This window comes from Streptococcus mitis (genome assembly GCF_902159415.1).
Classification (GTDB): Bacteria; Bacillota; Bacilli; order Lactobacillales; family Streptococcaceae; genus Streptococcus; species Streptococcus mitis_BG.
This window is the reverse complement of record NZ_CABGJU010000001.1, coordinates 230,687-461,372: the sequence shown is the minus strand read 5'-3', so window position 1 is coordinate 461,372 and position 230,686 is coordinate 230,687. Positions and strand designations below refer to the sequence as shown.

The 230,686-nt window shown below is 38.4% G+C and carries 229 protein-coding genes, 3 tRNA genes, 2 pseudogenes, 1 riboswitch and 1 other annotated feature (2 of these 236 cut by a window edge); of the genes and pseudogenes, 60 read left to right on the top strand and 174 right to left on the bottom strand.

Translation table 11 applies throughout. The features are described from left to right. The 7 genes from FN031_RS02330 to FN031_RS02300 form a co-directional block, all read left to right on the top strand. Nucleotides 1–89 carry the end of a hypothetical protein gene (locus FN031_RS02330; protein WP_142558587.1) on the top strand. 484 nt of this gene lie to the left of the window's left edge, so the window shows 89 of its 573 coding nt (coding positions 485–573); its start codon lies off the left edge, out of view; its stop codon occupies nt 87–89. Nucleotides 90–337: 248 nt separating this feature from the next. Further along, a complete protein-coding gene (locus FN031_RS02325) occupies nt 338–1,219 on the top strand; it encodes a diacylglycerol/lipid kinase family protein (RefSeq protein ID WP_142557274.1) in 882 nt (293 codons plus the stop codon). A 42-nt stretch (nt 1,220–1,261) separates the two neighbouring features. Beyond that, complete coding sequence (locus FN031_RS02320; RefSeq protein ID WP_260604679.1) at nt 1,262–1,786, top strand: RDD family protein; 525 nt, start codon at nt 1,262–1,264, stop codon at nt 1,784–1,786. 159 nt (nt 1,787–1,945) lie between these two features. Then, nucleotides 1,946–2,830: a DUF4300 family protein gene (locus tag FN031_RS02315; RefSeq protein ID WP_142557269.1), complete on the top strand. Its 885-nt coding sequence runs from the start codon at nt 1,946–1,948 to the stop codon at nt 2,828–2,830. Nucleotides 2,831–2,843: 13 nt separating this feature from the next. Beyond that, entirely contained in the window at nt 2,844–3,026 is a 183-nt protein-coding gene (locus FN031_RS02310; protein WP_142557267.1) for a hypothetical protein, read from the top strand. A gap of 4 nt (nt 3,027–3,030) precedes the next feature. After that, nucleotides 3,031–3,342, top strand: coding sequence for a hypothetical protein (locus FN031_RS02305; protein ID WP_061455491.1), 312 nt, complete (start codon nt 3,031–3,033; stop codon nt 3,340–3,342). Nucleotides 3,343–3,375: 33 nt separating this feature from the next. Beyond that, entirely contained in the window at nt 3,376–4,182 is an 807-nt protein-coding gene (locus FN031_RS02300) for a hypothetical protein (RefSeq protein WP_142557265.1), read from the top strand. Nucleotides 4,183–4,214: 32 nt separating this feature from the next. On the opposite strand, the gene FN031_RS02295 is transcribed toward FN031_RS02300, so the two are convergent. Beyond that, nucleotides 4,215–5,234 carry a hypothetical protein gene (locus FN031_RS02295; protein ID WP_142557263.1) on the bottom strand — a complete coding sequence of 340 codons (1,020 nt, stop codon included), beginning with the start codon at nt 5,232–5,234 and terminating at the stop codon, nt 4,215–4,217. A 118-nt stretch (nt 5,235–5,352) separates the two neighbouring features. Here FN031_RS02295 and FN031_RS02290 point away from each other — a divergent pair, with 118 nt between their 5' ends. The 9 genes from FN031_RS02290 (at nt 5,353) to FN031_RS02245 (ending at nt 14,772) form a co-directional block, all read left to right on the top strand. After that, nucleotides 5,353–5,859 (top strand): YfbM family protein, encoded by a 507-nt coding sequence (locus FN031_RS02290; protein WP_142557261.1) that lies wholly within the window; start codon nt 5,353–5,355, stop codon nt 5,857–5,859. A gap of 33 nt (nt 5,860–5,892) precedes the next feature. After that, the gene (locus FN031_RS02285; protein ID WP_142557259.1) at nt 5,893–6,744 is read left to right on the top strand and encodes a CbrC family protein; all 852 of its coding nucleotides are present in this window, start codon (nt 5,893–5,895) and stop codon (nt 6,742–6,744) included. A gap of 694 nt (nt 6,745–7,438) precedes the next feature. Continuing rightward, nucleotides 7,439–8,893: an aminotransferase class I/II-fold pyridoxal phosphate-dependent enzyme gene (locus FN031_RS02275; protein WP_142557256.1), complete on the top strand. Its 1,455-nt coding sequence runs from the start codon at nt 7,439–7,441 to the stop codon at nt 8,891–8,893. Beyond that, on the top strand, nt 8,894–9,754 hold the full coding sequence (gene speE, locus FN031_RS02270; protein ID WP_142557253.1) for a polyamine aminopropyltransferase: 861 nt from the start codon (nt 8,894–8,896) through the stop codon (nt 9,752–9,754). Beyond that, nucleotides 9,751–11,010 carry a saccharopine dehydrogenase family protein gene (locus tag FN031_RS02265; protein ID WP_142557252.1) on the top strand — a complete coding sequence of 420 codons (1,260 nt, stop codon included), beginning with the start codon at nt 9,751–9,753 and terminating at the stop codon, nt 11,008–11,010. The genes speE and FN031_RS02265 overlap by 4 nt, the downstream gene beginning before the upstream one ends. Then, nucleotides 11,010–12,137 carry a carboxynorspermidine decarboxylase gene (gene nspC / locus FN031_RS02260; RefSeq protein ID WP_142557250.1) on the top strand — a complete coding sequence of 376 codons (1,128 nt, stop codon included), beginning with the start codon at nt 11,010–11,012 and terminating at the stop codon, nt 12,135–12,137. The genes FN031_RS02265 and nspC overlap by 1 nt, the downstream gene beginning before the upstream one ends. Further along, a complete protein-coding gene (gene aguA / locus FN031_RS02255) occupies nt 12,134–13,219 on the top strand; it encodes an agmatine deiminase (protein ID WP_142557248.1) in 1,086 nt (361 codons plus the stop codon). The genes nspC and aguA overlap by 4 nt, the downstream gene beginning before the upstream one ends. A gap of 9 nt (nt 13,220–13,228) precedes the next feature. Continuing rightward, nucleotides 13,229–14,104, top strand: coding sequence for an N-carbamoylputrescine amidase (aguB, locus tag FN031_RS02250; RefSeq protein ID WP_142557246.1), 876 nt, complete (start codon nt 13,229–13,231; stop codon nt 14,102–14,104). Nucleotides 14,105–14,160: 56 nt separating this feature from the next. Then, the gene (locus FN031_RS02245; protein ID WP_142557244.1) at nt 14,161–14,772 is read left to right on the top strand and encodes a tetratricopeptide repeat protein; all 612 of its coding nucleotides are present in this window, start codon (nt 14,161–14,163) and stop codon (nt 14,770–14,772) included. Between the two features lie 17 nt (nt 14,773–14,789). On the opposite strand, the gene FN031_RS02240 is transcribed toward FN031_RS02245, so the two are convergent. The 3 genes from FN031_RS02240 to FN031_RS09100 are packed head-to-tail and all read right to left on the bottom strand — an operon-like array spanning nt 14,790 to nt 16,639. Further along, nucleotides 14,790–15,605 carry a TIGR03943 family putative permease subunit gene (locus FN031_RS02240; RefSeq protein WP_142557242.1) on the bottom strand — a complete coding sequence of 272 codons (816 nt, stop codon included), beginning with the start codon at nt 15,603–15,605 and terminating at the stop codon, nt 14,790–14,792. Continuing rightward, on the bottom strand, nt 15,602–16,507 hold the full coding sequence (locus FN031_RS02235) for a permease (protein WP_142557240.1): 906 nt from the start codon (nt 16,505–16,507) through the stop codon (nt 15,602–15,604). The genes FN031_RS02240 and FN031_RS02235 overlap by 4 nt, the downstream gene beginning before the upstream one ends. Then, entirely contained in the window at nt 16,508–16,639 is a 132-nt protein-coding gene (locus FN031_RS09100; RefSeq protein WP_000268695.1) for an SPJ_0845 family protein, read from the bottom strand. Between the two features lie 155 nt (nt 16,640–16,794). On the opposite strand from FN031_RS09100, the gene FN031_RS02225 reads away from it, so the two are divergent. Genes FN031_RS02225 through FN031_RS02215 form a run of 3 tightly spaced genes read left to right on the top strand, consistent with a single transcriptional unit; the run spans nt 16,795 to nt 19,692 of the window. Further along, the gene (locus tag FN031_RS02225; RefSeq protein ID WP_142557238.1) at nt 16,795–18,924 is read left to right on the top strand and encodes a Tex family protein; all 2,130 of its coding nucleotides are present in this window, start codon (nt 16,795–16,797) and stop codon (nt 18,922–18,924) included. Continuing rightward, nucleotides 18,911–19,360: a SprT family protein gene (locus FN031_RS02220; RefSeq protein ID WP_142557236.1), complete on the top strand. Its 450-nt coding sequence runs from the start codon at nt 18,911–18,913 to the stop codon at nt 19,358–19,360. Before FN031_RS02225 ends, FN031_RS02220 begins: the two co-directional genes overlap by 14 nt. A gap of 59 nt (nt 19,361–19,419) precedes the next feature. Next, complete coding sequence (locus FN031_RS02215; RefSeq protein ID WP_142557233.1) at nt 19,420–19,692, top strand: PspC domain-containing protein; 273 nt, start codon at nt 19,420–19,422, stop codon at nt 19,690–19,692. 56 nt (nt 19,693–19,748) lie between these two features. On the opposite strand, the gene FN031_RS02210 is transcribed toward FN031_RS02215, so the two are convergent. Beyond that, a complete protein-coding gene (locus FN031_RS02210) occupies nt 19,749–20,444 on the bottom strand; it encodes a VIT1/CCC1 transporter family protein (protein WP_142557231.1) in 696 nt (231 codons plus the stop codon). Nucleotides 20,445–20,635: 191 nt separating this feature from the next. Here FN031_RS02210 and FN031_RS02205 point away from each other — a divergent pair, with 191 nt between their 5' ends. After that, complete coding sequence (locus FN031_RS02205; protein WP_142558586.1) at nt 20,636–21,916, top strand: O-acetylhomoserine aminocarboxypropyltransferase/cysteine synthase family protein; 1,281 nt, start codon at nt 20,636–20,638, stop codon at nt 21,914–21,916. Between the two features lie 63 nt (nt 21,917–21,979). Continuing rightward, on the top strand, nt 21,980–22,660 hold the full coding sequence (gene radC, locus FN031_RS02200; protein ID WP_142557229.1) for a RadC family protein: 681 nt from the start codon (nt 21,980–21,982) through the stop codon (nt 22,658–22,660). 23 nt (nt 22,661–22,683) lie between these two features. On the opposite strand, the gene FN031_RS02195 is transcribed toward radC, so the two are convergent. The 7 genes from FN031_RS02195 to FN031_RS02165 form a co-directional block, all read right to left on the bottom strand. After that, the gene (locus tag FN031_RS02195) at nt 22,684–23,373 is read right to left on the bottom strand and encodes a gamma-glutamyl-gamma-aminobutyrate hydrolase family protein (RefSeq protein WP_142557227.1); all 690 of its coding nucleotides are present in this window, start codon (nt 23,371–23,373) and stop codon (nt 22,684–22,686) included. A gap of 15 nt (nt 23,374–23,388) precedes the next feature. Next, complete coding sequence (locus FN031_RS02190; protein WP_142557225.1) at nt 23,389–24,030, bottom strand: redox-sensing transcriptional repressor Rex; 642 nt, start codon at nt 24,028–24,030, stop codon at nt 23,389–23,391. An 81-nt stretch (nt 24,031–24,111) separates the two neighbouring features. Continuing rightward, a complete protein-coding gene (locus FN031_RS02185) occupies nt 24,112–24,327 on the bottom strand; it encodes a DUF4649 family protein (protein ID WP_075567562.1) in 216 nt (71 codons plus the stop codon). Nucleotides 24,328–24,339: 12 nt separating this feature from the next. Further along, nucleotides 24,340–24,687, bottom strand: a complete 348-nt coding sequence (locus FN031_RS02180) for a DUF1831 domain-containing protein (protein ID WP_075567563.1) — start codon at nt 24,685–24,687, stop codon at nt 24,340–24,342. Nucleotides 24,688–24,690: 3 nt separating this feature from the next. Continuing rightward, nucleotides 24,691–25,806, bottom strand: a complete 1,116-nt coding sequence (locus tag FN031_RS02175; protein WP_142557223.1) for a cysteine desulfurase family protein — start codon at nt 25,804–25,806, stop codon at nt 24,691–24,693. Between the two features lie 17 nt (nt 25,807–25,823). Next, on the bottom strand, nt 25,824–26,768 hold the full coding sequence (locus FN031_RS02170; RefSeq protein ID WP_142557221.1) for a ribose-phosphate diphosphokinase: 945 nt from the start codon (nt 26,766–26,768) through the stop codon (nt 25,824–25,826). Nucleotides 26,769–26,922: 154 nt separating this feature from the next. Continuing rightward, nucleotides 26,923–27,492, bottom strand: a complete 570-nt coding sequence (locus FN031_RS02165) for a CYTH domain-containing protein (RefSeq protein WP_142557219.1) — start codon at nt 27,490–27,492, stop codon at nt 26,923–26,925. Nucleotides 27,493–27,625: 133 nt separating this feature from the next. Between FN031_RS02165 and FN031_RS02160 the strand changes: the two genes are divergently transcribed. The 8 genes from FN031_RS02160 (at nt 27,626) to xerS (ending at nt 35,728) form a co-directional block, all read left to right on the top strand. Continuing rightward, a complete protein-coding gene (locus FN031_RS02160) occupies nt 27,626–28,297 on the top strand; it encodes a GTP pyrophosphokinase (protein ID WP_142557217.1) in 672 nt (223 codons plus the stop codon). Then, nucleotides 28,281–29,102 carry an NAD kinase gene (locus FN031_RS02155; protein ID WP_142557215.1) on the top strand — a complete coding sequence of 274 codons (822 nt, stop codon included), beginning with the start codon at nt 28,281–28,283 and terminating at the stop codon, nt 29,100–29,102. Before FN031_RS02160 ends, FN031_RS02155 begins: the two co-directional genes overlap by 17 nt. Next, nucleotides 29,099–29,989 (top strand): RluA family pseudouridine synthase, encoded by an 891-nt coding sequence (locus tag FN031_RS02150; RefSeq protein WP_142557213.1) that lies wholly within the window; start codon nt 29,099–29,101, stop codon nt 29,987–29,989. Before FN031_RS02155 ends, FN031_RS02150 begins: the two co-directional genes overlap by 4 nt. Before the next feature lie 18 nt (nt 29,990–30,007). Continuing rightward, nucleotides 30,008–30,982 (top strand): phosphate acetyltransferase, encoded by a 975-nt coding sequence (gene pta / locus FN031_RS02145; RefSeq protein ID WP_142557211.1) that lies wholly within the window; start codon nt 30,008–30,010, stop codon nt 30,980–30,982. A 145-nt stretch (nt 30,983–31,127) separates the two neighbouring features. Next, nucleotides 31,128–31,979 carry a ribosome biogenesis GTPase YlqF gene (gene ylqF / locus FN031_RS02140; protein WP_142557209.1) on the top strand — a complete coding sequence of 284 codons (852 nt, stop codon included), beginning with the start codon at nt 31,128–31,130 and terminating at the stop codon, nt 31,977–31,979. Then, nucleotides 31,966–32,745: a ribonuclease HII gene (locus FN031_RS02135; protein ID WP_142557207.1), complete on the top strand. Its 780-nt coding sequence runs from the start codon at nt 31,966–31,968 to the stop codon at nt 32,743–32,745. Before ylqF ends, FN031_RS02135 begins: the two co-directional genes overlap by 14 nt. Before the next feature lie 15 nt (nt 32,746–32,760). Continuing rightward, the gene (locus FN031_RS02130; RefSeq protein WP_142557205.1) at nt 32,761–34,311 is read left to right on the top strand and encodes a ClC family H(+)/Cl(-) exchange transporter; all 1,551 of its coding nucleotides are present in this window, start codon (nt 32,761–32,763) and stop codon (nt 34,309–34,311) included. A gap of 346 nt (nt 34,312–34,657) precedes the next feature. Further along, complete coding sequence (xerS, locus tag FN031_RS02125; RefSeq protein WP_142557203.1) at nt 34,658–35,728, top strand: tyrosine recombinase XerS; 1,071 nt, start codon at nt 34,658–34,660, stop codon at nt 35,726–35,728. An 82-nt stretch (nt 35,729–35,810) separates the two neighbouring features. Here the strand turns inward: xerS and FN031_RS02120 are convergent, their stop codons facing one another. The 5 genes and pseudogenes from FN031_RS02120 to FN031_RS02100 all read right to left on the bottom strand — a co-directional run bounded on the left by FN031_RS02120 (nt 35,811) and on the right by FN031_RS02100 (nt 40,383). Next, nucleotides 35,811–37,154: an MATE family efflux transporter gene (locus tag FN031_RS02120; RefSeq protein ID WP_142557201.1), complete on the bottom strand. Its 1,344-nt coding sequence runs from the start codon at nt 37,152–37,154 to the stop codon at nt 35,811–35,813. Between the two features lie 64 nt (nt 37,155–37,218). Further along, on the bottom strand, nt 37,219–38,490 hold the full coding sequence (locus FN031_RS02115) for a dihydroorotase (protein WP_142557199.1): 1,272 nt from the start codon (nt 38,488–38,490) through the stop codon (nt 37,219–37,221). Nucleotides 38,491–38,502: 12 nt separating this feature from the next. Then, on the bottom strand, nt 38,503–38,967 hold the full coding sequence (locus FN031_RS02110; protein WP_142557198.1) for an NUDIX hydrolase: 465 nt from the start codon (nt 38,965–38,967) through the stop codon (nt 38,503–38,505). A gap of 9 nt (nt 38,968–38,976) precedes the next feature. Then, nucleotides 38,977–39,630 carry a uracil-DNA glycosylase gene (locus FN031_RS02105; protein ID WP_142557196.1) on the bottom strand — a complete coding sequence of 218 codons (654 nt, stop codon included), beginning with the start codon at nt 39,628–39,630 and terminating at the stop codon, nt 38,977–38,979. 61 nt (nt 39,631–39,691) lie between these two features. Beyond that, nucleotides 39,692–40,383, bottom strand: a pseudogene (locus FN031_RS02100) (YjjG family noncanonical pyrimidine nucleotidase). Nucleotides 40,384–40,798: 415 nt separating this feature from the next. Here FN031_RS02100 and FN031_RS02095 point away from each other — a divergent pair. Beyond that, nucleotides 40,799–42,592 (top strand): LPXTG cell wall anchor domain-containing protein, encoded by a 1,794-nt coding sequence (locus FN031_RS02095; protein WP_142557194.1) that lies wholly within the window; start codon nt 40,799–40,801, stop codon nt 42,590–42,592. A 171-nt stretch (nt 42,593–42,763) separates the two neighbouring features. Here FN031_RS02095 and FN031_RS02090 read toward each other — a convergent pair whose 3' ends face one another. The 8 genes from FN031_RS02090 to rexB form a co-directional block, all read right to left on the bottom strand. Further along, nucleotides 42,764–44,641 (bottom strand): glucosaminidase domain-containing protein, encoded by a 1,878-nt coding sequence (locus tag FN031_RS02090; protein ID WP_142557192.1) that lies wholly within the window; start codon nt 44,639–44,641, stop codon nt 42,764–42,766. A 211-nt stretch (nt 44,642–44,852) separates the two neighbouring features. Then, nucleotides 44,853–45,299 carry a hypothetical protein gene (locus FN031_RS02085; protein WP_185928425.1) on the bottom strand — a complete coding sequence of 149 codons (447 nt, stop codon included), beginning with the start codon at nt 45,297–45,299 and terminating at the stop codon, nt 44,853–44,855. Continuing rightward, the gene (locus FN031_RS02080; protein ID WP_142557188.1) at nt 45,280–46,191 is read right to left on the bottom strand and encodes a phosphodiester glycosidase family protein; all 912 of its coding nucleotides are present in this window, start codon (nt 46,189–46,191) and stop codon (nt 45,280–45,282) included. Before FN031_RS02080 ends, FN031_RS02085 begins: the two co-directional genes overlap by 20 nt. After that, the gene (locus tag FN031_RS02075; protein WP_142557186.1) at nt 46,188–47,231 is read right to left on the bottom strand and encodes a bifunctional glycosyltransferase family 2/GtrA family protein; all 1,044 of its coding nucleotides are present in this window, start codon (nt 47,229–47,231) and stop codon (nt 46,188–46,190) included. The genes FN031_RS02080 and FN031_RS02075 overlap by 4 nt, the downstream gene beginning before the upstream one ends. A gap of 238 nt (nt 47,232–47,469) precedes the next feature. Continuing rightward, the gene (locus tag FN031_RS02070; protein ID WP_142557185.1) at nt 47,470–49,227 is read right to left on the bottom strand and encodes an LPXTG cell wall anchor domain-containing protein; all 1,758 of its coding nucleotides are present in this window, start codon (nt 49,225–49,227) and stop codon (nt 47,470–47,472) included. 222 nt (nt 49,228–49,449) lie between these two features. Beyond that, nucleotides 49,450–49,947: a YkgJ family cysteine cluster protein gene (locus FN031_RS02065; protein ID WP_006152239.1), complete on the bottom strand. Its 498-nt coding sequence runs from the start codon at nt 49,945–49,947 to the stop codon at nt 49,450–49,452. 90 nt (nt 49,948–50,037) lie between these two features. Then, nucleotides 50,038–53,688, bottom strand: a complete 3,651-nt coding sequence (gene addA / locus FN031_RS02060) for a helicase-exonuclease AddAB subunit AddA (protein ID WP_142557183.1) — start codon at nt 53,686–53,688, stop codon at nt 50,038–50,040. Then, nucleotides 53,685–56,936, bottom strand: coding sequence for an ATP-dependent nuclease subunit B (gene rexB / locus FN031_RS02055; RefSeq protein WP_142557181.1), 3,252 nt, complete (start codon nt 56,934–56,936; stop codon nt 53,685–53,687). Before rexB ends, addA begins: the two co-directional genes overlap by 4 nt. 116 nt (nt 56,937–57,052) lie before the next feature. On the opposite strand from rexB, the gene FN031_RS02050 reads away from it, so the two are divergent. After that, nucleotides 57,053–57,862 (top strand): Cof-type HAD-IIB family hydrolase, encoded by an 810-nt coding sequence (locus FN031_RS02050; protein WP_142557178.1) that lies wholly within the window; start codon nt 57,053–57,055, stop codon nt 57,860–57,862. Between the two features lie 46 nt (nt 57,863–57,908). On the opposite strand, the gene FN031_RS02045 is transcribed toward FN031_RS02050, so the two are convergent. From FN031_RS02045 to glmU, 6 genes are all read right to left on the bottom strand, one after another. After that, a complete protein-coding gene (locus FN031_RS02045) occupies nt 57,909–58,169 on the bottom strand; it encodes a SemiSWEET family transporter (RefSeq protein WP_142557176.1) in 261 nt (86 codons plus the stop codon). A gap of 165 nt (nt 58,170–58,334) precedes the next feature. Continuing rightward, nucleotides 58,335–60,623 carry a DNA helicase PcrA gene (pcrA, locus tag FN031_RS02040; protein WP_142557174.1) on the bottom strand — a complete coding sequence of 763 codons (2,289 nt, stop codon included), beginning with the start codon at nt 60,621–60,623 and terminating at the stop codon, nt 58,335–58,337. A gap of 124 nt (nt 60,624–60,747) precedes the next feature. Further along, a complete protein-coding gene (locus FN031_RS02035; protein WP_142557173.1) occupies nt 60,748–61,443 on the bottom strand; it encodes a 5'-methylthioadenosine/adenosylhomocysteine nucleosidase in 696 nt (231 codons plus the stop codon). A gap of 10 nt (nt 61,444–61,453) precedes the next feature. Beyond that, complete coding sequence (gene macP, locus FN031_RS02030) at nt 61,454–61,765, bottom strand: cell wall synthase accessory phosphoprotein MacP (RefSeq protein WP_142557170.1); 312 nt, start codon at nt 61,763–61,765, stop codon at nt 61,454–61,456. A gap of 11 nt (nt 61,766–61,776) precedes the next feature. Beyond that, nucleotides 61,777–62,322: an NUDIX hydrolase gene (locus FN031_RS02025; protein WP_142557169.1), complete on the bottom strand. Its 546-nt coding sequence runs from the start codon at nt 62,320–62,322 to the stop codon at nt 61,777–61,779. Between the two features lie 9 nt (nt 62,323–62,331). Beyond that, a complete protein-coding gene (glmU, locus tag FN031_RS02020) occupies nt 62,332–63,711 on the bottom strand; it encodes a bifunctional UDP-N-acetylglucosamine diphosphorylase/glucosamine-1-phosphate N-acetyltransferase GlmU (protein WP_142557167.1) in 1,380 nt (459 codons plus the stop codon). Between the two features lie 157 nt (nt 63,712–63,868). Between glmU and FN031_RS02015 the strand changes: the two genes are divergently transcribed. From FN031_RS02015 to lysS, 5 genes are all read left to right on the top strand, one after another. After that, complete coding sequence (locus FN031_RS02015) at nt 63,869–64,669, top strand: glycoside hydrolase family 25 protein (RefSeq protein ID WP_142557165.1); 801 nt, start codon at nt 63,869–63,871, stop codon at nt 64,667–64,669. A gap of 113 nt (nt 64,670–64,782) precedes the next feature. Beyond that, a complete protein-coding gene (locus FN031_RS02010) occupies nt 64,783–65,625 on the top strand; it encodes a DUF368 domain-containing protein (RefSeq protein ID WP_142557163.1) in 843 nt (280 codons plus the stop codon). Further along, entirely contained in the window at nt 65,625–66,110 is a 486-nt protein-coding gene (locus FN031_RS02005; RefSeq protein WP_142557159.1) for an aminoacyl-tRNA deacylase, read from the top strand. The genes FN031_RS02010 and FN031_RS02005 overlap by 1 nt, the downstream gene beginning before the upstream one ends. Further along, nucleotides 66,107–66,733 (top strand): histidine phosphatase family protein, encoded by a 627-nt coding sequence (locus FN031_RS02000; RefSeq protein WP_142557157.1) that lies wholly within the window; start codon nt 66,107–66,109, stop codon nt 66,731–66,733. Before FN031_RS02005 ends, FN031_RS02000 begins: the two co-directional genes overlap by 4 nt. 134 nt (nt 66,734–66,867) lie before the next feature. Then, nucleotides 66,868–68,358, top strand: a complete 1,491-nt coding sequence (gene lysS / locus FN031_RS01995) for a lysine--tRNA ligase (RefSeq protein WP_142557155.1) — start codon at nt 66,868–66,870, stop codon at nt 68,356–68,358. An 83-nt stretch (nt 68,359–68,441) separates the two neighbouring features. Here the strand turns inward: lysS and FN031_RS01990 are convergent, their stop codons facing one another. Further along, a complete protein-coding gene (locus FN031_RS01990; protein WP_142557153.1) occupies nt 68,442–70,112 on the bottom strand; it encodes a formate--tetrahydrofolate ligase in 1,671 nt (556 codons plus the stop codon). Between the two features lie 221 nt (nt 70,113–70,333). On the opposite strand from FN031_RS01990, the gene FN031_RS01985 reads away from it, so the two are divergent. The 3 genes from FN031_RS01985 to FN031_RS01975 are packed head-to-tail and all read left to right on the top strand — an operon-like array spanning nt 70,334 to nt 72,133. Then, a complete protein-coding gene (locus tag FN031_RS01985) occupies nt 70,334–71,023 on the top strand; it encodes a phosphopantothenate--cysteine ligase (RefSeq protein WP_142557151.1) in 690 nt (229 codons plus the stop codon). 11 nt (nt 71,024–71,034) lie between these two features. Continuing rightward, on the top strand, nt 71,035–71,586 hold the full coding sequence (coaC, locus tag FN031_RS01980; protein ID WP_142557149.1) for a phosphopantothenoylcysteine decarboxylase: 552 nt from the start codon (nt 71,035–71,037) through the stop codon (nt 71,584–71,586). Further along, a complete protein-coding gene (locus tag FN031_RS01975; RefSeq protein ID WP_075567607.1) occupies nt 71,570–72,133 on the top strand; it encodes an ECF transporter S component in 564 nt (187 codons plus the stop codon). Before coaC ends, FN031_RS01975 begins: the two co-directional genes overlap by 17 nt. Before the next feature lie 38 nt (nt 72,134–72,171). On the opposite strand, the gene udk is transcribed toward FN031_RS01975, so the two are convergent. The 3 genes from udk to FN031_RS01960 form a co-directional block, all read right to left on the bottom strand. After that, nucleotides 72,172–72,810, bottom strand: a complete 639-nt coding sequence (udk, locus tag FN031_RS01970; RefSeq protein WP_142557147.1) for a uridine kinase — start codon at nt 72,808–72,810, stop codon at nt 72,172–72,174. 120 nt (nt 72,811–72,930) lie between these two features. Beyond that, nucleotides 72,931–74,664 carry a phosphoenolpyruvate--protein phosphotransferase gene (gene ptsP, locus FN031_RS01965; protein ID WP_142557144.1) on the bottom strand — a complete coding sequence of 578 codons (1,734 nt, stop codon included), beginning with the start codon at nt 74,662–74,664 and terminating at the stop codon, nt 72,931–72,933. A 4-nt stretch (nt 74,665–74,668) separates the two neighbouring features. Further along, nucleotides 74,669–74,932, bottom strand: a complete 264-nt coding sequence (locus FN031_RS01960) for a phosphocarrier protein HPr (RefSeq protein WP_000146952.1) — start codon at nt 74,930–74,932, stop codon at nt 74,669–74,671. 363 nt (nt 74,933–75,295) lie between these two features. On the opposite strand from FN031_RS01960, the gene nrdH reads away from it, so the two are divergent. The 4 genes from nrdH to FN031_RS01940 all read left to right on the top strand — a co-directional run bounded on the left by nrdH (nt 75,296) and on the right by FN031_RS01940 (nt 79,785). Further along, on the top strand, nt 75,296–75,514 hold the full coding sequence (gene nrdH / locus FN031_RS01955) for a glutaredoxin-like protein NrdH (RefSeq protein ID WP_075567610.1): 219 nt from the start codon (nt 75,296–75,298) through the stop codon (nt 75,512–75,514). A 70-nt stretch (nt 75,515–75,584) separates the two neighbouring features. Then, nucleotides 75,585–77,744, top strand: a complete 2,160-nt coding sequence (gene nrdE / locus FN031_RS01950) for a class 1b ribonucleoside-diphosphate reductase subunit alpha (protein ID WP_142557142.1) — start codon at nt 75,585–75,587, stop codon at nt 77,742–77,744. Between the two features lie 178 nt (nt 77,745–77,922). Beyond that, on the top strand, nt 77,923–78,885 hold the full coding sequence (gene nrdF / locus FN031_RS01945; protein ID WP_075567612.1) for a class 1b ribonucleoside-diphosphate reductase subunit beta: 963 nt from the start codon (nt 77,923–77,925) through the stop codon (nt 78,883–78,885). A gap of 132 nt (nt 78,886–79,017) precedes the next feature. Then, a complete protein-coding gene (locus tag FN031_RS01940; protein WP_142557140.1) occupies nt 79,018–79,785 on the top strand; it encodes a DeoR/GlpR family DNA-binding transcription regulator in 768 nt (255 codons plus the stop codon). Between the two features lie 56 nt (nt 79,786–79,841). Here FN031_RS01940 and lacD read toward each other — a convergent pair whose 3' ends face one another. From lacD to eno, 18 genes are all read right to left on the bottom strand, one after another. Further along, entirely contained in the window at nt 79,842–80,822 is a 981-nt protein-coding gene (gene lacD, locus FN031_RS01935; RefSeq protein WP_142557138.1) for a tagatose-bisphosphate aldolase, read from the bottom strand. 1 nt (nt 80,823) lies between these two features. Next, nucleotides 80,824–81,753: a tagatose-6-phosphate kinase gene (locus tag FN031_RS01930; RefSeq protein WP_142557135.1), complete on the bottom strand. Its 930-nt coding sequence runs from the start codon at nt 81,751–81,753 to the stop codon at nt 80,824–80,826. A 10-nt stretch (nt 81,754–81,763) separates the two neighbouring features. Further along, a complete protein-coding gene (lacB, locus tag FN031_RS01925; RefSeq protein WP_142557134.1) occupies nt 81,764–82,279 on the bottom strand; it encodes a galactose-6-phosphate isomerase subunit LacB in 516 nt (171 codons plus the stop codon). A 148-nt stretch (nt 82,280–82,427) separates the two neighbouring features. Beyond that, nucleotides 82,428–82,853, bottom strand: coding sequence for a galactose-6-phosphate isomerase subunit LacA (lacA, locus tag FN031_RS01920; protein ID WP_142557132.1), 426 nt, complete (start codon nt 82,851–82,853; stop codon nt 82,428–82,430). 258 nt (nt 82,854–83,111) lie between these two features. Beyond that, on the bottom strand, nt 83,112–84,005 hold the full coding sequence (locus tag FN031_RS01915; protein ID WP_142557130.1) for an aldose 1-epimerase family protein: 894 nt from the start codon (nt 84,003–84,005) through the stop codon (nt 83,112–83,114). Between the two features lie 95 nt (nt 84,006–84,100). Further along, complete coding sequence (locus FN031_RS01910) at nt 84,101–85,576, bottom strand: PTS galactitol transporter subunit IIC (RefSeq protein WP_142557128.1); 1,476 nt, start codon at nt 85,574–85,576, stop codon at nt 84,101–84,103. A 44-nt stretch (nt 85,577–85,620) separates the two neighbouring features. Then, complete coding sequence (locus tag FN031_RS01905) at nt 85,621–85,926, bottom strand: PTS sugar transporter subunit IIB (protein ID WP_006151856.1); 306 nt, start codon at nt 85,924–85,926, stop codon at nt 85,621–85,623. A 41-nt stretch (nt 85,927–85,967) separates the two neighbouring features. Continuing rightward, nucleotides 85,968–86,444 (bottom strand): PTS sugar transporter subunit IIA, encoded by a 477-nt coding sequence (locus FN031_RS01900; protein ID WP_142557126.1) that lies wholly within the window; start codon nt 86,442–86,444, stop codon nt 85,968–85,970. Nucleotides 86,445–86,646: 202 nt separating this feature from the next. Further along, a complete protein-coding gene (locus tag FN031_RS01895; protein WP_142557124.1) occupies nt 86,647–87,243 on the bottom strand; it encodes a hypothetical protein in 597 nt (198 codons plus the stop codon). A gap of 177 nt (nt 87,244–87,420) precedes the next feature. Further along, nucleotides 87,421–89,244 (bottom strand): translation elongation factor 4, encoded by a 1,824-nt coding sequence (gene lepA / locus FN031_RS01890; RefSeq protein ID WP_142557122.1) that lies wholly within the window; start codon nt 89,242–89,244, stop codon nt 87,421–87,423. 81 nt (nt 89,245–89,325) lie between these two features. After that, nucleotides 89,326–90,054: a metallophosphoesterase family protein gene (locus tag FN031_RS01885; protein ID WP_142557120.1), complete on the bottom strand. Its 729-nt coding sequence runs from the start codon at nt 90,052–90,054 to the stop codon at nt 89,326–89,328. Continuing rightward, nucleotides 90,055–91,722 (bottom strand): DNA repair protein RecN, encoded by a 1,668-nt coding sequence (recN, locus tag FN031_RS01880; protein WP_142557118.1) that lies wholly within the window; start codon nt 91,720–91,722, stop codon nt 90,055–90,057. 6 nt (nt 91,723–91,728) lie between these two features. Beyond that, nucleotides 91,729–92,160 carry an arginine repressor gene (locus tag FN031_RS01875; protein WP_075567622.1) on the bottom strand — a complete coding sequence of 144 codons (432 nt, stop codon included), beginning with the start codon at nt 92,158–92,160 and terminating at the stop codon, nt 91,729–91,731. Then, nucleotides 92,153–92,968 carry a TlyA family RNA methyltransferase gene (locus FN031_RS01870; protein ID WP_142557116.1) on the bottom strand — a complete coding sequence of 272 codons (816 nt, stop codon included), beginning with the start codon at nt 92,966–92,968 and terminating at the stop codon, nt 92,153–92,155. The genes FN031_RS01875 and FN031_RS01870 overlap by 8 nt, the downstream gene beginning before the upstream one ends. Next, nucleotides 92,961–93,836 carry a polyprenyl synthetase family protein gene (locus FN031_RS01865; RefSeq protein WP_142557114.1) on the bottom strand — a complete coding sequence of 292 codons (876 nt, stop codon included), beginning with the start codon at nt 93,834–93,836 and terminating at the stop codon, nt 92,961–92,963. Before FN031_RS01865 ends, FN031_RS01870 begins: the two co-directional genes overlap by 8 nt. Then, on the bottom strand, nt 93,833–94,045 hold the full coding sequence (locus FN031_RS01860) for an exodeoxyribonuclease VII small subunit (protein ID WP_075567625.1): 213 nt from the start codon (nt 94,043–94,045) through the stop codon (nt 93,833–93,835). Before FN031_RS01860 ends, FN031_RS01865 begins: the two co-directional genes overlap by 4 nt. Beyond that, nucleotides 94,023–95,363, bottom strand: coding sequence for an exodeoxyribonuclease VII large subunit (gene xseA / locus FN031_RS01855; protein ID WP_142557112.1), 1,341 nt, complete (start codon nt 95,361–95,363; stop codon nt 94,023–94,025). The genes FN031_RS01860 and xseA overlap by 23 nt, the downstream gene beginning before the upstream one ends. 174 nt (nt 95,364–95,537) lie before the next feature. Continuing rightward, entirely contained in the window at nt 95,538–96,842 is a 1,305-nt protein-coding gene (gene eno, locus FN031_RS01850) for a surface-displayed alpha-enolase (protein ID WP_004253512.1), read from the bottom strand. 163 nt (nt 96,843–97,005) lie between these two features. Between eno and FN031_RS01845 the strand changes: the two genes are divergently transcribed. After that, on the top strand, nt 97,006–97,449 hold the full coding sequence (locus FN031_RS01845) for a DUF1694 domain-containing protein (RefSeq protein ID WP_142557110.1): 444 nt from the start codon (nt 97,006–97,008) through the stop codon (nt 97,447–97,449). 1 nt (nt 97,450) lies between these two features. Here the strand turns inward: FN031_RS01845 and FN031_RS01840 are convergent, their stop codons facing one another. From FN031_RS01840 to gyrA, 21 genes are all read right to left on the bottom strand, one after another. After that, nucleotides 97,451–98,560, bottom strand: a complete 1,110-nt coding sequence (locus tag FN031_RS01840; RefSeq protein ID WP_142557108.1) for a glycerate kinase — start codon at nt 98,558–98,560, stop codon at nt 97,451–97,453. 16 nt (nt 98,561–98,576) lie between these two features. Continuing rightward, the gene (gene serB, locus FN031_RS01835; protein ID WP_142557106.1) at nt 98,577–99,218 is read right to left on the bottom strand and encodes a phosphoserine phosphatase SerB; all 642 of its coding nucleotides are present in this window, start codon (nt 99,216–99,218) and stop codon (nt 98,577–98,579) included. A 64-nt stretch (nt 99,219–99,282) separates the two neighbouring features. Then, nucleotides 99,283–100,716 carry a glycogen synthase GlgA gene (glgA, locus tag FN031_RS01830; protein WP_142557104.1) on the bottom strand — a complete coding sequence of 478 codons (1,434 nt, stop codon included), beginning with the start codon at nt 100,714–100,716 and terminating at the stop codon, nt 99,283–99,285. Beyond that, on the bottom strand, nt 100,713–101,852 hold the full coding sequence (glgD, locus tag FN031_RS01825) for a glucose-1-phosphate adenylyltransferase subunit GlgD (RefSeq protein ID WP_142557102.1): 1,140 nt from the start codon (nt 101,850–101,852) through the stop codon (nt 100,713–100,715). The genes glgA and glgD overlap by 4 nt, the downstream gene beginning before the upstream one ends. Continuing rightward, entirely contained in the window at nt 101,842–102,984 is a 1,143-nt protein-coding gene (locus FN031_RS01820) for a glucose-1-phosphate adenylyltransferase (RefSeq protein ID WP_142557100.1), read from the bottom strand. Before FN031_RS01820 ends, glgD begins: the two co-directional genes overlap by 11 nt. After that, nucleotides 102,974–104,902, bottom strand: coding sequence for a 1,4-alpha-glucan branching protein GlgB (gene glgB, locus FN031_RS01815; protein ID WP_142557098.1), 1,929 nt, complete (start codon nt 104,900–104,902; stop codon nt 102,974–102,976). The genes FN031_RS01820 and glgB overlap by 11 nt, the downstream gene beginning before the upstream one ends. Before the next feature lie 403 nt (nt 104,903–105,305). After that, nucleotides 105,306–107,588, bottom strand: coding sequence for a type I pullulanase (pulA, locus tag FN031_RS01810; RefSeq protein WP_142557096.1), 2,283 nt, complete (start codon nt 107,586–107,588; stop codon nt 105,306–105,308). A 106-nt stretch (nt 107,589–107,694) separates the two neighbouring features. Beyond that, nucleotides 107,695–109,653, bottom strand: coding sequence for an NAD-dependent DNA ligase LigA (gene ligA, locus FN031_RS01805; RefSeq protein WP_142557094.1), 1,959 nt, complete (start codon nt 109,651–109,653; stop codon nt 107,695–107,697). Nucleotides 109,654–109,746: 93 nt separating this feature from the next. Further along, nucleotides 109,747–111,006 (bottom strand): nucleobase:cation symporter-2 family protein, encoded by a 1,260-nt coding sequence (locus FN031_RS01800; RefSeq protein ID WP_142557091.1) that lies wholly within the window; start codon nt 111,004–111,006, stop codon nt 109,747–109,749. After that, a complete protein-coding gene (locus FN031_RS01795) occupies nt 111,006–111,587 on the bottom strand; it encodes a xanthine phosphoribosyltransferase (protein ID WP_142557089.1) in 582 nt (193 codons plus the stop codon). Before FN031_RS01795 ends, FN031_RS01800 begins: the two co-directional genes overlap by 1 nt. A gap of 77 nt (nt 111,588–111,664) precedes the next feature. Continuing rightward, nucleotides 111,665–111,761, bottom strand: a riboswitch (purine riboswitch). Then, entirely contained in the window at nt 111,754–112,737 is a 984-nt protein-coding gene (guaC, locus tag FN031_RS01790) for a GMP reductase (RefSeq protein ID WP_142557087.1), read from the bottom strand. Its footprint overlaps the riboswitch before it by 8 nt. Nucleotides 112,738–112,898: 161 nt before the next feature. Further along, nucleotides 112,899–113,171, bottom strand: a complete 273-nt coding sequence (locus FN031_RS01785) for a DUF1294 domain-containing protein (RefSeq protein WP_142557085.1) — start codon at nt 113,169–113,171, stop codon at nt 112,899–112,901. A gap of 33 nt (nt 113,172–113,204) precedes the next feature. Beyond that, nucleotides 113,205–113,864, bottom strand: coding sequence for an MmcQ/YjbR family DNA-binding protein (locus tag FN031_RS01780; protein ID WP_142557083.1), 660 nt, complete (start codon nt 113,862–113,864; stop codon nt 113,205–113,207). A gap of 44 nt (nt 113,865–113,908) precedes the next feature. Beyond that, entirely contained in the window at nt 113,909–114,541 is a 633-nt protein-coding gene (locus FN031_RS01775) for a copper homeostasis protein CutC (protein ID WP_142557081.1), read from the bottom strand. A gap of 92 nt (nt 114,542–114,633) precedes the next feature. Next, nucleotides 114,634–114,993 (bottom strand): YbaN family protein, encoded by a 360-nt coding sequence (locus FN031_RS01770; RefSeq protein WP_142557079.1) that lies wholly within the window; start codon nt 114,991–114,993, stop codon nt 114,634–114,636. Nucleotides 114,994–115,100: 107 nt separating this feature from the next. After that, nucleotides 115,101–117,188, bottom strand: a complete 2,088-nt coding sequence (gene topA / locus FN031_RS01765; protein ID WP_142557077.1) for a type I DNA topoisomerase — start codon at nt 117,186–117,188, stop codon at nt 115,101–115,103. A gap of 119 nt (nt 117,189–117,307) precedes the next feature. Next, complete coding sequence (gene dprA / locus FN031_RS01760) at nt 117,308–118,165, bottom strand: DNA-processing protein DprA (protein ID WP_142558584.1); 858 nt, start codon at nt 118,163–118,165, stop codon at nt 117,308–117,310. Between the two features lie 111 nt (nt 118,166–118,276). After that, nucleotides 118,277–119,212, bottom strand: coding sequence for a 4-hydroxy-tetrahydrodipicolinate synthase (gene dapA / locus FN031_RS01755; protein ID WP_142557074.1), 936 nt, complete (start codon nt 119,210–119,212; stop codon nt 118,277–118,279). 261 nt (nt 119,213–119,473) lie between these two features. Further along, nucleotides 119,474–120,550 carry an aspartate-semialdehyde dehydrogenase gene (locus FN031_RS01750; protein WP_142557072.1) on the bottom strand — a complete coding sequence of 359 codons (1,077 nt, stop codon included), beginning with the start codon at nt 120,548–120,550 and terminating at the stop codon, nt 119,474–119,476. A 138-nt stretch (nt 120,551–120,688) separates the two neighbouring features. Further along, entirely contained in the window at nt 120,689–121,438 is a 750-nt protein-coding gene (locus FN031_RS01745; RefSeq protein WP_142557070.1) for a class A sortase, read from the bottom strand. After that, nucleotides 121,438–123,906, bottom strand: a complete 2,469-nt coding sequence (gene gyrA / locus FN031_RS01740) for a DNA gyrase subunit A (RefSeq protein WP_142557068.1) — start codon at nt 123,904–123,906, stop codon at nt 121,438–121,440. The genes FN031_RS01745 and gyrA overlap by 1 nt, the downstream gene beginning before the upstream one ends. A gap of 195 nt (nt 123,907–124,101) precedes the next feature. Here gyrA and FN031_RS01735 point away from each other — a divergent pair, with 195 nt between their 5' ends. Then, nucleotides 124,102–125,088: an L-lactate dehydrogenase gene (locus FN031_RS01735; protein WP_075567646.1), complete on the top strand. Its 987-nt coding sequence runs from the start codon at nt 124,102–124,104 to the stop codon at nt 125,086–125,088. A 57-nt stretch (nt 125,089–125,145) separates the two neighbouring features. Here FN031_RS01735 and FN031_RS01730 read toward each other — a convergent pair whose 3' ends face one another. The 10 genes from FN031_RS01730 to FN031_RS01685 all read right to left on the bottom strand — a co-directional run bounded on the left by FN031_RS01730 (nt 125,146) and on the right by FN031_RS01685 (nt 132,659). Next, nucleotides 125,146–125,727 (bottom strand): TlpA family protein disulfide reductase, encoded by a 582-nt coding sequence (locus FN031_RS01730; protein WP_142557066.1) that lies wholly within the window; start codon nt 125,725–125,727, stop codon nt 125,146–125,148. Nucleotides 125,728–125,738: 11 nt separating this feature from the next. After that, complete coding sequence (gene ccdA2 / locus FN031_RS01725; protein ID WP_142558582.1) at nt 125,739–126,446, bottom strand: thiol-disulfide oxidoreductase-associated membrane protein CcdA2; 708 nt, start codon at nt 126,444–126,446, stop codon at nt 125,739–125,741. Nucleotides 126,447–126,566: 120 nt separating this feature from the next. After that, nucleotides 126,567–127,427 (bottom strand): methionyl aminopeptidase, encoded by an 861-nt coding sequence (locus FN031_RS01720; protein ID WP_142557064.1) that lies wholly within the window; start codon nt 127,425–127,427, stop codon nt 126,567–126,569. Nucleotides 127,428–127,442: 15 nt separating this feature from the next. Beyond that, nucleotides 127,443–128,720: a CBS-HotDog domain-containing transcription factor SpxR gene (gene spxR / locus FN031_RS01715; protein ID WP_142557062.1), complete on the bottom strand. Its 1,278-nt coding sequence runs from the start codon at nt 128,718–128,720 to the stop codon at nt 127,443–127,445. Further along, complete coding sequence (locus FN031_RS01710; RefSeq protein ID WP_142557060.1) at nt 128,713–129,264, bottom strand: GNAT family N-acetyltransferase; 552 nt, start codon at nt 129,262–129,264, stop codon at nt 128,713–128,715. The genes spxR and FN031_RS01710 overlap by 8 nt, the downstream gene beginning before the upstream one ends. A 15-nt stretch (nt 129,265–129,279) precedes the next feature. Beyond that, complete coding sequence (locus FN031_RS01705) at nt 129,280–130,539, bottom strand: UDP-N-acetylglucosamine 1-carboxyvinyltransferase (RefSeq protein WP_142557058.1); 1,260 nt, start codon at nt 130,537–130,539, stop codon at nt 129,280–129,282. Between the two features lie 263 nt (nt 130,540–130,802). Further along, a complete protein-coding gene (gene rpmA, locus FN031_RS01700) occupies nt 130,803–131,096 on the bottom strand; it encodes a 50S ribosomal protein L27 (RefSeq protein ID WP_006154204.1) in 294 nt (97 codons plus the stop codon). Between the two features lie 16 nt (nt 131,097–131,112). Continuing rightward, nucleotides 131,113–131,457, bottom strand: coding sequence for a ribosomal-processing cysteine protease Prp (locus FN031_RS01695; RefSeq protein ID WP_000613699.1), 345 nt, complete (start codon nt 131,455–131,457; stop codon nt 131,113–131,115). Between the two features lie 15 nt (nt 131,458–131,472). Beyond that, a complete protein-coding gene (gene rplU, locus FN031_RS01690) occupies nt 131,473–131,787 on the bottom strand; it encodes a 50S ribosomal protein L21 (protein WP_000109141.1) in 315 nt (104 codons plus the stop codon). A gap of 34 nt (nt 131,788–131,821) precedes the next feature. Beyond that, nucleotides 131,822–131,908, bottom strand: a sequence feature (ribosomal protein L21 leader region). A gap of 70 nt (nt 131,909–131,978) precedes the next feature. After that, entirely contained in the window at nt 131,979–132,659 is a 681-nt protein-coding gene (locus FN031_RS01685; protein WP_142557056.1) for a YoaK family protein, read from the bottom strand. 146 nt (nt 132,660–132,805) lie between these two features. On the opposite strand from FN031_RS01685, the gene FN031_RS01680 reads away from it, so the two are divergent. Both FN031_RS01680 and FN031_RS01675 read left to right on the top strand, forming a co-directional pair. Next, nucleotides 132,806–133,783, top strand: coding sequence for a Gfo/Idh/MocA family protein (locus tag FN031_RS01680; protein ID WP_142557054.1), 978 nt, complete (start codon nt 132,806–132,808; stop codon nt 133,781–133,783). After that, complete coding sequence (locus FN031_RS01675; protein WP_142557052.1) at nt 133,780–134,862, top strand: DEAD/DEAH box helicase; 1,083 nt, start codon at nt 133,780–133,782, stop codon at nt 134,860–134,862. The genes FN031_RS01680 and FN031_RS01675 overlap by 4 nt, the downstream gene beginning before the upstream one ends. A 296-nt stretch (nt 134,863–135,158) precedes the next feature. Here FN031_RS01675 and FN031_RS01670 read toward each other — a convergent pair whose 3' ends face one another. Further along, a complete protein-coding gene (locus FN031_RS01670; protein WP_142557050.1) occupies nt 135,159–135,536 on the bottom strand; it encodes a DUF1934 domain-containing protein in 378 nt (125 codons plus the stop codon). A 72-nt stretch (nt 135,537–135,608) separates the two neighbouring features. Here FN031_RS01670 and FN031_RS01665 point away from each other — a divergent pair, with 72 nt between their 5' ends. Both FN031_RS01665 and yidA read left to right on the top strand, forming a co-directional pair. Then, a complete protein-coding gene (locus FN031_RS01665) occupies nt 135,609–136,913 on the top strand; it encodes an HD domain-containing protein (RefSeq protein WP_142557048.1) in 1,305 nt (434 codons plus the stop codon). Nucleotides 136,914–136,925: 12 nt separating this feature from the next. After that, nucleotides 136,926–137,732 carry a sugar-phosphatase gene (gene yidA, locus FN031_RS01660; protein ID WP_142557046.1) on the top strand — a complete coding sequence of 269 codons (807 nt, stop codon included), beginning with the start codon at nt 136,926–136,928 and terminating at the stop codon, nt 137,730–137,732. A 40-nt stretch (nt 137,733–137,772) separates the two neighbouring features. On the opposite strand, the gene FN031_RS01655 is transcribed toward yidA, so the two are convergent. The 6 genes from FN031_RS01655 to FN031_RS01630 all read right to left on the bottom strand — a co-directional run bounded on the left by FN031_RS01655 (nt 137,773) and on the right by FN031_RS01630 (nt 139,826). Next, a tRNA-Arg gene (locus FN031_RS01655) sits at nt 137,773–137,844 on the bottom strand. A gap of 41 nt (nt 137,845–137,885) precedes the next feature. After that, the gene (gene rplS / locus FN031_RS01650) at nt 137,886–138,233 is read right to left on the bottom strand and encodes a 50S ribosomal protein L19 (RefSeq protein ID WP_142557044.1); all 348 of its coding nucleotides are present in this window, start codon (nt 138,231–138,233) and stop codon (nt 137,886–137,888) included. Between the two features lie 118 nt (nt 138,234–138,351). Further along, nucleotides 138,352–138,681, bottom strand: a complete 330-nt coding sequence (gene crcB / locus FN031_RS01645) for a fluoride efflux transporter CrcB (RefSeq protein ID WP_142557042.1) — start codon at nt 138,679–138,681, stop codon at nt 138,352–138,354. After that, nucleotides 138,675–139,049 carry a fluoride efflux transporter CrcB gene (crcB, locus tag FN031_RS01640; protein ID WP_142557040.1) on the bottom strand — a complete coding sequence of 125 codons (375 nt, stop codon included), beginning with the start codon at nt 139,047–139,049 and terminating at the stop codon, nt 138,675–138,677. The genes crcB (FN031_RS01645) and crcB (FN031_RS01640) overlap by 7 nt, the downstream gene beginning before the upstream one ends. Further along, nucleotides 139,046–139,312 carry a chorismate mutase gene (locus tag FN031_RS01635; RefSeq protein ID WP_142557038.1) on the bottom strand — a complete coding sequence of 89 codons (267 nt, stop codon included), beginning with the start codon at nt 139,310–139,312 and terminating at the stop codon, nt 139,046–139,048. Before FN031_RS01635 ends, crcB (FN031_RS01640) begins: the two co-directional genes overlap by 4 nt. 70 nt (nt 139,313–139,382) lie before the next feature. Next, nucleotides 139,383–139,826: a flavodoxin gene (locus FN031_RS01630; RefSeq protein WP_075567662.1), complete on the bottom strand. Its 444-nt coding sequence runs from the start codon at nt 139,824–139,826 to the stop codon at nt 139,383–139,385. A 103-nt stretch (nt 139,827–139,929) separates the two neighbouring features. On the opposite strand from FN031_RS01630, the gene FN031_RS01625 reads away from it, so the two are divergent. Further along, complete coding sequence (locus FN031_RS01625) at nt 139,930–140,868, top strand: DHH family phosphoesterase (RefSeq protein WP_142557036.1); 939 nt, start codon at nt 139,930–139,932, stop codon at nt 140,866–140,868. Between the two features lie 92 nt (nt 140,869–140,960). Then, complete coding sequence (locus FN031_RS01620) at nt 140,961–141,203, top strand: type B 50S ribosomal protein L31 (RefSeq protein WP_096408869.1); 243 nt, start codon at nt 140,961–140,963, stop codon at nt 141,201–141,203. A 163-nt stretch (nt 141,204–141,366) separates the two neighbouring features. On the opposite strand, the gene FN031_RS01615 is transcribed toward FN031_RS01620, so the two are convergent. The 4 genes from FN031_RS01615 to FN031_RS01600 all read right to left on the bottom strand — a co-directional run bounded on the left by FN031_RS01615 (nt 141,367) and on the right by FN031_RS01600 (nt 145,142). Beyond that, the gene (locus FN031_RS01615) at nt 141,367–141,642 is read right to left on the bottom strand and encodes an HU family DNA-binding protein (RefSeq protein WP_075567710.1); all 276 of its coding nucleotides are present in this window, start codon (nt 141,640–141,642) and stop codon (nt 141,367–141,369) included. A 108-nt stretch (nt 141,643–141,750) separates the two neighbouring features. Beyond that, nucleotides 141,751–142,587 (bottom strand): DegV family protein, encoded by an 837-nt coding sequence (locus FN031_RS01610; protein ID WP_142557034.1) that lies wholly within the window; start codon nt 142,585–142,587, stop codon nt 141,751–141,753. 169 nt (nt 142,588–142,756) lie between these two features. Beyond that, on the bottom strand, nt 142,757–143,989 hold the full coding sequence (locus tag FN031_RS01605; protein WP_142557032.1) for a tetratricopeptide repeat protein: 1,233 nt from the start codon (nt 143,987–143,989) through the stop codon (nt 142,757–142,759). Next, entirely contained in the window at nt 143,979–145,142 is a 1,164-nt protein-coding gene (locus FN031_RS01600) for an AI-2E family transporter (protein WP_142557029.1), read from the bottom strand. The genes FN031_RS01605 and FN031_RS01600 overlap by 11 nt, the downstream gene beginning before the upstream one ends. Nucleotides 145,143–145,327: 185 nt before the next feature. Between FN031_RS01600 and FN031_RS01595 the strand changes: the two genes are divergently transcribed. Next, nucleotides 145,328–146,341 carry a lactonase family protein gene (locus tag FN031_RS01595; RefSeq protein WP_142557027.1) on the top strand — a complete coding sequence of 338 codons (1,014 nt, stop codon included), beginning with the start codon at nt 145,328–145,330 and terminating at the stop codon, nt 146,339–146,341. A 31-nt stretch (nt 146,342–146,372) separates the two neighbouring features. Here the strand turns inward: FN031_RS01595 and FN031_RS01590 are convergent, their stop codons facing one another. From FN031_RS01590 to FN031_RS01530, 13 genes are all read right to left on the bottom strand, one after another. Further along, the gene (locus FN031_RS01590) at nt 146,373–146,792 is read right to left on the bottom strand and encodes a F0F1 ATP synthase subunit epsilon (protein ID WP_142557025.1); all 420 of its coding nucleotides are present in this window, start codon (nt 146,790–146,792) and stop codon (nt 146,373–146,375) included. A 10-nt stretch (nt 146,793–146,802) separates the two neighbouring features. After that, nucleotides 146,803–148,209 carry a F0F1 ATP synthase subunit beta gene (gene atpD / locus FN031_RS01585; protein WP_142557023.1) on the bottom strand — a complete coding sequence of 469 codons (1,407 nt, stop codon included), beginning with the start codon at nt 148,207–148,209 and terminating at the stop codon, nt 146,803–146,805. A gap of 81 nt (nt 148,210–148,290) precedes the next feature. Continuing rightward, nucleotides 148,291–149,169, bottom strand: coding sequence for a F0F1 ATP synthase subunit gamma (locus FN031_RS01580; RefSeq protein ID WP_004253324.1), 879 nt, complete (start codon nt 149,167–149,169; stop codon nt 148,291–148,293). 15 nt (nt 149,170–149,184) lie between these two features. After that, nucleotides 149,185–150,690 carry a F0F1 ATP synthase subunit alpha gene (atpA, locus tag FN031_RS01575; RefSeq protein WP_004253321.1) on the bottom strand — a complete coding sequence of 502 codons (1,506 nt, stop codon included), beginning with the start codon at nt 150,688–150,690 and terminating at the stop codon, nt 149,185–149,187. Between the two features lie 14 nt (nt 150,691–150,704). Beyond that, nucleotides 150,705–151,241, bottom strand: coding sequence for a F0F1 ATP synthase subunit delta (locus FN031_RS01570; RefSeq protein ID WP_142557021.1), 537 nt, complete (start codon nt 151,239–151,241; stop codon nt 150,705–150,707). Beyond that, the gene (gene atpF / locus FN031_RS01565; RefSeq protein WP_006154358.1) at nt 151,241–151,735 is read right to left on the bottom strand and encodes a F0F1 ATP synthase subunit B; all 495 of its coding nucleotides are present in this window, start codon (nt 151,733–151,735) and stop codon (nt 151,241–151,243) included. Before atpF ends, FN031_RS01570 begins: the two co-directional genes overlap by 1 nt. A gap of 18 nt (nt 151,736–151,753) precedes the next feature. Then, nucleotides 151,754–152,470 carry a F0F1 ATP synthase subunit A gene (atpB, locus tag FN031_RS01560; RefSeq protein ID WP_142557019.1) on the bottom strand — a complete coding sequence of 239 codons (717 nt, stop codon included), beginning with the start codon at nt 152,468–152,470 and terminating at the stop codon, nt 151,754–151,756. 32 nt (nt 152,471–152,502) lie between these two features. Beyond that, nucleotides 152,503–152,703, bottom strand: a complete 201-nt coding sequence (locus tag FN031_RS01555) for a F0F1 ATP synthase subunit C (RefSeq protein WP_004253309.1) — start codon at nt 152,701–152,703, stop codon at nt 152,503–152,505. Between the two features lie 228 nt (nt 152,704–152,931). After that, on the bottom strand, nt 152,932–153,243 hold the full coding sequence (locus FN031_RS01550; protein WP_142557017.1) for a CHY zinc finger protein: 312 nt from the start codon (nt 153,241–153,243) through the stop codon (nt 152,932–152,934). A 14-nt stretch (nt 153,244–153,257) separates the two neighbouring features. Continuing rightward, entirely contained in the window at nt 153,258–154,544 is a 1,287-nt protein-coding gene (locus tag FN031_RS01545; RefSeq protein ID WP_142557015.1) for a peptidase U32 family protein, read from the bottom strand. 123 nt (nt 154,545–154,667) lie between these two features. Further along, complete coding sequence (locus tag FN031_RS01540; RefSeq protein ID WP_142557013.1) at nt 154,668–156,875, bottom strand: ComEC/Rec2 family competence protein; 2,208 nt, start codon at nt 156,873–156,875, stop codon at nt 154,668–154,670. Continuing rightward, nucleotides 156,859–157,509: a helix-hairpin-helix domain-containing protein gene (locus tag FN031_RS01535; protein ID WP_142557011.1), complete on the bottom strand. Its 651-nt coding sequence runs from the start codon at nt 157,507–157,509 to the stop codon at nt 156,859–156,861. Before FN031_RS01535 ends, FN031_RS01540 begins: the two co-directional genes overlap by 17 nt. A 65-nt stretch (nt 157,510–157,574) precedes the next feature. Then, complete coding sequence (locus FN031_RS01530; RefSeq protein ID WP_142557009.1) at nt 157,575–158,144, bottom strand: GNAT family N-acetyltransferase; 570 nt, start codon at nt 158,142–158,144, stop codon at nt 157,575–157,577. 192 nt (nt 158,145–158,336) lie between these two features. Here FN031_RS01530 and ald point away from each other — a divergent pair, with 192 nt between their 5' ends. Continuing rightward, nucleotides 158,337–159,449 (top strand): alanine dehydrogenase, encoded by a 1,113-nt coding sequence (gene ald / locus FN031_RS01525; protein WP_142557007.1) that lies wholly within the window; start codon nt 158,337–158,339, stop codon nt 159,447–159,449. 41 nt (nt 159,450–159,490) lie between these two features. Here the strand turns inward: ald and FN031_RS01520 are convergent, their stop codons facing one another. From FN031_RS01520 to FN031_RS01465, 12 genes are all read right to left on the bottom strand, one after another. Next, nucleotides 159,491–160,477, bottom strand: a complete 987-nt coding sequence (locus FN031_RS01520) for a PhoH family protein (protein WP_142557005.1) — start codon at nt 160,475–160,477, stop codon at nt 159,491–159,493. An 84-nt stretch (nt 160,478–160,561) separates the two neighbouring features. Beyond that, nucleotides 160,562–160,777: a YozE family protein gene (locus FN031_RS01515; protein WP_001232087.1), complete on the bottom strand. Its 216-nt coding sequence runs from the start codon at nt 160,775–160,777 to the stop codon at nt 160,562–160,564. Nucleotides 160,778–160,785: 8 nt separating this feature from the next. Then, nucleotides 160,786–161,640, bottom strand: coding sequence for an RNA-binding virulence regulatory protein CvfB (gene cvfB, locus FN031_RS01510; protein WP_142557003.1), 855 nt, complete (start codon nt 161,638–161,640; stop codon nt 160,786–160,788). Between the two features lie 60 nt (nt 161,641–161,700). After that, nucleotides 161,701–162,258 (bottom strand): ribosome recycling factor, encoded by a 558-nt coding sequence (gene frr / locus FN031_RS01505; protein WP_006148672.1) that lies wholly within the window; start codon nt 162,256–162,258, stop codon nt 161,701–161,703. A gap of 9 nt (nt 162,259–162,267) precedes the next feature. Next, entirely contained in the window at nt 162,268–163,002 is a 735-nt protein-coding gene (gene pyrH / locus FN031_RS01500) for a UMP kinase (RefSeq protein ID WP_221887456.1), read from the bottom strand. 86 nt (nt 163,003–163,088) lie between these two features. Next, nucleotides 163,089–164,423: a methylenetetrahydrofolate--tRNA-(uracil(54)-C(5))-methyltransferase (FADH(2)-oxidizing) TrmFO gene (trmFO, locus tag FN031_RS01495; protein WP_142558580.1), complete on the bottom strand. Its 1,335-nt coding sequence runs from the start codon at nt 164,421–164,423 to the stop codon at nt 163,089–163,091. A gap of 133 nt (nt 164,424–164,556) precedes the next feature. After that, a complete protein-coding gene (gene rsmI / locus FN031_RS01490) occupies nt 164,557–165,435 on the bottom strand; it encodes a 16S rRNA (cytidine(1402)-2'-O)-methyltransferase (protein WP_142556999.1) in 879 nt (292 codons plus the stop codon). Between the two features lie 2 nt (nt 165,436–165,437). Then, nucleotides 165,438–165,755: a DNA replication initiation control protein YabA gene (gene yabA, locus FN031_RS01485; RefSeq protein ID WP_142556997.1), complete on the bottom strand. Its 318-nt coding sequence runs from the start codon at nt 165,753–165,755 to the stop codon at nt 165,438–165,440. Nucleotides 165,756–165,782: 27 nt separating this feature from the next. Then, complete coding sequence (locus tag FN031_RS01480) at nt 165,783–166,673, bottom strand: DNA polymerase III subunit delta' (protein WP_142556995.1); 891 nt, start codon at nt 166,671–166,673, stop codon at nt 165,783–165,785. Next, the gene (tmk, locus tag FN031_RS01475; protein ID WP_142556993.1) at nt 166,670–167,308 is read right to left on the bottom strand and encodes a dTMP kinase; all 639 of its coding nucleotides are present in this window, start codon (nt 167,306–167,308) and stop codon (nt 166,670–166,672) included. Before tmk ends, FN031_RS01480 begins: the two co-directional genes overlap by 4 nt. A 261-nt stretch (nt 167,309–167,569) precedes the next feature. Then, on the bottom strand, nt 167,570–168,766 hold the full coding sequence (tuf, locus tag FN031_RS01470; RefSeq protein ID WP_075567734.1) for an elongation factor Tu: 1,197 nt from the start codon (nt 168,764–168,766) through the stop codon (nt 167,570–167,572). Between the two features lie 218 nt (nt 168,767–168,984). Next, on the bottom strand, nt 168,985–170,094 hold the full coding sequence (locus tag FN031_RS01465) for an AI-2E family transporter (protein ID WP_142556991.1): 1,110 nt from the start codon (nt 170,092–170,094) through the stop codon (nt 168,985–168,987). Between the two features lie 104 nt (nt 170,095–170,198). Here FN031_RS01465 and pbp3 point away from each other — a divergent pair, with 104 nt between their 5' ends. Next, nucleotides 170,199–171,440: a D-alanyl-D-alanine carboxypeptidase PBP3 gene (pbp3, locus tag FN031_RS01460; RefSeq protein ID WP_142556989.1), complete on the top strand. Its 1,242-nt coding sequence runs from the start codon at nt 170,199–170,201 to the stop codon at nt 171,438–171,440. A 26-nt stretch (nt 171,441–171,466) separates the two neighbouring features. Here pbp3 and FN031_RS01455 read toward each other — a convergent pair whose 3' ends face one another. From FN031_RS01455 to FN031_RS01320, 26 genes and pseudogenes are all read right to left on the bottom strand, one after another. Then, entirely contained in the window at nt 171,467–172,864 is a 1,398-nt protein-coding gene (locus FN031_RS01455; RefSeq protein ID WP_142556987.1) for an APC family permease, read from the bottom strand. Between the two features lie 128 nt (nt 172,865–172,992). Further along, nucleotides 172,993–174,405: a Fe-S cluster assembly protein SufB gene (gene sufB / locus FN031_RS01450; RefSeq protein WP_142556985.1), complete on the bottom strand. Its 1,413-nt coding sequence runs from the start codon at nt 174,403–174,405 to the stop codon at nt 172,993–172,995. A 57-nt stretch (nt 174,406–174,462) separates the two neighbouring features. After that, nucleotides 174,463–174,903 carry a Fe-S cluster assembly sulfur transfer protein SufU gene (gene sufU / locus FN031_RS01445; protein WP_142556983.1) on the bottom strand — a complete coding sequence of 147 codons (441 nt, stop codon included), beginning with the start codon at nt 174,901–174,903 and terminating at the stop codon, nt 174,463–174,465. Next, nucleotides 174,890–176,116, bottom strand: coding sequence for a cysteine desulfurase (locus tag FN031_RS01440; protein WP_142556981.1), 1,227 nt, complete (start codon nt 176,114–176,116; stop codon nt 174,890–174,892). The genes sufU and FN031_RS01440 overlap by 14 nt, the downstream gene beginning before the upstream one ends. A gap of 10 nt (nt 176,117–176,126) precedes the next feature. Next, nucleotides 176,127–177,389 carry a Fe-S cluster assembly protein SufD gene (gene sufD / locus FN031_RS01435; RefSeq protein WP_142556980.1) on the bottom strand — a complete coding sequence of 421 codons (1,263 nt, stop codon included), beginning with the start codon at nt 177,387–177,389 and terminating at the stop codon, nt 176,127–176,129. 27 nt (nt 177,390–177,416) lie between these two features. Continuing rightward, nucleotides 177,417–178,187, bottom strand: a complete 771-nt coding sequence (sufC, locus tag FN031_RS01430; protein WP_142556978.1) for a Fe-S cluster assembly ATPase SufC — start codon at nt 178,185–178,187, stop codon at nt 177,417–177,419. Between the two features lie 87 nt (nt 178,188–178,274). Next, complete coding sequence (locus tag FN031_RS01425; RefSeq protein ID WP_142556976.1) at nt 178,275–178,469, bottom strand: DUF3272 family protein; 195 nt, start codon at nt 178,467–178,469, stop codon at nt 178,275–178,277. A gap of 19 nt (nt 178,470–178,488) precedes the next feature. Then, nucleotides 178,489–180,153, bottom strand: a complete 1,665-nt coding sequence (gene dnaX / locus FN031_RS01420; protein ID WP_142556974.1) for a DNA polymerase III subunit gamma/tau — start codon at nt 180,151–180,153, stop codon at nt 178,489–178,491. Continuing rightward, nucleotides 180,153–180,650: a GAF domain-containing protein gene (locus FN031_RS01415; protein ID WP_142556972.1), complete on the bottom strand. Its 498-nt coding sequence runs from the start codon at nt 180,648–180,650 to the stop codon at nt 180,153–180,155. Before FN031_RS01415 ends, dnaX begins: the two co-directional genes overlap by 1 nt. A gap of 85 nt (nt 180,651–180,735) precedes the next feature. After that, nucleotides 180,736–181,938, bottom strand: coding sequence for a 30S ribosomal protein S1 (gene rpsA, locus FN031_RS01410; protein ID WP_049529459.1), 1,203 nt, complete (start codon nt 181,936–181,938; stop codon nt 180,736–180,738). Between the two features lie 163 nt (nt 181,939–182,101). Beyond that, nucleotides 182,102–182,173 (bottom strand) — tRNA-Gln (locus tag FN031_RS01405). A 9-nt stretch (nt 182,174–182,182) separates the two neighbouring features. Next, nucleotides 182,183–182,263: transfer RNA gene (locus FN031_RS01400), tRNA-Tyr, on the bottom strand. A gap of 49 nt (nt 182,264–182,312) precedes the next feature. Then, nucleotides 182,313–182,543, bottom strand: coding sequence for a DUF2969 domain-containing protein (locus tag FN031_RS01395; RefSeq protein ID WP_075567747.1), 231 nt, complete (start codon nt 182,541–182,543; stop codon nt 182,313–182,315). 134 nt (nt 182,544–182,677) lie between these two features. Further along, the gene (pcp, locus tag FN031_RS01390) at nt 182,678–183,322 is read right to left on the bottom strand and encodes a pyroglutamyl-peptidase I (protein ID WP_142556970.1); all 645 of its coding nucleotides are present in this window, start codon (nt 183,320–183,322) and stop codon (nt 182,678–182,680) included. Between the two features lie 13 nt (nt 183,323–183,335). Further along, a complete protein-coding gene (locus FN031_RS01385) occupies nt 183,336–184,259 on the bottom strand; it encodes a DUF979 domain-containing protein (protein WP_142556968.1) in 924 nt (307 codons plus the stop codon). After that, nucleotides 184,256–184,945: a 5-oxoproline transporter, DUF969 family subunit gene (locus tag FN031_RS01380; RefSeq protein WP_142556966.1), complete on the bottom strand. Its 690-nt coding sequence runs from the start codon at nt 184,943–184,945 to the stop codon at nt 184,256–184,258. Before FN031_RS01380 ends, FN031_RS01385 begins: the two co-directional genes overlap by 4 nt. A gap of 34 nt (nt 184,946–184,979) precedes the next feature. Further along, nucleotides 184,980–186,947, bottom strand: coding sequence for a peptide ABC transporter substrate-binding protein (locus tag FN031_RS01375; protein ID WP_142556965.1), 1,968 nt, complete (start codon nt 186,945–186,947; stop codon nt 184,980–184,982). 21 nt (nt 186,948–186,968) lie between these two features. Further along, on the bottom strand, nt 186,969–187,991 hold the full coding sequence (locus FN031_RS01370) for a branched-chain amino acid aminotransferase (RefSeq protein ID WP_142556963.1): 1,023 nt from the start codon (nt 187,989–187,991) through the stop codon (nt 186,969–186,971). 130 nt (nt 187,992–188,121) lie between these two features. Then, complete coding sequence (gene parC, locus FN031_RS01365; protein WP_142556960.1) at nt 188,122–190,599, bottom strand: DNA topoisomerase IV subunit A; 2,478 nt, start codon at nt 190,597–190,599, stop codon at nt 188,122–188,124. A gap of 188 nt (nt 190,600–190,787) precedes the next feature. Continuing rightward, nucleotides 190,788–191,672, bottom strand: coding sequence for an aminoglycoside 6-adenylyltransferase (locus FN031_RS01360; RefSeq protein ID WP_142556958.1), 885 nt, complete (start codon nt 191,670–191,672; stop codon nt 190,788–190,790). A gap of 776 nt (nt 191,673–192,448) precedes the next feature. Next, entirely contained in the window at nt 192,449–192,991 is a 543-nt protein-coding gene (locus tag FN031_RS01345; RefSeq protein WP_260604677.1) for a hypothetical protein, read from the bottom strand. A 118-nt stretch (nt 192,992–193,109) separates the two neighbouring features. Then, nucleotides 193,110–193,208 (bottom strand): annotated as a pseudogene (locus FN031_RS09200) (YkvA family protein); the annotation flags it as partial. A gap of 273 nt (nt 193,209–193,481) precedes the next feature. After that, entirely contained in the window at nt 193,482–195,425 is a 1,944-nt protein-coding gene (gene parE / locus FN031_RS01335) for a DNA topoisomerase IV subunit B (protein WP_142556952.1), read from the bottom strand. A 145-nt stretch (nt 195,426–195,570) separates the two neighbouring features. After that, complete coding sequence (locus tag FN031_RS01330) at nt 195,571–196,413, bottom strand: amino acid ABC transporter substrate-binding protein (protein ID WP_142556950.1); 843 nt, start codon at nt 196,411–196,413, stop codon at nt 195,571–195,573. A gap of 9 nt (nt 196,414–196,422) precedes the next feature. Further along, the gene (locus FN031_RS01325; protein WP_142556948.1) at nt 196,423–197,052 is read right to left on the bottom strand and encodes an amino acid ABC transporter ATP-binding protein; all 630 of its coding nucleotides are present in this window, start codon (nt 197,050–197,052) and stop codon (nt 196,423–196,425) included. Nucleotides 197,053–197,062: 10 nt separating this feature from the next. After that, nucleotides 197,063–197,704, bottom strand: a complete 642-nt coding sequence (locus FN031_RS01320) for an amino acid ABC transporter permease (protein WP_142556946.1) — start codon at nt 197,702–197,704, stop codon at nt 197,063–197,065. Between the two features lie 216 nt (nt 197,705–197,920). On the opposite strand from FN031_RS01320, the gene plsY reads away from it, so the two are divergent. Next, entirely contained in the window at nt 197,921–198,562 is a 642-nt protein-coding gene (gene plsY, locus FN031_RS01315; protein WP_142556944.1) for a glycerol-3-phosphate 1-O-acyltransferase PlsY, read from the top strand. A 31-nt stretch (nt 198,563–198,593) separates the two neighbouring features. Here plsY and FN031_RS01310 read toward each other — a convergent pair whose 3' ends face one another. From FN031_RS01310 to FN031_RS01270, 9 genes are all read right to left on the bottom strand, one after another. Next, the gene (locus FN031_RS01310) at nt 198,594–199,550 is read right to left on the bottom strand and encodes an ABC transporter permease (protein WP_142556942.1); all 957 of its coding nucleotides are present in this window, start codon (nt 199,548–199,550) and stop codon (nt 198,594–198,596) included. A 2-nt stretch (nt 199,551–199,552) separates the two neighbouring features. Next, nucleotides 199,553–200,611 (bottom strand): ABC transporter permease, encoded by a 1,059-nt coding sequence (locus FN031_RS01305; protein WP_142556940.1) that lies wholly within the window; start codon nt 200,609–200,611, stop codon nt 199,553–199,555. Then, on the bottom strand, nt 200,604–202,139 hold the full coding sequence (locus FN031_RS01300; protein WP_142556938.1) for an ABC transporter ATP-binding protein: 1,536 nt from the start codon (nt 202,137–202,139) through the stop codon (nt 200,604–200,606). The genes FN031_RS01305 and FN031_RS01300 overlap by 8 nt, the downstream gene beginning before the upstream one ends. A gap of 136 nt (nt 202,140–202,275) precedes the next feature. Further along, nucleotides 202,276–203,337, bottom strand: coding sequence for a BMP family lipoprotein (locus tag FN031_RS01295; RefSeq protein WP_142556936.1), 1,062 nt, complete (start codon nt 203,335–203,337; stop codon nt 202,276–202,278). Between the two features lie 90 nt (nt 203,338–203,427). Next, a complete protein-coding gene (locus FN031_RS01290) occupies nt 203,428–203,817 on the bottom strand; it encodes a cytidine deaminase (protein ID WP_142556934.1) in 390 nt (129 codons plus the stop codon). Next, nucleotides 203,804–204,466: a deoxyribose-phosphate aldolase gene (gene deoC, locus FN031_RS01285; protein WP_142556932.1), complete on the bottom strand. Its 663-nt coding sequence runs from the start codon at nt 204,464–204,466 to the stop codon at nt 203,804–203,806. Before deoC ends, FN031_RS01290 begins: the two co-directional genes overlap by 14 nt. 17 nt (nt 204,467–204,483) lie before the next feature. Continuing rightward, the gene (locus FN031_RS01280; protein ID WP_142556930.1) at nt 204,484–205,767 is read right to left on the bottom strand and encodes a pyrimidine-nucleoside phosphorylase; all 1,284 of its coding nucleotides are present in this window, start codon (nt 205,765–205,767) and stop codon (nt 204,484–204,486) included. Beyond that, on the bottom strand, nt 205,764–206,354 hold the full coding sequence (locus tag FN031_RS01275) for a class I SAM-dependent methyltransferase (RefSeq protein ID WP_142556928.1): 591 nt from the start codon (nt 206,352–206,354) through the stop codon (nt 205,764–205,766). Before FN031_RS01275 ends, FN031_RS01280 begins: the two co-directional genes overlap by 4 nt. Nucleotides 206,355–206,411: 57 nt before the next feature. Beyond that, the gene (locus tag FN031_RS01270) at nt 206,412–206,690 is read right to left on the bottom strand and encodes a 1,4-dihydroxy-2-naphthoate prenyltransferase (RefSeq protein WP_142556926.1); all 279 of its coding nucleotides are present in this window, start codon (nt 206,688–206,690) and stop codon (nt 206,412–206,414) included. A gap of 126 nt (nt 206,691–206,816) precedes the next feature. Here FN031_RS01270 and coaA point away from each other — a divergent pair, with 126 nt between their 5' ends. From coaA to FN031_RS01255, 3 genes are all read left to right on the top strand, one after another. Continuing rightward, a complete protein-coding gene (gene coaA / locus FN031_RS01265; protein ID WP_075567770.1) occupies nt 206,817–207,737 on the top strand; it encodes a type I pantothenate kinase in 921 nt (306 codons plus the stop codon). A 52-nt stretch (nt 207,738–207,789) separates the two neighbouring features. Then, nucleotides 207,790–208,038 carry a 30S ribosomal protein S20 gene (gene rpsT / locus FN031_RS01260; protein WP_029689628.1) on the top strand — a complete coding sequence of 83 codons (249 nt, stop codon included), beginning with the start codon at nt 207,790–207,792 and terminating at the stop codon, nt 208,036–208,038. A gap of 65 nt (nt 208,039–208,103) precedes the next feature. Further along, nucleotides 208,104–208,610 (top strand): DNA topology modulation protein, encoded by a 507-nt coding sequence (locus tag FN031_RS01255; RefSeq protein ID WP_142556924.1) that lies wholly within the window; start codon nt 208,104–208,106, stop codon nt 208,608–208,610. 93 nt (nt 208,611–208,703) lie between these two features. Here FN031_RS01255 and FN031_RS01250 read toward each other — a convergent pair whose 3' ends face one another. The 10 genes from FN031_RS01250 to FN031_RS01205 all read right to left on the bottom strand — a co-directional run bounded on the left by FN031_RS01250 (nt 208,704) and on the right by FN031_RS01205 (nt 218,089). Next, complete coding sequence (locus FN031_RS01250) at nt 208,704–209,435, bottom strand: NAD-dependent protein deacylase (RefSeq protein WP_142556922.1); 732 nt, start codon at nt 209,433–209,435, stop codon at nt 208,704–208,706. A 152-nt stretch (nt 209,436–209,587) separates the two neighbouring features. Continuing rightward, the gene (deoD, locus tag FN031_RS01245) at nt 209,588–210,298 is read right to left on the bottom strand and encodes a purine-nucleoside phosphorylase (protein WP_003007097.1); all 711 of its coding nucleotides are present in this window, start codon (nt 210,296–210,298) and stop codon (nt 209,588–209,590) included. A gap of 326 nt (nt 210,299–210,624) precedes the next feature. Beyond that, nucleotides 210,625–211,905: a chloride channel protein gene (locus tag FN031_RS01240; protein ID WP_142556921.1), complete on the bottom strand. Its 1,281-nt coding sequence runs from the start codon at nt 211,903–211,905 to the stop codon at nt 210,625–210,627. A gap of 2 nt (nt 211,906–211,907) precedes the next feature. After that, the gene (locus FN031_RS01235; protein WP_142556919.1) at nt 211,908–212,717 is read right to left on the bottom strand and encodes a purine-nucleoside phosphorylase; all 810 of its coding nucleotides are present in this window, start codon (nt 212,715–212,717) and stop codon (nt 211,908–211,910) included. Beyond that, nucleotides 212,714–213,274, bottom strand: a complete 561-nt coding sequence (locus FN031_RS01230; protein WP_142556917.1) for a DUF1697 domain-containing protein — start codon at nt 213,272–213,274, stop codon at nt 212,714–212,716. Before FN031_RS01230 ends, FN031_RS01235 begins: the two co-directional genes overlap by 4 nt. A 1-nt stretch (nt 213,275) precedes the next feature. After that, nucleotides 213,276–214,487, bottom strand: a complete 1,212-nt coding sequence (locus FN031_RS01225) for a phosphopentomutase (RefSeq protein WP_142556915.1) — start codon at nt 214,485–214,487, stop codon at nt 213,276–213,278. A gap of 23 nt (nt 214,488–214,510) precedes the next feature. After that, nucleotides 214,511–215,194: a ribose-5-phosphate isomerase RpiA gene (gene rpiA, locus FN031_RS01220; RefSeq protein WP_142556913.1), complete on the bottom strand. Its 684-nt coding sequence runs from the start codon at nt 215,192–215,194 to the stop codon at nt 214,511–214,513. A 104-nt stretch (nt 215,195–215,298) separates the two neighbouring features. Further along, nucleotides 215,299–216,228 (bottom strand): peptidase U32 family protein, encoded by a 930-nt coding sequence (locus tag FN031_RS01215; protein WP_142556911.1) that lies wholly within the window; start codon nt 216,226–216,228, stop codon nt 215,299–215,301. Between the two features lie 111 nt (nt 216,229–216,339). Further along, a complete protein-coding gene (locus tag FN031_RS01210; RefSeq protein ID WP_142556908.1) occupies nt 216,340–217,020 on the bottom strand; it encodes an ABC transporter ATP-binding protein in 681 nt (226 codons plus the stop codon). Between the two features lie 13 nt (nt 217,021–217,033). Continuing rightward, a complete protein-coding gene (locus FN031_RS01205) occupies nt 217,034–218,089 on the bottom strand; it encodes an ABC transporter permease (RefSeq protein ID WP_142556906.1) in 1,056 nt (351 codons plus the stop codon). 368 nt (nt 218,090–218,457) lie between these two features. Between FN031_RS01205 and FN031_RS01200 the strand changes: the two genes are divergently transcribed. Beyond that, nucleotides 218,458–218,733 carry a DUF3270 family protein gene (locus FN031_RS01200; RefSeq protein ID WP_142556904.1) on the top strand — a complete coding sequence of 92 codons (276 nt, stop codon included), beginning with the start codon at nt 218,458–218,460 and terminating at the stop codon, nt 218,731–218,733. 28 nt (nt 218,734–218,761) lie between these two features. Here the strand turns inward: FN031_RS01200 and FN031_RS01195 are convergent, their stop codons facing one another. The 3 genes from FN031_RS01195 to FN031_RS01185 all read right to left on the bottom strand — a co-directional run bounded on the left by FN031_RS01195 (nt 218,762) and on the right by FN031_RS01185 (nt 223,422). Next, on the bottom strand, nt 218,762–220,096 hold the full coding sequence (locus FN031_RS01195; RefSeq protein WP_142556902.1) for a sensor histidine kinase: 1,335 nt from the start codon (nt 220,094–220,096) through the stop codon (nt 218,762–218,764). Next, nucleotides 220,089–220,760 carry a response regulator transcription factor gene (locus tag FN031_RS01190; protein WP_142556900.1) on the bottom strand — a complete coding sequence of 224 codons (672 nt, stop codon included), beginning with the start codon at nt 220,758–220,760 and terminating at the stop codon, nt 220,089–220,091. Before FN031_RS01190 ends, FN031_RS01195 begins: the two co-directional genes overlap by 8 nt. Before the next feature lie 115 nt (nt 220,761–220,875). Beyond that, entirely contained in the window at nt 220,876–223,422 is a 2,547-nt protein-coding gene (locus FN031_RS01185) for a M1 family metallopeptidase (RefSeq protein ID WP_142556898.1), read from the bottom strand. A 662-nt stretch (nt 223,423–224,084) separates the two neighbouring features. Between FN031_RS01185 and FN031_RS01180 the strand changes: the two genes are divergently transcribed. After that, on the top strand, nt 224,085–226,121 hold the full coding sequence (locus FN031_RS01180) for a Cna B-type domain-containing protein (protein WP_142556896.1): 2,037 nt from the start codon (nt 224,085–224,087) through the stop codon (nt 226,119–226,121). A 252-nt stretch (nt 226,122–226,373) separates the two neighbouring features. Here the strand turns inward: FN031_RS01180 and FN031_RS01175 are convergent, their stop codons facing one another. The 6 genes from FN031_RS01175 to metG form a co-directional block, all read right to left on the bottom strand. Beyond that, entirely contained in the window at nt 226,374–226,814 is a 441-nt protein-coding gene (locus FN031_RS01175) for an ASCH domain-containing protein (protein ID WP_142556894.1), read from the bottom strand. Beyond that, nucleotides 226,811–227,308: an NUDIX hydrolase gene (locus FN031_RS01170; protein WP_142556892.1), complete on the bottom strand. Its 498-nt coding sequence runs from the start codon at nt 227,306–227,308 to the stop codon at nt 226,811–226,813. Before FN031_RS01170 ends, FN031_RS01175 begins: the two co-directional genes overlap by 4 nt. 10 nt (nt 227,309–227,318) lie before the next feature. After that, complete coding sequence (locus tag FN031_RS01165) at nt 227,319–228,017, bottom strand: 3-oxoacyl-ACP reductase (protein ID WP_142556890.1); 699 nt, start codon at nt 228,015–228,017, stop codon at nt 227,319–227,321. Further along, a complete protein-coding gene (locus FN031_RS01160; RefSeq protein WP_000141913.1) occupies nt 228,010–228,246 on the bottom strand; it encodes a DUF2829 domain-containing protein in 237 nt (78 codons plus the stop codon). The genes FN031_RS01165 and FN031_RS01160 overlap by 8 nt, the downstream gene beginning before the upstream one ends. A gap of 98 nt (nt 228,247–228,344) precedes the next feature. Next, nucleotides 228,345–229,271, bottom strand: a complete 927-nt coding sequence (locus FN031_RS01155; protein WP_142556888.1) for an aldo/keto reductase — start codon at nt 229,269–229,271, stop codon at nt 228,345–228,347. Nucleotides 229,272–229,368: 97 nt separating this feature from the next. Beyond that, nucleotides 229,369–230,686 carry the 3' portion of a methionine--tRNA ligase gene (gene metG / locus FN031_RS01150; protein ID WP_142556886.1) on the bottom strand. The gene runs 680 nt beyond the window's last position, so the window shows 1,318 of its 1,998 coding nt (coding positions 681–1,998); its start codon lies off the right edge, out of view; the stop codon is at nt 229,369–229,371.

Sequence of the window (230,686 nt, the reverse complement as noted above, 5' to 3'; positions counted from 1 at the left end):
TCTTATGCCACTTAGATCCGCTGTTTGTAGAGATTGAAGATGTAGAGGGATATATGCAAGAAGCGATGGAAGAGTTTTTGTATAGTTAAACTTATTAATTCTTCATAAATAAACAAACCAATCGAAAGGAAAGGTTGGTTTGTTTTTTAATGCTCATCTTGTAAACTTGCTAAATAAACTAGAATCAAGTACAATGAGTTTAGATAGTTTTATATGTTTGGTTTTTAGCTTAATATAAATCTATCAATCTAATACAGCATCAAAGAAGTGAATGAGAGACGAAAAAGGTTTTTTAAATGATCTAAATTATTTTTAAAATCCTTAAGGAGAATTATAAATGAAAAAAATTATGGTAATCATCAATCCAACCTCTGGTGGCGAAAAAGCTTTGGATTATAAGGTGAAGTTGGAGAATAAAGCTTTGGATCACTTTGAACATGTGGAAACCAGAATTACTGAGAAAGCTCTTGATGCGACAAACTTTGCAGCAGAAGCTTCTAAAGAGAAGTATGATGCTGTCCTTGTTTTTGGTGGAGATGGAACTGTCAATGAAGTCATCTCAGGTATCGCTGAAAAAGACTACATTCCTAAACTTGCGATTATCCCAGGAGGAACTGGAAATCTCATTACGAAACTATTAGAAATCGATCAAGATATTGATGGGGCCATTGACGAGCTTGATTTTAATTCTACGAATAAGATTGATATCGGAAAATCAAATGGTAATTATTTTGGTTATATCTTTAGTATTGGCTCACTACCAGAAGCCATCCATAACGTTGGGATAGAAGATAAAACAAAGTTTGGTATGCTAGCCTATGCGATTAACACCATGAAGTCTGTCGTTACAGATCAAGCGTTCAACATTAGAGTTGAGACAGAAAATGGAAATTATATTGGCCCAGCTAGTCATGTCTTGGTTCTCCTTACCAACTATTTTGCTGACAAAAAGATCTTTGATGAAGACAAGGATGGTTATGCCAATATTTTGATTTTAAAAGATGCCTCAATCCTTACTAAATTGTCAGTTATCCCTGATTTATTAAAAGGGGATGTTGTCGTGAATGAGAATATCGAGTATATGAAAGCTCGTCATATAAAAATTTCTTCTGATTCTGAATTGGAAACGGATGTTGACGGTGATAAATCTGATGACTTACCAGTAGAAATCAAGGTACTAGGGCAGCATATCGAAGTCTATTCTCAACCGAAAGAATAAAACTTTTGAAAAGAATAGTAGATAATAAAGGAGGCTATGGTGATGAAGTTTTTAGTAATTAATCCTATTCCGGTTAAAAAAAGAATGATTGAATTACTATTTGATTATTTTTTCATTCTAGCTTATTTAGCACTTCTGTTTTTAGGTTCTATGCTTTTTTACATTATTTTTTTTAATGGTATCCCAGAGTTTACAGAAATTCAGTCGCAGTGTCTTGTATTTTTTACCTCTGTTTTGCCAATCACTCTACTTTTTACATTCTTAGATTATACAAAAAATGGAAGTTTTGGAAAGACGAAAGCAGGACTTCAATTGATCTACAAGAAAAAAACTGTGCAAGCTAGCTTGCTTAGAAACACCATTAAATTTTTACCTTGGCAAATAGGTCATATGGGCACGATACATGGTTTCTATAGTGGGTTTGATTTCTTATCTATTATCCTCTCGTTTTTAGCTACTCTCCTCGCAGTTGCCTTACTAGCAATGATGGTTTTTAGGAAAGATAAGCGACATCTAGGTGATCTTATAGCTCATACACAGGTACAGCTAAAAGGTGACTTTTCATAGATATTTCACCAATTAGGGAGCGTGCTGTGTGCCAGCTTCCTTTTTAATGATTTAAAATCTACTTTACTTAGCAAAATGCTTGGACTTAAAATATAATTGAACTATAATATAAGAGAAGCTAATCGACCTGAAAAATCTTAGTTAAAAAGGAAACATTTTATGAAAGTATCTAAAAAAATCAGATTAATGAGCTGCTGTGCTTTAGCTATCTTTACTTTAGCTGCCTGTGGTACAAACCAAAACAAATCTATGGAACAACAGAATAGTTCAACTACTAAATTGGCTAGCTTAGATAAAGAAAACTACAAAGGAACCTATAGCAATCTCAATAGCAAGGAAAGCGAAGAAGAAGTTCGGAAAGCCTTGGCTGCACATTTGGATAAAGACAGTGTTGATGCATTCTTCAACCTTGTAAATGATTATAACGCCACTGTTGGTTCAGTAGGTTTAACTGGGGATTTTTCTACATTTACCAAAACAAACTATGATGTTGAAAAGATTAGCAATCTTTGGACACCTAAAAAGGGTGATTTTGTCGGTACCAACTGTCGTATTAACAGTTATTGTTTATTGAAAAATTCTATCGAAATCCCTAAGTTAGAGAAAGACGATTCCCTCTTGTTTGTCGATAACGATGCCATTGACAAAGGAAAAGTTTTTGGTGCGAAAGACAAGGATGCTTTTGATACTTTATTTTCAAGAGTCAAGACTGAAGCAACGACAGATGTGAAGGTTCATGCTGCAAAGATGGAACAATTCCTTTCTCAATTCAAGTTTAATGAAAATGCAAGAATGCTCTCCGTAGTAGTCCATGATGACTTGGATGGGCAATCCCTCTTTATTGGCCATGTCGGCATACTTGTGCCGAGCGAGGACGGCTATCTCTTTGTTGAAAAGTTAACTTTTGAAGAGCCTTATCAAGCCATCAAATTTGCGACTAAGGAAGATTGTTACAAGTATCTAGATACAAAATACGAAAACTATACAGGCGAAGGTTTAGCGAAGCCATTTATTATGGATAATGATAAGTGGGTTCAATTTTAAGGAAGTAGACATTATGGATGAATTGTTTGGACTGATAGTCTTATTTCTGATAGGGGTATGGGCTGTTTGGGTTATCAAGGGAAACCAGCAGAGACCAAGAAATAATGAAAGATTTATTGGTTATATCAATAAGTACGATAGTGATGTAGAACCTTACCAAGCAGAGGTTTGGGAAGTCACTGATGATGAGGAGTAGACATATGGAATTACAAGATTTTACGAAACAAGAACAAGAAATGATTAAAAAGGGACTAACTTTCTCTAAGCTGAACGATAAGGAAACAGCCGATAAGATTATCGCTCTAATCCCCCAAGAATACATTAAGCGTATTCCATTTTTTGTTAGAAAACACGCAATTACGCGTACGATTAAGAGAATTTCTCTTGAATATCCGGAATTGTATGCTGTAGCTGAACAAGAAGGCCAACTTCCAGAAAAAGAAGCTCAAGAATTACGACAAATTCTTACAGATATTTTCCAAGAAAAAATGAATAAGCATAAGATTAAATAAGCTTTGAGATTTAATAAGATATAGGAGTTGAGTATGGCTATTGATGGCGCTAAAATCATTGACAGCGATCAAGCTTATGACATTTACAATGAAGTAGTCGATCGCTATAGAGACGGTGAACAGGTGGCGAATATCATCAAGGATATCCTCGATGCGGAGAAAGATTATTGTCAAACAGATTTTTTTACAGAAATTTATTGGACTGCTCTTGCCTATTCACTGTGGAAGATTGGTCACCTGACTGACGATATCAGAGATAAAACCTTAGAGCTTATCAAAAAAGGTCCTGATCCATTTTGGTTGGAAATAGACTCAAAGGCTATGAAGCAAAGGCAAAAGGTTTTTGAAAAACTTGCAGTTCAGTTGCAAACTGAAAATCCTAGACCTCTAAAGGTTCCTAAAGCAAAAGCTAAACGCAAACCTTACTTTGAAGAAGGAGATATCCTTGCTGTTAAGTTCGTAGATGAGTATGGTCTTGTCTTTGTATCTATGGTTGAGCAGAGTCCTAGAAAGCTTGAGTACCATCTAGCTTGCACTCGCCTCTTACAAACAAAAAAGCCCACCATCGATGATTTTTTGACCAGTCAAATCTCCTGTAAGATGGACAATACGAAGTTTGCTCTGGATACAGATTGCTGGTTCAATCACAAAGATTTAGGGCAATTATTAGAAAATATTGAAAAAATTGGACAGGTGAAGCTTAGACCTTTTAGTCTTTGGATACTGGCACCTGCCCAAAATTTAGAAGATATTTATGAAGAAATCACTAGAGATAAAGGCTCTTCTGGCCTACGGTTCATCGAAACCTATAAACTTGTCGATGATATTTTTTCAGTCTAATGTCTATCTGATAAGAGGAAAATAAGGGTGAATCATTCCCACACGCTATGTTGGGCTCTGACTCCATAGCTATCAATCGAACCATCTGAATTGAACTTGGATTCAATACGGTATCTTTTCCAGAGGTCGTAATCTGCTGTTTGAATGGTTAGGATAAATTTGTTATCCTTAGCAGAGACATTATAATCAGCAGGATTGACTTCAAAGATATTGATTAATTTTCGTGTTTGAAAATCTTGGAGCTTGAGATTTGCTAGCTTGACATGATTGATGGAAATTTCTTCTAGTTGTTTGCTATCCTTAGGTGTTCTGTAATAGGTGATGACGCAGTTTTTGAGCTGATCAGTATCTCTTCCTGTAGGAGTAAGGCTCATAAAGCCAAAGGACTGATTATCCCGCTTGACTTCGAGAAGCTGACCGTAGTAGAAGTGGTCGTTTTTGGCATTGGTGATAGAACTCTCTGGATTTTTATCTTCGAAGCTAAAGCCTTGGTCCAAAAGCTCGGAAGCCTTGGTCTCACCGATAATGACAGTAGTATCTTGAATGGTTACTGGAACAGGTTGAGCCGGAAGACCACTCATCATCATGCAAAACATAAATACATAACTCGTTAAAAAAGCTGTCCCGATAAAAGCGTTGGTTGATGCATAGACATGACTGTTATGAAAGTTTTTTCTTATAGCTAGTACAGCAAATTTGCCAATACTTTTTAAAACCATACTAACAAGTACGATAAAAAATTGTTTTTTCAAACATTCATAAATTGCTTGAGGAAAGCTATTACCATGATAGTAGAAGACAGCCAATACGAGTCGATTTACGATTAAATAGATTAGCAAGAACCAATGAATCTCTTTAATGGCATTGGCATCAGTGATTTCTTCATAGTCAACGTGAATTCTACCTTGAATAGCATGGCCGAGTTTATAGATCCATTTTGGGACATCTTTCCCTTGTCTAAGCGCAAGTACAAGTCTGATATAGAGATAGATAGTAAAGGATAAGGATAGAAAGAAAAGAGCATAAAACGCCAAAATAATACTAGTGAACATCACTATTTCCCCATTTTCAATCGATATTGAACAATTTCTTAGCTCCATTATAGCATTTTCTATAGAAATAGAGCTAGAAACATCAGTATTATCCTACAAGATTCAAAGGAGAAAAATCATGGGAATGATTGCCAATTATCAATATTTACCAGACCATGAATTAGAACAAATAAAAGGTCTTTCCAATCAAGAAGATGACTTGTTAGACTTTGCTAAAGATTCCGCTGATACTCATGATATCTTAATAGATATCGACAAAATGTGGGATGCCTTGGTTTTTGTCATGACTGGCTTTAGTAGTTCAGAATTCTTGGATGACAATCCCTTGAGAGAAGCTATTTTAGGGGTGACACCTCTAGAGGATGTATCTGAATATATCGCCTATACTGAAAAATCGAGAATTGCGGCTATCAGTCAAGCTTTAGAAGAATTTGATATGGACAAGGCTTTGAAAGACTTTAGTATGGAAGCTTGTAAAAAAGCTGACCTCTATCCAGATATTTGGGATTATCTTGAGGAAGAGGATGAAATCAAGGATGACATCCGAATCAGCTTTGAAAATATGAAAAAGTTTTACAAGCAAATCTTAAGTCTAGAAGGAAATGTTTTAGTTACTATTTGTTAATCAGAATTTATCCATAAAAGAAAAGGTAATCAGATGAATCTATATTTACAAAAATATATTACTTTAAAAAAGCAATATCTGGAACAAGATGGAAATTCTTCCAGTGTTACAGCTCTTTATGACTTAGCTGATGAATTAGCCAAGTCTGATGATTTAGAAGCGAAGAAAGTCTTAGTAGATCTATATGATCAATTGGGGCTCTATGCTAGTGCCTATGATTTATTTACCAAAATATTCACTAAACCGGATCGTAAACAAATTAAAAAGTTAGCTCGCTTAGAAGAGATGAGTCAAAGCCATGGAGATCGCTTCGCCCTTCCTCGTCCTCTAAGAAAAGAAGAGAAGAAGCAGAGGCAGGACTTATTAAAGACCTTGCCCCATTTTCCCTACCATCCAGATCCTTTAGCTACAGGTTCACTTGTGGAAGGAGAAGCAAAGGTTTGTCCATCTTGTGGGAAAGAAAGCAATATTTATTATGACTTGATGCCTTATTGTATTGACAACATTAAAAATCTTTGTCCATTTTGTATTGCAAACGGGCTAGCAGCAAAGAAATTCGATGCAGAATTTGTTCAAGATGCTGAGGGGCAGGGTGAATTGGATCCAGAAAAAGACCAGCTGCTTTTTTGCCAGACCCCTGGCTACTCTAGTTGGCAGGGAGAGAATTGGCTTTCTTGCTGCCAAGATTATTGTGCTTATTTGGGTACAGTTGGCACACGAGAATTAAAGGCCATGGGAATTGCCGAACAAGTCTTTGCAGATTATGAAGAGCGTGGAGAATATCAAGATATTGAAGAACACTTGGTTAAGGATGGATCTCTTTGTGGCTACCTTTTCAGATGCCTCCACTGTCAAAAATACCAGATCTGGGTTGATGCAGATTAAATTTTAATGATACAAGTATATTAACATAAATATCTTTGGAATTTTAACGACTAATCTCTAATTTAATGATAGAATATGAAAATTGGAACATTTTATCTTAGTATACTTTTATCATCTATTAAATTATCATATAAAAAATAGGAGCTACCAAACTTAGTTCCTATTTTATTATTTAAAGGCAAATTTGAAATAGTTTTCAATTTTTGGGTATAGTAAAAATGCGAACAAAAATGTAAATGATTTATAAAGTTTCCCCAAAATACTTTACAAATTTGTGTAAACATGATATAGTAATAAAGCTTAGAAAATGAGAAGATGTTTTCTAGTAAATATAAACCCGAGTAAAAAATGCCTACGGACAGGCAGGGTTGAATGCCGAAGCGTGGTTGAGAAGCCACATTATTGATAGGGTTAAAAGCCTACTTTTATAAGTTGATGTTAGAACATTGGTTCTAATTCGTATACATTTGTTAGTGTGGTGAAAGCACACGTCATCTTGTGAAACGATCAATAAAGTACGTAATATTTGCTACTAGAGAGTTAGGAAACATCAGGAACAGACATACTCAAAAGAAACAAACATAAACACGTCAGTAGATTGTAGAGCAGGTGCCAACCTGCTCTTTTTTCATAAGTATCCTTTAGAGCCTTACACAAGGTGAAAAAAACTATGATAAAGGAGTATGTCTCTATAATGTTAAATCAAAACCAAGCTCCAATTTATGAGGGACTGGTCAAGTTACGAAAAAAAAGAATTGTACCTTTCGATGTACCTGGTCACAAACGTGGCCGTGGTAACCCAGAATTAGTAGAACTTTTAGGGGAAAAATGCGTTGGGATCGATGTCAATTCTATGAAACCTTTGGATAATCTAGGACATCCCATTTCGATTATCAGAGATGCAGAAGAACTAGCAGCAGAAGCATTTGGTGCTGCTCATGCCTTTTTAATGATTGGCGGGACAACCTCATCCGTGCAAACCATGATTCTTTCCACCTGTAAATCCGGTGATAAAATCATCCTTCCTCGAAATGTCCATAAATCGGCTATTAATGCACTCGTTTTATGCGGAGCTATTCCCATCTATATAGAGATGAGTGTGGATCCCAAAATCGGTATTGCTTTGGGGCTTGAAAATGATCGTGTGGCGCAAGCTATTAAGGAACATCCGGATGCCAAGGCTATCCTAATTAACAATCCAACCTACTATGGGATTTGTTCAGACCTTAAGGGGTTAACAGAGATGGCTCACGCCGCAGGAATGAAAGTCTTAGTAGACGAGGCGCACGGTGCTCATCTACACTTTACAGATAAACTTCCTCTATCCGCAATGGATGCAGGAGCAGATATGTCAGCTGTATCCATGCATAAGTCCGGTGGTAGCTTGACTCAAAGTTCCCTTCTTTTAGTTGGTAATCAGATGAATCCTGAGTACGTACGCCAGATTATTAATCTAACACAGTCGACATCAGCATCCTACTTGCTAATGGCTAGTCTCGATGTTTCTCGTAGAAACCTTGCCCTTCGTGGTAAGGAGTCCTTTGAAAAAGTTATTGAGTTATCTGAGTATGCTCGTCGTGAAATCAATGCCATCGGCGGCTACTACGCCTACTCAAAAGAACTTATAGACGGAGAGTCAGTTTGTGATTTTGATGTAACCAAGCTGTCGGTTTACACTCAGGGGATTGGTCTAACAGGTATCGAGGTTTATGACCTCTTACGTGATGAATATGACATTCAAATTGAGTTTGGTGATATCGGGAATATCTTAGCTTATATTTCGATTGGTGACCGTATCCAAGACATTGAACGTTTGGTCGGTGCTCTAGCTGATATCAAGAGACTATACTCACGAGATGGGAAGGACTTGATTGCTGGAGAATATATCCAACCAGAATTAGTGCTCTCTCCTCAGGAAGCTTTCTACTCAGAGAGAAGAAGTTTAACCTTGGACGAGTCCGTTGGACAAGTTTGTGGGGAATTTGTCATGTGCTATCCTCCAGGTATTCCAATTCTAGCGCCAGGTGAACGCATTACACAAGAAATTGTCGATTATATTAAATTTGCCAAAGAACGTGGTTGTTCCCTCCAAGGTACTGAAGATCCAGAGGTCAATCATATCAATGTCATTGAAAGAAAGGAGAACTAGATGGATTTATGGTTTTCTGAAGTTCATACTCCAGATGTGAAGTTAACGATGAGAACAGCAAAACAACTGTATTCTGGTCAAAGTGAATGGCAGGATATTGAAGTATTAGATACACCAGCTTTTGGGAAAGTGTTAATTTTAAATGACCATGTTTTATTCTCAGATGCGGATGATTTTGTCTATAACGAAATGACAGTTCACGTTCCTATGGCTGTCCATCCAAATCCAAAGAAAGTCTTGGTTATTGGGGGTGGTGACGGTGGTGTTGCCCAAGTATTAACCCTCTATCCAGAATTGGAACAAATCGATATTGTAGAACCAGACGAGATGCTGGTTGAGGTTTGTCGAGAATACTTCCCAGATTTTGCTGCAGGACTTGATGACCCTCGCGTCACCATTTACTACCAAAATGGACTGAGATTTTTGAGAAATTGTGAAGATGATTACGACATTATTATCAACGATGCGACAGATCCATTTGGTCATACGGAAGGACTCTTTACCAAGGAATTTTACGGCAATAGCTATAGGGCTCTCAAAGAAGACGGAATCATGATCTATCAGCATGGTAGTCCTTTCTTTGACGAAGATGAGTCTGCTTGCCGAAGTATGCACCGCAAGGTCAATCAAGCCTTTCCAATCAGCCGGGTTTACCAAGCCCATATCCCAACAAGTCCTGCTGGCTATTGGTTGTTTGGATTTGCATCTAAAAAATATCACCCTGTCAAAGATTTTGACAAGGAAGGCTGGAAAAAACGCCAGTTATTTACGGAATACTACACTGCAAACTTGCATATTGGTGCCTTTATGTTGCCCAAGTATGTAGAAGACATTTTAGAAGAAGAGGAAGGAAAAAAATGAGTCGTTTATTAGTTATCGGATGTGGGGGCGTTGCCCAAGTTGCTATTTCAAAGATTTGCCAAGATAGCGAAACGTTTAAAGAGATTATGATTGCTAGCCGTACCAAGTCAAAATGCGATAACTTGAAGGCTAAATTAGAAGGAAAAACAAGTACAAAGATTGAAACAGCTGCTCTAGATGCTGACAAGGTCGAAGAAGTGATTGCCTTGATTGAAAGCTACAAACCAGAAGCTGTTTTGAACGTAGCTCTACCTTATCAAGACTTAACCATTATGGATGCTTGTTTGGCAACAGGTGTGCACTATATCGATACTGCCAACTATGAGGCTGAGGATACAGAAGACCCTGAATGGCGTGCTATTTATGAAAAACGTTGCAAGGAACTTGGTTTTACAGCTTACTTTGATTACTCATGGCAATGGGCTTACCAAGATAAATTCAAAGAAGCAGGATTAACAGCTCTGCTTGGTTCTGGTTTTGACCCAGGTGTAACCAGTGTCTTTTCAGCTTATGCACTCAAACATTACTTTGATGAAATCCACTATATCGATATTTTAGACTGTAATGGTGGTGACCACGGTTATCCATTTGCGACAAACTTTAACCCAGAAATCAATCTACGTGAGGTTTCTGCACCAGGTTCTTACTGGCAAGATGGAAAATGGGTAGAAGTCGAAGCTATGTCTATCAAACGTGAGTATGATTTTCCTCAAGTTGGCCAGAAAGATATGTATCTTCTTCACCATGAAGAAATTGAATCATTGGCGAAAAACATTCCAGGAGTTAAACGAATTCGTTTCTTCATGACTTTCGGTCAATCTTATCTAACGCACATGAAATGCTTAGAAAATGTAGGTCTCCTTCGTACAGATGCGATTAACTTCAATGGTCAAGAAATCGTTCCAATTCAATTCTTGAAAGCCTTGCTACCAGATCCTGCCAGTCTTGGCCCACGCACAGTTGGTAAAACCAATATCGGCTGTATCTTTACAGGTGTCAAAGATGGCGTTGAAAAGACTATTTACATCTACAATGTCTGCGACCATCAGGAATGCTACGCAGAGGTTGGTTCACAGGCAATTTCTTACACAACAGGTGTTCCAGCTATGATTGGGACAAAATTAGTGATGGATGGCACTTGGAAACAACCAGGAGTTTATAACCTTGAAGAATTGGATCCAGACCCATTCATGGAAGCTTTGAATCAATACGGTTTGCCATGGGTTGTGGTTGAAAATCCACAAATGGTGGACTAATGAAGTTAGAACAAGTACCAACACCTTCTTATATCATTGACTTAGGAAAATTAGAAGAGAATTGCCGCATTCTACAAGAGGTTCAGGAAAAGGCAGGTTGTAAGGTTTTGCTAGCTCAAAAGGCTTATTCTCTCTATAAAACCTATCCTTTGATTAGTCAATATCTGTCAGGTACGACAGCTAGTGGACTCTATGAAGCTAAGCTGGCTAGAGAAGAATTCCCAGGAGAAGTCCATGTCTTTGCGCCTGCTTTTAAGGAATCAGATATGGAAGAGCTACTACAAATATCGGATCATATTGTTTTTAACTCAGAGAGACAACTACGAAAATATGGTCAACTTTGTCGCGAAGTTGGTATCAGTGTGGGTCTGCGCATCAATCCTCAATGTTCAACGCAGGGTGACCACGCGCTTTATGACCCTTGCGCTCCTGGCTCACGTTTTGGAGTGACTTCAGACAAGATACCAAGTGATTTGTTGGATTTGGTTGATGGACTTCACTTCCATACCCTCTGTGAGCAAGGGGCAGATGATTTACAAACAACGCTGAAAGCAGTAGAAGAGCAGTTTGGTTCATATCTACATCACCTTAAATGGCTCAATATGGGTGGTGGACATCACGTTACAAGAGGTGACTATGATCTAGATTTGTTAATTTCTGAGATTAAACGAATTCGAGAAACCTATCACCTTGACGTCTATATCGAACCTGGAGAAGCTATTGCCCTTAATGCGGGCTATCTAGTGACAGAAGTCTTGGATATTGTTGAAAACGGGATTGAGACCTTGGTGCTAGACGCCTCGGCAAGCTGCCATATGCCAGATGTTCTTGAGATGCCTTATCGTCCCCCATTGAGAGATGGATTTGAAGCGCAAGAAAAACCTTATACTTATAGACTCTCTTCAAATACTTGCCTTACAGGTGATATCATTGGGGATTACAGCTTTGAAAAACCGATTGAAATTGGCGATCGCCTCTATTTTGAGGACATGGCAATCTACTCCTTTGTCAAAAACAATACCTTTAACGGCATTGGACTTCCAAGTTTGTATCTCATGGATAAAGAGGGTGAGTGCAGTCTAGTTAAAGCATTTGGCTATCAAGACTTTAAGGAGAGATTATCATGATGGACAGTCCAAAGAAATTAGGCTATCGAATGCCTGCAGAGTATGAACCCCATCATGGAACTCTCATGATATGGCCGACTCGACCCGGATCTTGGCCTTTTCAAGGAAAGGCGGTAAAAAAAGCTTTTAGCCAGATTATCAAAACGATTGCTCAGGGGGAGACAGTCTACCTTTTGGTTGAGGAGGACTATCTATCTGAAGCACAATCCTATCTAGGAGATAAGGTTGTTTATCTAGATATTCAGACAAATGATGCCTGGGCGCGTGATACTGGTCCGACCATTCTTCTTAATGATAAAAGGGAAAAGTTGGCGGTAGATTGGTCTTTCAATGCCTGGGGTGGTGTTGTTGACGGTCTCTACCAAGATTATGAAGCAGATGACCAAGTAGCCAGTCGCTTTGCAGAAGTCTTAGATATACCTGTTTACGATGCCAAACCATTTGTACTGGAAGGTGGAGCTATTCATAGTGACGGTCAAGGAACCATTCTTGTGACTGAAAGTTGCCTTCTAAGTCCTGGTCGTAATCCTCACCTGACTAAAGAGGAGATTGAAAAGACCTTACTAGAGAGTCTTGGTGCCGAAAAAGTTATTTGGTTGCCTTACGGTATTTATCAAGACGAGACAAATGAACACGTCGACAATGTTGCTGCCTTTGTTGGTCCTGCAGAGCTTGTTTTAGCTTGGACAGACGACCAAGACGATCCCCAGTATGCCATGTCTGCAGCTGATTTAGCTCTTTTAGAGAAGGAAAGGGATGCAAAAGGCCGGAGTTTCACCATCCATAAACTTCCAATCCCAGCTATTCATCAAGTAGTTACAGAGGAGGATTTGCCGGGCTATACTTATGAAGAAGGCGAAGAGGAGCGTTATGCAGGTGAAAGACTAGCAGCTTCCTATGTGAATTTTTACATTGCTAATAAGTCTGTATTAGTGCCGCAATTTCAGGACGTCAAAGACCAAGTGGCCTTGAGTATTCTGAGCCAGTGTTTCCCAGACCGTGAAGTCGTAGGAATCCCAGCTAGAGATATTCTTTTAGGTGGTGGAAATATCCACTGTATTACCCAACAAATTCCAGAATAGGAGAAGAAGATGAGAAATGTAACGGTTGCAGCCATTCAGATGCAGTGCGCTAAGGATGTGGAAACCAATATCCAAACAGCTGAACGTTTAGTTCGTCAAGCTGCTGAGCAAGGAGCCCAGATCATTCTTTTACCAGAATTATTTGAACGTCCCTATTTCTGTCAGGAGCGTCAGTATGACTACTACCAGTATGCCCAGTCGGTGGCAGAAAATACGGCTATTCAGCATTTTAAAGTGATTGCCAAGGAACTAAAGGTCGTTTTACCAATCAGTTTCTATGAAAAAGATGGTAATGTTTTATACAATTCCATTGCTGTCATTGATGCAGATGGAGAAGTACTGGGCGTTTATCGTAAAACTCATATACCAGATGACCATTATTATCAGGAGAAATTCTTCTTTACCCCTGGAAATACTGGTTTCAATGTCTGGAACACTCGCTATGCAAAGATTGGTATTGGCATCTGTTGGGATCAGTGGTTCCCTGAAACAGCCCGTTGCCTTGCCCTAAATGGCGCAGAATTGCTCTTTTACCCAACAGCCATTGGTTCGGAGCCGATTTTGGATACAGATAGCTGTGGTCATTGGCAACGTACCATGCAAGGACATGCAGCAGCAAATATTGTGCCGGTCATCGCAGCCAATCGTTATGGTTTGGAAGAAGTCACTCCTTGTGAAGAAAATGGGGGACAAAGTTCCAGTCTGAACTTCTACGGTTCATCCTTTATGACTGATGAAACTGGAGCTATTTTAAGTCAAGCCGAACGACAAGGTGAAGCAATCCTCTTAACTACCTATGACCTTGATAAAGGAGCAAATGAGCGTCTGAACTGGGGTCTGTTTAGAGATAGAAGACCAGACATGTATAAAGATATTGTGAAATAATTGTTTATAATTTTAGTTTAGGTCATTACCATTTTAGGATAGATAGGACACATTTAATGGATCAAGCATGGCAATTATTATTTGAAGGAAAGATTGAAGAAGCGAAAAAGTTAGTAGAAGCTAAATTTTCATTAGAAACGTGCACGAATTTTAGTTTATTAAATTTGATGGGATATATCTACCTTGAAGAACAAAATTATAAGGAGTGTTTAAGAATCTACCAGTCTTATATTGACTTAGCTCAAACTAAAAGTGAACAAGAAAATGAACATGTTGGTTACCATCAGTTGGCTATGGTGTACAGGGAGATGGGGAATTTTCAAAAAGCTCTAGTCTATATCGATAAGGAAATGGAAATTATAAAAGAATATTTTCCTAATGATACTTTGAAAGTTTCTGTCAACAACTATGAACAAGGCTACCTTCGTTTAAAGTTGGGAAACATAGAAGAGGCAGAAAGCTTTATGAAAGAGTCTTTAGATTTGGCATTACAAACAGATGATCTGATAGCTCAAGCCTGTTCCTATAGAGGTTTAGGTGAGATTTATTCTGCTGAAAATTCAGAAAAATCGCAAGAGAATTTTTTACAAGCTATCGAACTTTTTGAAAAAGCTGGCGATCAGATCGGAGCACAAGAAGTTAAAAGCTTACTAAACAAGAAAAAGTAGCCCATTCAGGCTACTTTTTAAAATTCTTTGTAAACATAAGGATTTTCGGGTTTATCCACTTTGATAAAGGACTGGACTTCAAGGGTTGGGAGGACTTGGTTGAGTTCTTTGTGATAGTGATTCCTAATCTTACCTTTAACTTTCACCCAAGTGTTATTTTCATAATGATTGGTGTTTCCTGTAGTCAAAAGGCCAAAAACTCCTGAATCAGCGATACAGTGCATGATACCAAAGCGAAAAACAAATTGACTATTGGTATGATTTGGATCGTTGTAGATAAAGCCAATAAACTCGATTTCCTTGCCTTCAAATTCGTTTGGAAAATCATAGATAGCTTCCATGACCTCCAGGTAGTTTTCATCATTGATAACTATACTAGATTGAGCTAAGTATTTATCAGCACTCTTCCGAATAATATTTTCATGAGCTGTTTGTGAATAAAAGCGACTGGTATCCGGCTTAAGAAACTGACTGCTCGTTCCTTCACTTGCTTGGATTGCCTTGTCAGTTCCTTCCGACAAAGGGAAATAATATCCTTTTGCCGATACTGTTTGTGAATCCAGAGTGACAGTTGGAAATGTAAATCCAACTAACAAGGGTAAACTTAAGAGGACAAAACTAGCAAGCTTAGCTGAAAAACTATGTAAGTGACTATGTTCTTTCAAACGCTTGAAGCAAAGATAGGCTTGAACAATGGCTAGTAACAAAGACAAACCCATTGTGATATAAGCCAGATAAGAGTAGTGGAGGTTTATGTACTGATTAAGCTTACCTGAAAGGTACAGATAAAGGCTTAAGATAAAATAGCTAAATAGAATAAGAAAGCGAATCATAGCATCACCCCGACTAGATAAGAATAGACAAGAACAACAAGAGTGACTATTGTCATGAACTGCCAAATAAAGCGACCTTTGAGATAATTCTTCATCATGAGTAGATTTTTAACATCAAGCATGGGACCTATAACCAGAAAGGCTAATACAGGAGCGAGCCCAAAACTTGATAGAAGAGAAGAACCGATAAAGGCATCCGCTTCACTACAGAGTGATAGTAGGAAAGATAAAACCATCAGAAGAACAATCGCAAGCAGTGGAGACGCACTGATAGATGTCAGGATTCGAGTTGGTACATAGACCTGGACAATGCTGGCAAAAAGACAACCAAAGACCAAGTAACGCCCCATATCAAAAAATTCATCAATAGCCTGGATAAAGACCTGAAGTAATTTTTGACTTTTGCTCAAGTGAGAAAAATCATGCTCATGGCAAGCCAGTCTATTTTCTTTTTGAATAGGTTCCTCCCAGACAAAACCAAGAAATATACCCAATATAGTAGCCACTAGAATGGCTCCCAAAATTCTTAGGATAACCATTTGAATAGAATTACCAAAGGCTGAATAGGTCGCAAAAAGGACGATGGGATTTATGATAGGAGCTGTGACCAAGAACGGAACAGCCGTATAGCTAGGAACTTTTTTCTCTAAGAAACGATTGATGATGGGAACGATTCCACATTCGCAAGAAGGGAAGAGAAAACCGATGAAGGTACCAAAAAAGATTCTCCCCAAGCGATTTTTAGGGAGAAATTTATAGACCTTTTCAGGAGTGACATAGACTTCAATGACACCAGAGATGATGCTACCAATTAAGACAAAGGGCAAGGCTTCAATGATAATTGATAGAAAAATAGCGCCTGCTTGTAAAAGACTAGAGGGTAGAGATTGAAAGAAGGTCATCTATTTTTTCTTTTCAGCCTTATCTTTCTTTTCTTTATCGTCTGGGAAAGTCACTTGCTTCAAGTCAGGAAGCTTGGCGAATTCTTCGAACATTTTATCTAAGTCATCGGTTTTTGTAAATTTAACAGCCATTGGGCATACCTCGATTCTTCATGTTACCTCTATTATACTATTATTTCTGAGAAATGGATGGATTTTAAAATAAACATGGATTTTATCTTTATAAAGTTGAAATAAAGCAACAAATTAATGAAAACAAGCTTTCTTCCTTATGGTATAATAGTTTCATGGATAAAAAATATGAAAAAATTTCCCAAGATTTGGGTGTAACTTTAAAGCAGATTGATACTGTCTTGTCTTTGACAGCAGAAGGAGCAACTATCCCCTTTATCGCCCGTTATCGGAAAGATATGACAGGAAGTCTAGATGAGGTAGCCATTAAGGCTATTATCGACCTCGATAAGAGTTTAACTGCTCTAAATGATCGTAAGGAAGCAGTATTAGTAAAAATAAAAGAGCAAGGCAAGCTAACTAAGGAGTTAGAAGAAGCAATTCTAGCAGCTGAAAAACTCGCAGATGTAGAAGAACTCTATCTTCCCTATAAGGAGAAACGTCGGACCAAGGCAACGATTGCGCGTGAGGCTGGACTTTTTCCACTTGCTCGTTTAATTTTACAAAATGTTTCTAACCTAGAAAAAGAAGCAGAAGCATTTGTCTGTGAAGGTTTCGAAACTCCTCAAGAAGCTTTGGCTGGGGCTGTAGACATCTTGGTTGAAGCACTATCCGAGGATGTTCATTTACGTGCAATGACATATCAAGAGGTACTTAGACGCTCTAAGATTACTTCTCAAGTCAAAGATGAGAGTATTGATGAAAAACAAGTCTTTCAGATTTATTACGATTTCTCAGAGACAGTTGCAAACATGCAAGGTTACCGTACGCTTGCCCTTAATCGGGGGGAGAAGCTAGGCATTTTGAAAATTAGCTTTGAGCATGCGATTGATCGTATTCTATCTTTCTTTAGTGGTCGTTTTAAAGTTAAGAATGCTTATATTGACGAAGTTATTCAGCAATCTGTTAAGAAAAAAGTATTACCAGCTATTGAGCGTCGTATTCGCACTGAGCTAACAGAAAAGGCAGAAGAAGGAGCTATCCAACTCTTCTCAGAAAACCTTCGAAATCTTCTCCTTGTTGCACCTCTTAAAGGGCGCGTGGTCCTTGGATTTGACCCTGCCTTTCGTACAGGTGCCAAGCTTGCAGTTGTAGATGCGACTGGGAAGATGCTGACAACGCAAGTCATTTATCCCGTTAAACCAGCTTCAGCTCGTCAGATTGAAGAAGCAAAGAGAGATCTGGCAGATTTAATTGGCCAATATGGTGTGGAAATCATTGCTATCGGTAATGGTACTGCTAGTCGTGAGAGCGAAGCCTTTGTAGCTGAAGTACTTAAAGATTTTCCTGAGGTCAGCTATGTCATTGTAAATGAGAGCGGTGCATCTGTCTACTCAGCTAGTGAACTTGCTCGTCAAGAGTTTCCTGATTTAACCGTTGAGAAACGCTCTGCTATTTCGATTGCTCGTCGCTTGCAAGACCCACTTGCTGAGTTGGTTAAAATCGACCCCAAATCCATCGGTGTCGGTCAATATCAGCACGATGTTAGTCAAAAGAAACTGTCTGAAAGTCTTGACTTTGTTGTGGATACAGTCGTTAACCAAGTCGGTGTCAATATCAATACAGCTAGTCCAGCACTACTGTCACACGTAGCAGGACTTAACAAAACCATCTCTGAAAATATCGTTAAGTATCGAGAAGAAGAAGGTAAAATCACTTCACGCGCCCAAATCAAGAAAGTTCCTCGTCTAGGTGCTAAGGCTTTTGAGCAGGCTGCAGGTTTTCTCCGTATCCCTGAAAGTAGCAATATCCTTGACAACACAGGTGTTCACCCAGAAAACTATGCTGCTGTAAAAGAACTCTTCAAACGTTTGGACATTAAAAACCTAGATGAAGAAGCGCAAGCCAAACTCAAATCTATTTCAATTAAGGAAATGGCACAAGAGCTAGACCTCGGTCAAGAAACTCTTAAGGATATTATTGCAGACCTTCTAAAACCAGGTCGTGATTTCCGTGATTCTTTTGATGCCCCAGTCCTTCGTCAGGATGTTTTGGATATCAAGGATTTAAAAGTTGGGCAAAAACTTGAAGGAGTTGTTCGCAATGTCGTTGATTTCGGAGCCTTTGTGGACATTGGTATTCATGAGGATGGTCTGATTCATATCTCTCACATGAGTAAGAATTATATCAAACATCCAAGTCAAGTCGTTTCAGTTGGTGATTTGGTAACCGTTTGGGTTAAGAAAATCGATGTTCAACGCGAAAAAGTAAATCTGTCGCTCCTTGCACCAGATGAATCTAACTAATTACGTCAGACAAGTTTCTTTAGAAGATTTTGGGAAACCTTTTAACCACGAGGCTCAATGGAACAGTCGTTTACGGTCGACAGGTGGACGATTTTTCCCTACGGATGGGCATTTGGATTTTAATCCCAAAGTCTATCAAGAACTTGGTTTAGAGGTTTTTCGGAAAATTGTCCGTCACGAACTCTGTCATTATCATCTATACTATGAGGGCAAGGGGTATAAACATAAAGATGTAGCCTTTAAGAAACTGTTAAAAGAAGTAGACGGGCTCCGCTTTGTTCCTCCCTTATCAAGTGTTAGTCAAACACCAGCTCTAGTCTATACTTGTCAGACTTGTCACCAAACCTATCAACGAAAGCGACGAATTGATACCAAACGTTATCGTTGTGGTCTCTGTCGTGGTAAACTCATTTTGCAAAATCCGCCTAAGGACTGATGCAGGGTGTTTTAGTTCATGTTATACTTATTTCAAGAATACCGAAAGAGGTACAAACTATGAATAAAAAATTTTACAAAATGAGACGAAATCGTATGATATCAGGAGTGCTTGCTGGACTCTCTGATAAATGGGATCTTGATGTTACTCTTGTACGCTTCATTTTTGCTATCTTTACAATCGCAAACTTCGGACTTGGAATCATCATCTACATCATCCTAGCCTCTATCTTGCCAACCAAGGAAGATATCGAAGCAGAAATGTACGGAACAGGACCACGCAAAATCAAAGAAGCTGAACCAATCAAGGATGACGAAGGTTGGTTTTGGTAATTTTTATTAAATCTTTACATTCTGACAAGCAAAAAAGATACCTTGAGGTATCTTTTTTAAATACTAAACAACTGACCCAATAGATAGGTAACTCCCATGGTCAAAAGACCGATACAAAGGTTACGAATCATAGCTGTTTTAGTTGGGGCTTTCCCAAGTTTGGCACTGGTATAACCTGTAATCAATAGAGAAATCGCAACGATAAAAACAGTAGCAGGGATTCGATAGTCGCTTGGAAAGATGATAATAGAAAGCATTGGGGCTAGGCTACCAAGAACAAAAGCGATAAAGCTAGATGCCGCAGCATGCCAAGGATTAGTAAACTCTTCATACTCGATTCCGTATTTTTCCTCAACTAAGGCTTTAAGTGGATTTTTAAGAAAAGCTTTATTGACTAAAAGTTGAGCTGAAGTTTCACACTCACCATTTTGAAGATAAGCAGCATAGAGAGATTTCTTTGCAGCCTCGATATCCTTATCCAAAAGTAATTGTTCACGAGCTACAGCGGCTTCTTCAGTGTCTTTTTGAGTAGATACTGAAACATATTCACCTCCAGCCATAGAGAAGGCACCCGCTAAAATGGCAGCCAAACCTGAAAGAAAGATTATCCAGATATTACTTGTTGCACTGGCAACCCCGATAACAACTCCAGCGATGGAAATGATCCCGTCATTGGCTCCTAGCACACCAGCACGTAGAATATTTAAACGACTAGCGAAGTTTGAATCAATTTCATGTGTATTTTCTGACATAGTCTTCTCCTTTATATTCATTATAAAGTATAGGAATAGTGAATACAAACTTTTTAAACTATCTGAAAAAAGTTTTTCAATTCTAATAAATGTCATAGCTGTTTCTTATGCCAATGTATAATAAAGTTGTATTTGTAACTTCCAGACACAGATGATACAATGAATGTAATGAAATCTTTGGAGGTCTGATGATGACTCGTGAATTTAAATTTGAAACCCTACAATTGCATGCAGGACAAGTGGTAGATACGACTACCAAGTCTCGTGCTGTACCAATTTACCAAACAACATCTTTTGTATTTGAAGATACACAGGAGGGTGCAGACCTTTTTGCCCTTCAGAAAGCTGGTAATATCTATACTCGTATCACTAACCCAACAACTTCAGCCTTTGAAGAGCGTATTGCAGCTCTTGAAGGTGGTGTTGGTGCTCTTGCCACAGCTTCTGGAATGGCAGCTCTTACTTACACTATTCTTGGTCTTGCTCACGCAGGTGATCATGTTGTTGCAGCTTCAACTATCTACGGTGGGACCTTTAACCTTTTGAAAGAAACCCTTCCTCGATATGGCATTACCACAACTTTTGTAGATATTGATAATCTAGAAGAAGTAGAAGCAGCAATTGGGGAAAATACCAAACTTGTTTTGATTGAGACTTTGGGAAATCCCGTTATCAACATTCCAGATATCGAAAAGATTGCTGAAATAGCTCACAAACACCAAATTCCTTTGGTTGCTGACAATACTTTCGCAACCCCTTATCTCATCAATGTCTTTTCTCACGGTGTAGATATCTCAGTTCACTCGGCTACTAAGTTTATCGGAGGACATGGAACAACTATCGGTGGTGTTATCGTTGATAGTGGGAAGTTTGACTGGGCAGCTTCAGGGAAATTCCCTCAATTCGTCAATGAAGATCCGAGCTACCATAATTTAAGCTATACTCGTGATGTAGGTGCTGCAGCCTTCATCGTTGCTGCTCGTGTTCAATTGCTTCGCGATATGGGAGCTGCCCTTTCACCATTTAACTCATTCTTGCTCCTACAAGGTCTTGAAACACTATCTCTCCGTGTTGAACGTCATGTTCAAAATGCTGAAAAAATTGTTGATTTCCTAGTGAACCATCCTAAAGTTGAAAAAGTTAATTATCCAAAATTAGCTGATAGCCCTTATTATGCCTTGGCGGAGAAATATTTACCAAAAGGTGTTGGTTCAATTTTTACCTTCCATGTTAAAGGTGGAGAAGCAGAAGCTCGTAAAGTGATTGACAACTTAGAAATCTTTTCAAACCTAGCCAATGTGGCAGATGCCAAATCATTAGTCGTTCATCCGGCAACTACAACCCATGCTCAGTTGTCTGATTCTGACTTAGAAGCAGCAGGAGTAACAAAAAATCAAATCCGACTTTCAATCGGTCTTGAAAATGTCGATGATTTGATTGAAGATTTGCGTCTTGCACTTGAAAAAATCTAAAAATAACTAGTTTTTATGAAATTAAGCATCCTTCTCACGAATAATAAAGTGAGGAGGATTTTTATGTATAGTATTTCATTTCAAGAAGATTCTCTCTTACCTAGAGAAAGATTAGTAAGAGAAGGAGTAGGAGCGCTAAGCAATCAGGAATTATTGGCTATATTATTAAGGACAGGTACCAAACAAGCCAATGTCTTTGAAATTGCCCAGAAGGTCTTAAATCAGCTAACATGCTTAACGGACTTAAAAAGAATGACTCTACAGGAATTGCAGACTTTATCAGGTATTGGACGTGTAAAGGCTATCGAATTACAAGCCGTTATTGAATTAGGCTACCGTATCCATAAAAGGGAAACAGTGGAAATGGAGAGTATTCTTAGCAGTCGTAAATTAGCTAAAAAGATGCAGTCTGAGCTTGGAGATAAAAAACAAGAGCACCTAGTGGCGCTCTATCTGAATACTCAAAATCAAATTATTCACCAGCAGACCATTTTTATCGGGTCTGCCACGAGAAGCATTGCTGAACCGAGAGAAATTCTCCACTATGCTTTGAAGCATATGGCAACATCTGTGATTCTGGTTCATAATCATCCATCAGGAGCAGTAGTTCCTAGCCCCAATGATGACCATGTTACGAAGCTTGTTAAAGAAGCCTGCGAATTAATGGGATTGGTCTTATTGGACCATTTAATTGTCTCTCATTCTGATTATTTTAGTTACCGCGAGAAGACGGATATGATATAAAAAACCTGTATATGATACAGGTTTTACAATTCATTCACGATATAGTTAAAGAGTTCTTTGTCCTTAGGACGATTCTCAAAAAGAAATTCTGGATGCCATTGAACACCAAGATAAGGGAAGCCGTCCGTAGTTGTAACAGCTTCGATAATACCGTCCTTAGGATCATGAGCTACAACCTTTAGATTCGAAGCTAAATCTTTAATGCTTTGATGGTGGAAAGAGTTGATATGAGAAATTTCCCCATAGATTTCTCGAAGAATAGTGTCTGGTTCAGTAATTAGTCTCTGAGTTGTATACTCAGCAGAAGTATCCTGCCAATGATCCTCAATATCTTGATAGAGAGTACCACCCATAGCGACATTAAAGAGTTGAGTTCCACGACAGACAGAGAAAATAGGTTTCTTTTGTTTGATGGCTTCTTTGATGAGTGCTAGCTCAAAAACGTCTCTTTGAAGATGATAGTCATCGCTATCGATAGTCTTTGATTCGCCATAGTACTTTGGGTCTACATTTTGTCCACCAGTTAGGATCAATTTATCTATTAAGCTAATGTAGTAACTAGCTATTTCTTCATCACCAATTGGTAGGATAATGGGGATTCCTCCAGCTTCTTTAACACCTTCAACAAAGCCTTTGGCAGCATAACTCATCATAAGCTCATCGTCAGGATGGGCTTTTTCATTTCCTGTAATCCCAATAATTGGTTTTTTCATAAATGATTTCGCTTTCTAATCCTCTTTACGCATAAAATAGAGGAGAGTTTGCAATTCACTAGTCAAATCAACATATTGCACGACAACATCTTTAGGTAGATGAAGGTGTACGGGAGAAAAACTGAGTATCCCTTTAATACCTGCATCAACCAGGAGATTTGCAACTTCTTGTGATTTTACACTAGGGACAGTCAAGATAGCAGTTTTTACATCAGCATCTTTGATTTTATCTTTAATTTGGGAAATACCGTAAATAGGGATACCATCTTCTGTAACTGTTCCGACTTCTGGATGTTCGTCCAAATCAAAAGCCATAATAATTTTCATTTTATTGCGTTCATGGAAACGATAGTGGAGGAGCGCGTGCCCCATATTCCCAATACCTACTAACATAACATTGGTGACTGAATTGTCATTTAAAAGATCAGCAAAAAATGTCATTAGTTTGTTGACATCATATCCAAATCCTCGACGCCCAAGCTCACCAAAGTATGAAAAATCACGTCTAACAGTTGCAGAGTCGATGCCAATAGCTTCAGCAATCTGTTTAGAATTAACTCTTTCCATTCTTTCCCCATTGAAACGTTTAAAAATTCTGTAGTATAGAGAAAGTCTTTTCGCTGTGGCCTTCGGAATATCAAATTGTTTTTCTTTCACAATATCACAACCTTTCTATATTCTATTTTATAGTAACTTTGTGAGAAAAGCAACATATACAAGAAAAAACTAAGAAATATCTTAGTTTATCTTTTTTACATCAAAAGTCGTTAAAAAACGATACAAGTCTCCAATATATCCGCGATAAATGATTTTATCCTGATAGCTTAGCGAAGTCACTTCATAGAAATCCGGTAATGTAACACATCCTGATAAGGATAGCATTAGTTCATCATAATCTTGATAAGATAAAGTCCGTTCAACTTGATAAGCATCTAAATAGGTTAGTCGAAACATTATTCTATCTTTCTATTTTTCGGTTTTGGTAAATACACCACGTTCTACCAAACTATCCATTAAGAAATAGAACTTTTCTTGATGGATTTTATGATCTTCAGATTTGAAGATGTCAACCAAGCGTAAGCCGAACTTATCAGTAATATTGATTTTAGCACCTGTTAGGTCTTTGTTAATAACAATCTTAAGTTGGAAGCCTTCGCCACTATTTGGAACTTTCTCAAGAAGGCGAGTTAATTCATAGTTACCAACCTTAGTTTCATAAAAAGTGTTATCTTTAAGTGTAAATTTTTTAATAGAAGGGCTGATAGTGTATTCGTAACGACAATTTTTAAGTTGAATAGTTTTTTCAAATGCCATTTATTAATCTCCAATTATTTCTTTTAATGTGTTTACAAGTTGAATGATCTCTTCATCAGTATTCTGAGGTGACAAACTAATTCGGACAGACTCTTGAAGTCGATGTGAATCATTTCCATAAAAAGCTTTTAGTACATGACTTGTTTGTACAATTCCTGCTGTACATGCTGAACCTGTAGAAATAGAAATGCCAGCTAAGTCCATTCGAAGTAGAAGCAAATCATTTTTTTGCCCTGGAAAACCAAGGTTTAGGACATAAGGAAGTTGCTCTTTCCCATGATTGATGTAGTAGTTCAAGCTACTAATCTTAGTTAGAAATAGGTCCTGCAATCTTTGTACAGCTTGATAGTTTTCAGTTTGTTTAGATAATTCTTCTTTAATGGCAGCTACCATTCCTACGATTGCTGGAAGATTTTCTGTACCTGCTCTTTTTCTATGTTCCTGATCTCCACCATGGATATAGGAATCAAAGTCCATATTAGAAGCATAAAGGAAACCTACGCCTTTTGGCCCATGGAATTTATGCCCAGACGCTGAAAGAAAGTCAATTCCTAACTCTTCTGGTTTGATGGTTAGTTTACCTACAGCCTGAACAGCATCTACGTGATAGACAGCTGAGTGATTTCTAACGACCTCTCCAATTTCAGTAATCGGCAAAATAGTTCCAGTTTCATTATTTACATACATGGTAGATACTAGAATAGTATCATCACGAAGTGCATCTTTTACTTGTTTAGCAGTAATCTCCTGGTCATAAGGTTGCAAAACAGTCACTTCAAAACCAAAATTTTCTACAAGATACTCGATTGGTTCAAGAACAGAGTGATGTTCGATAGCGGTAGTGATAATATGTTTTCCTTTGTGCTGGTGTCTGAGGCAGTAACCAATAATAGCTGTATTGTTACTCTCTGTACCTCCAGCAGTGAAAAAAATATGTTGAGGTTTCGTACTTAATAATTCAGCCAAGTCTTGGCGAGCTTGTCGTAATAATTTGCCAGCTTGACGACCATGACTGTGAATACTTGAAGCATTTCCATAAATATCTTGCATGACTTGTGTCATAGCAGAAATAGCTGCTGGTGACATTGGAGTCGTGGCAGCATTATCCAAATAAATCAAAAGATCACCTTTTCTATTTATTTAAATAGTGGACTAACCGGTTTTCTCTCATGAATACGTACCATAGCATCACCAATTAACTCACTTGCAGTGATGTATTTTACATTCTTAGGGGTTTTACCTTGAGTAGCCACTGAGTCAGTAACAAGAATTTCTTTAATATTGCTAGCATCCAATAAATTTGCAGCGTCATCAACAAATAGTCCATGGCTTGAAACTGCATAAATCTCAGTAGCACCATCTCGTTCAACAATTTTAGCTGCTTCTGAGAATGTACGACCAGAATTTAAAATGTCATCGATTAGGATAGCTTTTTTACCTTCAACTTCACCGATAATATAACCTTGGTTACGTTCTGAATCATCCTGAGCATAGTCGATAATTGCGATTGGAGCATCAAGGTATTCAGCAAGACTGCGAGCACGTTTAACACCAGAGTTTTTAGGACTAACGACAACCACATCTGGTCCAACAAGTCCTTTATCACAATAGTGTTTAGCAAATAGAGGAACTGTATATAAATTGTCAACAGGGATATCGAAGAAACCTTGTACCTGAACAGCATGTAAGTCCAAAGTAAGTACACGGCTTACGCCTGCTTTTACCAACATGTTAGCAACTAGTTTAGCTGTCAAAGGCTCACGAGAAGAAGCAATACGATCTTGACGTGCATAACCAAAATATGGAAGAACAACGTTAATGGTGTTTGCACTAGCACGGACACAGGCATCAACTGTGATTAAAAGTTCCATCAAATGATCGCTAACAGGATAAGAAGTAGATTGAATGATATAAACATCATATCCACGAACACTTTCTTCGATATTGACTTGAATTTCTCCATCAGAGAACTGACGAGAAGAAATTCTACCGAGAGGTACTCCAGCAGCATCTGCAATCTTTTGTGCAATTTCCTTATTGGAATTAAGAGCGAAAAGCTTCATGTTTTTTGTATCTGACATTGATAAACCGTCCTCTATAATTATCTGAATCTTATACCCAAAAACAGTTAATAATGTATTGTTTTAAAAATTAAACAATACATTATTAAAGTTTCTATGAAAAAGATTTCAATTATTTTTATCCCTTCTATTCTACCAAAAAAAGTAGATATTTTCAGTCTTTTTTACTTTTTTCTATAAATCGAACTAATTTAGATGGTGCTTTCTGATATTCTATATGATTTTTTTCTAAAAAAGCTATAAAATCAATAGTTCCCTTAGCCTCGTCAGCAACTTCTAATTCGAGTTCATAATCAGTTACATCAAAATAGAGACTTTCATCAAGAGCCATTAGACCAATGTCTGTCTCTTTTTCATAACGAACGGTCGTTAAACACCCTAAAACAAGCCAGTCTGTAATTTGAATACCACGATTTCTTAATTCCTGAAGGACTAAACCGTCGGGAATAAGAGCTTGATCTATAGCGTTGCCAGCTTCCTCAAGGCTAAGTTTCTGATTGTATTCCATATTACCTACATCTTGAGGAATTTTAATAGTTAATTCAGCACTATCTTCAAAAGTCCGAATACGCATGGCTATCTTATTGCTACGTAGCTTATAGTCACAAGTATCTATGTAGTAGTTATTTTGAGTAATAGGAGTAATATCTGAAAAATATTCCTTTAATTTTATATAGTCTTCTTTTTTTAGAAGAGTTTTTAATTCTATTTCTAAATGTTTCATTTTGAGAACCTTTTATTTTGTTTGAAAGCGATTTATGGTATAATAATAACTGTATTTATTGTATATGATTTTTGCATGAAAATCAAAGAGTAAATGAATATTGTAGCTAAAGAGAGGTGAATCTATAACATATATGATTACTGAATGGGAAGAATTTTTAGATCCTTACATTCAAGCTGTTGGCGAGTTAAAAATTAAACTACGAGGGATTCGAAAACAGTACCGTAAGCAAAATAGACATTCACCAATTGAATTTGTAACGGGACGTGTTAAACCTATCGAAAGTATCAAAGAAAAAATGATTCGTCGTGGAATTAGCTGTGATACCTTAGAACAAGATTTACAAGATATTGCTGGCTTACGAGTTATGGTTCAGTTTGTAGATGACGTTCAAGAAGTTGTCTCAATTCTGCGTAAAAGACAGGACATGAGAATTATTCAAGAACGTGACTACATCAAACATCGTAAAGCTTCAGGATACCGTTCTTATCATCTAATCATCGAGTACACAGTTGATACGATTAACGGTTCAAAGACAATTTTAGCTGAAATTCAAATCCGTACCTTGGCCATGAATTTTTGGGCTACAATTGAACACTCTCTCAACTATAAATATCAAGGAGATTTTCCAGAAGAAATAAAGGAACGCTTGGAAATTACAGCTAGAATTTCTCACCAGTTAGATGAGGAAATGAGCAAGATTCGATATGATATTCAAGAAGCACAAGCACTCTTTGATCCTTTGCATCGGAAATTAAATGACGGGGTAGGAAATAGTGACGATACAGATGAAGAATACAGGTAAAAGGGTTGATCTGATCGCCAACCGTAAGCCTCAAAGTAGAAGAGTTTTATACGAGCTAAAAGATCTCTTAAAAAAGAATCATTTCATACTTAATGATAAAAATCCTGATATTGTTATTTCCATTGGAGGAGATGGAATGCTTTTATCTGCTTTTCACAAGTATGAGGATCAGTTAGATAAGGTTCGTTTTGTAGGGGTTCATACGGGACATCTTGGTTTCTATACTGACTATAGAGATTTTGAATTAGATCAACTAATTACTAATTTACAGTTGGATACAGGAGCTAAGGTTTCGTATCCATTATTAAATGTCAAGATTTATCTAGAGAATGGTGAAGTAAAAGTCTTCCGTGCTCTAAACGAAGCTAGTATTCGAAGAGCTGATCGAACTATGGTTGCCGATGTCGTGATAAATCATGTTCCTTTCGAACGCTTTCGAGGAGATGGATTGACTGTATCAACTCCAACAGGAAGTACAGCCTATAATAAATCACTCGGTGGAGCAGTCTTACATCCGACGATTGAAGCCCTTCAATTAGCTGAAATAGCTAGCCTTAACAATCGGATCTATCGTACCTTAGGTTCATCAATCATTGTTCCTAAAAAGGATAAAATAGAAGTTATTCCAACTCGAAATGACTATCATACGATTTCTATTGACAATAGTATTTATTCTTTCCGTAATATCGAAAGAATTGAATATCAGATTGATCACCACAAGATTAACTTCGTGGCAACTCCAAGTCACACAAGTTTCTGGAACCGTGTAAAGGATGCCTTTATCGGCGAGGTTGATGAACAATGAGGTTTGAGTTTATTGCTGATGAGCACGTAAAGATAAAAACCTTTCTCAGAAAACATGAAGTCTCCAAAGGCTTGTTGGCTAAAATTAAATTTCGAGGTGGAGATATTCGAGTTAATGACCAATCACAAAATGCAACCTATTTATTAGATATTGGGGATCAAGTAGTGATTGACATTCCTCCAGAGGAAGGGTTTGAAACACTGGAAGCCATAGATTATCCCTTGGATATTTTGTTTGAAGATGATCACTTTCTAATTCTAAACAAACCATTTGGGGTGGCCTCTATTCCTAGTGTTAATCACTCAAATACTATTGCTAATTTTATTAAAGGTTACTACGTAAAACAAGCTTATGAGAATCAGCAGGTTCATATTGTGACACGGCTTGATAGAGATACCTCTGGATTGATGCTTTTTGCTAAACACGGCTATGCGCATGCAAGGCTAGATAGACAACTTCAGAAAAAAAGTATCGAAAAACGGTACTTTGCTCTTGTAAAAGGAGCAGGTGTTTTAGAACCAGAAGGAAATATCATAGCTCCCATTGCGAGAGACGAAAATTCTATCATCACAAGGCGTGTAGCCAAAGGTGGTAAATATGCTCACACAGAATACAAGGTCATAGCAGCCTATGGTGACATACATTTAGTCGACATTCGATTGCATACTGGGAGAACACACCAAATCCGTGTTCATTTTTCACATATTGGTTTTCCCTTACTTGGAGATGACCTCTATGGTGGAAGTTTAGAGCATGGCATACAGCGTCAAGCGCTACATTGCCATTTCTTATCTTTTTATCATCCTTTTCTTGAAGAACAGTTGGAAATATCATCTCCACTGCCAGATGATTTTAAGAATTTAATAACTAAGTTATCAATTAATTAATATTAAAGGAGAAAACTCATGGAAGTTTTTGAAAGTCTAAAGACCAACCTGGTTGGTAAAAATGTACGCATTGTTCTCCCTGAAGGGAAAGAACCTCGTATCCTCCAAGCTACAAAACGTTTGGTGAAAGAAACAGATGTTATCCCAGTATTGCTTGGTAAACCTGAAAAAATCAAAATCTACCTTGAAATCGAAGGAATTCATGAGGGTTATGAAGTCATCGACCCAGATCATTACGATAAATTTGACGAAATGGTTGCTTCTCTTGTAGAACGTCGTAACGGTAAGATAACAGAGGAAGAAGCTGCTAGACTCTTGCGTGAAGACGTTAACTACTTTGGTGTTATGCTAGTTTATATGGGCTTGGTTGACGGTATGGTTTCAGGTGCACTTCACTCAACTGCTGCAACTGTTCGTCCAGCACTTCAAATCATTAAAACTCGTCCAAATGTAACTCGTACTTCAGGTGCTTTCTTAATGACTCGTGGTTCAGAACGTTATCTTTTCGGAGACTGTGCAATCAACATTAATCCTGATGCTGATGCCCTAGCTGAAATTGCTATTAACTCAGCAATCACAGCTAAAATGTTTGGTATCGAGCCAAAAATTGCAATGTTGAGTTACTCAAGTAAAGGTTCTGGTTTCGGTGAAAATGTTGATAAAGTGGTAGCAGCTACTAAACGTGCACACGAATTGCGTCCTGACCTTGAAATTGATGGAGAATTGCAATTTGACGCAGCCTTCCACCCTGAAACAGCTGCTTTGAAAGCTCCAGGAAGTAAAGTGGCTGGACAAGCAACTGTCTTCATCTTCCCAAGTATCGAAGCAGGAAATATCGGTTACAAGATTGCAGAACGTCTAGGTGGTTTCTCAGCTGTAGGACCTGTTTTACAAGGTTTGAATAAGCCAGTTAATGACCTTTCACGTGGATGTAGCTCAGATGACGTTTATAATCTTACTCTCATCACTGCAGCACAAGCTATTCACCAATAAAATTTCCAAAGCCCCACTTCTTTAAGAGGGGCTTTTCTAATCTTTTGATTGTCTAACATTCTGCAAATCTAGCTAAATTATGGTAAAATAGTCAGTAATCATCTATGATTTATTGATTAAGTTTGTATGAAGAAAAGGAAACAGAATGGCTATTATTCAATGGTTTCCTGGCCATATGTCAAAAGCGAGAAGACAGGTTCAGGAAAATTTAAAATTTGTTGATTTTGTGACAATTTTAGTAGATGCACGTTTGCCTTTGTCAAGTCAAAATCCAATGCTGAGTAAAATTGTAGGAGATAAACCGAGACTCCTGATTTTAAACAAGGCAGATCTTGCTGACCCAATCCTTACAAAAGAATGGCGTCAACACTTTGAAGCGCAAGGAATCCAAACGCTAGCTATAAATTCAAAAGAGCAAGTTACAGTTAAAGTGGTTACAGAAGCAGCTAAAAAGCTGATGGCAGATAAGATTGCTCGTCAGAAAGAGCGTGGTATTCAAATCGAAACCTTGCGTACCATGATTATCGGGATTCCAAACGCTGGTAAATCGACTCTGATGAACCGTTTAGCTGGTAAGAAAATTGCTGTAGTTGGTAACAAGCCTGGTGTGACAAAAGGCCAGCAATGGCTTAAAACCAATAAGGATTTAGAAATTTTGGATACTCCAGGAATTCTCTGGCCAAAATTTGAAGATGAAACTGTTGCACTCAAGCTTGCATTGACTGGAGCTATCAAAGACCAATTGCTGCCAATGGATGAAGTGACTATTTTTGGTATCAATTATTTTAAAAATCATTACCCAGAAAGACTTCAAGAACGTTTCAAACAAATGAATCTAGACGATGAGGCTCCAGAAATTATCATGGATATGACGCGTATCCTTGGTTTCCGTGATGATTACGATCGTTTTTACAATCTCTTTGTTAAAGAAGTTCGTGATGGAAAACTTGGTAACTATACCTTAGATACATTGGATGATCTCAATGGTAACGATTAAAGAAATAAAAGAAGTATTAGCAAAGATAACTGATCTTGAAAGTCCCTTTTTTAAGGAATTTGAAAAAGATTCACGAGCAGGCGTACAAAAAGAAATTCAGAAGCGTAAAAAAGCCATCCAAGTAGAAATGGATGAAGAGCTTCGCCTGGAATCTATGTTATCCTATGAAAAAGAGCTTTACGCTCAAGGCATCAGCTTCATTGCTGGTGTAGATGAAGTTGGACGTGGTCCTTTGGCTGGACCTGTTGTTGCTGCTGCAGTGATTTTACCTCAAAATTGTAAAATTAAAGGTTTAAATGACAGTAAAAAAATTCCTAAGAAAAAACACGAGGAGATTTTTCAAGCCGTTAAGGATAATGCTTTAGCAATCGGTATAGGGGTTATGGACAATCATGTCATTGACCAAGTCAATATCTACGTTGCGACTAAACTAGCCATGAAGGAAGCTATCTCACAACTTGAACCTCAGCCAGAACATCTTTTGATTGATGCTATGAAGTTGGATTTGCCGAATTCTCAGACATCCATCATCAAAGGGGATGCCAACTCCTTATCTATTGCAGCAGCATCGATTATAGCTAAAGTTACCAGAGATAAGATCATGGCTAACTATGACGAAGAATTTCCAGGCTATGATTTTGCTCAAAATGCTGGCTATGGAACTGCTAAGCATCTAGAAGGAATTGAAAAACACGGTGTCACATCTATTCATCGCACCAGTTTTGAACCGATTAAAACGATCGTTTCAGAAACTAGTAAAAGATAATTAAAGGAGAGAATTATGGAGGAACAATCGGAAAAACTTAGTTCCAAGAAAGAATTTGCCTTCGCGTCCAGTACGATCTTAGCTCAAGTAGGGCGAGGTATTATTGTCGGATTAGTCGTAGGAATTATTGTAGGATCATTTCGATTTTTGATCGAAAAAGGCTTTCAAATCGTTCAAGGATTTTATCAAGACCAAGAAAATCTACTTCGAAATCTATTGATCATTTTATTGTTTTATATCCTCATTTGCTTACTTAGTGCCAAATTAACACGCTCAGAAAAAGATATTAAAGGTTCCGGTATTCCTCAAGTTGAAGCAGAGTTAAAAGGTCTCATGTCTCTCAATTGGTGGAGTGTCCTCTGGAAGAAATACATTCTAGGTATCTTGGCAATTGCGAGTGGGCTTATGCTAGGTCGTGAAGGTCCCAGTATTCAGCTAGGTGCCGTAGGAGGAAAAGGAATTGCTAAATGGCTCAAGTCTAGCCCTGTTGAGGAGCGTTCTTTGATTGCTAGCGGAGCTGCTGCTGGACTTGCTGCAGCCTTTAATGCACCGATTGCGGGGTTATTATTTGTAGTAGAAGAAGTTTATCACCATTTTTCACGATTCTTCTGGGTTTCTACCTTGGCTGCTAGTCTAGTAGCAAACTTTGTTTCCCTTCTCATCTTTGGCTTAACACCTGTGCTTGATATGCCTGATAATATTCCTCACATGAGTTTGAGTCAATATTGGATTTATCTGGTTATGGGGATTTTTCTTGGAGTTTCTGGATATCTATATGAAAAAGCAGTTCTGAATGTCGGAAAAGTATATGATTGGATTGGTCAAAAGATTCAGCTGGATAAGGCCTATTATCCTATTCTAGCCTTTCTCCTTATCATTCCAGTAGGAATCTTCCTACCACAAATACTTGGTGGGGGAAATCAAGTTGTTTTATCCTTAACAGAACAGGATTTTAGTTTTAAAATTCTCTTCCTTTACTTCATCATTCGCTTTATCTGGAGCATGATTAGTTACGGAAGTGGACTTCCTGGTGGAATTTTCCTACCTATTTTAGCTTTAGGATCCTTACTTGGAGCTCTGGTCGGTGTTATTTGTGTCAATCTTGGCCTTGCTAGCCAGCAGCAATTTCCTATCTTTGTGATTCTTGGAATGAGTGGGTATTTTGGTGCTATCTCAAAAGCACCTTTGACAGCTATGATTCTTGTGACTGAGATGGTCGGAGATATCCGTAATCTCATGCCTTTAGGTATGGTGACACTAGTTGCCTATATTGTTATGGATCTGCTCAAAGGGGCGCCTGTCTATGAAGCCATGCTAGAAAAAATGTTACCTGAATCAGCAACTGATGATGGAGAAGTTACCCTAATTGAAATTCCAGTATCAGACAAAATAGCTGGTAAGCAAGTACATGAACTCAATTTACCTCATAACGTACTCATCACAACCCAAGTACATAATGGGAAAAGTAAGACAGTTAATGGTTCTACAAGGATGTATCTAGGTGATATGATCCATCTCGTAATTCCAAAAAATGAAATTGGAAAAGTTAAAGATTTATTGTTGTAGAATTAGCAGTTTACATAACTTATGTTATGTCTCCGTATATATAGTTGGTCAAAAACTAGTAATTAAAATGATAGACCAAATCATATGAATCAAAACTCGATTCCTAAATAATGGTATCGAGTTTTTATATTGTAATCGATTAAACTGTAGAAGCTTTAGAAATTTTTAAGTCAATAAATTAATGATCAATTATTTACTTAGCGAATCTAGATGGTTTTTAGAATTGTATAGCTTATTTGAACATTCCTAAATATCCCCTATAACATCTTTCCGAAAAACTATAATTTTCTTGAAAAAAATATCTGGATATGCTATACTACTAGTATAGAAAGATTTGGAGAAAAACATGAAACGTGAGATTTTATTGGAACGAATTGATAAACTTAAACAACTCATGCCTTGGTACGTGTTGGAATATTATCAATCTAAACTAGCTGTTCCTTATAGCTTTACAACCCTATATGAATACTTAAAAGAATACGATCGATTTTTCACCTGGGTCTTGGAATCTGGTATATCGGATGCTGACACCATGGCCAATATTCCCTTAGACGTTCTGGAGCGCATGACCAAGAAAGACATGGAATCCTTTATTCTTTACTTACGTGAACGTCCTCTGCTCAATGCTAATACGACGAAAAACGGGGTTTCTCAAACAACCATTAACCGTACCCTTTCTGCCCTTTCTAGTCTCTATAAGTACTTGACTGAAGAGGTTGAAAATGAACAAGGGGAACCTTATTTCTACCGAAATGTCATGAAAAAGGTTGCTACCAAGAAAAAGAAAGAAACCTTAGCAGCTAGAGCTGAGAATATTAAGCAAAAACTATTTCTTGGGAATGAAACTGAAGGTTTTTTAAATTATATAGACCTGGAATACCCTAAAAGTCTATCAAATCGCGCATTATCTTCATTTAATAAAAATAAAGAGCGTGATTTAGCTATTATTGCCCTACTTTTAGCCTCAGGAGTTCGTTTATCTGAAGCAGTTAATCTTGATGTTAGAGATTTGAACCTTAAAATGATGGTCATTGATGTAACAAGAAAAGGTGGAAAACGAGACTCTGTTAATATTGCTGCCTTTGCAAAACCATATCTTGAACAATATCTTGCTATTCGAGATAAAAGATATAAAACAGAAAAAAAAGATACAGCTCTCTTTCTAACCCTTTATCGTGGTGTTCCTAATCGAATTGATGCTTCTAGCGTAGAAAAAATGGTAGCCAAGTATTCTGAAGACTTCAAAGTCCGTGTTACTCCTCATAAACTTCGCCATACACTCGCAACTCGACTATATGATGCAACCAAATCACAGGTTTTGGTCAGCCATCAACTTGGACATGCAAGCACGCAAGTCACGGATTTATATACCCATATCGTAAATGATGAACAAAAAAATGCTTTAGACAGTTTATAAATTTTACATAATTTAAATTACGAAAACCCTAAACTTAGTTTAGGGTTTTTAGTTTATATTTGTCTATTTGATTGAAATCATTTTATTGAGAAATAATCTTTAGAATGTGTTTCAAACGCCATTGATACAGAATACCGCTTATAATTAAACTTACAATCAAACTAATCCAATAAGAATATGCTCCTAATGAGGTATAAAAATCTAAAGCTAAACCAAGGGGGATTGCTACTCCCCAGTATCCTAGAATACCAAGATAGAATGGAATTACAGTATCCTTGTACCCACGTAAAATACCTTGAAGAGGAGCTGCAAATGTATCGGCTAGTTGGAAGAATAAACTATAGGTTAAAAAATTTGCTGTTAGGGCGATAAAATCTGGATCTTGGCCATAAAGTCCTGCTACTGCTTCTCTATACAAATAAAGAAAAGAAAGAGTTAAACCAGCAAAAACGAATGCTAGTAAACGACCTATGCGTATGTATTGTTTAGCATCATTAAATCGTTTTGCACCAACTTCGTAAGAGACTACGATTGCCATAGCTGTAGAAATACTCATAGGAAATGCGTACATTAAACTAGAAAAGTTCATAGCTGACTGGTGACTGGCAATAATGAAAGATGAAAATTTTGACATTATTAAGCCAACAGCTGAAAAGACAGCCACTTCTGCAAAAACAGTACCACCGATTGGTAATCCTAAGACAATCCCTTCCTTTATCTTTTCTAGGTTTAAAGGAGATAATTGATTCAGTTTAAACTCCTTAAGCCTCTCATGTTTTTGTAAAACGTAAAGAGAAATGAATAGGACACACCAGTAAGCTAGTGAAGTTCCTAATCCTGCCCCTGCTCCACCTAACTCAGGAAATCCTAATTTACCATAAATTAATAAATAATTAAATCCGCTGTTGAGAGGAAGTAAGAGAAGCATCAAATACATGGAAAGTTTTGTCATTCCTAAGGAATCTAGAAGTGAACGTACTACACTGAATAGTAAAAGTGGTATGATACCAATGGCTAACAAGCGTAAATAACGAATTGCTATATCTTTAACAGCAGACTCTAAACTCATATTTTGAAGAACTACTGGAGCTGCTAAAAATACCAAGGAAAAAAGAATGAGAGACAAGCCAAGGGATAAATACATAAATTGATAGTAATCTGATGCAACTTCATTCTTTTTACCCTGACCAAGATGCTGTCCAATAATTGGCACCAAAGCAGAGACAATCCCAGTTAAAAATGTAAAAAAGGGATTCCAAAGACTTGTCGCCATAGAGACACCAGCTAAATTAAGCGTATCATATTGCCCAGTCATGGTTGTATCTATGAATGATGCGGAATAGTTAGCAAATTGATAAATCAAGATTGGAAAAAAGATTTTTAAAAATAAGAGAATTTTTTCTTTTTTATTTTGTGTTGAATACATACCTACTCTTTCTAGTTATCAATAGAATATTAATGGTAAACAGTAAGAATATCTGTATAAAGTTTTAATCTGCTTGGTAAACGATTTGTCCCTTACAGATAGTATATTTAACTTGACCTTTTAACTCTTCACCGATAAATGGGGAGTTAGATGCTTTTGAAGCAAAATGTGATTCTACGATACGGTCTGCTTTAGGATCAAAAATAGTGATATCAGCTGGACCATTTTCAGCCAAATAACCTGCTTCAAAATGATACAATTTTGCTGGATTTACTGTCATTTTTTCTAATAATTCCATCAAGCTTAGCTCGCCAGCTTCGACTAAGTAGGTTAAACCAAGTGACAAAGAAGTTTCTAAACCAGTCATACCTGATGGTGCTTTAGTGATATCCTCGACATTCTTCTCATCTACATGGTGAGGCGCGTGGTCAGTCGCAATCACGGAAATGACTCCAGATTTTAGTCCTTCGATAACAGCCAAGCGGTCTGATTCCAATCGTAAAGGTGGGTTCATTTTTGCTTTGCTTCCTTGGGTCAAGAGAAGAGCTTCAGTTTTAGAAAAATGTTGTGGAGCTACTTCTGCTGTTACCTGGGCACCTAGACCTTGAACAAACTCTACTACTTTAACACTTTCTTCTTTAGATAAATGCTGAATATGAACATGAGCTTTTGTTGCATAGGCAATCATAACGTCACGTGCAATCATAGCATACTCAGCAACTCCTGTTGCCCCACAGATATGGAAGTGTTCTTTAGCAATGTTTTCGTTAAAACCAAGCGTACCATTTAAGCCAGGGTCTTCCTCATGTAAGCTGATAAAGGTGTTGAGTTTTTTTGCCTCTTCCATAGCTTCCTTGACCACTTTACTGCTTTCAAGAGGAATACCATCATCTGAAAAACCAACGGCTCCAGCTTCTAAAAGCGCCTTAAAGTCAGTTAAGTCTTGGCCATTAAAGTTCTTGGTAATCGTTGCTACAGACTTAACATTAATTTTTTCCTTTGCCGCAGATTGAAGAACTTCCTGCAAAGTCTCAACATCGGATATGGTTGGATTAGTATTAGCCATCATAACGACAGTTGTAAATCCACCTGCAGCTGCTGCTAGTGCTCCTGTATGAATGTCTTCTTTATGAGTTTGACCAGGTTCACGGAAATGAACATGGATATCCACCAAGCCAGGCGCAACTACAAGACCAGTTGCATCAATGACCTCTGCACCTTTTTCACTAATTTGTGGTGCAATTTTGACAATTTTATCGTCTTCAACCAAGACATCACACACTTGATCCAAACCAGACTTAGGATCCATTACTCGACCATTTTTAATTAGTAACATCTGCTTTCTCCTTTATTCGTAGAAATCCACTTGGGTATCCAATAATTTATCACCATCATAAACAAACTTAGCTGAAAAGAAGGGTTTATCTTCTAAAAGCCACTCTACGAAGGTGTGGTCTCCTTCCCAGGTTGGTTTGCTCAAAACCTCATCATAAGGAACCCATTCTAAAGTCCCTTCATTACAGTCAATCAACTCTCCTTCAAACTCAGTTACCTTAAATACATAGGTGTACCAGTCTAAGTCAGGAGTAAATTCAGGAAAAGTGATGACTCCTTTTAAAATTGGTTTGGCTCTCAGACCCGTTTCTTCTAAAATTTCGCGAGCCGCACATTCTTGTGGTGTTTCACCACGCTCAATCTTTCCACCGACACCGATCCATTTTCCTTCATGGACATCATTAGGCTTTTTATTGCGATGAAGCATGAGCAGTTCTTTTCCATTATCAATGTAGCAAATCGTCGCTAACTGAGGCATATTCTCTCCTTATCTAAGCCAATCAATTGGCTCTTGTCCTGTTTCTTTTAAGAATGCATTGGCCTTGGAAAAAGGCTTGGAACCCCAAAATCCTCTGTAAACGGATAAGGGACTTGGATGGGCTGATTCGATAATCAGATGTTGAGGATTTGTTACCAATGACTTTTTCTTACGTGCATAAGCACCCCAGAGTACAAAGACTACAGGTCTATCTAGATTATTGACAACCCGAATCACGGCATCCGTGAAAGGCTCCCATATTTGACCAGCATGACCATTGGCTTTCCCAGCAGGAACGGTCAAGCAAGCATTGAGAAGTAAAACTCCCTGATCAGCCCAAGCTGTCAAATCATGGGATGCTTTAACTCCAATATCATCAGCAAGTTCTTTTAAAATATTTTGCAAGGAAGGAGGTGCTGGAATACTATCTGGAACAGAAAAACTCAATCCCTGCGCCTGACCTGGTCCATGATAAGGATCTTGACCAAGGATAACCACCTTAACCTCTTCTAGAGAAGTTGTCAAAAGAGCTTGAAAAACTTTATCTTTTGGTGGATATACAGTTCCATGAGTATAAACTTGCTCCATAAAGTGATTGATATTCCCAAAATAACCCTCAGGTAATTGCTCCTTAATCAAGGCGTGCCAGGATGAGTGTTCCATTGCTTTCTCCTTCGTTTATACTGCCTCTATTATAGCAAAAAGCGGCTATTGTAACCACTTTTTACAGTTTATCTAAGAGTTCTAGCAGAGATTGATAAGAGTCAACTTCATAAGTTGGCTGGGCTTGTGTCTTATTTTCCAGATGATGGGGATTATACCAAACCGTATCAATACCAGCATTATTTCCCCCTTGAATATCAGCTGATAAAGAATCACCAATCATAAGGGCGTGGTTTTTATAAAAGTTAGGGATTAGAGCCCCAATTTTCTCATAAAACTCAGCATCTGGTTTTTGAGTATGAAGTTGTTCTGAAATAAATATCTCCTTGAAAAATGGTGCAATACCAGAATGTTCTATACGACCTGTCTGGATAAAGGTTATTCCATTTGTCGCCGCATAGAGTTCATAGCCGTAATGAATCAAAGTTTTTAATAAATTCTCAACCCCTGGAAAAATTTGACCCTGTTTTGATAAAAAAACTGATAACGTTCGGCCAAGTATACGCCATCCTTTTCAGTTCCAAAATGAGCAAATAGATTTGAAAAACGAGTGTTAACCAAGTCCGCTTTTGTAATCTTCTTCTGTTCTAAATCCTTCCAAAGAGTCTTATTCATAGGGACATAATAACTCTTATATGCTTGGATATCCTCTACTCCTTCTTCTTTTAAGAGTTGTGTTAAAGCTACATCCTCAGCAGCATCAAAATCAAGCAAGGTGTGGTCTAGGTCGAAGAGTAAAAATTTATAAGTCATAAAAATAGTATCCCAAAGTATCTAAATAATGATTGTTAAAATAACTTCACAATCCTTAGCTCTAAGTATATCATATTGAACATCTTATTTCTAAAACTTAGTTCATATCCTAACTAAATTTTTAACTCAGTGTAGGTTAAAATTTTTTAAAAGTTTGTAAAAAATGAACAATCTTTTTATTATTTTTTAGAATTTATCGGAAATATCTTACTATTTTATGTTATTATTTGCCCTACACTCTTAATTGTGATACAATTCACTTTGTAGGATAGTTTTTATTATCAAAATAGAAGGAGGCGAAATGTTACTTATCTAAAAATGTACCTATATTTTTTCAGTTGTCTGTCTACTTAATTCATCATTCTGTATTTATCAACCGTTAAGTACATTCTATCTTCAATAGAAAGGGAGAAACATGAATAAGAAAAAAATAAGAATAATTGCATTTTTTGTATGCATACTAACTACTTTACTTTCATTAGGTTATAGTAACACCTTTGCTGAAACTCCCGAAGTTTCAGTTTCTGGAAAGTTTGTTGATACAATCCAAAATGTTAAAGTAACAAATAATGAAGGCGGAGTTCTAGACTGGGAATTAAAACAATGGGCTACATTCCGTCTTAATGCAGATTTTAATTTAACCGGAAAAAATGTTAAGGCAGGAGATCAAACGATAATTACGGTGCCTGATGCTCTAATGATTAACTCTGATAATATTGAAATCAAGGATATCAATACAAACGAGGTGATTGCACATGCAAAACTAAGTGCTGATAACAAGTCCATTACTTTAACTTATAATGATTATGTTGAAAAACACTCAGATACTCAAGGATCTTTCTTCTTCTATGCTCGTGTCGATTTCAAAAAACACCCTCAACAAGGAGAAATTCCAATTGAGATTACGATTAATAAAGAAACAAAACCTGCCGGGAAGATTACATTTAAAGGTATCGGAGATGGAGATCCACAAGTTTTATCAAAGACTAGTTGGGTTAATGAGAATGACCGAAAAGAGGTTCAATACACTATTTCAGTCAATCGTACAAAACAAAACATCAAGAGTGTAACAATTGAAGATCACTTGAAATTTACAAATGCTTCTTACGTAAAAGATAGCATTAAGGTTATCAAAGGTAAATTTGCATTTGTAGATGGAGAATGGCAATTCTCTGACCGTGTTGATGTTACAGATCAACATAAAGTTACAGTCGCTGAAGATGGACAATCTTTTGTTATTGACTTAGGAGATATTACTGAAGCGGATCAATACCGAATCGATTATGATGTTCGATTAAACTACCAACCCGTTGATGGCGAATTATTGAAGAATGACGCTACATTAAAAGGTAAAGGTGTTGTTGTTAAAGAAGTAACCAATGCTGCTGCAGTTCAAATTGCTGGTGGTGCTGGTGTTGGTTATGTTTACTCAATCAATATCCAAAAAGTTGATAATGAGAATCAACCGCTTAAAGGTGCTAAATTTAAAGTAGTACGTGAAGCCAACAATCAAGTAATCGGTGAATACGAAACAGATGAAAATGGTAAAATTACTGTTAAAGGTTTATTAAAAGATAAGTATATTTTGACGGAAACTCATGCTCCTTCAGGTTATGTTATTCAAGATTCTGAAACAATTGTCAATGTTGAGAATTTCGGAAGTGATCATGCTGTAACAAAAACCATTGTAAATACTAAAGAAGAACCAACAACTACCACAGTAACGACTACTGAAGCGCCTACGACTACAGTTACGACTACTGAAGAACCGACTACGACTACAGTTACGACTACTGAAGAACCGACTACGACTACAGTTACGACTACTGAAGAACCGACTACGACTACAGTAACAACTACTGAAGCACCAACTACGACTACAGTAACAACTACTGAAGCACCGACTACGACTATAGTTTCGACTACTGAAGCGCCTACTACGACTACAGTAACAACTACTGAAGCACCGACTACGACTACAGTTACGACTACTGAAGCGCCTACGACTGCTGTTACGACTACGGAGGAACGAAAGACAACGACAACAACTGCAGATGTACCTACAACAACAATAACTACAACTGAAGAAAAACCTGGACTCCCATTTACTGGTGAGAGAAAAGGAAGTCTTATGGCATTTCTTGGTTCACTTGTTCTAGTTTCATCTATTATTGTTCTTGCGAAGGCTCGTAAAACTAAAAATGATTAGGCTTATGGAAGATAAGATTTAGTTTTTAAGTCTTTAATTATTATAAAATTAAAAGGATTTACTTTAAAAGTAAATCCTTTTGCATTTCATTTATACATTTTAAATAAAAATCATAACTAGAATACGTATAAAAAACGATAACTTAATCAGTTTAGTTATCGTTTTTGTATTTTAGTCTTTATCGCCGAGTCTGCTATTGATAGTCATCATGATACTAGCAATCTTTTCGCCCCAGTATGGATCAGAAGCATAAAGAACATTCATACCTGATGATTTATTTCCAAGGTGAGTTCTACCTTCGTCTAGGTAATTTTCTCGAATCCATTTTGCGGCTCCCAAAATTCCTTTATCAACATTATCAAAGCTTTTAGCAGAATGGTATGGTGTTGAATCATAGGCTGCAATACCAAAGAAATTATTCTTATCCTTTGCAATTTGACTACGTCCCCATGAACTTTCTAAAGCACTATGAGCCATTAAATATAGGGCATTAATTTGATAACGTCTTTCAGCTTCCTTAAAAATAGCCCCTTTCCCAGCTAAACGACTGCCTTTGATATTCATTAGAGAATATACTTTATCTAACTCTTCCGCAGTATAATTAGTCGGTTTACTTAAATCTCTAAATTGGAAAGAATTATTAATTGAGAAGTTGTCAAAGTTAATTCCATCTGCTGAATAATATTTTTTACCAACTGACATTGAAGGATGATGAGGCGCAACTCGAATACTAGTATATGGTGATAATTCATGATATACATAGCGACCATCACTAGTATAATGCGGTATGAATTCGTTGCTAGCGCTCACTGCTGTTAGATCACTTTTATTCATATACCCTGACAAACCTGAAACTTGAACTGGTATTCTACCACTTTGAGTTTCAGAACCAGCGACAGTAACAATACTACCTTGGTTAATATAGCTCAGACGAGTACCTGATGCACTATAAATATAAGCCGTAATTGGTTTCACTTTATAATGTAACGATTGGTCAGAAATCCATTTTCCATTACTTTGGAAAGTGTAATCTTTACCTTTTATATTATAAGTACCAGTTACATACGCACCATTTTCTTTCAAATAATACCAAGCACTGTAGTTTTTATCATAAATCCATTCATTTATGGCCATGTAACCACCAGACTTAAGATAGTACGCTCCTTGCCAGTCATTTTCAGCGTATATTCCATCAGGTTTTATATAAAACCAGCTATTGTATTTCTGATCAAAGACCCATTCAGCTGAGGCCATGGCCCCACTGTTTTTTAGGAAATATTTATTTTTCCAGATACTACTTTCCATGATGCCATCAGTATCAAAATGATACCAGACACCTTTAATTTTTTCCCATTTATTTTTAGTTACTTTACCAGAAGCATCTCCATAGTACCATTTATCAGAAAGTTTTACCCAACCATTTTCTACTAAAGTACCACTAGCATTAAATAAATAGTTATTGTAAATGGTGTTATTCAGCATGATCCCATCTTGATTGAAATAATACCAAACACCAGAAATCTTCTTCCATTTATTTTTAACTATTTTACCATCTTCAGAAGCATAAAACCAGTTGTCACCCAATTTTATCCAAGAATTCTCAACTAGTGCACCACTTTTGCTAAAAATATAATCATCAAAGACTGTATTACTAAGCATGACCCCATTTTGATTGAAATAGTACCAGACTCCACCAATCTTTTTCCAATTGATTACAGGTTGATTGTTTTCGTAAAAAAGCCAATGACTGTTTTCTTGTTGCCATCCTTCTTTTTTTACTTGAGTTACTTTTTCTTTTGGTTGAGCTTTCTCAGTTTCTTTTTTGGAATCTTTTTTCTCTTCTTTTGCCTGCTCAGATTTCACAGTAGTTTGTGAAGCTTCCTTATCACTTTTATTTTCTTCTTTGTGCTCTGTAGGTTCACTACTAATGACTGATGTTGTAACTTGTTCATCTTTATTTGCTGCTTTAGACTCATCAGCAAAAATAGTGGATTGTGAAATACTTGCTACCGACAGGGAAAGCGCACATATCAGCATTACTTTTTTCATTCTAAACTCCTAATAAATACAGTCTTTCTGTATTTATTTTTCCTAGATTTTTTTTTAATGGGGGTATTATCCATTATATTATACATTATTATTTTAAATATAAAAGCGTTTTTTGGGGAAGATAGAAACTTGTAATCTATTTAAAATATTTTAGAAACAATCGTAAAAAAACAGTCGTACATAAGCTGTACGACTATTTTTTTAATACTATTTATACCTTACCATAGACTTCTTTGTGATTGGTTTGAGTAACTCTTTTTGTATTTTTCAAAGGATTAGTTTGTATAAAAATGGAGAGAATAGCTAGTACTACAAAAACAATACCTACATACCAGTAAGGGGCATCAAGTGTAGTAGAACGACCAGATAGATTGACAATCCCACGGAATAGTGTCCCTGTTGTAATAATAGCTACAGTCGAATTCCATAAATTAAGGCTAATTCTGGAAAAATATGGAAGGACTTTGAGCAAGATTGCTAGTATTATACCACCGACCAGAGGTACGGTGAACAAGTAATGCATGTGAACTGATGTCTCTCCAAAACTGAATGCTTCGTAAATTCTAGAAAAAGCAAAGAAGAAAATCGTAATTAGTGTATAAGAGATGGCAGTTTTTTTAAAACGTTTTTTGTTAGGATTAATAACCGATGTAGACAATATCACTCACCGCCCTTTCTGAAATTTTGTTTCCTCCAGTCGTTGGTTTATTGATAACCTGACCGTTGAAGTAAAGTGTAGAGGATCCTCCACCATCAAGATTGTAGGCAGTTTTTGCACCATATGATTTCATGACCTCAGCAAGCTGGTACAAAGAGAGACCTTCACTTTCAGAAGTACGTCCGTCAGAAACAACAATAATGTAGTGGTTTTCGTCGATAATACCAATGGCTGTACGTGGATTCGAAGCCATAGCTTGTCCAACTTCTTGGTTTTTTCCTACTGCTATTTCACCATTTTCGACTAAGGCAGGACCAAAAGCTAAGAGATTAACAACTCCGTCTTTGACTAGTTGGTCTGCTGAAATCTGGTTCTCGTAAATAATCTTGAAAGAACCATCTTTATAAATGGCTAAATCACCATTATTAGAATTTTCACGGACAGTATCACGATAGACAACTCCATTACGAATAACATAACCCGAAGAGTTGGCACCGTAATAGTCGCCGTTAACTGCTAGAATCGCATCATTATCTGCAGCAGTGACAGATGTTTTAGCTGTTACGTTTGTTCCAAATGAGTTTTGAGCAAATGCTGTTTTTAGATATTCTGATGAACTTACTGTAACATCTGCAACATATACCTGGGTGTTATTCACCGTCTTTTCTGACAAATTGATAGAGATATTGTCGTCCTTATAACTTGAATCAGTTACTGTTGCTGTTTTAGCAGCTTGGCTTGCTGTGGCTGTATTTGTAGTAGTGCTAGGTGTTGCCACTGTTGAAATAGTTTCAGCTAATACAAAGGTTTTCAGCATAGAGTAACTAAAGGATCCTGTCAAGAGTAAACCGACAACCGAGGCATAAGCATATGGTTTCTTTAAAAATTTCATAGTACAGTAGATGTCCTTTCTTTAAAGATGAATTTCTTCTGAAAAGTCCATGAGACTATAAATAGAAGAATACCGACTATAATCTTAGAAATTAGGAGATTAATTCTAAATACAGTAAAGAATAGACGAATAAGCAGAGTATCTAACATAAAGAGTCCAACTGCTAAACCAAAGTATCCCATTCCTGTCTTAGCAAGGCTATCGTTGTTTTTAAAGACTAGTTTCTTATTTGTAGAGTAATTAAAAATTGAGCTGGTCACACGAGCTAGACCGTTAGCTAGGAAAATTCGGAAACTCGTCGGTACTGTTGGTAAAACCAAGATTGCAATAGCGTAGACAAGGTAGTCTACAACAAAACTACTGAGAGAAGACAAGGCGAATTTAAAAATATTTTTATAAATCATCAATCCATCTCGAATAGGACGGAAGTGTGAAGCCTCATTATCGTTGATATAAACTGTTTCAATAGGAACTTCTAAAATTTGATATTCTTTGCTTGCTTCAAGCAACATGTTCATTTCATATTCGTAACGATTTCCTTCTATTTTCAACATAAAAGGAATAAGATTTGTTGTAAAAGCACGAAGTCCTGTCTGAGTATCTGCTACTTCTACCCCAGTTTGAATCTTAAAAAGTGCTTTTGTTAAGCTATTTCCGAAACGGCTACGAAGGGGTACTTTACCTGTGAAGGCCCGCACACCCAAGATTAGCTTATTAGGATTTTCAGAAGCTTTGTTAGCCGTACGAAAAATATCCCAAATCTTATGCTGTCCATCTGCATCTGCCGTTACAACCGTTCCATAGCTATTTTGTTGTTGGATATAAGTAAAGGCCGTTTTAAGCGCTTGGCCTTTACCTTGGTTCACTTGGTGACGGAGTACCGTAGCATATTGTTCTACTTTATCAAAGATATTTTGACACTTTGATGAACTACCGTCGTCGATAACTAGAATACGAAAATCACTCTTTTCGTGGATTTTTTCGATGAGTTTGATCAGTTTATTATCAGGTTGATAAGCTGGAATTACTATATAGTTCATACCGGCACTCCTTTCTTAGTGATGGTATAACTATACAGAACATCGCTTAAAGATACCTTATATCAGTTTTCTTTAAGAAAAGGTTCAGAATAATTTAAGGTTTTGAAAAGATTGTAAATCGTTGTTTGTAATAAATATACATAACATCCTTAAAATGCTTAAACCTTCACTTAACAAATCATTCAAATAAAAAAGTCAGCCCCAAAGGGTTGACTCATGTTAAATCTTTGACTGAGACTCACTTATTATCGTGTTTCACTTTTAATAGTGAAATTCCAAAGAATCCCATTAGAATAGCTACGATTGTATAGAATAATTGAGAATTTGACTCACCTGTATTTGGTAGCTCTGTTTGGTCCGCTACAGATTTTGACTCTGCTTCTGTTGCCTTTTCGGAACTAGAAGTCTGTGTCTGTCCAGGTTCTGAACTTGAACCAGGAGTCGGTTCTACTGTGGTTGTTTTAAGCTCTACTGTCGTTGTTGTTGTTGGTTCTTCTGTCGTTGTTGTTGTCGGTTCTTCTGTCGTTGTTGTTGTTGACTCTACTGTCGTTGTTGTTGTCGGCTCTACTGTCGTCGTTGTTGTTGGTTCTTCTGTCGTTGTTAGGATTTCCTTTTCATATTCATAAGTAATATGAACTGTTCCATTTTTTAACGTTCCAGTTTCCGAATCAGAAGAAGTCGAGAGTCCAACAAGACGATATGTGATTCCATCAACCATTATTTTGTCAGGACGTTCAATGCTATTATCTCCGACTTTGTATGTAACCAACTCTCCAGTTGAATCATAAATAGGAAATTCAGAAATCTTGTTGTATGTTTCTTTTAATTTTTGGTTAGTACCTTTGATAAGATAATCTATAATTACATTACCTGTATATAAAGCCGATACATCTTGGTCAGCCATATCTTCTTTTTCAGATACATAATAAACTACTTTCTTGTTTGCTCTTAACGTAAATTTATCAACATAATTGAAAAAAGTTGATTTATCTATATTGGTATCTTCAGGAATCCTTGTCCAGTCACCATTATTTGGGGTGATGTAGGTAGTTGGATTTGAAACTGACTTTATAAGGTGACCATTCTTTACATGACTATCATCAATCAATGAAGGATCTCCTATACCACCAATGTCGTCACTATCCAAGTCGGCAGCAAAATAATGGTTAGAATATTCTTCTAAGTTTTGAGAGCCTGTTTCATAGCTATTAACACCACCTTCTTGACTAGCTTTCCAAACCATTCTAGCGTCAATTGCTAAGTATTTGATTTTTTTAGCTTCTTCCATTGGAACTGTGACTTCTACTTTGTAAGCTTGACTCTTATCAAAATTGGTAAACAAACCATAAGATTTAACTTTACCATCTGTCATATAACCATATTCGTAGTCGCTGGTATTGACTACGTAAGGTGTTTTTCCTGCCTCCAGTTCCTCAACGGTCGGCGTATTAAAGGTTTCGGGATCATAATTATCTGTATCATTAAAGCTAATCTCTGTCATTGGCTTATTGACATTGATAGGATTGCCCTTAGCATCTCGTGTACCAACAAGAGTGAATTGTACCGTAGCATTCTTAATCTTTGGAACACGAATCAAAAGATCATTTACTGTTTGTGTATGGTCACTAGTATGCATTCTCTGGTAAGCAACTATATAGCTATAAGCGACACTCTTCCCATCTTTACTTATAGTAGCATTCTGCCCCTCTACGTTAACATGGCCACCTTCAGAGATAACATTATCATTTAGTTTTGTTTCTACGTTATTTTCTTCGGTTACAGCAATAGATGATTCGAATGATCTGTTAGAGTCATCAATTTGGTTTGATGTAGAAGACTCTAGTTTTGAGATGCTACTATCACTATAACCCGAATTTTCTTGGATAGCAATAGTTTCTGTACTTATATTATCATTAGATTTAACAATGAATTGTGTATATGAACTCAATACAAAAATTGAAAATGATGTAAGCCCTAATTTTACTAATCTATTCATTTTAAAAGACTCCTGTTAAAAATACCAACTATAAAAACAAAATCACTTGTCTAAATAACTATAATCTATTATAAAAGAAAGTTAGTTAAAATGCAAGAAATTATACAATTTATATACTTTGGGAACGGTTTTTTTATAATTTTTTAAAAGTAACAGAGTCATAAGTATTTTTAATTAACTAACTTAAGCACCTTCGCTTATAATGGAACAGTATTTCTTCTTTTACTCTATTTTATCTCTTAATTTCTCGACAAAGAGATAGGCTGCGGGACAAGTTAAAGTATTTTTGATAGTCAGATTATTAATTTGATAAATCTTTTTACGGTCGGTATGTGGAAATTCTCTGCAAGCCTTGGGACGGACATCATAGATGGAACAGAGATTATCACCACCGAGAAATGGACATGGCATTGACTTAAAGATCTTATCACCGTCTTCATCTACCTGTAGAAATTCATCTTCGAAGGCTGGTAATTTCATTTTAAAGTACTTGGCAATGCGTGTGATATCTGCTTCTTTAAAGTCTGGTCCAAGGCTCTTGCAGCAGTTTGCACAGGCTGTACAGTCAATTTCTTCAAAAACCTCTTGATGGATTTCAAGTGCAATTTTATCTAAATTTTTAGGAGCTTTCTTTTTTAAATTTCCAAGAAATTTCCGATGTTCTTTTTGCTTCTGTAATGCTAATTGGTGGTAGTATTCGATATCGATTTCTTTTGACATAGATTCTTTTACATCCTTTTCTGAAACTAGTATACCATAACTGAAAATAAATAAAAACTACTGCCAAGAAAGGCAATAGTTTTTACAAGATTAGTTCACTTCGACTACCTCAACCAACTCTTTCCCAAGTAAAATCAAATATTTTTCAACTTTATTTATTTGGTAAGAACGAGACAAGGCTTCTACATAAAGTTCTAGTTGACCACGATAACGCTCAATCAGTTGACTAGCATGATCGTATCGGTCTGTCTTGTAGTCAAATAGAATAATCTTATCCTCATAGAGGAGATAACCATCTAAGATTCCACGGACAACAAAATCTTCCTGACTCTTATCATCTCGTTTTAACATTGAGAAAGGTTGTTCTCGATAAAGTTTATCTTGGTTTGCAAGAATCTCTTGACCAAGAGTTGTATCAAAGAAAGACAAGATTTTTTCTAGATTCACTTTATCTTTAACAGCTGAACTTGCTTGCACTTGTTCTAAAGCTTCTTCCAGAGTTTCTATACTTGGCTTCTGAGAAAGGTTGATTCGTTGCATAAGTTCATGGGTGGCACTACCAATCTCAGCTCCAGTAACTTTTTCAGTCTTAGAAAAATCTGGTAGTTCAAATTGAAGATTAGATTCTTTTGGTTTAGATTGACCAGCTACTACTACACCTTCCATATCCATGATTGGTTCATAAAACTTCTTAATCTGACTTGGGGTCTGAACACTCGGAAGATTAATCGCTGCACGGTGGATTTCATTATACACCTCCACTTCTTTCAGCATTTGTAAAGCTTCCTTAATGGTATCAGACTGACGGTTGCTTGCCTGAGAAAGATCTTGGAGCTGGCTTTTAGTTTCCAATTTACCGATAGCTTCTTCTATCAGTTGTTCTTCACCTTCAAATCGCACACTAAAGTGTAAGTCCTCTTTAGAAAAGGTCTGATAGATTGCCCAAATCCAGTCCTGGAAATTTTGAGCATCAAGTCTAGTTTCACGAGTCAAAAGACCTTTCCCATTTGTCGGGAATACTTTAGACTCCAACTTTTCACGAGATCCTTTTCCGACTAAATAGAGTTTTTTCTCAGCACGAGTCATGGCTACATAAAGTAAACGCATCAACTCAGAATAGCTTGCTAATTGGAGCTCTTCCTCATTTTGAGTATAAGTCAAGCTTGGGATGGATAACTTAATCGTTGATGGAAGATATTCCTCTTTTGCATTTGTAGCAACTCTAGCTACGTACTTAAGACCAAGGCCATTTTTACGACTTAGGATAACTTCAGACATGGAATCTTGCTTGTTAAATTGCTGATCAATATTGAGAATAAAGACATAAGGGAACTCAAGCCCCTTACTCTTATGAATACTCATAAGCTCCACAGCATCCTTAGGTGGAGCTACAGTAACACTGGCAAGGTCGTGCTTGGCTTCCAAGACTTGATCAATCATAGTTATGAAACGTGATAAGCCTTTAAAATTACTCTTTTCAAACTGGTCAGCTCGTAGTGCTAGGGCATAGAGGTTGGCCTGTCTAGCCTGACCATTTGGTAAAGCACCAACATAATCATAGTAAAAACGTTCGCTATAGATTTTCCAAATAAGTTCATAAAGCGAATGCGTTTTTGAGAACAAACGCCAAGCATTAACAGTTTCCAAGAAAAGGTTAAGCTTTTTATGGAGTTCAGGCTTAATTAAATCCTTTTGAATACTAGTTTTTGTTTGAGTATTGACTAGTTTTTCATAAAAATTCTCTTGAACCTTATCCTCAGAATTTTGTAGAGCTAGACGAGCCAATTCATCTTCATCAAAGCTAAACATCGGAGACTTCATGAGAGCTACTAAAGCAAAGTCTTGCAGAGGATTATGGATAACACGAAGAGTATCCAACATAACCTGCACTTCTAAAGATTGCAAATAATTGTTTAGAGCGCCATCAGTTTTAGCTGGTATCCCATATTCCGACAAAGCAAGTAAAACCTGGTCATTCCGGCTTCTGCTGGCAGTCAAGAGAGCAATGCCATTGAAAGGAACCCCTTTATCATTATGAAGATGCAATATCTCCTTAATGACCATTCGCATTTCACCAGTCAGTTTGTTGGACGAAAACTCTTCCTCTTCCTTAGAATCACTATCAACATTCTTATCATACAAGAGGACTTCTGCCTTGTTTTCTGGATCTGGGTGTAAATCAGTATTTCCGAAAACAAGTTGATGCATGCCGTCATAAGAAATCTCTCCAACTTCCTCATCCATGAGATGCTTAAAGACGTCGTTGGTAGCATTTAGTACTTCTGAACTACTACGGAAGTTTTCCTTGAGCAGGATTAACTGACCTTCTTCACTATCTTGAGCAAAACTATGGAATTTTTCATTGAAGATTTGGGGATCTGCCTGTCTAAAACGATAAATAGACTGCTTGATATCTCCCACCATAAAACGGTTATGTCCGTTAGAGAGGAGCTCCAACATTCTTTCCTGGATATGGTTGGTATCTTGGTACTCATCGACCATAACTTCGTGGAAACGTTCCTGATACTCTTGTCGCACCTGAGAGAAGTTTTCCAATATCTCAATGGTATAGTGGCTAATATCAGCAAATTCAAAGGCATTTTCTTCACGTTTACGCTTTCGATAAGCTGAAACAAAATCACTCATGAAGACTTGGAAAGTCTTTGCCAAGTCCCAAGACTCTTGATGATATTTTTCCTGGAATTTCAATAATGTTATTTTGTCATTTAGTGCAATTAGATTTTCAAACTTGTCTTTTCTCTCTTGGTTATATACTTCTTTTAGAACTTGGAGTTCAGTCTTACGACTAGCATTTGTAAGAGCACGGCCACCCTTTTCCTTAGAAATACCCACAACTCGCTCTAAAACTTCTTGGTATTGCTTAAAAGTTGATTCAGGCGTTAAAGCCCCAATTTCATCAAGAACTTGTTGGACAGATTCTAAGTAGGCCGCTTTTCCAAATTCCTTGGCATCATTCTCTAAATGATGACGGAAAAAGCTTTCTAAATCCCAGAGTTTTTCCTTTATATCTTCTGCTAGTTTTTCTTTGGCAATCGTAAAATCAGCCTGTTCGAAGCCTTTTAAGAAAGATTCCTCTAGCCAAACCTGAGGATTACTAGTGGATTGTAAGAACTCATAAATCATATAGACTTGTTTCCGCAATCCACGTGCATCCTTGCTTTTGCCTGCAAAGTTCTTGACCAGCTGACTAAACTTGGCTTGTTCCTGATTTTGGTAGTGTCTTTCGAAAACTTGCTGGAAGACTTCATTTTTTAAGAGGAGTTGCTCACTTTCATTCTGAAGAATGCGAAAGTTTGGAGCCAAATCAATAAGATAACCATGTTTAGCTAGGAAGTTCTGAGTAAAAGAGTCCATAGTTCCGATGGCAGCGTTGGGTAAATCAGCTAATTGTCTGCCGAGGTGTTTTTTTAATTCCAGATCTTGAGTCTCTTGGATTTGTTGGCTAATTTTCTTCTCCAAGCGTTCTTTTAACTCGGTTGCTGCCTTTACCGTAAAGGTTGAGATAAAGAGTTGGCGAATCTCAACACCACGCGCTAGTTGGTCAAGAATTCGTTCAGCCATGACAAAGGTTTTCCCTGAGCCAGCGGATGCTGAGACCAAAATATTTTGACCAGAACTGTAAATAGCTTGAATTTGCTCAGCAGTTTTCTTGGGGTTCTTGTCAGAATGAGCTTCTGCTATTTGCAATTTTTCAATCTCTTCTTGGGATAAAAATTTCATCGCTCTAACTCCTCTCTTATTTTATTAAACCACGCTTCCTTATCATTGCTCTTAGCCACCTTATCTAACAATCTAGCCTGACCTAGATGGTAATTAGCTTCAAAACCTGTAATCGCTTGATATTGTTGAACATATGGAGCAATACTTCTGCCGTCTTCTGTATAAGGATTGATTGAGAATCTACCAGATAAAATTTTCTCTGCTGCTTTCTTATAAATAAGGGCGTTATAGTCCAGCAATAACTGGAATTCCTCATCAGACAACTGATAGGTCTTGTTTTTATTATATAGTTCCCCAAGGTTCTTTATCTCTTTTTCGAGAAATAACCCTTGATATTTCATACTCTTAGTCGTTTCTGCTAAAGCCTTTGAAAGAGTTTTAACAGTTTGTAAGGACTGAACTGGCTCAGCCATCTCTAAATACATAGCACCAAAGAAGTCTGTATTCCCTTCTTTCTTAAGAGCAGCCAGATAGGTTGGTAATTGCGAGTTAAGGCCGTTATAAAAGAGAGGGAAGTTAAACTGAGTTAGAGATGATTTGTAATCTACAACACCAATAGCATCACTTGTCTTTAAGCGGTCGATACGGTCAACTTTACCACGGACATAGACATTTCTGCCGTTTTCTAACTGAACAAAAGCTTGTTCCTTACCACCAAAGACTGCCTCTTCCTGAATTGTTTCAATTTCAGAATTGTGACGAAGAATGTGCCCAGTTGCACGCGCAACGTCTAAAAGAACTTCCTTGGTTAATTGGGCTTCCAAACTTTCTTGATAAATGGCTTGAAACTCACGTTCTTGACTGGTTTCAGAAATTGCTTGTTCCAAGCGGCGATCAAAAGATGTATCAGCAGGAAGTTTCATAGCGCGTTCAAAAATACGATGCAAGAAATTCCCATGACTTCGTGCATCAGGTCGTAGACGCAACTCTTCTTGCAAGCCTAAGACATATCGAAGGAAATAACTGTATTCGTTTCGATAAAACTCTGTCAATCCAGAAGTTGATAGATAGAAATCTTGATCTTGAGGATACAAGGCTTCCAGAGTTTCAGTAGCTAAGGTCTTACTTTTCGGACTTGTCGGTAGGACAGGATTATCAAGACCTTGATCTTCTAATTTTCTCCCCATGACACGAGCTAGAACCTTAATAAAGGTTAAGTCCTGCTCACTTGTCTCCGACTCACCTTGCTGGTGATAAGCAACAAGACTAGACAACAGACTGTGATAAGAACCAATATCATCCTTTGTTATATTTCTTCGGTCGATTCTCTTTTCAGTCTTGGTAAAACCAAAATCCTGTAATTCTTTCAGATAAATCGACTCTTTACTCTCGTTTTCATTGAGCAAACTTGGCGCTGATAGGACCAATTGCTTCTTAGCAGAGTTTATCAAAGAAAGCATGGTATAGCGATTCTTCTTAAGATTTTCATGGCTATCAATCAATAATTGAGAACCTTCTTGAGTCGTTTGGTTCAGGACTTCTCTCTCTTCATCACTCAATAAACTCATGTTTTGGGTAATTTTAGGCAAGTGATCTTGAGTTAAGCCAAGTGCATAGATGTAATCAGAAGTCAAAGGTGCAATCAAATCATAACTTTGCACCAGAACCGTATCTACCGTTGCTGGGATTGTACGATAATTTGATAAGGACATCCCTGAATGAAGAAGAGCCAAGAAATCATCTAAAGTAACCTGGGACCCTTCAAAAACAGTCGCAAATTGCTCCATTACGTGGCAAAATGCTTTCCAGACCTCCTCTTGTCTTTCTTGCCCTGCTGCTTCCATGGTTTCAGATAAAGATTGTAATTGCTTGGTCACAGATGAATCCTTCAAAAAGTTGTTCCATTTTGTAAGGATATTTTTAGTCTTTTGCTTACGACTGGATAATAAAGTTTCTAGTGGATTTAGAACACGAACACGTAGCTTATTTAATTTTTTTAAATCAAATTTCCCATGATGATTTTTTGTAAATTCTTGTTTAAAGTTAGAAAGACCATCAATACCTAAATAGCGGATATATTGTTCAAAGCTATCGATTTCTTCCTGATCGAGATCGGTGTATAAGCCGGTTCGCAAGAGGTTTATTAAATCTTCCTGACGGAAATAGTACCGTTTGAGACGTCCCACAGATTCTACAAATTGAGTCAAAGGATGATGAGCCATTGACTCGCTTCTCCCTAGATAGAAAGGAATCTGATATTGATTAAAAATTGTCTGCAAGGACAGTTTATAAGACTCTACGTCTCCTAGTAAGATACGAAAATTTTTATAGCTTAGATTAGCTTCTTGGTGCAATTTCTGACGAATACTACGAGCAACAAGTTCCAGCTCTTCTTTTTGTGTCAGACAAGACCAGATTTGCAAGTCTTCTCTATCCTTATCATCCACATCGATGCTGATTTCAGAATAATCATAAGCACTTTCGAGAAGTCTTGAGGCTTTGGCAAAAGCATCAAGGTTCTCATGTTCTTGACAGGCATCTTCTGCCTTGGTCTGATATTTATAAGCTAAATGACGTAGAAACTCAACACTGGCTTGATAGAGATTTCCTTCACTAAAGGGGCTAGTATAGGCTTTCTTCGTCGCATAGACGCCAATCATAATCTCGACACCCTTGCGGTGAAGTAAATCCACTAGGTGTTCCTCTTCTGCAGAAAAACGGGTAAAACCATCAATAACTAGAGCAATCTTACTAAAATCACTACTTACCTTGTTTTCTTCGATAGCATCAATCAGATAGGATAATGGAATCCCTTGTGAAACTTGACCTTGATTTAAATACGCTGTTATCTTTTCAAAAATCAAGAGTAAATCAGAGCGTTTATCAGCATCTGTCAAACTTTCCAAGTCCAAAAAACTCATCTTTGCAGTTGTCATTTCGTGATAAATCTCAATTAGTTGCTGGATGAATTGAGGATCTTGCTTAATTGCCCCGTAAACACGTAAATCCTTCGGATCAATCTCGGACAGACACTTATAGAAAGCCATACCTAGCCCAATATCATCGAGACTAGACCTCTCAGGAATATCATTTAAGACCAGATAACGAGCCATTTGAGCGAAGCGCGTGACTGTGATAGCAAAAGAAGCCTGCTGATTCAAGCACTCCAGCACGGCGCGTTCCTTTTCAAAAGAAAGAGAGTTAGGGGCAATGTAAAAGACTCGTTTGCCTTGGGCTACTAGTCCTTGAGCCTCCTTGGTTAGGATTTCTGTCAAAGAAGTCCGAATATCGGTATACAGTAGTTTCATCTCAGCCTCGTTTGTTTTTTCATTACCTATTATTATACCATGATTTAACAGAAGATTCTGCCTCTTATTCCCAAAATATGCTATAATATAGGCAAAAGACGAGAAAGGGAAATACTATGATTAAACTACTTGCCCTTGATATGGACGGTACTCTACTTAACGAAGCCAAAGAAATCCCTCAAGCTCATATTGATGCTATTCATAAAGCTATCGACAAAGGTGTCAAACTGGTTCTCTGTACTGGTCGTCCTCTCTTTGGAGTTCTTCCCTACTATAAGAAACTTGGCCTTGATTTGGAAAATGAATACGTCATCGTTAATAATGGTTGTTCAACCCATCAAACCAGTGATTGGAGTCTTATTGACTGGCGCGAACTTAGCAAGTCAGACATTGAATACCTGAATGAGCTTGCTGAAAAGAGCGAGGTTCAGTTGACTCTCTTTGATGAGGAACACTACTTCGTTCTCGGAGGCAAACCAAATCCTATCATTCAATATGATGCCACACTTGTTTTTGCTGACCTGACTGAAATCTCACTGGAAGAAGCTACTAGTGGTAAATATCGCATGTTCCAGGGTATGTTCTTAGGCACAAAAGAGCAAACGGATGACTTTGAACAGCGATTTGCTGCAGAACTTTGTCAAAGATTTAGCGGTGTTCGTTCTCAACCAGTGATCTATGAAGCGATGCCACTTGGCACAACCAAGTCTTCTGCTCTTTCTCGTTTGGCTGAGATTTTGGATATCCAACCTTCTGAAATCATGGCTATGGGTGATGCAAATAACGACATTGAGATGCTCCAGTTTGCAGGGCTTGGTATTGCCATGGGAAATGCCAACGACCACGTCAAATCTCTTGCTGACGCCGTAACTTCCAGCAATGAGGAAGATGGTGTTGCACGCGCAATTGAGAAATATATTTTGTAGAATAAAAAAGCAACTACCAGTTCATTCTGATAGTTGCTTTTCATTTTTAGTATATAGAGGTCAATGCAGTGATAATTCCTAAAATAATCCCAGGGATATTTGCCACAACGATAGGGATGTCTCTCTTTTCTTTAAAGAAGCCATAATAACACCAGAGGCAACAGTTTAGAGCTGCAACTGCTGGTTGGATAAAGTTCCCTTTTTGACCAGCAAGGTTATTCATAATTTGAGGAATATAAGAGACATACATCATTACAGACATGAATGTTGCAATCCATCCCAATGTTTTCATTTGTTTTTCAGACATTTTCTACTCCTTTTATAAACAGTTGCAATTATACACTATTCTTTTAGATAGTGAAGTTTAAAAAGCTATTTGTTAAAAACTTGTAAACTATCACAATCTTGTGATAAGAGAATCAAAAAAATACCCCCTTGCTATTTCAAGAGGGTATTTTATTCGTTTAGAAACTTACTTTTTCTCAATCGGTGCAACACTGGCCAAAAGTTTTTTGAGACCGACTTCTGGGAAATTGATTTTTAATTCCTGTGTTGATCCACTACCTGATACTTCAAGAACAGTTCCTTCACCCCATTTTTTATGAAGAGCAATATCACCGATAGACCAGCTAGTCTCACTAGAAGCCGATTTAGAACCAGCTGCAAACTGACCAAATGGTAGGCCACTTGACTGAATAGATGTTGGCGCAGCATTGCGTTTTCGTTCTTGTAATGCCTGAGCAAGACTCATTCCTTTACCAAATGTAGTACCACCACTACTGTAAGATGCTTTAAAGCTTGTATTAGCAGGACTAGCTAAACCTTGGTATTCAAGCAAATCTGAACTAATCTCGTTGATAAAACGGGTCGGACGATTGTAACTTGTACGCCCGAAAAGCAAGCGAGAGTTTGCGTTTGTCAGATAGAGAATCTTCTCAGCGCGCGTGATACCTACATAGGCCAAACGGCGTTCTTCTTCCAGTTCATCAGGATCTTCAGCTGCACGGCTAAGAGGAAAGACATTCTCCTCCATCCCGATGATAAAGACAACTGGGAACTCGAGCCCTTTGGCAGCATGTAAGGTCATCAAGGTTACTTCTGATGTTTCCTGACTGCCTGAGTCAGTATCTGCAATCAAGGCAAGGTCATTTAAGAAACGACTGAGTTTATCCAAGCCAGTTTCTTCCTCTTGACTTTCAGGATTATCATCAAAGTTTTTGGTAACCGAAAGGAATTCCTCGATATTTTCAACCCGAGCCTTGCTCTCCAAGGTAGCTTGAGCATTCAGAATCTCCACGTAACCCGTTTTTTCTAAGACTGCCTCCACTAACTCTGTGATGGTTAGTTGGTCTAGTTGCTCTCGTAAATCAAGAATCATATTGGCAAAGTCCCAAATAGACTGAGCTGCCTTACCTTTGATTCCTGACAACATGATATTGGCGGACGCATCCAGCATGGATATTTCTTGCATGTTTGCGAAGTCTCGAATCTTCTCGACAGTTCCTGGTCCAATACCACGTTTTGGTTCATTGATGATACGCTCAAAACTGATATTGTCGTTCAAATTGGCAATGAGATTGAGATAAGCAATAATATCGCGGATTTCCTTACGGCTGTAGAATTTGGTTCCACCAACCATAGTATAAGGAATATTAGACTTGAGCAGAGCTTCTTCAATGGTACGCGACTGGGCATTGGTCCTGTAAAGAACTGCAAAATCCTTGTGGAGGAAGTTTTGGCTTCGACCAAGTTCATCGATGGTTTTAGCTACAAAAACAGCCTCATCCTGTTCATCATTGGCCCTGTAGTAAACAATCTGTTGACCATCTGCATTCTGTGTCCAGAGATTCTTAGGACGACGATTTTTATTGTTTTTGATAACGTCATTAGCAGCCTGAAGTATGGTTTTGGTTGAACGGTAATTCTCCTCTAACAAGACAACCTTGGCATCTGGATAATCCTTTTCAAAATCCAAGATATTCTGCATATCTGCACCACGCCAACCGTAGATAGACTGGTCAGCATCCCCAACAACACAAATGTTTTTAAAGCGAGAAGCCAAAAGTTTGACCAGTTGGTACTGGGCATGGTTGGTATCTTGATACTCATCAACATGGATATATTGGAACTTTTGCTGATAGTAAGTCAAGACATCAGGATTTTGATCAAACAGACGCAAGGTCAACATAATCAAGTCATCAAAGTCCACCGACTCTGACTGACGAAGTTCCTTTTGATAGGCCGTATAACATTTAGCAACAATATCTGCATACAAATCTCCTGCTTGGGCAGCATAAGCCACATCATCAATCAGGTCATTTTTAGCATTGGAAATGGTCCCCAAAATAGTCCGTTCATTCCATTTTTTTGGATCCAAGTTTAACTGCTTGAGAATACGTTTCATCAGTGTTCGCTGCTCACCTGGATCAATGATAGTGAAATTACGATTGTAGCCGATATGGTCTGCATCACGACGTAAGATGCGCACACACATAGAGTGAAAAGTCGCAATCAAACAGTCCTGTGTATCTGGATTGAGACTATAAGCACGCTCCTTCATTTCACGCGCAGCCTTATTGGTAAAGGTAATAGCCAAGATATTCCAGGGATTGACCATCTTTTCATCAATCAAGTAGGCAATACGGTGAGTCAAAACTCGTGTCTTACCAGAACCAGCCCCTGCCATGATAAGCAGTGGCCCTTCTGTTGTTTTGACCGCTTCTGCCTGTTTGTCATTCATACCATGTAATAAAGGATTCATTTTCTCTCCCTATTCTTCAAATCAATGTTTCTATTATATCAAAAAAGACCAAAAATAACCGTTCTTGGAAAAATCTTACTTATTTTCGAAAAAAAAAAGAACACCAAGCAGTGTTCTTTGTATTTTAATCATAAATAGATTTTAAAAGTGTCAAGAGCGCCTGCGCGGAGCGACGTCCTGCTTCAACGATAAATTCATCAAATGAAATAGAAGCTTCGTGGTTAGCATTATCACTCATGGCACGTATGACTAAGAAAGGTAAATTTAGCGCGTGAGCTGCCTGAGCGATAGCGGCTCCTTCCATCTCCACAGCAAGAACTTGAGGGAAATGTTTTTTTATAGCGGCTATCTTGTCTCCACCAGCTACAAAGCTATCTCCAGTTACAATCAAACCTAAATGCCAATTTTGGTCTAGTTTAGACAAGCTCTCTTGAATCAAGCTAACAAACTTTTTATCTGTTTCAAAGTAAAGAGGTTGTTGGGCCATCTGACCGTATTCATAACCAAAAGCAGTCACATCAACATCATGATAAGCTAGCTTATCAGCAATCACTACATCTCCAACTTCGATTCCTTCTGCTAAAGCACCAGCTGAACCAGTGTTGATAACAGCATCTACTTTAAAGTGGTTAGCTAAGATTGCTACACTCATAGCAGACATAACTTTACCGATACCACTCTCGACCAAGACAAGCTCGACTGAACCAATTTTACCCGTATGATACTTATTTCCTAATACCGTCTCTTCTTTTGCATTTTCTAAATGTTGAATAAGATAAACCAGTTCTTCTGGCATAGCTGCAATAATTCCAATTTTCATGATAGTCCCCTTAAATAAATCTCATTGCTAAAACTAGCAAAATCAGGAGTAAAATAACAGCAAAAAGAATCTTATTCAACTTAGAGTTAAAGACGTTTCTCTTAGTATTTTCAATTCGACGGCTCTTATGAATTGAAGGCTCGACTTCAATTGTTAAAGTTTCCTGGCTAAAACCATGATCTTTAGATTGATTATATGAAACTCCTCGAGAAGAAGTCCGTAGAATCTTTGTCTCCTCGCTATCAAACAAGGGAGCACCAGAGATGTCCTCTCCTCGATTAGCTCTTTCAATCATTTCATCAGTCAATAAAGGTTTTCCCATGGGTTCCTCCTCTATTTTTCTTGTAATTCCCAGTACTGGATTGCCATGATAGTCTTAGCATCACAGATATGACCAGACTGGATAAGTGCTTTTGCTTCTTCTAAACTAACTTCTAGTAGCTCTATGGTCTCATCTTCGTCTTGAGGACGTGGGTTTTCAACCTTGGCTAAGTCACTGGCTAGATATAATCTTAGTCTTTCGTTACAAAAACCAATTGCCGAATAAAAGTCATACAAAAGACTTAATTTACCAGTGTAAGCTGCTTCTTCTTCTAATTCACGAAGGGCTGCAGCTTCAGGATCAGTATTTTCACCAATTTCTAGTTTACCTGCAGGAATTTCATAAGAAATTTTTTCAATCGCCTTACGATATTGCTTGACCAAGACGATTTTATTTTCTGCAGTAACAGCTAAGACACAGACTGCACCATTATGAAAAATCAAGTCTCGCTGAGCAGTTCCCTTTCCAGCAGGTAATTCAACTTGATCCTGAACCAGCTGGAAAATTGGGCCTTTATAAATTTCTTTACGACTAAGTGTCTTTTCTTCGAATTGCATTAGAAACTCCTATTTATTCTTAGGATGATGAGGTAAACGAGTTGCAAGTTTTTCTTTGTTAGTTTGACGTCCTCGTCCAATGGCTACAGCATCTGTTGGAACATTCTTGGTAATAGTTGAACCAGCACCCACAAGTGAATTGTCTCCAAGCTCTACAGGTGCAATGATAGTTGAATTAGAACCTACAAATACATTGTCTCCAATGATAGTCTTGTATTTCTTTTGACCATCATAATTGACAGTGATGGTACCAGCACCAATGTTTACATCTTTACCAATCTCGCTGTTTCCAATGTAAGTTAGATGACCTGATTTAGTGTTTTCACCGATGCTTGAACCTTTGACTTCAACAAAGTTCCCGATGTGCACATTCTTATCAAGATTTGATCCTGGACGAATATGAGCGTACGGACCTACAGTTACACCATCAGCTAAAGTACTTTCTTCAATAGTAGAGTTGGTGATTACAGCTCCTGAACCAATAGAACTATCCACGATGTAGGTACCATTAGTAAGAATAGTTTCAGCGCCAACCTTACTAGTTCCTTTAAGAGTTACATTAGCTTCAATTTGAACTTCTGGAGCAATTTCAACGTCAATATCAATATAGGTGGCTTCAGGATTTACAAAACTAACACCATTGACCATATGGGCTTGGTTAATACGACGGCGCATTACAGCTTCAGCAGTTGCAAGAGCTACACGATCATTGACGCCGAGACTTTCATCAAAGTCTTTTAATGTATAAGCACCGACTTTTTCTCCCGCTTCACGGAAAATACCAATTACATCCGTAATATAATACTCTCCCTGTGCATTATTTGTATTAATATTTTTTAGAGCTTCAAAGAGACGAGCATTGTCAAAAATGTAAGTTCCCGTATTGATTTCTTTGATTTGTTTTTCAAAATCAGTAGCATCCTTTTGCTCAACAATTCTAAGAACCTCAGCATTTTCATTACGTACGATACGTCCATAGCCAAATGGATTATCCGCTTCAGCAGTTAAAATCGTAGCAACATTTTTATGATTCACATGAAAATTAATCAAGTTCTTCAAACTTTCACCAGTAATTAAAGGAGTATCACCAGCAATGACTAAAGTTTGTCCAGTCAAACCTTCAAGGATTGGCTCAGCCATCATAACTGCGTGACCAGTTCCTAGTTGTTCTGTCTGTCTTACAAAATCTGTTTGACCTGCTAAGACTTGTTCAACTAGGTCTGCCTTATGTCCAACTACTGTAACTGTTTTTTCAGGATTAATTGCTCCCACGCTACGGAAAACATGCTCAAGCATAGAAATCCCAGCAACCTTGTGCATGACTTTTGGAAGATCTGATTTCATGCGAGTACCTTTACCCGCTGCTAAAATAATTGCATAATTTGCCATATTTTTCTCTTTTCTATAGAATTTCCATTACATTATACCATATTTTACCTCTTCAAACATAAAATTGTCTAAAACACATGGAGACTTATTGCTTCAAACTGCTAGTTTTGAGTGTTTTTTTTGATTTTTTAACATATTTACGATAAACTAGAGTAGTATGAGAAAAAAAATTCATCCAGCTTTTGTTTTTACTATTCTAGCTGTGTTCATCGGGATTTTAATTATCAACCGGCCAAGGTTTGAAGAACATCCTGTTAAAACTAAACCGAATCCAGTTCAAGTAGAAAATCAAGCATTACACAATTTAGATAAACCTATTATCGATTTATCTGGTTGGCAAAGACCTTCTGAAATAAATTATGATATTTTATCAAAGAATATTTCGGGTGCAATCGTTCGGGTTCATAGTGGAAATCAAATAACAACCGAGAACGATGCATCATTTACCAATGGTACAGATAAATCTTATAGAAGCCATATAACAGAATTACAAAAAAGGAATATTCCTGTAGCAGTTTATGCTTATGTATCTGCTAAAAGTGTTGAGGATATGGAAAAGGCTGCTGAGGCTTTCTACAATGCCGCATCTCCATATAATCCAAGTTACTATTGGCTCGATGTTGAAGAAAAAACCATGACAGATATGAATAAAGGTGTCGAAGCCTTTCGTGCTAAACTAGCTGATCTAGGCGCCAAAAATATTGGTATCTATATTGGAGTCTACTTCATGAAAGAGCATAGTGTCAGCACTGATAACTTTACTGCTGTATGGATTCCAACTTATGGCACTGATTCAGGTTATTTTGAAAGTACTCCAGTGACAGACCTTGATTATGATCTTCACCAGTATACGTCTAAGGGAAGACTCGTTGGATTTGATCACCATTTAGATCTAAACATGATTTCTTTGAATAAAAATAAAGAAGAAACATTTAGAAAATTATTTTTAAAACCTTAAATATATACTTCATAAAGCAAGTCAGATATTCCTTCTGCTTGCTTTTCTTAATTTACTCTACTTTGTGGTATAATATATTTTGAGATTATTTAAAAGAAAAACGGAGGAATTCCATGTTATCTTGGATTTCAAAAATGATTAAAGGAATAGTAATTGCTCTAGGATTTATCTTACCTGGTATATCCGGAGGTGTCCTAGCTGCAATTTTAGGAATCTATGAACGTATGATTCGTTTCTTAGCTCATCCCTTCAAGCAACTCAAAGAAGACGTTCTTTATTTCTTGCCAGTTGCTATCGGTATGTTACTAGGTATTGGGCTATTTTCTTATCCAATTGAGTACCTCCTTGAGCATTATCAGGTTTATGTCTTATGGAGTTTTGCTGGTGCAATTATCGGTACCGTACCTAGTTTAGTAAAAGAAGCCAATCGTGATTCTGAAAGGGATAAAATAGACCTCATTTGGTTTTGGACAACCTTTATTGTTTCAGGAATTGCACTTTACGGACTTAATTTCGTAGTAGGAAGTTTATCTGCGTCATTCTTAAACTTTATCCTCGCAGGTTCTTTACTTGCTCTTGGAATTCTTGTTCCGGGCCTTAGTCCATCAAACCTACTCTTGATTTTAGGACTATACGCCCCTATGCTAACTGGATTCAAGTCATTTGACTTATTTGGAACATTCTTACCAATTGGAATCGGTGCTGTTCTAACTCTCATAGCATTTTCGAAATTTATGGATTATGCTCTCCGTGTCTACCACTCTCGTGTTTATCACTTCATTATTGGTATCGTGCTTTCGAGTACTTTACTAATTTTATTACCAAATGCTGGCAATCCTGAAAGCATTAGCTATGCAGGTCTATCCATTGTATCTTATGTGATCATCGCCTTCTTCTTCGCTCTAGGTATCTGGTTGGGTATTTGGATGAGTCAATTAGAGGAAAAATACAAATAATGGCTAAGAGAGTTAAAGTTAAAAAAACCTTAGTAGAGCAAATTTTGACCAAGGCGGGTGTTGACCATCAAGGTATTCAAATCAATGCTTTAGAAGGAGAACTTCCTTCTGGTTATGATAGAAATCATATCTTTAAGACCTTAGCATTATTGGGTGATAAGACTGGTCCGGTAATAGGAATTGTCCCTATCACCGAACATCTCTCTGAAAAGAAATTAGCAAAAATTTCTGGGAATAAAAAAGTTTCCATGATTCCTCAAAAGGACTTGGAAAAGACAACTGGATATATCCACGGTGCTAATAATCCTGTTGGCATTCGTCAAAAACATAACTACCCAATTTATATTGATGAAACAGCTTTAGAATTAGAAAAAATGATTGTCTCTGCTGGTGAAGTTGGACACAGTATTATCATCTGTCCACAAGATTTAGCACACTTTGTAAAAGCTAGCTTTGTAGATATCTTGGAGGAGAGTAACTCATGAAACTATACTTCGTTCGTCATGGTAAAACTCTTTGGAATCTCGAAAGACGTTTTCAAGGGGCAAGTGGTGACTCTCCACTCCTTGAGGAATCAATTGAGACCTTAAAAAAATTGGGCAAGTATCTCCAGGAAATCCCTTTTGATGTGATTTATTCTAGTGATCTTCCTCGTGCAGTAACTTCAGCTCAGATTATCCAAAGTCAGTTAAAAGATAGCTGTCCCTTAAAAGAAACACCCTCTCTAAGAGAGTGGCAACTCGGCAAACTTGAAGGAGAGAAATTTGCAACTTTAAAAGCAATCTATCCTGAACAAATGAACGCTCTCCGTAGCAATCTAGCGAAGTTTGATTCGACTATGTTTGGTGCTGAGTCCGTTTATCAAACAACACAGCGAACGATTCATTTTGTTAAGTCACTACAAAATCAAAATTTTGATCATGTTTTAATTGTCGGTCACGGAGCCAATCTCACAGCCAGCATCCAATCTCTTCTTGGCTATCATACTCATTTACTTAGAAAAAATGGAGGTTTAGCCAATGCTAGTCTGACGATTATAGAGACCAATGACTTTGAAACATTTACTCTAAAGACTTGGAACGATACTTCTTATCAGAAAAATGATTGAACTTGATATAAATGATCAAGTTCTTTTTAGTTTTTATAGAATATCCGTGAATTTCTTGACTATTTATGATAAAATGGAGTATCGTGAAAAATTGATTTATTTTTTTAAAATTCGATTAAAATTAGGAGGAACTCATGTCAACAGAACATATGGAAGAATTGAATGACCAGCAGATCGTTCGCCGTGAAAAAATGGCAGCGCTTCGTGAACAAGGAATTGATCCTTTCGGTAAACGTTTTGAACGTACTGCTAACTCTCAAGAACTAAAAGATAAATTTGCTGACCTTGATAAAGAGCAACTACACCAACTAAACGAAACTGCTACTATCGCTGGACGCTTAGTCACAAAACGTGGTAAAGGAAAAGTTGGATTTGCCCACCTTCAAGACCGCGAAGGTCAAATCCAAATCTACGTTCGTAAAGATGAGGTCGGTGAAGAAAACTACGAAATCTTTAAAAAAGCTGACCTAGGAGACTTCCTTGGTGTCGAAGGTGAAGTCATGCGTACCGATATGGGTGAACTCTCTATCAAAGCTACTCACATCACACACTTGTCTAAAGCTCTTCGTCCACTTCCTGAAAAATTCCACGGACTAACTGACGTTGAAACTATCTATCGTAAACGTTACCTTGATTTGATTTCTAACCGTGAAAGCTTTGAACGTTTTGTCACTCGTTCAAAAATCATCTCTGAAATCCGTCGTTACCTCGACCAAAAAGGATTCCTAGAAGTTGAAACACCTGTTCTTCACAACGAAGCTGGAGGTGCTGCTGCTCGTCCATTTATCACTCATCACAATGCTCAAAACATCGATATGGTTCTTCGTATCGCGACTGAGCTCCACTTGAAACGTCTCATCGTTGGTGGTATGGAACGTGTTTATGAGATTGGTCGTATCTTCCGTAACGAAGGTATGGATGCTACACACAACCCTGAGTTCACTTCTATCGAAGTTTACCAAGCTTATGCAGACTTCCAAGATATCATGGACTTGACTGAAGGCATTATCCAACACGTTGCTAAAGCTGTCAAAGGTGATGGCCCAGTCGACTACCAAGGTACTGAAATCAAAATTAATGAGCCATTCAAACGTGTTCACATGGTGGATGCAATCAAAGAAATTACAGGTGTTGATTTCTGGCAAGACATGACCTTCGAAGAAGCTAAAGCTATCGCTGCTGACAAGAAAGTTCCAGTTGAGAAACACTATACTGAAGTTGGACACATCATCAATGCTTTCTTTGAAGAATTTGTTGAAGAAACCTTGATTCAACCTACCTTTGTCTATGGACATCCAGTAGCAGTATCTCCACTTGCTAAGAAGAACCCTGAAGACGAACGCTTTACTGACCGTTTCGAACTCTTTATCATGACCAAAGAATACGGAAATGCTTTCACTGAGCTCAACGATCCAATCGATCAGCTTAGCCGATTTGAAGCCCAAGCTAAAGCTAAAGAGCTTGGTGATGATGAAGCAACAGGCATTGACTACGATTACATTGAAGCACTCGAATACGGTATGCCACCAACAGGTGGTTTGGGAATTGGTATCGACCGTCTCTGCATGCTCCTCACTGATACAACTACTATCCGTGATGTACTTCTTTTCCCAACTATGAAATAAACATTAAACTCCTAGAATTTTTCTAGGAGTTTTTTGTAGTTAAAAAGACAACCTTATCAAAGAGGTTGTCTTTTGTGTTTGAACTAGAATAATCCAAGAACAGTTCCATCACTTTCAACATCCATGTTGAGAGCGGCAGGTCGTTTTGGAAGTCCAGGCATGGTCATGACATCACCAGTAAGGGCTACGATAAAGCCTGCACCCAGCTTAGGTACCAATTCACGAATAGTAATTTCAAAGTTTTCAGGTGCTCCAAGAGCGTTAGGGTTATCTGAGAAACTGTATTGAGTTTTAGCCATACAGATTGGCAGTTTATCCCAACCATTTTGTACGATTTGTGCTATTTGGGTTTGAGCTTTCTTCTCGAAGTTTACTTTGCTACCACGGTAGATTTCAGTAACAATCTTTTCAATCTTTTCTTGAACAGAGAGTTCATTGTCATATAAACGAGTATAATTTGCAGGAGTTTCAGCAATCGTTTTGACCACAGTTTCAGCAAGTGCTACTCCACCTTCTGCACCATTAGCCCAAACACTTGCTAACTCGACTGGAACGTCGATAGAAGCACAGAGTTCTTTCAAGGCTGCAATTTCAGCTTCTGTATCAGATACAAATTCGTTAATAGCAACTACTGCAGGGATACCAAATTTGCGGATGTTCTCAACGTGACGTTTTAAGTTAGCAAAGCCTTTGTGAACTGCTTCTACATTTTCTTCTGTCAGAGCATCCTTCGCAATTCCACCATTCATCTTAAGAGCACGAAGAGTTGCTACGATGACCACCGCAGATGGAGCAGTTGGCAAGTTAGGCGTTTTGATATCCAGGAATTTCTCAGCACCAAGGTCTGCACCAAAACCAGCTTCAGTTACTGTATAATCAGCTAAGCGAAGAGCTGTTTTTGTCGCCAATACAGAGTTACAACCATGGGCAATATTAGCAAATGGACCACCGTGTACGAATGCTGGTGTTCCATAGATTGTTTGCACCAAGTTTGGTTTGATAGCATCTTTCAAAATCAATGCCAAGGCACCCTCAACCTGTAAATCACCAACGGAAACAGGTGTACGGTCATAACGATAGCCGATTACGATATTAGCTAAACGGCGTTTTAAGTCATCAATGTCTGTTGATAAACAAAGAATAGCCATAATCTCTGAAGCAACAGTGATATCAAAACCATCTTCTCGTGGAATACCATTTAGAGGACCACCAAGTCCAACAGTTACATGACGAAGAGCACGATCGTTTAAGTCAACAACACGTTTCCAAAGAATACGACGTTGATCGATTCCTAGCTCATTTCCTTGGTGTAAGTGATTGTCAATCAAGGCAGAGAGAGCATTGTTTGCAGTTGTGATTGCGTGCATATCACCAGTAAAGTGAAGGTTGATATCTTCCATTGGTAACACTTGGGCATAACCACCCCCAGCAGCTCCACCTTTAATACCCATAACAGGGCCAAGTGAAGGTTCGCGGATAGCAATCATGGTTTTCTTACCAATCTTATTCAAAGCATCAGCAAGACCGATTGTAATAGTTGACTTCCCTTCACCTGCTGGAGTTGGGTTGATGGCAGTTACCAAAATCAACTTACCAACTGGATTACTTTCAACTTCACGAATCTTATCAAAGCTAAGTTTAGCCTTGTATTTTCCGTACAACTCCAAATCATCGTAAGAAATACCAAGTTTCTCAACAACATCAACGATTGGTTTTAGCTCTATACTCTGTGCAATTTCAATATCTGTTTTCATATTAAACTCCTATGCCCTATTATCTTTTAACTCATTATAACACAAAACAAGATTTTTTTATATAAAAATGAACTTAATGTTCGTATTTTTCTCTTTAATTCTTTAATATAACAAGAATAATCTATTTTTTATATGTCTTTATAGATAATAACTATAATAACTTAAAGCTAAACCGAACCGCTTTTTTTGACTTAAAAGTCTTTTTTGTGTAAAATGATTCTATGAAAATTTTAGTAACTTCTGGTGGTACTAGTGAGGCTATAGACCGTGTTCGCTCTATCACTAATCACTCTACAGGCCATCTTGGCTTGGTTATAACAGAAGCTTTAATAAAAGCAGGTCATGAAGTTTGCTTGATTACAACTTCTCATGCAATTAAACCCGTTAGTCATCCTAGTCTTAAAATTATAGAAATTAAGAATACTTTAGATTTGCTTGAGGAGATGCGAAAACTTGTTAAAGATTACCAAGTTTTAATTCATTCTATGGCTGTATCTGACTATACCCCGGTCTACATGACAAGTATAGATGAGGTTCAAGCTAGTCAAGATATATCGGAATTTCTAACTAAGCATAATACCGAGACCAAAATTTCTTCAAAGGAAGATGCTCAGATTCTTTTTCTTAAGAAAAATCCTAAGATTATTTCTCTGGTCAAAGAATGGAATCCTAAAATTCATCTAATAGGTTTTAAACTCCTGGTTGATGTTACAGAGAATCATTTGATAGATGTTGCTAGAAAAAGTCTTAAAAAGAATCAAGCAGACATTATTGTTGCTAACGATTTGACTCAAATAAACTCTGAACAACACCTGGCTTACTTAGTTGAAAAAAATGATTATCAAACAGCATACAGCAAACAAGAAATCGCTGAGCTAATAATTAAAAAAATTCAAGGATTTACTTTTTAGAAAGGAAAGTTATGGCTCACATTACTCTTGCAATTACTGGTTCAATTGCTTCCTACAAGGCTGCCGATTTAGTCAGTTCTTTGAAAAAGCAAGGACATAGTGTATCGGTCTTGATGACAAAAGCTGCTACAGATTTTATACAACCATTAACACTGCAAGTTTTGTCCCAAAATCTGGTTCATCTCGATGTCATGCAAGAACCTTATCCAGACCAAGTCAATCACATCGAAAGAGGAAAAGAAACTGACTTGTTTATCGTTGCTCCAGCAACTGCTAATACCATTGCAAAATTAGCATATGGCTTTTCGGATAATATGGTGACTAGTACTGCTCTGGCATTACCAAAAAATATCCCTAAATTATTAGCACCTGCCATGAATACAAAAATGTTTACCCACCCTGCCACACAGACAAATCTTAAAACTCTTGAAAGCTATGGATACGAGATCATCTCTCCTAAAGAATCTCTCCTAGCTTGTGGCGACTTCGGAAGCGGCGCTTTAGCCGATTTGGAAATTATTATAGAAAGAATAAAGGAAACTCTCAATGAACAAACGCTCTAACATCGCACCTGTTGCTATATTTTTTGCTAGTATGATTGTCATCCATCTGCTCAGCTCTATCTTATTTAATGTATTACCATTCCCAATTAAACCTACTATTGTACATATTCCTGTTATTATTGGAAGTATCATTTACGGCCCACGAATTGGTGCAATCCTTGGATTTTTAATGGGTATGATTAGCTTAACAGTTAATACAATTACTATCTTACCTACTAGCTATCTTTTCTCACCATTTGTACCAAACGGCAATATCTATTCATTAATCATCGCTATTGTTCCTCGTATCCTCATCGGTTTGACTCCTTACTTTGTTTATAAACTTCTTAAAAACAAAGCTGGTCTTATCTTTGCTGGTGCTCTTGGTTCTCTAACAAATACCGTATTTGTCTTAGGTGGAATCTTCTTCCTTTTCGGAAGTGTTTTTGATGGAAATATTCAAAAACTATTGGCTACTGTTATCTCAACAAACTCAATTGCAGAATTAGTTATCTCGGCTGTTTTAACTGCTCTCATTGTTCCAAGACTAGAAAAAATTAAACAATAAAAAAAAGCCTGTATCATATTGATACAGGTTTTTTATTGTCATTGTGTTAACCGTGCTTCTTCTAAGATTTTTTCTATCTTAGTTGTCAACAAATCAATTGCAACCGCATTTGTCACACCTTCAGGGATTACAATGTCAGCGTAACGTTTAGTTGGCTCTATAAATTGGTGATACATGGGTTTAACCACGCTAAGGTATTGCTCGATAACACTATCGAGGCTACGTCCACGCTCTTCCATATCACGTTTAATACGACGAATAATACGTACATCATCATCAGTATCCACAAAAATCTTGATATCCATTAGATCACGTAGACGTTGATCTTCTAAGACCAAAATACCCTCAACTATAAAAACATCTTGTGGTTCTTGACGATATGTTTTTGAACTACGAGTATGTTCAGTATAGTCATAAGTTGGGATGTCAACTGGTCTTCCTGCTAACAATTCTTTGATTTGTTCAATCATCAAGTCTGTATCAAAAGCAAATGGATGATCATAGTTTGTTTTGATTCGTTCTTCGAAGGTTAAATGAGATTGATCTTTATAGTAGGAATCATGCTCAATCATGGCAATTTTTTCATTAGGAAAATGTGATAGAATTGCTCTAGAAACACTAGTTTTTCCTCCACCAGATCCTCCTGTTACTCCGATAATGATTGGTCTGTTTTGCATAGTTGCCTCCGTATTTTTCCTTTGTCTATTCTACCATAATTTTAGGAAATTTTACAGATGTACTTTTTAAATTAGAAGTCAAAAAACCTTGTAGCTTTATTCTACAAGGTTTTAATGATTTTAATCAAAGTTAACGTATTCTTTTGAAAGCTCAAGAACTTCTTCCATTGTTGAACATTCAGTAAGAGCACGGTTAGCGTATTCTTGCATCTTAGCTGTGTCAAGTTTCTTCATCAAGCTACGTGTACGAAGTACTGAAGTAGCTGACATTGAGAACTCATCTAATCCCATTCCGACAAGGAGTGGAACAGCTGTTTGGTCACCGGCCATTTCACCACACATACCAGCCCATTTACCTTCAGCGTGAGCTGCTTTGATAACATTGTTGATCAAGCGAAGGATTGATGGATTGTATGGTTGGTAAAGGTATGAAACTTGTTCGTTCATACGGTCAGCAGCCATTGTGTATTGGATCAAGTCGTTTGTACCGATTGAGAAGAAATCAACTTCTTTAGCAAATTGATCAGCAAGCATAGCTGCAGCAGGAATTTCAATCATGATACCAACTTGGATATCATCTGCAACTGCGACACCTTCAGCAACCAATTTTGCTTTTTCTTCTTCAAGAATAGCTTTAGCAGTACGGAACTCTTTCAACAAAGCAACCATTGGGAACATGATACGCAATTTACCGTGAACAGATGCACGAAGCAATGCACGTAATTGTGTACGGAACATTTGGTTACCAGTTTCAGAGATAGAGATACGTAAAGCACGGTAGCCCAAGAATGGGTTCATTTCTTTAGGAAGATCAAAGTAAGGAAGCTCTTTATCCCCACCGATATCCATTGTACGAACAACAACAGGTTTACCGTTCATTCCTTCAAGAACCGCTTTGTAAGCTTCGTATTGGTCGTCTTCAGTTGGGAAGTCTTGAGAATCCATGTACAAGAATTCAGTACGGTAGAGACCAACTGCTTCTGCGCCGTTTTCGTTCACACCTTCAACGTCTTTAGGTGTACCGATGTTGGCAGCCAACTCAAAGTGTTTACCATCAGCAGTAACTGTTTTAGCATCTTTCAAAAGAGCCCATTCAGCTTTTTGTTGAGCATAAGCTTCACCAGCTGCTTTGAATTCTGCGATTTGTTCTTCGCTTGGGTTAATGACCACTTCCCCTGAAATACCTGAAACAGCTAAAATATCACCATCTTTTACAAGCTCAGTAATGTTGTTTGTACCCAAAACAGCAGCGATTTCAAGTGTACGAGCCATAATAGCTGAGTGACTTGTACGTCCACCAATGTTTGTTACAAAAGCTTTTACAAAGTTTTTGTCCAATTGAGCAGTATCAGATGGAGTCAAGTCGTGTGCAATTACGATTACTTCTTCATTAATAGAAGCTGGGTTTGGCAATTTCTTACCAAGAAGATTTGCCAAAACACGTTTAGTAACGTCACGAATATCAGCAGCACGTTCTTGCATGTATGGATTATCTTCCATACCTTCAAAGATCGTGATGAACATGTCTGTAACTTCTTTAAGACCTACTTCAGCATTCACTTTTTTAGCACGGATAGTTTCTTTAATTTGACCGATTAATTCAGGGTCAGAAAGAACCATTAAATGAGCGTCAAAAACTTGCGCTGCTTCTTCACCAAGCGTACCTACTGCTTTTTCACGGATAAGAGAAAGCTCGTTTTGAGAAGCTTCAAGAGCAACATCTAAACGAGCTTCTTCAGCATTTGTATCTTCGACTGAAACAGTCTCGAATGATAAATCCGGTTGAACAAGTAGATATGCTTTTGCAACGGCAACACCATCAGATGCTGCAATTCCTTTAAGCATTTCTGTCATATTCTTATGCCAATCCTTCTTTTTCCATTGTTTCTGAGATAGCAGCGATAGCATCATCAGCGTCTGCACCTTCAGCAGTGATTGTAACGTCAGCACCTTGACCAACACCAAGGCTCATAACACCCATGATAGATTTAAGGTTTACTGATTTACCTTTGTACTCAAGAGTGATGTCTGAAGCGAATTTGCTAGCTGTTTGAACCAACAAAGTTGCTGGACGTGCGTGAATACCTGTTTCTGCCACTACGTGGAAATCTTTAGAAGCCATACTTTGACTCTCCTTTAAATGTTTTCTTGTTGGGTTACATCTGATAACCCTTACAGTATTGTATTATATCATCTTTAAGTAATTTTTTCAAGCATTTACTGGACTTTCTCAAATTTCCTTTCAGATAACTTGCAGAAAATATTTCATATTTTTTAAGCCTACACCTTATGTAGTTTTTTATCTTTTTCTAGAATGTAGAAACCTTTATATAAAGCGTTTTCTATTTTCGGAATCACTATATATTGTGTTTTTGAACAAAATATTAAAAAGAAATATACAATATTTAGTTTTCTTTCGTTGACAAAGATTTTTTTTCTGATATACTAAGAAGGGTATAATTAATTTGAAAGAGGAGTTCCATAAATGGTAACCGTATATTCTAAAAATAACTGTGTCCAATGTAAGATGACTAAACGATTTTTAGACAGCAATAATATCGCATATCAAGAAATTAATCTTGATGAACAACCTGAATATATTGAACAAGTTAAAGGACTCGGCTTTAGTGCTGCTCCTATCATTCAAACACCAACTGAAGTGTTCTCTGGTTTCCAACCAGCAAAACTCAAGCAACTTGTATAAAATCAGGATTTAAAAAGCTTCTATGTAGACCTTAGAAGCCTTTATTTTGTAATTAGATAAGGGAAATTTTATGGGATTAAAACAACTTGAAGACGTAACATACTTCCGTCTAAATAATGAAATTAACCGTCCAGTCAATGGACAAATCATGCTTCATAAAGATAAAGAAGCCCTAGATGCATTTTTTAAAGAAAATGTTGTACCAAACTCAATGGTATTTGATTCAATTTTAGATAAAATTGACTACCTAATCAAGCACAACTATATTGAAACGGGCTTTATTAAAAAATATCGTCCAGAATTTTTTGTAGAACTGTATCAATTTATAAAAGAACAAAACTTCCAATTTAAGTCTTTTATGGCTGCCTACAAATTCTATAATCAGTATGCTCTTAAGACAAACGACGGAGAATACTATCTAGAGAATATGGAAGATCGTGTCTTCTTTAATGCTGTCTACTTTGCAGATGGTGACGAAGCAATTGCAACTGATATTGCTAACGAGATTATCCATCAACGTTATCAACCAGCAACTCCATCTTTCTTGAACGCTGGTCGTGCACGTCGTGGAGAGTTAGTATCTTGTTTCTTAATCCAGGTTACAGATGATATGAACTCTATTGGCCGTTCTATCAACTCTGCTCTTCAACTTTCACGTATTGGTGGTGGCGTTGGGATCACCCTTAGCAACCTACGTGAAGCTGGTGCCCCTATCAAGGGGTATGAAGGAGCTGCGTCTGGTGTCGTTCCAGTTATGAAACTCTTCGAAGATAGTTTCTCTTACTCAAACCAATTGGGACAACGCCAAGGGGCTGGTGTGGTGTACTTGAACGTCTTTCACCCAGATATCATCGCTTTCCTTTCGACTAAAAAAGAAAATGCCGATGAAAAAGTTCGTGTTAAGACTTTGTCACTTGGTGTTGTAGTACCAGATAAATTCTACGAATTGGCTCGCAAGAATGAAGATATGTATCTCTTCAGCCCATACTCTGTTGAAAGAGAGTACGGTGTAGCATTTAACTATATCGACATTACTGAGAAGTATGATGAACTAGTAGCAAATCCTAACATTCGCAAGACAAAAATCAAGGCTCGTGATTTAGAAACTGAAATCTCTAAATTGCAACAAGAATCTGGCTATCCTTATGTAGTCAACATCGATACTGCTAACCGTGCAAATCCAGTTGATGGTAAGATTATCATGAGTAACTTGTGTTCTGAGATTCTTCAAGTCCAAGAACCAAGCTTGATTAATGATGCACAAGAATTTCTTGAGATGGGAACCGACATTTCATGTAACCTTGGTTCAACCAACGTTGTCAACATGATGACATCGCCAGACTTTGGACGCTCTATTCGTGCCATGGTTCGTGCTCTTACCTTTGTTACTGATAATTCTCATATTAAAGCTGTCCCAACAATCGACCACGGAAATAGCTTGGCCCATACATTCGGTCTTGGTGCAATGGGACTACATAGTTACCTTGCGCAACAATTGATTGAGTATGGATCAGAAGAGTCTATCGAATTTACAAGTATTTATTTCATGCTCATGAACTATTGGACTCTGGTTGAATCAAATAACATCGCGCGTGAACGTGGTGTAACTTTCCATAATTTTGAAAAATCAGACTACGCAAACGGAACTTATTTCGATAAGTATACATCTGGTCAATTTGTTCCAAAATCAGAACGCGTGAAAGAACTCTTTAAAGATATCTTTATCCCAACTGCTGTAGACTGGGCTGAGCTTCGTGAAAAGGTTCAGGCAGATGGTCTTTATCACCAAAATCGTTTAGCTGTAGCACCAAATGGGTCAATCAGTTACATTAATGATGTTTCTGCTTCTATTCACCCAATCACACAACGTATCGAAGAACGTCAAGAGAAGAAAATTGGTAAGATTTACTATCCTGCTGCAGGATTGTCAACAGATACTATTCCTTACTACACTTCTGCCTACGATATGGATATGCGTAAGGTTATCGATGTATACGCTGCTGCTACTGAACACGTGGATCAAGGGCTTTCACTCACTCTCTTCATGCGTAGTGACATTCCAAAAGGTCTTTACGAATGGAAGAAAGAAAACAAGCAAACGACACGTGACCTATCTATCCTACGTAACTATGCCTTCAATAAGGGCATCAAGTCTATCTACTACGTCCGTACCTTTACAGATGACGGTGGTGAAGTAGGCGCTAACCAATGTGAGAGCTGTGTAATTTAGAACATCTCTCAAATCGAATCTGGGTTTTCAAACTCACTTATAATTAAGTTGATGTGATTGATAAAATCATGATACAATTAAAAAGTCGGTCTTCCGACTTTTTGTGCGATACTCCTTTAAAATATTAGAACAGGAAGAATGAACTTATCGCATTACTACGAACAGAAAGAGATTTCAAATGCAAACTTACTACAAAGCCATTAACTGGAATGCTATCGAAGATGTCATTGATAAATCAACTTGGGAAAAACTGACTGAGCAATTCTGGCTCGATACTCGTATCCCTTTATCAAATGACTTGGATGATTGGAGAAAATTATCGAATAAAGAAAAAGACTTAGTTGGTAAAGTCTTTGGTGGACTTACCCTTCTTGATACTATGCAATCTGAAACTGGGGTCCAGGCTCTTCGCTCTGATATTCGCACACCTCACGAGGAAGCTGTTTTTAACAACATCCAATTTATGGAATCTGTCCACGCAAAATCCTACTCTTCTATCTTTTCAACTTTAAATACTAAGTCTGAAATCGAAGAAATCTTTGAATGGACAAATACAAATCCATATCTCCAGAAAAAAGCGGAAATCATCAATGAAATTTACCTAAATGGTACACCACTTGAAAAGAAAGTAGCCAGTGTTTTCCTTGAAACCTTCCTCTTTTACTCTGGTTTCTTCACACCGCTCTACTATCTCGGTAATAACAAACTAGCTAACGTAGCAGAAATCATTAAACTCATCATTCGTGACGAGTCTGTACACGGAACCTATATTGGGTACAAGTTCCAGCTTGGATTCAACGAATTACCTGAAGAAGAACAAGAAAAACTCAAAGAATGGATGTACGATCTCCTTTATACTCTTTATGAGAACGAAGAAGGTTATACAGAAAGTCTATATGATGGTGTTGGTTGGACTGAAGAAGTTAAAACTTTCCTTCGTTACAATGCCAATAAAGCCCTTATGAATCTTGGCCAAGATCCACTTTTCCCAGACTCAGCAGACGATGTTAACCCAATCGTTATGAACGGTATTTCAACTGGTACATCTAACCACGACTTCTTCTCTCAAGTTGGTAATGGCTACCTGCTTGGTGAGGTTGAGGCTATGCAAGATGAAGACTACAACTATGGATTAGATTAATAACTATCTTAAAAAAACATCTAAGTTTGTTTGAAAACTCAGATGTTTTTTTGTTTTTTGTTTATTTTTGTTCTTTAAATTGATTGATTTGTTACTTTGTGGTATTATAGTATTAGATATGGAGGTAATCCAATGCTCAAACAAGAAAAACTAGATAGAATTTTAGAAACTGTTAATACCAAGGGAACTATCACTGTTAAAGAGATTATGACTAGTCTGGATATATCAGATATGACAGCTAGACGTTACCTTCAAGAATTAGCTGATAAGGATTTACTTGTCCGTGTTCATGGTGGTGCTGAAAAGCTTCGTACTGGTTCTCTTCTATCTAATGAGAGATCTAACGTTGAAAAACAAGCTCTTCAAATTGCTGAAAAACAAGAAATTGCAAAATTTGCTGGTCATTTAGTTGAAGAAAGAGAAACCATATTTATTGGCCCTGGTACTACTCTCGAGTACTTCGCGCGTGAACTACCAATTGATAATATCCGTGTTGTCACTAATAGTTTACCTGTTTTTCTGATTCTAAATGAACGTAAACTTACTGATTTGATATTAATCGGTGGTAATTATCGTGAAATTACTGGAGCTTTTGTAGGAACACTTACCTTACAAGACCTTTCCAGTTTACAATTTTCCAAAGCTTTTGTAAGCTGTAACGGAATAAAAGAACATGCTATTGCTACTTTCAGTGAAGAAGAGGGAGAAGTCCAAAAGATAGCCCTTCAAAATGCAAATAAAAAGTATCTCTTAGCGGATCACAGCAAATTCGATAAGTTTGATTTTTACACTTTTTATAATATCGCTGATATTGATACGATTATTTCAGATTCAAAATTAAGTGATAAAACTCTTAAATCCTTGACAAAAAAAACACACATTATCAAATCTAAGCCATAAAAAAGTCTCACCATTTGTGAGACTTTTTTATTTTTAAAATTATTTCAAAGAAGAACTTACACACGTTCGGTCCATGAAGTTGCTGTTGTTTTAAGAACTTTGTTGAGTTCATCGATGTTCTCAAAACCAGTTGTACGAAGCCATTCGCGAGCAGCTGCTTCACCGTCTTTGATATAAGCTTCAACTGATCCAGCCCATGTTGCACGTCCACAAAGAACTCCATTGAAGTTTGCACCTGATTCGTGGGCAAATACAAGAGTTTCTTGGAAGAGCTTAGCTGATACACCTGCACTCAAGTAGATGTATGGCAAGTTAGTAGCTTCGTCTTGAGCTTTAAAGAAGGCTGCTGCTTCTTCACGTGTATGAACGATTTCGCCATCGCCAAATCCTTCAACGTATTTCACGTTAACTGGAACTTCCACTTTCAAGACATCAATGTTAAAGCGTGGGTCTGAGAAGACCTTCATAGCACCGATAACCTTGCGTGGTTTTACTTTAGCGTATTCGGCAGATCCTGCGTCCGCAATCTTTTCATCGTAAGCCAAAATTTCAAGGAAGAATGGAATATCTTCAGCTACACACTCAGAACCAATACGTTCAATGTAGGCTTGTTTTTGTTGGTTGAGTTCGTCAGAGCTATCTACGTCATAGTAAAGCAAGAACTTAACAGCATCTGCACCTTGTTCCTTGATACGTTTTGCAGACCAAACGTTCAAGCAGTCTGGCAAGCGTTTTGTACTTGTTGTATCGTATCCTGTTTTCTCATAAGCAAGGAGAAGACCTGCATTTGGATCAAGAGCTTTTGTAGCTGGAAGTCCATACTCAGGGTCAAGTAGCATTGATGAAGCATATTTAGTCAATTCATCTGCCACTAATACTTTAAGTTCTTCCATTTGAGCAACTGTTGGCTCTTCTGTTTGGTATTGAGCCATGAGGCGTTTCAAAGCCCCACGTTGGTCAAAGGCGAGAGCTGAGATGATACCATTTTCATCAGAGAGTTTTTGCAGACAAGCGCGTTTATTTTCTGTTAAAACCATTTTATACCTCTTTTACAATTAATTGGTCATATAGACCTTGATAGTTAGCCATATTGACATGACCGGTCATTTTTTCTTGAGCATTAAGCATACCAAGGACATTAGCCTTGATTAATAGTTCTTGATCCGTTTCTTTATGGAAAAGACCTGAAGCAATACCTGCCACTGTAGAATCGCCAGAACCGACTGGATTTACTACTTGAATTCTTGGAATATCTACTTTGTAGAAAGTGTTACCGTGTTTAGCGAATACTCCGTTAGCACCTAAGGAAACGATGATCCACTCGATTCCATCAAATAGTGGTTCTTGAAGGACTTCTTTTAATTCATCCAAGTCTTTAGAAATTTCTCTTCCTAAAAGTTGAGATAATTCTTCATTATTTGGTTTGATAACTGTTGGCTTATGTGGAGATTCAAGAACCGCCTGAAGTGAAGCTCCTGAACAGTCCAAGACAGCAGGTTTACCAGCTTGGTTAGCAAGTTCAACCAGACTGGCATAATAATCCACTGGAAGTCCTGCTGGTAAACTACCTGAAATGGCCACTACCTCTACAGTCTCTAAAAGTTCTTTGAAATGAGCCAAGAAATCTTGACCTTCTTTTTCTTGAACTTCAGGACCTTTTTCTAGGATTTCTGTTTGGTTTTCTCCATGTAGAATTGCGATACAGTTACGGGTTTCACCTTGAATAGAGAAGAAACGTTTGCTTACTTTATCATTAATATTTTCTACTAAAAAATCACCAAGTTTACCACCGACAAGCCCAGTTGCGACTACGGAGTCACCGAATTCTGATAGGACACGTGTAACGTTAAGACCTTTACCACCAGCCGTTTTAGTAACATCGACAACACGGTTGACAGTGTCAATTTTCAGTTCATCCAAAGGATAGGAAATATCAATGGATGGGTTCATTGTGACTGTTAAAATCATAAGTCACCTCTTAGTCGTGGTATTCACCACGATCCCATTTTTCAAGGAACTCTGCAAAGAAGTTGGCATCAGTTTGATGATTGTTATGAGTTTCAACGTGTTGGATTTTAGCGATCAATTTTTTGTTTTCTTCTGATGGTTTGTATTCAGCGTTGATGAAAGCTTCAATGATATCACACATGAGCAATTCGCCAGTGATTTTACCACCAAATCCGATAACATTAGCATTCAATTGTTCTTTTGCATATAGAGCTGTTGTCATATCGCGAACCAAAGCAGAACGAACACCAGGAACCTTGTTAACAGCATTATTAATACCTACACCAGTACCACAAATACACACACCAAGATCAGCTTGGCCACTAACTACTGCTTCACCAACTTTTTTACCAAAGATTGGATAGTGGGTACGAGCGTGGTCATAAGTACCAAAGTCGATAACTTCATGTCCTTTTGATTTCAAAAATTCTGAAACAGCCATTTTTTCATTTGTTACGATGTGGTCACATCCAATTGCAATTCTCATTAGTTATTCCCTCCGATTAATTGTATAAATCTAATATCATTTATCCTTGCTCAAGAAAAATCAAGATTAGCTTAGGAAGCGAGCTGCGAGCATAACTGAGGTTAGCTAAAGTGAGCTGACGACAGATTATCTTGATTTTTGAAGAGTATTAGCACATTTTGTTCAACATGTCGACCCTGATTTGGTGACGACCGCCGTCATACTTACCATTTACAAAGCCTTTAGCAATGTTTTTAGCCAATTCATCACCAACAAGTTGAGCACCCATAGTAATCATACGTGAGTTGTTGTGCCCGCGAGTCATATAAGCTGAACGTTCATCAGAAACTTCTGCAGCAACCATTCCTTTAATTTTTGTTGCGACCATAAATGGACCAGCACCATATGCATCAATCACGATACCAAGGTTTTGTTCTTCTTTCTTAACTTCTTCTGCAACAGCAAGAGTTACATCAACGAAGTCTTGACCTTCTGCTGTAACATCCACTACTTGGAAGTTTTCTTTTTCCAAGAAGTTTTTTACAACTTCTTTCAATCTTAAACCTGCAGCATCTGCACCAATAACAATAGACATATTGTATACTCCTTTTTTATTATAGACCAGCAAACATTTTTGATTTCAGTTTAAAACACCCATTCAAAAAAGTTACTAGTAGTTTTTTGACAATATTTTAATTAAGAATAAATTACATCTTTCATTCTTAAAGAGTTTTCTTCAGAGAAAAACTAAAACAATCAATTTGTTAAAACAAACACAAATTGTTCTTTATAAACATAATATACTACTATTAGTTGGAAAAGTCAACATTTTATGTTTGTTTTTGTTTATTTTTTATAAAATTTCGATATCAAATCCAAGCTGATCAAATTCGCCAGGTTTCAGAACTCTAACATCTTTCTTATCTTCCAGTCTATCTCCTTCTTCGAGCGAAGTAGACAAACCTGACCATGGTTCCAAGGCAATAAAAGGACCTTTATTAAGAGTTGACCATACGATTAAATTTGGAAACTCATTAAAATGTAGTTTTAAACCTTTATCATGTTTTCGTGATTTCAAAGAAACAGAACGAGATTCTAAGTTGTCTAAAGTAACAGCATCGTAGCTGAAGAAGTCATAATTCAAGTCGATTTCTTTTTTATTTTCTAACCAGCTACTTCTATCTTTAAAATCTAGCATTCCTGTTTCTGAGAATGGTTTGGGAACTGTACAAGTTTCTGGCTTTTCGAATTCAAGATAGTAATCTTCATATACTTCGTCTTCAAGTAATGGACAGTTAAAACCAGGATGTCCACCGATAAAGTATGGCATCGATTTTTCAGCTTCTTTATTATAGATTTTATACTGAGTACGTATGGTTTTCCCAGTAACTGTATAAGTGATTTCTAAACGAAAATGATAAGGGTAATTTGCATACATTTCTTCATCATCTTCAATAGCGAATGTAACTGAATTATCCGTTTGTTTTACTAATGTAAATTCTTTTTTTCTTACTAAGCCATGTCGAGGGATTTTTCCTTCTTTTTGACTACCATCTTCCTTATCATAAAGGACCGTATCATTTCTTACTGAACCACATATTGGGAATAATACGGGTGCTTGCCCACTCCAATAAGTTGGATCCCCCTGCCACAAATACTCTACATCATCTTTATCTTTTATAGAGGATAGCGCTCCTCCAAGTGTTTGAAACTCAACATCTAAATGATCTGATTTTAATACAATCACAAGTCTTACCTCTAATTTTCTAAAAAAACTAGGCTGACTGCTTCATAGTGGAAACTGACAACCTAGTTTTTACAATTTACATTTTTAGGAGCAAATTATTTTGAGTTTGCTGCGTATTCTTCATTACGTTTGATCATTTGTTTTCTGTACCATGCAAAAATACCGATATAGAAAGTAAGGAAGATTACTGCACCAATAATTGCTTTGATATCACCTGTTGTAGTGTTACCAATTGTCCAACCAAGAAGTTTTTCGATTGGTCCTTCAAGTGTTGAGTGAGTGATCAATTGAGTTTGACTCACACCTTCTGGGAAGGCACCTACACTTTTAGCAAGATCTGTTGCAAATGGTGCGATAAGTGTACCTGAAAGAAGGAAGAGTGGCAACAAGAGTGTTCCGAAGATAATCATACGGAGCAATTTACCACGAGTAACTACCAAGAGAGCTGGAGTTACACCCATTGCGATGATACCAGCAAGTGGCAAGATACCATTTCCGACATTTGAAAGAAGTACTGCTTCAACCAACATGATTGGTGCGAGTACGTTGGCACAAGCCCAGATTTCAGCACGACCAGCGATAAATGGCCAGTCAAGACCGATGTTGAATTTACGTCCTTGAAGACGTTTAGTAGCAACGTTTGTAATACCTTGTGAAAGTGGTTCTACGGCTGCGATGAACCATGAACCGATCAATGAGAAGAGCTCCAAGCAGACACCGGCAGTCAAACCAAGTGACAACCAACCTTTAATTACAAGTTCCCATTTTTCAGCACCTTCTACACCTGCAACCGGATGTGGAGTACCCATCAAACCGATAACGATACCAAGGATGAAACCGATGAAGAATTTAGATCCCCAGAAACCGATTCTCTTGTTCAATTTAGCAGCGTCAAAGTCATATTTATCAAGACCTGGGAAGAATTTATCAAAAATCTTATCCAAAACCATGATAACTGGGTTCATCATGTAGTTCATGTGAGTTGAAGTCATTGGTGATGAACTTGGTGCGTTAAGAAGGTCGTCGAATGTTGGTTTCATCAAGTCAGAGTTAATAATTTTAAGAACCCCTACAAGAACAACTGCTGCAGTCGCGATGAAAAGAGAAACCCCTTGACCAACTCCACTCTTGTCAGCATACCATTTAATCAAAAGACCTGTGATAGACAAGTGCCAGATATCGAAGATATCAACGTCAAGTGTGTCTGTTTTCTTCATTGCAAGCATTACAATGTTGACAATCAACATAACTAGCAAGAAGTATAGAGTCCATGCAGATCCCCAAGTGATTGTTGCAAGTGGTGCCCAACCAACGTCGGTGATGGTCAATTGAATACCAGTATTTTCAACGAATTTTGCAAGTGAAGCTGAGAAAGCTCCGTTAAGCATTCCGATGATAGCACCGATACCAGTAAGTGCGATGGCAAGTTTGATACCACCTTCAAGTGCTTTGGAGAATTTAACTCCGAAAAGCAAAGCCAATACTGTCAAAATGATCAGCATGATGATTGGGCCACCCATAGCCAAGATTGGTTTAAAGAATTCATTGGCTAAATTGATAATGAAATCCATAATTTTTCCTCCCTTTATTTTTATGGAAAATTACAAAATAATAATTAACTTAATCCGTGTTCTTTGATTGCTGCTTCAATATTGTCGTAGACTGGAGCGCTCATTGCTGGAATACGGAACAAGATAGGTCCAGCTTCAACAACTGGAATACCAGGGTCAAAACCTAAGTCAGTTGCAGCAATTGGCGTGAAGATATCATAACCTTTAATCAAGTCTTCATTGACATCTTTTACCATAACTGCGTCACACTGTACATCGTAACCACGGCTTGATAGCTCTTCTTCTAGAGCGCTTTTAATTTGGTGGCTTGAGTTGACACCTGCACCACATGCAGCAAGAATTTTAATCATTTGGATTTCCTCCGATTTTTATTTACTATTTATTTATGAATTTAAGCAGTTGCTTCTGAGATATACTGGAACAAAGTTTCTGGTTCTGTAATCTTAGAAAGTGCTTCTAGATGACCATTACCTGTAAAGAAGTCCATCAATTGAGCTAGAATATTTGTTTGACTCGAATTTGAATTATTGATGATAAAGAAGAGTAATGATACTTCTACTTCCTTGTCAGGAGCAATCATGTTGTGGAATGTTACTGGTTTCGCTAAGCGAACCACAACAACGTTTTCAGTTAAATTATGAATCGTGTCTGTATGAGGGATTGCTACATTCGGCAAGTCCTTCCCAAGAAATTCCATATCTAAACCGGTTGGGAACATTTTTTCACGTTCAATCAATGCCGATCGATAGGTATCCGTAACAACTTTCTTTTCTTCTAATAGGGTTGCAACTTGATCAAATAGTTGCTCTTGATTATCTGCTTCTAGACAAAAGACTAAGTCTTTGCTGAAGAAATGATCTAATCCCATGACCTTCTCCCTTCATATTTAACTTTTATGATACAAGTATATCACTATATGAAACCGTTGTCAATATTTTTTTGTTGTATTTTGTTTGAATTTTATCATTTTGTGTTTGACATATTTTATTCACTCAACTACGAACAAATTTCTTACAGATATATATTTCTTTAGACTATAAAAAAAGCAGGATTCAATCCTGCTCCCACATTTATGGTTTTTTATTGGTCCAACTTTCTTCGATAGTCGGTGCTAGTTCTTTAATAGTATCTAAATTCCCTTCAAGTGAAACATATCTGAACTTACCATCATCCGACTTGAAAATCCAAATAACTAAATATTTACCAGTTTTGGCAATGCAGTTAACTTGATATGCATCATAGCCTCCGATTCTTGACTTAGAGCCCCAAACCTTAGAGAAATCAGAACTTTCTGATTTAGATTGATAAATACTATTTGAAATTTGAATAGGGTCTACCTTTTCAAGTTCACTTTCAGAAATACCAAACTGCTCTGCTTTAAATGTATTTAAGGTAACGATATTGATATCTGTACCGTCAGAATATTGAATATCATCTCCACCATTAACATCTTTAAATTGAATCCATGATTGTGGTACTTTCACGTATCCATAATCGTCCGATCCAATCCATTGCGTGTCTTTTATAGGAGCTGCGGTTGTTGCAACTGTTGTTTCTTGAACACTAGTAGTTTCAGTTTTTTCCGCACTAGTATTTTTTGTTGTATTACATGCAGCAAGACATAGAGAGCATAAAAGTATCGAAGATAAAGTAATTACTTTTTTCATAGTTATTCTCCTTTCACTTCTATTCTAAAGTACGAACATCAAAGTGTCAAAGATAAACTGTAAAATGTGAGTATTTTCGAATAGAAGTTTCAATCTACTATTACTCATTCTTCTTATTTAAATTGTAAAAAACGCTCTAAATAGAGCGTTTTAATATTTGATAATCTTGGGAGAGTATTACTCCTCATCCATAGAAAGAACAGATAAGAAGGCTTCCTGTGGAACTTCTACAGATCCAATGGCTTTCATCCGTTTCTTACCAGCTTTTTGTTTTTCAAGAAGCTTACGTTTACGTGATACGTCACCACCATAACACTTAGCAAGCACGTTCTTACGTAGAGCCTTGATATCCGTACGAGCCACAATCTTATGTCCGATCGCTGCTTGGATTGGAACTTCAAACTGCTGACGTGGAATAATTTTCTTCAGTTTTTCGACAATTAATTTACCACGCTCGTAGGCAAAGTCCTTGTGAACGATAAAGCTGAGAGCATCAACAGTATCACCATTAAGGAGGATATCCATTTTAACCAATTTAGATGGGCGATATTCAGACAACTCATAATCAAAACTAGCATAGCCACGAGTAGATGATTTTAGTTTATCAAAGAAATCAAAGACAATTTCAGCAAGTGGAATTTGGTAGATGACATTCACACGATTTTCATCGATATAATCCATAGTTACAAAGTCCCCACGCTTACGTTGAGCCAGCTCCATAACCGCACCGACAAATTCTTGTGGCACCATGATTTGAGCTTTAACATAAGGTTCTTCAATAGAAGCAATCTTAGTTGGGTCTGGAAACTCTGAAGGATTCGATACATCAATTGCTTCACCATCTGTTAAATTAACCTTGTAAATTACAGACGGCGCCGTCATAATTAGATCAATATTAAATTCGCGTTCAAGACGTTCTTGGATAACATCCATGTGAAGAAGTCCCAAGAAACCACAACGGAAACCAAAGCCAAGCGCCTGAGAAGTTTCTGGCTCAAATTGTAAGCTTGCATCATTGAGCTGCAATTTTTCTAAGGCTTCACGAAGGTCGTTATATTTGTTTGACTCGATTGGATAGAGACCCGCAAATACCATTGGATTCATCTGCTTGTAGCCATCAAGTGGCTCAGTAGCAGGATTGTTTGCCAAAGTTACCGTATCACCAACTCGTGTATCCTGAACAGTCTTAATAGAAGCTGCAATATAGCCTACATCACCTGTTGCAAGAAAATCACGTCCAACTGCTTTAGGAGTAAAAATACCTACTTCAGTAACATCAAAGGTCTTGCCATTACTCATAAGCTGAATCTTATCCCCAGGTTTAACTACCCCATCCATGACACGGACTTGCAGAATAACACCACGATAAGAATCATAAACTGAGTCAAAAATCAAAGCCTTAAGAGGAGCAGTCACGTCACCAGTTGGTGCTGGAACTTTTTCAACGATTTGCTCGAGAATTTCCTCGATACCGATACCAGCCTTGGCAGAAGCTAATACTGCTTCACTAGCATCTAAACCGATAACATCTTCGATTTCCGTACGGACACGCTCTGGATCCGCAGCAGGAAGGTCAATCTTGTTAATGACAGGCATGATTTCCAAATCATTATCCAAGGCTAAATAAACATTAGCAAGTGTTTGTGCTTCAATACCTTGAGCAGCATCGACAACCAAGATTGCACCCTCACAGGCAGCAAGTGAACGGGAAACTTCATAGGTGAAGTCTACATGCCCTGGTGTGTCAATCAAGTGGAAAATGTAGGTTTCCCCATCTTTTGCTGTGTAGTTAAGCTCGATAGCGTTTAGTTTGATTGTAATCCCACGCTCACGTTCTAAGTCCATACTATCAAGTAGCTGGGCCTGCATTTCACGACTTGAGACTGTCTCAGTCTTTTCTAAAATACGGTCGGCTAAAGTTGACTTCCCATGGTCGATATGGGCGATAATAGAGAAGTTACGGATTTTCTCCTGTCGTTTTTTTAATTCTTCTAAATTCAAGATTCTCTTCCTTTCAGGGTATCTATTAATTATAAATTGTTTTTTTATTTTTGACAAGACCATAATACCCTGTGGAGAGTATTAATCTTCCGCAATGAATCCATCATTTTCAATGAAATAACGTTCTGTCATTCCTTGTTCTGTAAAAACGATTCCATGAAGGACACCGCCATAAACAGCTCCTCCATCCATTCCAATTTTACCATCATCAGTAATCCAAAGTTCAGATGTGCCAGGTTTTTGATTTAACAAACCGTATACAGGAGTATGCCCAAATACGATTGTTTTTCCTGTATGATTTTCAGCTTCATGGAATGGTTTTCTTAGCCAGACTTTCTTATAGTCTGTAGTCTCATGCCAATCATCTAGTGTCAAATCAATTCCCGCATGAACGAAGATATAGTGGTCTGTTTCGATCACGAATGGCATTTGTCGGATAAAAGCAACCAAGTCTGCTGCTTCAGTTTCTACACGTTTGGCATCTTCTATCGGATCTACCGGAGCATCCAAAGGACGTCCTAGTATAGAATTAATCGTCGTATCTCCACCATTTCTACGATAATGGTCATAGCTTTCCTCAGGATTGTCAAGCCAAGTTAAAAACATGTATTCATGGTTACCGGAAATGCAAATCGCATTTTGATTATCTACCAAGTCCTTGACCATCTCTAAAACACGACGACTATCCTCACCTCTATCTATTAAATCTCCAAGAAATAGTAACTGTGTTTGACCATCCCATGTTTTGAGGAGGTCTTCCAACATTCCAGCTTTTCCATGAACATCTCCGATTACATAGTAATCTGTCATTTATTTCTCCTTATGTTTCAACAATTCTTTTGCTTGTGTTAGAGCAGCCTCTGTTACATCATCACCTGCTAACATCTTAGCCACTTCTTGCACGCGCTCTTCGATAGTTAAGAGACGTACGATTGATATAGTAGAATGCTCATCACTAATCTTTTCAATAAAGAACTGGTAATCTGCAATAGCAATCACTTGTGGTAGGTGGGATATTGCTAATACTTGCCCATGCTGACCAATCTTATGAATCTTTTGGGCAATTGCTTGCGCTACACGACCTGAAACCCCTGTATCTACTTCATCAAATACAATGCTTGTCTTACCTTCCTTACGAGAAAAAGCTGACTTAATAGCTAACATTAACCGCGATAACTCACCACCAGAGGCAACTTTTACTAGAGGTTTAAAATCTTCTCCAGGGTTGGTAGAAATAAAGAATTCAACCGTTTCGTTTCCTTCACGACTAAATTTTCCTTTAGTAAAGTGGACTTGGAACTGAGCTTTCTCCATATAGAGATCCTGCAATTCTTTCTTGATATCAGCTTCTAAATTTTTTGCTAAATCATGTCGAGCAAGAGATACTTGATTAGCTAAATCTACTAATTGCTTTTCAAGTTTCTTAAGTTCAAGTTCCATATCTTCTGATGAAAGATTATTTCCAGTTAAGAGATTATACTCATCCGTAATCTTAGAAAAGTAATCTAAGACTTCGTCCACACTATCTCCATACTTTCGTGTAATAGTGTGAATTAAATCCAAGCGACTTTCTATCTGTAACAAATGATTCCCATCGAAATCTAGATCATCTATAATATTCTCTAGTCTTTTGGTGATGTCCTCTAAAACATAATAAGATTCTGATAGAGATGTTGAAATCTCTCGATATTCTGGATCATACTCTTCTAAACTTTCCATATCATTCATTGCAGAACGAACATTAGCTAAGCTAGAAAACTCTTCGTTATCAAGCATACTATAGGCATTTGTTAATGTATCCGCTATATTTTTATGATTGAGAAGTTTATCTCTTTCTTTGTTTAGAGCTATGTCTTCACCAGTTTTTAGATTTGCTGCTTCAATCTCAGATATCTGAAACTCTAACATTTCAATTCGGGCTTTGTGTTCCTCTTGGTTTTTCTTGATATCAAGAACTTGCTTACGCATCCGACGATAATGATCAAAGCTCTCTTGATATGCTTCTTTTAATTCAAAAAAAGCAGCATCTCCAAATTCATCCAACATTTGAATATGTCTTTGAGGACGCATAAGTTCTTCTTGATCGTGTTGACCGTGAATATCGACTAGGTGCTGACCGATAAGTTTTAGAACAGAAAGATTGACTAGTTGACCATTAACTCGACTAATACTACGACCATTGCGCAATATTTCGCGTCGAATAATAATGTCATCACCAAGCTCTAGTCCTTGTTCATCAAAAAGTTCTTGTAAAACCCGACTATTCTCTACAGAGAAAAGACCTTCAATTTCTGCCTTTGGAGCGCCATGACGAATAACATCAGTCGTTGCTCTTGCTCCTAACATCATATTCATAGCATCAATAATAATTGATTTTCCGGCACCTGTTTCACCAGTCAAAACGGTCATCCCCTTTTCAAAATTTAGGGAGATAGCTTCAATAATGGCGAAATTTTTTATCGAAATTTCCAGTAACATATAAACCTACCAATTTTTAACTTGTTCAAAAACTTCCTTGGCTTCTTCTTCAGTTCTTAATACCATAAGAATCGAATTATCATCAGCTATACAACTAAAGAGTTTTTCTGAAAATACTTCTAATAACTGACTTTTAACAAAAAGAGTATTCCCTGGAACGATTTGAAGATTAATCATCTGTCCCAAACGCTCAGAATGAACAATATTATTCTCAGCTAATTGCAGACTTTTGACAACTGATTTTGGGAGTTCATAGATATAGGTATTATTCTTCAAAGGAATTTTTACGATTCCAAGTTCTTTAATATCTCTTGAAACAGTTGCTTGGGTTGCAGAAATTCCCGCCTCTTTTAAATACTCTACAATTTCTTCTTGAGTCCCAATTTGATAATCAGTAACAAATTTTCTGATTTTTTCTAGTCTAATTTTTTTATTCATCTTTAAATTCTCTATGTGCTTCTTCTACTACTTGATTTATTTGCGAAGAGACCTGATTGATTGCTTGGTCTTCTTTTTGTAAATAAGCTAAAAATTCTATATTCCCATGGCCACCTTGTATCGGAGAGTAGCTCAATCCTAGAACAGAAAATCCTTCTTGAACAGCCATTTCCGTAACTGATTCTATGACATATTGGTGAATCTTGGCATCTCTAATAATTCCATTCTTACCAATCTGTTCACGTCCAGCTTCAAACTGTGGTTTAATCAATGCAACGACTTGTCCTTGATTTGCCAAAACTCTATGAAGAGCAGGAAAGATAAGACCCAGAGATATAAAACTGACATCAATGCTTGCAAAAGATGGCTCTTGTTCAAAATCAGTCTTTTCAGCATAACGGAAATTAAACTGCTCCATACTAACGACACGCTCATCTTGACGTAATTTCCAAGCAAGTTGGTTAGTACCAACATCCACAGCATAGACAAGCTTAGCACCATTTTGCAACATGACATCGGTAAAGCCACCTGTAGATGCTCCAATGTCAATCGTTATTTTTCCATCAACTGATATAGCAAAGTATTCCAATGCCTTTTCTAGCTTCAAACCACCTCGACTGACATACTTAAGCTTTTCACCCTTAAGCTTTAATTCAGTATCATCAGGAATTTTTTCTCCAGGTTTATCAAATCGTTCTCCATTAAGAACAGCTACTACTAATCCAGCCATTACGCCACGCTTAGCCTGTTCTCTTGTTTCAAATAAACCTTGTTTGTAGGCAAGTACATCTACTCTTTCCTTAGGCATTGATTCTCAAACTTTCTACTATTTTTACAATTGGTTCTTTATCAAAGTTGACTAATCGACTGATTTCTTCTAACTTTGCGTTAGCCTGATCCAAAGTATGATTGCAAAATACAATCGCCTCATCTAAACCTAGCAAAGCAGGATAGGTCGACTTCTCAGCTTGCAAATCTTTCTGCGGGGTCTTACCGATTTCTTCAAAACTAGCAGTTACATCTAAGACATCATCTCTGACTTGGAAAGCAAGCCCAATCAACTCGCCAATGTATTTGAGGTCTTCTTGTAGCCTTGCATCTAATCCTGAGATAATTCCAGCGGCTTGAAAAGGAAAGGCTATGAGTTTACCAGTTTTGTTAGCGTGGATGGTCTGGAGTTCTTCTAAGTTTAAGTGTTTGCCTTCACCTTCCATATCCAACACTTGACCGGCTACCATTCCCATACTACCAGAAGCAAGAGACAAGGAAGATATCAAATCTACCTTAGCCTGACTGGATAAATCAGCTTGCGCTATTAAGGCATAAGGATCCAAAAAGAGAGCATCGCCGGCTAAAATAGCTAAGGCTTCACCAAACTTTTTATGGTTAGTTAAACGCCCACGGCGATAATCATCATCATCCATAGCGGGAAGATCATCATGGATTAGGCTTCCTGTGTGAATCATCTCAAGCGCTGCTGCAACCTGGGCATGAGCTAATGTAATAGGAACCTTTAAGGCATCTAAAACTTCTAAAAGCAGATAGGGCCGAATCCTTTTACCTCCAGCATGTATGGAATAAAGAACTGCTTCTCTTAAGCTTAATGCAAATTGCTGGTCACCATAAAACTCTTCAAGAGCTGACTCGACCATAGCTAATTTTTCTTGCTTGTTCATAGAAGTTCGCTTTCTGTTCCATCTTCTTGCATGACTTTAACCAAGGTCTTTTCAGCTTTATCAAGCGTCGCTTGCAATTCTTTTGATAATATCATCCCTTTTTGAAAAGCAGCAATGGCATCTTCTAGTGCAATTTCACCATTTTCTAAACTCTGAACAATCGTTTCAAGTTCTGCTAAATTTTCCTCAAATTTCTTTTGTTTTGACATCTTTAACCTCTAAATCTACTTGACCATCTCGCATTATCAGCATAACTTGGTCATTTACTTTCAAATCTTTTGCTGAAGATACCACAGCACCTTCTTTTTTTACAATGGCATAACCTCTTGCCACGATTCGGCTAGTATCTAACATCACTAGCGCTTCTGACAAGCGTTTCACCTCAGCAACTTTAGCATCATATGTCACAGCCATCTGACTACGCATTAATTTTTGTAATTGTTGAATACGGTCTTGGTAACGCTGAAGCTTGACAATTGGTGATAATTGCTCCAAACGGTGAATTTGAGCTTGAACCTTCTGTTGATTTCTAACTAACTCACCATTCAATCCCTGCTTCAGTCGAAGCATTAACTGATCCAAACGTTGCAGATATCCATCATATAAACGCTCTGGTTGCCTGAAGATGACTGATTGAATAAGCCCTCTCAAGGCTTCTTTTTTCTTTGATAAAGTATTTTGTACAGCAGTAGCCATTCGTTTCTCTTGATTTTTAAGGTAGGTCAGTAGATCTAACTTAGTCACAGGTGTAGCTAACTCTGCTGCAGCTGTCGGTGTAGCCGCTCTCCTATCTGCTACAAAATCAGCCAAGGTTACATCTGTTTCGTGCCCCACACTTGAAATGATGGGTAGCCGTGATTCAAAAATAGAGCGAACCACAATCTCTTCATTAAAAGCCCAAAGATCCTCAATTGATCCACCGCCACGACCGATAATAAGAACATCTAAATCCTCTCGTTCATTTGCTCTCACAATGTTACGAGCAATCTCCTCTGCTGCCCCTTCACCTTGAACTTTTGTAGGATATAAGACAATTTCCACACCAGGAAAGCGTCTGCTTACGGTTGTAATGATATCCTGGATAACAGCTCCACTACGACTAGTCACCACTCCGATTTTTTTTGCAAACTGAGGGATTGCTTGTTTAAAGCGATCTTGAAAAATACCTTCTTCCGATAATTTCTTTTTTAATTGTTCGAACTGAATAGCAAGTGCTCCAACACCATCTGGTTCTGCCTTTTCAATGATAATTGAATAGCTTCCACTTGGTTCATAGATTTGGACACGACCAATCACATTGATCTTCATACCTTCTTCCAATTCAAAACCTAATTTTTGATAAATACCTGCCCAAATAGTTGCTTGTATAACAGCGCGGTCATCCTTGAGAGAAAAATACTGATGAGTTGGACGCTTGCGAAAGTTCGAAACCTGACCAGTTAAATAGACCCGTTCTAAGTATGGGTCTTTATCGAATTTCATTTTCAAATACTTGGTCAATGTAGCAACCGATAAATACTTGTCCATCTCAACCTCCTTTTTCTCTTTTTTCCTGGGTATTATTATACCAAAAAAACGCTTAAAAATCTCCTTTTTCACCTCTAGAATACGAAAACTAGACTGAATTTCTTTGACCTTGTCTTATAATATACAAAAGCCCCTGGAAAAATCCAAGGGCTTTAATTAGTTCACTGAACTAGATTATTTTTTCAAGTTGTAGAATGATTTCAATCCACGGTATTCAGCTACTTCACCAAGTTGATCTTCGATGCGAAGCAATTGGTTGTATTTAGCGATACGGTCAGTACGTGAAAGTGAACCAGTCTTGATTTGACCTGCGTTTGTTGCAACTGCGATATCAGCGATTGTTGAATCTTCAGTTTCACCTGAACGGTGTGATACAACGGCAGTGTATCCAGCTTCTTTAGCCATTTCGATAGCGTCGAATGTTTCAGTAAGAGTACCAATTTGGTTAACTTTGATAAGGATTGAGTTAGCAGCACCTTCTTCGATACCTTTTTCAAGGTAAGAAGTGTTTGTTACGAAGAAGTCGTCACCAACCAATTGAACTTTACCACCAAGACGTTCAGTAAGAGCTTTCCAACCGTCCCAGTCGTTTTCGTCCATACCATCTTCGATAGTGATGATTGGGTATTTGTTTACCAATTCTTCAAGGTAGTCGATTTGTTCAGCAGCAGTGCGGACAGCAGCTCCTTCACCTTCGAATTTAGTGTAGTCGTATACTTTACGTTCTTTATCGTAGAATTCTGATGATGCACAGTCAAATCCGATAAATACATCTTTACCTGGAACATAACCAGCAGCTTCGATAGCAGCAAGGATTGTTTCTACACCATCTTCAGTTCCGTCGAAACGAGGAGCGAATCCACCTTCGTCACCTACGGCAGTTTCCAAACCACGTGATTTAAGGATTTTCTTAAGTGCGTGGAAGATTTCAGCACCCCAACGAAGAGCTTCTTTGAATGTAGGTGCACCAGCAGGTACGATCATGAATTCTTGGAAAGCGATTGGAGCATCTGAGTGAGATCCACCGTTGATGATGTTCATCATTGGAGTTGGAAGAACTTTAGTATTGAATCCACCAAGGTAGCTGTAAAGTGGGATTTCAAGGTAGTCAGCAGCAGCGCGAGCTACAGCGATAGACACACCAAGGATTGCGTTTGCACCCAATTTACCTTTGTTAGGAGTACCGTCAAGAGCGATCATAGCACGGTCGATAGCTTGTTGATCACGTACATCGTAGCCGATAATTGCTTCAGCAATGATGTTGTTTACGTTGTCAACAGCTTTTTGTGTACCAAGACCACCGTAACGAGATTTGTCACCGTCGCGAAGTTCAACTGCTTCGTGTTCACCAGTAGAAGCTCCAGATGGAACCATACCACGTCCGAAAGCACCTGATTCAGTATAAACTTCTACTTCAAGTGTTGGGTTACCGCGTGAGTCTAGGACTTCGCGAGCGTAAACATCAGTAATAATTGACATTTTTTACTCTCCTTTGAGTTTATTTATTTTACACCTCTATGATACCTTAATTAAACTCCTTTTTCAAGGAAAAACGTTATCTTTGTGCAATTTTTCCTTAACTTTATAAAGTAATCGCTTTCTTCTTTTTTCTTTCTTCTGCTTTTTATGTTATACTATTTTTATGACTGATTTATCAAAACAAATTCTAGAAAAAGCTAATGGTGGCCTAAAATTAAATCCTGATGAACAAAGACGCTTTCTCGGTACATTTGAGGAAAGAGTACTAGGTTTTGCAGATATTGAGACAACAAATGATGACAAATTCAAAAACAACTTTCCAACTATCTTAAATTGTTTAAAAGAAAATACGGAGCCTCTATTTGTCAAAATTTCACCTCAAGTTATTTTTGAGAAGCAGGTTTTCTATTTAAAACAAGCAAAGGATGCTAATTGCCAAGCGACAATTGTTTCAGAAGATCATAACTCTTCTCCTTTCGGTATGGTCATACACAGTGATAGTCCTGTCCAAATCCAAGAAAAAGACCTTAAAAAGGCCTTTTCTGACTTATGGCAAGAGAAAGAGACAAAGGCTCCAACTTCTCTTTGGAAAAAATGGTTTGGTTAAACTACTGTATTGATAAAAGTTGACCGATATTAAATGCTGTGTTTTCTAAATAGCGGGTAGTATTTGTAAAGCTATCTTCCAATGGTTCGCTCTTTTCTAAAATTGAGAAAGCTGCAACTAGATTTTCAAATGGTAATTGAGGTAAATCCTCTGACAAGCTACCACATATTGCAATAACTGGAACACCTTTTGGTGTTCTTTTTGCTACACCAATTGGAGCCTTACCGGCCAGGCTTTGAGAGTCTAACCTACCTTCACCAACAATTACTAGGTCAGCATTTTCAACCTTTTCATCAAAATGTATCAAATCCAAACAAGTCTGAATTCCAGATACGATTTCTGCTCCAGCAAATGCACACAATCCAGCTGCAATGCCACCACCTGCTCCTCCACCTGCTAGTTTTAAAGTTTCAGGTGAGAAATTACTATAAAATTCCTTAACAGCCCTATCAACTACTTTGAATTTTTCAGGATTTAATCCCTTTTGCTTTCCAAATACATAGGTTGCACCATCTGCACCACAGAGAGGATTGGTGACATCCGCCAATATTTTTATCTGTACATCTGAAGGTAAGGAAACAGCCTCTTGATTTGACAGTTCAGCTATTTCGAACAGTGCTTGACCAGTAGCTAAAAGCTCTTTTCCACTTTGGTCATAGAATTGATAACCAAGACCCGATGCAATTCCAATTCCTCCATCGTTACTGGCAGTTCCACCAACACCGATATAAATTTCCTTAATGCCCTGATTTACCAAATGCCTGATTAACTCTCCTATCCCTTTTGTAAAAATATCTAAAGGATTTCTCTTTTCATGAGGTATCTTAGCAAGCCCTACAAGATCTGCAACCTCAAAAAGTGCAAGTTTCCCCTTTTGGACATAGGGCATTTGTACCTCATCACCAAAAGGACCAGTTACTCGAGCACTTTTTTCTAATAGTCCTAAAGAGTTTTTGATGGCTTCTATAGTACCTTCTCCTCCATCGCCTACTGGTAAACATAAACAGTCCACTTTATGCAAGGCTCTTTCCAGACCTCGCTTAATAGCTTTTGCCACTTCACCTGCCGAAAGAGTCTCTTTAAAAGAATCTGGCGCAACTACAATTTTCATACACTTCTCCTTCTCTTTAAAGGAAATCAATCAAGTCCAATACTTTTACTAAGTCTCTTTCGTCAATATGTAGTTTCATTTCTTTTTTTAGAATATCTTTAGCACAAAAAGCAACTCCGATTCCAGCTTTCTTAAGCATCTTTAAATCGTTCGCTCCATCACCTACGGCAATTGTTCTATCCAAAGATATATCTAATTGACTAGCCCATTGAAGAAAAATTTCTTCCTTGACTTCTCGAGTAATGACCTGACCAATAAGTCGACCAGTTAGTCTTCCATTATTTATTTCTAACTGATTTGCAGCAAACAAATGAATCCCTAAACTATTTGCTAACTTTTCAACGATAGGTACAAAACCACCTGATATGATGCCAACAGCAATTCTATGTTCTTGAAGAATTGAGATAAACTCATGAGCATTTTTGCTTAGATGAAGCTCTTTATAAATTTGATCAAATACTTCGACTGACATACCCTTCAATAAAGAAACACGCCTTTTCAAGCTTGATTCAAAATCTATTTGTCCACTCATTGCTCGACTAGTTAATTGTGAGACTTCTTGCTCACAGTTTGCTTTTCGGCCTAGGATATCGATAACTTCTTCTTCTATTAGTGTGCCATCGACGTCAAGCACGCAAAGACCTCTTACTTTTGACATTACTTTTCCTAACTAAATATCATCCCAAAAAATCGTATGAAAGTTTCATACGATTTTTGTTGCTTTAATTTACCAAGCTTTGGTACAAGTGCAAATAGGATTGACAAGCTGTATCCCAAGAAAAATCACGCTCCATAGCTTGTAACTGTAGTTTCTTCCAGGTCGCTGGATGATTTTGATAAACATCCAAGGCTGTTTGTAGAGCCCAGTTAAGCCAAAATGGGGTCAAATTATCAAAGCTGAATCCTGTACCACTACCATCAACTGGATTATAGGCTTGAACTGTATCTCTCAGACCACCTACTTCGTGGACCAAAGGAAGTGTCCCATATCTCATGGCCATCATTTGAGAAAGACCACATGGTTCAAAACGACTTGGCATAAGGAAAAGATCACAAGCAGCGTAGATTTCTTGTGCGAGTTTTACATCAAAAGTAATATTTGCAGAAAGTTTATCAGGGAATACTTGACCAAACCAAGAGAAGGCTTGTTCAAAACCTGGATCACCAGTTCCCAAAAGAACAATCTGAATATCTTCCTGTAGCATGCGATGCAAACTCTCAACTACTAAATCAAAGCCTTTTTGACGAGTTAAACGTGAGACGATACCAATCAAAGGTACATCATCTCTAACAGGCAGACCCACTTTTTCTTGCAATTTAGCCTTGTTTTTAGCTTTTCCAGTCAAATCTGATTGATCAAAATGGTAATCTAATAGCGGATCCGTTTGAGGATTATACAAATCAGTATCGATTCCGTTTACAATACCAGATAATTTTCCAGACTCCATTCGAAGAATTTGATCGATACCACAACCAAACTCAGTAGTCATAATCTCATAAGCATAACTTGGAGAAACAGTCGTTACTCTATCAGCATATAGAATACCTGCTTTCATCCAGTTGAGGCAGTCATTCCAACGTACTGTACCATCAGCATAACGCTCGAAACCAACTCGGAATAAATCCCACAACATACTTTCTGAGAATTGACCTTGGAACTCAAGGTTATGAATAGTCAAGACAGTCTTAATTCCTTGATAGGCTTGAATCCATCTGTATTTTTCTTTCAGAAGGAAAGGTATCATAGCTGTATGATAGTCATGCACATGGAGAACATCAGGGATAAAACCGACTCTCTCCATCGCTTCAAGAGTTGCAAGTTGGAAGAAAGCAAAGCGTTCCCCATCATCAAAGTCACCGTATACATGGCCTCTAAAGAAATAGTATTGATTATCTATAAAGTAGAAGGTGACTCCATTTAAAACTGTTTTCTTAATTCCACAAAATTGTCTACGCCAACCAACATATACCTCAAATTGAAGAACATCTTCAATTTGATCACCAAATTTAGCTTCTACCATATCATAGTAAGGCAGGAAAACAGCAACTTCATGTCCTGCCTTAACTAATGACTTGGGTAGAGCTCCAATGACATCTCCCAGTCCACCTGTTTTTGAAAAGGGAGCGCCCTCTGCTGCTACGAATAAAATTTTCATGAAAGAATATCCTCTGTTACTTTTTCGCCCTTCTTAACAACTACAGGATGTTCTGCAGTGCCTCGAATAACAACACCTTCAGCAACCTCAACACCCTTATCTAAGATAGCATACTCTACCTGAGCTCCCTTACCAATGACCGCACGTGTAAAGAGGAGACTATCTTTGACTAAGCTGTCTTCATGTACGCGGACATTACGAGATAATACAGAGTTGACTACTTCACCTTCGATAATACTACCAGAAGCAAACTGAGACTTAGCTACTTTAGAGCTTGATGCATAGTAAGTTGGTTCTTCATTTTTAACCTTAGTATAAATCTTTTGGTTCGGAGTGAACAATGAGTAGAACTTATGCAAATCGAGCATATCTTTATTCGCTTGATAATAAGATTCTACAGAATGAATATTAGCCAGATATCCAGTATATTCGTAAGCAAAAGCACCTGATTCCTCTGCTAAATCACGGAGAACATAGCGTAATTTCTCCGGATTTTCTTTCTTAGCTTCTTCTTCAAGACGTTCAATCAACCACGGAGTATCAACTACAAAAATGTCTGTAGACATATTGTATAAGTCTTGGTTTGAATTTTCATCAAACAAGTGATGTGACAAAACGTGGTCAGTTTCATCGACTTCCAAGATAGCATTAACTCCCGATATATCTTTCTTAGGTAGTTTTTTATAAACTACTGTAATCGGAGATTTTGTTGTGTTGTGTAAATGGAATACTTGATTAAGATCAATATTAATCAATACATCACAGTTAATTGAAACTGTTTGGTTTGATCCAGAACGTTTCAAATATGTAAGAAGTTGTTGATAATATTCTTTACCAACAGTGCTACTTTCTACACGAGTGTTGTAGATACCAAGGTAGTAGTGGCTGAGGAGTGTAGACAAGCCCCACTCACGTCCAGAACGGATATGGTCAAATACAGAAGAAATATTATCTTGTTGGAAGATACCAAAGATACTACGGACACCAGCATTTGCAAGACTTGAAAGAGGGAAGTCAATCAAGCGATATTTACCGCCAAATGGCAAACTTGCTACAGGACGATTGTTTGTCAATGTTGACATATCGTGAAATCCAACTGTGTTACCTAAAATCGCTGAATATTTATCAATCTTCATCTGTTGCTACCCCCACTACTTCGTTATATCCGACAACTTGAACTTCCTCAGTTCCATCAATCACAACACCTTCGGCAATAACTGCACCTTCGCCAATAATAGCACGTCTAATCTTAGTACCTTTACCTACAACGGCTCCACTCATGATAACAGAGTCAACGACTTCTGCACCTTCACGAACTTGTGCTCCTGTTGAAATAATCGAATGTTTTACTGTTCCATCAACCAAACATCCATCCACTACGAGCGAATCTTCTACATGCGCATGTTCTCCAAAGAAGTTTGGTGGCGAGATAAGGTTACGTGAATAGATTTTCCATTGACGATTTCGGCTATCTAGATCATTTTCTGGAGAGATATATTCCATATTTGCTTCCCAAAGAGATTCAATAGTACCAACATCTTTCCAGTATCCACTGAATTCATAGGCATAGACACTTTCTCCAGACTCTAGGTAGTTAGGAATAACATTCTTACCAAAGTCTGACATATCTACATTGTTCTTTTCAGCGGCAACTAACATATTGCGAAGTCGTTTCCAGTCAAAGATATAAATACCCATTGAAGCTTTTGTCGATTTAGGTTGGGCAGGTTTTTCTTCAAACTCAACAATACGATTATTGGTATCTGTATTCATGATACCAAAACGGCTAGCTTCTTTTAGTGGTACATCTAATACAGCAACAGTCAAACTGGCACTATTGTCCTTGTGACACTGAAGCATATCATCATAGTCCATCTTATAGATGTGGTCACCTGAAAGAATCAATACATATTCAGGATTGATACTGTCAATGTAGTCAATGTTTTGGTAGATAGCGTGACTTGTTCCTTCAAACCAGCGATTTCCTTCACTAGCTGAGTATGGTTGAAGAATAGAAACACCAGAATCAATACCATCTAGACCCCAGCTAGAGCCATTTCCGATATGGTTGTTAAGAGCTAGAGGTTGGTACTGTGTAATGACACCAACGTTGTGGATACCAGAGTTGGCACAGTTAGAAAGAGCGAAGTCAATGATACGATAGCGCCCACCAAATTGTACAGCAGGTTTTGCAATGCTTTGAGTGAGTTTACCGAGACGAGTTCCTTGCCCACCAGCAAGGATTAAAGCTAGCATTTCATTCTTCATTTTCTACTCCTTTTTGAGTGTTATTAGTGACTTTTTTAGTAGGTTTTATGCGACGTTTGAGTTTCCAAATACTTGCTCCCATTGCTGGTAGAGTAAAGGTCAATGTCTGTTCATAATCCTTCCACAATCCTTCTTGAGTTTGAACTGTTTGGTTATGCTCTTTCCAAACACCACCCCATTGCTCCAACTCAGTATTCCAAATTTCTTCATAGATACCTGCAACAGGAAGCCCAATTGTGAATTCATGACGTTCAACTGGTGCCATATTGAAGACACAGACTAACATTTCGTCTTTCTTACCTTTACGAATAAAGGAAAGAACGCTTTGGTCTCTATTATCTGCATCAATGATTTCAATTCCATCATAGCTCAAATCGACTTCCCATAGACAGCGATGGTCTTTGTAGAATTGATTCAGTTGAGAAGTGAAGTATTTCATCTTAGCATTCATTGGATCTTCTAAGTTAGACCATTCCAATTGCTCTTCAGATTTCCATTCTAAGAATTGTCCAAACTCGCTACCCATGAAGAGCAATTTCTTACCAGGGTGACAAATTTGATAGGTGTAGAGATTTCTCAAACCAGCGAACTGATTGTAACGATCCCCCCACATCTTATGCATCATACTCTTCTTACCATGTACCACTTCATCGTGGGAGAATGGTAATAGGTAATTTTCTTTGAATACATACATAAAACTAAATGTTACAAGATTGAAGTCATACTTGCGGTAAATAGGGTCTTCTTCGTAGAAACGTAAGATATCATTCATCCATCCCATATTCCATTTATAATCGAAACCTAAACCTCCCATTTCCTTCATACCAGTAATCTTAGTAGCAGATGAGCTCTCTTCTGCAATCATCATGACATCTGGATGAGCTAGCTTAATAATATCATTCAATCGTTGAAGGAAATAATAGCCTTCATAGTTGAGATTACCGCCATCTTTATTTGGTGTCCATGGTGCATTGTCATAATCAAGATATAGAATGTTACTTACTGCATCAACTCGAATTCCATCTAAGTGGAAGAATTCAATCCAGAACTTTATACTAGAAATCAAGAAGGATTGCACTTCGTTTTTTCCTAAGTCAAAGTTGAGTGCACCCCATCCGTAGTTATTGGCCTTATTATGGTCCTGATATTCGAATGTCGGCGTTCCATCATAATATGCCAAGGCATCATCATTGATTGTAAAGTGACCTGGCACCCAGTCAACAATAACTCCAATATTGTTTAAATGACACTCCTCAACAAAGTCTTGAAACTCTTCTGGTCTACCGTAAGAATGCTCCAAGGCGAAATAACCCATGAGTTGATATCCCCAACTTAAACCAAGCGGGTGAGCCATCAAAGGCATAAACTCAATGTGTGTATAATTCATCTCCACTAGGTAAGGAATAAGTTCCTCTTTCAGTTGAGCAAAACTATATGGTGTTCCGTCAGGATTTCTCTTCCAAGAACCTGCATGAGCTTCGTAAATATTAACAGGTCTATCAAAGAAGCCCCAGCGTTTTCTACGAGCTAACCAAAGACCATCCTTCCATTTCTTTTCAGGAATCTCCGTTATAATTGCTCCTGTCTCAGGGCGAGCTTCAAATCTTACTGCCATAGGATCAATTTTCATAATTTGATGACCGTTTGCACGAGTAACATTATATTTATAAATTTGTCCCTCATGCGCTAGGGGAGTAAAAACTTCCCAAACTCCATAATCATTTCGAACCATGGGAATTTGATTTTCTGTCCAGTTTGTAAAATCACCAACTAAATGGACAGCTTGCGCATTTGGAGCCCAGACACGGAAAGTATAACCCTGCTCTCCATCCTGCTCTTCACGATGCGCTCCTAATAGGTGCTGAAGGTGGAAGTTCTCGCCAGTTGTAAATGTTCTTAAAGCTTCAAATTTATCCATTGAATCCCCCTTTTATTGTAAGCGTTTTCTGTATGTCTATTATACTACCTTTTAAAATAAGTTTCAAGCAATTTCCTGATTATCCTAAAATTTTTTTTGAAAATCTTCAAACAATTATCTTAGACTTTCTTAAATTTTCATAAACTGATGATTTTTAAGAAAGTCTCTTTGTCAATATGAGTAAATTTCTTGGTATTTATAAAGAACATCCTTTCTTTCTTAAGTTTAAAACTGAACATTTTGTATAAATTTATGAATTTTATATGTAAAATGTCTCTTAAAGACTATTTTAACAATTTTACTTAAATTTTCAAATATTTTTAGTAATTTTCATGATTTTAAACAATTTTTTTAATTTTATTAACAAAAAAACTCAAGATACAATCTTGAGTTTGATTTTACGTTATGATAAAACTTTCATAACAGCTACACTGACATCATCAATAGCATTTTCTTGATTTGAACGACTATTTGTAACCAACATTTCTAGATTTCCAGCATTTTCATAATAGAAAGATGCACCTTTGACATTAAATACAACCAAGAAATGTTCTTTAGTTCCCTGAATCTCATAAACAATCCAACCACTATTCTGAATGGCGGTATGCACAAAGACGTGACGGTATACTTCCTCGTATGTAGGATAAGAAAAGGCGCTAGTCTGTGTTTTAAGGCGGATAATTTGGCGGATAAAGTCTATACTTTCTTGACGCTCATTGATTAGATCCCAGTTAACTTGGTTGACGCTATCAGGAGCATTGTAACTGTTCATAGCTCTCTCGCGATCGTCATGAGTCAATTCACCATTTTCTCCAGTTGCTACAAGTTTGGTACGGCCAAACTCCTGTCCAAGTTCCATAAAAGCCATTCCTTGCATGAGAAGGTTCATAGCTGTTGCAGTTTCCACTTTTTTCATGATTCGTTCTTCACTCTCCATTGGATGAAGAGTTGCTAGCAAGTCATGTAAATTATAGTTATCGTGAGCTTCCACATAGTTCAAGACTTGGTTAGGACTAAGGTATGATCCAAGTTCTCGACTTCCTAGAATTGACTTAGCTACGATTGGCTCAGTACCAGCTCCACTTACAAATCCTGATTTAATATCTCCATAAACTTCAGCACCCTTAACCGCATTACGTTGATCATCATTGAAGAAGCCAATATTAGGTAATTGATAGGCATTGTCTTTCTTAGCCTTATCATAAGGAGCAAGACCAGTTCCCATATCCCACCCTTCTCCATAAAGGATGATTTTAGGATCGACTTCATCCATAGCCCAACGGATCATCTGCATGGTTTTAATATCATGTATTCCCATCAAGTCAAAGCGGAAACCATCAATATTAAATTCTTTGACCCAATAAAGGAGCGAATCAATCATATATTTACGGAACATTTCGTGTTCACTAGCAGTTTCATTGCCTACACCGGTACCATTTTGATAGGTCCCATCACGATTCATTCGATAATAATAATCTGGTACCGTTGTTTGAAATGGTGCATCGACTACAGAGAAAGTATGATTATAAACAACATCCATGATGACACCGATACCAGCATCATGATAAGCCTGAACCATTGTTTTTAAATCACGAATAACCTGTCCCGGATCATTAGGATTCGTTGACATACTAGTTTCTGGAGCATTATAGTTTTGTGGATCATAACCCCAGTTGTAGGTCACATTTCCATCTGCATCATACTCTTTATGACGGTCAGCAATCGGCTGTAGTTGAACATAGTTAACACCAAGTTCCTTGATGTAGTCAAATGCAGTAGACTGACCATACTTATTGACTGTTCCAGTCTGGGCAGCACCCAAGAATGTTCCTCTTAATTCTGGAGCAACACCAGAAGTTTCAGACTTGGTCAAGTCACGAATGTGCATTTCGTATACTACAGCTTGACAAGGATTTTCCAATCGCCAAGTTGCTTCCGTTCCATTCTTGACTTCAAAATCTTCAACCTGACGTTCTTTTTCTGAAAGAATCGCTGAACGTTTGCCATCTGGACTGGTAGCAATAGTATATGGATCACGTGTCAATGATTGATGATGTGGAAAATTAATCTGATATTGATAGGCACGACCAGCAAGACTTTCAGGAACTGTCAAATTCCAAACTCCAATTGTATTATCCTTGTGACTATATGAATAACTGTTTCCACGTTGCATTTCATAAGTCTTTATGATAGCCGCATCATTACTTGCTGATTCATAAACTACAACTTGTACAGTTGTTGCTGTTGGCGACCAAAGTTTAAAGCTTGTTTCTTCTTCGGAAACCTGGCATCCCAACTCTCCTTGGTAACCCCAGTGGTGATCAAAACTAGCACTGTTAATCGCTTTATCAAAAGCAAATGGATTTTGATCTTTATAGTGTGGACTTGCAATGGCTGGATTTTCAGAATAATAAACGGTGTCATCTCCATCTAAAATCCAAACTTCTGTTAAGAGTGGATAATGATTGAATCGGATAGGATATTCTTTGCTTACTCCATCTTTATCAACTGTAAACACCATTTGTTCAAGAGGTGTTTCACTTGATTGGGTAAATGAAAACTTCTCTCCAAAGTATTCTTGCTCTTTAACAAATTCTACTGAATCAGCTGGCCTTTTACTAAAGTTGCAACTCTGATATACTTCATCCTTACGATGATAATGAATAAGTACAGGATAATTGTACATAGTTCTCCCTAATTTCTAATTGTTAAATTTTTCTAAAAATAGTATCTTTTTTGCTCGTTGAACACAGAAATCTAAACTGCTCATCTAAGTAAGTAGTGTGTATTGTTTACAAACTCTCCAACCATGCTTCATCTCGAATCTCAATTCCAAGTTCTTGTGCTTTTTGGAGTTTGCTACCTGCATCTACTCCTGCTACCACAAGATCGGTCTTCTTCGATACGCTACCCGTTACCTTGGCACCAAGATTTTCGAGCTTACTTTTGGCTTCTGAGCGAGTAAGACGTTCAAGTTTTCCTGTCAATACGACAGTTAGACCTGATAAGGCAGCATCTGCTGCAACGACCTGTCCTTTATAGTCTAGATTAACACCTAATTCTTTCAATTCACTTAAAAGAATTTTTGCACCCTCAGTATCAAAATAAGATTGGAGACTTTGAGCAATAACACTTCCCAGACTTTCAATACCTGCAACTTCATCAGGATTTGCTTGAGCAAGTGACTCGATTGAATGGAAATGTTGTAAGAGTAACTGACTTGCCTTGCTACCAACATGACGAATCCCTAAACCAAACAAAAGTTTTTCAGCAGAATTTTCTTTAGAAGCTTGAATAGCCTGATAAAGTTTTTGAGCTGATTTCTCCTTGATACCGTCTAACAAGAGAAAATCTTCAACTGTCAAACGATATATATCTGCAACATCTTTAACCAAATCGGTAGCAAAAAGTTTCTCGACGATTGATGGACCAAGGCCAGAGATATTCATGGCATCACGAGATGCGAAGTGAATTAGACCTTCCTTGATTTGAGCTGGACAACGTGGGTTTATACAACGAAGAGCCACCTCATCTTCAAAGTGTAACAGCTTGCTCTCACAACTTGGACAGTTTGTTGGAATATCTAGTTTCTCCTCAGACACTCGCTTAGACTCAACCACTCGTAAAACAGCTGGAATAATATCGCCTGCCTTGTAGACAATGACTGTATCATCCTTGCGGATATCCTTTTCAGCAATATAGTCGACATTATGAAGTGTCGCACGACTAACTGTTGTTCCTGCAAGTTGTACTGGTGTCAGATTAGCAGTCGGAGTTACAACACCAGTTCTTCCTACTGTCCAGTCAACAGAAAGCAATTTTGCTTCTTTTTCTTCTGCAGGGAACTTATAAGCGACTGCCCATTTAGGCGCTTTTACGGTAAAACCAAGCTGCTCTTGACCAGCTAAATCATTAACCTTAATAACAACACCGTCAATATCATAAGGCAATTGATCTCTTTCTTGACCTACTTCTTGGATGAACCGCCAAACCTCATCCATGCTATGCGCTAATAGTCTTCTTGGATTGACAACAAAGCCCAACTGTTCCAGATGATTTAAAACCTTCTCTTGGCTGTCTCTAGTTGAAGGACTTGCTTCCTGATAGAGGAAAGTTGCAAGATTACGCTTGGCTACTACTCCAGTATCTAACTGGCGAAGGGTTCCTGCTGCAGCATTTCGTGGATTAGCAAACTCTGGCTCACCGTTTTCTTGACGAGCAAGATTGACTTGATTGAAAGAAGCTCTTGGCATATAACATTCACCACGAACAGTGATATCTAATTTCTCTGGTAAGGATAAAGGAATGTCCTTGACACGTTTGAGATTTTCTGTGATATTCTCACCGACTGAACCATCACCACGAGTCGCCCCAGCAACAAAAATTCCTTGCTCATAAGTCAAGGAAATCGATAAACCATCAATTTTTAACTCACAGATATAAGTAACATCATCCAATTCTTTACGAACACGCGCATCAAAGGCATCGAGTTCTTCACGTGAAAAAGCATCCTGCAAACTATAGAGAGGATACTGATGACTATATTTTTCAAATCCATCTAGAATCTTACCGCCAACACGGTGAGTTGGACTATCTGGCATGACTTGCTCTGGATGAGCTTTTTCTAACTCTACCAGTTCACGATAAAGACGATCATACTCACTATCAGATACAGATGGGTTATCACTTGTATAATACTCTGTCGCATAGCGATTGAGCAACTCAACGAGCTCTTTCATTCTTTCATTCATAGAACCATTTTACCATAAAAAGGACTATAGAAACAATACAGAAGTTCTAAAAAAGAAAATGAGAAGGATATTTCTATCACTTCTCATTTAGTTTTATTTTTTACGATTCAAAATAGCGTTCAAAATGATGGCCACTGTACTTGCAATGACGATACCATTTGAGAAGAACATCTGTAATTCTGTTGGTAAGCTATTAAAGAGATTCGTTCCGTTTAGTCCCACCCCTGCAGCTATAGAAATTGCTGCAATGAGGAAGTTATGTTCATTATGTTCGAAATCCACACGAGACAAGATTTGCATCCCTTGAAGTGAAACGAAACCGAACATGACGAGCATGGCTCCACCCAAAACAGGACTTGGGATAATCTGAGCTAAGGCACCAAATTTTGGCAAGAGACCAAGTAAGATGAGGAAACCACCAGCGTAGTAGATTGGTAAACGGGTACGAATACCTGAAAGTTTTACCAAACCTACGTTTTGTGAAAATCCTGTATAAGGGAAGGTATTGAAAAGTCCACCAAGTAAAACAGCAAGACCTTCAGCACGATAACCATTACGGAGACGAGTGCTATCGATTGGATCTTTAGTAATATCAGAAAGGGCAAGATATACACCAGTTGATTCTACCATTGATACAGTAGCGATAATACACATCATTACAATAGAAGAAATCTCAAATTGTGGAGCACCAAAGTAGAATGGAGTTGGGATATGAACAAGTGGAGCTTCTGCTACTGGAGAGAAATCAACCAAGCCCATAGTCGCAGCGATGATAGTACCTGCAATCAAACCAATCAAAATAGAAATTGACTTAATAAATCCTTTTGTAAAGATATTGACCAAAAGAATGATGAGAATGGTGATTGTTGCTAATGCCAAACTTTGTCCCGTTGGTTTTTCGACGTTATTTCCCATATTCCCAATAGCTACTGGAATCAAGGTCAATCCGATTGTTGTAATGACAGAACCCGTTACGATTGAAGGGAACAGATTAGCAATCTTAGAAAATACACCTGCTACAAGAACGACATAAATACCAGAAGCAATCAAGGCACCAAACATAGCACCGCTTCCGTGACTTTGTCCAATCATGATGAGTGGTGCAACTGACTGGAAGGCTACACCTAGGACGACCGGTAAACCAACACCAAAATACTTATTTAGTTGTAATTGTAAAAGAGTCGCAACCCCACACATAAAGATATCTGTGGAAATAAGATAGGTCAACTGTTGTGCTGAATAACCTAGGGCTCCAGCAATCATGATTGGTACCAGGATTGATCCTGAGTACATGGCTAGTAAGTGTTGCAAGCCAAGAACGGCTGCCTGCGAATGACTTTCTCTCTGCTTCATTAGATATCTGCCTCCTTAAAGATAACTTCTCCATTTTCAAAACGCTCTAAGCGAGCAAGTGATACTACCTGATGACCTGATTTTTCTATCAGTTCACGACCATCTTGGAAAGATTTTTCAATCACAATTCCGACAGCCTCGACTGTAGCACCAGCTTGTTCGATAATCTGAATCAAACCTTTAGCTGCTTGACCATTAGCCAAGAAATCATCAATAATCAAAACACGATCCCCAGTAGATAGGAACTTCCCTGAAATGGATACAGTACTAGTAACTTGTTTAGTGAAAGAATAAACCTCAGCAGTTAAAATTCCCTCATTCATAGTGATATTTTTTGCCTTCTTAGCAAAAATCATAGGTACATCTAATTGTTCTGCAACATATAGAGCTGGAGCAATTCCAGATGCTTCAATGGTTACGACTTTGGTAATACCTGCATTTTTAAAATATTCTGCAAAGGTGCGACCAATCTCGCGCATCAAAGAAAAATCCACTTGGTGAGTCAAGAATGAATCCACCTTAAGAATATTCTCACCTAGAATATTCCCATCTTTTAAAATACGTTCCTCTAGTAATTTCACAATAACCTCCGAAATAAAAAAGAGACTTACAAAGTAAGTCTCCAAGCTGAAATAGAGACAGCAATCCCCTGTCTTTATCTCTTTTGTGACTTACTCATTGTTAGGTATTTACGGTACCTTGTAGAAACGCCACGCCAATTCGCGACATAAATAAGTAATCTATAATTTAGTGAGCATCCCCATTCCAGATAGAGTTCTTCACAATCACATAATCTACATGTCGAAGATCTGCAACTTTACGGCCTCCTGCATAAGAAATCGAACTTTGCAAATCTTGTTCCATCTCAGTTAGGGTATCTTGTAAGTGCCCTTTGGCAGGAAGAAGAATTTTCTTACCTTCGACATTCTTATAGGCACCTTTTTGGTATTCTGAAGCTGATCCAAAGTATTCTTTGAATTGTTTACCATCGACTTCTACCGTCTTACCAGGACTTTCAATATGACCTGCAAATAGTGAACCAATCATAACCATACTTGCACCAAAGCGGATTGACTTGGCGATGTCTCCATGTGTACGAATCCCACCATCAGCAATAATCGGCTTACGCGCAGCTTTGGCACACCAGCGAAGAGCCGCTAGCTGCCAACCACCAGTACCAAAACCAGTTTTAACCTTAGTGATACATACTTTACCTGGACCGATTCCGACCTTGGTAGCATCTGCACCAGCATTTTCAAGTTCACGAACTGCCTCGGGAGTACCAACGTTTCCAGCGATGACAAAGGTATCTGGCAATTCTTTCTTGATGTGCTGAATCATTGAGATTACACTATCAGCGTGACCATGTGCTATATCAATCGTGATGTACTCTGGAGCATCATCTTTTAACTGACTAACAAAGTCATACTCATAATCCTTAACACCAACTGAGATTGAAGCAATTAGACCTTGGGCATGCATACGCTTAATAAAAGGGATTCTCCCAGCTTCATCAAATCGATGCATAATATAGAAGTAACCACCCTTAGCAAGTTGTTCTGCAACATCTTCATCCAAGATGGTCTGCATGTTAGACGGAACTACTGGTAACTTAAAAGTGTGATTCCCAAAGGTTACATGTGTATTAGCTTCTGCCCTACTGTTAAGGACACATTTGTTGGGGATTAACTGAATATCTTCATAATCAAAAATCGGAAATTCGTTCAACATATTTCTCTCATTTCTAGTTTTGGATCCCCTATCGTCAGGGATATCCTTGTCTTTTCCAGACAATCACTCTGAATAGTCTACAATATATTCCTATTTTTGTCAATAATAATGTATTTTTAAAGATAATGTTCGGTTTTAGTCGGTTTGTATCTGCTTTTTTACTATTTGAAAAGAAAATACATCAGCAATACTGTTGCTGCCATCCCCAAAATCCATACCATATTAAAATACCATTTTCGAGTTTTATGATGGAAAATGAGTCCTCCAAACCAGGCTCCAAAGCCACCAAATATAAAAGCTCCTAAGAGTAAATACTTCTCTGGAATTCTCCAATGGCCGCGTTTGGATTTATATTTATCAATTCCATATAGAATAAAGATAAAAAAATTCCATAGCAAGAGTAGCATGCTAGCAACTTGTTTTAAATCAATCATCTACGTATAAGTCTCCTTGTCAGTTTTTTTATCCTATTTCTTTTTTCTGGTCAAGTCCCAGCTTATCTCAAATAATTCAAGAACCTTTTCGTCAGTTAATGTATCATCAAGAGCAAGACTAATCCAGTAACGTTTGTTCATATGAAAAGCTGGGTAAATTCCCTTTTGTGAAAGCAAGTCAGCTACGTGATCATGTTTGAGGTTGACTGCTTCCACTAGTCCTTCTCTCCCCTTAACTAGCCTATCCCAAGGTATTTTCATTAAAACTGCATACCACTTTTGATTAGATTCATGACGGAGAACAGCCGTATCAGGAGATTTTTCCCATAGATATTCTAATTGGTTACCATATTTTTCTTGAACTATTGCCATGACTCTCTCAGTCTGAGGACAAATAAAATCTTGGACATCAAAACATGACTTACGAATCTGGTATAAAACTTCTAGACAAGCTTCTCTTACTGCTCCAACAAAAGAGCCTCTCATACTTTCCATGTGGACTTGAGGATATAAATCACCCGTTTCCTGATCATAAACTTGAAAGATTATTTCTTTATCCACTATGGATACAATCATTTGAAAGTCATCTTCTAGTATTAGACTGCTATATTTGAAGATACCATTTTCCTCAATGAAACCAAAAGAGATAGCCTTCTTCTTATTAAATTCATAAGCTTTAAATATATCTAACATAAGTGAAAACTGCTAGTTTAAGTTAGCAGTTCCTTTCTATATCATTAAAAGACGACCTTGGTTCCATGAAGTTGATTGACACCTAGTCGGTCGATAAATTCTTGGCGATTATCCATATCAATCCCGCCACCAGGTAAAATTTCAATTTTACCTGTAGCATAGTCTAGTAATCTCTGATAACGACTAAAACGTTTCTCTAATGAATCACCAGACACTCCGGCCCGAGTGAGAATACGTTGCACACCTGCTTGACTTAACCAGTCAATAGCTTCCAACTGATCTTGGTCGCTCAATTCATCAAAAGCCATATGGAAGACAATTTCCATTCCATTTGATGCAGCAATTAGTTTTTCAAGATTAAACTTATCTAACTTGTTGTCAGCTGTTAATGCCCCAAATACAACCCCCTGACTTCCTGCTTGAGCTGTCAAACGAATATCATCAAGCATGATAGCTACTTCTTGGTTGGTGTAGACAAAGTCACCACCTCGTGGACGAATCATGGTCATAATGGTAGTTTCATAGTTAGCTGCAAGTTCTACTGCAGCCTTGGTCACTCCATAACTTGGGGTTGTTCCACCTACCGCTAAATTGTCACAGAGTTCAATGCGACGAGCTCCGGCTTCCATAGCTTTTTCAATTAAAGTAAAATTTTCAGCACAAAATTCGTAAATCATTTGATTCTCCTTGAAGATTTCTTTGAATTTATTATATCATATTAATCTGAGTAACCCCTGCTTTTTATCAAGGGAAATGATTACTTTTTATATTATTCTTTATCTGGAATTACCTTAAAAAGGTAATAGGTTATAAATACTGTTAAGCAACCTAAAGCGACTTTTACAAGCAAAAGCGGAGCAAAATAGATGGAGATTCCCATCAAAATATAAATCGAAATGATAATTTTCTTCTTTCGTTCACGAGCAATGGACTTGGTTTCTCTAAAATCCGCAACATAAGTTTGATAGAGCTTGGTATGATAGAGCCAGTCTTCAAAACGTTTAGAAGATTTTGAAAAACAAGCTATTGACAACAAGAGAAAGGGAGTTGTCGGTAATAAGGGCAAGGCTACACCAACTATAGCCAAGGCTAAAGAGATAAATCCTATACTGAGATAAATAATACGCATATCTTTTCCTTTTTAAAATTTTATTATTCTAGTTTCCCATAAAGAGTTGTGATCTGTCAAGTTTTAACTCAAAAGGACTGAAATCATCATTTCAGTCCTTATTATTTTTATTTAATTTTTTCTTCTTCGTAATCTCCGTTACTACATACTACTTGTTTGCCACCACCACGGATTTTTTTCTCCATGAGGAAATGACCACATTTTGGACAATCACGCCCTACAGGCTTATCCCAAGAAGTAAATTCACATTCTGGATATCGATTGCATCCATAGAAGAGACGATTACGTTTGGTTTTACGCTCGATGACTTGTCCTTGATGACAGTTAGGACAAGTTACCCCAATTTCTTTTACAATTGCTTGTGTATGGCGGCAATCTGGGAAATTACTACATGCGTAGAATTTACCAAAACGACCTAGCTTAATCACCATTGGACTTCCACAAACTTCACAATTAAATCCAGCAGGCTCATCCTTAATCTGAATTTTTTCCATTTCTTCTTCGGCTTTTGCGACCTCTTTTGAGAAAGGTTTGTAAAATTCGTCGATTACTTTTTGCCATTCTTCTTTACCAACTTCTACATCATCCAGTTTTCTTTCCATTTCAGCGGTAAAAGTTACATTGACAATATCGGGGAAGTACTCAACAATCAGTTTATTAACAACTTCTCCCAATTCGGTAGGTTCAAAGCGTTTAGATGCTAGTCTTACATAATAACGTTTTTGGATTGTTTCAATGGTTGGAGCATAGGTAGATGGACGTCCAACTCCGTTTTCTTCCAAGGTCTTAATCAAAGTAGCCTCAGAATATCGTGCAGGTGGTTGTGTGAAATGTTGTTCTGGTTTGCTATTGACCTGTTTAACAAGATCTCCCACTTTCATATCTGGCAGCATCTTATTCTTATCAGAATCGTTGTAGATGGCCAAATAACCATCAAATTTAACCTGACTACCGTTAGCAGCAAATTGAACTCCATTTTGAGAGAGCTTAACGGCCATTGTATCAAAGATAGCACCCGTCATCTGACTCGCTACAAAACGATTCCAGATAAGCGTATAGAGTTTGATCTGGTCTTTATCCAAGTACTTAGCAATTTTTTCTGGCGTGTTAAAGACACTTGATGGGCGGATAGCTTCATGGGCATCTTGAGCACCAGAAGCATTTTTTACCTTACTTCCATGCTTAGAGTACTTGCTTCCAAAACGTTCATTGATGTAGCTTGCTGCTTCATTTTGGGCAACTGGACTGATACGAGTTGAGTCCGTACGCATGTATGTAATCAAACCTTGTACACCCGTACCAATATTAATTCCCTCATAGAGCTGTTGGGCAACCATCATGGTCTTACGAGTACGGAAGTTAATCTTATTTGCCGCATCCATCTGCATGGTTGATGTTGTATAAGGTAGCGGTGCATTACGTTTACGCTCTTTTTTATCTACCTGTTCCACTGTGAAGTCTTTGCTAGTAAGATGAGATAAAACTTCTTTTACCTTTTCATTCGTAGCAAGCTTCATCTTCTTCCCATTCATACCATAGAAAGAAGCTTGGAACTGCTTGGTTCCCTTTTTGAAGACTCCATCAATCGTCCAATATTCTTCGGGTTGAAAGGCATTAATCTCATTTTCACGGTCAATAATTAACTTGAGTGCAACAGACTGCACACGACCAGCTGACAAGCCCTTCTTGACCTTTTTCCAAAGAATTGGTGAAATAGAATAACCTACCAAGCGGTCCAAAACACGGCGAGCTTGTTGGGCATCCACCAAATCCATATCGATTTTACGAGGATCTTTAAAAGCATTTTTTACTGCATCTTTTGTAATCTCGTTGAAAACAACACGATTAGCATCATTTTCATCCAATTCGAGAATATGCGCTAAATGCCAAGAAATTGCTTCTCCTTCCCGGTCCGGGTCACTCGCTAGAAAGACTTTATCTGACTTCTTAGCTTCTTTTTTCAAATCATTGATTAGAGGACCTTTACCACGAATATTGATATATTGCGGTTCATAATTATTCTCCACGTCGACTGACATACTTGACTTTTTCAAATCACGAATATGTCCAACGCTGGCTAAAACCTTATAGTTTCTGCCAAGATATTTTTCAATCGTTTTTGCCTTAGCAGGAGACTCCACGATTACTAGATTCTTTTTAGTTGTTGATTTTTTCTTCTTTGTTGCCGTAGCCACAGTATCACACCTTTTCAAAGTAATAAACTTTATAAAGTGTAAACCATTTTTGAGGGACTGTCAAGACTTAACTCCCATTATAGAGAAGAAAAGTTTGATAAATAAAATCTTATTTGATTCTAAAATTCAAATTCTGATAAGACGTCTTGTCCACTCGTGATGAGTTTTGCCCCTTCTTGGATTAAATGATGACAACCGTCTGAACGACCGTCTAAAATACTTCCTGGTATAGCAAAGACATCCCTACCTTCTTCCATTGCACGTTCACAAGTAATCAAACTTCCTGACCTCATCTTTGCTTCTGCAACAATCACTCCTCTACATAAGCCAGCTATAATACGATTTCTTGCTGGGAAATGATATTTTAAAGGTTCTTCACCTGGCCCGTATTCGCTTAGAAGCAAATGGTGTTCTCCAATATAATTTTGCAAACGTTTATTTGATTTTGGATAAAAAATATCAAGTCCTGTACCAATAACTGCAATGGTTTTGCCTCCATTTTGTAAAATAGACATATGAGCTGCCGTATCTATTCCTCTAGCTAGACCACTAACGATAACCAATTCATTTTCTAGTCCTTGAATAACTTTTCCTACAGATTTAATTCCAACTTGACTACAAGAGCGACTACCTACAACAGCTACTTTCGGTAATTTCAAGAGATTTAAATCTCCTTTATAAAATAGTAAGACTGGTGCATCATATATCTCACAAAGAGAAAAAGGATAGACATCATCTAAAATGGAGAATGATGGAAATTTTTCAAAGTCACTTTTTAATTTTTCCATGCTTTCAAAGGTCAATTTATGATAATGCTCCATAAAAACCACTGGATTTCGACACTCTGATGCTTCCGCTATAGTTTCTAAGGTTAATTCTTGATCGTAAATTTCTCCATATTGAAGTACCTTTAATACCTGCTGATTGCTTAAACCAGCTTTCTTCAATTTATAGATTTCGAAGTTATCAATTTTAATCTTCATATATATCTCCTTGCTTATTCTACTTATCTATACATTCGCAAAAAAAGAAAAAAACTTCCTAAACAAACCATTTTTGTTAAGGAAGTTAATAATGATATTGATTTATTAATAATCTGGACGAAGAACCCCAGTTACAGTTGCTTTAGTCGCTTCATAGTCACCATCGATAACAACTTTGATAATCCGTTTAGCGTCTTCTTCAGGAGCAGGCACTAATGGCAATCGAGTTGGACCAGCTGCAAATCCCATGTAATTGAGAACAGCCTTAACAGGTGCTGGACTTGGATATGAGAAGAGGGCATTGACTTTGGGGATAAATTGTCTTTGAATAGCAGCTGCTTTTTTAATATCACTTTCAGCTATAGCTGTAAACATTTCATGCATCTCATCACCATTTGTATGAGATGCAACTGAGATAACCCCGTCAGCCCCAAGGTTCATTGCATGGAAGGCGTCTCCGTCTTCTCCAGTATAGATTAAGAACTCCTCTGGCTTATGTTCTATTAAATAAGCCATATTTGCAAGACTAGTACATTCTTTAACACCAATAATATTTGGATGCTCAGCCAAACGGAGCATAGTTTCAGGAGTAAGCTCTACAACTACACGACCTGGAATATTATAAAGAATGATTGGCAAATCCGATGCATCTGCAATCGCCTTAAAGTGTTGGTACATCCCTTCTTGTGATGGTTTATTGTAGTATGGCACAATCGCAAGCCCTGCTGCAAAGCCACCAAAATCAGCTACTTCTTTAACGAACTCAATGGAGTCTCGCGTATCATTAGTACCGATACCAGCAATCAAAGGAACCCGTCCTTTGACCACCTTCTGTACTGCTTCAAAAAGTTCCAGCTCCTCATCGTGAGTAAGAGTTGGACTTTCAGCAGTTGTCCCTGCTAATAGAATTCCATCCGTATGATGGGACAATAAATGTTCAATTAGCTCTGGAATAGCTTCAAAATTGATTGAACCATCAGCATGAAAGGGCGTTATAAAGGCTGTGATGATTTTACATTCTTTTAAATCATGATAAGACATAGGAAACACCTTTCTCTATATAAGAAAGAGGCTGGGGCATACTTGCCTTTGCCTCCTGTACTGTAAGGAAAACAACTAGAACAACTAGAATAGCTAGATTGCAAAGGAGAAATCAAACTCTTCGAGTTACTGATTTCTGTTTCATAACGCAGTGGTCGATTGGAACTACTCATGTTTGTAACATTCGTACTTACTAATCAACTGTGCGGGGGCAAAACTACGAAATCAAACTCTTCGAGTTACTGATTTCTGTTTTGCTCCCTATTTCAATTCAAATTTTAATTCTGTAGTTGGACGAACCAATCCACGTTCGTGAAGCGTTTCTGCGATTTGAACTGAGTTCCAAGCAGCACCTTTAAGTAGGTTATCGGAAACTACCCACATATGAATACCTTTTTCAGCATCCAAGTCTTTACGGATACGACCAACAAAGGTGTCACGAGAACCAACCGCATTGATAGCTTGTGGATAGATTTGGTGAGCCACTTCGTCTTCAAGAACTGCACCTGGAAAGCTTGCGATAGCAGCTTTTACTTCATCGATAGGAGCTACTTCTTTTGTTTCAATGTAGATTGACTCTGAGTGAGCTGATAAAACTGGAATACGCACACAAGTTGCTGAAACGGCAATGCTATCGTCTTCCATGATTTTCTTAGTTTCGTTTGTCATCTTCATTTCTTCATAAGTGTAGTCATTATCGGTGAAGACGTCAATTTGAGGAAGGGCATTAAAAGCAATTGGATAGTGTTTCTTATCGCCACCTGATGGCAAGATTTCTGCATGCAAATCACGTGGATTTACACCATCATTCAATACTTCACGCAATTCACGTTGTGTCTCAAGAATGGCTCCCATACCTGCACCTGAAACAGCTTGATAAGTTGAAACGATGATACGATCTAAGCCCCATTTTTGACGAACTGGTTCAAGAGCTACCATCATTTGGATAGTTGAACAGTTAGGACATGCGATAATCCCGTTATGAGCATCAAGAGCATGGGCGTTTACTTCAGGAACAACCAATGGCACATCTGGATTTTGACGGAAATAAGAAGTGTTATCTACTACTACTGCCCCTGCTTTAACAGCATAAGGTGCGTATTTTGCAGAAGTTGAACCACCAGCTGAGAAGAGAGCAATATCAACTCCTTCAAAAGCTTCTTCTGTTGTTTCTTCAATAGTCACATCTTGGCCCTTGAATTGCAAGACCTTTCCTGCAGAACGTGCAGACGCAAGGTAGCGAATCTTATCGATTGGAAGAATTGATTCTTCCAACATTTTGATCATTTGAGCACCAACGGCACCTGTAGCACCGACAACAGCAACTGTATATCCCATAACAAACCTCTTTTGGAATTTTCTAAAAATTTCTATAATATGAACATTATACTACTTTTTAGAAAAATTGAAAAGTATTTTTTGGACACATTTCTGAAAACTAAAAGAAAAGGTCTGCATTATGCTGCAGACCTCTTTCTATAGAGAAAATTGTTTATATGGTTTATTGAATGCATCTAAAACATCAGATGATGTTTCTGCATATGATTTAGTTTCTGATAAAATTCCTTTAACAATGATTCTCTCAGCGGCATCATAATCCACACAAGTTACTAAAGTAATCTCATCGATACCCTCACGATCCTGAATTTCATCAACACGATCAGGTGTCACACGTTTAACTTCAGTAATTTCATATGAGTACACTTTATCTTTATCAGTTAGATAAATTTTCATTCCCTTTTCAGCACGATCTAAAGGAGAAAAAAGCATATTTTCTGCATTTTTAGCTGAAAAAACGTGGTGACTAGCTAGTGAATAGTTACCTTGTCCCATTACTTGGTCAGGCTTCATAGTACCAGCTCCATAATAGAGATTAATGTTATTTAAACCTTTAAAAATTGGTAGATTAAGCTCTAGCTCAGGAATTGCAATTCCCCCAATAACTGGAAGTTTCTGTGCATCCCATTGAGCAGCTAACACAGCTTCTGATGAGATAGCTTTTACTGAATTAAAATCGAAATTCCCATCTGCTCCCTCATTTTCTTCAAGTTTCTCTTTCGAAACTTGGCCAATTTGATATTTGTTTGTATTCCATATCATAAAGATATTTCTAATTTGTGAGTTAAAAATCAAAGCCAAGGAAATGAGAATGAGGAAAGAAGCTAAAATATTGATGAATAAATTTTTACGATTCTTTTTGTTTCTTTTAATTCTTTTACGAGACATTATTCTTCACTTTCTGTTTCGTTTTCTGCCCCAACTTCTTCCTTCTCCGCTGCAGCAACACTTGTAAAGGTCACGATCTTAGCATTATCGTCCAGACGCATAACCTTTACACCCATAGTAGAACGTCCAGTTTGAGAGATATTGGCGACATTGGTACGAATCATGACACCTGTGTCAGTAATAATCATTAAGTCCTCATCACCTTTAACTGTTAGAAGACCTGCTAGTGGACCATTTTTCTCAACGACGTTAGCAGTTTTCATACCTTTACCAGCACGGCCTTTAGTTGGATACTCCGTAGCAACTGTACGTTTACCATAACCTTTTTCGGTAATGATTAGAACCTCATCTTGGTCAGTAATCACTCTAGCACCGACGACTGTGTCACCTTCACGGAGATTTACTCCTTTAACACCTGTGGCACTACGACTCATACTACGAACGGTCGATTGGTTGAAACGAACTGCATATCCCAATTTAGTACCAATGATGATATCTGTATCTTTTTCAGTTAACAGAACATTGATTAACTCATCATCTTCCTTAAGATTCAAAGCCTTAAGACCATTTTGTCGGATATTTGCAAATTCTTTAACACTGGTTCTCTTAACGATACCAGCTCTTGTAGTAAAGAAGAGATATGCATCGTCACTACGTTCTGATTCGACATTAATGATGGTTTGAATGCTTTCACCTTCATCTAGTTTCAATAGGTTTACAATAGGCAATCCTTTTGCTGTACGACCGTATTCAGGAATTTCATACCCCTTAAGTCGGTAGACACGGCCTTTATTAGTAAAGAAGAGCAGGTGATCATGAGTGCTGGTAGAAACTAACTCCCGGACAAAGTCATCATCCTTGACTCCAGTTCCCTGAACGCCACGTCCACCACGTTTTTGGGCAGTAAACTCGTCTTGATCTAAACGTTTGATATAACCTTTATTTGATAGAGTAATCAAAACATCTGTCTCTTCGATCAAATCTTCATCTTCAAGGGTCAAGACTTCACCGACCATCAACTCTGTACGACGTTTATCAGCAAATCTGCGCTTCACTTCATCAAGTTCTTCTTTGATAATTTGCGAAACACGTTCTGGTTTAGCAAGAATGTCCGCTAAGTCAGCAATTAAAGCAATCAACTCATCATATTCTGATTGAATCTTGTCACGTTCCAAACCAGTCAAGCGACGTAGACGCATATCAAGAATAGCTTGACTTTGACGCTCAGAAAGCTTGAACTTGCTCATCAATTCTGCTTGCGCTTCTTGGTCAGTTTCACTTGCACGGATGATACGAATGACTTCGTCAATGTGATCCAAAGCAATCAAGAGACCTTCTAAAATGTGGGCGCGTGCCTCAGCTTTTTCTTTATCAAATTGAGTACGACGTGTTACTACTTCTTTTTGATGTTCAATATAAGCATCCAAGATTTGACGAAGAGATAAAATCTTTGGAACACCATTTTGAATGGCAAGCATATTAAAACCAAAGCTAGTTTGCATCTGTGTCATCTTAAATAGATTATTTAAGATGACATTGGCAGATGCGTCACGTCTAACTTCAATAACAAAACGAACACCCTCACGGTTAGATTCATCACGAACAGCTGTAATTCCATCGATACGTTTTTCCTGAACTAAGCGCACAATATGCTCATGAACTTTTGTCTTATTAACCATATACGGGAATTCCGTAACAACAATACGCTCGCGACCAGTTTTTGTTTCCTCGATTTCAGTTCGAGAACGAAGAACAATCGAACCTTTACCGGTATCATAAGCTTTATGGATACCTGATCTACCCATGACAAGAGCCCCAGTTGGGAAATCTGGACCAGGTAAGACTTCCATCAGATCTTTGGTAGTAACTTCTGGATTGTCCATAACTAGTTTAACAGCATCAATAGTCTCACCAAGATTGTGAGGTGGAATATTAGTTGCCATACCCACAGCGATACCAGTTGCTCCATTAACTAGAAGATTTGGAAAACGTGCTGGTAATACCATTGGTTCACGTTCATTGGCATCATAGTTATCAACAAAATCAACAGTATTTTTATTGATGTCGCGAAGCATTTCAAGAGCAATTTTGCTCATACGAGCTTCAGTATAACGTTGGGCAGCGGCACCATCGCCATCCATAGAACCAAAGTTACCGTGTCCATCCACAAGCATATAACGATAACTCCACCATTGAGCCATACGAACCATCGCTTCGTATATTGAAGAGTCACCATGCGGATGGTATTTACCCATGACATCCCCGGTAATACGAGCAGATTTCTTATGAGGTTTGTCAGGTGTAACTCCCAATTCGTTCATACCATACAAAATACGACGATGAACAGGCTTTAAACCATCTCGGACATCAGGAAGAGCCCTCGATACGATAACACTCATAGCATAATCGATAAAGCTGGTTTTCATCTCCTTGGTCAGATTGACATTCACTAAATTTTTATCTTGCATTAACAAATGCCTCGTTTCACTATTAGTAATTACATATATTATACCATAGTTTGGACTTTTTTACAGTTTAGCAACATGTGTAAAACGTTTACATGCTTATCCAGAAGGTATATCCGTGACAAAGCTTAGCAAAAGTGATAGAATGATATCAAATGGGGGTTCCCCCTTAATAAAATAAAGGAGATGTTTAGACAAATGACAGCAACTAAACAACACAAAAAAGTTATCCTTGTCGGTGACGGTGCCGTAGGTTCATCTTACGCTTTTGCCCTCGTAACACAAGGAATTGCACAAGAACTTGGTATCATTGAAATTCCTCAATTGTTTGAAAAAGCAGTTGGTGATGCTGAAGACCTTAGCCACGCCCTAGCTTTTACTTCACCTAAAAAAATCTATGCAGCTAAGTACGAAGACTGTGCGGATGCAGACCTTGTAGTTATCACTGCTGGTGCTCCACAAAAACCAGGTGAAACTCGTCTTGATCTTGTTGGTAAAAACCTTGCTATCAACAAATCAATTGTTGAACAAGTTGTTGCATCTGGATTTGACGGTATCTTCCTTGTTGCTGCTAACCCAGTTGACGTCTTGACATACTCAACATGGAAATTCTCAGGTTTCCCTAAAGAACGCGTTATCGGTTCAGGTACTTCACTTGACTCAGCTCGTTTCCGTCAAGCACTTGCTGAAACAATCGGTGTTGATGCACGTTCAGTTCACGCCTACATCATGGGTGAACACGGTGACTCTGAGTTTGCTGTTTGGTCACACGCTAACGTTGCCGGTGTTAAATTGGAACAATGGTTGCAAGCTAACCGTGACTTGAATGAAGCTGACCTTGTTGAACTCTTCATCTCAGTTCGTGATGCAGCTTACTCAATCATCAACAAAAAAGGTGCTACTTATTACGGTATCGCTGTTGCCCTAGCTCGTATTACAAAAGCAATCCTTGACGATGAAAATGCGGTTCTACCACTTTCTGTATTCCAAGAAGGTCAATACGGTGTTGAAAACGTCTTTATCGGTCAACCTGCTATCGTTGGTGCACACGGTATCGTTCGTCCAGTTAACATCCCATTGAACGATGCTGAAACACAAAAAATGCAAGCTTCTGCTAAAGAATTGCAAGAAATTATTAACGAAGCATGGAAAAACCCAGAATTCCAAGCAGCTTCTAAAAACTAATCAAGTCATTAAAAAACTGTCTAGACTATTTGTCTAGACAGTTTTTATTTTGCTAATTTATTTCATTTCAGAAAATGCTTTTTCTGCATCAGCATTACTAATTGCTCCAAGCTGGATTTTCCCAATTTTTCCTTGAGAATCTATTAAGAATTCTGTAGGAATACTTCTAATTTGATAAGCCTGGAAAGTAGCTCCTTGTGTATCATACAAGACTGGTATATCCTTATATCCTTGATCTTGATACCATTTCGGAAATTGCTCGACGGATTTTTCACCTTGTAAACCTGGTGCTATAACAGTTAGAATCTCAAAATCACGATCTTCCTTGGCAGCAAGTTCCATCAATTCTGGCATACTTTTTTTACAAGGTCCGCACCAAGATGCCCAGAATTTAAGATAGACTTTTTTACCTCTGTAGTCAGATAATTTTACCTCTTTACCATCCATGGATTGCAAGGTAAAGTCTGGTGCTTCTTGTCCTACAGCTACTTGCTGTATAGTTGTTTGTGTCTTACTTGTTTGCTGTTTACTTTGAGTCTGGCTTTGAGACTCTTTATTTTCTTTACTTTGCTCATTGCCACAAGCTATCAAAAGAAAAATAGACAAGAAACTAATTGCTATATATGCTAATTTTTTCATATTAAACTCCTTTAACCAAAAATACCAGATAAACTATTTAACTGTCCTAACATTAATAATATTCCCATCAGTATGATGAGAAAACCTCCAATTTTCTTAAGTAAGATTAAACGAGGTTTGATTTTACTGAAATAGGGCATGACGAAACCGGAAGCCAAGGCTAATATTAAAAATGGTAATGCCATTCCTAGGGTATAAACTAATGTCAAAATAGCCCCTTGGAGGGCTCCATTTCCTCCTGATGCTGCTAGAGCAAGTACCGAACTTAAAACTGGACCAATACAAGGTGTCCAACCAAAGCTAAAAGTTATACCAAGTAGAAAGGCTGACAAATAACGATTTGACTGTTTTCTGTTAACATTAAAACTTTTTTGAACCTCTAACTTTTTAAAATGAACTACTTCCATCTGATGTAATCCTAAGAAGATAATGATAGCTCCCATGACATAACGGAACCAATCAGCATACAGTAAATTACCTAAGAAGCCAGCTCCAAATCCTAAAATAAAGAATATCACTGAAATACCAGCAATAAAGGATAATGTACTAATTAGACCGGACCAAGCAACATCTCTTCCAAATAAGCGAAATGTTCTTGATTTACTGTCATTATCTAAGAGAATACCTGTATAAACTGGTAATAAAGGGAATATACACGGCGAGAAGAACGATAACACACCTGCTAAAAAGACAGACACAAAAAATAAAATACTTTCCAATTGACTTCCTTCTTTCTTATAAATCATCTTATATTTTACTACAAATAATATAATAATTCTTGATTTTGCTACGCTACTTTTTAAAAAAAATAAAAAGGAGTCTTGCTCCTTTTTCATGTATTAGTAAGTACCTTCTTCACCTTGACTAGTTAAGATAACCGGACCGTCTTTTGTAATAACGAATTGGTGTTCATACTGGCAAGATAGGCCACCATCAATAGTTTTATGAGTCCAACCAGTCTTCATATCTGTATCGATTTCCCAATCACCTGTATTGATCATAGGCTCAATAGTTAAAACCATACCTTCGCGAAGTCTAAGACCACGTCCTGCTACACCGTAGTTTGGCACCATTGGTTCTTCGTGCATTGTTGGTCCAACACCATGCCCAACGAGGTCCCTAACTACTCCGTAACCGCGACTTTCAGCGTATTCTTGAATGGCTGCTCCGATGTCACCAATACGATTACCTACAACTGCTTTTTCAATACCTTTGTACATGGCTTCTTTAGTAACATCCATAAGTTTTTTTACCTTTTCAGAAGGTGTACCAACAGCATAGGCCCAACAAGAATCAGCCAAGCCACCAGTAAAGTTTTGAGTATATTTTTTTACTTGCTCGACATTATTAAAGTTTAACTTAGAAACATCAAGGTCACTCTTAGCAATTGGTCCTCCCAATACCATATCAACCTTAAGTAAATCACCTTCTTTGAGAATGTAATGTCTAGGAAAAGCATGCGCAACCTCATCATTCAGAGAACAACAAGTAGCATACGGATAATCCATAATAGCACCATCTACACCGATTTGTAACGGCAGAAAGTTCTCTTCTTTACAACGACGACGGACATACTCCTCAACCTCCCACATGTCGAGGCCAGGCTTGATTAAATCCCGCAAGCCGATATGAATGCTGGCAAGAAAATCACCGGCCTTATCCATTGCTTCGATTTCTCTTGCTGATTTTAAAGTAATCATGTTTTCTCCTACATTCTAGTTAATTTTTACTGTTACATTAGCTTTAGCTACAATCTGTTGATTCAAATAAAGGTCATAATCAATAATAGCAGAGCGGCGAGTATGATGGATGATTCTGGCCTGAATACGTAAAACATCGTCAATCTGAACAGCATGCAAGAAATAGATAAGCATTTGTTCAATGATAAGATTTCGTCCACTATTGACTACCAAGTTTTGTGTCATCAAAGTCAATATTTCTGATAGCACTCCATTGGCAAGAACACCGTTTTTATCTAACATGAAGGGTTCTACAGTAATGACCACTTCATCATGATGATAGGATAATTTTTGACCAATTTGCTCTGAAAATGTTGGCAAGGCTGAAATTTGTGAACGACTCATCTTATCCATTACATCTCTTCGAGTAACAACACCAAGTAGAGTATGATTGCTACGAACTACAGGAACCATTTCAAAATCCTCTGCAATCATTCGTTGGCTAATGTTTGCAATATTCGTAGATAGACCTGTCATATAGACAGTTCGAGTCATAGTTTTGTCAAGAGTTGTTCCCGGTGACTGATCTGCTGCATCACGCATAGTCATAACCCCAACTACAACTTGATCTTTATTCACCACAGGAAAACGACTACTTCTGTTCTTACGAACAAGATCTAAATAATCTTTAACTGTATCAGTTTCATGTAAATAGCCATATTCATGAGAAGTTTGGTAAATTTTTTCGACTGTTAAAATATCTGTTTTTATTTGAACATTAGATAAAGCACGGTTGATCATCGTCGCTATTGTAAAGGTATCATGTTTACTGCGCAAAACTGGTATATTCTTTTTATTGGCTAACTTGAGTACATTTTCATTTATCTCAAATCCACCCGTAACCAAAACAGCATTCTCATTTTCAAGTGCTAACATTTGAATTTGAGTTCGGTCCCCGACAATCAAAAGGCCTCCATCATGAAGATAGGAAAGAATGTTATCTTCAGTCATAGCACCAATAGAAAATTTACTAAATTCTCTATCCAATCCATCCCGACCAGCCATCACATCAGAACCCGTAACCTCTGCAATTTCAGCATAAGTTAGTCTTTCAATTGAAACTTTTTGAGATTTAATACGTATCGTTCCACTACGCGGACGTGTCTCTACCAAGCCTCTATTTTCAGCCTCTTTAATTGCTCGATAAGCCGTTCCATCACTTACTCCTAAGTGATTAGATATACTACGTACACTTACACGTTTTCCGACCGGTAATTCTTCTAGATAAGATAAAATTTCCTGATGTTTACTCACTCAGTTCTCCTTTTGTATAACGAAATTCAAGATAATCTCTCATCTTACGGCTATATCGATCACTTCCTTTAAAACGTCGATAGAGTTTGAAGCCAGATTTTTGAGCGACTTTCTGACTAGCACCATTTTCCATATGCGTCACGATAGATAGTTGCTTTAAACCAAGCTCTTCTATTGATAAATCACGTATATTCGTTACCACTTCAGTCATATAACCTTGTGACCAGTACTCTTTATTTAAGAAATATCCTAGTTCTGCTTCTTTTTTTATCTCATCAATTTTTTCAAACTTGATTGATCCAATCATCTTTTCTTGTTTTTTATCACAAATCGCCCAAATACCTAGAGGAGATTTCATAAAATAATTAGCAAGGGCGTATTGACTTTCTTCAATACTTGCTTGAGTTGGAAAGATGAACTGAAGATTTTCGGAATCTGATGCTATTTGATAAAAATCATAAACATCAGTAAAAAAGAAGGGACGGAGAATCAATCGTTCCGTCTCATAAAAAGAAAACATAGCTAGTTTTGTCCAGATATTCATTTTAATCCTCTAATACTAGTCCTCGATTAGTTCAATATCTGCTCCAAGATTACGTAATTTATCAATAATATTTGAGTAGCCTCTTAAAATAAACTCAACATTTGTAATTTCTGTTCTACCATCTGCCATTAGTCCAGCAATCACTAAAGCAGCTCCAGCACGTAAGTCTGTAGCTTTTACGCTCGCTCCATGCAATTGATTACCACCCTTGTAAAGGATATGATCATTTGTTGTCGAAATATCAGCATTCATCTTAGCCAACTCAAAAACATGGTTTACACGTTTTTCATAAATTGTGTCGATTATCTTACCACGACCTTCGGCTTTCAATAACAAAGGTGTGATAGGTTGTTGAAGATCCGTAGCAAATCCTGGATATGGGGCCGTTTTAATATTTACCGCCTTCAAGTCCTTTTGTTCTTCAACAAAAATACTATCTTCAGAAACGGTCATTCGTACTCCCATTTCTTCTAATTTGGCGATAAAACCTTCCAAGTGCTCATAAAGAACATTATTGATTTGAATTCCTTGACCCACCGCAGCTGCTAATGAGATATAAGTTCCTGCTTCAATACGATCTGGGATTACCTGATGGCGTGTCCCATGAAGACGTTCAACACCTTCAATAGTAATAATATCAGTCCCTGCACCACGAATATGAGCGCCCATATTATTAAGCAAGGTAGCTACATCGATAATCTCAGGTTCACGTGCGGCATTTTCAATAACTGTGCGACCATCAGCTTTGACTGCAGCTAACATAGTATTGATAGTAGCTCCAACACTTACAGTATCCATGTAAATATGAGCTCCATGAAGACGTTCACCTTGAGTTGAGAGATTCATATTATCTCCCTCATAGGTCGTTTTAGCTCCCATCGCTTCAAATGCTTTTAGATGTAAGTCAATCGGACGTGGTCCAAGATCACAACCTCCAGGTAAACCAACGGTTGCTTCTCCGAATCGTCCTAAAAGACTACCATAGAAATAATACGACGCTCGAAGACTATTAATCTTTCCATATGGCATTGGTTTATTTTGAACCCCACGCGGATCGATTTCTACTACATCTTCATAACGTTTGACACTAGCTCCCATGATTTCCATAATATCGATAAGACTAGCCACATCAGAGATATCAGGAACACAATCCAAGATTACTACATCATCAGCTAAGATAATAGCTGGAATTAGGGCAACTACACTATTTTTAGCACCACTAATAGTTATTTCACCTTTTAATGGACGTCCTCCATTAATGATAATTTTTTTCATTATATACTCTTTCACAAATTATTAACAAGGTCTCACCCCACATTATACCATAAATCTGATATTTTATCCATTACTATAGAAGAATTAAGATACTTAAAATTAAAAAATAACCTTGGATTTTTATAATGTTGAGATAAAAAGTATTTTTTTAATAATACATAAAAAAGCTTCCCGAAAATATCGGAAAGCTTTATTTAATAGCACTTCTAGTTTCCTCGCCTTTTCATTACAAGGCTCGGGATAAAAAGGTTCACTGGACCTTTTTATTTAGCGATTGGGTAAACAGAAACTTGTTTCTTATCGCGACCTTTACGTTCGAAACGTACTACGCCTTCAACTTTAGCGAACAAAGTATCGTCTCCACCACGTCCAACATTTACACCTGGATAGATGTGTGTACCACGTTGACGGTATAGGATTGATCCACCTGAAACAGTTTGTCCGTCAGCTGCTTTAGCTCCAAGACGTTTAGCTTGTGAATCACGTCCGTTTGATGTAGAACCTCCACCTTTTTTGTGGGCGAAAAGTTGCAAGTTGTTAAGAGTCATTTTTAACATAATGTTTTCCTCCGTGTTAGTTTTCTGTGATAACTCTGGTTTGGACGAACTCAGAAGAGTTCTCCGATAAGTTTGCCATACCTAAGAAAAATGATTCAAAGAATAATTGTGTCATTTCTCTTTGGTGAGAAGGAAGATCTTTTGGAATTTCAACCATCAGATAGCCACCTTCATCCTCGTTTAATTCTAAGATTGGTTCATAGCCTGCAAATTTCTCAATGGAATTGATAAAGTTAATGGCAAGCGTAGAAACCGATGCACACACGACATCTAAGCCGTATTCGCCACTCTCGGCGTGTCCAGTAATCTCCGCACTCCTCAGCTCGCCATCTTCGGCTCTCTCAAAGACTGCTTGTATCATGCGTTCTCCTTAAAATTAAGCGTTGATTGCGTTGATGACAACTTTAGTATATGGTTGACGGTGACCTTGTTTGCGGTGGCTACCTTTTTTAGGTTTGTACTTGTAAGTAACAACCTTCTTTTGTTTTCCTTGTTTTTCAACAGTTCCAACCACAGTAGCTCCAGCAACAAGTGGAGTTCCGACAACAGTGTTTTCACCACCAACAAGAACAACTTCGTTAAAAGTAACTTCTTGACCAGCTTCAACGTTCAATTTTTCAACGTAAACTGCTTGACCAACTTCAACTTTAACTTGTTTTCCGCCAGTTTTGATAATTGCGTATGTGCTCATTATGCACCTCCTATGAATTTTTGGGTTTCCCCGAATTATTGTGAAGACTCGCCTAGCATCGTGGGATGAACCACTTAAGCTCAAGGGATGAGCGACGATGATCGAGCGGTTGCACAGGCATGTGCATAGTCAACTCTACAAGTATAGCATTATTTCTATATTTTGACAAGCATTTATTATCAAAAATTGCCCTATTTCTTTTCTTTTTCCTGTAGTTTAGCAACGATCATACTTAGATAAAAGATACACATCATTATCGGAATTCCTAAAATAGTCTTTTCATCATAAAAAATGGTTAAATAGGCTGAAACCACTGCACCAAGAACAAAACTAACTAGTAGTGTGACAAATATGATTCCTTCTCGTAAAAAAGGGGTATGTTTGGTACGTATGTAATCGCCAAACGCAAGCATCGTTCGTTTTATATTTCCTGTCATAAAAGCATTGTTATAGGCAATTCCTGAAACTTCTCCAAAAGCGGTCGTTACAAGCCCCATACAAAATGCTAATGGCGGAACAATAAAGTGATTATCAACTGTTAAAGGAACAAATCCGATAATCAAGGATAAAAGTCCCAAAGGAACAAGAGATAGAATTGGTTTTTTTACAATTTTCAATTTTTCCTTGTAAATCGTTAATAAAAATACTCCCAACATGAAAGACAAAAGTGTTAAAACTTTTTCTTCTACATCTGCTACATTCTGTTGCACTAATCCTACAGATAAAAAGACAACGTTACCTGTCTGTCCTGCAACTAGGGTATTCCCTCGTTCGATAAAGGTATAAGCATCTACATATCCTGCACAGAAAGTCAAAAAAAGCGCCAATCTTTTAGAATGACGAGAAATTTTTCTCATAGGTAATAATCTCATAAAACACTCCTATTTTATAATAAAAACTATTGTACCATTTTTTGATAAAATTTCGAAGCATCAAAATTTAGAATTATCTTGCTTTGGCTACTTCTTCTTTTCTATGATATAATGAAATCAATCAATTCAAGGAATAAGGAGAGTCTATGCTAAAACTTGGGATTATCGGAACCGGTGCTATTAGTCATCATTTTATAGAAGCCGCTCATGCTAGTGGACAATATCAGTTAGCCGCCGTCTATTCTAGAAATCTAGAAACTGCAGAAAAATTCGCTAGACGATATAGCAATGTTCAGTTATTTGATCAGTTGGACGCTTTTTTAATGAGCTCCTTTGATGTCGTTTATATCGCAAGTCCAAATTCTTTGCACTACTCTCAAGCTAAGGCCGCTTTATCATCTGATAAACACGTCATCCTTGAAAAACCAGCCGTCACTCAACCACAAGAATGGCAGGATTTAGTTCAAACGGCTGAAGATAATAAATGTTTTATCTTTGAAGCAGCACGTAACTATCATGAAGATGCTTTCACAACAATTAAAGACTTTATTGCGAACAAACAAATTCTTGGTGCAGACTTTAACTACGCTAAATATTCTTCTAAGATGTCTAACCTACTTGCTGGCGATACTCCTAATGTTTTCTCAGACCGTTTTGCAGGTGGTGCACTTATGGATCTTGGTATTTATCCTATCTACGCTGCTGTTCGCTTATTTGGAAAACCGACTCATGCAACCTATCAAGCTCAGAAACTAGATAATAGCATCGATTTGAACGGTAACGGCATGCTCTACTATCCTAACTATCAAGTGCACATCAAAGCAGGAAAGAATATCACTTCTAATCTTCCTTGTGAGATTTATACTACTGATGGAACATTGACACTTAATACAATCGAGCATGTCCAATCAGCTACTTTTACAGACCGTCAAGGAAATGATGTTCAACTTCCTATCCAGCAGGCTCCTCACACCATGACGGAGGAAGTCACTGCTTTTGCAAACATGATCCAGCAACCAGATCAAACTCTCTACCAATCTTGGATTGATGATGCGACACACGTCCACGACCTAATTTACACCATGCGCCAGGATGCTGGCATTAGATTTGAGGCAGAAAAATGAAAACCAAACTACCTACCGAATGGCAAGAACTACTTGATCAACTGGGCTTCCAAGAATTTACTCCCATTCAAACTCAACTTTTTGAATCTATAACAGAAGGTGAAAATCTTCTTGGAGTCAGTCCAACAGGAACAGGAAAGACTTTGGCCTATCTCCTACCTAGTCTTCTCAAACTGCAAAAGAAAAAAGCCCAACAATTATTGATTTTAGCACCTAATACTGAGCTTGCTGGACAAATTTTTGAAGTCACTAAAACCTGGGGTGAGGCTATCGGATTAACAGCTCAGCTATTTCTATCCGGTTCGAGCCAGAAACGCCAAATTGAACGACTTAAAAAAGGACCAGAAATTCTGATTGGAACACCTGGTCGTATCTTTGAACTCATTAAATTGAAAAAAATCAAGATGATGAATGTGGAAACAATCATTCTTGATGAATTCGACCAACTCCTTGATGATTCTCAAATTCATTTTGTGGAGAAGATTACCCACTATGCACCTCGTGACCATCAACTTATTTACATGAGTGCCACTACCAAATTTGACCAAGATAAGATTGCACCTAACACGCGCATCATTGATCTATCAGACCAAAAGTTAGACAATATTCAACATTTCTATATGCAAGTAGACCAACGTCACAGAGTAGATATGCTTCGTAAACTGGCACAGGTTGAAGATTTCCGTGGTCTTGTCTTCTTTAATAGCTTGTCTGACCTTGGAAGCGCCGAGGAAAAATTACAATATCGTGATGTTTTAGCAGTTTCGCTAGCTAGCGATGTCAACGTCAAATTTAGAAAAGTTATTCTAGAAAAATTCAAAGATAATCAACTGACACTACTTCTTGCCACAGACCTTCTCGCTCGTGGTATCGACATTGATAGCTTGGAATGCGTGATTAACTTTGACGTCCCTAGAGACAAGGAAACTTACACTCACCGTGCGGGTCGAACAGGACGCATGGGTAGAGAAGGCTATGTTATCACTCTTGTGACACATCCAGAAGAGCTAAAAAAACTTAAGAAATTTGCAAGCGTACGTGAAATTATCCTAAAAAATCAAGAACTGTATATCAAATAAGGTTGGCTTTCGCCAACCTTATTTATGATAAATCTTTTTGACTTTTCTTTAGTAATAACGGACGGTAGCGACTTTCTTCGAAATTCCATACCTAAACCTTGAGCCTAAGGTCTCAAAGTTTCCGAACACCTGAATGACTTTTCTGGTGTTTTTATTACTGCGAAAAGTCAGGTAAATTGCTTGTTCCACTCAATAAAATATTGGAATAATTTTCATAACAATTCCAATACAAAATCTTTAGAATAAAAAAGGAAATCTCTAAATATTATTTAAAGTTTGGAAAGCCAACCTTTTTCTTATCCCCAAGTAATTTCTAAACAGTAGTTGGCAAATGAAACTCCTTCTTTGTTTTGTAGTTGATAGGCTAGTTCAATCTTCTCTTCACCAACTTCATAGTGGCTTGTTTGGATGATAAACTCCTGCATGCCTATAGGTGTCGGAATATTGGCTAAACTATCAGAATCCTTCAGAAAACGCATGATGGTCTTAGGATTTGAGAAACGTGACATGATCAGTTCCTCCCCATTAAATTTCAAAACTACTTTTTCTTGGTCTTCATTGTAAAAAAGAAGATAGGAAAAATCTCCCTTTTCACGTAATTCAACATCATAGACTTGATCAATTACTTCCAACTGATCGTCAAACTGAATTTTATTTCTCATTCTAATCTTCACAACTGTTCCTCTTTCGTCTCTATTATCCCTACTATTTTACCAAAAAGCTCAGTATTTTGCTATAATGGTCTTATGAATGAAAAAGTATTTCGTGACCCTGTTCACAACTATATCCACGTTAATAATCAGGTTATTTATGACCTGATCAATACAAAAGAATTTCAACGGCTTCGTCGAATCAAGCAGTTGGGTACATCCAGTTATACCTTTCATGGTGGAGAGCATAGTCGCTTTTCTCACTGTCTAGGAGTCTATGAAATTGCTAGGCAAATTACGGAAATTTTTGAGGAGAAATATCCTGAGGAATGGGACTCTAGTGAATCTCTCTTAACCATGACTGCAGCTCTTCTACATGACCTCGGACATGGTGCCTATTCGCATACTTTTGAAAATCTTTTTGATACCAATCATGAGGCTATCACACAAGATATCATTCAAAGTCCTGACACAGAGATTAACCAGGTCTTGTTACAGGTGGCGCCTGACTTCCCTAAAAAAGTTGCTAGTGTCATTGACCATACCTATCCCAACAAACAAGTCGTTCAACTAATTTCTAGTCAGATTGATGCAGACCGTATGGACTATCTCCTTCGCGACTCCTACTTCACCGGTGCTTTTTATGGCCAGTTCGATTTGACACGTATTCTTCGTGTCATTCGTCCCGTTGAAAATGGCATTGCCTTTCAGCGTAATGGGATGCATGCCATCGAGGATTATGTACTCAGTCGTTACCAGATGTACATGCAGGTTTATTTCCACCCAGCCACACGCGCCATGGAAGTCCTTCTGCAAAATCTTCTCAAACGTGCCAAAGAACTCTATCCAGAAAACAAGGACTTCTTTGCCCTAACATCCCCACATCTGCTGCCATTTTTTGAGAAAAACGTTAGCTTGTCTAACTATCTAGCACTAGATGACGGGGTTATGAACACCTACTTCCAACTCTGGATGACTAGTACAGATAAGATTTTAGCTGACTTATCACAACGTTTTATCAATCGTAAGGTCTTCAAATCTATTACTTTTTCACAAGATGATCAAGACCAGCTTGAAATCATGCGAAATTTCGTAGAAGAAATTGGTTTTGACCCCAACTACTACACTGCTATCCACAAAAATTTTGACCTTCCTTACGATATTTATCGACCAGAGTCTGAAAATCCAAGAACTCAAATCGAGATTGTCCAAAAGAATGGCGAACTGGCTGAGCTTTCTAGCCTATCTCCTATCGTCCAATCTCTTGCAGGAAGCCGTCATGGTGACAACCGTTTCTACTTCCCTAAAGAAATGCTTAAGCAAAACAGTATTTTCACAAGTATCATTCAACAATTTTCACATTTAATTGAGAATGATCATTTTAATCCAGATAAGAAATAACAGAGGAAATTTATGAGTATAAAACTAATCGCCGTCGATATTGATGGTACCCTGGTTAATAGCAAAAAAGAAATTACTCCTGAAGTTTTTGCAGCTATCCAAGATGCCAAAGCAGCTGGAGTCAAGGTTGTGATTGCGACCGGACGCCCCATCGCTGGTGTTGCCAAACTTCTTGACGACTTGCAGTTGAGAGACGAAGGGGACTATGTTGTGACCTTTAACGGTGCCCTTGTCCAAGAAACTGCCACAGGTTATGAGATCATCAGCGAATCCTTAACTTACGAGGATTATCTGGATATGGAATTCCTCAGCCGTAAGCTAGGTGTCCACATGCATGCCATCACCAAGGACGGCATTTACACTGCCAACCGCAACATCGGAAAATACACAGTCCACGAGTCAACCCTCGTCAGCATGCCAATCTTCTACCGCACTCCTGAAGAAATGGCTGATAAAGAAATCGTCAAATGTATGTTTATCGATGAACCTGAGATTCTCGATGCTGCGATTGAAAAGATTCCAGCAGCATTCTACGAGCGTTACTCTATCAACAAATCTGCTCCATTCTACCTCGAGCTCCTTAAAAAAGATGTAGACAAGGGCTCTGCTATCACTCACCTAGCTGAAAAACTTGGTCTGACTAAAGATGAGACCATGGCTATCGGTGACGAAGAAAATGACCGTACTATGCTAGCAGTCGTTGGGAATCCCGTTGTTATGGAAAATGGAAATCCAGAACTCAAAAAAATTGCCAAATACATCACCAAAACAAATGATGAATCAGGCGTTGCCCATGCCATTCGAACTTGGGTCTTGTAACATTAAAAACCACTCTCTTGAGTGGTTTTTTCTATATTAGTGCCCCCTGCAGGAATCGAACCTGCAACTACTCCTTAGGAGGGAGTTGTTATATCCATTGAACTAAGGGAGCTAGAGAAAAACTCTGCCTTGCAGCAGAGTTTTTTTATCGAATTAACGACGGATTTCTTTGATACGAGCTGCCTTACCTTGAAGAGCACGCAAGTAGTACAATTTCGCACGACGTACTTTACCGTAACGAACAACTTCGATCTTTTCAACACGTGGAGTGTGGATTGGGAAGATACGTTCAACACCTACACCGTTAGAGATTTTACGAACTGTGTAGTTTTCTGAGATGCCAGCACCTTTACGTGCAATAACAACACCTTCAAAGATCTGAACACGTTCACGGTTTCCTTCGACAACTTTCGCGTGTACACGAACAGTGTCACCAGGACGGAATGAAGGGATATCTGTACGAAGTTGACTTTCAGTCAAGCTTTGGATTAATGGATTCATTTTATTCTCCTATCTTTGTCAATCTTGAGGAATCTTCCTCAGCGGATAAACTGTATTTTTGTGCGTCCATTACACACAAGATACAGTTTATCAAATTTCTACAAAAAAGTAAAGAAATTTATAGCAGAATTCCTAAAAAAATCGCTACTAAACCTCCTAAGTAAGTAAAGAGAAAATAGCTGTAAAACACCTTCTTGTCACTAAGCAGTTTCTGTAGCTCTTCATTCAAAGTTGAAAAAGTCGTCAAACCTCCACAAAATCCTGTAGCTAGGATGGTATAGATTTCCTTGGACTCCACATGATTATAGAGTAAACCAATCAAAAAACAACCTAGAAGATTGGCTATGAGTGTTCCTAGTGGCATTATGAAATCTTTATTATAACGAGAAAAGAAATAACGAACTAGGGCACCAAGCCCACAAGCGATTGTAAGATAGACGATTACCATTTTTTCCTCCCACAATAATAAGCCAATAAAAGCCCTCCGCCAATGCTCAAGACTAGGTAGATCACCAAGCTCAAATAACGGCCAGTATCCAGCAATTTCACAGCATCTAACATGAAACTAGAAAATGTCGTTAAGCCGCCACAGAATCCTGTTCCAAGCGCTAGAATAAGGCCTTTACTTGTTCCTTTATGAACTAGATAGCCCTTAACCAAATATACTAAGCAAATTATACCTAGATAGTTGACAAGGAGAGTTCCCCATGGGAAGTCTGGACTGGCTGGCAAACTAGTGGAAAAAAGATAGCGGACAAGGCCACCTACCACAGCAGCTAGAAAAATCCCTAATGTATTGAACTGTTTTTTATTCATTTAATGTTTTTATCCTGATAATGACGAGAATGTTTTAAAATGTCAGAAAAAGTCGCTACTATACTCTCTTGATACTGGTCTTTTTTTATAAGAGTTCTTACTTTTTCAAAAATAGCTTCCTCTCTCTTGCTATCAAAGACCGACTTGCCAGAAGATTTTTTAAAAGCTACTACTTGCTCAACTAAGGTCATACGTTCTTCTAAAAGACTAACCAATTCTTGATCAACCTGATCAATTTGTTTGCGAATAAGCTCTAAATCCATCTCATCTCCTTACCCATAAACTATCTATCAAAAAACTGTGCTACCTCATTTGATTAGCACAGTCAGATTTTTATCCTACTTTTGCAGCTAATTCTTCTGCAAATTGCTCCAAGCGTTCAATGTCTTCTTCCTCGGCAGAAAGATCAACTTTAACACATTCTGAACCTTTCTCTGCTCCAGTCGAAGCAAATACACGGTCAAAATCATCTACAGCTTTACAGAATTCGTCATAGAAAGTATCACCCGAACCAACTACTCCGTAGATTTTACCATTCAAGTTGAGGTCAGCTAGATCTTCGTAGAAGTCCATCATCTCATCTGGAAGCTCACCATCACCGTATGTGTAGGTTGCAACGATTGCAAGATCTGCTTCTAAAAAGTCAGAAGCATCAACAGTTGTACACTCATCAACATCGACATCCAAACCTAATTCTCGTAATTTATCTGCTACAATATCAGCGATTTCTTCAGTATTTCCTGTCATACTGGCAAATACAATTTTTGCTAATGCCATAAGGTCCTCCTCAATTTATCTTCCTCCATTATATCACAGATTTTTCATTTTAAAAATAAAAACTCTTGTGCTACAATGATATGAGAAAGAATTGAGGTTATTTATGGAAATTTGCCATCAAATTTTAGAACAAATTAAAAAATACGACACAATTATTATTCACCGTCACATGAGAGCAGATCCCGATGCTTTGGGAAGTCAAGTTGGTCTTAAAGAACTGCTCCAGTATAATTTTCCTGATAAAAAGATTAAAGTTGTTGGATATGATTTGCCTACCCTAACATGGTTAGCCAAAATGGATGAGGTAGAGGATCAAGAATTTGAAGGAGCACTTGCTATTATTTGTGATACAGCCAATACTGCTCGAATCGATGATAAACGTTATCTTAATGCTGAGACAATTATCAAGATTGACCACCATCCAAACGATGAAGAATATGGAGATTTGGTCTGGGTAGATACGACTTCTAGTAGTGCCAGTGAGATGGTAGCTATCTTTGCAGAGGAAACCAATCTTATATTATCTGACCAAGCCGCTTACCTCTTGTCTGCTGGAATCATTGGTGATACTGGTCGCTTCCTCTATCCTTCAACTTCTGCTCGTACGCTTCGTATAGCGAGTCGACTGAGGGAGTATGATTTTGATTATGCTAAACTTACACGTCATATGGATACAATCAGCTATAAAATCGCCAGACTTCAAGGTTATATCTATGACCATCTGGAAGTGGATGAAAATGGAGCTGCCCGTATCCTACTAACTCATGAAATTCTCCAGCATTATCAAATAACAGATGCTGAAACAGCTGCTATTGTTGGTGCACCAGGCCGTATAGAAGACGTCAGCCTATGGGGAATCTTTGTAGAACAAGCTGATGGACATTATCGTGTTCGTCTACGCAGTAAATCAGTCCCTATCAATGAAGTAGCCAAAGAACATGACGGCGGGGGGCATCCACTAGCTAGCGGTGCTAATTCATACAGCTTAGAAGAAAATGAAGTCATCTATCAGAAGTTAAAAAACTTATTGAAAAATAAATAAAAGACTTGCCAAAATAGTCATAATCTGATAGACTATTAAGGTAACAATCTATGGCTCGCAAAGAGACCATGGCAGAAAGGAAATATTGCAAAATGAAAAAAGATATCCATCCAGAATATCGCCCAGTTGTCTTCATGGACACAACTACTGGTTACCAATTCCTTAGCGGTTCAACTAAGCGCACTAACGAAACTGTAGAGTTCGAAGGTGAAACTTACCCATTGATCCGTGTGGAAATTTCATCAGACTCACACCCATTCTACACTGGACGTCAAAAGTTCACTCAAGCAGATGGACGCGTGGATCGTTTCAACAAAAAATACGGTCTCAAATAAGAATAAAAAGAACAGCTTCTACTGTTCTTTTTTGTTTCTTCAAATTAGGAATCAACTACCACTGCTGTTCCACTACAGGTAACTATCAGTCAGCCCTCAAACTATAAAAAAAGCCTGTCACGCAAGCTTAAATGCTTGATACGACAGGTTTTTTGTAAAGTTATTATTTAACTGCTTCTTTAAGAGCTTTACCAGCTTTGAATGCTGGAACTTTAGAAGCTTTGATCTTGATCGCTTTACCAGTTTGTGGGTTGCGACCTTTACGAGCTGCACGGTGACGAACTTCAAAGTTACCGAAACCGATCAATTGAACTTTTTCACCAGCAGAAAGGAATTCAGTTACTGCTTTAAATACAGCGTCAACTGCTGCTGCTGAATCTTTTTTAGTCAATTCTGTAGCTTCTGCTACTTTAGCGATCAAATCTTGTTTGTTTGCCATGTTAATGAATCCTCCAAAATTTTTTCTAATTAACACTTATAATCATAACCTAAAATTCCCTTTAGGTCAAGCTAAAAACACTATTAATTTAACTTTTTCTCTGTTTTTTTAGGAATTATATCGAATTAGGATAGCCCAGGCATTTTCACCCGTGTGAGTTTGGATAATTGAGCCTGTTTCTAAGACTGAAATTGGTTTTTCAACGTAAGGTTGTAGAACAGCTTTCATCTCGTTTGCAAATTCATTTGTGCCTGCATAAGAAATACCAATTTCAGCGACTGAACGATTTGAAAGGGATACTACTAACTCATCCAACCATTTTTTAAAGGTTTTTGATCCACGACCTTTGACAATCGGTTGCAGCTCATTATCTTTCATTTGCATAACGACGCGAATATTTAAAAGTGAACTTAAGAGACCAGTAACACGACCAATACGGCCACCTTTTACAAGGTTTTCCAAGGTAGAAACACCAATATAAAGCTCTGTATTTCGCTTAACCTCTTCAACATGAGAAACGATTGCTTCTATGTCTTGTCCTTCTTGAGCCAATCTAGCAGCTTCAACAACTTGGAACTTCAATGCCTGATCTGTGAATGAACTATCCAAAACAGTGACATCTGCAGTTGATAAACTTGCTCCTTGACGCGCTGCTTCTACCGTTCCAGAAAGGGCATGGGACATATGAATTGCTAGAATCTTACTACCGTCTTTCCCAAGTTCTTCAAAAATCTCAGCAAAGAGTCCAACTGGAGGTTGGCTTGTTTTTGGAAGATTTTTACTTTCTTGCATCAAGCGAAGGAATTCTCCTTCTTTCAAATCCGCATCAGAATAAAGAACGCTGTCAATCATTACAGATAATGGAACAACTGTAATGTTTAATTCTTTAACGATTTCTGGTTCAATAGTAACAGAAGAATCTGTTACAATCTTTACTTGTGTCATATCTCTGATCTTTCTATTCTTTTCAAACAAAATTTCTTTAATTTAACTATATCAATTATATCAAAAAAATACTAAAAGTTCATACTCAATCCGCCTAAATTTACGCAATTTATAGTTCTTTTTATCAACAAAAAGAAAATCACCTATGTTTGGTGATTTTCTTTTGTATTTAAGATAAATAATCATGCAAATCTTGCATTTGCAAATCATCGGGTACTATTTGTAGATAGGATTGAATGAAGTCTTTAGCTTCTTCTATCTTACCCAACTCTCTTAATAAATAAATATACTGCTCCAAGAACTCTGGATTGTCCTTAAGGTCTGGAGCAAGTTCCTTATAAATTTCCTCTGCAAACTCAAGCTCCTCAAGCTCTTGGTAACTTTTTGCAATCAACCATTTAGTCAAAAGATTTTCAGGTTCGTATGTTTTTAAAGCTATAATATCCTCATAACGTTCCTGCCCTTGATAGAGTGTCCCCAAGCGTAACAAAATCTCTTCCTGATCTTCAGCATTCTCTTGCGCTTGTAACAGATATGTCTCCGCTTGTTCCGGTTGATGCAATTCGTAAGATAACTGAGAAGCATGGAGTAAGAGACGAGTTTCAAAAGGATTTTTTGACAAGCCCTGTTGAGCTATTTTAAGAGCTTCTTCTGTCCGATGCTCCTTATGGAGTGCTAGACTATAACCATACTCATAACCCTCAAAATCTGGTGAAATTGTGTCTAGTTGTTTAAAGTATAGGACGGCTTTCTGGTATTCCTCTTTATCAAAATAAATACTTGCTAATTCAAAGGCTACTTGATCATCATATTCTAATTCGATTGCTTTTTCTAAAAATTCGATTGCTGATTCAAATTTGCCAAGTCTTGCATAGGAAAGTCCTATACGCTGATAGGTAGATATTCCAGTCTGTTGGTAAATGGAACGATTATCTAGTTGGGCATAGCCCTTAATCGCTTCTAAATCGTTTCCTAGCTCACTATCTAATTCTGCCAGACCAAATATTAGAAGAGGATCATCAGAGTAATTACGAGCTTCTAGGAGCTTCTCACGCGCTACATCCGTCAAGCCTTCCATCTGGTACAAATCTGCCTTTAATACTAGGGCTGATACATACCAATCACTTTCTGGACTTATATTCTCCAGATATGTAAAAGCTTCTTCTATTAATCCATCTTCACTAGCAATAGATGCTAAGCTGATATTAACTTCTGGAAATTTAGGCGATAATTTTTCATAGATTTGACTAGCTTGAGGATAAAACCCAATACCTTCTAGATATGAACCTAGTTCAAGTAGGACTTCATCAGAGTCTTCCTTTATTGCTTTTTGAAAATAGGAATCTGCTTTGGCCAAATCTTGTTGCTCCAAGGCCTCGAGCATTTGTTGACTATTGTTCACCTTCAGTCTCCTCTACTGGCTCATAAAGTCCACTAACTCCTTTATACCAATCAAAAATTTCTGAGATGACTACTTTTGCGGAAGCGTAGATTGGAATACCTAGCAATACACCCCAAATACCAAACATGGATCCTGAAGTTAACAGTACAAAAAGAATGGTAATTGGGTGAATATTTAATTGACTACCCAAAATCAGTGGAGAAACAAAACGTCCTTCAATAGTTTGCTCTACAATGAAAACGATAATAACTTTTAAGAGCATAACAGGACCAGCAATCAAACCCAAAACAAGGGCTGGAATCATTGCAAGAAAACTACCTAGATAAGGAACTAAATTAAGAATACCAGCTGTAATACCTAAAGTAACAGCATATCGAAGCCCAATTATCTTAAAGAAGATAATAAACATGATAGCTACGATTACAGCGACCGTAATTTGTCCTCGAACATAATTGGAAAGTTGTTGATTGACATCTGAAAGTACCTTACCAACTGGTTCTCTCAATTTATTTGGTAAGAATTGAGTAATATAGTCTCTAAGTCCTTTTCCATCTCGAAGGAGATAAAAGAGCATAAATGGCATGATAATAAGAGCGACAATGACCTGTGAAGTTCCACTGATAAGAGCACTCACCCAGTTAACAGCCTTAGAAGAAATATTACTTGCCCAAGCAGTTGCTTGTGTTGAAAAATTAGCTAAAACTTGCTCCAATTGTGGTCTAAAGTCATCAGGCAAACGCTTGGTAACAAGATCATCAATAACTCTGTCAGCATCTTCGAGATAAGTCGGTACATTTTGCGCAAAAGCAACTACTTGACGTTGAAGGTTTGGAATCGCAACGGCTAGACCAACAATCAAAAGAATAGCAATAATGACAAAGATAATACTAATGGCTAAAACACGGTTTATCTTGTACTTCTCCATCAAATCCACTAGTGGATTTAAGAGGTAAAAGAGCAGTCCTGATAAAATAACCGGCAACATAACTACGGATAGAAAGTCTATTACAGGTATAAATAAAAAGCTGATTTTACTGAGTATAAAAATATTGAGTCCTAATAGCAAGGCTACTAGGAAAACTGTAACGGCTTTGTTATCTAAAAACCATTTAAAAAACCATGAAAGGTTAAACTGTTTCTCTTTTTGTTCCATTTCATCTTCCTTTCCTTTATTCTATCATTATACCATTTTTATATAAAATAAGGCATTTTAAAAATGGTCATCCTAGAAATGAAAGGATTATTTTTTACTATTTTTTGATTTCCCTCTTGTAGCATTTTTAAACCAGTCAATTGTTTTATGGTATAATAGAACCATATTTATTTCGAGGTATGAATATGAAAGAAACTGTCTATTTTGGGACCTATACTCGTCGGACTTCCCAAGGAATTTATAAGGCTGATTTTGATACAGAAACTGGCCAGTTATCACATTTAAAACTTTTTGCAAACGAACCAAGTCCAACCTATCTAGCATTTGATGATGCCAATCATCTCTATACTGTTGGTAGCAAAGATGGTCAAGGAGGAATCGCCGCCTATCAGACTGATGGAACCCTCCTTAATCACGTCGTTGAAGAAGGGGCACCTCATTGCTATGTTTCAGTGGATGATAAACGAAACCTTGTTTATGCTGCAAATTACCATAAAGGTCAAGTTCTGGTATATAAACGGAAAGAGGACGGAAGTCTTGAATTAGCTGCTATGGATCAACATAGTGGTCATGGACCACATGAAAATCAAGCTTCTCCACACGTTCACTTTGCTGACTTAACCCCAGATAAATACCTTCTTACCTGTGATTTGGGGACTGATCAAGTTACTACATATGACTTGAGCTCTGAAGGTCAATTAACAGAAATTGCGACTTACCATAGTAATCCAGGAGCAGGTCCTCGCCATCTTGTTTTCCACCATCATTATAAAATAGCTTACCTTATTTGCGAATTGAATAGTACAATTGAAGTCTTAATCTATGATGGTGTTGGTGAATTTGAACATATGCAAACAATATCAACACTTCCAGAATGCTTTGATGAGTTTAACGGAACTGCTGCCATCCGATTATCAAAAGATGGTAAATATCTTTATGCTTCTAATCGTGGACATGACTCAATTGTTGTATATACGATTCTTGCTGATGGCAGTCTAGAACTACTTGAATTTGTTCCAACAAATGGTAAAACTCCGCGAGATTTTGATTTAACTCCTGATCAAGAGTTTTTACTCGTTGTTCATCAAGATTCTGATAATGTTACTGTATTTAAACGTAATTCTGAAAACGGTCGTTTAGCTGAACTATCTAATGACTTCCAGGTACCAGAAGCGGTTTGCATTGCCTTTAAAAAATAAAAAAAGAACTTGATTAACTCAAGTTCTTTTTTTATAATCTATTTCCGACATTGATACGATTAATAGCACGCTGAAGAGCAATTTTGGCACGACGCTCTTGGTCGATTAGGTGTTTGTCTTGCGCTTCTTCGATTTCACGTTCCGCACGAAGTTTGGCACGTTCTGCACGACTAATATCAATATCCCGGGCACGTTCAGCTGTGTTTGCGACGATAGTAATCACATTATTAGCGATCTCGATAATTCCTCCGTTAACTGCAATCCAGTTCACATGAGATTCATCATCAATACGCTTAACCTTTACCTCGTCCACTGCTAACACAGCAATCATATTTTCATGTCGTGGCAAGATTCCCATCTCACCATCCAGAGTTCGAACCGATACAAAGCTGGCATGGTGATCATAGACGAGACCATCTGGTGTCACGATCTGGACAGTTAACTGAGTCATAGATCACCTCTTAAAATCCCATTTTATCTGCCTTAGCAATCACATCTTCGATTGAACCAACACCACGGAATGCATCTTCTGGTAGGTGGTCATATTTTCCTTCAAGGATTTCCTTGAAACCACGAACTGTTTCAGCTACAGGAACATAGGAACCTGGTTGACCAGTGAATTGCTCGGCAACGTTGAAGTTTTGTGACAAGAAGAACTGGATACGACGAGCACGTGCAACCAAGGTCTTTTCTTCGTCAGAAAGTTCATCCATACCAAGGATGGCAATAATATCTTGCAACTCATGGTAACGTTGAAGAACACGTTTTACTTCAGCAGCTACTGCATAGTGCTCTTCTCCAACGATTTCAGGTGCCAAGGCACGTGAGCTTGAAGCAAGTGGATCAACGGCTGGGTAGATACCCAATTGAACCAATTTACGTTCCAAGTTTGTTGTAGAATCCAAGTGAGCAAAGGCTGTTGCTGGAGCTGGGTCAGTATAGTCATCCGCTGGCACGTAGATCGCCTGGATAGAGGTTACAGAACCCTTCTTAGTTGACGTGATACGTTCTTGCAATTGACCCATTTCTGTTGCGAGAGTTGGTTGGTAACCAACGGCTGAAGGCATACGACCCAAAAGGGCAGATACTTCTGAACCGGCTTGTGTGAAACGGAAAATGTTGTCAATGAAAAGAAGAACGTCTTGACCTTCTACATCACGGAAGTATTCAGCGATTGTCAAACCAGTAAGTGCAACACGCATACGTGCTCCTGGTGGCTCATTCATCTGACCAAATACCATGGCTGTTTTCTCAATAACACCTGATTCTTTCATTTCCCAGTAGAGGTCGTTCCCTTCACGAGTACGTTCCCCAACACCAGTAAATACAGAAATACCACCGTGTTCTTGGGCAATATTGTGAATCAATTCTTGAATCAATACGGTCTTACCAACTCCGGCACCACCGAAGAGTCCGACCTTACCACCTTTAAGGTAAGGGGCAAGAAGGTCGATAACCTTGATCCCAGTTTCTAGAATTTCTGAAGAGGTAGACAATTCATCAAAAGTTGGTGCTTTTTTATGAATTGGCTGACGCTCTGCATCTTCACCAAAAGGAGCCTCCAAGTCAATGGTATCTCCCAAAACGTTGAAGACACGTCCTAGAGTTTCTTTCCCAACTGGTACTGAGATTGGACGGCCTGTGTCCAATACTTCCAAACCACGGGTCAAGCCATCAGTTGATTCCATAGCGATGGTCCGAATCATACCATCTCCCAACTCCAAGGCTACTTCAAGGACGATTTTTGTTTTTCTTTCGTCATTTTTGTAGACGACAAGTGCATTATTAATCTCTGGTAGTTTCTCACCTGGTGCAAACAAGACGTCTACAACAGGACCGATAACCTGAGCAATTTTACCTGAACTCATCTACTTCTCCTATTCTGTATAAGATACTATCGGTTCCTAGTATGACTAGGTCCTAAGTTCATTTCTCTGAGCAATATTGCTTTATTCTAAAGCACTAGCTCCTGCTACGATTTCTGTAATTTCTTGTGTAATCGCCGCCTGTCTGGCACGGTTATACTGGATAGTCAAATCATTGATAACTTTTTTAGCATTATCTGTTGCTGTCTGCATTGCCGTCATCCCTGCCGCATTTTCAGCTGTCTTGGCATCAATTATAGCACCGTAAATCATACTTTCTGCAAACTGTGGCAATAGCTGATCCAAGATTTCCTCACGACTTGTTTCAAGCTCAAATGTCAAGCTGTAGTTATCATCAGCTTCATTTGGGTCCAAGTCGACAATTGGAAGCATCTGCTCCACACGCATTTGACTTGTCAGTGTATTCACGTGGTGGTTGTAGCAAACATAGAGCTCATCGAAAAGTTCATTTTGATACATTTCAATAGTTTTTGAAATAATCTTGCGAACTTCATCGAAGCTTGGTTGGCTGGCTAGACCACGCAATTCATAAATTGGCTGAATACCACGAGCTTTAAAGAAGTCTGCTCCCATACCACCGATACAGATGACTTCAAAATCATCACCTGAAGGATGGTATTCTTGTTGAAGTTCCATGACTGCCTTTAAGATTGAAGAGTTATAGCCTCCAACAAGACCACGGTCAGAAGTAATGACGATATAGCCTGTTTTCTTGACCGGGCGGCTAATCAACATTGGATTTGTTGATCCGCCAGCACCATCTCCGTGAAGGATGTCTGTAAGAAGTTTACGGACTTTTTGAGCATAAATCTGGAAGTTGCGTGCAGCTTCTTCAGAACGACCTAACTTAGCTGCAGAGACCATCTGCATGGCGTTAGTAATTTGACTAGTATTTTTCGTTGAGGCGATTTTTGTTTTAATATCATTTAGAGATACTGCCATCTGACACCTCTATTCTTATTGGAAGCTGGATTGGTTGAGAAACTCAGTAATCGCAGCATCCAAGACCGCTTCTTCTGGCAAATCTTTTGTTTCACGAATAGTTTCCAAAATCTCTGGATGTTGAGCATCAAAGAAGGCATGGAATTCTTCTTCAAAACGGACAATATCATCAACAGATATAGTATCCAAGAATCCATGAGTCAAGGCATAGAGAATGGTTACTTGTTTCTCAACAGGTAGTGGTTTATGAACTGGTTGTTTCAACACTTCTACAGTACGACGACCACGGTTCAATTTAGCCTGAGTAGCAGCATCCAAGTCTGAACCAAATTTAGTGAAGGCTTCCAACTCTCGGTATGAAGCAAGATCGATACGAAGAGTACCAGCAACCTTCTTCATAGCTTTAATCTGAGCTGAACCACCAACACGAGATACAGAAGAACCCGCATCAATAGCCGGACGAATACCCGCATTAAAGAGACTATCACTTAGGAAGATTTGTCCATCCGTAATAGAGATTACGTTTGTCGCGATATAGGCTGAGATATCTCCAGCTTGGGTCTCGATAAATGGAAGAGCCGTGATAGATCCACCGCCAAGTTCATCTGAAACCTTAGCAGAACGCTCAAGTAGACGACTGTGAAGGTAGAAGACATCCCCTGGGAAGGCTTCACGTCCTGGTGGGCGACGAAGAAGAAGGGACAGTTCACGATAAGCTACCGCTTGTTTAGATAAGTCATCATAAACGATCAAGACATGCTTACCTTGGTACATGAACTCTTCTGCCATAGCAACCCCTGCATAAGGTGCAAGGAAAAGCAATGGTGAAGGCTGTGAAGCAGAAGCTGTCACAACGATTGTGTAATCCAAGGCTCCGTACTGACGAAGTGTTTCCACTTGTGTACGAACTGTTGATTCTTTTTGTCCAATCGCAACATAGATACAGATCATATCTTGACCTTTTTGGTTCAAGATAGCATCGATTGCGATCGTTGTTTTCCCTGTTTGACGGTCACCGATAATCAACTCACGTTGACCACGACCGATTGGTACAAGGGCGTCAATAGCTTTCAAACCTGTTTGCAATGGTTCTGAGACAGACTTACGTTGCATAACACCAGGGGCTGGAGCTTCAACGGGACGAGTCTTGTCTGTGTTAATCGGACCCAAACCATCCACTGGACGACCTAGAGGATCCACAACACGTCCAATCAAGCTATCACCAACAGGAACTTCCATGATTTTACCCGTACGACGAATGGTGTCGCCTTCGCGGATATCTGTAAAATCACCAAGAATGATAATACCAACATCAGTTGACTCTAAGTTTTGCGCCATACCATATGAGCCATTTTCAAAAATCAACAGCTCACCACTCATGGCATTTTCAAGGCCATGAGCACGCGCAATCCCGTCCCCGATGTAGGTTACAACACCAGTTTCAGTCACATCAAAATTAGGTTTGAAATTTTCAATTTGTTGCTTAATTAAAGCGCTGATTTCTTGTGCGTTAATTGCCAAAAGAACACCACTTTCTATTTCAAATTTTCCTTAACAACTTTAAGTTGTTGTTTAATACTCACATCAATTGTCTTGTGATTGGCAATAATAACAAAACCACCGATTAAACTATCGTCGATTTTTTCCTTAATACTGCGAACCTTTAAAGACATCTTCTTCTCAATCAGAGGAAGGAGGCGTTCTTTCTGTTCGTCAGTCAAAGGATGTGCAGACAAAATAGTCACTTCAAAACGGTTGGTTTCTTTTTCAAGACGATTCAAGCAATCTACAATCACATCATAAAAAAGATTGGATCGATGATTGTAAAGTAGAACCTCGATAAAGTTTTTCATTAAAGGTGACACAGAACCTTGGAAAAAACGAACTGTTTTTTCTTTATCCAACTCATCTACTTCCACTTGCGCTAAAAAAGTAGGTAAGCCAGTTTCTTCAGCAACTTGCTTGATTTGAGTCAAGTCTGAAAAAATAGAATCTTCTTCTCCTTTTTCAATCACCAATTGGACAAAAGGCATGCTGTATTTTTCAATTACCTTTAAAGTCTTTTTGTCCATTAAGCTTCTCCTAGCTGATCGATATACTGATCAATGAGTTCTTTATGGGCCTGACTGTCAAGGTTTTTAGAGAGAATTTTCTCAGCTAGACTGATTGTTAAGTCAGCTACATCTCCCTTAACACTTTGTAAAGCTTCAGCTTTATTTTGAGCAATTTCTTGGTTGGCTTTTTCTTTTAAGCGCCCTGCTTCAAGTTTAGCTTCGGCTAAAATATCGGCTCTACTTTTCTCAGCAGTTCCCTTTGCATTCTCGATAATCGTTTTAGCTTCGGTACGGCTACCTGCTAACTCAGCTTCGCGTTTGCTAGCAAGTTCCTCAGCCTTTTTACGGGCTTCCTCGGCACCATCAATATCTGAAGAAATCTTTTCAGCTCGTTCATCTAAGATGCTGGAAAGATTTCCCCAAGCATATTTCTTCACTAAAAAGATCAATAAAAGGAAGGAACCAGCGATAAGAATAAAGTCACCGATAATGGTACTAATAGTTAAATCCATCTTCTAATCCTCCTCTACTTACTCTTCCCCTTCATTTATTTTTTTACCAATGTACATAGATGACAACATGGTAAATACATAAGCCTGAATACATGAAATGAAAATTGAAAAGGCTGTCCATAACATGTTTGCGATAAAGGCAAAAGGATACCAATACAAGGCATGTTGTGACAAGGCCAATAGCAATCCAGCTAAGACCTCACCGGCAAAAATATTTCCGTAGATCCGAATCGCCAAGGAAGCAAAATTGGTGAACTCTTCTAAAATGTTCATCGGAGTCATAAAGCCAGGTGTAACAAATGCTCTCAAATATTCTTTAACGCCTCTACGACGAACTCCTTCTACATGGGCGATCAAAGTGATCAAGAATGAGAGGGATAAATCGTATCCAAGGTTGGCTGTTGGAGAAGTCCACAAGTTATAACCGTTTGTTGTTTGTACTTTTGCCATTAAGCCGATATTATTGGCAACCAAGATAAACAGAAATAGAGAAAACAGAAACAAGGAATAATCCTTGATGTATGATTCTCCAATGTTTGGTTTGGTAAAACCAATCACAAAGTCATAAATCATCTCAAGAGCATTTTGTTTACCCTTTGGACGGATGGTCATTTTACGACTTGCCCAGTAGACAAAGGCAAAAACCATCAAAACAGTTACAAGAGACATGGCAAGCAGGGTCAAATCAAAGGATATTGGTCCAATATTAACGGTTGGATTCAAACTTTCTTCCATGGTTTGACACCTCCATTTCTAAATAGAGTTGTCTATTTAATGACAAATGCCATCGCCAAGGTTACAAAGAAGGTACCTTCTACAAAGGCAACACCAAGAATCAAAAGGCTACGTAATTGATCAATAATTTCAGGTTGACGAGCTGCAGATTTAAAGAGATTACTCATAATCAATCCTTCTGCAATAGATACACCCATACAGGCAAGACAAAGTCCGAAAAATGTTAAATTCATGACGAATTCTCCTTAATAATTTAAATTTACCTCTTAAGTTTAGACCTAAAATTGGCTTTTGTCAAATTTTTACTAGTAATGGAAGCGTTTCGAATCATTTATTTCCAATTTTACGATTTTCAAGACGATTACATAGAAAATTTTATTCCCATTTCACGATCCTTTCACTATATTTCATTATTTTCTGAAAATAAAAATCCGAGCTTTACAACTCGGATTTAGCATTTCTTATCTGAAATAAATTGAATGATGATTTTGACAAGCTAGATTGAATACAGCATTACAAAATGGACAAGTTCCCTTCTCGGTATACTCCACATAGGTTAGTGTATTCCCACAGGATCCACATAAAATCGGTCTATCCTCTTTCAGATTTAAAGGATAAGGACTAAATGTATGTCTTTCTATAGCATTGTGACACTGATAACAAGCGTAGTATTTCTTACAATCATAGCACTGAAGGGCTACGATATCTTTGTCACTATGATAATGAACACATCTGCTTTCATCATCAACTAGTAAGCCCTGAGCTTGAACCATTATTTCATCCTTATCTAGGCACGAACGGTGACACTTGTTCCATCTTCTTTGTAAAGGTTAATGAGACCTTCTTTCAAAGCACGGACCATGTCCCCAGCTTGTACTGGTTGGGGAACCTTGATGGTCAAAAGTTCCATCGGGTTTGGCGCACGGTCGATTTTATTTCCTTTAGCATCATGAAGGTCTTCGATATAAGTTTCAAAATGACGGAAGCCAGGACCGTAGAACTCAACTTGGTCACCTTCATTGATAACATTACGTTGGCGAATGGTTGCTGTCTGATTCGCATCATCATAAGCTACTACTTCAGCAACAAACTTGTATTCTGGAATCTTACGACGAGCTCCGAAAAGTTGTTCATTTTCAGATGGTGTTCCGTAGTAGAAACCTGTAGCCAATTCACGTTGGGCTACCTTCCACATTTCATCTACCAAATCTTGTTTAATGGCCTCAAATTTTTCAGGGCTCTCAAGGTAAGCATCAACGGCAGCCTTATAGCAGTTTGTTACTGTCGAAACGTAGTGGATAGACTTCATACGGCCCTCAATCTTCAGACTATCCACACCATTTTCAATCATATCTGGGATATGGTCAATCATAGACATATCAACCGCAGACATAGAGAATTCTTCAGGAATTTCTCCCTTAAGGCTCTTACGTTCTTGACCAAATGGCATGTCGTAAAGGTCATATTTCCAACGGCAAGATTGTGAACATCCACCACGGTTGGCGTCACGCATGCTCATATGGTTAGAAAGAGTACAACGACCAGAGTATGAGATACACATCGCTCCATGAACGAAGGATTCAATCTCAACATCTGTACGTTTGCGAATCTCTGCCAATTCTTCCATAGAAACCTCACGCGCCAAAACGACACGCGTCAAGCCAAGTTCTTTCCAGAATTCTAAAGTTTCGTAGTTAGTTGCACTAGCTTGTGTTGACAGGTGGATTTCAAGTCCTGGTGCTTCCGTTGCTGCAATCATAATCAAGGCTGGATCTGATACGATAACCGCTGCAATACCGATGTCACGTAGTTTACGGAACCATTCTCCAGCGCCTTCCTCATTTCCTTCGTGCATAACCATATTGGCTGCTACATACACTTTAGCACCATATTTGGCCGCAAACTGAACCCCTTCTTCCATTTGCTCAAAAGTGAAGTTACCCGCACGGCTACGAAGACCATAGGCCTGACCACCGATAAAGACAGCATCTGCTCCGTATTGAACAGCTACTTTCAGTTTTTCTAGTGTTCCTGCAGGTGATAAAACCTCAGGACGTTTCAAAGTTTTTGTCATGTTTTCTCCTATTTGCAATATAAAAGTTTGACACTAATCTTTACCATTTTATAGCAAAAAAGTTCTAAAATCAAGTTTTGATTGATTGTTTAGACAATTTTAATTTTCTTCTAAAGTTCAAATTCATCGAACTGTTTCTATTTTCCAAGAGCTCCAGCCTTTGAAACGAATGGCTCCTTTTTTATCCGTTTTGTATATCGCATTTTCAACTTCTTTATCTTCTTGGTTAATTACTTTAAATCTTTTCTTCTTGTCTACCGACATGACAGTCATTTTAGGTTGTAAATTTTTGAAGACCTCGACATCACTCTTATTCTTCGATGATGACTGATGAGTGATCAGAACATCTGCTTGGAGTTTGGGATCATAGCTCGTTAAGGAATTCTCCTCTATATCTCCAGTAACTAGAAAGGTTTGATGTAGTAGTTTTCCATACATGGCAATTGAGTCTTTTTTATCCTTGTTTTGAGTTGTGATTACTTCCAAATGACTCCCAAAAACAAATAAGTTATCTCCAGTTTTAAGAGGTCGTACATTCAAGTTATTTTCCTTTAATTTATCAAAAAAATCTCTTTGAGACAGAGTTTCTTCAGTTACGAGAATTTCTCCTATCACGAAGGTTTTACTGATTTCTAACACATGATCTAGTTGCTTAGGTTCCCTATCCGTTAAAACAAGCTGATCAATCTTTGCGACTCCTCTACTTTTAAGATAAGAGATTAAACTACGTTTGTCATTGCTGGTGGTGACTTTCTCCTGCCAAACTTCTTTCTTTTCAACTTCAGACTTTTCCCCGACATCTAGGAGAATGGTCTTTCCTGTCATGTCTCTTAGGAAAATGCTTCGTCCCTGCTCCATATCTAAGACCGTGATTTCATTTTCCAGTGGGTGTTTGGTTACTAAAAAGAGAGCTAGGGCAAATAGGACAATGATCGGTATTTTTTTCAAATGTTTACGATAGTCATAGACAAGAGCCAAAGACATTAACAGAAATACTAAAACCCAAAGATTCGGTTGACCAAAAACAAAGGGCCTAGTAGATAGCTGAGATACATAGCGTATGATGTTTTCTAGCCATTCAAAGAGAAAGTTGACTTGGGTAATAGGATATATCCATGACAGACAGAAGAGAATCGATAAGAGTGGTAAAAAGACCACATCAAATAAGAAGGAAAATGCAAAGGTCAAGAGAATAGACCACGGTTGAAATTCAGAAAAGTAAAATGACAAAATCGGCAAGATTCCCAGGGAAATAAGGAAACTCTCTCTCACTAGACCTTTTATTCCTTCTACTTCCTCGCCAGTCATGGTCAGGATAAAGGCATAAGCACAGGAGAGCACTCCTCCAGCACTTAGGAAGAAATTCGGCATCACAATGAACAAGACTAGGATAGTCAGAGCAAAGTTATCCAGCCCCTTGAAGCCATGTTGAGCCAAAAGTTTTTGTAACAGACTTCTAATAACAGAAGCTGAGAGCCCTGTCAAACCTGCATAGACCAAAGAAAAGGGATAGGCAAGCCATTTGAACTTCTCTTGCGTCAAACCCAATCGTAAGAGTGACTTTTTAAAAGCATTCATGAAGAAACCAACCTGCATCCCTGACAAAGCAAAAAGGTGAATAATCCCTAGACTGGAATAGAGTTCATTCATTTCCTCAAAATCTGTGTCCAAGTGCCCTAATAAAAGACCTGTCATATAATTACGCATGGGGTCAGGAAAATTCCTTTTTATCCAGACAACTGCTTTTCTCCGCAAGCTGGATAGATTTTCTCCTATATCCCAGCTGGATGCTTTCTTTAATTCGACAATTTCCGAAATAGTTAAGGTCTGATAAATCCCCTGTGTTTTGAGATAGTCTCGATAATCAAATCCAGCAAAATTATTTGCTCCCTGAGGAATAGCTAGCTTTCCTTTTACTACTATCTCATGCAGTTCAGATAACTCTTTAAACCTTTCCTTTTCAGCCTCTGACTGGAATTTATAATAGACCTGAAAGAGTCTGCCATCAGCCTTGCCTCGAAAAGATAAACTATCACCATTTACTTTGATAGTATCAGGTAATATTCGGACTGTAGCTACTGAGTTAACGAGATGATGACTGGCTTTTTCTTGCTGCCATTTTTGAAATGAAAACCAGCTAGCAAATAGTCCACAAATTAAGAGAACCTTGGTCACAGTCTTCCATGGGAATTGGAAAAAGAGACAAAATAGTAAAAAGACAAAACCCAAAAGCGCTAACACACTTGTTGAAAAGATTGCATAATAGATCCATAATAGTAGAAAACTGAGATAGATTTTTGGGATGGGTATGCGACTAATCCACTGTGACATATTCTTTTAACTTTTCTACTGTCTTAGCACCAATGCCTGACACTTTCTTGAGGTCATCAACTGATTTAAACTTACCATTGGTTTCGCGGTGGTCGATGATGTCCTGAGCACGTTTGCCTCCCAATCCCTTGACTTGTTTTAGCTCCTCCAAACTGGCTTTATTGAGATTGACTTTCTTGTTTTCTTTGGTGTTGGAAGCATTTGAATGTGCCTCTTGACTAGTGGTTTCTTCCTTAGTCGGAACATAAACAAGTGCTTCGTCACTAATTCTCTGGGCAAGATTGATAGACTTACTATCTGCATTATCTGTCACGCCACCAGCTTTTTGTACAGCATCATTGATACGACTTCCAACTGGCAAATCATAGATTCCAGGTGATTTGACCGCACCTTTCACATCGACAGTGATCAAATCTTGCTCCACCACTTCTTCTGTTTTCTCTTTCTGGCTCTTCTCCTCTTTTTCGCTAGCTGAATCCTTTGGAACAGTTGTAACTTCAGTCTGCAAATTGCTTTCCTTAGCAGGTGCGTGCGTTGATGGTTTTAGGAGTAAACATCCACCCAAGACCAAGCCCAAACCGGCACAGATGACAATGATTTTGTATTCTTTGATTTTCTCAATAAGTTCTTCCATAATTTCTCCTCTCTTATCTTATTCGTAATGCAAAGAAAAAACAGCTGAAAAATCTTTTCAACTGCTTACTTATTTGCAAAATAATCTTCCTTGGTTAAGATATAATGCACTCTCGTCACGATACGACCTTTTTCATACTGGTCCATACGAGCATATGGTTCTTCGTGAGAAAAGCGCATGCCTGATTTCTCCATGACTCTTCCTGACGCAGGATTATCCTTATCGTGAAGGGCCGTCAACTTATTCATCCCAATCTTTTCAAAAGCCAGTTCAATTACAGCTCGATTGGCTTCAGTCGTCAAACCTTGATTCCAATATTTTTGATTGATAATGTAACCAATGGCTGCCTTCTTAAGAACAGTATCGATCTTGTGCAAGTCAATGGTTCCTATAAACTCTCCTGTACTTTTTAATTCAATTCCCCATCGGCCCAATGGACTGGCTAGATAAAACTGAGCAATATTGTTCTTGGTTTCCTCTAAACTTTGATTGGTTGGAAAAGTATAGCGCGTATTTTCTTTATCTGAAGCATACTCAAACATAGCTTCTGCATCACCCAATGTCACAGGTCTTAGAACCAAACGTTCAGTTTCGATAACGGGATGCTTCGCTAGTTTGATAAATAGTGATTCCATTGCCCAGTCCTCCCTTTTTCTTTAAAAAAAAATTTTTTTCTAAAAGCTTAGCAAAAAATGCAGAAGAATTCAAGAATTTTTCTTGATTTTCGTCCAACTTTCATATAAAATAAAACCATCAGATGAATCCCTTTGATTCTATCACTGATGGTTTATTAAGGTTCCTGAAACCTAAAAAAGGAGAAAATCTCTATGCTAATTGGAATTCCAAAAGAAATTAAAAACAATGAAAATCGTGTGGCTTTAACACCTGCTGGTGTCCACAGTTTGGTTGGTCGTGGACATCGAGTTCTCGTTGAAACAAATGCAGGACTTGGTTCTGGCTTTGCAGATGCTGATTATGAAAAACAAGGTGCAGAAATTGTTGCGACTGCAAAAGAAGCTTGGGCTGCAGAGTTAGTTGTTAAGGTTAAAGAACCTCTAGATACTGAATACCAGTACCTACGTGATGATTTACTTCTCTTCACCTACTTGCATATGGCAGCAGCTCCAGAATTAGCGGATGCTATGTTAGCAGCAAAAACAACTGGTGTTGCTTACGAGACTGTTCGTGACAACCAAGGTCAACTACCTTTGTTAGTCCCTATGAGTGAAGTTGCTGGTCGTATGGCTGTCCAAATCGGAGCTCACTTCTTGACGAAACAAGCTGGTGGTTCTGGAGTTCTTTTAGGTGGTGTCCCAGGTGTACCAAAAGGAAAAGTAAGCATTATCGGTGGTGGTGTCGTTGGTACACACGCAGCACGTATCGCTCTTGGTTTAGGAGCTCAAGTAACTATTCTTGATATCAGCGCTAAACGTCTCTCTGAACTTGAAGATGTCTTTGGTCACCAAATCCAAACACTCATGTCTAACCCATTTAATATTGAAGCAAGTGTGCGTGAAGCAGACGTTGTTATCGGTGCAGTATTGATTCCTGGAGCAAAAGCACCAAAACTTGTGACAGATGAAATGGTTCAACAAATGCGTCCTGGTTCTGTCATCGTAGACGTTGCTGTTGACCAAGGTGGCGTTATTGCAACTGCTGACCGTGTAACAACCCACGATGAGCCTGTCTATGAAAAACATGGTGTTCTCCACTATGCGGTTGCTAACATTCCTGGAGCAGTTGCTCGTACTTCTACTATCGCCCTTACAAATGTGACTCTTCCATATATCGAAGCATTGGCAGGAAAAGGATTTAAGAAAGCAATCCTTGACGATGCTGGATTACGTGAAGGTGTAACAACTTATCAAGGTCAACTCACAAGCCAACCTGTTGCTGAAGGTTTACATCGTGAGTTTACTTCAATTAGTGAGCTTATTTAATCATAAAAAAAGAGCAGTTCAGACGAACTTGCTCTTTTTCTTTATTCTGTTTCTTCTTGATTTTCTTCAACTTTGACAGGTCGAGGTTCATAGGCTCTAATAATCTGAGCGACTACTGGATGTCGGACAACATCCTTGGCTGAGAAGTGTACAAAGTCGATTTGGTGAATGTTCTTAAGTTTTTCTTGGGCATCGATCAAACCTGACTTGACATTGCGAGGTAGGTCAATCTGACTAATATCACCATTTACAATCATTTTAGAATTGAATCCAAGACGAGTCAAGAACATCTTCATCTGCATGATAGTTGTATTTTGTGCTTCATCCAAAATGACAAAGGCATCATCCAAGGTACGTCCACGCATGTAGGCCAAAGGCGCAATCTCAATAATTTCTCGCTCCATGAGACGAGTTGTTTGGTCTTTCCCTAAAATCTGATATAAGGCATCATAGACTGGACGAAGGTAAGGGTCTACCTTTTCTTTCAAATCTCCTGGTAGAAATCCCAAGCTTTCTCCAGCTTCTACTGCTGGACGAGTCAGGATAATACGCTTGACTTGTCCACGTTTGAGAGCTGTAACAGCCAAGGTCACTGCGAGGAAAGTTTTTCCTGTGCCCGCTGGCCCAATCCCGAAGGTAACATCATGGTTCTTAACACTATCTACATAAAGTTTTTGACCCAGTGTCTTTACACGTATCGGCTTACCAGTATTGTCTTTAATAATCTCTTCTTCATAGAGGGCAACAAACTTATCGATTTCATTGTTTCTAACCATATTGATGGCTGTCACCACATCCGGAGTTCCTACTGTCATGCCACGATTGACCAAGACCATCAAGGCTTGAATTACTTGCCGTGCTTCTTCACAAGAAGACTCCTCTCCCAAAACTTGTACAATCTCTGTACGAGCATGGATGATAACATCTAACTCATCCTCCATCAAGCGAAGATGGCGTTCATTGGAACCAAAAAGATGAAACAGGTCATCTGGATGACTTAACTGAATGTCTATTGAATGTTCCTTCAAATAAAGAACCTCTCTAACTCTTTAATTTCTTTTTATTATAGCAAAGGCAATTAGAAATTGCTATCCCTAACACTTATGGTATCTTTAATGTTCTAAATATTCTTGCCAGATGCGATCGAAGTCTCCCATATTAAAGGAAAAACTGGCATGTTCTTCTAAAAATCGACTGACTTGATCAAAATCATCCGTGTGTTTTGGGAAAGCTGATTCCTCAAAGGCAAGATCCGCTAAAATTGCTTTAGGACTATTACTTTTTGGATTACGCTCTGTCATAAGCCAAGTATAAAATGATTTTCTCATATAACTCCCTAAATTAACTCTGTTCCAAACTGGTCTTGTTTAATTTTTCCAGCCTTCATCAAGCCACCGAGCGCTTTTTTAAACTGACCTTTAGAGATACCGAAGGTTGCCTTAATATCGTCAGGTGACGATTTGTCATTCAAGGTCATAAATCCACCATTGCTTTCCAAGTATGTCAAAATCATTTGTGCATCATTTTCTAACATCTCAAAAGAGCGGGGTTTCAGTGAAAGATTAAGAGTACGATCCACCTCACGGAAACCAATGACACGTACATCTAACACTTGCCCCAAACGTGGCTCTGCATAACGCTCACTTGGATGAATAAAGCCCAGCATATTATTTTCAGGTAGATAAACGAAAGTACCCGATAACTTGAGACGATAAACGATTGCTGGCCAATTTTGGTTTTGCATGTTGTTGTAAGCTGGACGAGCTAAACGTTGGAAGTCCTCTTGGTAGGCTAAGATTCCCCAAATACGGTCTTTCTTATCTACCTCTAGACGAATATAGAGCCTATCGCCCTTCTTTGGCCAGAGCTCTTTAAGTTCAGGTAGGATATCCAGTGACACAACGATTTCCTTGTCAGGAAGTCCTGTATCAACAAAGACACCCAAATCCTTACGAACTTCTGTTACTGTTCCCCAACCAAACTGTTCCTGAGTCGCAGTCACTTCTAGGGTCGTCAAGCGAAGTTTTTGCTTCATATCCGTGTAGACAAAGCCTTTAACGGTATCACCTATTGCATGCTGGCCTTCTTTCTTATCAAGAGCATAGGTCTGACCATCCTTTTGGACAAAGTAAAAACGGTCATTTTCATCAGTTATCAGACCGACGATAAAACTAGCAAGATTTGTATTCATGTTTCCTTCTTTCGAATAAAACTCAGCCAGCAATGCCAACTGAGTTTTTCTGTTTATTTCTCAGACTTCCAATAGTTCTTTTTCTTTATTGGCAGTCATATCATCGATGTGTTTCACAGCATCGTCTGTAGCTTTTTGAATATCTTTTTCAAGAGTTTTCAACTCATCTTCAGTGATTTCTTTAGCTTTTTCTTGTTTCTTAGCTTCATCCATAGCATCACGACGAATGTTACGGATAGCAACTTTAGCATTCTCACCAACTTTTTTCACTTCTTTAGCAAGGTCACGACGAGTTTCCTCAGTAAGAGCTGGGATAACCAAACGAATAACAGAACCATCGTTAGCTGGTGTAATACCGAGGTCAGAAGCATTCAAAGCACGTTCAATATCTTTCAAAGAAGTTTTATCAAATGGTGTTACCAACAAGACACGTGCTTCTGGAATAGTGATAGAAGCGATTTGGTTAAGGGGTGTTTCTACACCATAGTATTCTACGTGGATACGATCAAGCAAGCTTGCATTAGCACGACCAGCTCGAATACTTCCAAATTCACGAGAAAGTGAGTGATGAGATTGGGTCATTCTCTCTTTTGCTTTTTCAACAATTGCGTTTGCCATAATCTTATTTTATTCCTTTTCTTCAATATTGTTAGAAACTGTAGTTCCGATGTTTTCACCAAATACAACACGTTTGATATTGCCTGGTTGGTTCATGTTAAAGACAACCAAGTCGATGTCATTGTCCATTGAAAGTGTTGAAGCAGTCGAATCCATGATACGAAGACCTTTACTAATAACATCACGGTGAGTCAATTCTTCAAACTTAACCGCAGTCTTATCTTTCTTAGGATCAGCATTATAAACACCATCAACACCATTTTTTGCCATCAAGATAGCATCTGCCTCAATTTCAGCTGCACGAAGGGCTGCAGTTGTATCTGTTGAGAAGTAAGGTGAACCAACTCCAGCACCAAAGATAACAATACGACCTTTTTCAAGATGACGAAGGGCACGTCCTCGAATATAAGGCTCAGCCACTTGTTGCATTGCGATTGCAGTCTGAACGCGTGTATCCACTCCAACTTGTTGCAATGAATCTGCCATTACAAGAGCGTTCATAACTGTTCCAAGCATTCCTGTATAGTCTGCTTGTACACGATCCATCCCAGCTTCCGCAGCAGGTTCTCCACGCCAGAGGTTACCACCTCCGATAACGAGAGCAATTTCAATTCCTAAGTTATGTACTTCTTGAATTTCTTGTGCCATTGCTTGAACTGTTTTAATATCAATACCTATACCACGTTCACCAGCAAGGGCCTCACCTGATAACTTGATCAAAATACGTTTATATTTTGGTTCCACCTGACTTCGCTCCTTTGTTTTATTCAAACTATTTTATCACATTTTTTGATAATTTTATAGTCTCACGGACTAAACTTTCAAAAAATTTATAGGCTTAAAAATTCTTCTAAATCAGTCAAAGCACGTTCTGCAATCTTTTCATAGCGAGCCTTTTTATCGCGAATACGCTCACCTTCTAACTCCTTGATAATCCCGAAGTTGACATTCATTGGTTGGAAATGCTTGCTATCAGCATGAGTGATATAATGAGCTAAACTTCCGATAGCTGTTGTCTCTGGGAAAATAGCCTGGCTTTCTCCTTTAAAAAGACGAGCAGCATTTATTCCAGCAACCAATCCTGAAGCTGCTGACTCAACGTAGCCCTCTACTCCTGTCATCTGACCAGCAAAGAAAAGATTTGGCTGTTTCTTAGAACGGTATGTTTGCTCAAGAAGATTTGGAGAATCCATGTAAGAATTACGGTGCATGACACCATAACGAACAAACTCCGCATTTTCAAGTCCTGGAATCATTTGGAAGACACGTTTTTGTTCTCCCCATTTGAGGTGGGTTTGGAATCCAACGATATTGTAGAGACTACCCGCAGCATTGTCTTGACGAAGCTGAACAACTGCATACGGTGTTTTGAAGTCACCATCACGAGGACCTTTATAGTCTTCTGGATATTCCAGACCAACTGGTTTCATAGGACCATAAAGCATGGTTTTAATGCCACGCTTAGCCATGACCTCGATCGGCATACAGCCTTCAAAGTATTTTTCTTTCTCGAAAGAATTGAGCGGTGCTTCTTCCGCATTGACCAAGGCTTCATGGAAATCCATAAATTCTTGTTTGGTCATCGGAGCATTCAGATAAGCTGCTTCTCCCTTATCATAACGAGATTTGAGATAGACCTTATTCATATCAATGGTGTTGACGTCGATAATGGGCGCTGCCGCATCGTAGAAATAGAAGCCATCGCCGTCATTAAGGGCATGAATTTTCTCAGCCAGGGCATCGCTCGTCAAAGGACCTGTAGCGACAACTGTGATAATATCAGTCGGCAATTCTGTAATTTCATCACGAATGACCTCAATCAAAGGGTGGTTGGCAATTTTTTCAGTAACCATTTGAGAAAAACCGTCACGGTCAACCGCAAGCGCTCCACCAGCAGGAACACGTGTAGCTTCTGCTGATTCCAAGATAATAGAACCTAGGCGACGCATTTCTTCCTTGAGGAGCCCGACAGCATTTGTAAGAGCATCCCCTCGTAATGAGTTGGAACACACTAATTCTGCAAAATTATCTGTTTTGTGCTGAGGTGTTGATTTGACACCACGCATTTCATAGAGTTTAACTGGAATACCACGCTCTGCGATTTGATAGGCTGCTTCCGAACCTGCCAAACCGGCACCGATAACATTGATATAAGATTGAGACATGACACTAATACCTCTTTGGGTGAAACTTAAGTTCATAACAAAAGACCTCCCCGGTCTGTTTGACACCCACAAATCTTTCTATTTTCTCTTTTACTAGTATAACAAAAAAAGGGAAGAAGGCAAACTTCCCTGTTTAGTCATTAAATTGATTATCTTCCCATTCGTGGTAGGCTGCGTAAAGCTGGCTTTTGTTCCACTGATATATCTTTGCAACTTCCTTAATGGCGTGATTTTTCTTAATTCCTTGCTGGAGACGAGCTTGTATTTCTGAGAATAAATCCTCTTCATCCTTTTCTTCAACTTCCTGACTAGCACCTTCTACAATCAGAAGACATTCGCCCTTAAGAGGTGTTTCTGCGATACTTTCTAGTAACTCAGTAATATGACCTCGTTGGTATTCTTCATAAATCTTGGTCAATTCTCGAACTAAGACAACTGAGCGATCACCATAAACTGCTAACATATTTTCCAACGTATCTGCTACACGATGAGGCGATTCATAGAAAATCTGAGTCTCGGAATAATCTTTTTTCGATTCGAAAAATTGCTTTTGTTGCCCTGATTTTCGAGGTAGAAAGCCATAAAAAATATGAGGTTGTGGAGCTAATCCACTGGCAATCAAGGCAGAAATTCCCGCACTAGCACCCGGAACAGTAACTACAGCTATATCTTCCATAATAGCAGCCTTAACCAAATCATGACCCGGATCAGAAATACTAGGTAGACCCGCATCAGAAACTTGGGCAATATTTTGACCTTGTTTCAACAAATCAATCAAATCAGGAATCTTTTCCTTGGCATTATGCTCATGAAAACTAATTTGCTTGGTTGGAATATCAAAATGCTTAAGTAATAAGCCAGTATTACGAGTGTCTTCTGCCGCGATCCAACTAACTTCTTTCAAAGTTTGGATAGCACGAAAAGTCATATCCTCTAGATTTCCAATTGGTGTTGCGACAAGATAAAGCTTGCCATAAGCAGATTGACCTTTAAAACTCTTTTGAATCTGCATGCTTACTCCCTAAACAACAATTCATCACAGAACATACATTCTGCATCCTGCTCTCGACGTTGCCCATAAAAATCTCGACAAACATGAAATCCGTCGTCATAGATTCGACTCACATTTTCTCTGACATGTTTAGTTTTAGTTGGGACAGTTTCTTCTTCCTCACTCAAGCGTTCTCTAAGTTTATCATTCTCTAAACGAAGAGCTGTATTTTCCTCAACAACACTCTTGAGATTTTTTTTGATGGCTTCTACATCTGCTAAAGTTGCTAACAATTGTTGTGAAAAGTCATCTAAGGCATCAAATAATTCTTTTTTATTCATCAGCAGCCCTTTAACCCTTTCATAGACTTAATATTTTTGTAAAACTAGGTAGTCCATTGCATTTTGGAAAGATACATTTGCTTTCCACATTTTTCTAACTTCTACAAGATTTTCTAGTATACGCTGTGCTCCTGTTTGCAGAATTTCTTTACCAGCCAACACCTCTAAAATCCTAAGTACTTGATCTTGTTTTTCTTTGTCATCTGCTAAGCTAGCTAATTTAGCAACTTGTAAATATGATTCTCTTCTTCTGGATAAAATATCTGAAAATAAGCGCTCACTTTCTTCAACCAATGTCCAAAATGTTGCTTGATTAAGAAGTTTTTCAGCTTCAATTTGAGATTGGCTAAACTGAGCTAACAATCTAGCTTTTTTCTTAACTAGACCTAATTTCTCAAGTTGAAAAATAAGGTTAGCTTCCTGTTTCTTAAACTGAAAAATCTGTGTTCGACTCCGAATTGTTGGTAATATTTTATCCTCATCATTAGTTAAGAAGAAAATATAAACTTCACTTTGCGGTTCTTCAATAACCTTTAGTAGTGAATTAGCGGCATTCAAATGCATCTTATCTGCTTGTTCAATGATAAAGACTTGGCGCTGACTTTCAATACCTGATTGAGAAAATTGCCCTACCAATTCTCTAATCCGTTCAGTCTTAATAATTTGATTAATCGGACGGACGATTGTTACATCAGGATATTCCTCTTGATCAATCAATTTACAACTTCGACAAGATTCACAAGGTAGAACACCCTGTTTATCAGTACAAAAAAGACTTTTAGCAAGAAATAAGGCCATTTCTAAACTTCCAAAATAACCTGAAAAAAGATAGGCATGTTTCAGCTGGTTTTGATCAAGAATGCGAACAAAACGTTCATATTGCTGTGGTTGACAATCCTTTAGTTCATCTTTTATCATCTGGTCAATCCCATTCTGTCAAATAAGACTTGCTTGGTATTTTCAATTACTTGATCCAATGGCAAACTAGCATCGATTTTAACAATACGCTCACCTTCTTTCTCAAGAAGGGAAAGATAGCCTTGGCGAACTTTTCTGTGCAGGTCTAAACCTTCCAAGTCCAAACGGTTGACTTCGCGATCGCTGTTTGCCGCGATTCGTTCAAGCCCCTTTTCTACTTCAATATCAAAATAAAGTGTCAAATCCGGCTTGAGACCATCTGTCGCAAATTGATTGAGCCAGTCAATAGCTTCAATATTCAAACCACGACCAAAGCCTTGATAAGCAACTGAACTATCAATAAAACGGTCCATGATGACCAATTTTCCAGCTGCAAGTGCTGGCAAGACCTTCTCTACTAAGTGCTGTCTACGACTTGCAATATAGAGAAGCAACTCTGTCTTTGGATCCATCTGAGTATGACTAGGATCTAAAATGACTTCTCGAATCTTCTCACCAATCAAAACACCACCTGGCTCACGTGTCGTTAAAAAATCAACATCTTTTTCTTTTAATATTGGAAGGATAGCTTCAAGCACACTGGTTTTCCCAGCCCCCTCTGGTCCCTCAATAGAGACTAAAAATCCTTTTGACATGTCTATCTCATTTCTATTTGCTATCTTCTATTCTATCAAAAAAATAGACATTTGTGAAAAGCTTTTTAACCTATAAATAATTTAATCAGAAAACTAGAGTATACATTAGTTAATAAATAAGATAATTATTTAATTAAGTTTCTATTTTCGTAATTTACTACCATACTTTTTTGTCTTTGTATAATCAAAAAAAGAACCTTGCAAAGCAAGGTTCTTTTAGTGTCTGACTTAAATAATTGTTCTTCTGGGAACTAAATCGAATTAAGCTTCGATTTCTGTAACCATACCTGAACCAACAGTACGTCCACCCTCACGGATAGAGAATGTAGTACCTTGTTCTACGGCGATTGGGTGGATCAACTCAACGTCGATTGTCACGTTATCACCTGGCATTACCATTTCAGTACCTGCTGGAAGTTCGATTGAACCTGTAACGTCAGTAGTACGGAAGTAGAATTGTGGGCGGTAGTTGTTGAAGAATGGAGTGTGACGTCCACCTTCTTCTTTAGTAAGGATGTAAACTTCACCTTTAAATTTAGTGTGTGGGTTGATTGAACCTGGTTTAGCGATAACTTGTCCACGTTCGATTTCGTCACGTTGAACACCACGAAGAAGGATACCTACGTTATCTCCTGCAAGACCTTCGTCAAGTTGTTTACGGAACATTTCAACACCAGTAACAACAGCTTTCTTAGTTTCTTCTTTGATACCAACGATTTCGATTTCGTCGTTGACACGAACAGTACCACGGTCGATACGTCCTGAAGCAACTGTACCACGTCCAGTGATTGAGAATACGTCCTCGACTGGAAGAAGCAATGGTTTGTCAGTGTCGCGTTCTGGTTCTGGGATGTACTCATCAACAGTGTTCATCAATTCCATGATGATGTCTTCGTATTTAGAGTCACCTTCAAGAGCTTTAAGAGCTGAACCTTGGATAACTGGAAGATCGTCACCTGGGAAGTCGTATTCTGAAAGAAGGTCACGGATTTCCATTTCAACCAATTCAAGCAATTCTTCGTCGTCAACCAAGTCGATCTTGTTCATGAAGACGATCAAGTGTTTAACACCAACCTGACGTGAAAGAAGGATGTGCTCACGAGTTTGTGGCATTGGTCCGTCAGTTGAAGCTACTACAAGGATAGCTCCGTCCATTTGAGCGGCACCAGTGATCATGTTTTTAACGTAGTCCGCGTGTCCTGGAGCGTCGATGTGGGCATAGTGACGTTTTTCAGTTTCGTACTCAACGTGCGCAGTGTTGATAGTGATACCGCGTTCGCGTTCTTCTGGAGCAGCATCGATAGACGCATAGTCTTTAGGTTGGTTAACTGATGAAGGCAAGCGACGTGCCAAAACAGTTGTGATTGCTGCAGTTAGGGTAGTTTTACCGTGGTCAACGTGTCCGATTGTACCAATGTTAACGTGTGGTTTACTACGATCGTATTTTTCTTTTGCCATTTGAGTAAAAGCCTCCAATAAAATATATTTTATAGATAGACAGTAGGCAATACAGTCTAACTTTCCTTACTATTTTATCAAATTTCAGCTAAATTGCAAGTGTTTTACATAGAATTTGTGAATTATTCTTATTCTACCCTAAACAAGACAATCCTATAATTTGAAATAAGTAAATTTCTTTAAAAATTAAGAAAAAAGAACCAGAAAAATCTGATTCTTTATTCTGATAATTGATTTTTAACTTCTTTTACTTCCTTGTGATTTTCATACAATCGGACTAAGAATTTGGCAATCTCTTTTAAAATCGAATAAGTTGGAACAGCAACAATCATTCCAACAACACCATAAATATTACTAGATAATAGTAACAAAACTAAAATAGTTATTGGGTGAACCTTCATAACCCCACCAACAATCCGTGGATATAATACATTCCCATCAATCTGTTGAATAACAAGCATGTAAATCACAGCAATTAACATCTTTTGAGGATCTGTAAATAGGTTTGATATGATCATCGGTATAAGACCAATACTAGGTCCAACATAAGGAATTAAATTAGCTAAACCTGAAAAGATTGCAAATACTAGTGCATATTTCAAACCAATAACACTATAGCCGATATAGGCTAAACATCCAATGATAACTGCATCAATTGAAACTCCACTAATATAGCGGGAAATAGTGGCATTTAGATTTTTTATTAGACCAGAAATATTCAGTCTATCATACTTTAAAATACTTCTTTCTAGCATAGGTAAAAACTTATGTCCATCTAGCAAGAAATAAATTAAAAAAACTGGCGTCATGATAATAATCAGGACAGTGCTAACTAATGCAGATAAGACACTACCTACACTATTTGTAACACCATTTAAGATATTTTGTAGGATGTCTACATAAGACAGATTCAGCTGTTGAATAGTCTTTTGAACATCTAGATTTTGAAAAGCTGGGTATTTGGATAATTGTATTACCAAATCTTGAATACGGCTGTATATATCTTGGCTAGAATTAATCAAACTACTCAACTGATTGATTAAAATAGGTAAGAGATAGACAACACCTATTACAATCAGCCATACTAAGCCACAGAGAGTCAATAAAATTCCAATAATTCGATTCAGCTTTAATTTTTTCTCTAGAAACTGGACTAAGGGGTTCGTTAGATAATACAGAAAACCACCCAGTAAGAAAGGAATCATAATTGTATTTATTACACTAACAAAAGGTGTAATAATAGCACCCATTTCTCTCCAAAGATAGAAAATTAAGGTTATCAGTAGTATTTCAGTAGTCCAGAAGAATAATTTGTTTCTCCGAAACATATGCCACCTCCTCTTCTCCCTATTTTACCATATTTAAAAAAGATTGATAACCCCTGTCATAAAAACAAGAATATTTTTTTTCTTTATGATAGAATAAAGTTATTATGAAGAAATTAATTTTAACATTGATCGCACCCCTATTGTTTGCTACTGCAACTCCTGTTTACGCACAGGAATTTGATGTAGCAGCCAAGCACGCTATCGCTATAGAGGCTAACACTGGTAAGATTTTATATGAGAAAGACGCAACTCAACCCGTCGAAATTGCATCTATTAGTAAATTGATAACTGTTTATCTAGTATATGAGGCCTTGGAACAAGGAAAAATTTCTCTGACTACTCCCGTTGAAATTTCTGACTATCCATACCAGCTTACTACTAATTCTGAAGCTAGTAATGTCCCTTTGGAAGCTCGAAACTATACTGTAGAAGAGTTGCTTGAAGCAACTTTAGTTTCTAGTGCTAATAGTGCGGCTATTGCCCTTTCAGAGAAGATAGCTGGATCAGAAAAAGATTTTGTAGACATGATGAAAGCAAAATTGCTGGAATGGGGAATCCAAGATGCTACAATCGTAAATACAACTGGTCTTAATAATGAAATCCTTGGTAATAATATCTACCCAGGATCAAAAAAAGATGATGAGAACAAATTAAGTGCTTATGATGTGGCTATCGTTGCTCGTAACCTCATTCTAAAATATCCTCAAGTTTTAGAAATTACTAAGAAACCAACTTCAACCTTTGCCGGAATGACTATCACCTCTACTAACTTTATGCTAGAGGATATGCCCGCTCACCGCGGTGGAATCGACGGATTGAAAACTGGTACGACCGATAAAGCTGGTGAATCCTTTGTTGGTACTACAGTTGAAAAAGGAATGAGAATAATTACGGTTGTCCTTAATGCTAATACACAAGCTGGCAACCCATACGCTCGTTTCACAGCTACTTCTTCTCTATTAGACTATATCTCCTCAAACTACGCTCTGCAAACCATTGTCAAGCAAGGTGAAAGTTATGAAGATAGTAAAACTTCGGTTGTAGACGGAAAAGATGATAATGTGATAGCTGTCGCAAAAGAAGATATCAAAATCGTTCAACGTTTAGGTAGCCGAGCACAATCATCCATTAGTTATACACCAGCTACCAATCAACCTACGGCGCCTATAGAAGCTGGTACAGTCGTTGGTCATTTAACCTACGATGATAAGGATTTAGTAGGTCAAGGCTATGTCACTTCTGATAGACCTAGCTTTGAAATGGTTGCGGAAAAAAATGTAGAAAAAGCTATCTTCCTTAAAGTTTGGTGGAATGGTTTTGTTCGATTCGTAAACGAAAAATTATAAAAAAAAATCGCGATTTACGCGATTTTTTATTTATCTTCTAAAACAGTTGAATGTTTATATCCATAAGTAAAGTAGATCATAATGCCTATTAGGAGAGCAACCCCAAAGGCTATCCATGTTTCAACTGTATACTGAAGCATGAAAGATAAACAGATTAGAATAGAAAAGATTGGTAAAACTGGAACCAGTGGGGTTTTAAATTCTCCCTCTTTGGGCATCCCTTTATCTTTTCTCAATTTGATAATTCCATACGCTAACAGAATCAAATAAGCCAAGGTACAGATATTTAAAAAGGCTGCAATACTTGCAAAAGGGAAAATTCCTGCAGCTATTGCTGAGACAAGTCCTGTTAAGATTGTTGCATTTTTTGGAATACGACTTGTCTTAGTCACTTGTTTAAAAGTTTGAGGCAATAGTCCATCACGAGCCAAGCTATAAATCATTCTAGACAAAGCATAAGTCATGGAAATACATACAGTTATCAATGTAAAAATAGCAACGAGTGACACATAGTTGGCAGCCCAACCAATACCGATACTTCTCAATGCATAGGCTACTGCGTCGTCAACATTTAGTTTGCTATAATGAACAATACCAGTCAACACTAATGTTACTAAGGCATAAAGAATGGTTACAATAGTAAGAGATAAAACAATACCACGAGGAACGTTCTTTTGTGGATTTTGAATTTCGTCAACAGCCATTGAAATTGACTCAAAACCTAAGAAACCAAAGAACATAAGCGAAGCACCTGCCATAATACCAGAGCTACCTCCATATATCTTACCAAAACCAAATGGTGCAAAGTCGGACCAGTTTTCTGGTTTAATGTACCAGATTCCAACCAAGATAAACAAAGCCAAGGCTGAAAATTTTAATACAACTAATATTGAATTAAAACGTAAGGCGGCTTTCGAATTTAAAAGTACAAGTCCTGTCACTAATACCAATACTAGTATGGGCAAGAGATCGATATAAGTTCCCTGTTCAGGATTAAATGTTCCATTTAAGGCTTGAGGCATTGATATTCCAAAGTTACTTAGCAAACCTTTAAAGTATGCCGCCCAACCCGAAGCAACACCTGAAACAGCTGTCATGAATTCCATAATTGTGAGCCAACCAGCTATCCAAGCTGGAAATTCACCCAAAATTGCGTATAAGTAACTATAGGCTCCACCCGTTGCCGGAACACGTGATGCAAACTCAGCAAAAAAGAGAGCTGAAAGTGACACACATAGAGCAGAAATTACTATTGAAACTACCAATGAGGGGCCAGCCAGAGTTGCTGCTGCAGTTCCAGTGATGGTAAAGATTCCTGTACCAACCATGGCACCAATTCCCAAGAGAATTAAATCCCATAATTTCAAATGACGATGCATTTCAGTCTTACCCAGACTAACATCTTTTGTCCTAAAAATATTCATATTCATCCCCCATTTACTGATTTTTGTATTATTCTACCATATATCGTTTTAAATGTGAATATTTATAAACTAAAATTATTAAAAAAACAGAACAAATGTAACATTCGTTCTGTCTTTGTTCATATAATCTAGCCAACTGATCCTTCCATCTCATAGCTAATCAAGCGGTTAAGCTCGACAGCGTATTCCATTGGAAGTTCTTTTGTAAATGGCTCTACAAATCCCATGACAATCATTTCAGTTGCCTCAGATTCTGACAATCCACGGCTCATAAGGTAATAGAGTTGTTCTTCTGAAATCTTAGATACCTTAGCTTCGTGTTCCAAAGCTACTTGTGAGTTATGAATTTCATTAAATGGAATGGTATCTGATGCTGACAAGTCATCCATGATAATGGTGTCACACTCGATGTGAGAAACAGATTTCTTAGAGTTTTTATTAAAGGTTACTTGTCCACGGTAGTCTACCTTACCTCCACCTTTGGCAATAGATTTAGAGACGATAGAGGAGCTCGTATGTGGAGCATTGTGGATCATCTTAGCACCAGTATCTTGGTGTTGCCCTGCATTGGCAAAGGCAATCGAAAGCATAGTCCCACGCGCACCTTCTCCATCAAGGTAAACAGATGGATATTTCATAGTTGTTTTGGCACCTAAGTTTCCATCAATCCACTCAACTGTCGCATCTTTCAAAGCTTTAGCACGTTTGGTTACCAAGTTATAAACGTTGTCAGACCAGTTTTGAATAGTCGTATAACGCATATAAGCTCCATCCAAAGCAAAGATTTCTACAATGGCGGCGTGCAAGCTGTTGCTTGAATAAGTTGGCGCTGTACATCCTTCTACGTAGTGGACGCTTGCTCCCTTATCAACGATAATCAAGGTGCGTTCAAACTGTCCAGTATTTTCGTTATTGATACGGAAATAGGTTTGAAGCGGAATATCTACCTTAACACCTTTTGGTACATAGATAAAGGTTCCACCAGACCATACTGCTGAGTTGAGGGCAGCCAACTTGTTATCCGTCGGCGGTACCAACTTAGCGAAGTATTGTTTAAACAAGTCTGGGTATTCCTTGAGGGCAGAATCTGTATCTGTAAAGATAATTCCTAACTTCTCAAATTCTTCCTTCATGTTATGGTAAACCACTTCTGACTCATACTGGGCAGAAGCTCCAGCTAGATAGGCACGCTCAGCTTCAGGAATCCCGATCCGTTCAAAGGTTTCTTTAATCTTTTCAGGTACATCATCCCAGGAGCGAGCTGGTTTATCAGATGGTTTTTGGTAGTAAATCAAGTCATCAAAGTCAATCTCTGACAAATCTGCTCCCCAAGTTTGCATGGGCATTTTCATAAAGGTTTCGTAAGATTTCAATCGAAATTCTAACATCCACTCAGGCTCACCCTTAGCAGCGGATAATTCACGAATAACCCCTTCGTTCAATCCTTTACCTGTTGATAAGATTGGTTCCACATCATCATGGAAACCAAATTTATATTCACCAAGATCGATTGGTTTTGGTTCTACTCTTTCTTCAGCCATAATATCCTTTCTTTCATTCTTTATTTCTATTGATTTATAAGACAAAAGAAACTTGTCTTACTTGTTATCTTGATTTTCAATTGTTTTCTTAAGGGCATTCCAAGCTAGGGTTGCACACTTGATTCGCTGAGGGAATTTAGCAACACCTGACAAGAAAGCTGCGTCGCCGAGACTATCTTGTCTGTCATCTTTTTGCCCTTGAACCATTTCAGAAAAAATGGTTGCTAATTCTAATATCTCTTGCTTTGTCTTACCTAAAACTGCATCCGTCATCATACTAGCAGAGGCCGTTGAAATGGTACAGCCTGAGTTTAGAAAAGCAATATCTTCCAAACGATCTTCTGCATCAAACTTGACAGAGAGATTGATGACATCACCGCAGGTCGGATTGTTGAGACTGATTTGTTCAGCATCTTCTAACTTTCCTTTATGATGGGGATTTTTCGAATGGTCTGCTACCACTGCCATATAGAGGCTATCTAGTTTAGAAAGTGCCATTGAAAAACTCCTTTGTCTTTAGTAAGGCATCAACTAGTTTATCGCAATCTGCCTTGGTATTGTAAATATAAAAACTTGCACGAGCTGTTGCTGGGACGTCCAAATATTGAAGCAGAGGTTGCGCACAATGGTGACCCGCACGAACTGCCACTCCTTCATAATCCAGAGCAGTCGCGAGGTCGTGAGGATGAAGGTCACCTAGGTTAAAGGCAATAACACCTGAACGTTGAGCCAAATCTTGCGAACCGTAAATGGTCAAACCTTCAATTTCTTGCAACTTTGGAAAGACGTATGCAATAAGTTCTTGTTCATGGGCTTCAATGGTATCCATGCCAATGTTTTCAAGATAATCCACGGCTGCTGCAAGTCCAATAGCACCAGCCATATTGGGAGTTCCAGCCTCGAATTTCCAAGGCAATTCCTTCCAACTAGCAGATTGCTCGTAGACAAAATCAATCATCTCCCCACCAAATTCAACTGGTGACATTTGCTCTAGATACATTTCTTTGCCATAGAGAACGCCGATACCAGTTGGCCCAGCCATCTTGTGACCTGAAAAGGCAAAGAAGTCCACATCCAAGTCCTGAACATCAATCTTCATATGAGGTGTAGACTGAGCGCCATCCACCACCATAATGGCTCCAACTTCATGAGCCAATTGAGTGATTTCTTTGATAGGATTAACCACACCAAGGACATTTGAGGCGTGAGTTAGCGAAACAAACTTAACCTTGTCAGTCAATTTAGAACGCAAATCATCCATATCTAGAGACCCGTCCTTAAGATAGACATAGACTAACTCAGCTCCAGTCTTAAGACAAGCTTCCTGCCATGGGATAATATTGGAATGGTGTTCCATGACTGAAATCAAGACCTGGTCTCCTTCAGTCAAGATTTCCTCAGCGAAATGTGCCACCCAGTTGAGACTAGTCGTAGTTCCTCTAGTGAAGAGTACTTCCTTTGTCGAACCAGCGTTGATAAACTTACCAATGGTTTCACGAGCGGCTTCATAAGATGCTGTCGCCCTTTCAGCCAAGGTATGAACCCCACGGTGAACATTGGCATTGTCCTGCTCATAGTAACGGTTAATGGTTTCCAGAACAGCTAGTGGTTTTTGTGTCGTCGCAGCATTATCAAGATAGACCAAAGGTTCATCGTTGACAATCTGGTCTAAAATTGGAAAATCCTTGCGAATAGCTTCTGCATCTAACATTAAACTCACCTTAGCGTTTTAATAGTTTTTCTTCGATGGTTGCAATCATTTCATCACGAACTTCCTTGACTGGAATCTCAACGATCACAGATCCAAGGAAACCACGGACAACCAAGCGTTCTGCAGTTGCCTTGTCCAATCCACGACTCATGAGGTAGTACATGTCTTCTGGATCCACTTGTCCGATAGACGCTGCATGCCCTGCAGTAACATCATTTTCATCAATTAAAAGAATTGGGTTGGCGTCTGAACGAGCCTGATCTGAAAGCATGAGAACACGACTTTCTTGCTGAGCATCCGCTCCCTTAGCACCCTTGATGATGTGGCCAATACCATTGAAGGTCAAAGTTGCTTTTTCAAGGATAACCCCATGTTGGAGGATATTACCGATAGAGTTGCAACCATAGTTAGTTACTCGAGTATCAATCCCCTGTACCTGACGGCCGCTTGAAAGTGCTACGACCTTGAGGTCTGCATGGCTACCATTTCCAAGTAGGTCACTATCAAAGTCAGCAACAACATTTCCTTCGTTCATAACACCGATGGCCCAGTCAATACTTGCATCGTTGCCTAATTTACCACGACGGCTAATGTAGGCAGTGACATTCTCACCAAGACGGTCAATCGCCGCAAACTTCACTTGAGCACCAGAACGTGCAATAACTTCAACTGTGATATTGGCAGTTACCTTAGCACTACCTTCACCACGTGACTCTAAACGTTCGAGGTAGCTGATTTTAGAGTTTTTACCTGCAATGATCAGAATATGCTTGTTAAATGGCACATCACTGTCACTATCTTGGTAGAAAATTCCTTCGATAGGTTCTGTGATTTCTACATTGTCTGGAATGTAGAGAACCGCACCACTGTTAAAGTATGCTGTGTGGTAGGCTGCCAACTTGTCGTCATCGTATTTGACTGATGACATGAAGAATTCTTCTACGAGTTCTGGAATTTCTTCTAAAGCTGAATGGAAGTCTGTAAAGATCACCCCTTGCTCAGCCAACTCAACTGGAATTTGCTCAAAGACTGTTTGAGTACCTAATTGTACCAATTTTAACTGATTGTCAATAGCTGTAAAATCTGGAACATTTGCTGTTGGTTCATTCTCCGTAATCGTTCCATCACCCAGGTTCCAACGATGAAATTTCACACGTTCAATGACTGGTAATTCCAAACTCTCGATTTTATCAAAAGCTTTTAGACGGAGGTCTGACAACCAGCTTGGTTCGGCGTGCATTTCTGAAAAAAGTTTAATATTTTCTTTAGTCATTTACTTCTCCTAAAAGATACGAGGGAATTACAATTCTTCCTTGTAGTCATAGCCAAGTTCTTCAGCTAATTTTGCGTATCCTTCACGTTCCAAACGCGCTGCCAATTCAGGACCACCAGAAAGCACTACACGACCATCCATCATTACATGCACCACATCAGGTGTAATGTAGTTAAGGAGACGTTGGTAGTGAGTAATAATCATGGCACCGAATCCTTCGCCACGCATAGCATTAACACCTTTAGAAACAACTTTAAGGGCATCAATATCAAGACCAGAGTCAATCTCATCCAAAAGTGCAAATGTTGGTTCCAACATCAACAGTTGAAGAATTTCATTGCGTTTCTTTTCACCTCCAGAAAAACCTTCATTGAGGTAACGCTCAGCCATTTCTTCTTTCATGTTAAGCAATTCCATTTTCTCATCCAATTTAGTGATGAAATCACGAACTGAAATTTTTTCGTCATCTTCTTTACCAGCATTCATAGCTGCACGAAGAAATTCAGCATTTGTAATTCCAGGAATTTCTGATGGATATTGCATAGCAAGGAAAAGTCCCATACGAGCACGCTCATCAACTTCTAACTCAAGAATGTTCACTCCGTCAAATAGAACCTCACCTTTGGTTACTTCATAGTTAGGGTTTCCCATGATAGCTGCAGAAAGAGTTGATTTACCAGTCCCATTTGGTCCCATGATAGCTGCAATCTCTCCTGTTTTAAGGGTTAAATTAACCCCCTTCAAAATTTCCTTACCTTCAATTTCAACATGAAGATCTTTAATCTCAATTACTGACATCTTAATTCCTTTCTTAATGTATGTATACTCTTACTAGTATAGCAAAAAAAAGCCTGAAAGGCTCTTATTTTGTCTATAATGTAAGCGCTACTTTCTCCTTTGAATATGATCATCTATGGCATTGATTATTTTCCCCATAATATAAGAGATGCGAAAATTTCTCAGGATCAAAATAGCCCAGAGCAAGGCCATGATATAGCGTTGTTCCATGACTGATTCATTAAAATAATAAGTCTCAGCAGCTGTAAACAAGGCCATAATGATAAATTGTTGTCTACTCATAGTCTTATTCTTAAAATATCTAATCTTCAGTTATGGTTACTTTATCTGCTAAAAATTCAAAACCTTGAGGGAGTACTGACTCCTCAATATCTTCCTTGATAGCTTGTCCTTGAGATGATTTAGCCTTAGCAGAAAAGTCCGCTCGTACTTCTTTCCATTCTTCTTGTGAAATAGCTAAAATTTCTGGAGAAAAACCAGCTGCTTGACTGAGAATATTGCCAAACATTAGATTCAAATTATCTCGTTTCATAGTTTGGCCAGCATTGAAGTTTGATTCAAAGGCGAGAATAGCATGACGTTCATTGGCCGCAACAGGTTGAGAACCAGCTAAAAGTGCCTTATCAGGGCCTGAAAAACTTTCAATAACTTCTCCCCATGCATTTTGAAGACGGATTAGATTTTGACGGGCTAAATCAGGACTTTCAACAGCTTCTTGAAGGATGGAATGAACCTTATTACGATCCACACGATAAACAGACTTACTGCCAGACTGTCTAATTACTGGTGATGCTGTTGGTTTTGAACTTGATCCAGAATTAGAAAGAGCCTGTTTCAAACGTGCCACTTCTTCCCTAAGCGAAGCTAATTCATCAGCTACTTGACCTGATAAAGCTGGTTTAACTTCAAGCTCTGCTAGGCGAATGGTCATCATTTCAGCATAAATCTTAGGCTGAAGACTGGCCTTCATATCAGCTAGACTTCTAGTAGCTATGGTAATCATTTCAAATAGGAGATCCTGTGACAGAGATAAGTTATTCTTGAATGTTTGGCTATGGTGAGTGTTTTCTCCCCCCGTCTGAACAATCAAAATATCTCGTAAGTACTGCAGCAAATCTGTCACAAAACGTGTCATGCTCTTTCCGTTATCAAAAATCACCTGAAGATTTTCTAAAGCACGGGTAACATCTTTTTGAGATATTGCAGCCACATAGTCGTCCAAGGCGCTGAGACTAATGGTTCCAGTGATTTCCTCTGAAATGGCTGTTGTCAATCTATCTTCATTGATGAGACTTAAAGCTTGATCTAAAATTGACAAAGCATCTCGCATACCACCTTCAGCTCTTCTAGCAATAATTTCAACAGCTTCTGTTTCGTAATCAATTCCTTCTTTTTCTAAAATCTGGAAGATATGATCTCGAATATCCTGAGTCTTAATGGACTTAAACTCAAATCGTTGAACACGAGACAAAATTGTCGCAGGAATCTTATGAAGCTCAGTCGTTGCCAAAATAAATACTACATTTGGTGTTGGTTCTTCCAGTGTTTTCAAAAGTGCATTAAAGGCACCAGTCGAAAGCATATGAACTTCGTCGATGATATAAACCTTATAGTGAGCAACACTAGGAGCATAGGTAGATTTGTCACGAATATCTCTAATCTCATCGACCCCATTGTTAGAGGCAGCATCCATTTCGATAACATCTTCCAAACTACCGTCTGTAACAGCATGGCAAATGTAACAGTTATTACAAGGCTCCCCCGCCACTTGATTAGGACAGTTCATGGCCTTAGCAAAAATCTTAGCCACACTAGTCTTACCAGTTCCACGAGGACCTGAAAATAGATAGGCGTGGCTTATTTTTTCCTGTTCAACAGCTTGTTTAAGAGTTTTTGCTACAACCTCTTGACCTACTAGCTGTGAAAAAGTCTGGCTTCTATATTTTCGGTAAAGGGCCTGATACATTATACTTTCTCCTCAAACATTGAAAAGTTCCATTCTGTTTTATCTAGCAAAATAGATACAAACTCTTCTAAATACTTCTGATCAATTTCATCGTAATCATCTAAAACAGATGAATCCAAATCCAAAACAGCCAAAAGCTGTCCTTTTTTAACCATAGGAACAACAATTTCACTAAGTGCTTTACTATCACAAGAAATATAGTTAGAATAGTTCTTTACATCTCCAACAATGACCGATTGACGACTGGCTGCTGACTCTCCACAAACACCCTTACCAAGAGCAATTCTCACACAAGAAACGCCACCTTGAAAAGGACCTAAAATAAGCTCGTTACCATCAAACAAATAGAAACCTGCAAAAACCGTATTGGGAAAAGTTGATTTTAGTAAGGCACTTGCATTTGATAGATTAGCTAAAACATTGGGCTCTCCTTCTAGGAGAAGAGAGAGCTGTTCATTAAGTGTTTGATAAAGAACTTCTTTTTCTGAATATAACATAGAACCATTATATCAAAAAATACTAGTAGAAAAAAGAAAAATCCCTTGTTTTAAAAACAAAGGATTTATTGATTCTTTAATCAGATTAAAGTTCGATGTCTCCGAACAAGTCAGCCATTGAGAATCCAGTTTGTGTTTCTGGAAGTTCAAAGTCACGTTTTTCTTGACGTTTTGGACGACGTGGACGTGGAGCGCGTTTTTCTTCTTTTTGTCCTTCTTCTTGAGCTGGACGTTCTTCAAGAGCTTTGATAGAAAGTGATACGCGTTCTGCATCTGCGTTAACATCAAGGACTTTAACAGTAACTTCTTGACCAACAGTAAGAGCTTCTTTTGGATTTTCAATACGTTTGTGTGAAATTTGTGATACGTGAACAAGTCCATCGATACCTGGCAATACTTCAACAAATGCACCGAAGTCAGTCAAACGTTTAACTGTTCCTTCTACAACATCACCTTTAGCCAATTTTTGCTCAACGCCATCCCATGGTCCAGGTGTTGTAGCTTTAAGTGAAAGTGAAACACGTCCTTCTTCTTCGTTAAGATCAAGGATTTTAACTTCAACTTCTTCACCAACAGTTACAACTGATTTTGGTGAAACGTTGCGTTCGTGTGACAATTCAGTTAAGTGAACCAATCCATCAACACCACCAAGGTCGATAAATGCACCAAAGCTTGTGATACGTGCAACTTTACCAGTTACAACATCACCAACAGCTAATTTACCAAATACTTCAGCACGAGCTGCTGCTGTAGCTGCTTCAACAACTTCACGACGTGAAAGGATGAAGCGGTTTTCTTTAGGGTCAACTTCTTTGATTTTAGCTTCAAATTCTTGACCTACAAAACGCTCAGTGTTGCGTACGAAACGAGTGTCCAACATTGAAGCTGGGATAAATCCACGTACGCCTTCAAATTCAACTGAAAGTCCGCCTTTAACAGCGCGAGTTCCTTTAACTGTAACAACTTCTTCTTCGCGTCCTACAAGTTTGTCCCATGCTTTGCGAGCTTCAAGGCGTTTTTTAGATACAAGGTATGTTACTGTATCAGTATCTTTACCAACTACTTGACGAAGTACAAGAACATCCAATACTTCACCTACTTTTACAAAGTCATTGATATCTGCATCACGATCGTTTGTCAATTCGCGAAGAGTCAAGACACCTTCAACACCAGTTCCAGAGATTGCAACGTTAGCTTGAGTAGCATCTACTGTCAATACTTCAGCACTAACAACATCACCAGGTTCAACTTGGCTAACGCTATTTAGCAAATCTTCAAATTCGTTCATCTAAAAAATCCTCCAACAATCAAGCCTTTCTATAGCTTGACATACTTATAATTTTTTTCCTAAGCACCCGCAAGGACATGTTTATATCGTTCACGTCTTTCAATTATAAAAATAAAATACCCTAAGATATTTTCCCTTTATTCTTGAATTTATTACCTAAGAACTGGGGTAGCTGGATTCGAACCAACGCATGAGGGAGTCAAAGTCCCTTGCCTTACCGCTTGGCTATACCCCAATAGTGATATGGAGAGAGAGGGATTCGAACCCCCGAACCCGAAGGAGCGGATTTACAGTCCGCCGCGTTTAGCCTCTTCGCTATCTCTCCGACAATCAACAAAGTTTATTATATCATGAAAATTTACAAAAAACAAGCACTATTTTGCTAAATTGTAGTTTTCAATCAATACTTCAACAGCTTGGTCAAGTTTCTTATAGAAAGCATCTACATTCCCATTCTTGATGATGGCAAATTGATTGTCTAATTCGGCAATTTCACCAATAATCTTTTTCCCAATAGTTAACGTATAACCATCATATTTTTCTTTCCCAACTAATACAGTTGCATCTGATAATTGAATTTCAATTTTTTTATCTTTTTTACTCATACTATACCTCTTTTCACTTTTTCTATTTTACAAGAAATTCCCTAATCTAGCAAGAAAAAACTCTCTATCAAGCTAATCTTGATAGAGAGTTTAATGAATAGAATAAGGAATTTTTTAATTTGAAATTTGAATTATTAGTGAGTCGTTCCTCCGACTAATTTCAAATCTTTATCTTTATGGTCTACGATAGCACCAATCGCAGCTTCGATACCTCGGATAATATCTCTTAAGCACATGGATGCAGTATTAGGCTTATTTACCACTTGTTCTGTCATATAGGGAATATGCATAAATCCTGCTCTCATATTAGGAAATTTCTTATCCGCTAAATAGAGTGCCTGATACATCAGATGATTGCAAACAAAGGTTCCAGCTGTATTGGATACTGAAGCAGGTAGCCCTTCTTCTTTTATGGCTTGTACCATTGCTTTGATAGGGAGTGTGCTAAAGTAGGCAGCTTCTCCATCAAGGCGAATTGGAGTGTCAATCGGTTGATTTCCTTGGTTATCTGGAATTCTAGCATCATCTTGATTGATAGCAACTCTCTCAGGAGTTAAATTCGCTCTTCCTCCTGCTTGTCCGATGCAAAGCACAACATCTGGATGGTATCGATTTATTTCTGCTTCTAAAACCTCTGCTGATTTATAAAAGACCGTTGGGATTACTGCCCAATGAAGCTCTGCACCATTGATTTCAGAAGGTAATGATTTAACTGCTTCTAGAGCTGGATTAACCTTTTCACCACCAAAAGGATCAAATCCTGTAACTAATATTTTCATTTTATTTCCTTTACTAAAATGCCAAAAAGTACATCAGAAATACATGTATGATAATCATGACAATAGCTACTCCTACTTGCGCTTTGATAACGCCATTTGGATCTCTCATATCCAAAAGGGCTACAGGTAATGTATTGAAATTGGCAGCCATTGGGGTTAATAGAGTCCCACAACAACCTGCTGTCATAGCAAGAGCACCCGCCACGATTGGATCTGCTCCCAAGGAAAATACAAAGGGAACACCAATTCCAGCAGTAATGACAGCAAAGGCTGCAAAGACATTACCCATTATCATGGAGAATAAAACCATCCCAAGGACATAAGCTAACACACCCATAAAACGACTGCCCGAAGGAACTATACCGCTTATCAAGTGAGAAATCAAGTCTCCAACTCCAGCTACAGTAAAAATAGCCCCCAAAGCTCCTAAAAGTTGGGGAACAATACCACTAGTTGAGACTTGCTGAACCATGCGATTGTTTTCTGATAACAAACTTTTAGGAGAACTCTTAGTAATCAATAAAAGAGAGATGGTTGCAAAAAATGCTGCAAGGCTGATAGCAATCTTACTAAACTCCGGAATCACTTTTGCTAATACTAAAGCAATTAAAGCCATCAACATGACTGGAATAAAAATTTTATTCTTCAACCGTTTAGCTTCAATATTTGCCTTGACTTCATCCAGAGACGGTAAGGTTCCGATACGAACCTGTTTAAAGAGCGTTAGTAGGGCTAAGAGCACTACGATAACTCCAATACAGATAGATGGTAGATAGGAACCTCCAATAAAACTGATTCCCAATAAAGCCCAAAACCCAGCTGTTCCATATCGAACTGGGTTTGTTTTGTCTTTATAGCTACAGTAGGCCGTGTGAAGAAATTGACAACCAATCACAATATAGGTTAACTCTAATAACTGTCTTGCTAGATTGGTCATTCATCTTTTCCTTTACTAAGCTTATTCGCTAGCAGTTTTCTATCAAATAAGTAATTGTAAATCCCTACCACAAGTAGAGCAACTCCTGCAACAATAAGAGAAGCCGAAGCGATCCCTGCATAATTACTTTCGTAACCTAATTGGTCCAGAGTGCCCCCCACCAAGAGGACACCACCTGCACCAACGAAAGTATTCTGAGCAAAGAAATTTGCAAAATTATCATTTGCTGCTGCACGCGCTTTTAGCGCTTCGCTCTCCTGCTCCGTTAATTTTCTACCTAATTGTGACTCTGCCGCTGCTTGTCCCATGGGTTGAACCAAAGGCCTTACAAACTGTGGCTGCCCTCCTAGACGAATGGCAAAGAACCCGTCGAGTTCCCGAAAAAAGAAATAAATTGTATAAAAACTTCCTACGGTCAGTCCTTTAATCTTTTGAATCAAGTCAATTGAACGTTGCTTAAGGCCAAAAGTTTCAGATAAACCAACCAAGGGCAAGGTTATCATAAAAATCGTAAGAACTCGTTGATTGCTAAATTCTCTTCCTAAAATATCCAAGAACTCAACAAGAGAAACTCCAGAAACTAGAGCTGTAACTAAACTAGCTAAGACTACCGTTGCGATGGTATCTAATTTATAGATAAAACCAATCACAATGATAACTATCCCTATTAGTTTAATCCATTCCATATAGGCCCCTTTATTCCAAAAATACTAGTCTGTTTTATTTGACATGACTTTCTAGTTCTTTTTGGTATTTACTGTTTGATTCCAATTTTTCTTTTTGCCATTTTTCAAGAGCTGCTTGATATTCTTTAGCAGATACAATTTCTTTTTGCAATTTCATTTCCTTGAAGATATATGGATTACCCTTAATACCTACTTGTGAGTATGGTTTAGAGAATGGAACGACGTTGCTGACAACTGGTGAGCCACCTGATGAAGCTGTTGGCATCAAGAGAGAACTATCAGTGAGCCATGCTTGAGCTTTAGCATATTTTTCATATCTCTTGTCCAAATCGTTTGTTTCAGAAACTGCATCATCCAAGAGTTTCTTATATTCGTCCAGACCAAGTTGAGCTACTACTTCCTTGTCTTTACCTTTCGTAATACCAAGGTGTTTCATAGCAGAACCAGTCTTAGGATCCATGATATTAAGATAACTTGCTGGGTCTTGGTAGCTTGGAGCCCATCCAGTACTGTTCAAGTCATAGTCTTTTTGGGCTGGAACACGCGCTTGCGATGTAATGCTTTCCTTTTCGTTATCGGTCATCTGAAGGACATCGATCACGACATTTTCAGAACCAAGAGTTGACTCGATTGATTGTTTGAAGGAATTGCTTTGTTGAACGGCGATTGTATCTGTCTGTTCAACTGGAACATCCAAATGAATTGGGAAGGTTACACCTTTTGCTTCCAATTCTTTCTTAGCTTTTTCGAATGAAGCTTTGGCTTTGTCTGGATTGTAGATAGTATCTTTTCCGTCTACAAGTTCAACGCCTTTCCATTGGTTTCCATAGTTGACCAATTCTGCTTGAGCGATATCACCAAAGTTTTTACCACCAGATTGTACAAAGTTATCTGGAACTAGACTGTTACGAATAATCTTGTCCGCACCATCTTCACCATTGAGCTGTGCAGCATATGAATGACGGTTGAAAGCAAAGTTGATTGCTTGACGGAAGTCCTTGTTCAACATCGCTTCTTTTGTAGAAGTTTTCTGTTCTTCACTTGTTTTCGCAGTCTTATTGTAAGATTGACGGTTTACGTTAAAGGTAAAGTAATAACTAGTTGAATCCTGTGGACTGTATGTGATTTTATCTCCGTATTGTTCCAATGTAGAAGCAAAGTTTGAGCTACTTGGGAAGATACGAGCTGTTGTATAAACACCTGAAGAGAAGCTACGGATTAATGATTCTTGGTCTGAACCATCATAGTAGGTCAATTTTACTTTCTCAATTTTAACCTTCTCTTTATCCCAATAATTTGGATTCTTTTCGTATTCGATTAAAGATTTTGAAGTCAATGTCTTCAGGATATACGGTCCGTTATAAAGGATACCAGATGGACTAACTGCTCCGTAGTTCTTACCCGAAGCTTTGAGGAATTCCTCGTTTACCGGCAACATGGTTGCTGAAGTTACTTTCGAATTCCAGAAACTTTCAGGTGCATTAAGAGTATACTGGACTGTGTAGTCATCCAATGCCTTAACCCCAACTGTAGAGAAGTCATTAGTCTCACCAGTCATATATTCATTCAAGCCCTTAATGGAATTTTGAATAAGAGTGACACCGTCTGATTTACCATCTGCTACGTGTTTTAGTCCAGTAACAAAGTCATGCGCAGTTACTTCAGCGTATTCTTCACCTTCTGACGTGTACCATTTAACCCCTTTACGAAGTTTATAAGTATAAGTCAAACCGTCTTGTGAGACACTCCAGTCTTCTGCTAGTGAAGGAACCAAATTTCCATATTCATCGTTTTCCAACAATCCATCAACAACGTTACCAATAATATCCGTTGTTGAAGTACGAGTTGCAATACTGTAGTCCAAAGATGATGGGTCTACTCCATAGACATAAGAGAAGGTTGTAGGTGCATCTGCTTCTTTATCAGCTTTCCCACAAGCTACAAGAAGAACTGCTGTACTCAGGACCACGCCTGCTGTTAACATCCACTTTTTCGTTTTCATAAAGATCTCCTTTAATAATTTTTAATCTACTTTTACAATCCAACCTTCTGGTGCTTCAATGTCACCAAATTGGATACCTGTCAATTCATCGTATAACCTACGAGTCACTGGACCAACCTCTGTCTCACTGTAGAAAACATGGAAGTCCTCACCGTGTTGGATTCCTCCAATTGGCGAGATTACAGCAGCAGTACCACAGGCCCCTGCTTCTACAAATCGCTCTAAGTCATCGATTGGCACATCCCCCTCAACAGGTTTCAATCCCAAACGATGCTCTGCCAAGTAAAGCAATGAATACTTGGTAATCGATGGCAAAATTGACGGACTCATTGGGGTTACAAACTCATTATCAGCTGTAATTCCAAAGAAGTTTGCGGAACCAACTTCTTCAATCTTAGTGTGGGTTGATGGGTCTAGATAAATAACATCTGAGAAATGACGGGATTTAGCCATTTTTCCTGGCAAAAGACTAGCTGCATAGTTACCACCGACCTTGGCAGCTCCTGTCCCATTCGGTGCCGCACGGTCATATTCGTCTTGAATCAAAAAATTCGTCGGTGTCAACCCACCTTTAAAGTAGTTTCCGACAGGCATAGCAAAGATAGTGAAAATATACTCCTCGGCTGGTTTTACCCCGATGATATCTCCGACACCAATCAAGAGCGGACGAAGGTAAAGGGTTCCACCAGTTCCATAAGGTGGTACGTATTCTTCATTAGCTCGAACTACTGACTTACAAGCCTCTACAAACATTTCTGTTGGTACTTGGGGCATCAAGAGACGGTCGCAGGTACGTTGGAGTCGTTTAGCATTTTCATCTGGACGGAAGAGTTGAATACTGCCATCCTTTGTACGATAGGCTTTCAATCCTTCAAATGCTTGCTGTCCATAGTGAAGGCTTGGAGATGATTCTGAAATATGCAAGGTTGCATCTTCTGTTAATTCTCCCTGATTCCATTGTCCATTTTGAAAATGAGCAATGTAACGATAAGGTAATTTCATATAGGCAAAACCGAGATTTTCCCAATCAATTGCAACTGTCATATTTTTCTCCTCTATTCTAATCAAAACTATGTGTTCTATTCTACACTATTCTCCTAAAAATTCAAGTATTATTTGTAATTTTCTGAAAATTTTACTTATAAAAAATCAGTCACTAGGACTGATTTTCTTCTTAATTATCTTTTTCTTCTTTAAAGACTTCTTTGAGGTAGGCATCGAAAACTTCCTCGTCTGAAATAGTATCTGAGATAAAGCTTCCATTACTTGTGCGCTCTGATAGATTCAAATCTTGCAGAATTGCTTCGTAAATCGTTCCATTATTTGATTGAACAACCAGAGTTTGTTCGCCATCTTCCACTTCTGTACTGAAGAGATCTCCGATAAATCCTTGTTCTGAGACAGCACCGGCCAAGAAGACGCGATGTGGTTTACTCTTCAATTCTCTCAGAACTTGAAGACCACGCTTAGCACGACTGGTTGCTGGAATTTCCTCTGTTGATACACGTTTCAAGCTTCCACGTTGCGTTAACAGATAGAAAGATGAAGTATTGCAGATAAAGGCAGCTTGAAGCTCATCATCTGCTTTCAGATTCATAGCTTTGACACCAGCAGCCTTGGCTCCAACAACTGGAACCTCTTCGATATTAAAGCGAAGGGCATATCCATTTTTACTAATCAACAAAACATCATCCAATTTAATCGGAGCTACTGCTACAATCTGGTCACTATCGTCTTTCAACTTAGCATATTTGACAGACTTAGAACGATAGGTTCTCCATGGAGAGAATTCTTTTCGTTCGACACGCTTGATTTGTCCAAGGCGAGTCGCTGCAAAGTAGGTCGTCGCATCATCAAACTGATCCACAACTTCTACGTAAAGTATTTCTTCATTGGTTTCAAAGTTGGTAATCGTTTGACTCAAATGCTCTCCGATATCCTTCCAACGAATATCTGCTAATTCATGGACAGGACGGTAGATAACATTTCCTAGTGTCGTAAAGATTAAGAGATGTTGAGTTGTCTTAACAGATTGGATAAATAGCAATCGGTCATCATCCCGTTTACCAATTTCCTCTAACGTTGAAGCTGAGAAAGAACGAGGGCTAGTACGCTTGATATAGCCGGCCTTCGTCACGCTGACATAGGTATCTTCCTCTGCGATAAGGCTAGCTGTATCAATCTCGATCACTTTTGCTGTATCTTCTAAAGAACTCAAACGAGGTGTCGCAAACTGTCTCTTGACCTCACGAAGTTCTTTTTTCATGAGATTGTACATAGTCCGTTCGTCACCAATGATAGCCGCCAGCATAGCAATTTTTTCGCGGAGTTCTGCTTCTTCTTCCTGCAAGACAACTACGTCTGTATTGGTCAAACGGTATAGTTGCAAGGTAACAATAGCTTCAGCCTGCTCTTCAGTAAAATCATAACTGACCTTGAGGTTTTCCTTGGCATCAGCCTTGTTCTCAGAAGCACGGATAAGAGCAATGACTTCATCTAAAATAGAGATGACACGAATCAAACCTTCCACGATATGGAGACGTTTTTCAGCCTTTTCCTTGTCAAAACGTGAACGTGCTAAGATGACTTCGCGACGGTGGGCAATATAACTAGACAAGATTGGCACAATCCCAACCTGGCGAGGCGTGAAATTGTCAATCGCCACCATGTTGAAGTTGTAGTTGATTTGCAAGTCAGTGTATTTAAAAAGATAGTTGAGAACAAGCTCGGTATTGGCATCTTTCTTGAGTTCGATCGCGATACGAAGACCATCACGGTCAGACTCATCACGAACCTCTGCAATACCTGCTACCTTGTTATTGACACGGACTTCATCGATTTTCTTGACTAGATTTGCCTTATTAATCTCATAAGGAATCTCAGTAACAACGATTTGTTCCTTACCACCTTTTAACTTCTCAATTTCAGTCTTGGAACGAATAACCACGCGCCCCTTACCAGTTTCATAGGCCTTTTTGATCTCGTCACGACCTTGGATGATAGCTCCTGTAGGAAAGTCTGGCCCAGGCAAGAATTCCATCAGCTTATCTACATTGGCAGTCGGATGATCAATCATGTAGACTGTCGCATCAATAACTTCGGCCAAATTATGTGGTGGAATATCTGTGGCATAACCAGCTGAAATCCCGGTTGAACCATTGACTAAAAGATTTGGAAAGGCTGCTGGTAAGACAGTTGGTTCTTTCTCAGTATCGTCAAAGTTCCAAGCAAAAGGAACAGTCTTTTTCTCGATATCTTGAAGAAGGTAGCCTGCAATTTCTGACAAACGAGCCTCAGTATAACGCATAGCCGCAGGCGGATCTCCGTCCATAGAACCGTTATTACCGTGCATTTCAACTAGAATCTCACGGTTTTTCCAGTTCTGAGACATACGGACCATGGCATCATAGATCGAAGAATCTCCGTGTGGGTGAAAATTACCCATGATGTTCCCGACTGACTTGGCCGACTTACGGTAGCTCTTATCAAAAGTATTGCCATCCTTATTCATCGAATAAAGAATACGGCGTTGAACCGGCTTCAATCCATCCCGAATGTCTGGCAAAGCCCGGTCTTGAATGATATATTTGGAGTAGCGACCAAAGCGCTCTCCCATGATGTCCTCCAAGGACATATTTTGGATATTACTCATATAGGATACAAAGCCCGTAAAATACAAAGTGAAAATAGGAAATTCTTGCAGTGAGCGATGCTCACAAGAGAATTTATCTTTTTCACACAGTATTTAGGGCGTGTTCAACTCCTTTCAAAGAATGTAGAGTAGATTTTATAGAAAAGGATTTCAGTTACTTTATATAACCAAACTATCCTTTCTGTAGTTTAAAGTTTTGAATTGTGTTCTTTATTTTCTATGTGATTTAGAAGTTTTTTCTTAGCATATCTCATCATCTTCTCAGCTACTTCTTTTTTATACTTAAAGCCCATCTTTTGAGCAAGATATTGAGCTTCTTGGTGGAAAAGTTGCATGGTAGCAAATAAAGACTGAGTAATTTTCTCTAAACTTGAGAAATCCAACAGATTCGAGAATTCCTTCTCTTTCTCAGCAGGCAAGTAGTTAAAGAGATACTTGTAATTTTTACCGATGTCGACTGCTCCCCTGTCTCTTGCGACCTGCCAAGCCAAGATTTTCAAGAATTCTTGCTGGCAAATACCGTAGAGATGGTCCGTTGCATAAATGACTTGCTTACGACAAAGTCCTTTGACCACGTAGGCTGACACCCACCAAAATTCATTGCAAGTTTTTTCAAAATCCGTCTCACTAGCTGGGCTTATCCAGAAACGCTGAGGACTGGGAGAATAGGACTCGAACAAGCTCTTCTCATCTACTAAAACTGTGAATCCTGCCTCGCTATCAACCCATTCTTGGATGTGCTCTTTTGGGCAAAGGGTTAAATCGATTCGGTTGCCGTCTTCGAAAAGCATGAGGTAGAGACGACGGTTTCCTAGGATATTATGTTGCTCAATGTTACGTGTACCAAACTGGTGCAACCAAGCAAGATCTCTTGTTAGAGTGTCTAAGTCGTCCACAACATAGACTACGTCGTAATCCTGAAACTCATCTTTTGGAGCTTTTGTATCCGTTCGTGAACCAGATAAAGCGACAGCATCAACTTGTAAAGATTTAGCAGTCTGTAAAATCAACCTCAGCATTTGCTCTTGACTTCTATATTTTCTGCACCTATCTTTAATTAAGTTATTTTTCATAACTATCTAGTTCCTCTTGTTTCTGAAGGACTTGTATTCTTTTCTTCTCAAGTTCCCCTACGATTAATTGGATAGTTGAGCAAATCCCTAAAACAATTAAAATATAACAAATATATATTATGTTACTTCTTTGGTATTTTTTCATCATTTCCCAGACAATAAACATATTTACCAATGAAAGGAGAAAAATGAAGGTGGCATTGAATCGAAGTACTATAGCAAATTTGCTCGTAAAATGCCTACAATGGATTACACTCTTATATAGAGTATAAAACGAATAAACAAACATCAAGGGGGCGAAATAGTCCATATAAAACAAAATAAATTTTATCCCAATAAATCTTAACCCATAGTAAAAGTTACCTTCCGCTGGTATATTTGATAGACAGACACCAATAGTGAAAACGGACAGTAAAAACAGGGATATTGAACGAGCATACTCTTTTCTCCCCAAGTTGGATATTAAATTACTTATAATTCCAAAAATTACTATGACAACAATGAAAATAGAAATTATAGATTCACTACTCATTACTGAACCTCCATTAGTTATACATATTATTTACACAACAAATGTGACAATCATTTTTACTTGAACGATGCAACTTTCCTGTATGGTAAAGACAATATCCTTCAAATAGTATAAGGCGTCCCCTAAAGAAACCGGCCTGAGTGATATTTTCCGTTAGATTATTCAAGAGGAGATACTTGAGTTCTTACCAGTGTCAACTTTTAAAGTTTTAACTGTTCCTAAAATTAGTTCAAGCATCTCCTGGTCAGTTCTCATGTTGTTCACTCTCAGTTGCCTCTGGGTTCTGAATAACAGCATCTTCTTTTCTTTGCTTAAGAAGCTTCTGAACTCTTTTTCTTTCAAGCTCTCCGACTATAAATTGAATGATAGAACTAATTCCAAAAAATGGTAGCAGCAACATAATTCCCATTTCTTCCGTCAGCATTAAAAATAGGAAATTAATAACTGAAAATATTTCTAAAAACCAGGCATTTAGCCTAAGAAGTTTTGAGTAACTACTAGGATAATGTTTGAGATGTTTATTGCTCTTATAAATAGCTGTGAATCCAAAAGCTAAGCTAGCTGGTGTGAAAATAAAAATGTCAAAAGTATAGAATAGCAAACCCGCATAAGGATTGGATCTAAAAGGATTATCAAATAAAAAGACACAGGCGGTTACTATAGCTAATAGTAAGAATTCAAAAAAGCGAATTTTCTCAGGTTTTCCTTGTTTAGCTGTTATAAACATAACTGTACCTATAGCTAAAACTATCGCAAGAAAAGGAGTATGATACAATAAACTTATCATGATGTATACCTCTTTTAGAGAGCTAAAATTAAGAAATATAGATGATTTTTCAGATCAATCCTTGAGACTGACGCCATTTATCATAGGTTTCAATGTCTATTTTTAACATATTCATACAAAGTCCTAGAACCGCCATATCATCCAAGTAGCCTGCTAGGGGAATAAAATCTGGAATAATGTCAATTGGGGAAAGGAAATAAATAAGTGCGCTTAAAACGGCTAAAATAGTTCCATAAGGAACCGTTGTGTATTTCCCTTGAGCATAATTTTTCACTAAAGAAATCATGACTGGGATCATTGTAAATTTCTTACCAACCAATGGCATCTCTTTAATTTTTTGCTCCAAACGGTACAAAAAATCATCTAATTCATCTTTATCTTTTAATAGGGCCTCAGATTGCGCATAGCCACTTTCAAGGGCTTCTTTAACTTGCTCTTCACTTAGATTTTCAGACATATCTTGTCCTCCATTTGTATTTATATCCTAATTTTAAAACACAGTCGCTTCTTCCAGCGTAAACTTGACATTGTCTTCAATCCACTTACGGCGTGGTTCGACCTTATCTCCCATGAGGACATTTACGCGACGTTCTGCGCGTGCTAAGTCTTCGATTGTGACACGGATGAGAGTACGAGTTTCTGGGTTCATGGTTGTTTCCCAAAGTTGGTCCGCATTCATTTCACCAAGCCCCTTGTAGCGTTGGAGAGTGGCTCCTTTGCCAAACTGCTTACGGAGTTCTTCTAGCTCTCCGTCCGTCCAAGCGTAGGCCACTTCTTCTTTTTTTCCTTTCCCTTTGGACATCTTGTAAAGAGGAGGAAGGGCGATATAGACATGTCCTGCCTCGACTAAAGGACGCATATAGCGATAAAAGAAGGTTAAGAGAAGGGTTTGAATGTGGGCACCATCGGTGTCCGCATCGGTCATGATAATGATCTTGTCATAGTTGGCATCTTCAAGAGAGAAATCTGCCCCAACACCAGCACCGATGGTATAAATCATGGTGTTGATTTCTTCGTTTTTGAGGATATCTGCCATCTTGGCCTTGGCTGTATTGATGACCTTACCACGAAGAGGCAAAATAGCCTGAAACTTGCGGTCACGACCTTGTTTGGCAGATCCACCGGCAGAGTCCCCCTCGACCAGATAGAGTTCGTTCTTAGCTGGATTTTTAGACTGGGCTGGGGTTAATTTACCAGAAAGTAAACCCTTGTCTTTTTTATTTTTCTTACCATTTCGGCTCTCATCACGCGCTTTACGTGCTGCTTCACGGGCATCACGGGCCTTGATGGCTTTACGAATCAGATTCGAAGCCAATTCCCCATTTTCCATAAGGAAGAAAGTCAGTTTTTCAGCAACAATACTATCAACGATTGGACGAGCTAGTGGACTTCCAAGTTTATCCTTAGTCTGTCCTTCAAACTGAAGATGTTCTTCAGGAACTAGGATAGAAAGAACGGCCGATAACCCTTCGCGGTAATCGGATCCTTCAAGATTTTTATCTTTTTCCTTGAGAAGTCCCGTCTTACGGGCATAGTCATTCATGACTTTGGTAATGGCAGACTTAAGTCCTGTCTCATGCGTTCCACCATCCTTGGTACGGACGTTATTGACAAAAGACAAGATATTATCTGAAAATCCATCATTGTACTGGAGGGCTACTTCCACTTGGAAACCATTCTCTTCGCCTTCAAAGTAAAGGACTGGCGTCAAGGTTTCCTTGTCTTCGTTAAGATAAGAAACAAAGTCCTGTACCCCATTCTCATAATGAAACTCGATAGCTTCATCTGTTCGCTTGTCCGTTAATGACAAGGTTACATTCTTCAATAGAAAGGCTGACTCATTGAGACGCTCTGAAATAGTATTGTACTTAAAGTCTGTCGTAGAAAAGATACTGGCATCTGGCATGAAGGTCACTTTGGTACCTGTCTTAGACTTAGGTGCAGTCCCAACCTTTTCAAGGGTTGTAACTGGCTTGCCTCCATTTTCAAAACGTTGTCTATAAACTGCTCCATCACGAGTAATTTCTACCTCTAACCAACTAGAGAGGGCATTAACGACAGAAGAACCAACCCCGTGAAGACCTCCTGATGTCTTATAACCACCCTGACCGAACTTTCCTCCGGCGTGAAGGATGGTAAAGATAACCTCAACCGTTGGAATTCCCATAGCGTGCATTCCAGTCGGCATTCCACGTCCGTGGTCTTGAACTGTTAAACTTCCGTCTTTATTAATGGTCACATCGATCCGGTCACCAAATCCAGACAAGGCCTCATCGACAGCATTGTCGACGATTTCCCAGACTAGGTGGTGGAGACCAGCACCATCGGTCGATCCAATATACATCCCTGGACGTTTACGGACTGCATCTAACCCTTCTAGCACCTGAATGGCATCATCATTATAATTGTTAATATTGATTTCCTTTTTTGACACAAGGAACCTCCTATTCGTTCATCTTTACTATTTTACAGGTTTTCTAGGGAATTTGCAAAGTTTTTCTAGTTAAAAGCCTATTCCCAAGTCCTTTTTAGCAGAAACTTTACCACACTCCACCAAAAAAAGAAACCAAGACAAAATCTTAGTTTTCTTTTCCTTTAATTTGGTTGGTAGCTACATCTTCACCAAACCATTTCTTGCTAATTTCTTGGAATTTTCCTTCTTGATAGAGTTCTACAAAAGCTTGATTCAAATTAGCTAGCAAGGTCTTATCAGCGGGTCTCACTCCAACTGCAAAAGACTCACTCTCAAAACCAGCAGGAAAAATCTCATACTGGTCTAAAATTCCTTCGGTTTCAAGATAATAATTGGCGTAAACACGGTCAATTAAAAGGACATCAATCCGATCGTTTTGCAAGTCAATCAAGGCTTCATTGAAACTCTGATATTGGTTGGCTTTTTTATCTTTTACGATATTTTTTAAGAGTTCCGGTTGAGCTTCAAAATCTAGATAACCAGAAGAACCGGCCTGTGCACCCAAAATCTTACCTGTCATATCAGACACTGATCGGATATTCTGAGATTTCTTAGAAACTAGCACCTGCTGATTTTCCATATAAGGAATGGTAAAAGCAACCTTCTCACGGCGTTCATCAGTTGCTGAGTATCCATTCCAGATAGCATCAATCGTGCCGTTCTGAAGTTCGGTTTCCTTCATATCCCAATCAATGGGTTGAAACTGAACCTTGAAACCAAGTTTCTCAGAAACAGCTTGGGCTAAATCAATATCAAATCCAGCATATTGTCCATTCTTTTCTTCAAATCCCATGGGAACAAAGGTATTGTCAAACCCAATGGTAATTGTTCCCTGTTGTTGGTATTTTTCCCAATTATCGACTTTAGGATCACTAGCTTTTTGTGTGCATCCTACTAGGAAAAAAGCTAGAAGGGATACCAAAACAAGGCTGAATTGTTTTCGATTCATAGACACCTCCTACTTAGGCTCTACTTTGAGAATCTGGTCAGCTATATTCTCTGCAAACTGGAGATCGTGGGTCACGACAATCTGAGTCATACCTAGTTCCCGATTTTGTAGAATCAGTTTTTCAACTTCGAGACGCAACTCAGGATCAAGTGCAGAAGTCGGCTCATCATAGCCAATCACTTCTGGATCAATCATCATAGCACGCGCTAAGGCAACCCGTTGCTTTTGACCACCCGATAATGAGTATGGATAAGCATCCGCATGAGCTTCGAGCCCCAGACGAGCGAGTAAGTCGGTTGCCTTCTTCTTTGCATCTGCTTCAGACATTCCCATAGTCTTGATAGGTGACAAAATCAAATTTTCCATAACAGATAGGTGAGGAAACAGTTGAAAGTCTTGAAAGACAAAACCTAATAAGTTACGCTTTTCAAGTTCATCCAAAGGTAAGGATTCTCCATTATAAAAAATCTCACCTGAATCAATGGTTTCAAGTCCAGCCAACATTCTAAGCAAGGTTGTCTTCCCACCACCAGAAGGTCCAACGATGGCCAAAATTTGCTTTTCAGGAATTGTTAAATTGAAATTGGATAATATTTCTTTTTTTCCAAATTTTTTGCTGATATTTTTTAACTCTAACATGGATAACCTCCTATCTATAGTAGCTAAACTTTTTCTCAAGTTTCTTAGCTATAATCGTAACAATACCAATCATGAGAAGATAGATAGCTCCTGCTAGAAACATGGGAATCAAGCTCGCATCACGATTGGCTGCAGTACGACTAGCTAGGATTAAATCTGAAATACCCAGTGCATAAACCAAAGAAGTATCCTTAACTAAACTCATAACTTCGTTAAATACACTTGGTAAAACAATCTTAGTGACCTGAGGTAAGATAATATAACGGATGGTATCGATAGGTTTGAATTTCAAAACCTTAGCTGCTTCATATTGTCCTTGAGGAATCGTTGCAATCCCTCCACGGAATATTTCTGCAAAGTAGGCTGCATAATTAAGCGTAAAGGCAATAATCGCTGCTGGCACACGATCTAGTCGAATTCCGATACTTGGCAAAACATAATAGATAAAGATTAACTGCAAAAGCAAGGGTGTCCCACGCATCACCCAGATATAAACATCAATCATGTAATGGAGGGGTTTCCAATGGACCTGTAAGCAAAAGGCAACCAAAATGCCTAAAGGGATTGAAAAAAGTAAGACCAGTGCAAAAACTTGTAAAGTCATTGTCGTACCGCTCAATAAACTTGGTAATATCTCAAATAAGTAAGACATACTCCACCTCCTAAAAATAATTGTTCCTATTATAGCATAAATAAACACAAAATCAAGTTTTTCAGAAACTTTCATGAATTTTTAAAACTTTAGCCTTTATTTTTGAATAAAAATGGTACTCATGAAAAACTTATCAACTTTGATAAAATATCAGATGTCACAGCAAGTAAACAGATTCAGTTCCGTTTCTCTCCTATTTCATGGTATAATAGGAGCATGATGACAATAGTATTATTAATTATAGCCTATTTACTAGGCTCCATCCCTTCTGGGCTTTGGATTGGGCAAGCTTTCTTTAACATTAATATAAGAGAACATGGATCTGGTAATACTGGAACGACCAATACTTTCCGAATCTTAGGCAAAAAAGCTGGAATGGCAACCTTTGTAATTGATTTTTTTAAAGGTACTTTGGCTACTCTACTTCCACTAATCTTCCATGTGCAGGGAGTTTCACCAATCGTCTTTGGGCTTTTAGCAGTCATTGGCCACACCTTCCCTATCTTTGCCAATTTTAAGGGTGGTAAGGCTGTTGCAACCAGTGCTGGAGTTATTTTTGGTTTTGCTCCTCTCTTTTGCCTTTACCTTGCAGTCATTTTTTTCGGTATTCTCTATCTCGGAAGTATGATTTCCCTTTCTAGTATATCAGCTGCTATAGCTGCGATTCTTGGAGTCCTTCTATTCCCTCTTTTTGGGTTTATCTTAAGTAATTATGACCTACTCTTCACTTTGATTATTATCGGTCTTGCAAGTTTAGTTATTGTGAGACACAAGGACAATATCAAACGCATCCAAAATAAAACAGAAAATCTTATCCCTTGGGGACTGAACTTAACTCACCAAGAACCAAAAAAATAAAACGTCAGTTTCAACTGACGTTTTTTTTATATTATTTAGATTTAATATAGTTGATACCATCTGCTTTCGGAGCAACAGCTTTACCAAAGAAGGCTGCTAGAACGACAATGGTCAAAAGATATGGTGCGATTTGCAAGAATACTGTTGGTACTCCTTGTAAGAAAGGAAGTTGTGATCCGATAACTGCTAAACTTTGAGATAGTCCAAAGAAAAGACTTGAAAGCATAGCTCCTACTGGATTCCATTTACCAAAGATCATAGCCGCAAGAGCAATAAATCCTGGACCGATGATTGTTGTCACTGAGAAGTTAACTGAGATTGATTGAGCATAAAGGGCTCCACCAATTCCTCCAAGGAAACCTGAAATCACAACACCAAGGTATCTCATCTTGTAAACATTGATCCCCAAGGTATCTGCCGCTTGTGGATGCTCACCAACAGAACGAAGGCGAAGACCAAAGCGTGTTTTGAAAAGGATAAACCATGCTAAGAATGAGAAGGCAATCGCAAGGTAACCAAGTAAACTTGTTGACTTAAAGAAGATATCTCCAATGATTGGGATATTGGCTAAAATTGGAAAATCAAATCGACCAAATGTTTGCGTTAAGTTATCCGTTTGTCCCTTGTTATAAAGTACTTTTACTAAGAATACAGCCAAGGCAGGAGCCATCAAGTTTAGTACTGTACCACTGACAACGTGGTCAGCACGAAAATGTACTGTCGCTACTGCGTGGATTAGCGAGAAGATTGCTCCAACTATACCACCCACCAAAAGAGCCAACCAAGGAGTTAATGCTCCCAAATCCTGAGCAAATTCAAGGTTAAAAACTACCCCAGAAAAGGCACCCATGACCATGATTCCTTCTAGTCCGACGTTAACTACCCCACCACGTTCGGAGAAAACTCCTCCAATACTTGTGAAAATGAGGGGAGCTGAATAAATCAACATAGACGAAACCATTAGGGTTAACATTGTTGTAATTGACATCCTTACTTACCTCCTTTTGTTTGTTTCTTTGGTTTGACAAAGCGCTCGATGATATAGTGAACGCTGACAAAGAAGATAATTGAGGCTGTTACGATACTCACAAGTTCAGAAGGCACTTGAGCCGCATTCATACCAGGAGCACCGACTTGAAGCACAGCAAACAAGAAGGCTGCAAAGAGGATACCAATTGGTGAGTTTGAAGCAAGCAAGCTAACCGCCATACCGTTAAATCCGATAGCCAATGATGAACCTTGAACGTAAACGTTTTGAAAAGTACCAAGGCCTTCTACTGCTCCTCCAAGACCTGCAAGAGCACCTGAGATAATCATCGATAGGATAATAGTACGTTTTGCAGAAATACCTGCATATTCAGAAGCATTGGGGTTTAGTCCAACTGCTCGAATTTCAAAACCAAGGGTTGTTTTCTTGAGTAAGAACCAGATAAGTCCGACAGCTATAATGGCAAAGAAAATACCAATGTTCATACGAGAATTACCTGTTAGTTCAGCCAACCAAGGTGTCTGGTAGGTAGCATTAGCTCCGACTCGGATGGATGAATCTGTACTCTGCATAATTTCCTTAGGGAATGAATGAATGAAGGCATTCCCCACGTAGAGAACGATATAGTTCATCATGATAGTTACGATAACTTCAGATGTTCCTAGATAAGCTCTTAAAACTCCTGGGATAGCTCCGACAATCCCACCAGCGACTAAGGCGATAAGAATTGTACAAATAATCATCAAGGAACGTGGCATGTCTGGATTTAAAAGAGCAAACCAAGCACTCAAAACCCAGCCGGCAAGGGCTTGTCCAGGGAGACCAACGTTAAAGAAACCAGCGCGACTTGCCACCGCAAATCCAAGGGCAATTAAGATTAAAGGACCCATAGCACGGAAGATTTCACCAATTCCTCGTAGGCTACCAAAGGCTGTGTAAAACAATTCTTCATAACCCCAGATGGCATCATAGCCAAAAACCCACATGACAATGGCTCCCAGTAAGATTCCTAGAAAGACAGAAATCAAGGGAACCGAAATTTGTTGTAATTTTTTAGACATCACTCTTCTCCTCTCCCAAGCTTCCACCAGCCATCAAGACACCAAGTTCTTGCTTGTTGGTTGTTTCTGGTGTTACAATTCCTTGAATCTTACCATCGTGGATAACAGCGATACGGTCCGAGACATTTAAAATCTCATCTAGTTCAAAGCTGACAACAAGGACAGCTTTCCCGTTATCACGCGCTTCAATCAAGCGTTTGTGAATGTATTCAATAGCACCGACATCCAAACCACGAGTTGGCTGGCTGACGATGAGGAGATCAGGGTCGCGATTAATTTCACGAGCGATAATTGCTTTTTGCTGATTACCACCTGAGAGTGCGGATGCTGGAACAAGCTCACTTGCTGCACGGACATCAAACTCTTCCATCAATTTTTTAGCATGAGAAATAATATTTGTATAATTGAGAATTCCGTTCTTGCTAAGTGGTTCTTTATAATAGGTCTGAAGAGCAATGTTTTCTGAAATCATCATGTCCAAAACCAAACCATCGCGATGACGGTCTTCTGGAACATGACCTACACTCATTTCAGTAATCTGACGAGGATGTAAGCCAGAAATTGAACGACCTTTCAACTCAATATTACCAGACTCAATCTTACGAAGACCGGTAATAGCTTGAATTAATTCGGACTGACCATTCCCATCAATTCCGGCAATACCAACAATTTCACCAGCTCGAACATCAAGAGAAAGATTTTTTACTGCAGGTACTCCACGGTTTTCATTGACCACCAAATCTTGGATTGATAGAACAACTTCTTTTGGTTGAGCTGCTTGCTTCTCTGTCTTAAAGGAAACAGAACGCCCTACCATCATTTCTGCTAAGTCAGCATTGGTCGCTCCTACAATCTCGACAGTTTCGATGGATTTACCACGACGAATGACTGTAACACGGTCAGAAACTGCACGAATTTCATCCAACTTGTGGGTGATTAGGATAATTGACTTCCCTTCCTTAACAAGGTTCTTCATAATTGCCATTAACTCATCGATTTCAGACGGTGTTAAAACGGCAGTCGGCTCGTCAAAGATGAGGATATCCGCACCACGATAGAGAGTCTTCAAAATCTCGACACGTTGCTGAGCTCCAACAGAGATATCAGCTACTTTAGCTGAGGGATCAACTGCCAAGCCATAGCGCTCTGACAAGTCCATGATTTCTTTAGTTGCTCGCGCAATATCTAGAACGCCATTTTTGGTCAATTCACTCCCCAAAATGATATTTTCAGCAACAGTGAAAGCTTCTACCAGCATAAAGTGTTGGTGGACCATCCCAATTCCTAGGCTAGCTGCTTTTGATGGCGAGTCTAGCTCCACAACTTGACCGTTGACCACAATTTCACCACTAGTTGGTTCTAGAAGCCCCGCTAGCATGTTCATAAGAGTGGACTTGCCAGCTCCATTTTCTCCTAAAAGTGCATGAATTTCACCTTTACGAAGTTCAAGGTTAATCTTGTCGTTAGCGACAAATTCACCAAAAACCTTGGTAATCTCACGCATCTCAATGACATTTTCGTGTGCCATGTGCTCTTCCTTTCAGAGTTTTTTGTTTCAAGAAAACTTGCTAAATCACTTAACAAGCTCTATTGAGACAAAACCATTTGCCTCAATTCTTAAAGAAGCGGCCCAAGACCGCTTCCTAAGAAATGACTTCCATCAATTATTTTTCAGGAACTTTGATGCTACCATCAAGGATTTTAGCTTTTGCATCTTCAACAGCTTTTTTACCTTCTTCAGAAAGGTTTGTCATTGCCAAATCAACACCTTTATCCTTCAATGAGTAAACGATAACTTGACCACCAGGGAATTCACCTTTTTCAGCCTTGTTGGCAAGGTCTTTTACAGCTGTACCAACTTGTTTCAAAGTAGAAGCAAGTACGAAGTTAGCTTCTTTACCATCTTTAGAAGTATATTTACCTTCATCTACTTGGTCACGGTCTACACCGATAACCCAAACTTTTTCACTTTCATTTTTGCTTTCGTTCAAAGATTTAGCTTCAGAGAAGACACCTGCTCCAGTACCACCAGCTGCTTGGTAGATAACATCTGCACCTGCAGCGTATTGAGCTGCAGCGATTGTTTTACCTTTAGCAGCATCACTAAATGAACCAGCGTAGTCTACTTGAACTTTGATAGATGGGTCAACTGACTCAACACCAGCTTTGAAACCAGCTGCGAAGCGAGAAATAACTTCAGATTCCATACCACCTACAAAACCAACTTGTTTTGTTTTAGTAGTTTTAGCTGCAGCCACACCTGCAAGGTATGCTGCTTCGTTATCAGCAAAAGTAGCACTTACAACATTTTTCTGATCTTTAATCACATCGTCAATCAAAACATAGTTTATATCTGTATGTTCTTTGGCAGCATCAGCAACTGCATTTTTAAGTGCAAAACCAATACCATAGATCAAGTTGTAGTTTCCAGCCGCTTGTTGCAAGTTGTTTGCATAGTCCGCTTCACTTGTTGATTGGAAGTAAGTATAACCTTTATCTTTTTCAAGATTGTGTTCTTTACCCCAAGCTTGAAGACCTTCCCAAGCTGATTGGTTGAATGATTTATCATCAACACCACCAGTATCTGTCACGATAGCTGCTTTAGTCTTCAAATCAGAAGATGAAGATGTAGAAGCTGCGTTACGAGAAGAGCGATTACCACATGCAGCAAGTCCAAATGCTGCTACTGCAACTAGACCAAGGCCTAGCCATTGTTTCTTGTTCATTACTGAACCTCCTAAATAAAATGCGCAACTAAGTTGCAAGTATGGATAGATAGGTCACAAGGACCCTTGTCACTGAATGAGTGACACAGACTAATGCAAGTCTGTAAAAGAATATGGAAGTAATTCCCCGACCGTCATCTCGACCGTCGTTTTATCTTTGGCGACTAGAGTCACCTTTAGATCTGGTTTAAAAAATTCGACCATGACTTGGCGACAAGCACCACAAGGCGAAATCGGTTTTTCTGTTTGACCATAGACTATCAATTCTGAGAAGTCTCGTTGTCCTTCAGAAACTGCCTTAAAGATAGCTGTTCTTTCGCCACAGTTGGTCAAAGAGAAGCTAGCATTTTCGACATTGACTCCAGTATAAACACTTCCATCCTTGGCAACCAATACGGCACCAATTGGGAAATGTGAGTAGGGTACATAGGCTTTTTTACTAGTTTCAATTGCTAAATCAATCAACTCAGTAGTCGCCATCAGCTAATTCTCCTTTAAGGATTGCTACACCAGACGATGTCCCGATACGAGTAGCTCCCGCCTCAACAAAAGCAACAGCATCTGCATAAGAACGAGCTCCACCAGCAGCTTTGACACCCATATCCGGTCCAACTGTCTGGCGCATTAATTGAACATCTGGTAGTGTTGCACCACCTGTCGAGAAACCTGTAGAAGTCTTGACAAAGTCTGCTCCTGCTTTCTGGGCTAGTTGACAAGCCAAAACTTTTTCCTCATCTGTCAACAAACAAGCTTCAATAATCACCTTAACGAGTTTGTCTCCGCTTGCTTCAACAACTGCTCGAATATCTGATTCAACTAATCCAGCATTTCCCGATTTTAGTGCACCAACGTTGATAACCATATCGATTTCGTCAGCACCATTTTGGATAGCTTCTTTGGTTTCATAAGCCTTAACAGCTGAAGTTGTAGCTCCAAGAGGGAAACCTACAACGGTACAGACTTTAACGTCTGTGCCTTGAAGACCAGAATGTGCGTAAGAAACCCAGCAAGGATTCACACAAACACTGGCGAAATCATACTCTCTTGCTTCAGATAACAAAGAATCAATTTGTTCTACTGTCGCATCTTGCTTCAAAAGCGTATGATCAATGTATTTATTTAATTTCATATCATTTTATCCTTAAATTAGGAGATAATTTCGATGATTTCACGCATTTTTAGCGTTTCATCACTCATTTTAATTTTAACATATTTTTGGAAATCTGTAACTAGTTCCGGAGAAATTTTGTCATTTGCATATACTTTTGCGACAATTTCACCTTTTTTGACTGATTCCCCAACTTTCTTCTCAAAAACAATTCCTGTCTCATAATCAAGAGCATCTGTTTTGACTGCACGACCAGCACCTAATCTCATGGCGAAAAGACCGAAATCCATGGCTGGCAGTGCCTCAATAACACCATCTTCCTGAGCAGGAATTTCTACCACATGATCAACTGTTACAGGGCGATATAGATCCTCTAAATCTCCACCCTGAGAAAGAACCATCTCTTCAAATTTTTTAAGAGCCTTGCCATTCTCAAGATGTTCTTTCACTTCCTCGACCGTTTTTTCAACATTTGCCAAAGACAGCATAATACGGGCTAACTCACAGATAAAATGACTAATATCCTCGCGCCCTTTTCCTTGCAAAATTTCTAATGCTTCTAGAATTTCTAAACGATTCCCAATGGCGCGTCCCAAAGGTTGGTTCATATCTGTAATGACTGCGACTGTCTGACGACCTACAGCCTTCCCAAGATTTACCATAGTTTGAGCCAGTTGGCGTGCTTCGTCAACCGTCTTCATAAAGGCACCTTCACCAACTGTTACGTCAAGTAAGATCGCATCAGCACCAGCAGCAATCTTTTTGCTCATGACAGAGCTAGCAATCAAGGGGATGGTATCAACTGTCGCAGTCACATCTCGTAGTGCATAGAGTAGTTTATCCGCTTTGACTAGTTGATCAGACTGTCCAATTACTGAAACACCAATATCTTGGACTTGTTTGATAAAGTCATCCTGACTGCGTTCGACTTGAAAACCTTTGATAGATTCTAATTTGTCGATTGTTCCACCAGTATGTCCTAGACCTCTACCACTCATCTTGGCAACTGGTACGTCAAAACTAGCTACTAATGGTGCTAGGATTAAAGTTACCTTGTCACCAACACCACCCGTAGAGTGTTTATCAACCTTCACACCATTTATAGCGGATAAATCAAATTCTTGACCTGTCTTGACCATATTCATCGTCAGGTCAGAAATCTCACGTGTGGTCATTCCTTTAAAATAAACAGCCATGGCAAAGGCTGACATCTGGTAATCAGGAACAGTTCCTGCTACATAACCTTCAATCAGCCATTGGATTTCACTTGAGGTTAGTTCTTGACCGTCTCTTTTTTTCTGGATTAGATCTACTGCTCTCATTCTTTCACACTTCTAAGGATATAATATCCTTTGTCTTTCTTCACAACCTCACAATTACCAAAGACTTCTTCCATCTTGTTTTTGGCACTAGGAGCTCCTTGTTTTTTCTGGATAACAATGGTCAAATCTCCACCATCCATAAGATAATCAATACTTTTCTCGATGATTTCATGAACGACCTGCTTGCCTGCACGAATGGGCGGATTCGAAATGACATGATTGAATTGTCCTTCTACCTGCTCATAAATATTGGACTGGAAGATAGTCGCTTGAACATTGTTTTTTACTGCATTTTGCTGGGCTAAATCCAGGGCACGATTATTGATATCCACCATGGTCGCTTGGGCACCATAAGCTTTAACCAAAGACAAGCCTATTGGACCATAGCCACAACCAACATCAAGGATTTTTTCACCTTTTTCGACATCTAGACATCTTAACAACAGCTGACTTCCGAAATCAATCATTTTTTTACTAAAGACGCCAGCATCTGTCAAAAAGGTCATCTTTTGCCCAAGTAGTTCAACTCTAAGTTCATGAACATCATGGGCTGCATCTGGATTCTCTGCATAATACATTTTACTCATAGGATTATTTTACCATAAAATTTAGATATTTTAAATCGTTTACACTGTCTATACCAACTAAGGACCTAAGAAGAGATAACCTAGGCACATACTAATAAAAAATGAAAATAGACAAGCTAGACCAATCAAAACCAGCCACCATTTCTTTAACAAAAATGCTAAGAAAATATAGAGAACGCCTAAAGCTGGTAATAGCTTAAAAAATACAAAATATAGCCAGTTGATATTAAATCTTCCAATAGAAATATCAAAGTTCCATAAAATTGCCGATATCCATAAAAGGATGACTAATAAAATAGAGACGGCCAATTTTTTATCAGTTAAAAATTTTGCCATAACCCCACACTCCTTTATTGGTATTCCTTAGCTTTATTTTAACAAAGAAAGCGCTCTGATTCAAATCTTTTATTCCCCCTTTAAATTAGAAATATGTTATACTAGGGGGGTTAATGAGGAAAAATTATGACTAACGAATTTTTACATTTTGAAAAAATTAGCCGCAAAACCTGGCAATCTTTACATCGTAAAACCACTCCACCTTTGACTGAAGACGAATTGGATTCTATCAAAAGTTTTAACGACCAAATCAGCTTGGACGACGTAACAGACATTTATTTACCACTTGCGCATCTGATTCAAATCTACAAACGTTCCAAAGAAGACCTGGCATTTTCTAAAAGCATTTTCCTTCAGAGAGAAAGTAAAACCCAGCCCTTTATCATTGGTGTATCAGGGAGTGTGGCTGTTGGAAAATCTACTACAAGCCGTCTTTTACAAATATTACTTTCACGTATCGTTCCAGGAGCTACAGTCGAGTTAGTTACAACTGATGGTTTCCTATTCCCTAATGATACCTTAATCAAACGAGAAATTCTGACTAGGAAAGGTTTCCCAGAAAGTTATGACATGGAGGCTCTCATCAATTTCCTAGATCATCTTAAGAATGGTCAAGATGTTGATATCCCAGTCTACTCTCATGAAATCTATGATATCGTACCAGATCAAAAACAACGGGTAGAGGCCGCTGATTTCGTAATTGTTGAGGGAATCAATGTTTTCCAAAATCCCCAAAATGCTCGCCTCTATATAACTGATTTCTTTGATTTTTCAATCTATGTAGACGCAGCTGTAGAGGATATCGAGAGTTGGTATTTAGATAGATTCCTAAAACTATTAAGTATGGCCCAAGATGATCCAGATAGTTACTATTATAGTTACGCTCAACTACCTTTAGGTGAGGTAAAGGATTTAGCTCATCAAGTTTGGACTAGTATTAATCTGACTAACCTCCAAAACTATATAGAACCGACACGAAATCGGGCTGAAGTTATTCTTCATAAATCAAAAAATCATGAAATTGATGAAATTTATTTAAAAAAATGATTTCCCCTTGTCAAAATAACAGTTTTCAGATATAATGGTATAGTTAGTAAATATGGAGGTAAGAACATTGGCAAACATTAAATCAGCTATCAAACGCGCTGAATTGAACGTTAAACAAAACGAAAAAAACTCAGCTCAAAAATCAGCTATGCGTACTGCTATCAAAGCTTTTGAAGCAAACCCATCTGAAGAACTTTACCGTGCTGCAAGCTCAGCTATCGATAAAGCAGAAACTAAAGGTTTGATCCACAAAAACAAAGCTAGCCGCGATAAAGCACGTCTTGCTGCTAAACTTGGTTAATCAATAACTGAAAACAAAATGAGCTCTACGGAGCTTTTTTTGTACCAAATTTTAGAGGGAACATCATGAAGATTTCCATAATTGGATACTCTGGGTCAGGAAAATCAACTCTAGCAGATAAACTCGCTAATTACTATTCAATACCCAAACTCCATATAGATACTCTCCAATTTCAGCCAGGTTGGCAAGAGAGTAATCGAGATTGGATGTTAAAAGAAATGCAGACTTTTTTAGCAGAAAACGAGAACTGGGTCATTGATGGCAACTATTCTTGGTGCTGCTATGAGGAAAGATTGCAAAGAGCTGATCAGATCATCTTTCTTAATTTTTCATCTTTGTCTTGTCTTTTTAGAGCTTTTAAACGCTATCTCAAATATAGAGGAAGAGTTAGAGAAAGCATGGCAGCTGGATGTCCTGAGCAATTTAACGGGGAATTTATCCGCTGGATTCTATGGGATGGTCGTAGTTCTGTACATAAAGAACAGTACAAACAAATTTGTCTTGATTATGCACAAAAAATTACGATTATTCATAATCAAAGAGAATTAGATCAATTCTTAAATCAAAAATGAGGACTCAAAAATTGAGCCCTCATTTTATATATTTTCCTTCATTTGATAAGACAAAACTGAAATAAATAAGCTACTCCTTCTTTTAGCTATATGTTATTGTCTCAATTTAGAAAAGACTTCTCCAATTTTTCCTTCAATGACTAAATCAGCTTTACTGTCTTGAGGAGTACTTGACTTGTTTATAACAACAAGTTTTGAACCTGAGAAGTAATTAATCAAACTAGCTGCAGGATAAACAACCAAAGAAGTCCCACCTATAATCAATAAATCAGCTTTCTGAATAACTTGAGCCGCTTGGCTAAAAACATCCATATCGAGTGGCTCCTCATAAAGAATTACATCGGGTTTAACTACCTGACCACAATCTTGGCAGTACGGAACAGGACCTTCGAGAGCCAAAAAGCTTTCTAAATCATAAAAACGATGACAGCCCTGACAGTAATTACGGTCCACACTTCCATGCAGTTTCAAAACCTTCTTCGAACCGGCCATCTCGTGAAGACTATCAATATTTTGAGTTACAACAGCCTTAAGCTTACCAGCCTTTTCTAACGAAGCCAGATAATAATGTGCTTCATTGGGCTTGGCTTTTGGATATACTAGATGTTTTTTGTAAAAATCGAAAAAGTCCTCTGGATAGCGCACAAACATAGTATGAGATACTAATTGTTCCGCAGAAAAATGTCTACCTAACTTAAGACTATATAGACCATCTGAACTTCGAAAATCTGGAATATTTGACTCAGTAGAAACTCCTGCACCACCGAAAAAGACAATTCTTTGACTTTGATCTATCAGTTCCTGTAATTGTTCCATTTTATCCATCTTACTCCTCCTTAAGTTTTTAGTTCTAAAAAAGTTGAAAACCTTTGGCTACTGTCAACTGGGCTTTCAACTTCTATTGGATGATTATGGGATATCACGCTCACAACTATTAGAAATCGCAAGTAAGAAGACTAGCTTCAAATCCAAGAACCTTAGTCAGCAATCAATGTTTCCAAACCAACCTTCATCATATCAGTGAAAGTGTTTTGGCGTTCTTCTGCTGTAGTGTCCTCGTCTGGATTGACCAAGCTGTCAGAAATCGTCATAATAGCTAAAGCATCGACATGGTGTTGAGCAGCAAGATAGTAAAGAGCAGCTGCTTCCATTTCTACAGCTTTGACGCCCCATTTACCAAGCTCGATGTTCTTTTCACCATAGTTTGAATAGAAAACGTCTGATGACAAGACATTTCCGACGTGTGTCGTCATACCAAGGTCTTTAGCAATGTGGTAGGCCTTGTCTAAAAGATCAAAGCTAGCGATTTGTGGGAAATCGTATTGAGGCCAATCGTTGCGGATGATGTTTGAGTTGGTTGCAGCTGCTTGAGCCAAGACCAATTCACGGACGTGAACATCCTCATTCAAAGATCCAGCCGTTCCCACACGGATCAATTTCTTCACTCCGTAGTCGACAATCAACTCGCGCGCATAAATAGAGATGGATGGCATTCCCATCCCAGTTCCCATAACAGATACACGGTGACCTTTGTAAGTACCTGTATAACCAAACATGTTACGCACTTCGTTAAAGCAAACAGCATCTTCAAGAAAATTCTCAGCGATAAATTTCGCACGAAGAGGATCTCCAGGAAGGAGAATTTTATCAGCAATTTCACCCTGCTTAGCAGCAATATGGATAGACATAATATAAGATACCAAACCCGTCAAAAAGCGAAGGGAAAATAGGAGTTGGCCGCAGTGAGCGATGCTCGCTAGACCAACTATCTTTTTCCCACTGCTTTTAGGGTGGGTTCAATTCCTTTCTTTCTTAATTTTGATGATTTAGAGGAGAGTAACCCGTATTCAGTTCAGCGAATACGGTAAACCCATCCTTTCTGTTTTTATTGAGTAATTAGAAAAGCTTTCCGCTCGTGTTCAAATTAGAACACCTCGCCCTACCTTTCTTTATTAAATGATATTGATTATAAATTTAAAATATATTTTTGATTAGAAAAATTAGAGTATTCTTATTAATTTTCTATTATCCTTGTCTTTGGTCGTAAGTATTTCTCCCAAGGGATTCGGTCCAGCATTTTAGCAAAACTAAATGCCAAGTAAGCAGTCACCAAAAGATAAGGTATAGCCTCAAATGGCTGACCAGTGAACCCCATTACCAATCCAGTTGCAGACAGGGGTGCCTTCAAGGTCACAGCTAAAAAGCAAACCGAACCTAATAGTAAGACTGCTGGCTGGTTGCCACTACCTAAAATCATGGTCAAGAGTGCAGCTCCTGCCATCCCCAAGGCAAAAGATGGGGTCAAGGTACCGCCATAGGCACCTGCCCAAAGGGTAACTAAAACGACCAAGGCTTTTAAGACAAACAAGAGGATTACCGTCTTGGCATTACTACCGTTTAAAATCTCCTGAGCCATCATACGCCCATTACCAAGTAGATGAGGCAAATGGCTAGCCAATCCAACAAGGAAAAGGAATGTTACAGGCAGAGTATAGAGTATCCGTTTGTCCTTTATTCTATTTGAAGAAACTTGTTTGTTCAATCGACCAAAAAGCCATGCGAGTGGGGTCAGGAAAAGAACTAATAGGGGAACAAGCCACATATCACCTAGTGACCAAGTCAAAGCTGGAATCTGGTAGAGAGCATGATCTGAAACAACAAAGCCTGCTATAAAGGCTGATACATAGGTAGTCAGACCGACCAAGAAAAAATGTTTGACAGATAAAGTAATTCCCAAGGTTTCAAAAACGAAAAACACACTCGTTAACGGTACCTGATAGACAGCCGCTAAACCCGCACCAGCTCCACAGGCAATGAGAAAGATTTGGTCCTTCACGGAGAGAGAAAAAATATTGGCAATAGGTCTTGCAAATAAAGCTCCAATCTCCCGTGGCGCAGCTTCCTTACCGAGAGGGACTCCTCCTCCAACTGCAACAATCTGCCAAATTGAATGAACTAGCTGTTTTAAAAAATGAAGTTTATATTGTGACGTTTCATCTTTCATCTGCGCTTTGATGGAAAAAATCTTTGCTTTTCTTTGCAAGAAATACCAGACCAAGGCAGAACTGACACCCACGATGATTAAACTGAAGCCTATTCGTGATGAGGCAACACCATCTGTCAAGAATCCAGTGGTATGCTCTGTCTGACCAAAAGCAATCCTTTCAACCAGCTCTAAAAGATAATGGAGCAAAATTCCGAATATACCTGAAACTAGACCTAGCATGATGACCGCTAGAACTAATTTGAGGTTATATGGGATTTTCTGAAGACTACTCCTCAACTCTTGTAACATGATTATAATTCAGCAAGAATCGCTTTCAGCAATCCTTTGAAGTCTCCTTTGACGCGCTCAGTCACTTCCACTACTTCTTCGTGGTTAAGTTCTTCTTGGAAACCAGCCGCAAAGTTGGTAATACATGAAATACCAAGAACTTTCAAACCAGAGTGAGCCGCCACGATAACTTCTGGTACTGTAGACATCCCAACCGCATCTGCTCCTAAAGTCTTGAAGGCACGGATTTCAGCTGGAGTTTCATAAGTTGGACCTGTCACACCGATATAGACACCTTCATCAAGCTTGATACCGAGTTTTTTAGCTACTTGATGAGCAGTCTCACGGTATTCTGGTGTGTAGGCTTTAGACATATCTGGGAAGCGAGGACCAAACTCATCCAAGTTTTCACCAATCAATGGATTTTGACCCGTCATATTGATATGGTCTGAGATAGCCATCAAGGTACCAGGACCGAAACCAATACCACCAGCAGCATTGGTTACAATTACACCTTCGCAGCCCAAGACTTTCATAACACGGACAGGGAAAGTCACAACTTCAAGAGGATTTCCTTCGTAGAAGTGGAAACGACCTTGAAGGGCCAAGACTTTACGTCCTGCAAGCTCACCGTAAACTAATTTTCCAGCGTGTCCAACAACAGTAGAACGTCCCCAGTTTGGAATTTCAGCGTAGTCTACAACAACTGGATTGTCGATTTCTTCAGCTAACTCTCCAAGTCCTGAACCAAGAATCAAGCCGAACTCCGGCGCTTCAACTCCCTTTTCTTTCAAGAAAGCAGCTGTTTCATTGATTTTCGCTAATAATGTCATTGTCTATCTCCTTTTTTATGTTTTAAAAATTGACCAATTTTGTCAAAGGTATTAGCGTTACGAATGGTAATATTGCGATAGAAAGGCATCTTAAGCAAGTGCTTGTGATAGGATGTTTTAGAGTAGCTAGCTTCTGACAATTTACCCCAAAAGATCCCTAATTTTCCAAAATGAAGCACTTCATCGACCAGTTCCAAACTGTTCACTTTCTCGATGACTTGATCCACATCCAATCCCTCAGTGTAAAAGAGAACATCCTTTCGAGCCATCTCATGATTCCACCAATCAGGAAGATTTCTAAGCTCCTTTTCATAGTCTTGGTTAGACAACAAGGAAAAACTCTGTATATATGGATAACGTCTTTCAAAGAAAGCATATAATTCCTCTATTAATTTAGTTCTAGGCACAATACTATTAAAGAAAATATTGCCACTATTGATGTAGGTTTCTACATTTTCTAATCCCAACTCCGTCAATTCTTGACGCAGCTGAGCCATGACAACCTTATTCTTTCCACCGACATTAATTCCTCTAACAAGTAGAGCGTAGCGAATCATCTTAAACTAATTTATCTAAGAAACTTTCACCAATCATGGCAGTTTCAACGCCAAAGTTATCCGCAATTGTTGCTGAGATGTCAGCGAAGTGTCCAACTGGAATTAATCCATTGCCTTTAAAAGATGGACTGTATGCTAAAAGTGGAATATATTCACGAGTATGGTCAGTACCAGCATAGGTTGGGTCATTTCCGTGGTCAGCAGTAATCAAAAGAAGATCGTCTTCTCTCATTGCTGCAATGATTTCTGGCAAGCGCTCATCAAACTCATGCAAACAATCACGATAGCCGTGTGGATCACGACGGTGTCCATATAAAGCATCAAAGTCTACCAAGTTGGTAAATGAGAAGCCTTCTTGGAATTCAGGAAGTCCCATGGTCTTAATCAAGGTATCTATACCGTGGCTATTTGATTTGTTATGGCCCATATCGTGGTTGATACCAGCACCGTTGAAAATATCGTTAATCTTACCAACTGCATATGTATCAATACCAGCTTCATTCAATTTGTCCAAAACAGTTGGAGCAAATGGAGATACAGCCAAGTCACGACGGTTAGCCGTACGAGTGAAGTTTCCAGGCTCACCAACATAAGGACGAGCAATAATGCGTCCGAGAAGAGCTGGACGCTCTAAAGTAATCGAACGAGCGTATTCACAGATACGGTAGAGTTCATCCAAAGGAATAATCTCTTCGTGAGCTGCGATTTGAAGAACTGGGTCAGCTGATGTATAGATAATCAACTCGCCAGTTTCCATTTGGCGTGGTCCAAAGTCATCGATGACAGCTGTTCCTGAGTATGGTTTGTTGGCTTCACGAATAACTTTACGTCCTGAAAATTCTTCGATTTTAGTAAGGATTTCCTCTGGGAATCCATTCCAGAAAGTATCGAAAGGTTCAGTGATATTGAGCCCCATGATTTCCCAGTGACCAGTCATGGTATCTTTACCTAGAGATACCTCTTCAAGCTTAGTCGCATAACCTGTTGGATTGCTCTCAGCTGGAACTGTCTTCAATGGTGTTTCGCGAGGAATGTTCCCAAGACCAAGTTTTGCCATATTTGGAACATTCAAACCTACTGATTTTGAAATATGTCCAAGCGTGTCTGATGCACCATCAGGAACACCAGCGTTGACAAAGTTATGAGCGTCTGGTGCTGCACCGATTCCTACAGAATCTAATACTACCAAGTGAATACGATTAAATTTTGGCATAGTATGTCTCCTTATTATTTTGATTATTTCGCTTTTGTTGAAGTTAAAATCTGAACGCCCTCTTGTCCAGCAACGATGACCTTATTCACCATTTGGTTAAACAAGCCATGCTCGACAACACCAACGACATGATCCAATTCTTGTCCCAGAGCAATTGGGTCTTCAATCACTTCCAAGGCCAAATCGATGATAAAGTTCTGCATATCCGTCACAAAACGTTGGCCATCCTTTTCGCGGAAGCTTGGTTTATAGCCAGCTCGCTCAAATCGACGAAAGACTTGCTCTGCACCATACTGAACTACCTCTACAGGTAATTTAAAGGCACCGAGTTTCTCTACTAGCTTACTCTCATCAACAACCCATATATATTCTTTAGATGGAGTTGCGACAACCTTTTCCATAAGAAGGGCACCACCACCACCTTTGATGCCGTTAAACTGACTGTCTACTTCATCAGCACCATCAACTGTCAGGTCTACAAAATCCACCTGGTCAATAGACTTAAGAGGAATATTGAGTCCTTCTGCCTGCTTGCTGGTTACACTAGAAGTCGTTACAGCTGTAATCTGTAGGCCTTCTTCCTTGATACGACGACCTATTTCTTCTACGAAATAGTAGGCAGTTGAGCCTGTTCCAAGCCCGACAACCATACCATCTTTGACGAACTCGGCAGCTTTAATCCCTGCCATTTTTTTCAGATTTTCCACTTATACACCTCCAAATAGAGTTACTTCTATTATATCATGAATACGCTTCAAATTCATCCTTACACTAGAAAAACCCGAACAATTTATGTCGGGTTTTGTGAATTTTATTTAACCATATCAGGATCGTAATCGTAAAATCCAGTATCCAAGAAACGATTTTTAGGATGGAGTTTGCGAACTTCTTCATCAAGCAAGAAGGCTTGGTCATGTGTAAAGTTACCTTCTTGAATCAAATTGCGCGCTTGGATAAAGAGTTTTGCAATTTCTACAAAATTTTGGCCTGGAGTGTAGAGACCTTCCAGTTTCCAGTGGGTAAATCCATGCTCAACTAATTCTGTTAACTTGGTCATCAAATCAAGATCATTATTAGCAAAGATATGAGTCCCATGATTGTCTTCAAAAATAGAATAATGGCTCTCTGGGTCACTTGGCTCAGCCAAGAACAAATCACGTTGACGTGTTTTTTCATCATCAATTTGAGTGAAATTATAGTAGTTTTGCAAGAGCGGACGCTTAGAATGGTGGATCACACTAGCTCCATATACCAAAACTTCTGCTGGAATTTCTAGAATTTCAGGCATCTTGAAAAGTTCTGCAGATGGGATTTCACGCGCCAAAACAGCTTCTGATGCACCTGCTTTTTGTCCCCAGAAGTTAATCTGACGACTGCTAGTTACCATGGTTGACGCATCGTAGATCGTTTTAAAAGAATAGCCATCACGGTTAACCACATAAAAAACACCTGCGTCTCCAACTGTGATGTAGTCCGTTTTGATTTCCTCTAAAAAGTCCAAGAATGGCTTGATACGATCCATCATATCTTGGTGCATAAGAGCATTGACCGCAACGATTAACTCCTTACCTGCATCATGAACGATTTTTGCGATTTCACGCAATTCTACATGACTAAAAGTCGTTGGCAAACGAAGACCAAAATCTTTCTCACCGACATAAATGCGGTCGACACCAGCTTCAAGTAGCTGTTTTACTTGTTCAATACTTTCAGCAGTTGCTGTAATGATAATCTTTTCCATAGAGAAAATTATACCACATTTCCAAAAATTCAGCTATATAGAAAAGTATGTCTTGTTAGCCTAAACTTTCAAAAAAAGTGAACTGCATCAATAACAGTTCACTTTTTAGATTTATGCTTGTGTCTTTTCAACAAGTCGTCCGTCATTCATCTTATAAATACGGTCAACCTTATCTAGCAAGCGAGTATCATGTGTAATCATGACAACACCCCTGCCTTGCTCATGGGCAATTGAAGCCAGCATATCCGTAACCTGGTAAGCACGTTGTGTATCCAAGCTAGCTGTCGGCTCATCTGCAAGCACGATACTCGGATTATTATAAAGGGCTCTAGCAATTGCAGCGCGTTGGCGTTCACCACCAGAGAGGGCTTTGGGATAGTGATTTTGAACCTTTTCCAAATCCAACAAACTAAATAACTCTTGTCGGTCACTTTTTATAGATTTCTTTTTATCCAAACGGTCAATTAAATCTAATTGCTCCTTAACCGTTAAAAATGGAATCAAATTAGAAGCCTGGAGGATAAAACCAAATTCACGGAAGCGCAAATCCGTTTTTTCTTTTTCAGATAAATGCCCAGTCTCTTTTCCCTTTACTAGAATCTTTCCACTTGAAGCTTTCTGAAGTTGGCCTAGAGTCGTTAAAAAAGTAGTTTTCCCTGATCCAGAAGGCCCCACAATCGCTACAAACTCCCCAGCGTTTAGCTGAAAATTGGTCTCATGAAGAGCTGTGACTTTCATATTGCTTTCGCCATAAGTTTTTGTCACTTGAATCATCTCAATTAATGTCGTCATATCATTCTCCTTATCATTCTGCAATCGCTGTAATTGGATCCACTTTAAGTAGACGCGGAAGCGAAATGACACCACCTAGAAGTGCCATCAAGCAAATGACCAGGCTTAACACAAAGTATGCCAACCAACTAGGGTAGAAAAAGAAGGTTGCAGGTAAGACTAAAATGACAGCCCCAATAGCAAACAAGGCTAATCCGATACCCAAACCAGATAAGAGAAAGATTTGGCAGAAAAGGGACCATACGATGGATTTTATCTGAATCCCTTGTGCTCGCATAATTCCATAGAGACCTAATTTTTGAATGGTAATGATGTAGATAAAAATCCCTACAATCAGACCTGTAATGACAATCATAGCTAGAATCATTCCTGAGAATACATTGACCTGAGGGGTGTAGCCAGGAATTTTCGAAATCATTTTTTGAATAGAAATCTGCTTCAAGCCATCGCCAGTCACTTCTACATCATTTTGCAATACCAATGCAGAGATCGAACGATTGCCTTTTGTTGTTCCTTGTAAATCCCAATAGGTTGTTAAACTTGTAAAGACAACAGGTTCCGTGAAAAATTTATTTTCTTTGGTCAAACCTACAATCTTAAAACTTGTCTCACTTCCGTTGAGTTGAATAGCGTCCCCGAGTTTGATGCCGTAATTTTCAAAAGACTGATCCACTACCACTTCTTGATCATTTTCTGGGTAACGACCTTCAATCAAGGTTGGCGAGATAAAGCTGTCCCACTCTTGACCAAAAATAGAGACATTCAACTTATCACTACTATCGACAAGGTTTGTCACCGCAAACATGTAGCTTAGGGGAACAGCATCCTCAGACACTTTATCTTTGTAGTCTTTTTCTGGTATAAAGGATGCCGTCAAATTATCATTTGCATAATCGGATAGCACAACTCCTGTTGCCTGCCAATTATCAATAGCAGCCCTGTTGTTTCGAACAAGCCCGAGAGCCAAACTGGTCATAAAAAAGACCATAAAAGCAATGAGAAAGATGGTTGTTAGAATTAAACTGTAACGCAGTTTATTCTGTAATATTTCTTTGATAGCAAGATACATGCCAATCTCCTTTAAGTATTCTGTTGTCGAGGAAACAAGTTTCCCCTCTACCATAGCACTAAAGATAGAAATCTATCTCGTCATGAACAACTAGAATCAATTTAAAAGAATCCTGTCCTTACTTGAAAATTGAATTTATTTGCATCTGTGTATGATTTTTATTCGTTTTAACCATCAAATTTCCCCTCGTTGAAATAAGAGAAAAATAATAAAGTTAAAACGGTTTACTCATCCTATCATTTTCCGGTAGGGGTGTCAAGAAGAGAGATTAGAGACAAAAAACATCATTTATGCAATTTGTAACAATCCTGTAATAATTTTCAATATAAAAAATGATAAAATAGAAGGTGTACTGTAAGGAGAGAGAAATGCCCGCAAGAAAATTACAATCGTATGAGTTTGAACAAGAAAGAACAAAAACAACCCAGTATCAAGATTATATGCCAGAGAATACTTCTGTCGCTAGTATAAAAGAAGTTCTTTTCTTTGTAAATATTGCTTGTTTCTGTGTCTTTTTAGCAATCTTTAGTTTTATATTCCTATCATTAAAATTAAATACCATTCTATCCTTGGGATTGGCTGTAGCACTTAGTCTAGGGGCCTTAAAACTTCAACGCACTTTTATCAAGAAAAAATTCAAATAAAAAAACCTTCGATGAATCGAAGGTTTTTTTATTTATTTTTACGTTTAGGCGGTGTTTGGATAGCGATTTTTACCTCAAAAATAGTTCCATGGGGTTTGTTATCTTTCACAATGATAGAGCCTTTAAGGGCATCTACGATTTGTTTAGCTAGGGATAAGCCGAGACCAAATCCACCTTTTTGTCTAGTTCTGGCCTTATCGACCCTGTAAAAACGATCAAAGATTTTCTTTTTATCTGCTTGTGATATACCAATACCGTCATCCGATACAGTCAAATATAAGTTACGGTCTGTTGCAGTAATCACAAAATTTATCTCTCCATCCTCTTCTGTATACTTTACAGCATTATCAAAGAGGATTGTCATTAATTGCTTAAGGAGAAGCTTGTCTGTAATAATGGTACGCTTGATTCTATTTTCAAAACGAAAGACTTTATGATTCTCAGTTGCAATCATTTCATAGTTTGTAAAGATTGTGTTGAAAAATTCTGGTTGAACCTCACCTAATTCTGGCTTAATACCATCATCACGACGGGCTAGATTGAGAAGATTGGTTGTTAAAAGGCGCATATTACGCACTTCTTCTAGACTTGAAGCTATACTCTCACTAGACTCCATAATGGTAGCTTCAGGTTTGCGAAAAAGTGTTTCCAAACGATTTTGTAAAACTGCTAAAGGTGTACGAAGCTCATGACTGGCATTTTCAACAAAGCTTTGTTGTCTCTGCATACTTTCAAGTAAGGGTTTGACACTCACTCTAGCAAGGTATAGACTAGCTAGAAGTGATAAAATCCAAAAGCTAGCCATTACAACTACGATAAGCTGTTCATGATTCTGACTGATTTGCTCTAACTGAGTGGTATTAATCAATACGGCCGCGTATTTAATATTGGTCGAAACAGTCTCAATATTCATTTCTGTTAGTAGAACTCTATAAATCTCATCTTGTCCAAAACTATTTTGAATATGAAGCTGTCGGATATGATTTAAATCCTTTTTATTAAAGGTAATTTTGTCTAAGCCTAAAAAGCGATTTCCAGTTATCAATTGGTTCAGATTTTCATCGAATAGGATTACTTCTGTATTTGAACTGACAGTTGGTTTCTTATCACCCGATTTTGCAACAGATTGATTATTCAGATCTTTTAAATCCTCTGACGTTCGATTTACAGCCAACTGAATCATATCTTGGGGATTGCTACTTAGGATCTGTAACTTTTCATCTACTGAAGTATAAAGACTCGAGTGCATCACTTGCAAGATAATCAAAGTCATTGCAGAGAAGATGAGCGTAAAGACACCAAAGTTACGGACAAAGTAACTAAAATCTTCTGCGTACCAATTCTTTCTTATTTTATTAAACATGTTTTAAAATATACCCAACACTACGTAGAGTTTGAAGGTTTTCAGCAAAGGCTGAGCCCTTTAATTTTTTACGAACTTTTGATACATAAACTTCTACAACGGAAATAGTTGTGTCACTGTCAAATCCCCATAAACGGTCAAAGATTTGAGTTTTTGGTAAGATGACATTTTGGTTTTGGAGGAAATAAACCAAGAGTTCAAATTCTTTACCGAGCAGCTCAACAGAGGCATCCTGAACCTTCACTTCATTGGTAGATAGATTGACTGTCAAGTCACCGTATGATAAGGTATTTTCGTTAAATTTCCCTGAGCGTTTGAGAAGGGCCTGGATACGCATCTTGAGTTCTTCAAGGTAGAATGGTTTGGTTAGATAATCATCAGCCCCAAGCTCAAAGCCATGTCCTTTGTCATCGAGACTTTCCTTGGCTGTCATGATGAGAACTGGAGTCGAAATGCCTTTTTCACGTAGTTCTTTTAAGACTTGGAAACCATTTTTTTCAGGTAACATCAAATCAAGGAGAATCAGGTCATAAACGCCACTTTCAGCCTCGTAGAGACCTTCTTCGCCATCAAAAACCTGCATGACATCCGCAAAATCATCCAAAAAATCAAAAACTGAATTTGACAGACCTAGGTCATCTTCTACTAATAGAATTTTAATCATTAAAAATTCCTCCTTATTATATCCATTATAGCAAAAATATCTTAAAAAAAACTCAACTTTCCTTGTTTTAATCAGAGAAAGTTGAGTTTTGAGTCTCTATGTAGACTAAAAGGTTTTAAGCATTGCCATATTGTGCAACAACTGCTTCAACCGTTGCTTTGTCACGTTTAATCAATTCAACGCGAGCTGCGATATCCTTGATACCCATGCGGATGTTACGGCTAAGAGCAAGGTCAGAAAGTTGTGGTTCAAAGAAGGCCTTATACTCTGCCAAACGTTGTTCTGTTTTAAAGATGTGTGATGGGAAGATGACAAAGCTATCAAAACTCATATCTCCACCAAGGGCTGCCTTGATCCAATCCCAGTTTTCACGAGCCCAAACCCAAACAGTTTCTTGGGTAGCTTGGTGTCCAAGGAATTGGAGATACCATGCTGAAAGGTCTTGTGGTTTCACGACAAATTTGTCCTTCCAAGTTGCAAGAAGAGTTTGGATGTTTTCTGCATCTGTACTGTATGCAAGCGCAGCTGCTAATTGACGTTTGAAAACTGCATCTGTTGCATGAGTGTAAAGGTCTAGGTAAGTTGCCACCAAGTCCTTAGTCTCGTGATGTTTGATCTCATTGATAAGGACTTGAGAACGAATGGCTGCTGGAAGTCCTGCAAGTTTTTCTTTATGGTCTGCAAAGATTTGGCTTGCTACCTGACTAGCTTCTTCATCATTTGAACGAATCATCATAGAAATGGTCAATTGACGAACCAACTCATCCTCATCTGATTCTCCGTCTTTCGCTTCAAAGCCAAGTCGCTCATAATTGTGACGGGCCAATTTAGCAACCAGAGTGTTAAAGACTTTCTCAGCTTCTGTTCCTTCATCGATAAAGCGCTCAAGGGCAGAAACAACTTGAGAAACTGCAGCAACAACCAGGTAAGACTCTTCCTTGGCAAGTTTATCAAGCACTGGCAACAAGTCTGCATATGATACATGTCCTGCTTCAGCAAGCAAACGACGTTCTTGGACGATTTGAAGCTTACTTGTGTTATCAAGTTCAACTAATTCTGAAAGGATAGCATCCAGTAATTCACCTTGATAGTCAGTAATGTAGTGGGCAGTGTTTTCAGTGTTGAGACGAAGAGCTGTTTTGTTTTCAGCAAGAAGCGTTGCATAACCTGGAATTTCGATGCTTTCAGTTTCGAGTGTATCTGGCAAACCTTTCCAGTTACTGTTAAGGGGTACTACCCAAAGACGGTTCTTGTCTTCATGTTCACCGATGAAGAATTGTTTTTGTGAGATCTTCAAAACATCATTTTCAACTGTAGCAGTCAAAACTGGATAACCAGGTTGCTCCAACCAAGAATCCATAAAGGCTGCGACATCACGGCCTGATGCTTGACCAAGGGCATTCCAAAGGTCACGACCAATAGTATTTCCGTATTGGTGTTTTTCAAAGTAAGCGTGTAAACCTTTAGCAAAATCAGCATCTCCTAGCCAACGACGAAGCATGTGCATGAGACGGCTTCCTTTGGCATAGACGATTGCACCATCAAAGAGGGTATTGATTTCGTCTGGGTGGCTAACTTCAACGTGAACAGATTGAACGCCATCTGTTGCATCACGTTTAAGAGCAGCCGGCACTCCACTTGTTTGGAAGTCTTCAAAGATATTCCAGCTTGGCTCGATAGCATCTACACAGACGTATTCCATCATGTTAGCGAAGCTTTCGTTGAGCCACAAGTCATCCCACCACTTCATCGTCACAAGGTTACCGAACCATTGGTGAGCAAGCTCATGGGCAATGACAAGGGCAACTTGTTGACGGCTGGCAAAGGTAGAATTCTCATCTACAACCAAGTAAACTTCACGGTAAGTCACTAGACCCCAGTTTTCCATAGCACCTGCTGAGAAGTCAGGAAGGGCGATATGAAGAGATTGAGGAATTGGGTACTTGACTCCGTAGTAGTCTTCGTAAAATTCGATAGAACGAACGGCGATGTCTAGTGAGAACTCAAGGTTTGAAAGTGGATGTGCCTTGGTTGAGTAGACACCTACCAAAGTACCATTTTTAGTTGTAGCCGTTACCCCTTGTAAATCACCAGCTACGAAAGCTAGCAAGTAAGAAGACATACGAGGAGTTGTTTCAAACTTCCAGATGCCCGTTTCTTTGCGGTTTTCAACATCAATCTCAGGCATGTTTGACAGGGCAATTTCGCCTGTTGCTTGGTCAAATCGAAGAGCTAGGTCAAAGGTTGCTTTCGCTTCTGGCTCATCCACACATGGGAAGGCTTCGCGGGCAAAGTGACTCTCAAACTGAGTAGACAAGACTTCCCTCTTAACACCATCAACTGTGTAGTAAGATGGGTAGATTCCTGTCATGTTGTCTGTGATTTTACCTGAAAAATCAATGACCAAATCAACTTGACCTACTTCAGAAAGTTCAATATGAAGGGCTTCGTTTTCGTTATCAACTGTGAATGGACGAGCTTTACCTGCTACCTCAACTGAAACAATTTCCAAGTCTTTTTGGTGAAGGGAAATACGGTCGCTCTTAGCTTGACCGGTAATGGTTACTTTTCCTGAAAACGTCTTGGTCTCACGACTCAAGTCTAAAAACAAATCATAATGTTCAGGAACAAATGTTTCAATATAATGTTCTACTGCTTGCATCATATTCTCCTATTCTAAAATTCTGAGCAAATGCTCTAGTTCAAACACACCTATTTTATCATATTTTAAGTCAGAAAAAAGCTTTGAAAGTCTATTTATACAATTTTTATCCTTTTGAAACCAAATGATAAGAAATAAGTTCTGTGAAGGCCTATAATTTCTATATTTCAAGCCTATTTTCGAACTTTGTCAAAAAAAGTCAAAAACCACCAAAAATTATAGGAAATCTGCGTATATTTCTTTGACTAATGCATACGTTAGTGCTAAAATTAGTGTGTTTGGTATATTAACACTCATAGTATGACAATTATTATGTTTATTTAATATATTGCACTTCTATTATTAGTTTTTCCAAAGCAAATCATATTTAGCTAAAAATTATTAATTATTTTTTAAATAAATATAGGATTCGCATCAATCAAAAAAGCTAGCAGAAAACTCCTTTTACGTTAAAAAGTCACTATAAATATGAATCGGTTGATTACATACAGAGTCTCAAAACTATTGCATTAATCTATCTTCAATGGAGCTGGAGTAGAATTGCAATAAAGATAGGATTTTTCGTCGAAATATGAATGCCAATTTTATTAAATGATATAAATCAACATTTTGGGCGTTAATATCAAACAAGAAAATTTTATGAAAGAAAGGATTTGGGGAAATTGAAATCTTTTTATAAAAAAATATTTACCTTTGTAGCATTGATCGGTGTAGTTGTCCTTGGTTTGTCAATCATTAACCCGGTTTCTGCAGCAACTGTTACTCCCACTATTACAAACCTAAAAGCAGATACAGCTGGTCAAAAAGTTACATTTTCTTTTGACTGGGACTTAACAGGTAAATCTGTTAAAGAAGGGGATACTTTTACCATCGACGCTCCCGAAGGTTTAAATATTACAGAGCTCGCAACGCAATCACTTCAAGCTAACGGTGCTGAAGTAGCTACCTTGTCAATGACAGACAAGAAGATTACTTTTACTTTTAAAAAAGCAATCGAATCCATGAATCAAAACGTTAAGGGTGGATTCCAATACCGAGCAGTGTGGGATAACACACCAGGAAATCCTGGCAATAAAACAGCTACTTCAAAAGTAGGTTCTGAATCAGTTGTCATTACACGTCCTGATGGACCTGGCGTATTTGAATCTGTGATCAATAAATATAACCTTACTGGGGACTATGTTACTAAGCAATTCAAATTAGATGCATCTGAAAACTATGCATGGATGAATGTTGGAGATGACTACTATCTTACAAAATGGTTCATCCGTATCAATGGAGATGGCAAAAAACAAGCCTTGACAAACCCAGTAGTAACAGACCGTATTCAAGCTCCAGCGGTAGATTACTCTTCAATCACTTTTGCTCCAGCTGCGAACCATGCAGCAAGTGAATTCTTTGTGGGAACTTACTTAAAACCATCATTCACATTAAGAAAAGGTGGACAAGTAGTTGCTTCAGGTTGGGATTTCTGGAAACACGTTACATTTGATGCTGACGGTAATGGATTTACTGTGAAGTTATCAGACGTAAGTGATGTTTTCAAAACGGCTACAGACGAAGAATTAATCATTGAATACCAAACATTAATTCCTAAGACTACCATTCGCGTAGATAACAACGCTACCTTGAAAGCTGACGAAATCACAACACCTCAAACAGATCCAGCATTCTGGAACAACAATGAGTTGAAATTCTGGATTTCTGGTGACACAACTGTGACCGTTCAAAAAGAATGGGTTGGAGATAGCGAAGCAGACCGTAAAGATATCACAGTTCAATTGTATGCTGACGGTAAAGCATTGGAAGGGTTGACACAAACCCTTACAAAAGCTTCTGGTTGGCAAGCATCATTTACTAACTTACCTGGTATCAAAGATGGTAAGAAGATTGAGTACTCAGTAGTGGAAACAAACACACCTGAAGGTTACACTTCTACGGTTGAAAAAATTGATGATGCAAACGTGATTAAGGTCGTTAACACATCAAACAAACCAACTACAACAACAACTGAGGCTCCAACTACAACAGAAGCTCCTACAACAACAGAAGCCCCAACAACAACTGAAGCTCCTACAACAACTGAGGCTCCTACAACAACTGTAGCTCCAACAACAACTGAGGCTCCAACAACAACTGTAGCTCCTACAACAACTGAAGCTCCTACAACAACTGAAGCTCCAACAACAACTGAGGCTCCAACAACAACTGTAGCTCCTACAACAACTGAAGCTCCTACAACAACTGAGGCCCCAACAACAACTGAAGCTCCTACAACAACTGAAGCTCCTACAACAACTGAAGCTCCTACAACAACTGAAGCTCCTACAACAACTGAAGCTCCAACAACAACTGTAGCCCCAACTACAACAACAACGACTACAGAGTCAACAACTGTAGCCCCAACCCCAACAACAACAACGACTGAGTCTCCTAACCCACATGGTAGAGGAGAAGGTGACACTACAACCACTACTGAAGAACCAGGTCGCTCTACTACAACAGAAGAACCAGGTCGTTCGACTACAACACCAGAACCAAGTCGTTCTACTACGACACCAGAACCAGGTCGTTCGACTACAACAGAAGAAGGACCAACTCTTCCATTCACTGGTGAGGCTACAAGCCTAGTACTTGTATTGGCAGGTGTGGTAATCTTGTCAGGTACTGTAATCATGAAACGTAAATTTTCTAAATAATATTAGATAAGTTTCGTTATAGAAGAGAGAGCAATGCTCTCTCTTTTTTTCAAAAGAATAATCAAGCATATATAATGGACAGGTATAGTTATTCAAAAGATAAACAACTTTAAAATACTCTATCTAATAACTTTACTTGTTAGATTCAAAAAAGCGTACATGATTGTCCGCTTTTTGTTTAGCTTTTTTAGCACTTAAAGTCAGAAAAAAGCTTTGGACAGTGATTTCCAAAACTTTCCTCCTTATAGCAGTCTACACAGGGTAGACTTTACGAAATTCTTCTAAAACAACCTTACTATCAGGTGTAAACGTTAGTCCTGCCTCTCTTAGACAAGCTGTGAAAAACTCCTCATGAACCTGACGCCAATAGGCGAGGGATTTATCCCCTTCCCCTTCCTTGAAGGCATGGTCAGCAGAAACTTGACTAAAAGGTTCAACAGAAACTTTTGTAATTTCGACAATGCAGACAGCCTGATTTTGACTGTCTAAAATGACATCGAAAGTCCCTTCTTGTGGAAGGGGTTCGTTCTCTAGTGTGTAGAGGTCGTAAGCTGAGGCTGTTGCTGTTTTTTCCCCTCTTAGAACCAAGTCAGCCAAGAGATCTGCCTCTACTCCAAAAGCCCAGGCGTCTATTTCATCTCCGATAGAGGGATTGATTTGCTTGTAGGCATTCCACATTTCTTGCGGTGTCATTTGTTTAGCTTCCTTTCTTTCACCTTCCAATTCATGTAAGAGGTCTTGTCCAATTCTGGAAATCCTCGTAACTCTGCCTTCACTTTTAATACTAAAGGCGAGGCATTTTCTTCGGTAATCTGCTCAAGAGGAAGCCAAATTGCCTTTGCTGAATCGTTACTTCCATCAAGAACTTCATGAGGAAGGGATTTTTGAGAGCGTTCTAAATCGAGTACGATATCATAAAAGGCCATGATATGATATACTGCGAAGTCTTCCCCTTCTTCATGAACTAGCACATCATAAATCCTAGTATTTGAATACTGGCTAAGCATATAACCCGTCTCTTCCAGAACTTCTCTCTTGAGGGTTTCTGTCAACCCCTCACCTACTTCCTGACTACCACCAGGTAAATCAAAACGATGCTGATAAGGTCCTCTCGTTTTCTCAATGCAAAGCAATTTCCCATTCTCATAGCAAATGCCATAGACACCAAAGTGATGTTTGATTTCCATCCAACTCCTCCTACTTCAAAGACCAGCCACCATCAATAGTAAGAATTTGCCCTTGCATGGCGTTTGCTTTCCCACTTGCTAGGAAGAGGCTAACTTCTGCAATTTCACTTGGATCAATCCAGCGTTTGATTGGTGTTTCACTTGCTACCCAGTCTGCCAGACCACCTGGTTCAAAGTCAGCTGCTGTCATACCAGTTTTAACAGCACCAGGAGCAATGCCAAAGACCTGGATACCAGCTTCAGCATAGTCTAAAGCCAACTGCTTGGTAAATCCTGCCAAGGCATGTTTAGACGAGGTATAGGCGTGACCACCTCCGCCTGCTAGACTTGAGGCAATGGAGCACATATTGATGATGATTCCTCGCTTGTATTCCAACATTTGAGTCAAATAATAACGGGTCAACTCCACTGGAGTTACGTAATTGATTTCAAAAATCTCTTGGATTTCTTGGGCAGATTGTTCCAGTAAGGGTTTGTAATCATCCAAAACTCCAGCAGTATTACAAAGAACATCCACCTGAGGGCACCAGTCAAAAATTGGTTCCAAGTCAAGCGTTAAATCACGTTGTAAAAAGTGAAAGTCACCTTGTAAGTCAGGTTTTTCACTCTGATCCACCCCATAAACCTGATAACCTTTTTCTAAAAAGAGTCGAGCTTGAGCCAGACCAATCCCTGAGCTAACACCTGTAATCAATACACGTTTAGTCATGGACTTCCACCCAATCAGTCGCTAGAACATCACAGGGAGTTGGACTCCACATGGAAAAGCCTTCGCCTTCACCAGACACGTTAATGAGGAAATAAGGTGTCACTTCCAGAGCCACTCCATTTTGCTCGATGGTATCAAAGAGCTGGACATAGTTCTCAGCTCCACCCCATCCAGTACGCACGTATTTCTTCTTAGCCTTTAATCCTGGTAAAATCTCTTCAAATGTCATGTTTTTCTCCTTTGTTATCTATAAATCTTAATTTCATTATAACAAAAAACCGTTTTCCAACGGCTTTTTGACTGTGATTTCTTAAATGCAAATTCCCCTTACGGCAAATCATTCCCTGTTGCTAGGTAAATCTCATACCATTCTTTTCGAGTCAGGTTGACATGACTAGCTTGGCTTGCCTCTATTAAATGCTGAGGATTGGTTGTCCCTATCACTGCTTGCATCTTGGCTGGGTAACGTAAGACCCAAGCGATAGCGATGGCTGATGGGCTGACTCCATATTTTATCGCTAAGCGATTTAGGACTTGATTTAGTTGTTGGAACTTCTCATTGCCAACAAAATTACCCTTAAAGTAGCCAAACTGTAAGACTGACCAGGCCTGAATCACCATGTCGTTTAATTTACAGTATTCAAAGATGCTTCCATCACGCAATGCCGCCTTGTTCCCTTCCATATTGACATGAAAACCTGATTCAAATCCTGGCGTGAAAGCTGCGCTTAGCTGTAATTGATTGATAGATAAAGGTTGTTTGACCTCTTTCTTCAGTAATTCTATCATCATAGGATTTTGATTGGACACACCGAAGTCTCGAACTTTACCTGATTTGTGAAGAATTTCAAAGGCTTGAGCCACTTGATCAGCTTCCATCAAAGCATCTGGACGATGGAGAAGCAAGCTATCTAAATAATCAACCTGCAATCTTTTTAAAATTCCATCTACTGATTCTAGAATATATTCTTTTGAAAAATCAAAATAGGTAAATTCTTCGATGCGAATGCCACATTTGGACTGAATCCAAATCTTTTCTCGCAGGTCAGGACGATCGTTTAACACCTGACCTAGTAATTCTTCGCAACGACCTCCACCATAGATATCTGCCAAGTCAAAGGTATTGATTCCGACAGAGAGAGCTGTTTCAACCAGCTCATCAACTTCTTTGACCGACTTGTCACTGATTCGCATCATGCCTAGAACGATTTCGGACAATTCTCTTTTCTCTTGACCAAGTGGAATGTATTTCATGGCAATTTCCTCCGTTTTTTTCATTATAAAGTAGAATGCCACTTTTATCAACTTTTATCAAACGAAAAAGAACCAGTTCAAACTGGTCCTTTTTATTTTAGCCAATCACACTTCCGTTTGGTACAGCTTGATCAACTGTGAGAAGAGTTAATTTGCCATCATGTTCAGCTGAGAGGATCATCCCTTGGCTGACATATTTTTTCATCATTTTACGTGGTTTGAGGTTGGCAACGATTTGGACTTTCTTGCCGACCAATTCTTGTTCATTTGGATAGTATTTTGCAATTCCTGAGAGAATTTGACGATCTTCACCATCACCAGCATCGAGGCGGAATTGAAGCAACTTGTCAGAACCTTCTACTTTGGAAACTTCCTTGACTTCTGCGACACGGATTTCAACCTTGTCAAAGTCTTCAAACTTGATTTCTTCCTTGTTTAGTTTGAGTTCGACTTCATCTGGATTCCATTCTTTTTCAACGGCTGGTTTATTACCTTCCATTTGTTCCTTGATATAGGCGATTTCTTCTTCCATATCCAGACGTGGGAAGATTGGAGTTCCTTTGGCAACTACCGTTACACCTGCAGGGAAATCAGCCAAACTCAAATTTTCAAGGCTAGAAACTTCTGCTAGACCAAGTTGAGTCAATACTGCACGGCTGGTTTCCATCATAAATGGTTCAATCAAGTGAGCAACGACACGAAGGCTAGCTGCCAAGTGACTCATAACACTTGCCAATTGGTCACGAAGAGCTTCATCCTTAGCCAAGACCCATGGAGCTGTCTCATCGATGTATTTATTGGTACGTGAAATCAGAGTCCAAACCGCTTCAAGCGCACGTGGGTAGTCAACTGCATCCATGTAGGTGTGGTAATCAGCGATTGATTGCTCTGCTACTTGAGCAAGAGCATTATCAAACTCTGTTACACCCTCTACATAAGCAGGGATTTGCCCATCAAAATACTTGTTAATCATAGAAACCGTACGGTTGAGGAGGTTTCCAAGATCATTGGCTAGTTCATAGTTGATACGACCTACATAGTCTTCAGGAGTGAAGGTTCCATCAGAACCAACTGGAAGGCTACGCATGAGGTAGTAACGAAGTGGATCAAGTCCATAACGCTCTACCAACATTTCAGGATAGACCACGTTCCCTTTAGATTTAGACATCTTGCCATCTTTCATGACGAACCAACCATGAGCAATCAGACGATCTGGCAACTTGATATCGAGCATCATGAGTAAGATTGGCCAGTAGATGGAATGGAAACGAAGAATATCCTTTCCAACCATGTGGAAGACTGTTCCGTTCCAAAACTTATCAAAGTTAGCATGTTCGTCTTGACCATAACCAAGGGCTGTCGCATAGTTGAGAAGGGCATCAATCCATACATAGACAACGTGTTTTGGATTTGAA

Coding starts and splice junctions, on each gene's coding strand:
- pbp3 (WP_142556989.1), top strand. CDS start 170,199: ATGAAGAAATTAATTTTAACATTGATCGCACCCCTATTGTTTGCTACT.
- FN031_RS01635 (WP_142557038.1), bottom strand. CDS start 139,312: ATGGATTTAGAGCTTATTCGCAAACAAATTGATCAGGTTGATCAAGAA.
- FN031_RS01205 (WP_142556906.1), bottom strand. CDS start 218,089: ATGTATCTTGCTATCAAAGAAATATTACAGAATAAACTGCGTTACAGT.
- FN031_RS01620 (WP_096408869.1), top strand. CDS start 140,961: ATGAAAAAAGATATCCATCCAGAATATCGCCCAGTTGTCTTCATGGAC.
- cvfB (WP_142557003.1), bottom strand. CDS start 161,640: ATGAATACAAATCTTGCTAGTTTTATCGTCGGTCTGATAACTGATGAA.
- rpsT (WP_029689628.1), top strand. CDS start 207,790: ATGGAGGTAAGAACATTGGCAAACATTAAATCAGCTATCAAACGCGCT.
- FN031_RS01215 (WP_142556911.1), bottom strand. CDS start 216,228: ATGGAAAAGATTATCATTACAGCAACTGCTGAAAGTATTGAACAAGTA.
- FN031_RS01695 (WP_000613699.1), bottom strand. CDS start 131,457: ATGATACAAGCAGTCTTTGAGAGAGCCGAAGATGGCGAGCTGAGGAGT.
- FN031_RS02065 (WP_006152239.1), bottom strand. CDS start 49,947: ATGTCAAAAGAAATCGATATCGAATACTACCACCAATTAGCATTACAG.
- FN031_RS02045 (WP_142557176.1), bottom strand. CDS start 58,169: ATGTCTGAAAAACAAATGAAAACATTGGGATGGATTGCAACATTCATG.
- dapA (WP_142557074.1), bottom strand. CDS start 119,212: ATGTCTTATCATGATTTAAAAGAATGTAAAATCATCACAGCCTTTATA.
- FN031_RS02070 (WP_142557185.1), bottom strand. CDS start 49,227: ATGAATAGATTAGTAAAATTAGGGCTTACATCATTTTCAATTTTTGTA.
- FN031_RS01840 (WP_142557108.1), bottom strand. CDS start 98,560: ATGAAAATTGTAGTTGCGCCAGATTCTTTTAAAGAGACTCTTTCGGCA.
- FN031_RS01900 (WP_142557126.1), bottom strand. CDS start 86,444: ATGGGATTAGATCATTTCTTCAGCAAAGACTTAGTCTTTTGTCTAGAA.
- FN031_RS02155 (WP_142557215.1), top strand. CDS start 28,281: ATGAAGAATACAGGTAAAAGGGTTGATCTGATCGCCAACCGTAAGCCT.
- yidA (WP_142557046.1), top strand. CDS start 136,926: ATGAGTATAAAACTAATCGCCGTCGATATTGATGGTACCCTGGTTAAT.
- FN031_RS01455 (WP_142556987.1), bottom strand. CDS start 172,864: ATGAATATTTTTAGGACAAAAGATGTTAGTCTGGGTAAGACTGAAATG.
- tmk (WP_142556993.1), bottom strand. CDS start 167,308: ATGTCAAAAGGATTTTTAGTCTCTATTGAGGGACCAGAGGGGGCTGGG.
- eno (WP_004253512.1), bottom strand. CDS start 96,842: ATGTCAATTATTACTGATGTTTACGCTCGCGAAGTCCTAGACTCACGC.
- plsY (WP_142556944.1), top strand. CDS start 197,921: ATGATGACAATAGTATTATTAATTATAGCCTATTTACTAGGCTCCATC.
- FN031_RS01160 (WP_000141913.1), bottom strand. CDS start 228,246: ATGACATTTGAAGAGATTTTACCAGGATTAAAGGCTAAGAAGAAATAC.
- FN031_RS01710 (WP_142557060.1), bottom strand. CDS start 129,264: ATGAATATCTGGACAAAACTAGCTATGTTTTCTTTTTATGAGACGGAA.
- recN (WP_142557118.1), bottom strand. CDS start 91,722: ATGTTACTGGAAATTTCGATAAAAAATTTCGCCATTATTGAAGCTATC.
- FN031_RS01985 (WP_142557151.1), top strand. CDS start 70,334: ATGAAAATTTTAGTAACTTCTGGTGGTACTAGTGAGGCTATAGACCGT.
- FN031_RS01155 (WP_142556888.1), bottom strand. CDS start 229,271: ATGAAATACATTCCACTTGGTCAAGAGAAAAGAGAATTGTCCGAAATC.
- FN031_RS01875 (WP_075567622.1), bottom strand. CDS start 92,160: ATGAATAAAAAAATTAGACTAGAAAAAATCAGAAAATTTGTTACTGAT.
- sufB (WP_142556985.1), bottom strand. CDS start 174,405: ATGGCTGAAGAAAGAGTAGAACCAAAACCAATCGATCTTGGTGAATAT.
- coaA (WP_075567770.1), top strand. CDS start 206,817: ATGACTAACGAATTTTTACATTTTGAAAAAATTAGCCGCAAAACCTGG.
- FN031_RS01675 (WP_142557052.1), top strand. CDS start 133,780: ATGAAAACCAAACTACCTACCGAATGGCAAGAACTACTTGATCAACTG.
- FN031_RS02095 (WP_142557194.1), top strand. CDS start 40,799: ATGAATAAGAAAAAAATAAGAATAATTGCATTTTTTGTATGCATACTA.
- FN031_RS01770 (WP_142557079.1), bottom strand. CDS start 114,993: ATGCGTATTATTTATCTCAGTATAGGATTTATCTCTTTAGCCTTGGCT.
- FN031_RS01345 (WP_260604677.1), bottom strand. CDS start 192,991: ATGATAAGTTTATTGTATCATACTCCTTTTCTTGCGATAGTTTTAGCT.
- FN031_RS02315 (WP_142557269.1), top strand. CDS start 1,946: ATGAAAGTATCTAAAAAAATCAGATTAATGAGCTGCTGTGCTTTAGCT.
- FN031_RS02035 (WP_142557173.1), bottom strand. CDS start 61,443: ATGAAAATTGGAATTATTGCAGCTATGCCAGAAGAACTGGTTTATCTT.
- sufD (WP_142556980.1), bottom strand. CDS start 177,389: ATGACTAAAGAAAATATTAAACTTTTTTCAGAAATGCACGCCGAACCA.
- FN031_RS02310 (WP_142557267.1), top strand. CDS start 2,844: ATGGATGAATTGTTTGGACTGATAGTCTTATTTCTGATAGGGGTATGG.
- FN031_RS02215 (WP_142557233.1), top strand. CDS start 19,420: ATGAATAAAAAATTTTACAAAATGAGACGAAATCGTATGATATCAGGA.
- lacB (WP_142557134.1), bottom strand. CDS start 82,279: ATGAGAATTGCAATTGGATGTGACCACATCGTAACAAATGAAAAAATG.
- FN031_RS01425 (WP_142556976.1), bottom strand. CDS start 178,469: ATGAGTAGACAACAATTTATCATTATGGCCTTGTTTACAGCTGCTGAG.
- FN031_RS01530 (WP_142557009.1), bottom strand. CDS start 158,144: ATGGAATCACTATTTATCAAACTAGCGAAGCATCCCGTTATCGAAACT.
- xseA (WP_142557112.1), bottom strand. CDS start 95,363: ATGGACAAGTATTTATCGGTTGCTACATTGACCAAGTATTTGAAAATG.
- FN031_RS01580 (WP_004253324.1), bottom strand. CDS start 149,169: ATGGCAGTATCTCTAAATGATATTAAAACAAAAATCGCCTCAACGAAA.
- glgD (WP_142557102.1), bottom strand. CDS start 101,852: ATGAAGATTGATAAATATTCAGCGATTTTAGGTAACACAGTTGGATTT.
- crcB (WP_142557042.1), bottom strand. CDS start 138,681: ATGGTAATCGTCTATCTTACAATCGCTTGTGGGCTTGGTGCCCTAGTT.
- udk (WP_142557147.1), bottom strand. CDS start 72,810: ATGCAAAACAGACCAATCATTATCGGAGTAACAGGAGGATCTGGTGGA.
- FN031_RS01370 (WP_142556963.1), bottom strand. CDS start 187,991: ATGACAGTTGCAATTGATTGGGAAAATCTCGGTTTTGCCTATATGAAA.
- FN031_RS01780 (WP_142557083.1), bottom strand. CDS start 113,864: ATGTTAGATATATTTAAAGCTTATGAATTTAATAAGAAGAAGGCTATC.
- FN031_RS01275 (WP_142556928.1), bottom strand. CDS start 206,354: ATGAGTAAAATGTATTATGCAGAGAATCCAGATGCAGCCCATGATGTT.
- glgA (WP_142557104.1), bottom strand. CDS start 100,716: ATGAAAATTTTATTCGTAGCAGCAGAGGGCGCTCCCTTTTCAAAAACA.
- tuf (WP_075567734.1), bottom strand. CDS start 168,766: ATGGCAAAAGAAAAATACGATCGTAGTAAACCACACGTTAACATTGGT.
- FN031_RS01380 (WP_142556966.1), bottom strand. CDS start 184,945: ATGGAATGGATTAAACTAATAGGGATAGTTATCATTGTGATTGGTTTT.
- rsmI (WP_142556999.1), bottom strand. CDS start 165,435: ATGCAGATTCAAAAGAGTTTTAAAGGTCAATCTGCTTATGGCAAGCTT.
- FN031_RS01515 (WP_001232087.1), bottom strand. CDS start 160,777: ATGAGAAAATCATTTTATACTTGGCTTATGACAGAGCGTAATCCAAAA.
- FN031_RS01325 (WP_142556948.1), bottom strand. CDS start 197,052: ATGTTAGAGTTAAAAAATATCAGCAAAAAATTTGGAAAAAAAGAAATA.
- FN031_RS01975 (WP_075567607.1), top strand. CDS start 71,570: ATGAACAAACGCTCTAACATCGCACCTGTTGCTATATTTTTTGCTAGT.
- gyrA (WP_142557068.1), bottom strand. CDS start 123,906: ATGCAAGATAAAAATTTAGTGAATGTCAATCTGACCAAGGAGATGAAA.
- FN031_RS01885 (WP_142557120.1), bottom strand. CDS start 90,054: ATGACAGATTACTATGTAATCGGAGATGTTCATGGAAAAGCTGGAATG.
- FN031_RS02005 (WP_142557159.1), top strand. CDS start 65,625: ATGGCTAAGAGAGTTAAAGTTAAAAAAACCTTAGTAGAGCAAATTTTG.
- FN031_RS01290 (WP_142556934.1), bottom strand. CDS start 203,817: ATGGCGACTACTGAGTTGATTGATTTAGCAATTGAAACTAGTAAAAAA.
- aguB (WP_142557246.1), top strand. CDS start 13,229: ATGAGAAATGTAACGGTTGCAGCCATTCAGATGCAGTGCGCTAAGGAT.
- FN031_RS02165 (WP_142557219.1), bottom strand. CDS start 27,492: ATGAAACATTTAGAAATAGAATTAAAAACTCTTCTAAAAAAAGAAGAC.
- FN031_RS01190 (WP_142556900.1), bottom strand. CDS start 220,760: ATGATTAAAATTCTATTAGTAGAAGATGACCTAGGTCTGTCAAATTCA.
- FN031_RS01360 (WP_142556958.1), bottom strand. CDS start 191,672: ATGAAAAATAACTTAATTAAAGATAGGTGCAGAAAATATAGAAGTCAA.
- pta (WP_142557211.1), top strand. CDS start 30,008: ATGGAAGTTTTTGAAAGTCTAAAGACCAACCTGGTTGGTAAAAATGTA.
- ligA (WP_142557094.1), bottom strand. CDS start 109,653: ATGAATGAAAGAATGAAAGAGCTCGTTGAGTTGCTCAATCGCTATGCG.
- pcp (WP_142556970.1), bottom strand. CDS start 183,322: ATGAAAATATTAGTTACAGGATTTGATCCTTTTGGTGGTGAAAAGGTT.
- rexB (WP_142557181.1), bottom strand. CDS start 56,936: ATGAAACTACTGTATACCGATATTCGGACTTCTTTGACAGAAATCCTA.
- FN031_RS01705 (WP_142557058.1), bottom strand. CDS start 130,539: ATGAAAAAAATTATCATTAATGGAGGACGTCCATTAAAAGGTGAAATA.
- FN031_RS01310 (WP_142556942.1), bottom strand. CDS start 199,550: ATGTCAATTACAACAATGTTAACCCTAATGGTTTCGTCTATGTTGATT.
- glmU (WP_142557167.1), bottom strand. CDS start 63,711: ATGGCAAATTATGCAATTATTTTAGCAGCGGGTAAAGGTACTCGCATG.
- FN031_RS01235 (WP_142556919.1), bottom strand. CDS start 212,717: ATGACATTATTAGCGAAAATCAATGAAACAGCTGCTTTCTTGAAAGAA.
- FN031_RS02275 (WP_142557256.1), top strand. CDS start 7,439: ATGTTAAATCAAAACCAAGCTCCAATTTATGAGGGACTGGTCAAGTTA.
- FN031_RS01330 (WP_142556950.1), bottom strand. CDS start 196,413: ATGAATCGAAAACAATTCAGCCTTGTTTTGGTATCCCTTCTAGCTTTT.
- rpsA (WP_049529459.1), bottom strand. CDS start 181,938: ATGAACGAATTTGAAGATTTGCTAAATAGCGTTAGCCAAGTTGAACCT.
- FN031_RS01800 (WP_142557091.1), bottom strand. CDS start 111,006: ATGAAGCAGAGAGAAAGTCATTCGCAGGCAGCCGTTCTTGGCTTGCAA.
- FN031_RS01750 (WP_142557072.1), bottom strand. CDS start 120,550: ATGGGATATACAGTTGCTGTTGTCGGTGCTACAGGTGCCGTTGGTGCT.
- ptsP (WP_142557144.1), bottom strand. CDS start 74,664: ATGACAGAAATGCTTAAAGGAATTGCAGCATCTGATGGTGTTGCCGTT.
- nrdH (WP_075567610.1), top strand. CDS start 75,296: ATGGTAACCGTATATTCTAAAAATAACTGTGTCCAATGTAAGATGACT.
- FN031_RS01775 (WP_142557081.1), bottom strand. CDS start 114,541: ATGATTTACGAATTTTGTGCTGAAAATTTTACTTTAATTGAAAAAGCT.
- FN031_RS01595 (WP_142557027.1), top strand. CDS start 145,328: ATGAAAGAAACTGTCTATTTTGGGACCTATACTCGTCGGACTTCCCAA.
- FN031_RS02115 (WP_142557199.1), bottom strand. CDS start 38,490: ATGTTACTAATTAAAAATGGTCGAGTAATGGATCCTAAGTCTGGTTTG.
- addA (WP_142557183.1), bottom strand. CDS start 53,688: ATGAAATTTTTATCCCAAGAAGAGATTGAAAAATTGCAAATAGCAGAA.
- FN031_RS02015 (WP_142557165.1), top strand. CDS start 63,869: ATGAGAAAAAAAATTCATCCAGCTTTTGTTTTTACTATTCTAGCTGTG.
- FN031_RS01480 (WP_142556995.1), bottom strand. CDS start 166,673: ATGATAAAAGATGAACTAAAGGATTGTCAACCACAGCAATATGAACGT.
- FN031_RS01870 (WP_142557116.1), bottom strand. CDS start 92,968: ATGCCTAAGGAAAGAGTAGATGTACTTGCCTACAAACAAGGTTTATTT.
- FN031_RS01305 (WP_142556940.1), bottom strand. CDS start 200,611: ATGTCTAAAAAATTACAACAAATTTCGGTTCCCTTGATTTCTGTCTTT.
- radC (WP_142557229.1), top strand. CDS start 21,980: ATGTATAGTATTTCATTTCAAGAAGATTCTCTCTTACCTAGAGAAAGA.
- FN031_RS02290 (WP_142557261.1), top strand. CDS start 5,353: ATGGGAATGATTGCCAATTATCAATATTTACCAGACCATGAATTAGAA.
- FN031_RS01615 (WP_075567710.1), bottom strand. CDS start 141,642: ATGGCAAACAAACAAGATTTGATCGCTAAAGTAGCAGAAGCTACAGAA.
- FN031_RS01685 (WP_142557056.1), bottom strand. CDS start 132,659: ATGAGATTATTACCTATGAGAAAAATTTCTCGTCATTCTAAAAGATTG.
- xerS (WP_142557203.1), top strand. CDS start 34,658: ATGAAACGTGAGATTTTATTGGAACGAATTGATAAACTTAAACAACTC.
- FN031_RS01535 (WP_142557011.1), bottom strand. CDS start 157,509: ATGGAAGAACTTATTGAGAAAATCAAAGAATACAAAATCATTGTCATC.
- FN031_RS01865 (WP_142557114.1), bottom strand. CDS start 93,836: ATGAACAAGCAAGAAAAATTAGCTATGGTCGAGTCAGCTCTTGAAGAG.
- FN031_RS02120 (WP_142557201.1), bottom strand. CDS start 37,154: ATGTATTCAACACAAAATAAAAAAGAAAAAATTCTCTTATTTTTAAAA.
- FN031_RS02225 (WP_142557238.1), top strand. CDS start 16,795: ATGGATAAAAAATATGAAAAAATTTCCCAAGATTTGGGTGTAACTTTA.
- glgB (WP_142557098.1), bottom strand. CDS start 104,902: ATGGATAAATTTGAAGCTTTAAGAACATTTACAACTGGCGAGAACTTC.
- FN031_RS01195 (WP_142556902.1), bottom strand. CDS start 220,096: ATGTTTAATAAAATAAGAAAGAATTGGTACGCAGAAGATTTTAGTTAC.
- FN031_RS01270 (WP_142556926.1), bottom strand. CDS start 206,690: ATGGCAAAATTTTTAACTGATAAAAAATTGGCCGTCTCTATTTTATTA.
- FN031_RS02180 (WP_075567563.1), bottom strand. CDS start 24,687: ATGGCATTTGAAAAAACTATTCAACTTAAAAATTGTCGTTACGAATAC.
- pulA (WP_142557096.1), bottom strand. CDS start 107,588: ATGTACAATTATCCTGTACTTATTCATTATCATCGTAAGGATGAAGTA.
- FN031_RS02185 (WP_075567562.1), bottom strand. CDS start 24,327: ATGTTTCGACTAACCTATTTAGATGCTTATCAAGTTGAACGGACTTTA.
- FN031_RS01590 (WP_142557025.1), bottom strand. CDS start 146,792: ATGACTCAGTTAACTGTCCAGATCGTGACACCAGATGGTCTCGTCTAT.
- FN031_RS01300 (WP_142556938.1), bottom strand. CDS start 202,139: ATGGCACACGAAAATGTCATTGAGATGCGTGAGATTACCAAGGTTTTT.
- FN031_RS01165 (WP_142556890.1), bottom strand. CDS start 228,017: ATGACTAAACGTGTATTGATTACAGGTGTTAGCTCAGGGATTGGTCTG.
- FN031_RS02130 (WP_142557205.1), top strand. CDS start 32,761: ATGGAGGAACAATCGGAAAAACTTAGTTCCAAGAAAGAATTTGCCTTC.
- atpF (WP_006154358.1), bottom strand. CDS start 151,735: ATGGATTTAACTATTAGTACCATTATCGGTGACTTTATTCTTATCGCT.
- FN031_RS02320 (WP_260604679.1), top strand. CDS start 1,262: ATGAAGTTTTTAGTAATTAATCCTATTCCGGTTAAAAAAAGAATGATT.
- guaC (WP_142557087.1), bottom strand. CDS start 112,737: ATGTTGAACGAATTTCCGATTTTTGATTATGAAGATATTCAGTTAATC.
- FN031_RS01280 (WP_142556930.1), bottom strand. CDS start 205,767: ATGAGAGCAGTAGATCTAATCCAGAAAAAAAGAGACGGTCAAGAACTA.
- FN031_RS01860 (WP_075567625.1), bottom strand. CDS start 94,045: ATGTCAAAACAAAAGAAATTTGAGGAAAATTTAGCAGAACTTGAAACG.
- coaC (WP_142557149.1), top strand. CDS start 71,035: ATGGCTCACATTACTCTTGCAATTACTGGTTCAATTGCTTCCTACAAG.
- FN031_RS01255 (WP_142556924.1), top strand. CDS start 208,104: ATGAAGATTTCCATAATTGGATACTCTGGGTCAGGAAAATCAACTCTA.
- FN031_RS01170 (WP_142556892.1), bottom strand. CDS start 227,308: ATGGAAATCAAACATCACTTTGGTGTCTATGGCATTTGCTATGAGAAT.
- FN031_RS02210 (WP_142557231.1), bottom strand. CDS start 20,444: ATGTCAGAAAATACACATGAAATTGATTCAAACTTCGCTAGTCGTTTA.
- FN031_RS01910 (WP_142557128.1), bottom strand. CDS start 85,576: ATGGATTTCATTATCAATTTAGCCAATGAATTCTTTAAACCAATCTTG.
- sufC (WP_142556978.1), bottom strand. CDS start 178,187: ATGTCAGTAATTGAGATTAAAGATCTTCATGTTGAAATTGAAGGTAAG.
- pcrA (WP_142557174.1), bottom strand. CDS start 60,623: ATGAATCCTTTATTACATGGTATGAATGACAAACAGGCAGAAGCGGTC.
- FN031_RS02080 (WP_142557188.1), bottom strand. CDS start 46,191: ATGAAATTTTTAAAGAAACCATATGCTTATGCCTCGGTTGTCGGTTTA.
- FN031_RS02240 (WP_142557242.1), bottom strand. CDS start 15,605: ATGATTCGCTTTCTTATTCTATTTAGCTATTTTATCTTAAGCCTTTAT.
- FN031_RS01200 (WP_142556904.1), top strand. CDS start 218,458: ATGCCCGCAAGAAAATTACAATCGTATGAGTTTGAACAAGAAAGAACA.
- FN031_RS02300 (WP_142557265.1), top strand. CDS start 3,376: ATGGCTATTGATGGCGCTAAAATCATTGACAGCGATCAAGCTTATGAC.
- lacA (WP_142557132.1), bottom strand. CDS start 82,853: ATGTCTATTGTTATTGGTGCAGATGCTGCAGGTTTAAGATTGAAAGAA.
- FN031_RS01940 (WP_142557140.1), top strand. CDS start 79,018: ATGCTCAAACAAGAAAAACTAGATAGAATTTTAGAAACTGTTAATACC.
- FN031_RS01845 (WP_142557110.1), top strand. CDS start 97,006: ATGACTGATTTATCAAAACAAATTCTAGAAAAAGCTAATGGTGGCCTA.
- FN031_RS01665 (WP_142557048.1), top strand. CDS start 135,609: ATGAATGAAAAAGTATTTCGTGACCCTGTTCACAACTATATCCACGTT.
- FN031_RS01905 (WP_006151856.1), bottom strand. CDS start 85,926: ATGATTAAAATTCTTGCTGCATGTGGTGCAGGTGTCAACTCAAGCCAC.
- FN031_RS02050 (WP_142557178.1), top strand. CDS start 57,053: ATGATTAAACTACTTGCCCTTGATATGGACGGTACTCTACTTAACGAA.
- FN031_RS01570 (WP_142557021.1), bottom strand. CDS start 151,241: ATGGACAAAAAGACTTTAAAGGTAATTGAAAAATACAGCATGCCTTTT.
- FN031_RS01555 (WP_004253309.1), bottom strand. CDS start 152,703: ATGAATTTAACATTTTTCGGACTTTGTCTTGCCTGTATGGGTGTATCT.
- FN031_RS01250 (WP_142556922.1), bottom strand. CDS start 209,435: ATGGATAAAATGGAACAATTACAGGAACTGATAGATCAAAGTCAAAGA.
- FN031_RS01785 (WP_142557085.1), bottom strand. CDS start 113,171: ATGATTGATTTAAAACAAGTTGCTAGCATGCTACTCTTGCTATGGAAT.
- nrdE (WP_142557142.1), top strand. CDS start 75,585: ATGGGATTAAAACAACTTGAAGACGTAACATACTTCCGTCTAAATAAT.
- FN031_RS02010 (WP_142557163.1), top strand. CDS start 64,783: ATGTTATCTTGGATTTCAAAAATGATTAAAGGAATAGTAATTGCTCTA.
- FN031_RS02090 (WP_142557192.1), bottom strand. CDS start 44,641: ATGAAAAAAGTAATGCTGATATGTGCGCTTTCCCTGTCGGTAGCAAGT.
- FN031_RS02235 (WP_142557240.1), bottom strand. CDS start 16,507: ATGACCTTCTTTCAATCTCTACCCTCTAGTCTTTTACAAGCAGGCGCT.
- FN031_RS01210 (WP_142556908.1), bottom strand. CDS start 217,020: ATGACGACATTAATTGAGATGATTCAAGTGACAAAAACTTATGGCGAA.
- FN031_RS01225 (WP_142556915.1), bottom strand. CDS start 214,487: ATGCCAAAATTTAATCGTATTCACTTGGTAGTATTAGATTCTGTAGGA.
- ylqF (WP_142557209.1), top strand. CDS start 31,128: ATGGCTATTATTCAATGGTTTCCTGGCCATATGTCAAAAGCGAGAAGA.
- FN031_RS02195 (WP_142557227.1), bottom strand. CDS start 23,373: ATGAAAAAACCAATTATTGGGATTACAGGAAATGAAAAAGCCCATCCT.
- serB (WP_142557106.1), bottom strand. CDS start 99,218: ATGTCAAAAGTAAGAGGTCTTTGCGTGCTTGACGTCGATGGCACACTA.
- FN031_RS02110 (WP_142557198.1), bottom strand. CDS start 38,967: ATGCCTCAGTTAGCGACGATTTGCTACATTGATAATGGAAAAGAACTG.
- FN031_RS02245 (WP_142557244.1), top strand. CDS start 14,161: ATGGATCAAGCATGGCAATTATTATTTGAAGGAAAGATTGAAGAAGCG.
- parC (WP_142556960.1), bottom strand. CDS start 190,599: ATGAGTAATATCCAAAATATGTCCTTGGAGGACATCATGGGAGAGCGC.
- FN031_RS09100 (WP_000268695.1), bottom strand. CDS start 16,639: ATGGCTGTTAAATTTACAAAAACCGATGACTTAGATAAAATGTTCGAA.
- FN031_RS01630 (WP_075567662.1), bottom strand. CDS start 139,826: ATGGCATTAGCAAAAATTGTATTTGCCAGTATGACAGGAAATACTGAA.
- crcB (WP_142557040.1), bottom strand. CDS start 139,049: ATGAATAAAAAACAGTTCAATACATTAGGGATTTTTCTAGCTGCTGTG.
- yabA (WP_142556997.1), bottom strand. CDS start 165,755: ATGAATAAAAAAGAATTATTTGATGCCTTAGATGACTTTTCACAACAA.
- FN031_RS01960 (WP_000146952.1), bottom strand. CDS start 74,932: ATGGCTTCTAAAGATTTCCACGTAGTGGCAGAAACAGGTATTCACGCA.
- FN031_RS02075 (WP_142557186.1), bottom strand. CDS start 47,231: ATGAACTATATAGTAATTCCAGCTTATCAACCTGATAATAAACTGATC.
- rplS (WP_142557044.1), bottom strand. CDS start 138,233: ATGAATCCATTAATCCAAAGCTTGACTGAAAGTCAACTTCGTACAGAT.
- FN031_RS01175 (WP_142556894.1), bottom strand. CDS start 226,814: ATGACACCGCAAGAAATGTGGAATGCCTACAAGCAAATCAATCCCTCT.
- FN031_RS01240 (WP_142556921.1), bottom strand. CDS start 211,905: ATGTTACAAGAGTTGAGGAGTAGTCTTCAGAAAATCCCATATAACCTC.
- FN031_RS01320 (WP_142556946.1), bottom strand. CDS start 197,704: ATGTCTTACTTATTTGAGATATTACCAAGTTTATTGAGCGGTACGACA.
- nrdF (WP_075567612.1), top strand. CDS start 77,923: ATGCAAACTTACTACAAAGCCATTAACTGGAATGCTATCGAAGATGTC.
- FN031_RS01230 (WP_142556917.1), bottom strand. CDS start 213,274: ATGATTCGCTACGCTCTACTTGTTAGAGGAATTAATGTCGGTGGAAAG.
- macP (WP_142557170.1), bottom strand. CDS start 61,765: ATGGGAAAACCTTTATTGACTGATGAAATGATTGAAAGAGCTAATCGA.
- FN031_RS01415 (WP_142556972.1), bottom strand. CDS start 180,650: ATGTTATATTCAGAAAAAGAAGTTCTTTATCAAACACTTAATGAACAG.
- FN031_RS01465 (WP_142556991.1), bottom strand. CDS start 170,094: ATGTTTCGGAGAAACAAATTATTCTTCTGGACTACTGAAATACTACTG.
- FN031_RS01540 (WP_142557013.1), bottom strand. CDS start 156,875: ATGTCACAGTGGATTAGTCGCATACCCATCCCAAAAATCTATCTCAGT.
- FN031_RS02105 (WP_142557196.1), bottom strand. CDS start 39,630: ATGGAACACTCATCCTGGCACGCCTTGATTAAGGAGCAATTACCTGAG.
- deoC (WP_142556932.1), bottom strand. CDS start 204,466: ATGAAATTAAATAAATACATTGATCATACGCTTTTGAAGCAAGATGCG.
- FN031_RS01735 (WP_075567646.1), top strand. CDS start 124,102: ATGACAGCAACTAAACAACACAAAAAAGTTATCCTTGTCGGTGACGGT.
- FN031_RS02325 (WP_142557274.1), top strand. CDS start 338: ATGAAAAAAATTATGGTAATCATCAATCCAACCTCTGGTGGCGAAAAA.
- lacD (WP_142557138.1), bottom strand. CDS start 80,822: ATGGTTTTAACAGAAAATAAACGCGCTTGTCTGCAAAAACTCTCTGAT.
- FN031_RS01720 (WP_142557064.1), bottom strand. CDS start 127,427: ATGATTACTTTAAAATCAGCAAGAGAAATCGAAGCAATGGATAAGGCC.
- dnaX (WP_142556974.1), bottom strand. CDS start 180,153: ATGTATCAGGCCCTTTACCGAAAATATAGAAGCCAGACTTTTTCACAG.
- FN031_RS02295 (WP_142557263.1), bottom strand. CDS start 5,234: ATGTTCACTAGTATTATTTTGGCGTTTTATGCTCTTTTCTTTCTATCC.
- FN031_RS01930 (WP_142557135.1), bottom strand. CDS start 81,753: ATGATTTTAACAGTCACAATGAACCCATCCATTGATATTTCCTATCCT.
- FN031_RS01440 (WP_142556981.1), bottom strand. CDS start 176,116: ATGTTAGATGCAGAAGCTATTCGCAAGGATTTTCCAATTTTAGACCAG.
- FN031_RS02285 (WP_142557259.1), top strand. CDS start 5,893: ATGAATCTATATTTACAAAAATATATTACTTTAAAAAAGCAATATCTG.
- FN031_RS01625 (WP_142557036.1), top strand. CDS start 139,930: ATGGAAATTTGCCATCAAATTTTAGAACAAATTAAAAAATACGACACA.
- FN031_RS01395 (WP_075567747.1), bottom strand. CDS start 182,543: ATGAGTAAAAAAGATAAAAAAATTGAAATTCAATTATCAGATGCAACT.
- FN031_RS02205 (WP_142558586.1), top strand. CDS start 20,636: ATGACTCGTGAATTTAAATTTGAAACCCTACAATTGCATGCAGGACAA.
- FN031_RS02000 (WP_142557157.1), top strand. CDS start 66,107: ATGAAACTATACTTCGTTCGTCATGGTAAAACTCTTTGGAATCTCGAA.
- deoD (WP_003007097.1), bottom strand. CDS start 210,298: ATGTCTATCCATATTGCTGCTAAGCAGGGTGAAATTGCTGATAAAATT.
- FN031_RS01680 (WP_142557054.1), top strand. CDS start 132,806: ATGCTAAAACTTGGGATTATCGGAACCGGTGCTATTAGTCATCATTTT.
- ald (WP_142557007.1), top strand. CDS start 158,337: ATGCTAATTGGAATTCCAAAAGAAATTAAAAACAATGAAAATCGTGTG.
- FN031_RS01600 (WP_142557029.1), bottom strand. CDS start 145,142: ATGGAACAAAAAGAGAAACAGTTTAACCTTTCATGGTTTTTTAAATGG.
- FN031_RS02170 (WP_142557221.1), bottom strand. CDS start 26,768: ATGTCAGATACAAAAAACATGAAGCTTTTCGCTCTTAATTCCAATAAG.
- FN031_RS02150 (WP_142557213.1), top strand. CDS start 29,099: ATGAGGTTTGAGTTTATTGCTGATGAGCACGTAAAGATAAAAACCTTT.
- FN031_RS01375 (WP_142556965.1), bottom strand. CDS start 186,947: ATGAAAACGAAAAAGTGGATGTTAACAGCAGGCGTGGTCCTGAGTACA.
- FN031_RS02135 (WP_142557207.1), top strand. CDS start 31,966: ATGGTAACGATTAAAGAAATAAAAGAAGTATTAGCAAAGATAACTGAT.
- nspC (WP_142557250.1), top strand. CDS start 11,010: ATGAAGTTAGAACAAGTACCAACACCTTCTTATATCATTGACTTAGGA.
- FN031_RS01295 (WP_142556936.1), bottom strand. CDS start 203,337: ATGAACAAGAAACAATGGCTAGGCCTTGGTCTAGTTGCAGTAGCAGCA.
- atpD (WP_142557023.1), bottom strand. CDS start 148,209: ATGAGTTCAGGTAAAATTGCTCAGGTTATCGGTCCTGTTGTAGACGTC.
- FN031_RS02265 (WP_142557252.1), top strand. CDS start 9,751: ATGAGTCGTTTATTAGTTATCGGATGTGGGGGCGTTGCCCAAGTTGCT.
- FN031_RS01895 (WP_142557124.1), bottom strand. CDS start 87,243: ATGAAAAAAGTAATTACTTTATCTTCGATACTTTTATGCTCTCTATGT.
- FN031_RS02025 (WP_142557169.1), bottom strand. CDS start 62,322: ATGCAATTCGAAGAAAAGACACTTAGTCGTAAAGAAATTTATAAAGGC.
- FN031_RS02305 (WP_061455491.1), top strand. CDS start 3,031: ATGGAATTACAAGATTTTACGAAACAAGAACAAGAAATGATTAAAAAG.
- FN031_RS01745 (WP_142557070.1), bottom strand. CDS start 121,438: ATGTCTCGTAAAAGAATTAAAAGAAACAAAAAGAATCGTAAAAATTTA.
- FN031_RS01990 (WP_142557153.1), bottom strand. CDS start 70,112: ATGAAAACAGATATTGAAATTGCACAGAGTATAGAGCTAAAACCAATC.
- trmFO (WP_142558580.1), bottom strand. CDS start 164,423: ATGTCTCAATCTTATATCAATGTTATCGGTGCCGGTTTGGCAGGTTCG.
- frr (WP_006148672.1), bottom strand. CDS start 162,258: ATGGCAAACGCAATTGTTGAAAAAGCAAAAGAGAGAATGACCCAATCT.
- rplU (WP_000109141.1), bottom strand. CDS start 131,787: ATGAGCACATACGCAATTATCAAAACTGGCGGAAAACAAGTTAAAGTT.
- FN031_RS01730 (WP_142557066.1), bottom strand. CDS start 125,727: ATGAAAAAATTAGCATATATAGCAATTAGTTTCTTGTCTATTTTTCTT.
- rpmA (WP_006154204.1), bottom strand. CDS start 131,096: ATGTTAAAAATGACTCTTAACAACTTGCAACTTTTCGCCCACAAAAAA.
- FN031_RS01550 (WP_142557017.1), bottom strand. CDS start 153,243: ATGGTTCAAGCTCAGGGCTTACTAGTTGATGATGAAAGCAGATGTGTT.
- lysS (WP_142557155.1), top strand. CDS start 66,868: ATGTCAACAGAACATATGGAAGAATTGAATGACCAGCAGATCGTTCGC.
- speE (WP_142557253.1), top strand. CDS start 8,894: ATGGATTTATGGTTTTCTGAAGTTCATACTCCAGATGTGAAGTTAACG.
- FN031_RS01545 (WP_142557015.1), bottom strand. CDS start 154,544: ATGACAAAAACTTTGAAACGTCCTGAGGTTTTATCACCTGCAGGAACA.
- FN031_RS02160 (WP_142557217.1), top strand. CDS start 27,626: ATGATTACTGAATGGGAAGAATTTTTAGATCCTTACATTCAAGCTGTT.
- aguA (WP_142557248.1), top strand. CDS start 12,134: ATGATGGACAGTCCAAAGAAATTAGGCTATCGAATGCCTGCAGAGTAT.
- FN031_RS02220 (WP_142557236.1), top strand. CDS start 18,911: ATGAATCTAACTAATTACGTCAGACAAGTTTCTTTAGAAGATTTTGGG.
- FN031_RS01610 (WP_142557034.1), bottom strand. CDS start 142,587: ATGACACAAGTAAAGATTGTAACAGATTCTTCTGTTACTATTGAACCA.
- sufU (WP_142556983.1), bottom strand. CDS start 174,903: ATGGCACTTTCTAAACTAGATAGCCTCTATATGGCAGTGGTAGCAGAC.
- FN031_RS01820 (WP_142557100.1), bottom strand. CDS start 102,984: ATGAAGAATGAAATGCTAGCTTTAATCCTTGCTGGTGGGCAAGGAACT.
- FN031_RS01185 (WP_142556898.1), bottom strand. CDS start 223,422: ATGCAAGCAGTAGAACATTATATTGAAACATTTGTTCCTGAACATTAT.
- FN031_RS01385 (WP_142556968.1), bottom strand. CDS start 184,259: ATGACCAATCTAGCAAGACAGTTATTAGAGTTAACCTATATTGTGATT.
- atpB (WP_142557019.1), bottom strand. CDS start 152,470: ATGGAAGAAAGTTTGAATCCAACCGTTAATATTGGACCAATATCCTTT.